The organism is Nocardia sp. CY41, assembly GCF_009829325.1.
Lineage (GTDB): Bacteria > Actinomycetota > Actinomycetes > Mycobacteriales > Mycobacteriaceae > Nocardia.
Map to the genome: position 1 here is coordinate 1 of NZ_VUOS01000020.1, position 230,233 is coordinate 230,233.

199 protein-coding genes, 6 tRNA genes, 1 other RNA gene and 2 pseudogenes are annotated in these 230,233 nt (G+C 68.5%); 102 read left to right on the top strand and 106 right to left on the bottom strand.

The window, feature by feature from the left end; genetic code table 11:
* From GVY64_RS21840 to GVY64_RS21855, 4 genes are all read left to right on the top strand, one after another.
* A partial coding sequence (locus GVY64_RS21840; RefSeq protein WP_442939613.1) for an AMP-binding enzyme occupies positions 1 to 278 on the top strand: 278 nt, incomplete at its 5' end.
* Between the two features lie 167 nt (positions 279 to 445).
* Positions 446 to 1,750, top strand: a complete 1,305-nt coding sequence (gene nhaA, locus GVY64_RS21845; RefSeq protein ID WP_442939614.1) for a Na+/H+ antiporter NhaA — start codon at positions 446 to 448, stop codon at positions 1,748 to 1,750.
* A gap of 33 nt (positions 1,751 to 1,783) precedes the next feature.
* Positions 1,784 to 2,290 (top strand): phage holin family protein, encoded by a 507-nt coding sequence (locus tag GVY64_RS21850; protein WP_159844380.1) that lies wholly within the window; start codon positions 1,784 to 1,786, stop codon positions 2,288 to 2,290.
* 45 nt (positions 2,291 to 2,335) lie between these two features.
* On the top strand, positions 2,336 to 3,271 hold the full coding sequence (locus tag GVY64_RS21855) for an alpha/beta fold hydrolase (protein ID WP_159844382.1): 936 nt from the start codon (positions 2,336 to 2,338) through the stop codon (positions 3,269 to 3,271).
* Positions 3,272 to 3,342: 71 nt separating this feature from the next.
* On the opposite strand, the gene GVY64_RS21860 is transcribed toward GVY64_RS21855, so the two are convergent.
* From GVY64_RS21860 to nth, 4 genes are all read right to left on the bottom strand, one after another.
* Positions 3,343 to 4,536 (bottom strand): MarP family serine protease, encoded by a 1,194-nt coding sequence (locus GVY64_RS21860; RefSeq protein ID WP_159844384.1) that lies wholly within the window; start codon positions 4,534 to 4,536, stop codon positions 3,343 to 3,345.
* Positions 4,533 to 5,249: an NUDIX hydrolase gene (locus GVY64_RS21865; protein WP_201298106.1), complete on the bottom strand. Its 717-nt coding sequence runs from the start codon at positions 5,247 to 5,249 to the stop codon at positions 4,533 to 4,535. Before GVY64_RS21865 ends, GVY64_RS21860 begins: the two co-directional genes overlap by 4 nt.
* Before the next feature lie 85 nt (positions 5,250 to 5,334).
* Positions 5,335 to 5,979, bottom strand: a complete 645-nt coding sequence (locus GVY64_RS21870; RefSeq protein WP_236567050.1) for a TlpA family protein disulfide reductase — start codon at positions 5,977 to 5,979, stop codon at positions 5,335 to 5,337.
* Positions 5,976 to 6,677, bottom strand: a complete 702-nt coding sequence (nth, locus tag GVY64_RS21875; RefSeq protein WP_236567067.1) for an endonuclease III — start codon at positions 6,675 to 6,677, stop codon at positions 5,976 to 5,978. Before nth ends, GVY64_RS21870 begins: the two co-directional genes overlap by 4 nt.
* 223 nt (positions 6,678 to 6,900) lie before the next feature.
* Here nth and GVY64_RS21880 point away from each other — a divergent pair, with 223 nt between their 5' ends.
* Together GVY64_RS21880 and GVY64_RS21885 are read left to right on the top strand one after the other, a co-directional pair.
* The gene (locus tag GVY64_RS21880; RefSeq protein WP_228829512.1) at positions 6,901 to 7,143 is read left to right on the top strand and encodes a hypothetical protein; all 243 of its coding nucleotides are present in this window, start codon (positions 6,901 to 6,903) and stop codon (positions 7,141 to 7,143) included.
* Between the two features lie 133 nt (positions 7,144 to 7,276).
* Positions 7,277 to 7,951 (top strand): Crp/Fnr family transcriptional regulator, encoded by a 675-nt coding sequence (locus GVY64_RS21885; protein WP_039794544.1) that lies wholly within the window; start codon positions 7,277 to 7,279, stop codon positions 7,949 to 7,951.
* Positions 7,952 to 8,013: 62 nt separating this feature from the next.
* On the opposite strand, the gene GVY64_RS21890 is transcribed toward GVY64_RS21885, so the two are convergent.
* The 3 genes from GVY64_RS21890 to GVY64_RS21900 are packed head-to-tail and all read right to left on the bottom strand — an operon-like array spanning position 8,014 to position 9,480.
* Positions 8,014 to 8,805 (bottom strand): MBL fold metallo-hydrolase, encoded by a 792-nt coding sequence (locus tag GVY64_RS21890; protein ID WP_159844386.1) that lies wholly within the window; start codon positions 8,803 to 8,805, stop codon positions 8,014 to 8,016.
* 38 nt (positions 8,806 to 8,843) lie between these two features.
* A complete protein-coding gene (locus GVY64_RS21895) occupies positions 8,844 to 9,302 on the bottom strand; it encodes a RidA family protein (RefSeq protein ID WP_201298121.1) in 459 nt (152 codons plus the stop codon).
* A 16-nt stretch (positions 9,303 to 9,318) separates the two neighbouring features.
* Positions 9,319 to 9,480: a DUF4177 domain-containing protein gene (locus GVY64_RS21900; protein WP_159844800.1), complete on the bottom strand. Its 162-nt coding sequence runs from the start codon at positions 9,478 to 9,480 to the stop codon at positions 9,319 to 9,321.
* A gap of 693 nt (positions 9,481 to 10,173) precedes the next feature.
* Here GVY64_RS21900 and GVY64_RS21905 point away from each other — a divergent pair.
* Together GVY64_RS21905 and GVY64_RS21910 are read left to right on the top strand one after the other, a co-directional pair.
* Complete coding sequence (locus tag GVY64_RS21905; RefSeq protein ID WP_159844803.1) at positions 10,174 to 11,193, top strand: ArsA family ATPase; 1,020 nt, start codon at positions 10,174 to 10,176, stop codon at positions 11,191 to 11,193.
* The gene (locus GVY64_RS21910) at positions 11,190 to 12,332 is read left to right on the top strand and encodes an ArsA family ATPase (protein WP_159844390.1); all 1,143 of its coding nucleotides are present in this window, start codon (positions 11,190 to 11,192) and stop codon (positions 12,330 to 12,332) included. Before GVY64_RS21905 ends, GVY64_RS21910 begins: the two co-directional genes overlap by 4 nt.
* Before the next feature lie 94 nt (positions 12,333 to 12,426).
* Here the strand turns inward: GVY64_RS21910 and GVY64_RS21915 are convergent, their stop codons facing one another.
* Complete coding sequence (locus GVY64_RS21915; protein ID WP_014981178.1) at positions 12,427 to 12,750, bottom strand: WhiB family transcriptional regulator; 324 nt, start codon at positions 12,748 to 12,750, stop codon at positions 12,427 to 12,429.
* A gap of 365 nt (positions 12,751 to 13,115) precedes the next feature.
* Here GVY64_RS21915 and GVY64_RS21920 point away from each other — a divergent pair, with 365 nt between their 5' ends.
* Complete coding sequence (locus GVY64_RS21920) at positions 13,116 to 15,485, top strand: penicillin-binding protein (protein WP_159844392.1); 2,370 nt, start codon at positions 13,116 to 13,118, stop codon at positions 15,483 to 15,485.
* 52 nt (positions 15,486 to 15,537) lie between these two features.
* Here GVY64_RS21920 and GVY64_RS21925 read toward each other — a convergent pair whose 3' ends face one another.
* A complete protein-coding gene (locus GVY64_RS21925) occupies positions 15,538 to 16,002 on the bottom strand; it encodes a GatB/YqeY domain-containing protein (RefSeq protein WP_159844394.1) in 465 nt (154 codons plus the stop codon).
* Between the two features lie 133 nt (positions 16,003 to 16,135).
* On the opposite strand from GVY64_RS21925, the gene GVY64_RS21930 reads away from it, so the two are divergent.
* From GVY64_RS21930 to GVY64_RS21950, 5 genes are all read left to right on the top strand, one after another.
* Entirely contained in the window at positions 16,136 to 17,098 is a 963-nt protein-coding gene (locus GVY64_RS21930; protein ID WP_159844396.1) for a metallophosphoesterase, read from the top strand.
* 500 nt (positions 17,099 to 17,598) lie between these two features.
* A complete protein-coding gene (locus GVY64_RS21935; RefSeq protein ID WP_159844398.1) occupies positions 17,599 to 18,792 on the top strand; it encodes a hypothetical protein in 1,194 nt (397 codons plus the stop codon).
* A gap of 60 nt (positions 18,793 to 18,852) precedes the next feature.
* Positions 18,853 to 18,926 (top strand) — tRNA-Pro (locus GVY64_RS21940).
* Positions 18,927 to 19,145: 219 nt separating this feature from the next.
* The gene (locus tag GVY64_RS21945) at positions 19,146 to 20,021 is read left to right on the top strand and encodes an SDR family oxidoreductase (RefSeq protein ID WP_159844400.1); all 876 of its coding nucleotides are present in this window, start codon (positions 19,146 to 19,148) and stop codon (positions 20,019 to 20,021) included.
* A 331-nt stretch (positions 20,022 to 20,352) separates the two neighbouring features.
* Entirely contained in the window at positions 20,353 to 21,075 is a 723-nt protein-coding gene (locus GVY64_RS21950; protein WP_159844402.1) for an SDR family NAD(P)-dependent oxidoreductase, read from the top strand.
* Positions 21,076 to 21,129: 54 nt separating this feature from the next.
* Here GVY64_RS21950 and GVY64_RS21955 read toward each other — a convergent pair whose 3' ends face one another.
* On the bottom strand, positions 21,130 to 21,588 hold the full coding sequence (locus GVY64_RS21955; protein WP_159844404.1) for a hypothetical protein: 459 nt from the start codon (positions 21,586 to 21,588) through the stop codon (positions 21,130 to 21,132).
* Positions 21,589 to 21,781: 193 nt separating this feature from the next.
* On the opposite strand from GVY64_RS21955, the gene GVY64_RS21960 reads away from it, so the two are divergent.
* The 4 genes from GVY64_RS21960 to GVY64_RS21975 all read left to right on the top strand — a co-directional run bounded on the left by GVY64_RS21960 (position 21,782) and on the right by GVY64_RS21975 (position 29,235).
* Positions 21,782 to 22,489 (top strand): GntR family transcriptional regulator, encoded by a 708-nt coding sequence (locus GVY64_RS21960; RefSeq protein WP_159844406.1) that lies wholly within the window; start codon positions 21,782 to 21,784, stop codon positions 22,487 to 22,489.
* A gap of 12 nt (positions 22,490 to 22,501) precedes the next feature.
* Complete coding sequence (uca, locus tag GVY64_RS21965) at positions 22,502 to 26,113, top strand: urea carboxylase (protein ID WP_159844408.1); 3,612 nt, start codon at positions 22,502 to 22,504, stop codon at positions 26,111 to 26,113.
* The gene (atzF, locus tag GVY64_RS21970; protein WP_159844410.1) at positions 26,114 to 27,841 is read left to right on the top strand and encodes an allophanate hydrolase; all 1,728 of its coding nucleotides are present in this window, start codon (positions 26,114 to 26,116) and stop codon (positions 27,839 to 27,841) included.
* A gap of 161 nt (positions 27,842 to 28,002) precedes the next feature.
* Positions 28,003 to 29,235, top strand: a complete 1,233-nt coding sequence (locus GVY64_RS21975) for an FAD-dependent monooxygenase (RefSeq protein WP_159844412.1) — start codon at positions 28,003 to 28,005, stop codon at positions 29,233 to 29,235.
* Between the two features lie 66 nt (positions 29,236 to 29,301).
* On the opposite strand, the gene GVY64_RS21980 is transcribed toward GVY64_RS21975, so the two are convergent.
* Positions 29,302 to 29,892, bottom strand: coding sequence for a TetR/AcrR family transcriptional regulator (locus tag GVY64_RS21980; protein ID WP_159844414.1), 591 nt, complete (start codon positions 29,890 to 29,892; stop codon positions 29,302 to 29,304).
* A gap of 48 nt (positions 29,893 to 29,940) precedes the next feature.
* Positions 29,941 to 31,167, bottom strand: coding sequence for a cytochrome P450 (locus GVY64_RS21985; protein ID WP_159844416.1), 1,227 nt, complete (start codon positions 31,165 to 31,167; stop codon positions 29,941 to 29,943).
* 869 nt (positions 31,168 to 32,036) lie between these two features.
* Here GVY64_RS21985 and GVY64_RS21990 point away from each other — a divergent pair.
* Positions 32,037 to 32,432, top strand: a complete 396-nt coding sequence (locus tag GVY64_RS21990) for a VOC family protein (protein ID WP_159844418.1) — start codon at positions 32,037 to 32,039, stop codon at positions 32,430 to 32,432.
* 109 nt (positions 32,433 to 32,541) lie between these two features.
* On the opposite strand, the gene bla is transcribed toward GVY64_RS21990, so the two are convergent.
* From bla to GVY64_RS22005, 3 genes are all read right to left on the bottom strand, one after another.
* The gene (gene bla, locus GVY64_RS21995) at positions 32,542 to 33,456 is read right to left on the bottom strand and encodes a class A beta-lactamase (RefSeq protein ID WP_159844420.1); all 915 of its coding nucleotides are present in this window, start codon (positions 33,454 to 33,456) and stop codon (positions 32,542 to 32,544) included.
* A gap of 105 nt (positions 33,457 to 33,561) precedes the next feature.
* On the bottom strand, positions 33,562 to 35,034 hold the full coding sequence (locus GVY64_RS22000; RefSeq protein ID WP_159844422.1) for a catalase: 1,473 nt from the start codon (positions 35,032 to 35,034) through the stop codon (positions 33,562 to 33,564).
* 67 nt (positions 35,035 to 35,101) lie between these two features.
* Positions 35,102 to 35,527: a Fur family transcriptional regulator gene (locus GVY64_RS22005; protein ID WP_159844424.1), complete on the bottom strand. Its 426-nt coding sequence runs from the start codon at positions 35,525 to 35,527 to the stop codon at positions 35,102 to 35,104.
* Between the two features lie 429 nt (positions 35,528 to 35,956).
* On the opposite strand from GVY64_RS22005, the gene GVY64_RS22010 reads away from it, so the two are divergent.
* Entirely contained in the window at positions 35,957 to 37,306 is a 1,350-nt protein-coding gene (locus tag GVY64_RS22010) for a serine hydrolase domain-containing protein (RefSeq protein WP_159844426.1), read from the top strand.
* A 15-nt stretch (positions 37,307 to 37,321) separates the two neighbouring features.
* On the opposite strand, the gene GVY64_RS22015 is transcribed toward GVY64_RS22010, so the two are convergent.
* Positions 37,322 to 38,245 (bottom strand): aminotransferase class IV, encoded by a 924-nt coding sequence (locus tag GVY64_RS22015; RefSeq protein WP_159844428.1) that lies wholly within the window; start codon positions 38,243 to 38,245, stop codon positions 37,322 to 37,324.
* Positions 38,246 to 38,300: 55 nt separating this feature from the next.
* A complete protein-coding gene (locus GVY64_RS22020) occupies positions 38,301 to 38,405 on the bottom strand; it encodes a type II toxin-antitoxin system YoeB family toxin (RefSeq protein ID WP_201298108.1) in 105 nt (34 codons plus the stop codon).
* A 17-nt stretch (positions 38,406 to 38,422) separates the two neighbouring features.
* Here GVY64_RS22020 and GVY64_RS22025 point away from each other — a divergent pair, with 17 nt between their 5' ends.
* Positions 38,423 to 38,986, top strand: coding sequence for a TetR/AcrR family transcriptional regulator (locus GVY64_RS22025; protein ID WP_159844430.1), 564 nt, complete (start codon positions 38,423 to 38,425; stop codon positions 38,984 to 38,986).
* A 147-nt stretch (positions 38,987 to 39,133) separates the two neighbouring features.
* Here GVY64_RS22025 and GVY64_RS22030 read toward each other — a convergent pair whose 3' ends face one another.
* Together GVY64_RS22030 and GVY64_RS22035 are read right to left on the bottom strand one after the other, a co-directional pair.
* The gene (locus tag GVY64_RS22030) at positions 39,134 to 40,168 is read right to left on the bottom strand and encodes an aspartate-semialdehyde dehydrogenase (RefSeq protein ID WP_159844432.1); all 1,035 of its coding nucleotides are present in this window, start codon (positions 40,166 to 40,168) and stop codon (positions 39,134 to 39,136) included.
* Between the two features lie 3 nt (positions 40,169 to 40,171).
* Positions 40,172 to 41,437 carry an aspartate kinase gene (locus GVY64_RS22035; RefSeq protein WP_159844434.1) on the bottom strand — a complete coding sequence of 422 codons (1,266 nt, stop codon included), beginning with the start codon at positions 41,435 to 41,437 and terminating at the stop codon, positions 40,172 to 40,174.
* A 163-nt stretch (positions 41,438 to 41,600) separates the two neighbouring features.
* On the opposite strand from GVY64_RS22035, the gene GVY64_RS22040 reads away from it, so the two are divergent.
* Complete coding sequence (locus GVY64_RS22040) at positions 41,601 to 42,014, top strand: secondary thiamine-phosphate synthase enzyme YjbQ (protein ID WP_159844436.1); 414 nt, start codon at positions 41,601 to 41,603, stop codon at positions 42,012 to 42,014.
* A gap of 45 nt (positions 42,015 to 42,059) precedes the next feature.
* Here GVY64_RS22040 and GVY64_RS22045 read toward each other — a convergent pair whose 3' ends face one another.
* Positions 42,060 to 42,635: a dihydrofolate reductase family protein gene (locus GVY64_RS22045; protein WP_159844438.1), complete on the bottom strand. Its 576-nt coding sequence runs from the start codon at positions 42,633 to 42,635 to the stop codon at positions 42,060 to 42,062.
* A 203-nt stretch (positions 42,636 to 42,838) separates the two neighbouring features.
* On the opposite strand from GVY64_RS22045, the gene GVY64_RS22050 reads away from it, so the two are divergent.
* Positions 42,839 to 43,030 carry a DUF1918 domain-containing protein gene (locus GVY64_RS22050; RefSeq protein WP_040864432.1) on the top strand — a complete coding sequence of 64 codons (192 nt, stop codon included), beginning with the start codon at positions 42,839 to 42,841 and terminating at the stop codon, positions 43,028 to 43,030.
* 84 nt (positions 43,031 to 43,114) lie between these two features.
* Here the strand turns inward: GVY64_RS22050 and GVY64_RS22055 are convergent, their stop codons facing one another.
* Entirely contained in the window at positions 43,115 to 43,462 is a 348-nt protein-coding gene (locus GVY64_RS22055; protein ID WP_159844440.1) for a sporulation protein, read from the bottom strand.
* A gap of 252 nt (positions 43,463 to 43,714) precedes the next feature.
* Between GVY64_RS22055 and GVY64_RS22060 the strand changes: the two genes are divergently transcribed.
* Both GVY64_RS22060 and GVY64_RS22065 read left to right on the top strand, forming a co-directional pair.
* Positions 43,715 to 44,173, top strand: a complete 459-nt coding sequence (locus tag GVY64_RS22060; RefSeq protein ID WP_159844442.1) for an SRPBCC family protein — start codon at positions 43,715 to 43,717, stop codon at positions 44,171 to 44,173.
* An 84-nt stretch (positions 44,174 to 44,257) separates the two neighbouring features.
* Positions 44,258 to 45,469 carry a low temperature requirement protein A gene (locus GVY64_RS22065; RefSeq protein WP_159844444.1) on the top strand — a complete coding sequence of 404 codons (1,212 nt, stop codon included), beginning with the start codon at positions 44,258 to 44,260 and terminating at the stop codon, positions 45,467 to 45,469.
* On the opposite strand, the gene GVY64_RS22070 is transcribed toward GVY64_RS22065, so the two are convergent.
* The 4 genes from GVY64_RS22070 to GVY64_RS22085 all read right to left on the bottom strand — a co-directional run bounded on the left by GVY64_RS22070 (position 45,447) and on the right by GVY64_RS22085 (position 50,729).
* The gene (locus GVY64_RS22070; RefSeq protein WP_328820991.1) at positions 45,447 to 46,322 is read right to left on the bottom strand and encodes an ion transporter; all 876 of its coding nucleotides are present in this window, start codon (positions 46,320 to 46,322) and stop codon (positions 45,447 to 45,449) included. The genes GVY64_RS22065 and GVY64_RS22070 overlap by 23 nt on opposite strands.
* Before the next feature lie 124 nt (positions 46,323 to 46,446).
* A complete protein-coding gene (locus tag GVY64_RS22075; RefSeq protein WP_201298109.1) occupies positions 46,447 to 48,066 on the bottom strand; it encodes a GMC oxidoreductase in 1,620 nt (539 codons plus the stop codon).
* 76 nt (positions 48,067 to 48,142) lie between these two features.
* Positions 48,143 to 49,753, bottom strand: coding sequence for an alpha/beta hydrolase (locus tag GVY64_RS22080; protein WP_159844446.1), 1,611 nt, complete (start codon positions 49,751 to 49,753; stop codon positions 48,143 to 48,145).
* Between the two features lie 208 nt (positions 49,754 to 49,961).
* Positions 49,962 to 50,729: a sulfite exporter TauE/SafE family protein gene (locus GVY64_RS22085; RefSeq protein WP_159844448.1), complete on the bottom strand. Its 768-nt coding sequence runs from the start codon at positions 50,727 to 50,729 to the stop codon at positions 49,962 to 49,964.
* A 240-nt stretch (positions 50,730 to 50,969) separates the two neighbouring features.
* On the opposite strand from GVY64_RS22085, the gene leuA reads away from it, so the two are divergent.
* A complete protein-coding gene (gene leuA, locus GVY64_RS22090) occupies positions 50,970 to 52,763 on the top strand; it encodes a 2-isopropylmalate synthase (protein WP_159844450.1) in 1,794 nt (597 codons plus the stop codon).
* A 262-nt stretch (positions 52,764 to 53,025) separates the two neighbouring features.
* Positions 53,026 to 54,654: a MinD/ParA family ATP-binding protein gene (locus GVY64_RS22095; protein ID WP_159844452.1), complete on the top strand. Its 1,629-nt coding sequence runs from the start codon at positions 53,026 to 53,028 to the stop codon at positions 54,652 to 54,654.
* A 31-nt stretch (positions 54,655 to 54,685) separates the two neighbouring features.
* Here GVY64_RS22095 and GVY64_RS22100 read toward each other — a convergent pair whose 3' ends face one another.
* Positions 54,686 to 55,621, bottom strand: a complete 936-nt coding sequence (locus tag GVY64_RS22100) for a LysR family transcriptional regulator (protein WP_159844815.1) — start codon at positions 55,619 to 55,621, stop codon at positions 54,686 to 54,688.
* Between the two features lie 105 nt (positions 55,622 to 55,726).
* On the opposite strand from GVY64_RS22100, the gene GVY64_RS22105 reads away from it, so the two are divergent.
* The 7 genes from GVY64_RS22105 (at position 55,727) to GVY64_RS22135 (ending at position 63,172) form a co-directional block, all read left to right on the top strand.
* On the top strand, positions 55,727 to 56,677 hold the full coding sequence (locus GVY64_RS22105; RefSeq protein ID WP_159844454.1) for an EamA family transporter: 951 nt from the start codon (positions 55,727 to 55,729) through the stop codon (positions 56,675 to 56,677).
* A gap of 245 nt (positions 56,678 to 56,922) precedes the next feature.
* Positions 56,923 to 58,689 carry a hydroxysqualene dehydroxylase gene (locus GVY64_RS22110; protein ID WP_159844456.1) on the top strand — a complete coding sequence of 589 codons (1,767 nt, stop codon included), beginning with the start codon at positions 56,923 to 56,925 and terminating at the stop codon, positions 58,687 to 58,689.
* 94 nt (positions 58,690 to 58,783) lie between these two features.
* Positions 58,784 to 59,017 (top strand): hypothetical protein, encoded by a 234-nt coding sequence (locus GVY64_RS22115; protein ID WP_159844458.1) that lies wholly within the window; start codon positions 58,784 to 58,786, stop codon positions 59,015 to 59,017.
* Positions 59,018 to 59,622: 605 nt separating this feature from the next.
* Positions 59,623 to 60,264, top strand: coding sequence for a pyridoxamine 5'-phosphate oxidase family protein (locus tag GVY64_RS22120; RefSeq protein WP_159844460.1), 642 nt, complete (start codon positions 59,623 to 59,625; stop codon positions 60,262 to 60,264).
* 65 nt (positions 60,265 to 60,329) lie between these two features.
* Positions 60,330 to 61,568 (top strand): MurT ligase domain-containing protein, encoded by a 1,239-nt coding sequence (locus tag GVY64_RS22125; RefSeq protein ID WP_159844462.1) that lies wholly within the window; start codon positions 60,330 to 60,332, stop codon positions 61,566 to 61,568.
* Positions 61,565 to 62,275, top strand: coding sequence for a type 1 glutamine amidotransferase (locus tag GVY64_RS22130; protein ID WP_159844464.1), 711 nt, complete (start codon positions 61,565 to 61,567; stop codon positions 62,273 to 62,275). The genes GVY64_RS22125 and GVY64_RS22130 overlap by 4 nt, the downstream gene beginning before the upstream one ends.
* A 63-nt stretch (positions 62,276 to 62,338) precedes the next feature.
* Positions 62,339 to 63,172, top strand: coding sequence for an HAD family hydrolase (locus tag GVY64_RS22135; RefSeq protein ID WP_201298110.1), 834 nt, complete (start codon positions 62,339 to 62,341; stop codon positions 63,170 to 63,172).
* Positions 63,173 to 63,187: 15 nt separating this feature from the next.
* On the opposite strand, the gene GVY64_RS22140 is transcribed toward GVY64_RS22135, so the two are convergent.
* The gene (locus GVY64_RS22140) at positions 63,188 to 64,090 is read right to left on the bottom strand and encodes a transglutaminase family protein (protein WP_159844466.1); all 903 of its coding nucleotides are present in this window, start codon (positions 64,088 to 64,090) and stop codon (positions 63,188 to 63,190) included.
* Positions 64,087 to 66,858, bottom strand: a complete 2,772-nt coding sequence (locus GVY64_RS22145; RefSeq protein ID WP_159844821.1) for a circularly permuted type 2 ATP-grasp protein — start codon at positions 66,856 to 66,858, stop codon at positions 64,087 to 64,089. The genes GVY64_RS22140 and GVY64_RS22145 overlap by 4 nt, the downstream gene beginning before the upstream one ends.
* Before the next feature lie 301 nt (positions 66,859 to 67,159).
* On the opposite strand from GVY64_RS22145, the gene GVY64_RS22150 reads away from it, so the two are divergent.
* Both GVY64_RS22150 and GVY64_RS22155 read left to right on the top strand, forming a co-directional pair.
* Positions 67,160 to 67,366: a hypothetical protein gene (locus GVY64_RS22150; protein WP_159844468.1), complete on the top strand. Its 207-nt coding sequence runs from the start codon at positions 67,160 to 67,162 to the stop codon at positions 67,364 to 67,366.
* Positions 67,367 to 67,388: 22 nt separating this feature from the next.
* On the top strand, positions 67,389 to 68,033 hold the full coding sequence (locus tag GVY64_RS22155; RefSeq protein ID WP_159844470.1) for a hypothetical protein: 645 nt from the start codon (positions 67,389 to 67,391) through the stop codon (positions 68,031 to 68,033).
* Positions 68,034 to 68,039: 6 nt separating this feature from the next.
* Here the strand turns inward: GVY64_RS22155 and GVY64_RS22160 are convergent, their stop codons facing one another.
* The 3 genes from GVY64_RS22160 to GVY64_RS22170 all read right to left on the bottom strand — a co-directional run bounded on the left by GVY64_RS22160 (position 68,040) and on the right by GVY64_RS22170 (position 69,674).
* Positions 68,040 to 68,657, bottom strand: coding sequence for a LysE family translocator (locus GVY64_RS22160; protein ID WP_159844472.1), 618 nt, complete (start codon positions 68,655 to 68,657; stop codon positions 68,040 to 68,042).
* 62 nt (positions 68,658 to 68,719) lie between these two features.
* Complete coding sequence (gene recR, locus GVY64_RS22165; protein ID WP_067799767.1) at positions 68,720 to 69,328, bottom strand: recombination mediator RecR; 609 nt, start codon at positions 69,326 to 69,328, stop codon at positions 68,720 to 68,722.
* A 13-nt stretch (positions 69,329 to 69,341) separates the two neighbouring features.
* Positions 69,342 to 69,674: a YbaB/EbfC family nucleoid-associated protein gene (locus GVY64_RS22170; RefSeq protein WP_159844474.1), complete on the bottom strand. Its 333-nt coding sequence runs from the start codon at positions 69,672 to 69,674 to the stop codon at positions 69,342 to 69,344.
* 194 nt (positions 69,675 to 69,868) lie between these two features.
* On the opposite strand from GVY64_RS22170, the gene GVY64_RS22175 reads away from it, so the two are divergent.
* The 3 genes from GVY64_RS22175 to GVY64_RS22185 are packed head-to-tail and all read left to right on the top strand — an operon-like array spanning position 69,869 to position 71,726.
* Positions 69,869 to 70,501 (top strand): hypothetical protein, encoded by a 633-nt coding sequence (locus GVY64_RS22175; RefSeq protein WP_159844476.1) that lies wholly within the window; start codon positions 69,869 to 69,871, stop codon positions 70,499 to 70,501.
* 51 nt (positions 70,502 to 70,552) lie between these two features.
* Positions 70,553 to 71,365 (top strand): MerR family transcriptional regulator, encoded by an 813-nt coding sequence (locus GVY64_RS22180; protein ID WP_159844478.1) that lies wholly within the window; start codon positions 70,553 to 70,555, stop codon positions 71,363 to 71,365.
* Positions 71,366 to 71,378: 13 nt separating this feature from the next.
* Positions 71,379 to 71,726 (top strand): VOC family protein, encoded by a 348-nt coding sequence (locus tag GVY64_RS22185; RefSeq protein WP_159844480.1) that lies wholly within the window; start codon positions 71,379 to 71,381, stop codon positions 71,724 to 71,726.
* 55 nt (positions 71,727 to 71,781) lie between these two features.
* On the opposite strand, the gene GVY64_RS22190 is transcribed toward GVY64_RS22185, so the two are convergent.
* Positions 71,782 to 72,216, bottom strand: coding sequence for an SRPBCC family protein (locus GVY64_RS22190; protein ID WP_159844482.1), 435 nt, complete (start codon positions 72,214 to 72,216; stop codon positions 71,782 to 71,784).
* A gap of 199 nt (positions 72,217 to 72,415) precedes the next feature.
* On the opposite strand from GVY64_RS22190, the gene GVY64_RS22195 reads away from it, so the two are divergent.
* Positions 72,416 to 73,858 carry an FAD-binding oxidoreductase gene (locus GVY64_RS22195; protein WP_159844824.1) on the top strand — a complete coding sequence of 481 codons (1,443 nt, stop codon included), beginning with the start codon at positions 72,416 to 72,418 and terminating at the stop codon, positions 73,856 to 73,858.
* A complete protein-coding gene (locus GVY64_RS22200) occupies positions 73,855 to 75,171 on the top strand; it encodes a class I SAM-dependent methyltransferase (protein WP_159844484.1) in 1,317 nt (438 codons plus the stop codon). The genes GVY64_RS22195 and GVY64_RS22200 overlap by 4 nt, the downstream gene beginning before the upstream one ends.
* Before the next feature lie 10 nt (positions 75,172 to 75,181).
* On the opposite strand, the gene GVY64_RS22205 is transcribed toward GVY64_RS22200, so the two are convergent.
* Positions 75,182 to 78,763: a serine/threonine-protein kinase gene (locus tag GVY64_RS22205; RefSeq protein ID WP_159844486.1), complete on the bottom strand. Its 3,582-nt coding sequence runs from the start codon at positions 78,761 to 78,763 to the stop codon at positions 75,182 to 75,184.
* Positions 78,764 to 79,129: 366 nt separating this feature from the next.
* Here GVY64_RS22205 and GVY64_RS22210 point away from each other — a divergent pair, with 366 nt between their 5' ends.
* Positions 79,130 to 79,612, top strand: coding sequence for a MarR family winged helix-turn-helix transcriptional regulator (locus tag GVY64_RS22210; RefSeq protein WP_236567052.1), 483 nt, complete (start codon positions 79,130 to 79,132; stop codon positions 79,610 to 79,612).
* Here GVY64_RS22210 and GVY64_RS22215 read toward each other — a convergent pair.
* From GVY64_RS22215 to GVY64_RS22230, 4 genes and pseudogenes are all read right to left on the bottom strand, one after another.
* Positions 79,609 to 80,706 (bottom strand): esterase-like activity of phytase family protein, encoded by a 1,098-nt coding sequence (locus tag GVY64_RS22215; RefSeq protein WP_159844488.1) that lies wholly within the window; start codon positions 80,704 to 80,706, stop codon positions 79,609 to 79,611. The two genes, GVY64_RS22210 and GVY64_RS22215, sit on opposite strands and share 4 nt — an antisense overlap.
* 112 nt (positions 80,707 to 80,818) lie before the next feature.
* On the bottom strand, positions 80,819 to 82,969 hold the full coding sequence (locus GVY64_RS22220) for a 3-hydroxyacyl-CoA dehydrogenase NAD-binding domain-containing protein (RefSeq protein ID WP_159844490.1): 2,151 nt from the start codon (positions 82,967 to 82,969) through the stop codon (positions 80,819 to 80,821).
* Positions 82,970 to 83,085: 116 nt separating this feature from the next.
* Positions 83,086 to 84,300 (bottom strand): acetyl-CoA C-acetyltransferase, encoded by a 1,215-nt coding sequence (locus GVY64_RS22225; RefSeq protein ID WP_159844492.1) that lies wholly within the window; start codon positions 84,298 to 84,300, stop codon positions 83,086 to 83,088.
* A gap of 1,915 nt (positions 84,301 to 86,215) precedes the next feature.
* A pseudogene (locus GVY64_RS22230) lies at positions 86,216 to 87,910 on the bottom strand (DNA polymerase III subunit gamma and tau); the annotation flags it as partial.
* A 451-nt stretch (positions 87,911 to 88,361) separates the two neighbouring features.
* On the opposite strand from GVY64_RS22230, the gene GVY64_RS22235 reads away from it, so the two are divergent.
* The 4 genes from GVY64_RS22235 to GVY64_RS22250 all read left to right on the top strand — a co-directional run bounded on the left by GVY64_RS22235 (position 88,362) and on the right by GVY64_RS22250 (position 93,598).
* On the top strand, positions 88,362 to 89,180 hold the full coding sequence (locus tag GVY64_RS22235) for a hypothetical protein (protein WP_159844494.1): 819 nt from the start codon (positions 88,362 to 88,364) through the stop codon (positions 89,178 to 89,180).
* 80 nt (positions 89,181 to 89,260) lie between these two features.
* Positions 89,261 to 91,510 (top strand): MMPL family transporter, encoded by a 2,250-nt coding sequence (locus GVY64_RS22240; RefSeq protein ID WP_159844496.1) that lies wholly within the window; start codon positions 89,261 to 89,263, stop codon positions 91,508 to 91,510.
* Positions 91,507 to 92,196 carry a TetR/AcrR family transcriptional regulator gene (locus GVY64_RS22245; RefSeq protein ID WP_159844498.1) on the top strand — a complete coding sequence of 230 codons (690 nt, stop codon included), beginning with the start codon at positions 91,507 to 91,509 and terminating at the stop codon, positions 92,194 to 92,196. The genes GVY64_RS22240 and GVY64_RS22245 overlap by 4 nt, the downstream gene beginning before the upstream one ends.
* Positions 92,197 to 92,281: 85 nt before the next feature.
* Positions 92,282 to 93,598, top strand: coding sequence for an ammonium transporter (locus GVY64_RS22250; protein WP_159844500.1), 1,317 nt, complete (start codon positions 92,282 to 92,284; stop codon positions 93,596 to 93,598).
* Positions 93,599 to 93,807: 209 nt separating this feature from the next.
* Here GVY64_RS22250 and GVY64_RS22255 read toward each other — a convergent pair whose 3' ends face one another.
* Positions 93,808 to 94,728 carry a neutral zinc metallopeptidase gene (locus GVY64_RS22255; RefSeq protein WP_159844502.1) on the bottom strand — a complete coding sequence of 307 codons (921 nt, stop codon included), beginning with the start codon at positions 94,726 to 94,728 and terminating at the stop codon, positions 93,808 to 93,810.
* A 283-nt stretch (positions 94,729 to 95,011) separates the two neighbouring features.
* Between GVY64_RS22255 and GVY64_RS22260 the strand changes: the two genes are divergently transcribed.
* Complete coding sequence (locus tag GVY64_RS22260; protein ID WP_159844504.1) at positions 95,012 to 96,640, top strand: DUF2207 family protein; 1,629 nt, start codon at positions 95,012 to 95,014, stop codon at positions 96,638 to 96,640.
* Positions 96,641 to 96,699: 59 nt separating this feature from the next.
* Here GVY64_RS22260 and GVY64_RS22265 read toward each other — a convergent pair whose 3' ends face one another.
* The 3 genes from GVY64_RS22265 to GVY64_RS22275 all read right to left on the bottom strand — a co-directional run bounded on the left by GVY64_RS22265 (position 96,700) and on the right by GVY64_RS22275 (position 99,724).
* On the bottom strand, positions 96,700 to 97,971 hold the full coding sequence (locus GVY64_RS22265; RefSeq protein ID WP_159844507.1) for an ROK family transcriptional regulator: 1,272 nt from the start codon (positions 97,969 to 97,971) through the stop codon (positions 96,700 to 96,702).
* A 343-nt stretch (positions 97,972 to 98,314) separates the two neighbouring features.
* Complete coding sequence (locus GVY64_RS22270; protein ID WP_159844510.1) at positions 98,315 to 99,025, bottom strand: hypothetical protein; 711 nt, start codon at positions 99,023 to 99,025, stop codon at positions 98,315 to 98,317.
* A gap of 123 nt (positions 99,026 to 99,148) precedes the next feature.
* The gene (locus tag GVY64_RS22275) at positions 99,149 to 99,724 is read right to left on the bottom strand and encodes an HhH-GPD-type base excision DNA repair protein (protein WP_159844513.1); all 576 of its coding nucleotides are present in this window, start codon (positions 99,722 to 99,724) and stop codon (positions 99,149 to 99,151) included.
* A 264-nt stretch (positions 99,725 to 99,988) separates the two neighbouring features.
* Here GVY64_RS22275 and GVY64_RS22280 point away from each other — a divergent pair, with 264 nt between their 5' ends.
* Together GVY64_RS22280 and GVY64_RS22285 are read left to right on the top strand one after the other, a co-directional pair.
* Positions 99,989 to 100,795 (top strand): methyltransferase domain-containing protein, encoded by an 807-nt coding sequence (locus GVY64_RS22280; RefSeq protein ID WP_159844830.1) that lies wholly within the window; start codon positions 99,989 to 99,991, stop codon positions 100,793 to 100,795.
* Positions 100,796 to 100,803: 8 nt separating this feature from the next.
* Positions 100,804 to 101,244 carry an SRPBCC family protein gene (locus tag GVY64_RS22285; RefSeq protein ID WP_159844516.1) on the top strand — a complete coding sequence of 147 codons (441 nt, stop codon included), beginning with the start codon at positions 100,804 to 100,806 and terminating at the stop codon, positions 101,242 to 101,244.
* A gap of 95 nt (positions 101,245 to 101,339) precedes the next feature.
* Here GVY64_RS22285 and GVY64_RS22290 read toward each other — a convergent pair whose 3' ends face one another.
* Together GVY64_RS22290 and ffs are read right to left on the bottom strand one after the other, a co-directional pair.
* Positions 101,340 to 102,629, bottom strand: coding sequence for an aminotransferase class I/II-fold pyridoxal phosphate-dependent enzyme (locus tag GVY64_RS22290; RefSeq protein WP_159844519.1), 1,290 nt, complete (start codon positions 102,627 to 102,629; stop codon positions 101,340 to 101,342).
* Between the two features lie 231 nt (positions 102,630 to 102,860).
* An RNA gene (gene ffs, locus GVY64_RS22295) (signal recognition particle sRNA small type) lies at positions 102,861 to 102,955 on the bottom strand.
* Positions 102,956 to 103,082: 127 nt separating this feature from the next.
* Between ffs and GVY64_RS22300 the strand changes: the two genes are divergently transcribed.
* Positions 103,083 to 103,170: transfer RNA gene (locus GVY64_RS22300), tRNA-Ser, on the top strand.
* Between the two features lie 307 nt (positions 103,171 to 103,477).
* Here the strand turns inward: GVY64_RS22300 and GVY64_RS22305 are convergent.
* Genes GVY64_RS22305 through GVY64_RS22320 form a run of 4 tightly spaced genes read right to left on the bottom strand, consistent with a single transcriptional unit; the run spans position 103,478 to position 104,952 of the window.
* Positions 103,478 to 103,762 carry a hypothetical protein gene (locus tag GVY64_RS22305; protein ID WP_159844522.1) on the bottom strand — a complete coding sequence of 95 codons (285 nt, stop codon included), beginning with the start codon at positions 103,760 to 103,762 and terminating at the stop codon, positions 103,478 to 103,480.
* A 10-nt stretch (positions 103,763 to 103,772) separates the two neighbouring features.
* A complete protein-coding gene (locus tag GVY64_RS22310; RefSeq protein WP_159844525.1) occupies positions 103,773 to 104,216 on the bottom strand; it encodes a hypothetical protein in 444 nt (147 codons plus the stop codon).
* Positions 104,213 to 104,557 carry a hypothetical protein gene (locus GVY64_RS22315; protein ID WP_159844527.1) on the bottom strand — a complete coding sequence of 115 codons (345 nt, stop codon included), beginning with the start codon at positions 104,555 to 104,557 and terminating at the stop codon, positions 104,213 to 104,215. Before GVY64_RS22315 ends, GVY64_RS22310 begins: the two co-directional genes overlap by 4 nt.
* A complete protein-coding gene (locus tag GVY64_RS22320) occupies positions 104,536 to 104,952 on the bottom strand; it encodes a hypothetical protein (protein ID WP_236567054.1) in 417 nt (138 codons plus the stop codon). The genes GVY64_RS22315 and GVY64_RS22320 overlap by 22 nt, the downstream gene beginning before the upstream one ends.
* A gap of 607 nt (positions 104,953 to 105,559) precedes the next feature.
* Between GVY64_RS22320 and GVY64_RS22325 the strand changes: the two genes are divergently transcribed.
* Positions 105,560 to 106,609: an XRE family transcriptional regulator gene (locus GVY64_RS22325; protein WP_159844533.1), complete on the top strand. Its 1,050-nt coding sequence runs from the start codon at positions 105,560 to 105,562 to the stop codon at positions 106,607 to 106,609.
* Here GVY64_RS22325 and cutA read toward each other — a convergent pair.
* Positions 106,590 to 106,898: a divalent-cation tolerance protein CutA gene (gene cutA / locus GVY64_RS22330; protein WP_159844536.1), complete on the bottom strand. Its 309-nt coding sequence runs from the start codon at positions 106,896 to 106,898 to the stop codon at positions 106,590 to 106,592. The genes GVY64_RS22325 and cutA overlap by 20 nt on opposite strands.
* Positions 106,899 to 107,158: 260 nt before the next feature.
* On the opposite strand from cutA, the gene GVY64_RS22335 reads away from it, so the two are divergent.
* On the top strand, positions 107,159 to 107,638 hold the full coding sequence (locus GVY64_RS22335; protein WP_201298111.1) for a hypothetical protein: 480 nt from the start codon (positions 107,159 to 107,161) through the stop codon (positions 107,636 to 107,638).
* Between the two features lie 99 nt (positions 107,639 to 107,737).
* Positions 107,738 to 108,376, top strand: a complete 639-nt coding sequence (locus GVY64_RS22340) for a hypothetical protein (protein ID WP_159844539.1) — start codon at positions 107,738 to 107,740, stop codon at positions 108,374 to 108,376.
* A gap of 18 nt (positions 108,377 to 108,394) precedes the next feature.
* On the opposite strand, the gene GVY64_RS22345 is transcribed toward GVY64_RS22340, so the two are convergent.
* Positions 108,395 to 110,032 carry a WS/DGAT domain-containing protein gene (locus GVY64_RS22345; protein WP_236567070.1) on the bottom strand — a complete coding sequence of 546 codons (1,638 nt, stop codon included), beginning with the start codon at positions 110,030 to 110,032 and terminating at the stop codon, positions 108,395 to 108,397.
* Positions 110,033 to 110,204: 172 nt separating this feature from the next.
* Here GVY64_RS22345 and qcrB point away from each other — a divergent pair, with 172 nt between their 5' ends.
* The gene (gene qcrB, locus GVY64_RS22350; RefSeq protein ID WP_159844545.1) at positions 110,205 to 111,845 is read left to right on the top strand and encodes a cytochrome bc1 complex cytochrome b subunit; all 1,641 of its coding nucleotides are present in this window, start codon (positions 110,205 to 110,207) and stop codon (positions 111,843 to 111,845) included.
* Between the two features lie 95 nt (positions 111,846 to 111,940).
* Here qcrB and GVY64_RS22355 read toward each other — a convergent pair whose 3' ends face one another.
* Positions 111,941 to 112,150 carry a DUF397 domain-containing protein gene (locus GVY64_RS22355; protein ID WP_159844548.1) on the bottom strand — a complete coding sequence of 70 codons (210 nt, stop codon included), beginning with the start codon at positions 112,148 to 112,150 and terminating at the stop codon, positions 111,941 to 111,943.
* Between the two features lie 423 nt (positions 112,151 to 112,573).
* On the opposite strand from GVY64_RS22355, the gene GVY64_RS22360 reads away from it, so the two are divergent.
* Genes GVY64_RS22360 through GVY64_RS22370 form a run of 3 tightly spaced genes read left to right on the top strand, consistent with a single transcriptional unit; the run spans position 112,574 to position 114,760 of the window.
* The gene (locus GVY64_RS22360; protein ID WP_159844551.1) at positions 112,574 to 113,056 is read left to right on the top strand and encodes a DUF309 domain-containing protein; all 483 of its coding nucleotides are present in this window, start codon (positions 112,574 to 112,576) and stop codon (positions 113,054 to 113,056) included.
* Positions 113,057 to 113,112: 56 nt separating this feature from the next.
* Positions 113,113 to 114,030 (top strand): tRNA glutamyl-Q(34) synthetase GluQRS, encoded by a 918-nt coding sequence (gene gluQRS / locus GVY64_RS22365; RefSeq protein WP_159844554.1) that lies wholly within the window; start codon positions 113,113 to 113,115, stop codon positions 114,028 to 114,030.
* Between the two features lie 46 nt (positions 114,031 to 114,076).
* Positions 114,077 to 114,760, top strand: coding sequence for an RDD family protein (locus GVY64_RS22370; RefSeq protein ID WP_159844557.1), 684 nt, complete (start codon positions 114,077 to 114,079; stop codon positions 114,758 to 114,760).
* A gap of 76 nt (positions 114,761 to 114,836) precedes the next feature.
* Here GVY64_RS22370 and GVY64_RS22375 read toward each other — a convergent pair whose 3' ends face one another.
* Positions 114,837 to 115,355: a DUF4190 domain-containing protein gene (locus GVY64_RS22375; RefSeq protein ID WP_159844559.1), complete on the bottom strand. Its 519-nt coding sequence runs from the start codon at positions 115,353 to 115,355 to the stop codon at positions 114,837 to 114,839.
* A 29-nt stretch (positions 115,356 to 115,384) separates the two neighbouring features.
* Here GVY64_RS22375 and GVY64_RS22380 point away from each other — a divergent pair, with 29 nt between their 5' ends.
* Positions 115,385 to 116,164, top strand: a complete 780-nt coding sequence (locus tag GVY64_RS22380) for a queuosine precursor transporter (RefSeq protein WP_159844562.1) — start codon at positions 115,385 to 115,387, stop codon at positions 116,162 to 116,164.
* Between the two features lie 99 nt (positions 116,165 to 116,263).
* On the opposite strand, the gene tgt is transcribed toward GVY64_RS22380, so the two are convergent.
* Positions 116,264 to 117,496: a tRNA guanosine(34) transglycosylase Tgt gene (gene tgt / locus GVY64_RS22385; protein ID WP_159844565.1), complete on the bottom strand. Its 1,233-nt coding sequence runs from the start codon at positions 117,494 to 117,496 to the stop codon at positions 116,264 to 116,266.
* A gap of 69 nt (positions 117,497 to 117,565) precedes the next feature.
* Positions 117,566 to 118,033, bottom strand: coding sequence for a MarR family winged helix-turn-helix transcriptional regulator (locus GVY64_RS22390; protein ID WP_159844568.1), 468 nt, complete (start codon positions 118,031 to 118,033; stop codon positions 117,566 to 117,568).
* Positions 118,034 to 118,095: 62 nt separating this feature from the next.
* Here GVY64_RS22390 and GVY64_RS22395 point away from each other — a divergent pair, with 62 nt between their 5' ends.
* On the top strand, positions 118,096 to 118,602 hold the full coding sequence (locus tag GVY64_RS22395) for an SgcJ/EcaC family oxidoreductase (RefSeq protein ID WP_159844571.1): 507 nt from the start codon (positions 118,096 to 118,098) through the stop codon (positions 118,600 to 118,602).
* Positions 118,603 to 118,849: 247 nt separating this feature from the next.
* Here the strand turns inward: GVY64_RS22395 and GVY64_RS22400 are convergent, their stop codons facing one another.
* The 4 genes from GVY64_RS22400 to GVY64_RS22415 form a co-directional block, all read right to left on the bottom strand.
* Positions 118,850 to 120,754: an ABC transporter ATP-binding protein gene (locus GVY64_RS22400; protein ID WP_159844574.1), complete on the bottom strand. Its 1,905-nt coding sequence runs from the start codon at positions 120,752 to 120,754 to the stop codon at positions 118,850 to 118,852.
* On the bottom strand, positions 120,751 to 122,484 hold the full coding sequence (locus GVY64_RS22405) for an ABC transporter ATP-binding protein (RefSeq protein ID WP_159844577.1): 1,734 nt from the start codon (positions 122,482 to 122,484) through the stop codon (positions 120,751 to 120,753). Before GVY64_RS22405 ends, GVY64_RS22400 begins: the two co-directional genes overlap by 4 nt.
* A gap of 87 nt (positions 122,485 to 122,571) precedes the next feature.
* Positions 122,572 to 123,075, bottom strand: coding sequence for an RrF2 family transcriptional regulator (locus tag GVY64_RS22410; RefSeq protein WP_159844580.1), 504 nt, complete (start codon positions 123,073 to 123,075; stop codon positions 122,572 to 122,574).
* Positions 123,076 to 123,111: 36 nt separating this feature from the next.
* On the bottom strand, positions 123,112 to 123,702 hold the full coding sequence (locus tag GVY64_RS22415; RefSeq protein WP_159844583.1) for a TetR/AcrR family transcriptional regulator: 591 nt from the start codon (positions 123,700 to 123,702) through the stop codon (positions 123,112 to 123,114).
* 203 nt (positions 123,703 to 123,905) lie between these two features.
* Between GVY64_RS22415 and GVY64_RS22420 the strand changes: the two genes are divergently transcribed.
* Entirely contained in the window at positions 123,906 to 126,200 is a 2,295-nt protein-coding gene (locus GVY64_RS22420; RefSeq protein WP_159844586.1) for an MMPL family transporter, read from the top strand.
* Positions 126,201 to 126,252: 52 nt separating this feature from the next.
* Here GVY64_RS22420 and GVY64_RS22425 read toward each other — a convergent pair whose 3' ends face one another.
* Together GVY64_RS22425 and GVY64_RS22430 are read right to left on the bottom strand one after the other, a co-directional pair.
* Complete coding sequence (locus GVY64_RS22425) at positions 126,253 to 126,450, bottom strand: hypothetical protein (RefSeq protein ID WP_159844836.1); 198 nt, start codon at positions 126,448 to 126,450, stop codon at positions 126,253 to 126,255.
* A 263-nt stretch (positions 126,451 to 126,713) separates the two neighbouring features.
* A complete protein-coding gene (locus GVY64_RS22430; protein WP_040864380.1) occupies positions 126,714 to 126,914 on the bottom strand; it encodes a hypothetical protein in 201 nt (66 codons plus the stop codon).
* A gap of 181 nt (positions 126,915 to 127,095) precedes the next feature.
* On the opposite strand from GVY64_RS22430, the gene GVY64_RS22435 reads away from it, so the two are divergent.
* Genes GVY64_RS22435 through GVY64_RS22455 form a run of 5 tightly spaced genes read left to right on the top strand, consistent with a single transcriptional unit; the run spans position 127,096 to position 130,795 of the window.
* Positions 127,096 to 127,383, top strand: coding sequence for a DUF6191 domain-containing protein (locus tag GVY64_RS22435; RefSeq protein ID WP_159844589.1), 288 nt, complete (start codon positions 127,096 to 127,098; stop codon positions 127,381 to 127,383).
* 56 nt (positions 127,384 to 127,439) lie between these two features.
* Complete coding sequence (locus GVY64_RS22440; RefSeq protein WP_159844592.1) at positions 127,440 to 127,763, top strand: hypothetical protein; 324 nt, start codon at positions 127,440 to 127,442, stop codon at positions 127,761 to 127,763.
* 1 nt (position 127,764) lies between these two features.
* Positions 127,765 to 128,382 (top strand): carboxymuconolactone decarboxylase family protein, encoded by a 618-nt coding sequence (locus tag GVY64_RS22445; protein WP_159844595.1) that lies wholly within the window; start codon positions 127,765 to 127,767, stop codon positions 128,380 to 128,382.
* 52 nt (positions 128,383 to 128,434) lie between these two features.
* A complete protein-coding gene (locus GVY64_RS22450) occupies positions 128,435 to 129,841 on the top strand; it encodes an amidohydrolase family protein (RefSeq protein ID WP_159844598.1) in 1,407 nt (468 codons plus the stop codon).
* Positions 129,842 to 129,847: 6 nt separating this feature from the next.
* The gene (locus GVY64_RS22455; RefSeq protein ID WP_159844601.1) at positions 129,848 to 130,795 is read left to right on the top strand and encodes an antibiotic biosynthesis monooxygenase; all 948 of its coding nucleotides are present in this window, start codon (positions 129,848 to 129,850) and stop codon (positions 130,793 to 130,795) included.
* A 5-nt stretch (positions 130,796 to 130,800) separates the two neighbouring features.
* Here GVY64_RS22455 and GVY64_RS22460 read toward each other — a convergent pair whose 3' ends face one another.
* The 4 genes from GVY64_RS22460 to GVY64_RS22475 form a co-directional block, all read right to left on the bottom strand.
* Positions 130,801 to 131,256, bottom strand: coding sequence for a deaminase (locus GVY64_RS22460; protein ID WP_236567055.1), 456 nt, complete (start codon positions 131,254 to 131,256; stop codon positions 130,801 to 130,803).
* Positions 131,257 to 131,344: 88 nt separating this feature from the next.
* A tRNA-Ser gene (locus GVY64_RS22465) sits at positions 131,345 to 131,432 on the bottom strand.
* A gap of 57 nt (positions 131,433 to 131,489) precedes the next feature.
* Entirely contained in the window at positions 131,490 to 131,924 is a 435-nt protein-coding gene (locus tag GVY64_RS22470; protein ID WP_442939617.1) for a nucleoside deaminase, read from the bottom strand.
* Between the two features lie 43 nt (positions 131,925 to 131,967).
* A complete protein-coding gene (locus GVY64_RS22475) occupies positions 131,968 to 132,507 on the bottom strand; it encodes a tRNA adenosine deaminase-associated protein (RefSeq protein ID WP_159844604.1) in 540 nt (179 codons plus the stop codon).
* Positions 132,508 to 132,565: 58 nt separating this feature from the next.
* Here GVY64_RS22475 and GVY64_RS22480 point away from each other — a divergent pair, with 58 nt between their 5' ends.
* On the top strand, positions 132,566 to 133,516 hold the full coding sequence (locus tag GVY64_RS22480; RefSeq protein WP_442939615.1) for a prephenate dehydrogenase: 951 nt from the start codon (positions 132,566 to 132,568) through the stop codon (positions 133,514 to 133,516).
* A 290-nt stretch (positions 133,517 to 133,806) separates the two neighbouring features.
* On the opposite strand, the gene GVY64_RS22485 is transcribed toward GVY64_RS22480, so the two are convergent.
* Genes GVY64_RS22485 through GVY64_RS22495 form a run of 3 tightly spaced genes read right to left on the bottom strand, consistent with a single transcriptional unit; the run spans position 133,807 to position 138,246 of the window.
* Entirely contained in the window at positions 133,807 to 134,421 is a 615-nt protein-coding gene (locus tag GVY64_RS22485; protein WP_159844610.1) for a putative glycolipid-binding domain-containing protein, read from the bottom strand.
* Between the two features lie 49 nt (positions 134,422 to 134,470).
* Positions 134,471 to 136,432 (bottom strand): ABC transporter ATP-binding protein, encoded by a 1,962-nt coding sequence (locus tag GVY64_RS22490; protein ID WP_159844613.1) that lies wholly within the window; start codon positions 136,430 to 136,432, stop codon positions 134,471 to 134,473.
* Positions 136,429 to 138,246: an ABC transporter ATP-binding protein gene (locus GVY64_RS22495; protein ID WP_442939616.1), complete on the bottom strand. Its 1,818-nt coding sequence runs from the start codon at positions 138,244 to 138,246 to the stop codon at positions 136,429 to 136,431. The genes GVY64_RS22490 and GVY64_RS22495 overlap by 4 nt, the downstream gene beginning before the upstream one ends.
* Positions 138,247 to 138,472: 226 nt before the next feature.
* On the opposite strand from GVY64_RS22495, the gene GVY64_RS22500 reads away from it, so the two are divergent.
* Positions 138,473 to 138,751, top strand: a complete 279-nt coding sequence (locus GVY64_RS22500) for a putative quinol monooxygenase (protein ID WP_159844616.1) — start codon at positions 138,473 to 138,475, stop codon at positions 138,749 to 138,751.
* Here GVY64_RS22500 and fadD32 (GVY64_RS22505) read toward each other — a convergent pair.
* Positions 138,748 to 140,676, bottom strand: coding sequence for a long-chain-fatty-acid--AMP ligase FadD32 (gene fadD32 / locus GVY64_RS22505; RefSeq protein WP_201298112.1), 1,929 nt, complete (start codon positions 140,674 to 140,676; stop codon positions 138,748 to 138,750). The two genes, GVY64_RS22500 and fadD32 (GVY64_RS22505), sit on opposite strands and share 4 nt — an antisense overlap.
* Positions 140,677 to 140,784: 108 nt before the next feature.
* Entirely contained in the window at positions 140,785 to 142,035 is a 1,251-nt protein-coding gene (locus tag GVY64_RS22510; RefSeq protein ID WP_159844619.1) for a KasA/KasB family beta-ketoacyl-ACP synthase, read from the bottom strand.
* A gap of 334 nt (positions 142,036 to 142,369) precedes the next feature.
* Here GVY64_RS22510 and GVY64_RS22515 point away from each other — a divergent pair, with 334 nt between their 5' ends.
* The 5 genes from GVY64_RS22515 (at position 142,370) to GVY64_RS22535 (ending at position 146,034) form a co-directional block, all read left to right on the top strand.
* Positions 142,370 to 143,503, top strand: a complete 1,134-nt coding sequence (locus GVY64_RS22515) for a DNA cytosine methyltransferase (protein WP_201298116.1) — start codon at positions 142,370 to 142,372, stop codon at positions 143,501 to 143,503.
* Positions 143,500 to 143,925, top strand: coding sequence for a very short patch repair endonuclease (locus GVY64_RS22520; RefSeq protein WP_159844625.1), 426 nt, complete (start codon positions 143,500 to 143,502; stop codon positions 143,923 to 143,925). The genes GVY64_RS22515 and GVY64_RS22520 overlap by 4 nt, the downstream gene beginning before the upstream one ends.
* 218 nt (positions 143,926 to 144,143) lie before the next feature.
* Entirely contained in the window at positions 144,144 to 144,866 is a 723-nt protein-coding gene (locus GVY64_RS22525; protein WP_236567056.1) for a DUF998 domain-containing protein, read from the top strand.
* Positions 144,859 to 145,251 (top strand): RidA family protein, encoded by a 393-nt coding sequence (locus GVY64_RS22530; RefSeq protein ID WP_159844631.1) that lies wholly within the window; start codon positions 144,859 to 144,861, stop codon positions 145,249 to 145,251. Before GVY64_RS22525 ends, GVY64_RS22530 begins: the two co-directional genes overlap by 8 nt.
* Before the next feature lie 66 nt (positions 145,252 to 145,317).
* Positions 145,318 to 146,034 carry a maleylpyruvate isomerase family mycothiol-dependent enzyme gene (locus GVY64_RS22535; protein ID WP_159844634.1) on the top strand — a complete coding sequence of 239 codons (717 nt, stop codon included), beginning with the start codon at positions 145,318 to 145,320 and terminating at the stop codon, positions 146,032 to 146,034.
* Between the two features lie 66 nt (positions 146,035 to 146,100).
* On the opposite strand, the gene GVY64_RS22540 is transcribed toward GVY64_RS22535, so the two are convergent.
* The 4 genes from GVY64_RS22540 to GVY64_RS22555 all read right to left on the bottom strand — a co-directional run bounded on the left by GVY64_RS22540 (position 146,101) and on the right by GVY64_RS22555 (position 148,009).
* The gene (locus GVY64_RS22540; RefSeq protein WP_159844637.1) at positions 146,101 to 146,628 is read right to left on the bottom strand and encodes a YybH family protein; all 528 of its coding nucleotides are present in this window, start codon (positions 146,626 to 146,628) and stop codon (positions 146,101 to 146,103) included.
* Positions 146,629 to 147,019: 391 nt separating this feature from the next.
* A tRNA-Arg gene (locus GVY64_RS22545) sits at positions 147,020 to 147,092 on the bottom strand.
* A 34-nt stretch (positions 147,093 to 147,126) separates the two neighbouring features.
* A tRNA-Ser gene (locus tag GVY64_RS22550) sits at positions 147,127 to 147,216 on the bottom strand.
* 88 nt (positions 147,217 to 147,304) lie between these two features.
* Positions 147,305 to 148,009, bottom strand: coding sequence for a dienelactone hydrolase family protein (locus GVY64_RS22555; protein ID WP_159844640.1), 705 nt, complete (start codon positions 148,007 to 148,009; stop codon positions 147,305 to 147,307).
* Positions 148,010 to 148,126: 117 nt separating this feature from the next.
* Between GVY64_RS22555 and hisC the strand changes: the two genes are divergently transcribed.
* Entirely contained in the window at positions 148,127 to 149,200 is a 1,074-nt protein-coding gene (gene hisC / locus GVY64_RS22560; protein WP_159844643.1) for a histidinol-phosphate transaminase, read from the top strand.
* Here the strand turns inward: hisC and GVY64_RS22565 are convergent.
* Complete coding sequence (locus GVY64_RS22565; protein ID WP_159844646.1) at positions 149,197 to 150,270, bottom strand: alpha/beta hydrolase; 1,074 nt, start codon at positions 150,268 to 150,270, stop codon at positions 149,197 to 149,199. The two genes, hisC and GVY64_RS22565, sit on opposite strands and share 4 nt — an antisense overlap.
* Positions 150,271 to 150,340: 70 nt before the next feature.
* Positions 150,341 to 151,372, bottom strand: coding sequence for a HoxN/HupN/NixA family nickel/cobalt transporter (locus GVY64_RS22570; RefSeq protein ID WP_159844851.1), 1,032 nt, complete (start codon positions 151,370 to 151,372; stop codon positions 150,341 to 150,343).
* A gap of 511 nt (positions 151,373 to 151,883) precedes the next feature.
* Between GVY64_RS22570 and GVY64_RS22575 the strand changes: the two genes are divergently transcribed.
* The 3 genes from GVY64_RS22575 (at position 151,884) to GVY64_RS22585 (ending at position 154,597) form a co-directional block, all read left to right on the top strand.
* A complete protein-coding gene (locus GVY64_RS22575; RefSeq protein WP_159844854.1) occupies positions 151,884 to 152,957 on the top strand; it encodes a nitric oxide synthase oxygenase in 1,074 nt (357 codons plus the stop codon).
* A 125-nt stretch (positions 152,958 to 153,082) separates the two neighbouring features.
* Complete coding sequence (locus GVY64_RS22580) at positions 153,083 to 153,871, top strand: DUF6597 domain-containing transcriptional factor (protein ID WP_328820993.1); 789 nt, start codon at positions 153,083 to 153,085, stop codon at positions 153,869 to 153,871.
* Positions 153,872 to 153,946: 75 nt separating this feature from the next.
* Positions 153,947 to 154,597, top strand: a complete 651-nt coding sequence (locus tag GVY64_RS22585; RefSeq protein WP_159844652.1) for a DUF998 domain-containing protein — start codon at positions 153,947 to 153,949, stop codon at positions 154,595 to 154,597.
* Between the two features lie 339 nt (positions 154,598 to 154,936).
* On the opposite strand, the gene GVY64_RS22590 is transcribed toward GVY64_RS22585, so the two are convergent.
* From GVY64_RS22590 to GVY64_RS22600, 3 genes are all read right to left on the bottom strand, one after another.
* A tRNA-Ser gene (locus tag GVY64_RS22590) sits at positions 154,937 to 155,024 on the bottom strand.
* A 24-nt stretch (positions 155,025 to 155,048) separates the two neighbouring features.
* On the bottom strand, positions 155,049 to 155,459 hold the full coding sequence (locus tag GVY64_RS22595) for a MarR family winged helix-turn-helix transcriptional regulator (protein ID WP_201298117.1): 411 nt from the start codon (positions 155,457 to 155,459) through the stop codon (positions 155,049 to 155,051).
* Between the two features lie 131 nt (positions 155,460 to 155,590).
* Positions 155,591 to 156,769 (bottom strand): lactate 2-monooxygenase, encoded by a 1,179-nt coding sequence (locus GVY64_RS22600; RefSeq protein WP_201298113.1) that lies wholly within the window; start codon positions 156,767 to 156,769, stop codon positions 155,591 to 155,593.
* Between the two features lie 146 nt (positions 156,770 to 156,915).
* Here GVY64_RS22600 and GVY64_RS22605 point away from each other — a divergent pair, with 146 nt between their 5' ends.
* A complete protein-coding gene (locus tag GVY64_RS22605) occupies positions 156,916 to 157,920 on the top strand; it encodes an NAD(P)H-quinone oxidoreductase (RefSeq protein ID WP_159844661.1) in 1,005 nt (334 codons plus the stop codon).
* Positions 157,921 to 157,927: 7 nt separating this feature from the next.
* Here the strand turns inward: GVY64_RS22605 and GVY64_RS22610 are convergent, their stop codons facing one another.
* Complete coding sequence (locus GVY64_RS22610; RefSeq protein WP_159844664.1) at positions 157,928 to 159,130, bottom strand: cysteine desulfurase-like protein; 1,203 nt, start codon at positions 159,128 to 159,130, stop codon at positions 157,928 to 157,930.
* A gap of 251 nt (positions 159,131 to 159,381) precedes the next feature.
* On the opposite strand from GVY64_RS22610, the gene GVY64_RS22615 reads away from it, so the two are divergent.
* The 7 genes from GVY64_RS22615 (at position 159,382) to GVY64_RS22645 (ending at position 166,003) form a co-directional block, all read left to right on the top strand.
* On the top strand, positions 159,382 to 159,984 hold the full coding sequence (locus tag GVY64_RS22615) for a bacterial proteasome activator family protein (protein ID WP_159844667.1): 603 nt from the start codon (positions 159,382 to 159,384) through the stop codon (positions 159,982 to 159,984).
* Positions 159,985 to 160,197: 213 nt separating this feature from the next.
* The gene (gene wzm, locus GVY64_RS22620; RefSeq protein ID WP_195084983.1) at positions 160,198 to 161,076 is read left to right on the top strand and encodes a galactan export ABC transporter permease subunit Wzm/RfbD; all 879 of its coding nucleotides are present in this window, start codon (positions 160,198 to 160,200) and stop codon (positions 161,074 to 161,076) included.
* A gap of 10 nt (positions 161,077 to 161,086) precedes the next feature.
* Positions 161,087 to 161,923: a galactan export ABC transporter ATP-binding subunit Wzt/RfbE gene (gene wzt / locus GVY64_RS22625; protein WP_063019080.1), complete on the top strand. Its 837-nt coding sequence runs from the start codon at positions 161,087 to 161,089 to the stop codon at positions 161,921 to 161,923.
* Between the two features lie 70 nt (positions 161,924 to 161,993).
* Positions 161,994 to 162,929 carry a galactofuranosyltransferase GlfT1 gene (gene glfT1 / locus GVY64_RS22630; protein ID WP_159844670.1) on the top strand — a complete coding sequence of 312 codons (936 nt, stop codon included), beginning with the start codon at positions 161,994 to 161,996 and terminating at the stop codon, positions 162,927 to 162,929.
* A gap of 262 nt (positions 162,930 to 163,191) precedes the next feature.
* A complete protein-coding gene (gene rsgA / locus GVY64_RS22635) occupies positions 163,192 to 164,238 on the top strand; it encodes a ribosome small subunit-dependent GTPase A (RefSeq protein ID WP_159844673.1) in 1,047 nt (348 codons plus the stop codon).
* A gap of 57 nt (positions 164,239 to 164,295) precedes the next feature.
* On the top strand, positions 164,296 to 165,009 hold the full coding sequence (locus tag GVY64_RS38000) for a hypothetical protein (RefSeq protein WP_236567058.1): 714 nt from the start codon (positions 164,296 to 164,298) through the stop codon (positions 165,007 to 165,009).
* A gap of 142 nt (positions 165,010 to 165,151) precedes the next feature.
* Positions 165,152 to 166,003 carry an SDR family oxidoreductase gene (locus GVY64_RS22645; RefSeq protein ID WP_159844676.1) on the top strand — a complete coding sequence of 284 codons (852 nt, stop codon included), beginning with the start codon at positions 165,152 to 165,154 and terminating at the stop codon, positions 166,001 to 166,003.
* Positions 166,004 to 166,116: 113 nt separating this feature from the next.
* Here GVY64_RS22645 and GVY64_RS22650 read toward each other — a convergent pair whose 3' ends face one another.
* Complete coding sequence (locus GVY64_RS22650) at positions 166,117 to 168,033, bottom strand: glycosyltransferase (RefSeq protein ID WP_159844679.1); 1,917 nt, start codon at positions 168,031 to 168,033, stop codon at positions 166,117 to 166,119.
* 134 nt (positions 168,034 to 168,167) lie between these two features.
* Positions 168,168 to 168,704 (bottom strand): GtrA family protein, encoded by a 537-nt coding sequence (locus GVY64_RS22655; protein ID WP_159844682.1) that lies wholly within the window; start codon positions 168,702 to 168,704, stop codon positions 168,168 to 168,170.
* 144 nt (positions 168,705 to 168,848) lie between these two features.
* On the opposite strand from GVY64_RS22655, the gene GVY64_RS22660 reads away from it, so the two are divergent.
* Together GVY64_RS22660 and GVY64_RS22665 are read left to right on the top strand one after the other, a co-directional pair.
* Entirely contained in the window at positions 168,849 to 169,823 is a 975-nt protein-coding gene (locus GVY64_RS22660) for a glycosyltransferase (RefSeq protein WP_159844685.1), read from the top strand.
* Positions 169,820 to 171,409: a DUF2142 domain-containing protein gene (locus tag GVY64_RS22665; RefSeq protein WP_236567059.1), complete on the top strand. Its 1,590-nt coding sequence runs from the start codon at positions 169,820 to 169,822 to the stop codon at positions 171,407 to 171,409. Before GVY64_RS22660 ends, GVY64_RS22665 begins: the two co-directional genes overlap by 4 nt.
* Before the next feature lie 52 nt (positions 171,410 to 171,461).
* Here the strand turns inward: GVY64_RS22665 and rfbB are convergent, their stop codons facing one another.
* The gene (gene rfbB / locus GVY64_RS22670) at positions 171,462 to 172,478 is read right to left on the bottom strand and encodes a dTDP-glucose 4,6-dehydratase (protein WP_159844688.1); all 1,017 of its coding nucleotides are present in this window, start codon (positions 172,476 to 172,478) and stop codon (positions 171,462 to 171,464) included.
* A gap of 306 nt (positions 172,479 to 172,784) precedes the next feature.
* On the opposite strand from rfbB, the gene GVY64_RS22675 reads away from it, so the two are divergent.
* Positions 172,785 to 173,495, top strand: a complete 711-nt coding sequence (locus tag GVY64_RS22675; RefSeq protein WP_159844691.1) for a hypothetical protein — start codon at positions 172,785 to 172,787, stop codon at positions 173,493 to 173,495.
* 296 nt (positions 173,496 to 173,791) lie between these two features.
* Here the strand turns inward: GVY64_RS22675 and GVY64_RS22680 are convergent, their stop codons facing one another.
* Positions 173,792 to 174,781 carry an alpha/beta hydrolase gene (locus tag GVY64_RS22680; protein WP_159844694.1) on the bottom strand — a complete coding sequence of 330 codons (990 nt, stop codon included), beginning with the start codon at positions 174,779 to 174,781 and terminating at the stop codon, positions 173,792 to 173,794.
* A 228-nt stretch (positions 174,782 to 175,009) separates the two neighbouring features.
* Here GVY64_RS22680 and rfbA point away from each other — a divergent pair, with 228 nt between their 5' ends.
* Together rfbA and GVY64_RS22690 are read left to right on the top strand one after the other, a co-directional pair.
* Positions 175,010 to 175,882: a glucose-1-phosphate thymidylyltransferase RfbA gene (rfbA, locus tag GVY64_RS22685; RefSeq protein WP_159844696.1), complete on the top strand. Its 873-nt coding sequence runs from the start codon at positions 175,010 to 175,012 to the stop codon at positions 175,880 to 175,882.
* A gap of 2 nt (positions 175,883 to 175,884) precedes the next feature.
* Complete coding sequence (locus GVY64_RS22690; protein WP_159844862.1) at positions 175,885 to 176,433, top strand: dTDP-4-dehydrorhamnose 3,5-epimerase family protein; 549 nt, start codon at positions 175,885 to 175,887, stop codon at positions 176,431 to 176,433.
* A 369-nt stretch (positions 176,434 to 176,802) separates the two neighbouring features.
* Here the strand turns inward: GVY64_RS22690 and GVY64_RS22695 are convergent, their stop codons facing one another.
* The gene (locus tag GVY64_RS22695; RefSeq protein ID WP_159844699.1) at positions 176,803 to 178,269 is read right to left on the bottom strand and encodes an MFS transporter; all 1,467 of its coding nucleotides are present in this window, start codon (positions 178,267 to 178,269) and stop codon (positions 176,803 to 176,805) included.
* A gap of 85 nt (positions 178,270 to 178,354) precedes the next feature.
* On the opposite strand from GVY64_RS22695, the gene GVY64_RS22700 reads away from it, so the two are divergent.
* A complete protein-coding gene (locus GVY64_RS22700; RefSeq protein ID WP_159844702.1) occupies positions 178,355 to 178,783 on the top strand; it encodes a MarR family winged helix-turn-helix transcriptional regulator in 429 nt (142 codons plus the stop codon).
* A 23-nt stretch (positions 178,784 to 178,806) separates the two neighbouring features.
* Here the strand turns inward: GVY64_RS22700 and GVY64_RS22705 are convergent, their stop codons facing one another.
* Complete coding sequence (locus tag GVY64_RS22705; RefSeq protein WP_236567060.1) at positions 178,807 to 179,649, bottom strand: helix-turn-helix domain-containing protein; 843 nt, start codon at positions 179,647 to 179,649, stop codon at positions 178,807 to 178,809.
* 235 nt (positions 179,650 to 179,884) lie between these two features.
* A complete protein-coding gene (locus GVY64_RS22710) occupies positions 179,885 to 180,463 on the bottom strand; it encodes a DUF4282 domain-containing protein (RefSeq protein ID WP_159844708.1) in 579 nt (192 codons plus the stop codon).
* Positions 180,464 to 180,973: 510 nt separating this feature from the next.
* Between GVY64_RS22710 and GVY64_RS22715 the strand changes: the two genes are divergently transcribed.
* From GVY64_RS22715 to GVY64_RS22725, 3 genes are all read left to right on the top strand, one after another.
* Positions 180,974 to 181,492, top strand: coding sequence for a hypothetical protein (locus tag GVY64_RS22715; protein ID WP_236567061.1), 519 nt, complete (start codon positions 180,974 to 180,976; stop codon positions 181,490 to 181,492).
* Positions 181,493 to 181,690: 198 nt separating this feature from the next.
* Positions 181,691 to 183,877 (top strand): molybdopterin-dependent oxidoreductase, encoded by a 2,187-nt coding sequence (locus GVY64_RS22720; RefSeq protein ID WP_159844711.1) that lies wholly within the window; start codon positions 181,691 to 181,693, stop codon positions 183,875 to 183,877.
* Positions 183,878 to 184,108: 231 nt separating this feature from the next.
* Entirely contained in the window at positions 184,109 to 184,768 is a 660-nt protein-coding gene (locus GVY64_RS22725; protein ID WP_159844714.1) for a pyridoxamine 5'-phosphate oxidase family protein, read from the top strand.
* A gap of 74 nt (positions 184,769 to 184,842) precedes the next feature.
* Here GVY64_RS22725 and GVY64_RS22730 read toward each other — a convergent pair whose 3' ends face one another.
* The 3 genes from GVY64_RS22730 to GVY64_RS22740 form a co-directional block, all read right to left on the bottom strand.
* Complete coding sequence (locus GVY64_RS22730; RefSeq protein ID WP_159844716.1) at positions 184,843 to 185,223, bottom strand: hypothetical protein; 381 nt, start codon at positions 185,221 to 185,223, stop codon at positions 184,843 to 184,845.
* Positions 185,224 to 185,308: 85 nt separating this feature from the next.
* Positions 185,309 to 185,935, bottom strand: coding sequence for a hypothetical protein (locus GVY64_RS22735; protein WP_159844719.1), 627 nt, complete (start codon positions 185,933 to 185,935; stop codon positions 185,309 to 185,311).
* Positions 185,936 to 186,239: 304 nt separating this feature from the next.
* Positions 186,240 to 186,695: a GtrA family protein gene (locus GVY64_RS22740; protein ID WP_236567062.1), complete on the bottom strand. Its 456-nt coding sequence runs from the start codon at positions 186,693 to 186,695 to the stop codon at positions 186,240 to 186,242.
* Positions 186,696 to 186,813: 118 nt separating this feature from the next.
* Here GVY64_RS22740 and GVY64_RS22745 point away from each other — a divergent pair, with 118 nt between their 5' ends.
* The 5 genes and pseudogenes from GVY64_RS22745 (at position 186,814) to GVY64_RS22765 (ending at position 196,595) form a co-directional block, all read left to right on the top strand.
* Positions 186,814 to 188,301, top strand: coding sequence for an FAD-binding oxidoreductase (locus GVY64_RS22745; RefSeq protein ID WP_236567063.1), 1,488 nt, complete (start codon positions 186,814 to 186,816; stop codon positions 188,299 to 188,301).
* Positions 188,298 to 189,059: a decaprenylphospho-beta-D-erythro-pentofuranosid-2-ulose 2-reductase gene (locus tag GVY64_RS22750; RefSeq protein ID WP_159844725.1), complete on the top strand. Its 762-nt coding sequence runs from the start codon at positions 188,298 to 188,300 to the stop codon at positions 189,057 to 189,059. Before GVY64_RS22745 ends, GVY64_RS22750 begins: the two co-directional genes overlap by 4 nt.
* Before the next feature lie 210 nt (positions 189,060 to 189,269).
* Entirely contained in the window at positions 189,270 to 191,228 is a 1,959-nt protein-coding gene (locus tag GVY64_RS22755; RefSeq protein WP_159844868.1) for a galactan 5-O-arabinofuranosyltransferase, read from the top strand.
* Positions 191,229 to 191,363: 135 nt separating this feature from the next.
* Positions 191,364 to 193,236 (top strand): annotated as a pseudogene (locus GVY64_RS22760) (glycosyl transferase).
* An 11-nt stretch (positions 193,237 to 193,247) separates the two neighbouring features.
* Positions 193,248 to 196,595 (top strand): arabinosyltransferase domain-containing protein, encoded by a 3,348-nt coding sequence (locus tag GVY64_RS22765; RefSeq protein WP_159844729.1) that lies wholly within the window; start codon positions 193,248 to 193,250, stop codon positions 196,593 to 196,595.
* Between the two features lie 211 nt (positions 196,596 to 196,806).
* Here the strand turns inward: GVY64_RS22765 and GVY64_RS22770 are convergent, their stop codons facing one another.
* Positions 196,807 to 197,739 (bottom strand): NADP-dependent oxidoreductase, encoded by a 933-nt coding sequence (locus GVY64_RS22770; protein ID WP_159844732.1) that lies wholly within the window; start codon positions 197,737 to 197,739, stop codon positions 196,807 to 196,809.
* Positions 197,740 to 197,836: 97 nt separating this feature from the next.
* Here GVY64_RS22770 and GVY64_RS22775 point away from each other — a divergent pair, with 97 nt between their 5' ends.
* Both GVY64_RS22775 and GVY64_RS37305 read left to right on the top strand, forming a co-directional pair.
* A complete protein-coding gene (locus GVY64_RS22775; RefSeq protein WP_159844735.1) occupies positions 197,837 to 198,238 on the top strand; it encodes a winged helix-turn-helix transcriptional regulator in 402 nt (133 codons plus the stop codon).
* Between the two features lie 85 nt (positions 198,239 to 198,323).
* Complete coding sequence (locus GVY64_RS37305) at positions 198,324 to 198,482, top strand: hypothetical protein (RefSeq protein ID WP_168434190.1); 159 nt, start codon at positions 198,324 to 198,326, stop codon at positions 198,480 to 198,482.
* Between the two features lie 185 nt (positions 198,483 to 198,667).
* On the opposite strand, the gene GVY64_RS22780 is transcribed toward GVY64_RS37305, so the two are convergent.
* Entirely contained in the window at positions 198,668 to 202,033 is a 3,366-nt protein-coding gene (locus GVY64_RS22780) for an arabinosyltransferase domain-containing protein (RefSeq protein ID WP_159844738.1), read from the bottom strand.
* A gap of 226 nt (positions 202,034 to 202,259) precedes the next feature.
* Here GVY64_RS22780 and GVY64_RS22785 point away from each other — a divergent pair, with 226 nt between their 5' ends.
* Positions 202,260 to 202,757 carry a peptidylprolyl isomerase gene (locus GVY64_RS22785; protein WP_159844741.1) on the top strand — a complete coding sequence of 166 codons (498 nt, stop codon included), beginning with the start codon at positions 202,260 to 202,262 and terminating at the stop codon, positions 202,755 to 202,757.
* A gap of 68 nt (positions 202,758 to 202,825) precedes the next feature.
* Here the strand turns inward: GVY64_RS22785 and GVY64_RS22790 are convergent, their stop codons facing one another.
* The 16 genes from GVY64_RS22790 to GVY64_RS22865 form a co-directional block, all read right to left on the bottom strand.
* A complete protein-coding gene (locus tag GVY64_RS22790) occupies positions 202,826 to 204,370 on the bottom strand; it encodes an acyl-CoA carboxylase subunit beta (protein WP_159844744.1) in 1,545 nt (514 codons plus the stop codon).
* On the bottom strand, positions 204,367 to 209,622 hold the full coding sequence (gene pks13 / locus GVY64_RS22795) for a polyketide synthase Pks13 (RefSeq protein WP_159844747.1): 5,256 nt from the start codon (positions 209,620 to 209,622) through the stop codon (positions 204,367 to 204,369). The genes GVY64_RS22790 and pks13 overlap by 4 nt, the downstream gene beginning before the upstream one ends.
* 111 nt (positions 209,623 to 209,733) lie before the next feature.
* Positions 209,734 to 211,647 carry a long-chain-fatty-acid--AMP ligase FadD32 gene (gene fadD32, locus GVY64_RS22800; protein WP_159844750.1) on the bottom strand — a complete coding sequence of 638 codons (1,914 nt, stop codon included), beginning with the start codon at positions 211,645 to 211,647 and terminating at the stop codon, positions 209,734 to 209,736.
* A 190-nt stretch (positions 211,648 to 211,837) separates the two neighbouring features.
* A complete protein-coding gene (locus GVY64_RS22805) occupies positions 211,838 to 212,881 on the bottom strand; it encodes an LLM class F420-dependent oxidoreductase (protein ID WP_159844753.1) in 1,044 nt (347 codons plus the stop codon).
* Between the two features lie 169 nt (positions 212,882 to 213,050).
* Positions 213,051 to 213,986, bottom strand: coding sequence for a cutinase family protein (locus GVY64_RS22810; protein ID WP_442939618.1), 936 nt, complete (start codon positions 213,984 to 213,986; stop codon positions 213,051 to 213,053).
* A 47-nt stretch (positions 213,987 to 214,033) separates the two neighbouring features.
* The gene (locus GVY64_RS22815; RefSeq protein WP_236567065.1) at positions 214,034 to 214,528 is read right to left on the bottom strand and encodes a DUF732 domain-containing protein; all 495 of its coding nucleotides are present in this window, start codon (positions 214,526 to 214,528) and stop codon (positions 214,034 to 214,036) included.
* Between the two features lie 147 nt (positions 214,529 to 214,675).
* The gene (locus tag GVY64_RS22820) at positions 214,676 to 216,472 is read right to left on the bottom strand and encodes an alpha/beta hydrolase-fold protein (RefSeq protein WP_159844762.1); all 1,797 of its coding nucleotides are present in this window, start codon (positions 216,470 to 216,472) and stop codon (positions 214,676 to 214,678) included.
* A gap of 222 nt (positions 216,473 to 216,694) precedes the next feature.
* The gene (locus tag GVY64_RS22825) at positions 216,695 to 217,735 is read right to left on the bottom strand and encodes an alpha/beta hydrolase (RefSeq protein ID WP_236567066.1); all 1,041 of its coding nucleotides are present in this window, start codon (positions 217,733 to 217,735) and stop codon (positions 216,695 to 216,697) included.
* Positions 217,736 to 218,614: 879 nt separating this feature from the next.
* Positions 218,615 to 219,676 (bottom strand): alpha/beta hydrolase, encoded by a 1,062-nt coding sequence (locus GVY64_RS22830; RefSeq protein WP_159844765.1) that lies wholly within the window; start codon positions 219,674 to 219,676, stop codon positions 218,615 to 218,617.
* Positions 219,677 to 219,980: 304 nt separating this feature from the next.
* Complete coding sequence (locus tag GVY64_RS22835; RefSeq protein ID WP_268895666.1) at positions 219,981 to 221,048, bottom strand: alpha/beta hydrolase; 1,068 nt, start codon at positions 221,046 to 221,048, stop codon at positions 219,981 to 219,983.
* Between the two features lie 229 nt (positions 221,049 to 221,277).
* A complete protein-coding gene (gene zomB, locus GVY64_RS22840; protein WP_159844872.1) occupies positions 221,278 to 223,209 on the bottom strand; it encodes a flagellar motor control protein ZomB in 1,932 nt (643 codons plus the stop codon).
* 4 nt (positions 223,210 to 223,213) lie between these two features.
* Entirely contained in the window at positions 223,214 to 224,140 is a 927-nt protein-coding gene (locus GVY64_RS22845) for a decaprenyl-phosphate phosphoribosyltransferase (RefSeq protein ID WP_159844770.1), read from the bottom strand.
* 1 nt (position 224,141) lies between these two features.
* A complete protein-coding gene (locus tag GVY64_RS22850; protein WP_159844874.1) occupies positions 224,142 to 224,705 on the bottom strand; it encodes a phosphatase PAP2 family protein in 564 nt (187 codons plus the stop codon).
* A gap of 74 nt (positions 224,706 to 224,779) precedes the next feature.
* On the bottom strand, positions 224,780 to 226,714 hold the full coding sequence (locus GVY64_RS22855) for a glycosyltransferase (RefSeq protein ID WP_159844773.1): 1,935 nt from the start codon (positions 226,712 to 226,714) through the stop codon (positions 224,780 to 224,782).
* A 7-nt stretch (positions 226,715 to 226,721) separates the two neighbouring features.
* Positions 226,722 to 227,948, bottom strand: a complete 1,227-nt coding sequence (gene glf / locus GVY64_RS22860; protein ID WP_159844776.1) for a UDP-galactopyranose mutase — start codon at positions 227,946 to 227,948, stop codon at positions 226,722 to 226,724.
* Between the two features lie 239 nt (positions 227,949 to 228,187).
* Complete coding sequence (locus GVY64_RS22865; RefSeq protein ID WP_159844779.1) at positions 228,188 to 228,910, bottom strand: SDR family NAD(P)-dependent oxidoreductase; 723 nt, start codon at positions 228,908 to 228,910, stop codon at positions 228,188 to 228,190.
* A 109-nt stretch (positions 228,911 to 229,019) separates the two neighbouring features.
* Between GVY64_RS22865 and GVY64_RS22870 the strand changes: the two genes are divergently transcribed.
* Positions 229,020 to 229,652, top strand: coding sequence for a TetR/AcrR family transcriptional regulator (locus GVY64_RS22870; RefSeq protein ID WP_159844782.1), 633 nt, complete (start codon positions 229,020 to 229,022; stop codon positions 229,650 to 229,652).
* Positions 229,653 to 230,233: the final 581 nt, after the last annotated feature.

Sequence of the window (230,233 nt, forward strand, 5' to 3'; positions counted from 1 at the left end):
CCACCGGCCAAGGCATCGTCGCCTTCGTCATCCTCACCGCCGGAGCACAAGACACGGGCACCGCGCTCATCGACGACCTCAAAGCCGAAGTCGCCCGCGAAATCAGCCCCATCGCCAAACCCCGCGAGATCCACATCGTCCCCGAACTCCCCAAAACCCGCAGCGGCAAAATCATGCGCCGCCTCCTACGCGACGTCGCCGAAGGACGCGAACTCGGCGACACCTCCACCCTCGTCGACCCGAGCGTCTTCGAGGCGATCCGGGCGGGCAAAGGCTGACCCTCAGCGCCGGACGCGGCCGGTGACGGGATCCGTCGTCGGCCGCACCCATTAAGATTGCGTGAGGTGTGCCGGGAAGTCTGGTCGGCGTGCGGTTGTGCACCCGTCGAGCAGTCTCCGGTGGGTGTGCCGCCGCGGTGCCCCACCCGCCGCCCGAAAGGTTTCCCGTGATCACGCAAGTGCGCTCGGAACTGTCCCGCTACCTCCGCACGGAAACCGTCGGCGGCACATTGCTTCTGATCGCGGCGGCGACCGCGTTGCTCTGGGTGAACTCGCCGTGGGGCGCGAGCTATCTGACGATGACCGAGACGGTCGTCGCGATCCCGCCGCTGCACCTGGAACTGACCCTGGCGGACTGGACCGCGGACGGTCTGCTCGCGGTGTTCTTCTTCGTCGCCGGGCTGGAACTCAAACGCGAGCTGGTGGTCGGCGAACTCGCCGATCGCAGGCGCGCCACGCTGCCGGTCATCGCGGCGATCGGTGGCGTGGTGACCCCCGCGCTGATCGCGGCGGTCGTCGGCTTCGGCCTGCCCGGTATGGAGCGCGGCTGGGCCATCCCCGTCGCCACCGACATCGCGTTCGCGCTCGCCGTGCTCGCCATGACCGGTTCGCGCATCCCCACGGGCGCACGCGTCTTCCTGCTCAGTCTGGCCGTGGTCGACGACCTCATGGCGATCGTCCTGATCGCGGTGTTGTTCACCGCGGCGGTGTCGCTGCTGTGGTTGCTCGTGGCCGCGGCGTGCTTCGCCGGGTGGGCGCTGGGACAACGGGCGCGCATCGGCACGCCGTTGCTGTACGTCCCGCTGGCGTTGCTGTCCTGGTACGCGCTGCACGAGGCGGGCATCCATCCCACCCTGGCCGGCGTCGCGCTCGGCCTGCTCACCCGGGTGCGTCCGGATCCCGGTGAGCGAGAGGCCCCCGCCACCCGGCTCGAGCACCTCTTCCAGCCGGTCTCCGCCGGATTGTGCGTTCCGCTGTTCGCCCTGTTCGCCTCCGGAGTCCCGCTGAACACCAAAGTCTTCGGTGAGCTCGCCACCGACCGGCTCGCGCTCGCCGTGATTCTCGGCCTCCTGGTCGGCAAACCCCTCGGCATCTTCGGGATGAGCTGGGTGGCAATCCGCTTGGGCGTGGCGACGCGTCCCGCCGAACTCGGCTGGCGGGACATGTTCGCCCTGTCGGTGCTCGGCGCGATCGGCTTCACGGTTAGCCTTCTCGTGGCGGAACTCGCGCTCGCCGATGTCGCGGACGGGTCGGCCGTCGAGTTGGCGAAGGCCGCCGTGTTGGTCACATCATTGGCGGCGTCGCTCGCCGGTTCGGCGCTACTGTTGCGGCGTGGGCGTGTCCACCAGGCTCGGCGGGACGCCCGTGCGCTAGAACGTGAACAACATGGCGGCGCGAGCGATCCGCCCGGAGGCGGTAGCCTGCGTGACCACGGAGGGCACCGGGAGCGCCGCCGATCGAACGGGAGTTGAAGCAGTGCCGGGACAGGGAGAAGGGTCGACCAAGTGAGTTTCAACCACGGCGGTAACGGGAGCGACGCGGAGCGCGGTCGTACGGTCACCTCCATTCCCCTCACGGACGCCGATCCGCTCGGCTCGGCGAGCTTCGGAACCCTGGTCCGCGACGCCGCCGAGCAGATGTCCACCCTGGTCCGCGCCGAGGTCGAACTGGCCAAGGCCGAGGTCACCGGGGAGATCAAGAAGGGCCTGCAGGGCAGCGTCTACTTCATCCTCGCGCTCACCGTGCTGCTGTTCAGCACCTTCTTCTTTTTCTTCTTCCTCGGCGAACTGCTCGACGTGTGGCTGGCCCGCTGGGCCGCCTTCCTGATCGTCTTCCTGCTGATGGTCGTGGCCACCGCGGCGCTGGCGTTCCTCGGCTACCGGCGAGTGAAGAAACTGCGCGCTCCGGAGAAGACGATCGACTCGCTCAAGCAGGCGCGCGCGGTGCTGCCGCACGGCTTGGGCCCGGCCGCGCACGAGGACCGTCCCGCGCTGCAGAAGCCGGCTTCCTAGGCGCGCCTGCACGAGCCGGTACGGCGGCTACTAGGCTCGATCGGCGTGTCGGCGAACTTGCTTCCGGATCCGTCCAGCGTCCGTTACGACGGACCGTGGACACATCGGGACGTGCACGCCAACGGCATTCGATTCCACGTCGTGGACGCGGCGCCGGAGCGGTCCGATGCGCCGCTGGTCGTGCTGCTGCACGGTTTCGCGGACTTCTGGTGGTCCTGGCGGCACCAATTGACCGGTCTGGCCGAACTCGGCTACCGCGCCGTGGCCGTCGACCTGCGCGGCTACGGCGACAGCGACAAGCCGCCGCGCGGTTACGACGGCTGGACGCTCGCCGGTGACGTCGCCGGGCTCATCCGGGCGCTCGGCTACACCGAGGCGACGCTGGCAGGGCACGCCGAAGGTGGACTGGTCTGCTGGACCACCGCGGTGCTGCATCCACGCCTGGTTCGCTCGATCGCCCTGGTCGGCTCGCCGCATCCGTCGGCGCTGAAGAGTTCCGTGCTGCGCAACCGCCGCCAACGCGCGGCCTGGCTGCCGAACTTCCTCCGCTACCAGCCCCCCTGGTACGGCGAGCACTTGCTGACCACCGCCGACGGCTTCGAGGTCGAACGGCTGTTGCGCGTGCGGGTGAGCGCGGGATGGGCGGGCACCGCCGAATTCGTCGACACCGCACAGCGGATGCGTTCGGCGATCCGGATTCCCGGCGCCGCGCATTGTGCGCTGGAGTACCAGCGCTGGGCCTTCCGCAGTCAGTGGCGTCCGGACGGTCGCCGGTTCATGGCGACCATGCGCGAACCCGTCCACATCCCGGTACTGGCCATGCGCGGCGAACTGGACCCCTACGTGCTGCCGGGGACCTTCCGCCGCGACCCGCATCTGTCGCCGGAACGGCGGCTGGCCGGCATCCCGGCGGCCGGGCACTTCGCACACCAGGAGAACCCGGACGCCGTGACGAAGGAACTGTCCAAGCTGCTCGCCTGAGCGGCCGGGAGTGCCCCGGCCACGCAGTTGCGTGGCCGGGGTCGCGCTGCTCACTACAAGCACGCGCCGGATCAGCTGAGTACGCACGCTCCGGTCGCCACCGGAGCGTCGGAACGCTGCGAAGCGGCGAGTTCGGAACGGACTTCGTTGAGCGTGAGGACATAACCGGTGTCGTTGTCGGTCACCGCCGCACCGAAGACCACTCCGAGGACCTGCCCCTCGGTATCCACCAGTGGCCCACCGGAATTGCCTGCTTGGACGAGCCCGCGCACCGTGTACACCTCACGCTTGACCGTGCCGTCACGATAGATGTTCGGGCCGGTCAGATCCAGGGTCTCGCGTATGCGAGCCGCGCTCGCGGTGTACCGGCCGCCTCCCGGGTAGCCGAGCACGATGGCGCTGTCGCCGGTACGGGCAGGCGCAGGCGCCTGGGGAACGACCGGAGCGGTGAGTCCGGGCACCGCGAGCACCGCGACATCCGTGAACGGGTCGAAGAGCACCACTGAGGCAGGCAGCGAACCGCTGGCCGTGTCCACATCGACGCTCGTGGTGCCCGCGACGACGTGGGCGTTGGTCATCACGCGCTCGGGCGCGATCACGAAACCCGAGCCCTCCAGCGCCCGCTGGCAACTCGGGGCGACACCGCGGATGCGCAGCACACTCTGTTGCAACGAGGCGGCGACCGGGCTGGCCAGCACGCTCGCATCCGGCGGCTCCACGGCCGCGATCGGCGCCCGGCCGAACGGCCCGATCACATCCGGCAGGCCGGAGGTGTTGAGCAGTTTGGAGAACTCGTTGGGCAGCTTGCGCAGCCAGTTCGGCGCGACATCGTTGACGTCGGCGAGCACCCGCGAGCCGTTGATCGCGGTCGCGATGGCCGGCTGCGACGAGGTGGCCAGCGGCAGCGCCAGCAGCCACGCGGTGACCAGCACGGCGACCGCCTGCAGCACCGCGCCCACCGCACTGTCCACACTGCGCGTGAACGGATGACGCATGCCGCTGCGCGCGGCGCGCCCCAGCACCATGCCCGCCACTTCGCCGACGATCACCAGCATCACGATGAGCAGCACGCCGGTGAGCACCCGGGTGCGGCCCTCGTCGACGTGCACCAGGATGTGCGGCGCGATCAGGATGCCCGCGACCGCGCCGAGCACGACGCCGAGGAAGGCCAGCGCGGAGGCCACCGCGCCCTGCCGCCACCCGGAGGAGGCAGCCAGCAGCGCCAGCAGCACGACGGCGATGTCGAGCCAGGCCGACGAGCTCATAACGTCATCCCCACGGCGGCAAGTGCGGTCTCCAGGTCACGGACGTCCTCGTGATCCCACTCGCGATCCCAGCCGGAGGCCTTGCTGATCCCGGCGAGGATGCCTGCGGTGAGGCCCCAGACCAGCATCCCGTCCACCTGGAACGCCGGGCTCTGATACCCGAGGTGGCTGCGGACCACGAAGCGGTTGGCCGGATCCAGCAGTTGCGCGAGCGGGACGCGCACGACCCGCTCGGTCTCGCTCTCGTCGACCACCCGCACCGCGCCGGGCGTGCGCCAGTACGCGAGAACCGGCGTCACGTCGAAGCGGGACACCGGCACGAACATTTGTGGCAGCACCGCGAACGGTTCCACGCCGGACCGATCGAGGCCGGTCTCTTCGCACGCTTCCCGCAGCGCGGTATCGATCGGACCGGCGTCGCCCGAATCCATCGCACCGCCGGGGAAAGCCACTTGGCCACGATGCTGGCGCATGGTGGAGGCGCGCTGGGTCAGCAGCACCTCCGCATCGGCGGGCAGTCCGCCGGGCGCAGCCGGATCCGGCTGGGGTGAGCCGCCGAACAGCACGAGCACGGCCGCTTGCCGCGGCGTGGAGGTCACGGTCATGGCGCGACGCAGCGCACGCGCTCTGGTCAGGGTGTCGGCGCTGTCGGTGGCCGGTTCGGCCGAGCGAGTCAGCCAACCCGGGATGTCGGGCGGCATCTCGATGGTCATCGCGCACCTCCCCCGCGCATTCGCCCACCGACCCGCGTGCACGCCCGCACCGTCACCTCCACCATCGAATCATCCACCCGCATTGTCACGCGGCTACTCCGAGCTTGCCCGCGACCGTATCCGCGATGTCATCCACCCCGTCGAATGCCCGCACGACGACATCGGCGACCGAGCCGTCGGCGCGCACCAGCACCGAGATCGGCAGCACCGCCGGGGCGCCGACCGCCGTGCGCACTCGCGCGTCGGCGTCGAGCACGCCGGGCAACCGCACATCCAGTCCACGCAGCCGGGACAGTGCTTTGGCTTCATCAGGGTCGCTGTGCACGGTCAGCACGGTAATCGCGTTCCCCGCGCGTTGGGCGTATTGCTGCAAATACGGCAACTCCTGGGCGCACGGTGCGCACCAGTAGGCCCACAAGTTCAGCAGGGCGGGTTTGCCCGCCAGCGCGGCGGCCAGATCCAGCGACCGGCCGTTCGCCAGGCATTCCACGGTTATCCCGGCCAGCGGGCCGCTCCCGTTCGCGGCGCCGGTCGGGCAATCCGGCAAACGTGCGGCAGCGCGCAAGTCATCGGAAACCCCGGAGGAGACGGGAGAAGACTGCGGCGCCTGCGGCTCGTCCTCCCCGCGCGGCCACACCGCGACCGCCAGCGCCACCACCACGATCAGACCGGCAAGCGCCCAGCGCCACGCATTTCCCGCACTCCTTCGGCCCGAGGGCTCCGAACTCACCGGCCCACCAGCTCGAGCAGGTGGTCCCGCTCCGGCCCCTTCACCAGCTTGGCCGCCGTCTCCGGATCGGTGGGCCCGATCCCGAACGACGGGCAGTCTTTGACCAGGACGCACGCGCCGCACGCGGGCTTGCGGGAATGGCAGACGCGCCGTCCGTGGAAGATCACCCGGTGCGAGAGCATCGTCCATTCCTTGCGCTCGATCAGGGCGCCGACGATGTGCTCGACCTTGACCGGATCTTCCTCGTCGGTCCAGCCCCAGCGACGGACCAGCCTGCCGAAATGAGTGTCGACCGTGATGCCGGGCACGCCGAACGCGTTGCCGAGGATGACGTTGGCGGTCTTGCGCCCGATGCCGGGCAGTTGCACGAGTTCGGTCAGGGTGTGAGGCAACTCACCGTCGTGACGTTCCAGCAACGCTTGGCCGAGCCCGATCAGCGAGGACGCTTTGTTCCGGAAGAAGCCGGTCGGCCGGATGTATTCCTCCAGCTCCGCGCGGTTTGCCTCGGCATAGGCGCGGGCGTCCGGATACCGGGCGAACAGGGCAGGCGTGGTGAGATTCACCCGCTCGTCGGTGCACTGCGCCGAAAGTATTGTGGCCACCGCCAATTCGAGCGGTGTGGTGAAATCCAGCTCACAGTGCGCATCGGGGAAAGCGGTCGCCAGCTCGCGGTTCATCCGGCGCGCACGGCGGACCAGCCCGAGCCGGGTTTCCGCCTGTCGCGCCCTGGTTTTCCGTTGCGGAGCCGCGGCGGCGGCCTGCGGCGTTTCGGAGGGCTCGGAGCCGGGCGGAAGCCCGTTCCCGGAGGCGGTGGAGGGGGAGACGCGCACGCGTCCACCATACGGAACCGGCAGACAACGTTGCCCTTCCAGTTCAGTTGCCGTGTTCCATCTGAGACCTCGACGGTGTTTACTGCTCGTCATGCAAGGACTCGCTGTGGTGCTCTTCCCAGTGGTGCTGATGCTGTTCGCACTGGGTATGGAGCGGGTCGAGAATCGGCTCCGCAAGCTTCTCGAACCCGACGAAGAGGTTCAGCAGTACCTGGACAAGGCAAGTAACGCCGAGGTGAAAGAGCTGACGAAGCTCGGTCTGCCCGCTGCCGTGGCCCGGATGCGCAGGCGCCGCTCGCGCGGCGAGGAGATGGACGTGGCCCGCGCGAGCTGACCCGGCCCGAGCGCCGCGCAATCCACCCGTTACGTGGTGTCCGTCACTACGCTGTAGTGACGCCGCGTAGACTGCGCTGTTGGCCGAGTCGCTTCGGTCCGGTACAGAGCCATTTCCCATAAGGAGCACATTCGTGGACGAGGCCCTCGCCAGAGCAGGCATCTTCCAGGGCGTCGAGCCCACTGCGGTGGCCGCCCTCGCCAAACAACTTCAGCCGGTGGATTTCCCGCGCGGTCACGTCATCTTCAACGAGGGCGAGCCGGGCGACCGGCTGTACATCATCACGTCCGGCAAGGTGAAGATCGGACGCCGCTCGCCCGACGGCCGCGAGAATCTGCTGACCATCATGGGCCCGTCCGACATGTTCGGCGAGCTGTCGATCTTCGACCCCGGCCCGCGCACCTCCACCGCCACCACGGTGACCGAGGTGCGTGCGGTGACGATGGACCGCGACGCCCTCAAGACCTGGATCGACCAACGGCCCGAGATCGCCGAGCAGTTGCTGCGCGTTCTCGCCCGCCGCCTGCGCCGGACCAACAACAACCTGGCCGACCTGATCTTCACCGACGTCCCCGGCCGGGTCGCGAAGGCGCTGCTGCAGCTCGCTCAGCGCTTCGGCACCCAGGAGGCGGGCGCGCTGCGGGTCACCCACGACCTGACCCAGGAGGAGATCGCCCAGCTGGTCGGCGCCTCCCGCGAGACCGTGAACAAGGCGCTCGCCGACTTCGCGCATCGCGGCTGGCTGCGGCTGGAGGGCAAGAGCGTGCTCATCTCCGACTCCGAGCGTCTGGCGCGTCGCGCCCGGTAACGTCTCCGACGGCACAACGCCGGGTTCAGCGCTCCACTGAACCCGGCGTTCCGTCGTTCCGGCTAACCGTGCACGCGCAGATAGTCCAGCTGCGCCTGCACCGAACTGCGCGCCGCGGGCCACAGCCGCTTGTCCACATCGGCGTAGACGCGGCGCACGACCGACATCGCGCCCGCGTCCGAACCGAGCGCCCGCAGCGCTTCGCGCACCTGGTCGAGGCGCTCGTGCCGATGCGCGATGTAGTAGCGGGCGACCGGCTCCAGATCCGGGTGGTCCGGGCCGTGGGCGGGCAGCAACGCCCGGCCCTTGCCGACCTCGACCAGCCGGTCCAGCGAGGAGAGGTAGTCGGCCAGCGTGCCGTCGCTGGAATCCAGCACGGTGGTGCCCGCGCCGAGGATGGTGTCGCCGGTCAGCACCGCGTCATCGAGGAGGAAACTCAGCGAATCACCGGTGTGACCCGGCGTGTGCAGCACGGTGATCCGCAGGCCGGCCGCCTCGATAACCTCGCCGTCCACCAGAGGGGCGTCCGCACCGCGCAGGAAACCGGCCTCCTTGGCGCGCACCGGCGTCCCGGTCTGCTCGACCAGCCGATCGATGCCGCCGGTGTGATCGTGATGCCGGTGGGTGATCAAGGTGAGCGCGATCCGGCCGCCGGTGGCCTCGGCGATCGCGGCCGCATGCGCCTTGTCCTTCGGCCCCGGGTCCACCACCACACAGTCCGGTGCTCCCGGCGCGCGCAGGATCCAAGTGTTCGTTCCTTCCAAGGTCATTCGTCCCGGATTGTCGGCGAGTAGCACCGCCGCCGTCTCGGTGACCTGCCGGAGCTGCCCGTAGGCGGGGTGTGTCAACGTCATCGCAAACCTCGGATAGAAACGGAGCCGACAGTTCCGGTCTAGCGCACCTCGGCGATCAGTTCGACTTCGACCGGAGTATTACGGGGAAGTTCGGAAACGCCGACCGCCGAGCGCGCGTGCTTGCCCGCGTCACCGAAGACCCGGCCGAGGAACTCCGACGCGCCGTTGATCACCACCGGTTGATCGCCGAATCCCGGTGCCGAGGCGACGAACCCGACCACCTTGACGATCCGCACCACCGCGTCGAGCCCGACCAGATCGTGCACCGCGGCCAGCGCGTTCAGCGCACACAGCCAGGCAGCCTCCTTCGCCTCCTCGATGGAGACCTCCGCGCCGACCTTGCCGACCGCGGACAGCTCGCCGTCCACGAACGGCAGTTGACCGGAGGTGTAGACGAGCGACCCGGTGCGGATCGCGGGAACGTAGGCCGCGACCGGGGGCACGACCGGGGGCAGGGTGATTCCGAGCTCGGCGAGGTTCTTCTCCCACTGGGTCACTGCGCTCGCCCTCCTTCTACTTGCGCCGCTTGAGGTAGGCGACGTGCTGCTCGCCGGTCGGACCGGGCAGCACGGTGACCAGCTCCCAGCCGTCGGCTCCCCACTGGTCGAGAATCTGCTTCGTCGCATGCGTCAGCAGCGGCACGGTGGCGTACTCCCACACGGTCGTCTCACTCATCTCACTCATGTGCGAGAGCGTAGCTGTGTCTAATTGCCGCGACTGCGTCGCGGCGTGTTCGCGGCCCCCTGGTGGCTCGCGTTTGCGCGACCACCGCTTGCTCCTTCGTCGCGTACGCGGCGGGCCGCGCAAACGCGAGCCGGGCCGCGAACGGAACAGGCGCGGTCTCGCTTCGCTCGAAACCAGGAGCTGGGGTGCGCTGGGCGCGTCAGGCGAGGCACCACTGTTACAAAGCACGGCGCGAAGAGAGCTCGCGACCGACGAACGGAATCGGCCGACGCGAGCCGCACCGCGAACCGCACAAGGTCGGTCTCGCCTCACTCGAAACCGGCAGTTCGGGTGCGCTGAGCGCGTGAGCTGTGCAGCCGCGCCAGCCGAGGGCACCGGGCGTTCTGCCGCATGGTGCGGGGCCGCCTGCGGTTGCCATTGCCCATCTTGTGCCGCCTGGCCGTACCGATCGACCGGATAGCCGAGCTGGGTCGGCGTCGAGGCGGCAAGGTCGGGCACGGCGGCCGGACACGGTTTGCGGACCTCCGAACCGGGGGTGCAGGTGCGCTGGACGCGTGGGGGCGCAGCCGCATGGGCGGGGTGGGCCGTGGTTTCGCGCGGTGTGGCGCGCACCCGTCTGGTACGGCCGGTGCCCCGGGATAGCGGACCAGTTATAGGCTCGCGAGCGTGGGAGTACCAACAGCAGTGCCGCTTTCGGCGGAGCCGGGAGCGGACGCAAGGTGGCCGAAGCGCGCTGAACAGGCCCGCTTGCACTATGTCTCCGGCAAGGGAGGCACGGGCAAGTCGACGGTCGCCGCGGCGCTGGCGCTCGCGCTCGCCGCGGGCGGGCGCCGGGTGCTGCTGGTCGAGGTGGAGAGCAGACAGTCCATCGCGCAGCTGTTCGACCTGCCGCCGCTGCCGCCGACCGAGACACGGATCGCCACGGCCGACGGCGGAGGCGAAGTGGTCGCGCTGGCGCTGGACATCGAGCACGCCTTCCTCGAATACCTCGACATGTTCTACAACCTCGGCTTCGCCGGCCGCGCGATGCGCAGGATGGGCGCCATCGAGTTCGTCACCACGATCGCGCCCGGTCTGCGCGACGTCATCCTGACCGGCAAGATCAAGGAATGCGCGGTTCGCGTGGACAAGTCCGGCAAGCGGGTCTACGACGAGATCGTGGTCGACGCACCGCCCACCGGGCGGATCGCAGGCTTCCTCGACGTCACCAAGGCCATGGCGGAGGTGGCCAAGGGCGGTCCGATCGCCTCGCAGGCCGAGGGCGTCTCCCAGCTGCTGCACTCCGACCAGACCATGATCCATCTGGTCACGCTGCTGGAGGCGCTGCCGGTGCAGGAAACCGCCGACGCCGTCGCCGAGCTCACCGCCGCGGACCTGCGCATCGGCACCGTCATCGTGAACCGGGCGACCGAAGGACAGCTCCCGCCGGAACTGCGCGCCCGAGCCGCCACCGGTGATCTGGACGCCGACGCGATCCGCGCGGGCCTGGACTCCGCCGGGATCGCTCTCGCCGACAGCGACTTCCAGGGCCTGCTCACCGAGACGGTCGAACACTCGGCCACGCTGCAAGCACAGGACGACAGCGCCGAGGAATTGGCCAAGGTCGACATCTCCCGGCTCTACCTGCCCGCCCTCCCCGACGGAATGGATCTGGGTGGACTGTACGAGCTAGCCGAACACCTCACCGCCCAGGGAGTCCGATGAGCACGCCGACCCACCCCGCCACGGCTGCCCCGCTGGATATATCGCGGATCATCGCCGACCCGTCCGCCCGCGTGGTGGTCTGCTGCGGCTCCGGCGGCGTCGGCAAGACGACCACCGCCGCCGCCCTCGCGCTGCGCGCCGCCGAGCAGGGCCGCAAGGTCGTGGTGCTGACCATCGACCCCGCGCGCAGGCTGGCTCAGTCACTGGGCGTCGCCGACCTCGGCAACAATCCGCAGCGGGTGGCGCTGGGTCCGGAGGCCAAGGGCGAGCTGCACGCGATGATGCTCAATATGCGTCGCACGTTCGACGACATGGTGCTCGAGCACACCAGCGCGGAGAAAGCGCAGCAGATCTTCGCCAACCCCTTCTATCAGACGGTCGCCTCCTCCTTCGGCGGAACGCAGGAGTACATGGCGATGGAGAAGCTCGGCCAGCTGGCCCACCGAGGCGAGTGGGACCTGATCGTGGTCGACACCCCGCCTTCGCGCAACGCCCTTGACTTCCTCGACGCGCCCAAGCGGCTGGGCAACTTCCTCAACGGCCGCATGATCCGGGTGATCATGGCGCCCGGCCGCGGCGTGACCCGGATCGTGACCGGCGCGATGAGCCTGGCGGTGCGCGGGGTGTCCACGGTCGTCGGGGGGCAGATGCTCAAGGACGCGTCGGATTTCCTGCAATCCTTGGAGTCGCTGTTCGGCGGCTTCCAGGAGCGCGCCGAGCGAACCTTCGCGATGCTGTCCAAGCCGGGCACGCACTTCCTGGTGGTGGCGGCGCCGGAACCGGACGCGCTGCGGGAAGCCTCGTTCTTCGTCGACCGCCTCTCCACCGAGCGCATGCCGCTGGCGGGGCTGGTGCTCAACCGCACCCATCCGGTGCTGAGCTCGCTGTCGGCCGATCACGCGCTCACCGCCGCCGATCAGGTGGCCGACTCCGATCCGCTGACCGCGGCGGTGTTGCGGGTGCACGCCCGCCGAGTCGCCACCGACAAACGGGAACAGCATCTGCTGCATCGGTTCACGGGCGCGCATCCGCGCGTGCCGATCGTCTCGGTGACCGCGCTTCCGTTCGAGGTGTCCGACCTCGACGCGCTGCGTGTCGTCGGCGATCAGCTGGCCGGAACAGCGCGCACCACCGCCTGATACTTAGGCGTATCCGCTATCGCTCCGAACTGAAATATCGGTCCTGAAACGAAACTGAGCCCGCTTGCGCGGGCTCCGTTTCGATTTCGCGGGACTACATCGCCACTTGATGCTGACGCTGGGCCTGGAAGAAATCGGCCCACGAGGTCACTTCCGGATGCTGCTTCAACAAGGCGCGGCGCTGCCGTTCCGTCATGCCGCCCCACACACCGAACTCCACCCGGTTGTCGAGCGCGTCGGCACCGCACTGCATGAGCACGGGACAGTGCCTGCAGATCGTCGCCGCTTTGCGCTGGGCCGCGCCGCGCACGAACAACTGATCGGGGTCCACTTCCTTGCATCGGGCCTGGGCTACCCAGGCGATCCTTGCTTCGGCCTGCTCCACGTCCAATCGAGCGATGGGGGTTGTCATGTGCATTTGGTGTGCCCCTTTGCAGTCCGAACACCGTCAACGGCGCTCCAGAATCGCGTTGTCACCGCGCAGCACCCAAACCCCGCTGCGAAGTGCACCACATTCCACTTTGAGTGTTAGCTCTATCACACTGAGTTCTCAATCTAGGTAAAGGTATGGCGCTTGCGCAAGACCACCTCGAGATTTTTTGGTACGTCCGTCCCTGCAAAGCCGGGCGCGCACTGGACGGGCAGGCAGATTGCGTGCGCGCCCTCCGGCGACACGCCGGTCCTGATCGCGCGACACGCCCATTCCGGTTCGCGAACAACCAGTTCCGGGCTCCGGACAAATGCCGCCAAGAAGGCTGGAACGGCAACCCGTAGTCTTGATTCGTGCCGATCACACATACGCTCGCGCGGCTGGCCGGCAGCTGCGTGCTGGCCTCCGTGCTCGTCGCCGGGTTGTTGTTCCCGCTCGCCGGCGGCTTCGGGTTCGTCTCCAACCGCGCCGCCGACGCCGTCGACAACGTCTCCGCGGAGCTGGTCGAGGGAACGGTGCCCGCGGTCTCGACCATGGTCGACGCGGCGGGCAATCCGATCGCCTGGCTCTACGAGCAGCGCCGATTCGAGGTGCCAAGCGACCGGATCTCCAACGACATGAAACTGGCGATCGTGTCCATCGAGGACCGTCGCTTCGCCGAACACGAAGGCGTCGACTGGCAGGGCACGCTGCGGGCGTTCCTGACCAACAGCGCCAGCGGCGAGGTCCAACAGGGCGCGTCGACGCTGGATCAGCAGTATGTGAAGAACTTCCAGCTGCTGGTGGTCGCCAAGACCGACGCCGAGCGCCGCGCCGCCATCGAGACCACTCCCGCCCGCAAGATCCGGGAGATCCGGATGGCGCTGACGCTGGACCGGGAGCTCACCAAGGACGAGATCCTCACCAGGTACCTCAACCTCGTCCCGTTCGGTAACTCCTCCTACGGCATCCAGGACGCCGCGAAGACCTATTTCGGCGTCGACGCGGCCGAACTGAACGTCTCGCAGGCCGCGATGCTCGCGGGCATGGTGCAGAGTTCGTCCAAGCTGAACCCCTACACCAACCCGGACGGCGTGCTGGCCAGGCGCAACACGGTGCTGGACACGATGATCCAGAACATCCCCAGCCGCGCCGAGGAGTTCCGCGAGGCGAAGACCAAGCCGCTGGGCGTGCTGCCGGAGCCCAAGGGCCTGCCGCGCGGCTGCATCGCCGCCAACGACCGCGGCTTCTTCTGCGACTACGCGCTGCAGTACCTGGCCAACGCGGGCATCAGCCGCGAGCAGATCGAAAAGGGCGGCTACCTGATCCGGACCACCCTCGATCCGGCCGTGCAGGACTCGGTGAAACGCGCGGTGACCGAGGCGGCGAACCCGAACCTGGACAACATCGCGGAGGTCATGTCCGTCGTCGCGCCGGGGCAGGACACGCATCCGGTGCTCGCGATGGCCAGCAGCCGCACCTACGGCCTGAACCGGGATGCGAGCGAGACCGTGCAGCCGCAGCCGTACTCCATGGTCGGCGACGGCGCGGGCTCCATCTTCAAGGTCTTCACCACGGCCGCGGCCATGGAGAAAGGCCTCGGTATCAACGCCCAGCTCGACGTGCCCGGACGCTTCGAGGCCAAGGGCATGGGTAACGGCGGCGCCCGCGGGTGCCCGGCCGCCACCTACTGCGTCGAGAACGCGGGCCGGTACAAATCACCCATGTCGGTGACCGAGGCGCTGGCCACCTCCCCCAACACCGCGTTCGTGAAGCTGATCCAGGCCGTCGGGGTCACCCCGACCGTCGACATGGCGGTGCGGCTCGGCATGCGCTCGTTCACCGAAGCGGGCACTTCGGGCCACGGCAACCAGAGCCTGGCCGACATGATCAAGGGGCAGAACCTCGGCTCGTTCACGCTGGGACCGGTGGCGATCAACCCGTTGGAGCTGTCCAACGTCGCGGCGACGCTGGCTTCGGGCGGCCGGTGGTGCCCGCCGAACCCGATCAAAGAGGTCATCGACCGCCAGGGCAAGCAGGTCCCGCTGACCCAGCAGGCTTGCGAGCAGGTCGTCGAGCCGGGCCTGGCCAACACCTTGGCCAACGCGATGAGCAAGGACGACACGGCGGGCACGGCGGCGGGCGCGGCCCAGTCGGCGGGCTGGAACCTCCCGATGTCGGGCAAGACCGGCACCACCGAGAGTCACCGCTCCTCGGCCTTCCTCGGCTTCACCAATGCGCTGGCCGCCGCGGTCTACGTCTACGGCGACAGCCCGACACCCGGCGAGATCTGCTCGTTCCCGCTCCGCAACTGCGGCGACGGCAATCTGTTCGGTGGTAACGAGCCCGCGCGGACCTGGTTCAACGCGATCAAACCCGTGATACCGCTGTTCCCGCCGCCGGGCCTGCCCCCGCTGGACGACAAGTATGTGCGCGGCGCGAACAACGCCCAGGTACCCGACGTGGTCGGCATGCCCCAGGGCGAGGCGACCGCCAAGCTGGTAGCGGCGGGCTTCCAGGTGTCGCCGGTCACGGGCGCGGGCGATCGCCCCAAAGGCACCGTGATGGGCACAGCGCCGAACGGGTCGGCCATCCCCGGCTCAGTGATCACGCTGTACATCAGCGACGGCACCGTCCGGGCTGCGCCGCCGCCCGGCCCGGCCGCGCCGCCGCCGGGCATCCCGGGACTGCCGCCACCGCCGCTGCTGCCACCGATCCCTATCCCGATCCCGATCCCGCGCTGACAACGAAAAGGGGCCGCGAATCCTACGGTTCGCGGCCCCTTTTCGTCGCTGCCTACAACCGCGCCTTCACGGCCGCCGATATGCGCGAGCCGTCGGCCTTGCCCGCGGCGAGTCCGGTGGCGATCTTCATGACCTGCCCCATCTGGCGCATCCCGGGACGCTCCCCGATCTCCTCGGCGACCTGCGCGATGGCGGTGTCGGCGAGATCGGCGACCTCCAGGTCGGTCAGCTGAGTCGGCAGGTACTCCTCGATGATGCGCGCCTCGGCGTGCTCGTTCGCCGCCAGTTCGCCGCGCCCGGCCTGCGTGTAGACCTCGGCGGATTCGTTGCGCTTCTTCGCTTCCTTCTGCAATACGGAGACGACCTCGGCGTCGGTGAGCTCACGGGCCTCCGAGCCGGCGACCTCCGCGGTCTGGATCGCCGACAGCAGCATCCGCACTGTGGAAAGGCGCAGCGTGTCCTTGGCTTTCATCGCGGCGGTGAGATCCGCGCGCAGCTGCGATTTGAGTTCCGACATGCCGCTCACGGTAGCCGCTGCGGCGCGGCGGTCCCACTACATTTGCCGCGCGGCCCGATTTCCCGTCGTAAAAACGGGCGCTTGTGCGGAAACACACTCGGCGCTCCTGCACGAGGTCACCTATGCTGGGCAAATGCCCGTGATCTCGACCTCTGCTGTACGCACGACCGCGCTGGGAGCCGCCGGGGCCGCGGTGGCCGGAATCGGCTACGCCTCGCTGGTCGAACGCAACGCCTTCGTCCTACGGGAGGCGACCATGCCCGTGCTGGCGCCGGGGTCGTCGTCGCTGCGGTTGCTCCATCTCAGCGACCTGCACATGATGCCGGGACAGAAGCTCAAGCAACAGTGGCTGCGGGAACTGGACCGGCTGGAGCCCGACCTGGTGGTCAACACCGGCGACAACCTGTCGCACCAGAAGTCGGTGCCCGCGGTGGTCCAGGCCCTCGGCGGATTGCTCTCCCGCCCGGGCCTTTTCGTTTTCGGCAGCAACGACTACTTCGCGCCGGTGGCGAAGAACCCGCTGAAGTACTTCAAGAAGGACCATCGCCGCACCTACGGCGCTCCGCTGCCGTGGAAGGACCTGCGCGCCGCCTTCACCGAGCGCGGCTGGCTCGACTTGACGCATGTGCGGCGCGACCTCGAGGTCTCCGGGATCCGCATCGCCACCGCCGGTGTCGACGATCCGCATCTGCAACGCGACCGGTACGACACGGTCGCAGGCGCCCCGAACCCGCTGGCCGACCTGCGGCTCGGCCTCACCCACTCCCCCGAGCCCCGCGTGCTGGACCGTTTCGCCGACGACGGGTACGACTTGGTGCTCGCCGGGCACACCCACGGCGGCCAGTTGTGCCTGCCCGGCTACGGCGCCCTGGTCACCAACTGTGGGATCGACCGGTCCCGGGTGAAGGGTCCGTCGAAGTGGGGTGAGCACACCCGGTTGCACGTCTCCGCGGGGGTCGGCACCTCTCCGTGGGCGCCGTACCGATTCTGCTGCCGTCCGGAGGCGACGTTGTTGACGCTGGTCGCCGCGCCGCCGAAGCGGCCGGGAGCCGACACGGGCCACGGAGTGTCGGCATCGGAGGCCATCGCCCGCTAAGGTCCCCTGCCGAGACGTGTGTCAGGTAGGGGACAACTGTGAGTGGATTCGACGACCGGCGCGACGACCCGACGATTCTGGGACGGCCCGCCGGGCCGCCGGTTCCTCGGCAACAGCCCGCCCCCGCACCGGGTTCCGCCTTTCCCCCGGCAAGAGACGACTTCGCCCCTCGCCCGCCGGACGACGGAGCGCATCCGCGGCAATCCGGCGCGCCGCAACAGCCGTCACAGGGGCAGCCCGGCGAGTACGGCCAACCAGTCCAGCCCGGTGCCACGCCGTGGCAGCGCGGCGGCCGAGAACAATCTCCCGGTAATCCGGAGCAGTGGCAACCCAGCTCGCAAGAGCACGCCCCCACGTCCCCGTGGCAACCGGGAACCGCGCCGACCGACGGTGGCGGACCGCCGCACCCGTGGCCATCCGACCCTGTTCCCCAGTGGCAACCGGGTCAAGAGCCCGCACCCACACTCCAGTGGCAACCCGCCTGGCCGGGCGATCCCGCCTTGTCATGGGCGCCGGACGCACCCGCGCAGGCCGATCCGACCCTGCTCGCCCAGTCGCCGGGTGGCCCGCAGCCAGGAGGGCAGGACCGAAACGACCCGACGATCCTGGCTCGAACCGCCGGACAATGGCCGCCGCAGACCGACCCGGATCCCGCCCACGGGCGCAACGATCCGACCATGCTCGGGCAACCGCTCGGCGCGCTCGACCAGTCCGGCCCTGTCCGAAACCGAAGGCTGACCGCCGTGCCCGACCTTGCCGACTCGACGCCGACCCAACTCGGCTATCCGGTCGATCGGTTCGGGCATCCGACGCAAGGTGGGCAGTGGCAACCCGCGGGCGGCCCCGGACCATACGGCCCAGCGCCCGATGGTCGACCCGGCTACGGTCCGCAAGGCGGCTTCGGGGGACCGCCACCGAACCATCCGAACGCCCGCGACCGGGGAACGCTCGTCCTGACGATCGGCTTGGCGGTGCTGTTGGTGGGCGGTCTGGTAGCCGGGGCAGTGGCCCTGACGAGGACCGACAAGGACGAAGCCGCTCGGGACGCGACACCGTCGATGGTGAACGCGCTCACCACCACCACCGCTGCGCCCGCGCCCACCCGGACCACCACCACATCCGCCCCCACGACAACCGCCCGGGGTTCCGGCGACAAGAACCCGGTCATCCCCGGGTTCCAAGTCGTCAGAGCGCCCGACAGCGGCGCGGCCTACGACGTGCCCGCCGACTGGACGATCGCGCCGCAAGGCACCATCGGCGGATTCGGCGAACCACCGAACGCCGTCGCCGGCAAAGGCTTGGCCAGCGAGGGCAAAGGCTACTGCCCCGGCTCGACCCGGACCGTCGCTTTCCTCACGGGCTCGAACACCTCCGATCCGGGAAAGGCGGCGACCGAACTCGGCACGAGGACCGCCACGCTCGCCTACAAGGCGACGCCCGGCGGCACGCCCGGATTGCCCATGCCGTTGGCGTCGCTCGACGGTTCCCAGCACGGCATGTTCGTGGAGACCAAAGGCACGGTCGCCGACGCCAAGCCCGGCTGCGCGAAGGCGTACTCCGTCTACACCGCCGCGTTCCCCAACGAAGAGGGGAACTTCGTCATGGTGATCGCCGCCGACACGGGCGTCCCGCACGCCCTCGACGCCGAGACCGCCAAGCGCATCTTCACCAGCATTCGCCCCCTCGCAGGCTGACTGACCTGCCGGTTTAACGTCTCGCGCCACCCTGTTGTAAGCTACTCCAGGTTCGCTTCACGGGGTGTGGCGCAGCTTGGTAGCGCGCTTCGTTCGGGACGAAGAGGTCGCAGGTTCAAATCCTGTCACCCCGACTCGTGGTTGAGACGACGGGAAAGGCCCCTGACCGGTGCACGGTCAGGGGCCTTTCCCGTTGCCGAGCCAGCCACCGTGATGCCGACGAGTAGCGACAATGTAGCAACCGGAAGCAGGCGCGAATCCGCGCGGCGGTGGCGGCCGAACCGCCCCCGGTTGCGCCGAACGGCGGTTAGCCTCGGAACAAGATCGACCGAATCCGAAGGGCAACACCGGCTATGCGCGGACCCACTTCCCCATCCACGACGAACGAGGGTCTGCTCGCAGGCAAGACCGCGGTGATCACCGGAGCCAGCCGTGGCATCGGCTCGGCGATCGCGATCAGGTTCGCGGCGGAGGGCGCGAACGTCGCCATGATCGCCCGCACCCAGGAGCCGCATCCCAAACTGCCCGGCACCATCCACACCGCCGCCGCCCGCGCCGAAGCCGCAGGCGGGGCCGTGCTGCCGCTGGTGGCCGACGTCCGCGACGACAAGGCGCTGGCCGACGCCGTCGAGCGGATCGTCGAGCGTTTCGGGGGCATCGACATCCTGGTCAACAACGCCGGATCGGTCGATCTCACCGGTGCGGAGCAGATCGGCATGCAGCGCTACGACCACATGCAAGCCGTCAACGTCCGCGCCCCGTTCCTGCTCTCCAAGCTGGCGCTCCCGTACCTGCGCAGCTCGGCCCGGGCCGGGCGCGACCCGCATATCCTCACGCTCTCCCCACCCCTCAACATGAACCCCGAGCACGTCGGCAACGGTGTCGCCTACACCGTCTCCAAATACGGCGTCAGCATCGCCACGGTCGGTCTGGCGCACGAATTCCGGGCCTACGGCATCGCCGTGAACTCGCTGTGGCCGCGGACGAAAATCGACACCGCCGCGGTCCGTAACCTGCTCGGCGGTGCGGAAGCCGTCGCCGCATCCCGCACCGCCGACATCTGCGCCGACGCCGCCCTGCTCGTGGTGACCAGCCCCGCCGCGACCAACACCGGCCGGCTGCTGCTCGATGAAGAGGTTCTAGCCGCCAACGGAATCACCGATCTGGACCGATATCGCGTTGCCCCGGGTGACGGCGCGCTGGCCCTCGACCTTTTCATCGACGCGTAGCGAGACCGCTCGCCATCGCGCGAATCAGCGGGTTCCAAAGCCTTTCACGCACGAGGCCGATGCTGGTGCGTCGCCTCGGCACATGCTTGCAACGCTACAGCGCGGCGATCGCGATCGTCACCGGAACGACGCGAGAGACCGCTGTTACGCGCACGCGCGACCGGACTCGGGCATTCGTTCCGCGCTGCCGGTCCCGCGGCCGCTGCGAACGCTCACCATCGCCGGTGCACTCGACACGGTGCGGACCGGCGGTCCTTCGTAGGTTGGTCCGGCCGGATGCGGGAATATCATCGCTAGAACCTTATTTCCGCAATCGACGAAAGGTCCGCAGATGAGCAAGCCCGTCGATAGCGTGCCCGCGGACAAACCGCTGTCCGGGAAGACCGCGCTGGTCACGGCGGCCTACACCGGGATCGGCAGGTCGATCGCGAAAACGCTTGGCGCGCAGGGTGCACGGGTCGTGGTGCACCATCCGCACTTCCCTGAGCCCGCCGCCGACGTGGTGAAGGAGATCACCGAGGCCGGCGGCACCGCGCTGGCGCTCGCGGCCGATATCGCCGATCGCGGCGAGTACGAGGAGCTGGTGCAGGCACTGCTGGAGGAATGCGGCGAGTGGCATCTGCTGGTCAACACCGCGGCGGTGCCGGAGTCCGAGCCCTTCCCCAAGCTCAGCTCCGAGGCGTTCGACAGCGCGTTCGCGGCGACGGTGAAGGGCGTCTTCCACGGCCTGCAGCTGGCTTTGCAGCACTTGGCCGACGAAGGCCGGATCATCTCCGTCTGCGATCCCGCCGACCCGGGCAGCGCGGTGCACGACGCGACGCGCGGCGCGGTCGAGCAGCTCGGCCAGGCCGTGGCCCCGGACTTCGTAGCGCGGCGGATCACCGTCAACACGGTCAGCTATGGCGAAGGCACGACGGACAACGCGGAACTCGAGACCGCCCTCGCCGCGATGCAGCCGACCGAGCCGAGCGCGGTGGTCGCCTATCTTTCCGGCGCCGCGGCGAGCACGGTCAACGCACAGGTCATCCGGCTCAACGGCACAAGCGGCCGCTGACGGCGCGATTCCCGACCGGCGCGCCCGCCCGGCGGCGAGCGCGCCGCCGGGCGATCACGCGACGACCGTGCCGCCGTAGGACGTGAATCCCCGGCCCAGCGCCTGACAGGTGAAGCTGCCGTGGAAGCCGACCTGGCACGACGCGCCCGCGTGCTCGATGATCGGACCCCACTGTCCCGAACCGGTCTTCACGTCGTAGATGCTGGGATTGCCGCCCGGCAGGGTGTAGGGCGTGCCCGGGTCGAAGGTGGGATGCGCGGGCAGCCAGGGCTGGTCGATCGCGATCTCGCTGACCGGCACCGGTACCGGGACGTAGGTGTCGCCGATGTAGTAGCTCAGACGCAGTAAAGCGGCGAAATCGCAGCCGAGCGAGCCGTCGGCGAAGATCGCGCAGTTCGTGCTGCCCACCGAGAAGTAGACCGTGCCCGGGTCGGCCTGAGCGGTACCGGCCGCGAGAATCGGCGCCACCGCTACGGCGGCGAGTGCTCCGGCGAACTTCGTGCTGCGCTTCATACCGTCTCCTTGTTGCTTCGCTGATGGACAACCGACTCGACGAGTCTGTCGATCCGGCGCGGGATTCCGTTTCGCCTCCCTGCCGGACCGGTCGGCGGGGCACAGCGCCGCGACCGGCGCGGTGAGCAGACGCTAACGCGGCGATAACTTACGGACACTCCATCGAAATGGGAGGTCAATAGCGTATACAGGCATGTCGACACGGATAGCGACCCTGGCGGACGCGGCGGGCAAACCGCTGCGCGACGTGGTGTACGCGGCGCTGCGCAGCGAGCTCATGAACGGAGACATCAAATTCGGCGAACGGCTGACCGAACCGAAACTCTCCGCGCGCTTCGGCATCTCGCGCACGCCGATCCGCGAAGCGCTGACCGTCCTGTGCTCGGACGGACTGTTACAACGTGAAGAATACGGCTTCAGTCCGGTACGGCCGAGCATCCCGCTGATCCGTGACCTGTACGAGCTGCGAATCACGCTGGAGCTGGGCGGTTTACAGCGCGCGATGACCAATCCCGCGGTCACTCACGACCGGGAACTCCTCGAATCCGAGCGCGCCGCCTGGCTGGAGCTGCGCGCCGACCCGCCGGAACAGGAACCCGGTTTCGTGGTGCGCGACGAGGAATTTCACGTCACCCTACTCACCGCGGCGGGCAACACGGAGATGGTGCGGGCACTGAAGGCGGTGAATTCCCGCATCCGCCACGTACGGATGTACGACTTCATGGTCAACAACCGGATCGAGACCACCATCGCCGAGCATCTCGGAATTCTGGACGCCGTACTGGCCGACGACCTCCCGCTCGCGTATCGGCTGCTGCACACGCACATCGGCGAATCGCTTGACGTGGTGCTCGAACGAGTCACCCGCGCGATCGCGGCGATGTCGCTGGCAACGGATTAGCAGGGAGCGGTAGTGAGTCTGGAATTCGATACGGTGCTCGTCGCCAATCGTGGCGAGATCGCCTGCCGCATCCTGCGGACGGCCCGAGCGCTGGGGCTGAAGACGGTCGCCGTGTACTCCGACGCCGATGTGAGCGCCGCGCACGTCGAGATGGCTGACGTCGCCGTGCGGCTGGGACCGGGCCCGGCGGCGGAGTCGTATCTGCGGGCCGAGGTGGTGGTCGAAGCGGCGCTGACCGCCGGAGCCGGAGCGATTCATCCCGGCTACGGCTTTCTCTCGGAGAACGCCGATTTCGCCGGCGCGGTCGAGAACGCGGGCATCGCGTTCGTCGGACCGACCCCCGAGCAGCTGCGCGTCTTCGGGGACAAGCACACCGCACGCACGGCGGCGCGCGCGGTCGGCGTACCGCTCATTCCGGGCAGCGACCTGCTCGAATCGGCCGATCACGCGGTGGCGGAGGCCGAGCGGATCGGCTTTCCCGTGATGCTGAAGGCGGTCGGCGGCGGTGGCGGCATCGGCATGCAGGCCTGCTTCGGCCCGGACAAGGTGCGCGCGGCCTACGAGCGGGTGCAGCGCATCGCGGCGGCGAACTTCGGTTCGGCGGGCGTCTTCCTGGAACGTTTCGTCGCACGCGCCAGGCACATCGAGGTGCAGCTGTTCGGCGACGGCCATGGCCGCGTGGTCAGTCTCGGCACCAGGGACTGTTCGCTGCAACGCCGCAACCAGAAGGTGATCGAGGAAGCGCCCGCGCCTGGGCTCGCCGCGGAACTGTCACAGCGCTTGCTCGCCGCGTCCCGGGAACTCGCCCGCTCGGTCGGATATCGCTCGGCCGGGACGGTGGAGTTCGTCTATGACGCCGACAGCGGCGCCGCGTCGTTCCTGGAGATGAACACCCGTCTGCAGGTGGAGCATCCGGTCACCGAGGCGGTCACCGGCGTCGACCTGGTGGAATGGATGCTGCGCCTCGCCGGCGGCGACACCTCGATGGTCGACGAACAGCCCGAGAGCGGCCCGGCGATCACCGGTCACGCGGTGGAGGCTCGTGTCTACGCGGAAGATCCCGGCCACGACTACCGCCCGAGCGCGGGCCTGATCACGGCCGCGCACTTCCCGGACGACGTCCGGGTGGACACGTGGGTCGCCACCGGTTCGGAGGTCAGTCCGTATTACGACCCGCTGCTGGCCAAGGTGATCAGCACCGGCGAGAACCGAGCGGACGCCTTCGCCGCGCTGCGCACCGCACTCGCCGGGACCCGGATCTACGGCGTCCAGACGAATCTGCCGCAAGCGCGCCGAGCCGCGGCCGACGGCCGGGTGCTGCGTACCGAGCACACCACCACCACGCTCGCCGAGATCCGCCCGGTCGGCCGCCGCATCGACGTGCTGCGCGGCGGCACCATGACGACCGTGCAGGACTACCCCGGCCGAATCGGTCTGTGGGAGGTCGGCATTCCCCCGTCCGGCCCGATGGACGACCTCTCCTTCACCCTCGCCAACACCGCGGTCGGCAACCCGGTCGGCGTCCCCGCGCTCGAATGCACCTTGCAGGGACCACAATTGCGCTTCTCCGACACCACCGTCGTCTGCGTGACCGGTGCGCCGGCGCCGGTAACGGTGGACGGCCGCCCGGTGGCGATGTGGGAGCCGGTCATCGTTGCCGCGGGCGCGGTGCTGGACATCGGCGCACCCGCCGACACCGGCCTGCGCACCTATCTGGCGGTGCGCGGCGGTATCGATGCGCCGCTCTACCACGGCAGCGCGGCCACCTTCACCCTCGGCGGATTCGGCGGTGTGACCGGAAAGGCGGTGGCGACCGGCGACGTGCTCGGCATCGCCTCGGTGGACGCCGGCGCACTCGGCGCACCCGCCGCGGTGCCGCCGGGAGACCGGCCCGCGTTCACCCATGACTGGCAGCTCGCGGTCGGCGTCGGTCCGCAGACCGCGCCCGCCTACTTCACCGACGCCGACATGACCCGGTTCTGCACGCACCCGTGGCGGGTCGGCAGCCACGCCAACCGCACCGGCATCCGGCTGGAGGGACCGAAACCGGCCTGGTCGCGCACCGACGGCGGCGAGGCCGGGCTGCACCCGTCCAACCTGCACGACAACCCCTACAGCGTGGGCGCGTTGAACGTCTCCGGTGACACGCCCATCCTGCTCGGGCCCGACGGCCCCAGCCTCGGCGGCTTCGCCTGCCCGCTCACCGTGGTGTCCGCGCATCGCTGGCGAATGGGTCAGTTACGTCCCGGCGACACGGTGCGGTTCGTGCCGGTCGACGACGACAAGGCGGCCGCGCTGCGCGCGTCCGACCGCAGCCGCGTGCCGGATCTGCCCACCGGTTCTCCCGCCGCGCTGCGGGATCGCGGTGTCCTCGGCGGCATCGAGGCGTCACCGGACCGGCCGCAGGTGCGTTATCTGCGCGGTGGCGACGACAACGTCCTGGTCGAGTACGGCGAGATGGTGCTGGATCTCGGGCTGCGCATGCGGGTGCACGCGCTGTCCGAAGCTCTCGCGGTCGTCCGGCTGCCCGGCATCCTCGACGTCACCCCTGGCGTCCGCTCCCTGCACATCCACTTCGACCCGGAAGTGTTGCCGCACTATCGATTGCTCGGCACGTTGGCCGAACTCGAAGCCGAACTGCCCGCCACGACCGATCTGGTGGTGCCGAGCCGCACCATCCGGCTGCCGCTGTCGTTCGACGACCCGTCCATCGCCGAAGCGATCGACCGTTACCGCAGCGGTGTGCGCGACACCGCGCCGTGGCTGCCGTCGAACACCGAGTTCATCCGCCGCATCAACGGGCTCGACAGCGTCGACGACGTACGCGCCACCGTCTTCGACGCCGAGTATCTGGTACTCGGGCTCGGTGACGTGTATCTCGGTGCGCCGCTGGCGGTTCCACTCGATCCGCGGCACCGCCTGGTCACCACCAAATACAACCCGGCGCGTACCTGGACCCCCTCGGACGCCGTCGGCATCGGCGGCAAGTACCTGTGCGTCTACGGGATGGCCTCGCCGGGCGGTTACCAGCTGATCGGCCGGACGGTGCCGATCTGGTCCAGCTATCGGCAGTCCGCGCCGTTCGAAGCGGGCACGCCCTGGCTGTTCCGGTTCTTCGATCGCATCGTCTGGGAACCGGTCGGCGCGCAGCAGTTGCTCGAATACCGCGCCGCGGCCGCCGCGGGCAGGTTCGACGCCGAGGTGAGCGAGGGCAGCTTCGCGCTCGCCGACCATCTGCGGTTGCTGCGCACCGAGGCCGGTGCGATCGCCGAGTTCGAGGCCGGGCAGGCCGCCGCGTTCGAGGCGGAGAAGGACGCGTGGCGGGCGGCGGGCGAGTTCGAACGCGGCGCCGTCGCGCCCGTCGCCGCACCGATCCACGACCCGCTGGCGGGGCTGCCCGCCGACGCGACCGTCGTCACCGCGCCGATGATCGGCAATGTGTGGCGGGTGGAAGTCGAAGCCGGTCAGCGGGTCGCGGCGGGTGCGGCGGTCGCCGTCCTCGAGGCGATGAAACTCGAATTACCTGTGCACAGCCCGGCTGCGGGCACCGTGCTGAAGGTCCTGACCACGTCCGGCGCCAAGGTGGAGCCGGGAACGCCCCTAGTAGTGATCGGAGCCGACTGAATGCCCCCAGGCGTCCTAGGCAACATCGCAGCCGACCCCGTCGCACGCGTCGCGGCCGCCTATCGGCGAATCGCCGAAGTCGATCGGCCGGAGGTGTGGATCACCCTGCGACCCGAGTCCGAAGTCGCCGCCGAGGCAGCCACGCTCGCACGGCGGCTCGCCGACGGAGAGACCCTGCCGCTGGCCGGAGTGCTGGTGGCGGTGAAGGACAACATCGATGTGGCGGGCCTGCCGACCACCGCGGCCTGCCCGGAGTTCGCTTATCAGCCGGAAGCGACCGCGGCGGCGGTCGAGCGATTGGTCGCGGCGGGCGCGCTGGTGCTTGGCAAGACGAACTTGGACCAGTTCGCCACCGGGCTGGTCGGGACACGCAGCCCGTATGGCGCGGTGCGCAACGCCCTCGATCCGGAGTTGGTGTCGGGCGGGTCGAGTTCCGGTTCCGCCGTGGCGGTGGCGCTCGGCGTCGCGGACATCGGAATCGGCACCGACACAGCGGGTTCCGGCCGCGTGCCCGCGGCATTGCACGGGATCGTCGGCCTCAAGGCCACCTTGGGCGTGATCCCGGCGCACGGAACCGTCCCCGCCTGCGCGGATTACGACGCCGTGACGGTCTTCGCCGCCGACCTCGATTCGGCGGTCTCAGCGGCCGCGGTGATGGCGGGCCCGGAGCCGCGCGACCCGCGCAGCCGGGTCTGGCCCGCCGACGTGCGGCTGGCCGCCCCGCTCGCGCCGCGCATCGCGGTGCCACGCCCGGAGGACCTGGGCCCGCTCAGCGAGCCGTATCGAGAGGCGTTCGCGCGCACCGTCGCCGGTGTCGCCGAAACCGGCGCGAAAACCGAGGAAATCGACGTCTCCGTCCTACTCGACGCCGCACGGCTGCTCTACGACGGCGCAATCGTCGCCGAACGCCATGCCGCGGTGGGCACGTTCCTGGACACCGCTCCAGCGGGCGCCGATCCGACGGTCGCCGCCATCATCGGGGCGGCGCGGGAGAAGTCCGGCTCCGCGTTCGCCGCCGATCTGGACATGCTGACCCGCGCGAAGGCAGCGGCCGCCGACCTGCTGCGCGGTTTCGACGCACTGCTGCTGCCGACCACCACCGAGCATCCGAGCATCGCCGCGGTGCAGGCCGATCCGATCGGCATCAACCGGCGGATGGGCACGTACACCAACTTCTGCAATCTGCTGGACATGGCCGCCGTCGCCATCCCGGGCGCACCCACCACCGACGGCGCTCCGTTCGGGGTCATGCTGGTCACCCCGGCATTCGCCGATCAGGTGGCCGTCGACATCGCCGCCCGCCTGCTCGGCCTGGTGAACGCGCCGCTGCTCGTCGACCAGGGTGTCGACCTGGCGGTCTTCGGAGCGCACCTGCGCGGGCAGCCTTTGCACTGGCAGCTGGAACACCTCGGCGCCCGCTTCCTGGGCACGGTGCGCACCACCGACGCCTACCGTCTGACCGCGCTCGACACCACCCCGCCCAAGCCGGGACTGGTGCGGCACGGACCGGGCCGCGGCGCTCCGATCGAGGGTGAGCTGTTCCGGGTCTCCGCGGCCGGCTTGGGCGTCTTCCTCGCCGAGCTCCCCGCTCCTATGGCCCTGACCAGCATCGAACTCGCCGACGGGCGCGACGTCGTCGGATTCACCTGCACCCACGATGCCGCGGCGACCGCCACCGACATCACCCATCACGCGAGCTGGCGGACGTACCTGCGGCATCGTTCGTAGCTCCCGCTTCGCACCGATGGCCCATGGCCGCGAGGGTTCCTCGCCGCCATGGGCCATTCTCGTCTCCAGCACTTTAGACATTTGTGCTAGACATCCGTACCACGCTGTGTTAGACATATGTCTAAGACATTTGGTCAAACCCAGTGGGAGTCGAGGAAGTCATGAGCCCCAAGTCCGCAAGCAGCCAGCTCCGCGTGCTCGTCGCCGGCGGCGGCATCGGCGGCAATGCCGTTGCCCTGCAACTGCTCCGGTCCGGCATCCGGGCCACCGTGGTGGAGCGCGCGGCGGCGCCGCGCCCCGGCGGGCAGGCAGTCGACCTACGCGGACCCAGCCGCGAGGTGGCCGAGCGGATGGGCATGATGCCGGGCATCCGGCAGTACCAGCTCGACGAGCGCGGCATGAAGTACGTCGACGACGCGGGCCGCGAAATCCTCCGCATGCCCGCCGACCTCTTCGACGGCAAGGGCGCGGTCGCCGAAATCGAGATCACCCGGGGCGATCTCAACCAGGTGCTGCTCGATCTGCTCGCCGCCGAGGGCGGTGTCGATTACCGGTACGGGGAATGGATCACCGAGATCCGCCAGGACGACGCCGGCGTCGACGTCACCTTCGCCTCCGGTACGGCAGAGCGATTCGACCTCGTGATCGGCGCGGATGGTCTGCATTCCGCCACGCGCCGGATGGCGTTCGGGCCGGAGGAACAGTTCGCGACGTATCTGGGCGGCTACATGTCGTTTTTCACGCTGGAGCGACCGGAAGACCTGGAGCGGCACTGGTTCACGATGCACTCCCTGGTCGGAGCGACCGGGCTGGGCATGCGTCCGGATGCGGACCCGGCCACCTGCAAGGCGCTCGTGGTGATCCGCGCGGCGGCGGATCCCGCGCTGCGCCGGGATGTCTCGGCACAGCAGCAGTTCATCCGCGACCGGCTGGCCGGCGGCGGCTGGGAATCCGCCCGCATCGCGGCGGCGATGTCCCAGGCGCCGGACTTCTATTTCGACGAGCTGGCTCGGATCGACATGCCGAGCTGGGTCCAGGGCCGGGTGGTCCTGCTCGGCGACGCGGGGTACTGCGGTTCACCGCTCACCGGGCAGGGAACCGCGATGGCACTGGTGGGCGCGTACGTCCTCGCCGGTGAACTCACCGCGCAGGCCGACAACCTCGGAACAGCCCTGGCTCGTTACGAAGAGGTGCTGCGACCCTTCGTGAAGACGGCCCAGCAGTTGCAGCCCGGCGGCCTGAGCGCCATGACGCCGAAGTCCCGCTTCGGCATTCGCGCGGGCCACGCCCTCAGCAAGGTGATGATGTCGAAGGCGATGCGACCGGTGATGATGCGGATGTTGAGCAAGACGGAGACCTACGACCTGCCCGACTATTCGGCGGCGACCGTCTGAGCCGTCCGCCGTCGGCTCGCGCCGCGATCGGAGTTCCGCGCGGCTCCGGTCGACGGCGTGCCGGAATCAGCCGATCACGGTTCGGTCATCGAGCAGGAATGGAAGCACGAAGTCCCGCAGCATCGCTCGTTCTTCGCCCTCGCCGCCGCCGGGCAACGTCAGCAACGACACCATCGCCCGCACCACCCATCGACCGACGCGCTCGGCCGCGAGGACGGGCAGCCCGGGGCGGAATCCGGCGACGAAGTCCGTGGCGAGCGCATCGACCACACCCGCCGAATTCGCCAGTTCGGCGACGATGCCCGCGTTGGACGGCTCGAACCAGACCGCCAGATGCGGCGTTTTCCGCACCTCCGCGAGCAGCGCGGTCAGTGTGTCGAGCAACTGCTCCCCCGGCTCCGCGCTCGTAGGCGCCCCCCGATCCCGCCAGACGCGCTCGATCAGCTGCCGCGCCTCCCGTCCCGCGAAGGCCACGTAGAGCGCCTGCCGATTCTCGAAGTAGCGATACAGCGTCGCCCTGGAACAGCCTGCGACGTCGGCGACTTCGGCCATGCCGACCCCGCTGACGCCCTTGTCGATGAACAGCGCGCGCACCGCGTCGAGGATGCGCTCACCGGCCAACTCGGCGCGGCCGTCGGCCAGCCAATCGCCACTCATGCCATGTCCTCTCTACCGCACGCGCCGCACACCGCCCGACCTGGCCACTCAGCTCCTGCACCGGAACGGCACAGTAGTCGGCCTGCGAACGTACGGCCCGTTCGCGTACTCGACCGCGTCGATGTCGACCACGTACTCGGGAAACCGGTCGAGCAACTCCTCGAGCGCGACCCGGGCCTGCATCCGCGCGGCCGCCGCGCCCAGACAGTGGTGCGGCCCGTGCCCGAAGGTCAGGATCCGCTGCGGATTCCGCTCGATGTCCAGCTCGGCGGCGTCGGCGCCGAACGCCCGTTCGTCCCGGTTGGCGGATCCGAACACCAGCAGCACCTTCCGCCCGGCGGGCACGGTCTTCCCGGCCAGTTCGACATCGCGCGTCGCGGTCCGCGCCAATCCCTGCACCGGCGAGGTGAGGCGGGCGAATTCCTCCACCGCGCCGCGGATCCGGTCCGGTTCCGCGGCGAGCGCGGCGCGCTGGTCCGGGTGCTGTTGCAGCAGTTGCACCGCGCCGCCCAACAGGCCCGTCGTGGTGTCGTTGCCGCCCGCGACCATGGTCCAGGTGTAGGCGAGAATCTGGACCAGCCCCCGCACGTCCGTATCGTCGGCCGCCATGCCGGCCTGGACCAGCAGGGACACCGTATCGTCGCCGGGATCGCTGCGCCTGCGTTTGATCAGGTCCGCGAAGTACCCCATCATCTCCGCTGACGCCGCCTGCGCCTTGGTGTTCGTCCGATCGATGCTGCCCGCGACGACGGCGTCGGTCCAGCCGTCGAACCGAGCCCGGTCCCGCTCCGGAACCCCCAGGTAGTGCGCCACCACCATGCTCGGCAGCGGTTTGAACAGCTGCGCGACGATGTCACCGCCGCCCTGGGCGGCGATGTCGTCGAGCCGGTCGCGCACGAACCGGCGGACCACCGGTTCCACGTCCTCGACCTGGCGCGGGGTGAACCCGCGCGCGACCAGCCTGCGAAAGTCGGTGTGCTGCGGGGGATCCTGCATCACCAGCGGGGGGTTGTCGGTCAAGCCGAGTTCGTCGAGTTCGCCGTATTCCACCGTCAGCCCGTCGCGCGAGGAATACGTTTCGCTGTCCCGCGCCGCGGCGTAGACGTGCTCGTGCCGAGTGAGTACCCAGTAGTCGTTCTCCGGACGGACGTCCGGCACCACGTGCGCCACCGGGTCGTGCTCGCGCAGCGCCGCGTACATATCCCACGGCGACGCCCAGGTGGGGCCGGAACGGAGTTGGAAGACCGGAGCCGCCCGATACGCAACGTTCACCATGTATCGACGGTAAGACAAAACCATTCAACTGTCTAGAACACGTTTCACATCGGCGGGCCGATCACCCCCACGACCGGCCCAGCCACACCATCCCGTCTCGGATTCGGCGCCGCCCACCTGTCGGTTACCTTCGGCAGCGGCAACAACACTTGGTTGCCGGTCAGCTCCAGGAAGAGCCTGCGCGAGCGACCGCGCCGCGTTCCGCGTCCGCCGGGCCGGCCACCCCTCGTAGACCGGCCCGGCGGACACCACCCCCGCGGTCCGACCTGTCACCCCTCGAGACAGGTCGTTCCTCGGTTCGCACCTTCGGTGCTGGGCTTGTCCCTCCCGTGCGTCAAACAATGCAGGCTCGGGCTTGGGGCGGACTTAAGAACACCTTGCAAGATCAAAAACGCAGGTGAGCGCGGCTTTATCGAGTAGTGCCCGGCCAGCTCCTACCGCCCGGCCGCCGATCGCGGGATGATGGTGATGAGTGCGCCAACGAGATCGGGAGCGACGATGGAAACCGTGGTGGTCTGGATTCTGGCCAGCCTGCTGTATTGGTGGGGCCTGCTGTAGGTGTCCGAACCTGGCCGACCGACCCGGCCAGGTCTACTACGGCACGTCGTTCAGCCTTCGCGATCCCGGCGCATCCGGCTGCGAACGGATCGCAACACATACTCCGCGCGGGAATTCGCGCGTGCCCATGGGCGCGTCCGGCGGCACCCGACTCGCCCCGTGCGCTGTGCGCGACGCGGCTGTCGCCGTGACGGAATCCGTCGCATCCACCGCATCGCGTGTCGGATCCCGGCGTATGCCCCGGCAGCACGGGCCATGCCCCGGGACAACGCTCGATACTCGATTCCGGTTGGTTCCGAGAAGGAGTGCAGATGCTTACTGTCCTGCCCATCAGGTACGTCGCCGATATGGAAGCGTGCCGGAAGTTCTATGCCGGACTGGGACCGGCGCTCGATCCGAATGCGAGTCTCGATGTCTGGGCGCAACTTTCGGCCGATGCGGGCGCGGTCGGGTTGCACGATTTCCGAGTGTCGAAGGGCCGCCCCGCCGGAGCGGTCGAACTCGGGTTCGCGACCGACGAGAAACTGGAAGTGGTCGCGAACCGGCTGCGCAAGCGCGGCTACGACTACGAGATCCACGACGAGGACTTCGGTCGCAGCCTGCGGGTCGTCGATCCGGACGGCGTGACACTCCAGATCCAGGAGATCGATATGACTATCGCCAAGGCCTCCGAATCTGCCTTGGCCGTGGACACGCGCGACGAGTGACACTGCCGAGCTCCGTCCGATCAGCGCTGCGGGCGGCCCTTCATCGGTGGGGCAGCGCCGCGGCCCGGCTTGCCCGTCAGCTGCTCATCACCGGACAGCTGGGGGCAGGTCATCGGAGACCGTTGACGGCCACCTTCGTCACTTCCGCCAGCAGGTCGTTGTTCGCCTCGGCGTCCGCGTCGGGCTTGCGGCTCAGGATCGCGATCACGATCGGCGCCCGGCCGCCCTCCGGCCAGACGATCGCGACGTCGTTGGCGCAGCCGTAGGAGCCGGTGCCCGTCTTGTCCCCGGTGACCCAGTTCGCGGGCAACCCCGCGCGAATGCGCTTGTCACCGGTGGTATTGGCCTTCAGCCAGGCGACCAGCTGGTCGCGCTCGGAGGCGCCGAGCGCATCGCCCAGCGCGGCGGCGCGGTAGTCCGCGGCCAGCGCGGCCGGGGTGGTGGTGTCCCGTTCGTCACCGGGAATCGCGGTGTTGAGTTCGGTTTCCCAGCGGTCGAGTCTGCTGGTCGGATCGCCGAGCGTGCGCAGGAACGCCGTGAGCCCCTCCGGGCCGCCGATCTCGCGCAGCAACAGGTTGCCCGCGGTGTTGTCGCTTCGGGTGATCGCGGCCTCGGCCACTTGCGCCAGCGTCATCCCCTCGGCCACCGCGGCGCTGGTCACCGGGGAGTTCGCGACCAGATCCGCCTCGTGGAAGCGAACCACCCGATCGAAGTATCCCGTGTCGAGCGGACGCGAACGCAGCAGCGCGGCCGCCGCCAGGGTCTTGAAGGTGGACAGGAACGGGAAACGCTCGTCGGCGCGATGGGTGACCGTCCGGCCGGTGCCGGTGTCCACCGCGAACAACCCGACCTGCGCACCGTAGCGGGCCTCCAGAGCCGCCACGCTCGCGTTCGCGGCGGGGCCCGCCTGCACGCTCGATGTGATCGAACCCGGCTCGGCCACCTCGGTTTCGGCACCGCAACCGGCCAGCAGCGCCAAGGCGGCGGCCAGCGCCACTCGATAGTCACGTGTCAGCCGAGGCATGCCATCACTCTGACACCCCCGGCTCCTACCGGGCAAACAGGATCGGCCGGACACGCCGGAGGCAGCCGCGCGTCCTCGAACACGCAGCTGCCTCCGGCGTGGATGTCAGCTCCGCGCGCCGCCGTCGAGCCCGGCGCGCACGCCCTCCTCGACCCGCTTGCCGAGATCGGCGTCCACGTTCTTCCAGTACTCGAAGACCCTGCTGAGCACCGGTTCCCGGACACCGCCGAGCACGTGGCCGACGATATTGCGCACCAAGCGCTCGCGCTGCGCGTCGTCGAGCACCTCGCGCACCAGCGTGCCCGCCTGGGTGAAGTCACCGTCCTCGGCGTGCTGGACGTAGCCTGCCCGCACGATGGTCGGGTCGAAGTCCCAGATTCCGCCGTCGGGCGCCCGCCGCGGGTCGGCGTGCGGGCCGCCGAACGAATTCGGGGCGTACACCGGCGTATTCGGGTCGTTGTAGTGGTACCGCATGGCGCCCTCCTTGGAGTAGGAGTTCACCTCCGCGGCCCTGGCCTGGTTCGGCGGCAGCTGCGCATAGTTGGTGCCGATGCGATAGCGGTGGGCGTCCGCGTAGGCGAAGACCCGGCCGAGCAGCATCTTGTCCGGCGAGAAACCGATGCCGGGAACGACGTTCGACGGCTCGAACGCGGCCTGCTCGATGTCGACGAAGTAGTTGCGCGGGTTGCGGTTCAGCGTCCACTTCCCGACCTCGATCAGCGGGTAGTCCTTGTGCGACCACACTTTGGTGAGGTCGAACGGGTTGAACCGGTAGCCCTCGGCCTCCGCGACCGGCATCACCTGCACGTACACCGTCCAGCTCGGGAACTCGCCGCGCTCGATCGCCTCCCACAGGTCCTTGCGGTGGTAGTCGGCGTCCTCGCCCGCGATCCGGTCGGCGTCGGCCTGGGTCAGGTATTCGATGCCCTGGTCGGTCTTGAAGTGGTACTTGACCCAGAAGCGCTCCCCGGCCGCGTTGATCCACTGGTAGGTATGCGAACCGTAGCCGTTCATGTGCCGGTAGGTCTTCGGGATGCCGCGATCGCCCATCAGCCAGGTCACCTGGTGCGCGGTCTCCGGACGCAGCGTCCAGAAGTCCCACTGCATGTTGTGGTCGCGAAGACCGTTGCCGGGCAGCCTCTTCTGCGACCGGATGAAGTCCGGGAACTTGATCGGGTCCTTGATGAAGAAGATCGGCGTGTTGTTGCCGACCAGGTCGTAGTTACCGTCCTCGGTGTAGAACTTCACCGCGAATCCGCGCGGATCACGCCAGGTGTCCGGGCTGCCCTGCTCACCGGCCACGGTGGAGAAACGCGCCAGCGACTCCGTTCGCGCACCGGGCTGGAAAAGCTTGGCCTTGGTGTACTTGCTGACGTCGTGGGTCACGACCAGCTCACCGTAAGCGCCCGCGCCCTTGGCGTGCACGATGCGCTCCGGCACCCGTTCGCGGTTGAACTGGGCCAGCTTCTCGATGAGGTAGTGATCGTGCAGCAGGATCGGGCCCTGCGTGCCCGCGGTGAGCGATTCGTCGTCGCTTTCGACCGGGATACCGGTGTTCGTCGTTGTCGGCTTGGTCATAGGTGACTCCTCGGCTGGTGAACATCAGTCCCGGAAGGGCTGCCCCGGGTGGCAAAGGTGTGGACCGCTATTCGGAACGGCAGGACGAGCACATCCCCCAGAAGACGACCTCGGCTTCATCGACCACGAATCCGTGCGCGTCCGAAGGGTCCAGACAGGGGGCATGGCCCACGGCGCAGTCGACGTCCGCGACCGCACCGCAGCTTCGGCACACCAGATGGTGGTGGTTGTCACCGATCCGGGTCTCGTACCGCGCGGACGAGCCGGCGGGCTCGATCCGCCGCAGGATCCCGGCGCGCGCGCAGGCGTGCAGGACGTCGTAGACGGCCTGCGTGGACACCGAGCCCAGCGTTTCCCGGACGGCGGCGGCCACCGCGTCGGCATCCGAGTGCGGCCGCGCGGACACCGCGTCGAGCACCGCGAGCCGCGGTGCGGTGACCCGCAAACCCGCTGCTCGTAGCCACTCCCGTGGGGTGGTTCCGGAGGTGTGCATGCTTCGATTCTGACCGCTTTCTGGAATAAGTCAAGAAAATAACCTGGAGTCAGTCAAGAAAACGCTCGGCCGTCCGGGTCCCCAACCGGCCACGACGCGGGCTTCTCGATACCGGGCGGCGCCCGAATCGAAGTGGCGAGCATCACAAATTCGGGGCGGAATAGCTTCCGAGGACACGTGGTTGAAACCCCTGTCGGCGTCCGGACAGCCCCGGGCCGCACCCCTTGTCGCTACGAGCGACCACCCGCCGAGAGGCGCTTGTGGGACGTCGACCACGGTAGGGACACCGCCGGGTGTCCGAGCTTGCAGCGCCGCCGGGTTCTCCGCGAACCCGGCGGCGCTGTCGTTTGATATCGGACGTCCAGTTTCTCGCCACACGCCCGGTCTGTTGGGGCTCTGAACTGGCAGGAGGGCGCTAGCCTTTTGCTTATGGGGCGTTTCGGTGGGTTTCTGGCGGGAATCGCGGCACTGTCACTGGTGGCGGGCAATCTCTTCGCCGGGAGCGCGGCCGCCGCGCCAGGCGATCAGGTGCGGTGCTCGGTCACCTCGGGGCGCGATCTGGAACGGGCGGCCCCGGAACAGGTCGGATTGGATTCCGCGAAGCTGCGCGAAGCGCTGACCTTCGCGGCCGGGCGGAACCGGTTCAACGTACAGGTGTTCCGGCACAACTGCCTCATCGGCGAGGGGCCGACGAACGGGCAGACCGGCAACGTGGCATGGAACATCTGGAGCTCCACCAAGAGCGTCGTATCCTTGCTCGCCGGAATCGCATGGGACCAGGGAAAACTCGACCTCGACGCGCCGATCGACCGCTACTTGCCCGCAGGGCTCGGCGATGCGGCACACCGATCGATCACCGTGGAGAATCTGCTCACCGAGACCTCGGGCATGCGGGTGGGTGTGCTCACCGAGGGCGTCACCGGGGTTGTTCCGGTCGACCCGGACAGCGCGGTGCAGGCGCTGGGTGTGCCGCTGGACAACCCGCCGGGCACTGTCTTCACCTACAGTCAGCGCAATGTCGACCTGCTCGCCTACGTGCTGGAACTGGCCGTCGGCGAACCTCTGCAAGCGTTCGCCCAGCACGAGTTGTTCGATCCCCTCGGGATCCTGCGCAGCGACTACTACTGGGCTCGGGACCGCTCCGGGCACACCTACGGCTACGCGCACCTGATGATCCCGCCGAACGACTTCGCGAAGCTCGGACTGCTGGTGAGCAACGACGGGCGCTGGGGCGGACAGCAACTCGTCTCCCTGGACTACCTGCGCAAGGCGCGCACGCCCTCGCCGACGAACGCCTGCTACGGCTACTTGTTCTGGCTCGGGAGCGGGTGCGCCGAGATCGCCGACTTCCTGCCCGACGACGTGTACGCCATGGCGGGACTCGGGTTGCAGAACGTCTTCGTCATCCCCAGCCTCGATCTCACGGTGGTGTGGACCGGCGTCTTCGGCAACGTCAGCAGCCAGGGCGTGTCCGGGGTCGTGCAGAACACTCAGGAGTTGCCCTACGAGTTCTTCCGCAAGGTGTTCGACGCGTTCGATACCCGGCCGGTGCCCGACCCGGGCCCGTACGTCGAGCCGCCGCTGCGACTGGACCCTCGCCGCTTCGTCGACACGGACATCCTGATCGCGGTCTTCGGGCTCGGCCCCGCCGCCTACCCGGGGTGCAACGTCTTCGCCTGCTTGAATCGCCCGCTGGACCCGCCGTTCGCGGACACCGCGCCGGGGTGCGCCATCCTGGCCTGCCTCGGGCCCGATCCGCGCACCCCCGGCATCCGCTGAACGACCTCGCGATAGCTATCCGGCCGCGGACAGATCCGTGACCCAGCCGTGCACCTCATCGGTGCGCAATGCCGCATGGTGACGTTTGCGCAGTGCTTGCGAGACCGGGCCGGGAACGCCGTCGGCGACCAAGCGGCCGTCGACCTCCACGACCGGGGCCGCACCGGACGAGGTGCCGGTGACGAACACTTCGTCCGCGATGTACAGCTCGGTGAGATCGACGGCGCGTTCCACCACCGGGATGCCGTCTTCGGCCGCCAAGGTCAGCACGGTCCTGCGGTTGATGCCGTCGAGGATGTCGCAGGAGACGTCGGGCGTGATCAAGGTGCCGTTGCGGACGAGGAAGATATTCGCCGCGCTGAGTTCGCAGACGTGCCCGTTGCCGTCGAGGAAGACGCAGTCGTCGTACCCGCTGTCGATCGCGTCCTGCTTGGCCAGCACCGAATTCACATAGGCTCCGTTGACTTTCGCTCGCGACGGAATCGCGTTGTCCGGGATGCGCCGCCACGGGCTGGACTTCAGGCGCATGCCGTCCTGCGGGACGATCGGCACCGCGTCGTAGACGAACATGCTGACCTGAATCGCGCAGCCGCGCACCCTGGTGCCCGGAATCGACTCGACCACGTGCACTGTCGCCCGGACGAAAACGTCTTCGCGCGGGGCGTTCGCGGCGATCAATTCCACTACGGTCGCCCGGAATCGCGCGAAATCCCATTCCGCCGCGAACCGATCGATTCCGATGATCTTGCAGGATTCCTCGAGCCGGCGGAAATGGTCGTCCAGCCGGAAGGCCGTCCGCGCTGCCCCATCCACGTGCACCGGAAACACGGTGTAGACGCTGAGTCCGTACAACACCGCCGACGACGCGACGCCCACCGTGGCAGCGTCAGCCGCAACGATCCGGTCGCCGAGATACACGTGAGGATGAGGATTCGCCATCGGCGCAGGCTAACAGCCACGCCCTGCGACGAGCGAGACCTTTTCGGCGGCGCGTTCAGTCGTAGTGCTTGCCGACCTTGGCGATCCAGACCGCATCGTCCACGACTCGGTAGACGATGCGATGCTCCTGCCTGATCCGACGCGACCAGCCCGTTTCCACCAGTAGGCTCGGTCCTCGTGACCGAACCCGAGCGCCGACCTTTGCGCGCCGACGCCCGTCGCAACCGCGAGCGGGTCCTGGCGGCCGCGCAGGAAGCGTTCGCCGCCGAAGGCCTCTCGGTGCCGCTGGACGAGATCGCCCGGCGGGCCGGTGTCGGCGCGGGTACCGTCTACCGGCACTTTCCCACCAAGGAAGCGCTGTTCGAGGCGGCGATCGTGGATCGGGTGGACCGCATCATCGCCCTGGCGAGGGAACTGGCCGACGCCGCGGAACCGGTGGCCGCGTTCTTCGATTTCCTGGCCCGGCTCGTGGCGGAGGGCAGCGTCAAGCGCGATCTCGCCGACGCCGTGGGCGGCCCGGACGCGCCGGAACATCTTCGGCCGGTACACGGGCTCAACGCGGCCATCGGCACGCTGCTCACCCGCGCTCAGCAGGCGGGTGGCGTGCGCGGCGACATCGAGGTCGAGGATTTGATGCGCGTCATCAAGGGGGCGTTCCTGGCCACCCATGGCACCGCCGCCACTCCGGCGCAGCGCGAGCGAACCTTCGCCGTCGTCTTCGACGGACTGCGCGCCCGCTGATCGGTTGCAGAAGTGGCTCCCCGGCCACCAGCGGCGGACCGATCGCCCAACCCGGTCGGCAACCAGAACAACGCGGACAGCGGCGCGAATGCGCGAAACGACGAACGGGCCGCGGAAAATCCACGGCCCGTCCGATCGAGAAAACCCTCAGCGGTCGCCGATCAGCACCTCGGCGATCTGAATTGTATTGAGAGCGGCGCCTTTTCGCAGGTTATCGCCGGAGATGAACAGTGCGAGCCCGCGCCCGTCCGGCACACCCGGGTCCTGACGGATGCGGCCGACGAGCGAATCGTCGATGCCCGCCGCGGCGAGCGGAGTCGGCACGTCGACCAGCTTCACGCCGGGGGCCTTGGCCAGGATCTCCTTGGCGTGCTCCACCGAGAGCGGCTCGGCGAACTCGGCGTTCACCGAGAGCGAGTGACCGGTGAAGACCGGCACGCGCACACAGGTGCCGCTCACGGCCAGATCCGGGATGCCGAGGATCTTGCGGCTCTCGTTGCGCAGCTTCTGGTCCTCGTCCGTCTCGCCGGAGCCGTCGTCGACCAGCGAACCGGCCAAGGGAAGCACGTTGAACGCGATCGGCGCGACGTACTTGTTCGGCGCCGGGAAGTCGACGGCGCGGCCGTCGTGGGTGAGCTTCTCGGCCTCGCCGATCACCGCGCGGGCCTGGCTCACCAACTCTTCCACGCCGGCCAGGCCGCTACCGGAGACCGCCTGATAGCTGGACACGATCAGGCGACGCAGACCGGCGATGTCGTGCAGCGGCTTGAGCACCGGCATGGCCGCCATCGTGGTGCAGTTCGGGTTGGCGATGATGCCCTTGACCAGGTTGCGCGTCTGCTCCGGGTTGACCTCGCTGACCACCAGCGGGACCTCGGGGTCCTTACGCCACGCCGAGGAATTGTCGATCACCGTGACACCCGCCGCGGCGAAGCGCGGCGCCTGCACCCGGGACATGGTGGCGCCCGCGGAGAACAACGCGATGTCCAAGCCGGACGGATCCGCGGTCTCGGTGTCCTCGACGACGATCTCGCGACCGCGCCAGGGCAGCGTCTTGCCCGCCGAACGGGCGGAGGCGAAGAACCGCACCTCGTCGGCCGGGAAGTTGCGCTCCTCCAGCAGCTTCCGCATGACGGCGCCGACCTGTCCGGTCGCGCCGACGACTCCTACGCGAACTCCCATGATCTATCGCCCCGTTCCCGCGTGGACCACCGCGACCTCGTCGCCGCCCAGGTCGAACGCCTTGTGCAGCACCTTGACCGCCTCGTCCAACTCGGTGTCCTTGACCAGCACGGAGATCCGGATCTCGGAGGTGGAGATGAGATCGATGTTCACGCCCGCCTTGGCCAGCGCCTCACAGAAGGTGGCGGTGACGCCGGGGTGGCTCTTCATGCCCGCGCCCACGAGCGACACCTTGCCGATGTGGTCGTCGTAGAGCACCTGCGAGAAGCCGATGTCGGACTGGCGCTTGGTGAGCATCTCGACCGCGCGGGCGCCCTCGCTCTTCGGCAGCGTGAAGGTGATATCGGTCTTGCCGGTCTCGATCTTCGAGATGTTCTGCAGGACCATGTCGATGTTGATCTCGGCGTCGGCGACGGCGCGGAACACCTTGGCGGCGTAGCCCGGCTCGTCCGGCAGCCCGACCACGGTCACCTTGGCCTCGCTGCGGTCGTGCGCGACGCCGGTGAGGATTGCTTGCTCCAAGGGGATGTCCTCCATCGATCCGTAAACGTAGGTGCCCTGCTTGTCGGTGTAGGACGAGCGCACATGCACGGGCACGTTGTAGCGACGGGCGTATTCGACGCAGCGCAGCATCAGCACCTTGGCCCCGCAGGCCGCCAGCTCCAGCATCTCCTCGTAGGAGACCTGCTCGAGCCGCTGCGCGTCGGGGACGATCCGCGGGTCGGCGGTGAAGACGCCGTCCACGTCGGTGTAGATCTCGCAGACGTCGGCCTGCAGCGCGGCCGCGAGCGCGACGGCCGTGGTGTCCGAACCGCCGCGGCCCAGCGTGGTGACGTCCCTGCTGTCCTGGCTCACGCCCTGGAATCCGGCGACCAGCACGACGAGGCCCTCGTCGAGCGCGTCGCGGACGCGACCGGGGGTCACGTCGATGATCTTCGCGTTGCCGTGCGCGCCGGTGGTGATCACACCCGCCTGCGAGCCGGTGAACGAGCGGGCCTCCGCGCCGAGAGAGTGGATGGCCATGGCGACCAGCGCGTTGGAGATGCGCTCCCCCGAGGTGAGCAGCATGTCCATCTCACGGGCGGGCGGCGACGGGGCCACCTGCTGTGCGAGGTCGAGCAGCTCGTCGGTGGTGTCACCCATGGCGGAGCAGACGACCACCACATCGTGGCCCTGCTTCTTGGTCTCCACGATCCGTTCAGCGACGCGCCGGATACGCTCGGCGGTCGCTACCGAGGATCCTCCGTACTTCTGAACCACGAGAGCCACGACAGGGTCCTCCAAGATCGACAACAAACTGGTAACAGTCATTCAGGGTACCGGCCGGGGCCAGCGGTTTTGCCGCTACCTACCCGGCTTGTGGAAAAACCCACAACCGCATCGCATCCCGATCACCCGGCGCGGCCCCGCGCGGATGAGGGACGATGTGCGCATGAAGAGCACGCTGCTCGAGGTGCGGACAGGCCACACCGAGGTGGTACAGGACATCACGCCGCAATGCGCGAACTTCGTGCGCTCGGCGGGCGGCGACGGGCTGCTGCACGTCTTCGTGCCGCACGCCACCGCGGGCATCGCGATCATGGAACTCGGCGCGCGCAGCGACGACGATCTGCTCGCCGCGCTGCGCGATCTGCTGCCCGCCGACGACCGGTGGCGGCACGCGCACGGGTCGCGCGGGCACGGGCGCTCGCACGTCATGCCCGCCCTGATCGCGCCGTACGCGACCGTCCCGGTGCTCGGCGGAGAGCTCGCCCTCGGCACCTGGCAGTCGATCGCGCTGGTCGATCTCAATGTCGACAACCCGGACCGCCAGGTGCGGCTGTCCTTCCTCACCGACGCCGGCTGAGCCGCCCTACCGGGTGGCCTCGCCCCGACGACCCGATCGCGCCGGTCAGGCCCGGGTGAACCAGCTGACCTGCACGCCGTTGCCGAAGGCGATGCGCTCGGCCGGCTGGAACAACGTCGGGCGGAACTCGCCCGTGAAGCTCGCCACCCCGGCCCCCGCGACGACCGGATAGCTCTTGATCACGAGTTCATCGATCTCCTCCAGCAGCGCGGCCGCGAACTTGCCGCCGCCCGCGAGCCAGATGTCCAAGCCGTCCCGCCGCTTCAGCTCGCGGACCAGTGCCACCGGATCGTGTTCGACCAATTCGACCGTTGGGTCATCGATGCGGCCGAGCGTGCTGGATGCCACGTACTGCTTCATGTGGGCGTACGGGCTGGTCACACCGATGGCCAGGGCCGGTTCGTAGGTGCCGCGACCCATGATCAGCGTGTCGAACTTCTGATTGGGCGCGTCCACAGCGAGGCCGAAGTGCGGCCGTGCGTGCGTGGGCAGCGTCTCGGGGTACTCCGAGCGCAGCCAATCCGCCATGTCCTCGGCCACGGGATAGAAGTCGATCTCCCCGTTCGGCCCGGCGATATAGCCGTCGAGGGAAACGCCGACGAAATAGACAAGTTTCCGCATACCGCCCCAATCAATTCACTCCAACTGCAGCGGTTTGAACATAGTACTACATCCGGAGTGGTGTCAAGGCTGTGCGAACCGGAACGGCAGCAGGCACTTGCCGAAGCCGAACAGCAGCCCGAACAGCGCGGATGAGCGACACAGATGCCACACAGCTGCCGAAGCGGTTGTGACGCGCACCACTGACGTTCGATAATGGGGCGATGATCGCACATGTAGGAGATCGACTCTGCGTGCACGGACACGTGGTGGGAGAAGTGGATCACCTGGCCGAGATCATCGAGGTCCGCGGACCGGAGGGGACGCCGCCCTACGTGGTGCGTTTCTCCGACGGTCACGAGTCGCTGGTGTATCCAGGGCCCGACGCGATCGTCGAGCCCGCTACGTCGGAATGAACGTCGCGCCGGACCGAGCGCTGGACGGCCTCTCCTTCGCTCGGCCCGGCGCGCGCCGATGGCGAACCCGGTCCATCGCGCTGGTCAGGCGCGTCGCTTGACGCAGCGGGTCAGCGCCAAGGCCAGAATGCCCGCGATCAGTACCTTGCCCGCCGTCTCGATGATCGCGTTGACGTCCACGGCCGGGTGCCAGGTCAGCCGACCGTCGCGAAGCAGGTAAGCGCCGACCGGCTTGGCGCCGACGCCGAACGCCACGCCTTCACCGGAGCCCTCGCCCTCGGCGCCGTTCCCGGCACCACCGCCTCCGCCACCCCCGCCCCCGACCGAGGCGGCGGGAATGACTGTCGCCCCGCCGGATTCGTAGGGCTCGCCGTACACCCGGCGCACCGTGATCGCGTCCCGCGCCTGCGCCAGCAGTTCGGCGTATTTCATGACACACTCCCGCCCGTACCGACGGCGCCGGATACCGGCGCCCATTCGGATTCGATGGTAGGCGCGCGGACCCCGGCCGCGCCCATCCTTCCCAACGGAAGTTGTTCCCCGAGTCGCCGATCGCCGATCTCGAGCAGATAACGGCACGTTATCCGGGTAACCGAGATGTGGTCTGGCACAGTCAGGTTGACGAATCGGACAAAACGCGGAGACAATCGGCCGACTTGTCCATCCGGGGGTCGGAGGTATGCCATGCGCACCAAAACGGATATCCGATTCTTCGTCGACACCGATCCCGATCAGGTCATGGACGCGCTGACGGACGTCGAATCGCTTCCGGAATGGTCGTCCTCCTACAGCGACGTCCGGGTCGCGACCCGCGACGCACGGCGCAGGCCGCGGCGGGTGTTCCTCAAGGCGGAGCTGCTCGGCAGCTCGGATCTGCAAGTGCTGGAATACGATTGGACCGACGACCGGTCTTCCTGGATCGTCGCCGACAGCACCAGGGGCGTGCGCGGTGGCGGGTTCTTCGAGGTGTCCGACAGCGTCGAAGGCACGCACGTCTGGTACCACGTCGAGCTCTATCTGCCCCTCCCGGTGCCCGGATTTCTGCTCAAACGCACTTTTCGCAAGGCCAACGAGGTGGTCGTGGAGTGCTTCATAGATTTCGCCGAGCGGTTCCCCGAAACGGAGACCTATCAACCCGTATAGCCGGACGGCTGCGCTCTGCGCGAAATCGGCTGCCGGACGAGCAGCGAACCGGCGCGGAATCGAGCGGGGTGCGACGATGAGCGCATGATCGGTTCCAAACGAGTGCGGTTCCAGCCGATGGCCGAAGGCGCGTCGGTGACCCAACTCGAGCTGTTCTTCGACCTTGTGCTCGTCTTCGCGTTCACCACGGTCGCCGGTTTGGCCGCGGGAGAAACCAGCGCGAAGAACATGCTGCGCGCGCTGCTGGTGCTCGCGGTGATGTGGTGGTTGTGGATCGCCTATTCCTGGCTGGGCAACGTGGTGCGCGCCGACGAAGGCATCGCGCGGGTGGGGATGTTCGCCGCCATGGGCGGCGCTTTCCTCGCCGCGCTCACCATCCCGGAGGCCTTCGAGGACCTGCGCGGCGGATGGTTCGGCCCGCTGGTGTTCGCCATCGCCTACCTGATCGTGCGCTTGGTGCACCTGGGGATGTTCTGGCTGGCCAGTTCGGAGGATCCGCAATTGCGCGGCCAGTTGCTGCGCTGGGCGCTCGGTTCGATCACCCTCGGCACCTCGCTGCTGGTGGTCGCCGCGCTGACCACCGGGCGGGTGCAGATCGCGCTGTGGATCGCGGCGATCGCGGGCGATTATCTCTGGACACTGTTCGCGGGCACGGATTGGCGCTTGAACTCGGCCACCCATTTCGTCGAGCGGTATGGGCTGATCATCATCGTCGCGCTCGGTGAATCGATCGTCTCGATCGGTATCGGCGTGGCCGGCCTGCCGATCTCCTGGCCGATCGCGCTCGGCTCACTGCTCGGCCTCGCGATCTCCGGCCTGCTGTGGTGGGCGTATTTCGACGTCGCCGCCTTGGCGGTGGAGCACGAACTCGTCCACGCCGAAGGCAGGCGGCAGATCAAGATCGCGCAAGCTTGCTACACGTTCTGGCATTTCCCGATGATCGTGGGGATCATCGCGCTGTCACTGGGGCTGAAGAAGGTGCTCTACTACGTCGGGGACTCCTCCCACCACACCCTGAAGGACGCGTTGTACGGCATTCCGCTCTACGCCCTCTACGGCGGCGTCGTGCTGTATCTGATCGCCCTGGTGGGGTTCAAGCACTACGCCACGCGCACCGTCACGGTGCCCCGCGTGGTCGCCGTGGCAGTGCTGCTGGCGCTGGTCCCGGTGGCCTGCGCCCTGCCCGCACTGGCCTCGCTGGCCCTGCTGTGCGGCGTCTTGCTCGCGCTGATCGCCTGGGAGACCGTGCGTTTGGCGCAGCCGCGAGACGCCATCAGGCACGCGGTACCCGAGTGATGCGATGCCGCACGCCGTCCGCGCCGGTGGTGGGCCCGTACGCCGACGGCGGCACCCGGACGCCGTCGCGGACCGCGTCGCGGATCTGATCGATGTTCTCCCGCAGCATGTCGGCGACGAGTTCGTCGGTGCGCGGATCCTCCAGCACCTGGAACACGATGCGGAACGTGGTGTCGGCGATCAACCGGATGATCTCGTCGTGGAACGGGATGTAGCGCACCCGTCCCGCCTGCGGGTCCTTCTTGATCAGCTCGAGGATCATCTCGTCCAGCTCGGCGCGGTTCTCCTCCAGGGCGGCCGCGATGTTGCGGGTGTAGTGCCCCGTGCGCAGCACCTCCGCCACCTCGTCCATCACCGCGATGGTCATCGGGCGGCGGATGGTGTCCACGATGGTCGCCACGAACCGGTTCACCACCGCGGCCGTCACCCGGTCGCCGAACACGCGATCGGCCACCCGGGCGAGCCGGACGCCGATCACCACGATCCGCAGCAACCGGAAACCGCGGAAGAACGGGCTGGTCACCGGGATCATGCCGAGGACCTCGTACCAGTAGATCAACGGGAACGTCCACGGCCAGCCCGCGCGGTGCCAGCGCCACAGGAACTCGACCGCGAACACCCCGCACAACGTCCAGTCGACGACCACGACCACGTGATAGGTGTGCCCGGACACCGGGAAGAAGGTGATCCACGCGACCAGCGCCACGGAGACGACGGCCAGCGCCAGCATTACGAAATCGGTCCACAACATCGGCGGCTTGCGCGGATAATCTTGCTGCTCCGGCGTTTCCCGCAGACCGTAGCGCTCGACGGCGGAGTTCTCGATGCCCGAGTGAGGAGTGGGAGCGGACACTGCGGATCCCTTCGACGCCGAACGGTGCCGCCGACATTAGTACGCGGAAAGCACGCTCGGCACAGTTGGCGATACCCTGGGAACCGCGCCGGACGGGCGAACGCTCCACCCCGCGCGGGCGTGCTCAGCGACCGCCGCGAACGATCGCCTCGATATTGCGTTCGGCCAGCGCGGCGATGGTCAGCGAGGGATTCACCGTGCCGGTGCTGCCCGGTATCGCGGCGCCGTCCATGACGTAGAGGCCGGGGTGACCGTGCACCCGGCCGTAGCCGTCGGTCGCCCGCCCCAGCACGGCTCCGCCCAGCGGATGCGCGGTGAACAGCGCGTTCGCGTCGTAGCCGAGGGCGCTGTACTCGACGAGCGCGTCCGCTCGTTCGGCGATCCGGTGGTCGACCGCGCGGGCCGCCGCCACCGTGTCGTCCCGATTCTGGACCGACCAGGTCAGCCCGACCCGATTGGTCGCCCGGTCGTAGCCGAACCGGGTGCGGGTCGAGTCGAGCACCATGCCGAGCGAGGCGAGCGCGCCGGTCTCGAACGGGATGCCAGGGATGTACCAGCTCTCCAGGGTGAGCGGCACGTCGGACTCGTGGAAGATCCGGCTCGCGCTCGGCACGCCTTGGCCGTGACCGGCCAGCGCGCTGGCGCCGCGGGCGAGCACCACGTCGCCGTTGGTGCCCCAGCCGTCGCCGACGTGTTCGTTCAGGTTCGGCAGCGCGCCGGTGGCCTGCGCGCGAACCAGCAGTTCGGAGGTACCGATCGACCCCGCCCCGAGGAAGAGACGATCACAGGTGAGGGTGCGGGTGGACAGCACGTCACCGGTCGGCGCCAGCTTCGTCACGGTGACCGCGTAGCGGCCGCCGGATTCCTGCGCGATGGCGTCGACCCGGTGGCCGGGGAAGATCCCGCACCGGCCGGTGCCCTGCGCGTACGCCAGGTAATTCTGGTTCAGGTCGAACTTGGCGCCGTTGGAATTGCCCAGATTGCTGCGGGCCGCCGTGGCGGAAGCCCTGGTGGCGCCGGCGAGCTCGGCGCGCAGGATGTCCCAGTTGAAGATCGAGTCGTTCGCCTGGGGCTCGTAGCCGGCCTTGCGCACCTGATCGTCCCAGGCGCGCGAGTGCGCGAACGGTGAGGAGTTATAGATGTCCGCGGGCATCGGGCTCAACCGCAGCATCTCCCGCACCCGCGGGTAGTAGACGCGCTCCATCTCGCCGTAGTCGACGGTGCCGCCGAAGACGTGGTCGAAGAAGCGGCGCTGCGGGGCGATCATCGTTCCGCTGAAGATCACCGAGCCGCCGCCGACGGCGGCCGCGCGCCAGACGTCGATGCCCGGATATTCGGTGCAGTCCAGCACGCCGCCGAAACTGGCGAAACGCATGGGCACCTTGGTGACGCCGGTGAAGTGCGTGCGGTGCCAGAAGCCGCGGCCGTCGGGCAGGTCGTCGCCGGTGAAGATCTCCCGCCACGGGTCGTTCGGCCAGCGGGAACCGCGTTCCAGCACGGTGGTGGGGATTCCGGCCTCGGCCAGGCGCAACGCGGACACCGCGGCGCCGAAGCCGGAGCCGACGACGATCGCGGGCGAATGCCCCGGCGGGTCGGGAATGGGGGCGAAGATCTCCGGCACCCAGGCGCGGAACAGGGCCTCCCACATCGGGTCGGCGGACGCCACACTCGTCCCCGCCATCGTTCCCACAGCACCGAGCAGGGCGGCCGTGCCCGCCGCCTTGAACAAGGCACGTCTACGCACCGGTCACCTTCCATCATCAGGCTTAGCGTGCGCAGATTACCGGTATTCCCGAATTGTGAACAGATATCCGTTTTCGCTATCGCCCGAACGGCAGCTCGTCGAGGCGGCACGTCGCCCCGGGGGCCGGTAGCTGCAGATCGACGAGATAACGCTCGCGCAGTTTCCGGGTGCATTCGCCGAGCGGGGTGTGCCCGTACCCGTCCTCCACGACGACCAACCGGGCGTTCACCAGTTCCTGCTGCGCGCGCCGCGCGGCGCCGAGCGGGGTGGCCGGGTCGAATCGGTTGTTGACCAACAGAGCCGGGGTGTCCGACCGCAGGATCCACGGCCCGGTGTACCGCTGCGCGTACCCCTCGGGCGGTGCGGGCCAGAACGCGCACGGTTGACGCAGCGCCAACCAGAACGCGCCGTACGTGGGACTGACGCCCGCCAGATCCGCTGCCATGGAGGTCCATTGACCGGGATCGCGTGGAAAGGCGTTGTCGGCACAGGAGATCGCGGTATAGGAGTCGAGAAAGTCGTCCGGTTGCGCGGTGGCCGAGAAGATCTCACCCACCACGTCAGGGTTGCCCGCCGGTCCGCGCTCCAGTTCGGCCAGCAGTTGGGCCAGGGCGGGCCAGCCCCGTTCGGGGTCGTACAGCAACAGCGCATGCGACGACAGCACCTCGGCGTAGGTGACCGTCCGCGTCCGACCCCCGGACCCCACCACCAGGGGTGCCTCGCGAAGACGTTGCAGCACAGCGTCATTGCGCGCGCGGAGATCGACGGGGCGGGCGGGTTCGCCCGCGCCTGCGCCCAGGACGGCCTCGCTCCGCGTCGCGAAGGCGCAGCGCTCCGGGCCCGCGTCCGCGCACAGCCGCAGGAATTCACCGAGTACCTCCTCGGTGCCCGCCGCGGTGTCCGCGACAACGCTTCGCGTGTCGTTGGTGTACGCGTCCGGGTCGATCATCGACACCAAATGCAAGGCGCGCACCCGGTCGCCGAACAGCGCGCCGTACACCTGGCCCAGGTAGCTCGCGTAGGAACCGCCTTCATAGGTGAGCTGCTCATCACCGACGGCCCGGCGCAGCAGGTCCAGGTCGCGCGCCGCGTCGACGGTGGTCAGGTGCCCCAGCAGCACGCCGCCGTGCGCCGCGCAACCGGCGGCGAGTTCGCGGCTCGCCGCCTCGGCCGCCCGCTCCTGTCCGGGATTCGCCGCTGCGAGCCACGTGCCGGACCAGAACCGGCGCTGCTGCTCGGCGTCCGCGAAACACCGCACCTGTCCGCTGCGGCCGACCCCGCGCTGGTCGAAGGTGATCACGTCGAACCGGCGGGCCAATTCGCCGCCGACCAGTTCTCCCTCCGCCGCCCAGCGCAGTCCCGACCCCCCGGGACCGCCGACGGCGGAGAAGAGGGTGCCGATCCGCCGTTGCGGGTCGGTGGCCTGCTGACGCACCACCGCCAGTCCGAGGGTCGGCCCGTCCGGGTGCGCGTAATCCACGGGGACCTGCGCGGTCGCGCAGTGGAATCGGCTCAGGCTCGGGTCCGCGCACGGCGCCCAGTCCAGCCGCGGCGTCGGCGCGGCGTCGGCTTGCGCGACCAGCTCCGCGACCGCGGACTCGTGTCGGCTCGGCGGTCCGCCGCAGCCGGTCAGCACGGGCAGGAGCGCGGCGGCGATGACGATCTTCCAGCTGGGCACGGCACTCATCCTGCGGCCCGCGCGGGGCGGCCGTCGTCACCCTGAGGACTGACATCCGACCCTGAGATTCCCCGCAGCACTACCCCGGCACCCGGCGCGGGCGCGCCACCGATTCGCCGCCGCCGTTCGGGCAGACGGCGCGCGACCGAAGCCCGGCCGTCGGCGGCGCCACAGCGCTCGCACACCGTGCGCATCTTCAGTGCCATTCGCCCGCTGCCTAAGACGTCACCAAGCGGATCACCGCGATCAGGCCGACCACGACGATGACCGCGCGCAACAAGGTGGGCGGCATCCGCCTGCCCAACCGTGCGCCGAGCTGCCCCCCGATGATCGAGCCGAGCGCGATCAGCACGACCGCGCGCCAGTCCACGTCCGCCACGACGATGAAGATCACCGCGGACACCGCGTTCACGATCAGGGCGAGCGCATTCTTCGCCCCGTTGAGGCGCTGGATGTCGTCGTGCACGAAAACGCCGAGCAACCCGATCAGCAACACGCCTTGCGCGGCGCCGAAGTACCCGCCGTAGACGCCTGCGGCGTACACCGCGGCGAACAGGATGGGTCCGCCGTGCGCGGGCGCCGGAGCGCCGTCGTTCTCCCGGCGGCGTTTCACCCAGATCGCCAGCCTCGGCTGCACGACGACCAGCACCAGCGCCACGAGAATCAAGACCGGCACGATCGCCTTGAACGCACCGGCGGGCAAGACGAGCAGCAGCACCGCCCCGGTGATGCCGCCGAGCAGCGAGGCCGTGCCCAGGCGGAGCAACCGGTCACGCTGGCCCGCGAGTTCGCGGCGATACCCGTGCACGCCGCTGATCGAGCCCGGGACCAGACCGATGGTGTTGGACACATTCGCCGTCACCGGCGGGAGGCCGAAGGCGAGGAGAACGGGGAAGGTGATCAGCGTGCCGGAGCCGACGATCGTGTTGATGCCGCCCGCCGCGATGCCCGCACCGAAGACCGCCAGTTGCTCCAGCCAGGTCATAGCCAATCCTTCGACGTGTCCACTGCCGGACCGAACCGTAGCGTTGTCGTCGGATGACCCGACGAAGGGACCTCCCTTTCCGGCCTACTCGCGGCACGGTAAACTCGCGGACATCATGCAGCGGGCACTTCTTCTCGACCGCCGCGACGGGGTCTGATCGGACCGGCTCCCGTCGCGGGGTTTTGCTGCGCCGGTCGACCCAGCCCATTGGGAAAAACGACATCCTCGGGAGAACCGCCCATGTCCCCTGCTGACGCATTCGTATCCGGCGCGCGCACCATCACCGCGCCGAGCAAACCCGCCCCCGCCGACCAGCCCGGCTGGAACAGGCAGAAGAACTCCTCGATGCCGACCTTCCGTTACCGGCCGTTCGCCGAGGAGGTCGAGCCGATCACGCTGCCCGACCGCACCTGGCCGGACAACGTCATCGATCGGGCTCCGGGCTGGTGCGCGGTCGACCTGCGCGACGGCAACCAAGCGCTGATCGACCCGATGAGCCCGGCTCGCAAGCGCCGCATGTTCGACCTGCTGGTGCGGATGGGTTACAAGGAGATCGAGGTCGGCTTCCCGTCGGCGAGCCAGACCGATTTCGACTTCGTCCGCGAGATCATCGAGGACGGCGCGATCCCCGACGACGTGACCATTCAGGTGCTGACCCAGTGCCGCCCGGAGTTGATCGAGCGCACGTTCGAGGCCTGCGCCGGCGCGCAGAACGTCATCGTGCACTTCTACAACTCCACCTCCATCCTGCAGCGGAAGGTGGTGTTCCGCGCCGACCGCGAGGCGGTGAAGAAGATCGCCACCGACGCCGCCGCGCTGTGCCTGGAGATCGAGCAGCGCTACCCGGATACCAACTGGCGTTACGAGTACAGCCCGGAGTCCTACACCGGCACCGAGCTGGAATACGCCAAGGACGTCTGCGACGCGGTGTCGGCGATCATCGCCCCGACGCCGGAGAAGCCGCTGATCATCAACTTGCCCGCCACCGTGGAGATGGCCACCCCGAACGTCTACGCCGATTCGATCGAGTGGATGAGCCGGAATCTGGCCCGCCGGGAGTCGATCGTGCTGTCGCTGCACCCGCACAACGACCGCGGCACCGCCGTGGCCGCCGCGGAGCTGGGTTACCAAGCCGGAGCCGACCGCATCGAGGGCTGCCTGTTCGGCAACGGCGAGCGCACCGGCAACGTCTGCCTGGTGACGCTGGGGATGAACCTGTTCTCTCGCGGCATCGATCCGCAGATCAACTTCTCCGACATCGACGAGGTCCGCCGCACCGTCGAGTACTGTAACCAGCTGCCGGTGCACGAGCGGCACCCGTACGGCGGCGACCTGGTCTACACCGCGTTCTCCGGCAGCCACCAGGACGCCATCAACAAGGGCCTGGACGCGATGAAGACCGCGGCCGACGCCGCCGGGGCGGACGTCGACGACATCGTCTGGGAGGTGCCCTACCTGCCGATCGACCCGAAGGACGTCGGCCGCACCTACGAGGCGGTCATCCGGGTCAACTCGCAGTCCGGCAAGGGCGGCGTCGCCTACATCATGAAGACCGACCACGGGTTGGCGTTGCCGCGACGGCTGCAGATCGAGTTCTCCCAGGCGATCCAGAAGATCACCGACGGCGAGGGCGGCGAGGTGACGCCCAAGGAGATGTGGGACGTCTTCCACGAGGAGTACCTGAGCCCGATCCGTCCGCTGGAGCGGATGCGCCAGAAGGTCACCGCGTCGGAGACCGACGGCGGAGTCGACTCCATCGTGGCGGTGGTGAAGGTCGACGGTGTGGAGCAGGAGATCACCGGCAAGGGCAACGGGCCGCTCGCGGCGTTCGTCGACGCGATCGCCGCGGTCGGCTTCGACGTCGAGGTGCTGGACTACTCCGAGCACGCCATGTCCGCGGGTGACGACGCCCAGGCCGCCGCGTACGTGGAGTGCGCGATCGGCGACCGAGTGGTGTGGGGCGTGGGCATCGCCACCTCGATCACGACGGCGTCGCTGCGCGCGGTGGTGTCGGCGGTGAACCGGGCGCACTGACCGGGCATTCCGGAAGGATTCGATCGGGCGTCGCGACGGTTCCACCGCGCGGCGCCCGATCTCGCTGGCGCAGACCGGTTGTGGCGGCCTACCGCTCCCAGGTGCGGCATGCCTACCGCGACACGGCGTAGCGAACCCCGTGCTAGCGTGGGATTCGCACTCCAAGCGCCGAGCTCTCTGCTCGAACTCCCGAGCAGATGGGGGAACCGTGACAACTAACGACCACAATCCGACCTCTCCGCCCTGGCTGCAGAGTCATTCCGTGGATACGGCCGAAGTCAGCGACGCGGAGTCAGCGGCCACCGACCCGTCGGCCGAGCCGATCGGCGGCGCGGAAGCGAAGGAAACCGACGTGACGGATGGGCCTGCCCGGTCCGACGCACAGCCCGAACAACCGGAGCCGCAAGGTTCGTCGGAGCAGACCACGGCCTATCCCCAAGCCGCCGCACCGGCACAGGCTTGGGCGCCCCCGCAGGCCGGACCGGCCGAGCCCTATGGTTCGTACGCCCCGCCGAGCCCGGGCGCGTACCCCCCGCCCTCGCCTTTTCCGGGTGAGCCGTTCCCTACCGGCGCATTTCAGCCGCCGTCGAGTCACAGCGGTAGCCATCCCATAGCCACACCACCGGACGGGCCCCATCCCGGCTACGGGGAGTACCGCCAGGAGATCGGCAGCGACGGCCTGGTCCGGCGCGTGCCCGTGGATTCCGCGCAGCCCGAACCCGCTGCGCCGCAGCCTGATCAGCCCAGCGGACCCATCTACAGCTGGGCGCCGCCGCCCCCGCCGGTGACACATCAGCCTCCGCCTCCCCCGTATCAACCGCCGCCTCCGCCGGCGATCGGGCAACCGCAGGTGCCGAGCTGGCAGGGCGGTCCGCCGCATCTGTCCGCGCCGCCGTTCCAACCGCAGCATGTGCCGCAGCCCGGCCAGCCGGGGCATTCGGTCAACGACCTGAATCTGCTCAGGCGGGCCCGCAGGGCGCCGCGCAGCGGTTGGCGACGTGCGGTGCACAAGGCGTCCGGCGGCATGATCAACCCGGGCGAGTCGGCGGCCGACATCGTCTATCAGGACCTTGTCGACCGGGTGAACCAGCCGGTGCGCGGGGACTACCGGATCGCGATCCTCTCGCTCAAGGGCGGCGTCGGGAAGACCACCACCACGGTCGGTCTCGGCTCCACCTTCGCCTCGCAGCGCGGCGACCGGGTCATCGCGATCGATGCCAATCCCGACCTCGGCACGCTCGCCCACCGAGTGCCCCGGCAGACCCGCTCCACGGTGCGCAACCTGCTCGAGGATCAGCACATCACCAGGTACTCCGACGTGCGGGCGCACACCTCGCAAGCGCCGAGCCGCTTGGAAGTGCTTGCCAGTGAACAGGATCCGGCGGTCTCCGAGGCGTTCAGCGAAGCGGACTACCGCAAGGCGATCGGGATCCTGCAGTCGTTCTACAACATCATCCTGACCGACTGCGGCACCGGCTTGATGCACTCCGCGATGGCGGGCGTGCTGGATATGGCCAGCTCACTGGTGCTGGTCACCTCGCCCGCGATCGACGGCGCACGCAGCGCCTCGGCCACGCTGGACTGGCTCGACCACCATGGCTACGGCAAGCTCGTGGAGCGAACGGTCGTGGTGGTGAACGCTTCCCGGCGCGGCGCGTCCACCGTCGACCTCGACCAGCTGCGCAAACTGTTCCTCGATCGCACCCGCGCGGTGCAGGTGGTGCCGTTCGACGACCACCTCGCCGAGGGCGCGGAGATCGATCTGGAACTGGTGAGCAAGCCGACGCGGCGGGCGCTGCTGGAACTGGCGGCCATGGTCGCCGACGACTTCGGCTACGTCAGCTCGCAGGCCCAGCATCCCTACCGGCATCAGCCGCCGCCGGGATTCTGATCGGTCCCCGATTCGGTACCGCCGTCCGGAGTTACGCCGATGCGGCGGTGCCCTTTCGGTGCGCCGTCCCGGAATCGGCTGCCACCAGTGCCACGGCCGATTCGAATGCCGCGAGCACAGCCGCTATCGCGGGACGGGCATCGGCGCGGGGGCGGGTGGCCAGCTCGTACATCCGGGCGGCCCGCACGCCGGACAACCGCAGCACCGCCAGGTCCGGGTGGGCCACTGCGTAGCGCGGCATGAGCGCGACGCCGTAGCCGGTGGCGACCAACGTCTCTATGACGCGGAAATCGTTGAGCCGCTGGGCTATCCGCGGCTGCACGCCGGTCACGGTGGCGATCGAGCGCAGCACGTCGTCGACGGGGAAGCCGCCCCGCACGCTCAGCCAGGTCTCGTCGGCCAATTCCTCCGGCGTGACGGCCGATCGGCCCGCGAGCCGGTGCGTCGGCGCCGCGACGACGTCGATCGGCTCCCGCATGAGCATCCTGGTGGCAACGCGCGGGTCGGTGCTCGGGGCGGCGCGTTCGTCGCGATGGGTCAGGACCACGTCGTAATCGGCGAGTAGTCGCGCCACTTCCGACGGCGGCACGTCCTCGTCCCGCGCGACCACCTCCACCCCGCTGTCCACCATGCCCGGCAACACATGCGGCAGCAGCAACGCGCCGCCCGAGGGGAACACCGCGACGCGGACCCGCCCGCGCGGCGAGCCGCGGTAGTGCGCCATCTCGGCGACCGCGCGATCCATCGCGGCGAGCACTTCGTCGGCGCGCACCACGAGAGCACGTCCGGCGTCGGTGAGCCGGACCCGCCTGCCGTCCGGTTCCAGCAGGGCCACGCCCGCTTCCCTGGCCAGCACCTTGAGCTGCTGTGAGACGGCGGAAGGCGTCATCGACAGCGCCGCGGCGACGGCGGCCACGGTGCCGCGATCGGCCAGTTCACGCAGCACGCGCAGCCGCTCGAGCGCCATCGGGGAACCGGGTGCGACGGGAGAGGAATTCATTAAGCAATACTACATTATTGATCAACAATTATTCGATTGTCCTGATGGTTAGCGAGCCGCACGATGAAGGACGTGACCAACCGCGACCGTCTGCTCGGCCTCACCGTCGTCCTGCTCTGGGGACTGAACTTCCTCGCCATCCGGATCGGGCTCGACCACTTCCCGCCGTTCTTCTTCGCGGCGCTGCGCTTCGCGGTGCTCGCGGTGCCCGCACTGCTGTTCGTCCCGCGTCCCGCGGTCCGGATGCGCTGGATCCTGCTGTACGGCACCGGTTTCGGCATCCTGCAGTTCGCGTTCCTGTTCACCGCGATGCGGGTGGGCATGCCGACTGGGCTCGCCTCGCTGGTACTGCAGTCCTCCGCGCCGTTCACCGTGCTGCTCGGCACGCTGCTACTGGGTGAGCGGATGCGTCCGGTCCAGGTCGGGGGCCTCGCCGTCGCGGTGGCGGGCATGGCGGTGATCGGATGGGACCGGCTGGCCCACGCCGCCCTGTGGCCGGTGCTGCTGACCCTGGCGGGCGGGCTCGGCTGGGCGTTCGGCAACATCGGCGCGCGTCTGGCCGGCACCGAGACTCCCGGCGTCAATCCGCTGCATCTGATGCTGTGGACCACCGCCATCCCGCCGGTCCCGCTGTTGGCGCTGTCCATGGTCGCCGAAGGACCGGTGACGGGCGCGCGTGCCCTGGCCGAGTCGTTCACAGCCGAGGGTTTGCCGGCGCTGCTGGCCCTGGCCTACATCGCCGTCCTCGCCACCGTGGTCGGTACGGGACTGTGGACCTATCTGCTCGGCCGTTATCCCGCAGGAGTGGTCGCCCCGTTCTCGTTGCTCGTACCGGTCGTCGGAATCGCCGCCGCCTGGGCCGCCCTCGACGAGACACCGACCCTGATGTCGCTGGTCGGCGGCCTCGTGGTGCTGGCGGGCGCGTTTGCCGCCACGTCGAGCAGGCCACGTGCGGTGACGGCGGACATTCGCACCGGGACACCGAGCGCCCCCGCACTGGCCGACGCCGGCCGCCCGGCCTGACCAGGCGGTCGCGCCCGGATCCGGCCACCGCCGACGGCGACGACGCCGCGGCCGGGTCGCGCTGCGCAACCAGATCGGGCCCACCCGGCGGACGCCGAAGCACTCGCCTCCGCGGGTGCTCGACCGCACAGATTCCGCGCGGCGCGCCGATGGCTTTGCGGGGTGGGTGCGAGATCCTCGAATTGCCGCCTTACAGTAGTGCCCGGCGTGGAAGTTGGTCCCGGTTCTAGGCGGCAGAGCGGCGCATGGCAGAAAATCGATGGACCGTATCGCGAAGAGCACTGCTTCGTAACACGGTCGCGGCGGGGGTGGCAGCGGGGGCGCTGACGGCAGGTGCGTCGCGACCGACGCGGGCCGCGGCGAATCCCGGCGGAAGACGGGTCGCGGTGCTCGGCGGCGGTGTCGCCGGTCTCACCGCCGCGCACGAGCTCACGGAACGCGGATTCCAGGTCACCGTCTACGAAAAGCGCGCGTGGGGCGGCAAAGCCCGCAGCGTCGGCGTGCCGGGCACCGGAACGGGAGGACGACCGGATCTGCCCGGCGAACACGGCTTCCGCTTCTTCCCCGGCTTCTATCAGCACGTGCCGGACACCATGCGCCGAATCCCATTCCCGGGCAATGCCAACGGGGTATGGGACAACCTGGTCGCGGTGCCGGAAGCGCGTTTCGCCCGGCGCGGCGGCGACGACTTCCGCGTTCCGCTCGGTCCGCGCGCCCGCGCCGAATTCTCCCCGGCCGGTTTCCGCGAGACGCTCGGCGCGGCGGTGTCCACGGCGCTGAAGATGCCCACGAACGAGGGGATCTACTTCGCCGAACGCCTGCTGGTCTTCAACACCAGCTGCGACGCCCGCCGCCTCGGCCAGTGGGAGCGCACCTCCTGGCACGACTTCGTCGGCGGCCACGCGCGCTCGCACGAGTTCCGCGCCCTGCTCTCGCGCACGCTGACCAGCATCATGGTCGCCGCGAAGGAGAACGTGGCGAGCGTGCGCACGATCGGCACGATGGGGGAGCAGTTCCTCGGCAACCCGATGGGGATCGGCAACGACGGCGGCCTGGACCGCGTGCTGAACGGCCCCACCAACGCGGTCTGGATCGAGCCGTGGTTGCGGCGGATCCGCGAACTCGGTGCGGACTTCGTGCTGGGCGCCGAAGTGCGCGAACTGGAGGTGCGCGACCGCAGGATCGTCGCGGCGCGCGTGGTGGACGAGACCGGCGCGCAGCGCACGGTCGAGGCGGATTATTTCGTCGTCGCGCTGCCCGCCGAACGGGCGCGCACCCTGTGGTCGCCGCAGGTGCTCGAGGTCCAGCCCGAATTGGCGGGGATGGACCACCTCGTCACCGACTGGATGAACGGCATCCAGTTCTATCTGCGCAGGCAGGCCGACATCTCCCGCGGCCACACCGCCTACATCGACGCGCCGTGGTCGCTCACCTCGATCAGCCAGAACCAGTTGTGGCGGCGCAAGCTGCCCGAGTTCGGCGACGGCGGTGTGCAGGACTGCCTGTCGGTGGACATCTCCGACTGGAACACGCCCGGCATCCTCTTCGGCAAACCCGCCAAGGAGTGCACGCACGAGGAGATCGCCCGCGAAGCATGGGCGCAGATCAAAGCCCACTTGGACGATCGCGGCGAGGTGCTGCGCGACGACGACCTGCACTCCTGGTTCCTCGACCCCGGCATCACCTGGCAAGAGGGCCGCAATGCCAACGCCGACCCGCTGCTGATCAATACCGCCGGTTCGTGGGAGTACCGCCCGCAGCCGCACGGCGCACTGGAAAACCTGTTCCTGGCAGGCGATTACGTGCGCACCAACGTCGACCTGGCGACCATGGAAGGCGCCAACGAGTCCGCGCGCGCCGCGGTGAACGCGCTGCTGGACGTGGCCGGCTCGAATGCGGAGCGCTGCCGGATGTACACCCTCTACCGCGCGCCCGAGCTGGAACCGCTGCGCCGGCTCGACGCCGACCGCTACGCCGCCGGCCAGCCGAACATGTTCGACGTGCCGGTCTGAATCGCGATCAGTAGACGCCGCCCGGCGAGAGGTCTGTCGACACGGGGCTCGGATATTCGGTGCGCCGCCATCATCGAGGCGATAGCCTCTGCCTATGCGCGGGGAAGAGGCGGAGTTGATAACGCGGGGGAAAATCTGGCGCTGGAACAGCAAACGCGCGACAGGGATCGTCGAGTCGGCCACCGGAGATCACATCTGGTTCGGGTTGGACTCGTTACGCGGGAGGGATTTCGACGCCATCTCGATAGGCGACGACGTCGAGGTCGAGTATGAATTCGCCCAACAAGAAACCCACACTCTGCGCGCGGTAAGAATAGACTGGTTGTAAATTACGCCATTCCTGGGGCGATAATGAACTAGGTGCTCGCGGCCGCATTCGTCGCTATTGCAGTTCTATGCATGCCGAACTCAGCCGCTGCGGAACCCGATCCAGCCGACCTGGAGTTCACAGCGAATTCCGCATATCGCGAATACCAGAACAACATCGCAAAATTCACCGGCCGGGTGAACTACGGTTCGAACATGTTCGCATGGTCGTTGAAGCTACTGCCTGCGACTCGGAGCGCTGTGTACGGCGACATGAATTGCCGTACAACCATAGGCGCTATAGCTGGCTACTCCGACGATCATCCGAACATTCCGCGCGACTACCTCCTCCATTCGAGCGTCAAGATCGATCGAGGAAGATGGTCAGCTGCGTAGTCGATGTGATTTCGAAGTGCTGACCGATGCTGGAATGCAGCCGGGAAATGTGGAAACGGCCGTGGACTTCATCGCTAGGTAACCGAAACTCCTGCCATCACAAGAGGTCTGCAACGGAGCGACGAACAGGACCACCTGTTCGACGCCCCTGCCTGAACGCATGTGACCGATCTCCCATCGCCAGAACGGAATTCGATCGCCATCCCCGGCGAACGGTGCTTGAATCGAACTATGCGCGAGAGCACCGCCTCCGATGAGATCACCGACCCGGCGGATCTGCGAGCATTGCTCGGCGAGGTGGCGCCCCGCGTCGCCACCAAGGAGCGCGCCGCGCTGCACGCCCGGGACCGGGAGTGGATCGCGACCTCCCCGTTCCTGGTGATGAGCACCAGCGACGCGCACGGCAACTGCGACGCCTCCCCGAAGGGCGATCCGGCGGGCTTCGTGCGGGTGCTCGACGACACCACCCTCGCCATCCCGGAGCGGCCCGGAAACCGGCGCGCCGACGGCTACCTCAACATCCTGACCAACCCGCACATCGGCCTGTTGTTCGTGATCCCGGGCCGCCGCGAGACGCTGCGGATCAACGGCCGCGCCCGGCTGGTGCGCGACGCGCCGTACTTCGACGACATGGTGGTGCGCGGGCATCGCCCGATCCTCGCCGTCGAGGTGGACATCGACCAGATCTTCTTCCACTGCGCCAAGGCGTTCATGCGCAGTCACCTCTGGGAGCCCGACCAGTGGCCGCAGGACACCTTGCCGAGCGCTGCCCGCCTGGTCAAAGAGGTGCAGACGAACGTCACCGAGACGGTGGAGGAACTCGAGCACTACTACTCGCCGGAGAACTACGCGGCCAAGCTCTACCAGGGGTGAGCCGCGTGGCCCACGCCACCCGACCGAGGCGCGCCGCGATCGCGGCGCGAACATAGACTCGCGACGTGGCAGACATATCGGTGCGCGGACGGCTCGCGCTGGCGGCGGCGGCCGCGGCGTCCTGGGCCTCGCAGAAGGCGGGCCGCGGCAAGGGCTCGATGATCGGCGGCCTGATCGCGTTGAAGATCGATCCGACCGTCATGGATCAACTCGGACGGCAGCGGCGCACCGTGCTGGTGACCGGCACGAACGGCAAGTCCACCACCACGCGGATGACCACCGCGGCGCTCAGCACGCTGGGCACGGTCGCGACCCAGGCCGACGGCGCGAACATGGACGCGGGCATCGTCGCCGCGCTCAACGCGCACCGGCGCGCGCCGCTGGCCGCGATCGAGGTCGACGAATTGCACCTACCGCACGTCACCGATTCGCTGAACCCCTCGGCGGTGGTGCTGCTGAACCTCAGCCGCGACCAGCTCGACCGGGTCGGCGAGATCAACATGATCGAGCGCAAACTGCGCGCAGGCCTGGCGAAGCACCCGGCCACCGTCGTGGTCGCCAACTGCGACGACGTCCTGGTCACCTCGATCGCCTACGACCACCCCAACGTGGTGTGGGTGGCCGCGGGCAGCGGCTGGGCGATGGACGCGACCAGCTGCCCGCGCAGCGGTGAGCCGATCGTCTGGGAGGGCGCGCACTGGCGCAGCACCGGTGCGGACTTCCAGCGTCCGGAGCCGGATTGGTGGCTCGACGGCGACGATCTGGTCGGGCCGGAGGGCAAGCGTTTCCCGCTGCGGCTCGCGCTGCCGGGCCGGGCCAATCGCGGCAACGCCGCACAGGCGGTGGCCGCCGCCGTCGCGCTCGGCGCCGACGCGCAGCAGGCCGTCGCGGCCGCCGGGACGGTCCGCGAGATCGCGGGTCGCTACCGCACGGTGCAGGTCGGGGAGCATGACGCGCGGCTGCTGCTGGCGAAGAATCCGGCCGGATGGCAGGAGGCGCTGTCGATGATCGAGCCGACCTCCGCGGGGCTGGTGATCGCCGTGAACGGCCAAGTGCCCGACGGCGAGGACCTGTCCTGGCTGTGGGACGTGCGGTTCGAGCACTTCGAAGGCGTGCAGGTGGTGGCCGCGGGTGAGCGCGCCACCGACCTGGCCGTTCGGCTGACCTATGCGGGCGTGGAGCACACCCTGGTGCCCGATCCGGTGCGCGCCATCGCGTCGTGCCCCGCGGGCCATGTGGAAGTGCTGGCGAACTACACCGCGTTCCGTGATCTCAACCGTGACCTGGAGGAGCGGGCCTCATGAGCGAGTCGACCTTCCGCATCGGCTTGGTGCTGCCGGACGTGATGGGCACCTACGGCGACGGCGGCAACGCCCTCGTGCTGCGCCAGCGCCTGCGCATGCGCGGACACGACGCCGAGATCGTCGAGATCACCCTGTCCGAGCCGGTGCCGGACTCCCTGGACGTCTACACCCTCGGCGGCGCCGAGGACTCCGCCCAGCGTCTGGCCACCCGGCACCTGCAGCGCTACCCCGGCTTGCAACGCGCCGCGGGCAGAGGCGCCCCGGTGCTGGCGATCTGCGCGGCCATCCAGGTGCTCGGGCAGTGGTACGAGACCTCGTCGGGCGAGCGGGTGGACGGCGTCGGCCTGCTCGACGTCACCACGTCGCCGCAGCAGAAACGCGCCATCGGCGAGGTGACCACCACACCTTTGCTCGACGGGCTCTCCGCGGCGCTCACCGGCTTCGAAAATCACCGGGGGGGAACGAAACTCGGCGGCGAGGCACACGGGCTGGCCCGGGTCACCCGCGGCGTCGGCAACGGTGTCGGCGACGGGTTGGAGGGCGTCGTCCAGGGTTCGGTGATCGGCACCTACATGCACGGCCCGGCGCTGGCCCGCAACCCCGAACTCGCCGACTTGCTGCTGATGCGCGCCCTCGGCGTCACCGAGCTGGCCCCCCTCGACCTTCCCGAGGTCGACCAGCTCCGGCGCGAGCGCCTGCGCGCCTGATCGCGGCCGAGGGCATCTCCTCCGAGCCCGGCTGGGTGCACGCGGTGGGCGCACGCGACGGCGATGATCTTCGTCGCCGAGCGGCGCCCTACCTTCGGCCGGACGCGCGAAAACGATTGCTCCGCAGGTTTTATCTGCTTCCAGCCCCCGCACTCCCGGAGAGCCTCGACCTGCATGCCATCCAAAAGTTCGCACTCCCATGACATCCGAGCGGTCGTCTTCGATTGGCGCGGCACACTCGTCTCGGAACTCTCCCCGCAGCAGTGGGCTCAGGAAGCCCTGCGGCGGGCCGGCCGCGGACACGACGACGATGCTGCCCGCGCGCTCCTGTCGAAGATCCGGGCAGCCGCCGGCGAACCGAACCGTCTTCAGTCACCGCAAGGCAACACCAGCGCCGCCCGGCACAGGGAGACCTTCTACGCGGTGTTCGCGGATGCCGGACTCGACACCGATCTCGCCGACGAACTTTTCGCAGTGGATTCGGATCCGGCCTACAACCATTTCGCCGCCGATGCGGCGGCCACTCTCACCGCACTCGTCGAAAGGGGCTGCAAGATAGGTGTTCTCAGCAACATTCACTTCGACATCCGCCCCTGTTTCGCCGAAGCGGGGCTGTTGCCTTCGATCGAGACCTTCGTTCTGTCCAACGAGCACGGCATCCAGAAACCCGACCCCGCCATATTCCGCCTGGCGCTCGGGGAACTCGGCACCCGCGCCGAGCAAACCCTCATGGTCGGAGACCGGCCCGCTCGCGACGGGGCGGCCGTAGCGGTGGGAATGCCGACCCTGCTCGTTCCTTCACTGACCGATCCCCGGAACTGCCGACTGCATCTCGTCACGAACGCCGTCGGTGCGGGTTCGCAACCACCGGCCCGGAAGCATGGCGCTGCGGTATAGGGCGGTATCGAATGGTCATACCTCGGTGACGTCGACGGAGACGGTGATCGTGCTGTCCTTCGCATCGGTGTAGATGATGCCGCGCAGCGGGGGGACGTCGGCGTAGTCCCGGCCCCAGGCGGTGATGATGTATCGCTCGTCGCCGAACTGGTCGTTGGTGGGGTCGAGGTCGATCCATCGACCGGTGCGATCGTGTCCGTCCGCCCCGGGCACCCACACGGCCGCCCAGGCGTGGGTGGCGTCGGCGCCGACCATCCGCTCCTTGCCCGGCGGCGGATCGGTGGCCAGGTAACCGGACACGTACCTGGCCGCGAGACCGTGCGAGCGCAGACACGCGACAGCCAGGCGGGCGAAATCCTGACAGACGCCTGCGCGTGCCGCGAACACGTCGGCCACCCGGGTGGACACCGTCGTGGCGCCGGACCGGTAGGCGAAATCGGTGTGGACGCGCGTGTTCAGCTCACCCACCGCATCCAGCAGCGGTCGGCCCGGCAGGAGGGATTCGGCCGTGTAGGCCACGATCTCCGACGTGATCTCCGGTGGCTGCAGATCGAGGGCGAACTCCACGGCCAACGGTTCGGTCGCGCTGCTCGGACGCGCTTTCTCCCACGGCTCGGCGGCCGCTGTGCAGCTGCCGCGAGCCGAGGTGTCGACCTCGACCAGCGAGTCGCCGAGGACCGTCAGCGCGCGGTGCTCGGTGGTGACGTGGAAATAGGAGGTGATGTTGCCGTAGACGTCGGCGCCGACCGATCGATCCGAAGGAGCGGGGTCGATCCGGATGTGGTGGGTGAGTAGTCGCTGGCCGGGTAGGTCGCGCGGCGTCAGATAGGCGCGCCCGTAGGAGTTGGTGACCTCCCTCGAGTACGAGTATGCGGTGCGGTGCGCTACCCGATAGCGCCGCACCGGGGGGCCGGTCATCCGACGACCTGCGCGCTACCCCACAGCGGTTGGATGCCGACCGGCACCGACAGCGTGGTGGTCTCGAAGGAATCGGACACTTTGCGCAGGCGCACGTGCACACCCTCCAGCAACTCCGCCAGTTCGGTGCGCCGGTCGTCCGCGTCGGTGACCGCCAAGTCGTCGGGGTCCAGACGGCGCAGCATGCGGCGCGCGTCCGCGAGCAGCCGCTGCGGGCGGGAGGATCCGGACGCGCCGGGCAGTGCGTGGAAAGCACTGTGCAACCGGTCGAGCTGATAGGCCAGCGAGCGCGGATTGGCGGTGTCGAACAGGAGGAGTTCGGCGACGTCCGCCGTCCGGACCGATTCCTGGTGCCGCCGCCGATAACTCACCGAGGACTCGGTGGCCCGCAGCACCCATCCGGTGACCTCCCGCTCGGTCTGCTCCGGATACCGCTGGGTGAGCGCGGCCGACAGCAACGCGGTGAGGGCGAGACCGCGCTCGATCCGCTTGCCGATGTCTCTGACGTACCACCCGGTGTCCCGGATCAGCGACTCACCGTCGATGCCGGACAGCGCGAGCAATCCGGCCAGACTGCGCGCGTGCACCTCCGAGAGCTCCGCCTCCCGGTCGCCCGCCGCCACCGGATAGCCCGCCAGCGCACGGTCGACCGCGCCCAGGATCATCCAGGTGTCCACCGACAGCTGGTCACGCACGGCACGCGCGGCGTTGCCGTAGCGGTCGATCGCGAAGGCCAGCGAACCGGGCAGCTCCCGGTCGATCGTCAGCGCGACGAGATAGTCGTGGTCCGAACGGGAATCGCCGGGCACCCGGTGCGCCTCAGGAGTGATGACCGGTGCCGCGCCTGCCGTACCGGCGCCGTCCGGTGGTTCTGCGACGGCCTCCACACCGGCCGTGATCGGTTTTTCCACACCGGCGTGGGCCACGGCTTCGTTCCGGGACACTGCGGCACTGCGCTCCGTCTGCGCCGAATCGACACCGGACAGCCCCTCGGTCGGAGCGGCGGTGGCGGTGGCCCGGCCGAGGGCGGCCATGAGGATCGGCAGCGCCTCGGCGCCTTCCAGCCAAGGGCGATAGCGGAACTCCTGGTAACGCTCGTGGGTGGCGATCAGGAGACGGGCCGTGTCCTCCGCGCGCTCCCCGTAGCGACCCATCCAGAACAGGTCGTTGAGCACACGAGGGGAGCTGATCGGTTCCACGATCGGCGCGGTGCGCCGTTCGCGGGACGGCTCGGTGCTGATCGCGGCGGCGGTCGTCGGCGCGGCCCGCACCCAGATGTCTTTGGCGGCCACCGTGCGTGCGGCACGGTCGGCAGTGCGCTGACGCAGTTGGCCGAGGCCACCGGACAGCACGGTATAGCCGCCCCGGTGGGCGAGGGAGAACAAGCGCATACCGACCGGAGCCGCACCGAGGTTCTCGTGATCGCGGATCGCGGGCGCCACGGAGAACTGGGCCGGTTCCCGGCCCACCCACTGCCATCCGTGCGCCTCGATCCTCGCCTTCGTCTCCGCGCGCTGGTCCCGGCTCAGCTCGGGCCCGACCAGCATGGTCCCGTCGACCGCGGAGCGCAGGATCAGCTTGTCCAAGTGGGCGATCAGATGCTTGCGCTCCTGCTCGCGACCGCCCCAGTACGACGGCGCGCTCTCCAGCAGCAAGTCCTCGCCGAGCAGCGCCCGCGAGAGAGCGGGCAGGAAACCGGCCAGCGCGGGATTCTCCAGCAGTCCGCTGCCCAAGGTGTTCACCACCGTCACCGCGCCGCGCCGCAGCACTTCGACCAGACCGACCACACCCAGGCGCGAATCCGGCCGCAGATCGAGCGGATCGGACAACTCGGCGTCCACCCGGCGCAGCACCACGTCCACCCGTTTCAGCGTGCCGAGCGACCGCATCCACAGCGCGCCGTCGCGCACCACCAGATCCGCGCTCTCCACCAGCGGAAAGCCGAGCGTGGAGGCGAGATAGGCCTGATCGAACGCGGTCTCGGAATGCACTCCCGGGCTGAGCACCACGACCACCGGCTCGTCGTCGTCGGTCGGCGCCGATTCGATCAGCATCAGGCGCATCGCCCGGGCGAACGGCGTCAGTGGACGTGGATTGGCGTGCTCGAACGACTCCGGGATGGCGGTCGCCACGACCCTGCGGTCCGCCAGCGCGTATCCCGCGCCGGAAGGCGCTTGCGTCCAGTCCGCGAGCACCCGGAACCGGCCGTCGGCCCAACGGCTGAGATCGCAGGCGTGCAGGAAGAGCTGATGCCGCCCCGGCACGGTGATGCCGTGCGCGGCCCGGACGTAGCCACGGTGGCCGAACACGGCCTCCGGCGCCAGCAGCCCCGACCCGAGCGTCCTGCGCGGCCCGTAGACATCGGTGAGCACCTCGTCGAGTACTCGGGAGCGCTGTTCCAGCCCGGCCTCCAGCCGGGTCCAGTCGTCCGCGGCCACCAGCAGGGGAATCGGATCGAGGCGCCAGGGCGCCGTGGCGTCGGCCGAGGCGCCGACCTCGTGGTAGGCGATCCCGTCGTCATCGATCAACCGGCGCACCCGGCTGTCCAGCCTGCGCAGCCCGTCCCCGCCGAGCCGGGCGAAGTCGGCCGACAGCTCCGACCAGGTCCGGCGCACCGTGCCGTCGACGTCGACCAGTTCGTCGTAGTAGCCCGTCAGGGGCGCGCCGCATTCGTCGTAGGCGGCCGTCTCGGCGCCCTCCGAGCGGTAGCGCGTGAACTGTTCTCGCACAACGACGCCGGGGACGGTCTCCCGCCGCTCCTCGCGCAACGTCACCGCGCCGACCTCGCTTCCGCCGCGTCCTTGCCCAATGGTCGCCGAGTGCTCTCCGGACAGTTCCTACCCGGACTGTTCGACTGTGCCGGATGCCATCAGCCATTGGGGTGTGTGGCCATTTTCGCACGTAGCAGTGCCGATATCGGCGAAACTCCTGGACACATCCGCAGTCATAATCTCCAGTTGCCACATAGTTGCCCACATATCACACACGCGACACGCGGGTCAGATCCCACCGCGACGGCCGGGCCGGTGGTATCACCGAACCACGACAACGATCTCGTCAGGAGGTCATATGCGTACAACCGATTGCTCATCGTGCGACTCCGCGTTCGACCACTGCCACGGAACCCTGATCGTGCACGCGAGCCGGATCGCCGAATGCACCGACGAACACTGCCTGGAACTCAGCCATGCCCGGCACGCCTTCGTCCTCGATTGCCGAGACCTCGCGGGTGGCTGCCGGTGCACCGAGGAAGACACGGTTCGCCGCCGCGCCTGAGCGGTTCCGTACCCTGGCCCGAGTGAGTTATGACCACGTGTTGCTGCCATCCGGTGTCGCGTCGTCGATCGCGGAGGTCGACGCCTACCTGAGCACCCAGCAGGGCGTCCCGGAGTCGGGGGCGGTCGCGCAGATCGCGGCCGAACTGAACAGACGCAACGCGGAACTGCCCGAGGAAGACAGCTTTCTCAGTACCGTCCCGGTCGGCGGGGCGGCCACCGGCGCGGTGCTGCACGTGCCGTGTCCCTACGACGCGATCGGCTTCGTCCGCCACTTGCTGTTCGAACTCGCCACACCACTGGATTACGCCGTCTACGACCCGCAGCTGGCCTGGCTGATCGATCCCGCCGGGCGTGTCGAGGCCCTCGTCACCCACGGCGGCGCGGGCGAGTTCCCGTACCTGACCGAAGCGCTTGTCCATCAGTGGGTTCCGGAGCTGAGCGCGCCGAACCCGTATCTCGTCGTCGAACGCGGCGAGCAGTTCTACATCCAGACCTATCGCGGGAACACCGGCGCGTACACCGTGGAATACCGGGACGGCTCATCCGAGAAGCATTTCGGCACCACCGTCTCCGACCCCGCCACGGTGGCCGCCCTCATCTGGGGCTGGGCCAACGACGACCGCAGTCGCTTCCCTGGCCTGCCCTGGACCCGCGTCGACCTCTGAACCCGGTCACTGGTTCTGGGCGGCCAACCGGCCGGCCAGCGCGAGGAACGAGGCGCCGAAGACCCGGCGCGTCCAGGTCAGCACGGCGGGCCGGTGCACGACTTGGTCCCGCACGGCGGCGGCGCACATGCCGTACACCGCGAACACCACCAAGGTGGCGAGCATGAAGATGCCGCTCAACGCGAGCATGCGCGCCAGGGCATTCGGCGCCGTGCTGGGGACGAACTGCGGCAGGAATGCGAAGAAGAAGATGGTCAGCTTGGGATTGAGGAGATTGAGCAGGACCGCCGAGGTGATCACTTGCCGCGCCGAGGGCGCGGTGCGCCGGTCCTGCTCCGGCACGGCGAGCGCGCCTTTGTCGCGGAATGTGCTCCAGGCCATGTACAACAGATAGGCGACGCCGAGGTACTTCAGCGTCTGGAACGCGACCGCGCTGGCATTCAGCAGCGCGGCCAGACCCGTGATCGCCGCGACCAGGTGCGGGACGGTGCCGAGCGTACAGCCGAAGGCCGCGATCACCGCGGCTCGCACGCCGCGGGACAGTCCGGCCGCCAGTGTGAACAGCACCCCGGTACCAGGGGTCGCGACGATGACGAGCGTCGTCAGCACGAATTCGATGCTCATCCCCCACACGGTAACCCACGCCCGGCGGGCGCAATCGCGCTCGCGGTAGGAGTTCTCGCCGGTTAGAGCGCGCGCCGCCCCGACAGCGCGCGGCCGAGGGTCAGCTCGTCGGCGAACTCCAGGTCGCCACCCATCGGCAGGCCCGAGGCCAGCCTGGTCACGCTCAGTCCGGGAAAGTCGCGCAGCATCCGGACCAGGTAGGTGGCGGTGGCCTCGCCCTCGGTGTTCGGGTCGGTCGCGATGATCACCTCGCTGACGTCGACGCCGTCCTCCTGATTCCCGATGCGCGCCAGCAGTTCCCGGATGCGCAATTGATCGGGACCGATCCCGCTGAGCGGGTCGAGCGCGCCGCCGAGCACGTGGTAGCGACCGCGGAACTCCCGGGTGCGCTCGATCGCCTGCACATCCTTGGGTTCTTCGACCACGCAGATCATGGTCCGGTCCCGGCGCGGGTCGGCGCAGATGCGGCACAGCTCACCGTCGGAGACCGTCCCGCACGTGACGCAGAACTGCACACCGTCGCGCACCTTCTGCAGCGCGGCCTGCAACCGGTCGATCTCCGGCGGCTCCACCTGCAGCAAGTGGAAGGCGATGCGCTGCGCGCTCTTCGGACCGACGCCGGGCAGCTTGCCCAACTCGTCGATCAGATCCTGGACCGGACCCTCGTACACTCGCTGCCTCGGCTCAGAAACCGGGCAGCGAACCGCCGCCGAGGCCGCCGGACAGCGGTCCGAGCCGTTCCGCGGCGACGCGCTGCGCGTTGGTCATCGCGTCGTTGACCGCGCCGATGACCAGGTCCTGCAAGGTCTCGACGTCGTCGGGATCCACAGCCTTCGGATCGATGGTCAGCGACAACACCTCGCCGCTGGCCTTGATGGTGACCTTGACCAGGCCACCGCCCGCCTCGCCCTCCACCTCGGTCGCCGCGATCTCGGCCTGGGCTTCCATCACCGCCTGCTGCATCTGCTGCGCCTGGGCGAGCAACTGTTGCATGTCGAACTGGCCACCTGGCTGCACGGGAGGGTCCTCTCTGGAGAAGGTGTCACCGGCCAGCCTAGTCCTGCCACACCGTGTCCCGAGCGCGGCCCGACGGTCGGCGATCACCATGGCGCATGGTGGATAACAGGTTGGGTAGTTCCGGTGGAGACCGACCGAGATCCCCTTACCATCGACACCGGATCGGCGACCGGTGTGCAAATCTGGAGACAAAGATGATCGCAGTTCGTGCACGTTTCCTGAGCAGTCTGGTGCTCACGATCGGTGTTCCCAGCATCTTTCTCGGCGTCGCGGGTCCCGCGGCGTCGGCGGACACGGAGATCATCGATGCGACCGAGGTGATCGACGTCCAAGAGGGCGTCGAGGTCGAACCGACCCCGGCGGTAGCAGACTACGGCGGCGGGTGCGTGCTCTACCCCGACGACAAGGCCGCGACGCTCGATTCGCTGCGCTTCCGGTGCTCGGCCGAACAACAGGACGCCATCTTCCGCGCCGCGCCGCTCGGCGCCGTGCCGACCGGTGTGAAGTCGGGCTGGGTCACTCGCCCGCCGGTCATGCAGGCCGTCGCGCCTCCGCTGTGGATCGGCAAGACCTTCTACACCGGCCCGGACGGCGGCTACCTGATGAACCGCCTCACCGGCGCCGGCATCGAGGGCTGGCGTGCCGACGTGTTCGCGGCGCCTGCCCTGACCGATGGACAGCCGGCCTGGGCGCTCGATTACACGCCGTCGCCGACGCCGCCGGTCTACGACGAGATCCGGGAGGTCACCCCCGGGGTGTGGTTCGGCTACTCGTGGTGGCGCGGCGCCTTCCAGACCACCCTGCTGTTGACCTTCGCACTCGCCTGAACGTCGGGTGTCGTTTGACCCTCCCGCCACTGGAGGGTGTTGGCTGATGCCATGACGGCGACCGTCCCCATCGGGGAATTCTCCAGGCTGAGCAATCTCAGCGTGAAGACGTTGCGCTACTACCACGAGATCGGCCTGCTCGCTCCGGTCGGCGTAGACGCGAGTTCGGGCTATCGGCGGTACGCGACGGCGCAGGTTTCGCAGGCACAGTTGATCCGGCGGCTGCGCGAGCTGGACATGCCGGTCCCGGAGATCCGCGCGGTGCTCGCCGCGCCGGACGAGAACGCCCGTGACGCCACGCTGCGTGCGCATCTGGAGCGCATGGAGGCCGAGTTGGCCCGCACCCGCGCGGTCGTGGCCTCGCTGCGCGCGCTGCTGACGCCCTCGGCGCCGATCACCGTGGAGTACCGCGCGGTCGCGGCGTTCCCGGCGGCGGCGATCGGCGCGACGGTGGCGCGCGAACACATCGGCGAGTGGTGCGCTGCGACGTTCCAGGCGTTGTACGAGGCCCTGGCCGCCGCGGACATCACGCCCGCGGGCGTCGGCGGCGCCACCTACGGCACCGATTTCTTCGAACACGACGAGGGCGCGGTCGTCGCGTTCGTCCCGCTCGCCGACGCCGAGGTCGCACTGCTCGCGGGACTTTCGGCGATCGAGTTGCCCGCGCGCCGTTTCGCCGTCGCCGTGCACGAGGGTCCGTTCGAGGATTTCGACCGAACCTACGGCGCACTGGGCAGTCATGTCGCCGAACACGACGTCGCGCTCTCCGAGCCGATCCGCGAGATGTACCTGGTCGGACCGGACGTGTCCGACGATCCCGCCACCTACCGGACCGAAGTGTGCTGGCCCATCGCCCAGCCTTGAAAAGGAGATATCCATGACGCTGTCGATCGCCCACGTCACCATCGATTGTGAGAATGCGGGCGTTCTGGCCGAATTCTGGTCACGGTTGCTGGAGACGCCCGTCGATCCCGACCCGAGCCCGGAGTTCGCCACCGTCGGCCGGACCGCGGGCGCCGCGCCCGTGCTGATGTTCACCCGGGTGCCCGACAAGAACCCCGGCAAGAACGTGATCCACCTGGATCTGCACGCGTCGGGCCGGGACGAGGTCGCGCGCGCGATCGATCTCGGCGCGAAGCACGTCGGCGATTTCGACGAGTGGGGCCTGAAGTGGACGACGCTGGCCGATCCCGAGGGGAACCTCTTCGACATCGCCCCGGAGTAGACCCCGGCGCAGGTCGCGACGACGGCCCGAACGGACCGTCGTCGCGACCGCCGGATCAGGCCAGCTCGCGCTGCAGGTTCCCGAGCACCTCGGCCTGGATCTTCTTCAGGCCCAGCGGCGCGAAGATGCCCTCGAAGATGCCCGCGATGCCGCCCGCGCCCTTCCAGGTGGTGCGCAGCGTGACCCGGGCGCCCGCGCCCTCGGGGGTGACGGTCCAGGTGTTCACCAACGTCGAATTCGAGTCGCGCTCGGTGACAATGGAATCGGACACGGAGACGATCGCGTGCACGTTCCGCGAGCGCTTCTCGGTGGCCTGCAACGTCCATTCCGCGACGGTGCCCGCGCCTTTACCGCCTTCGACCACCTTGTAGTCGCGGTAGTGCGAAGAGAGAATGCGCGGACGTACCGTGTCGTAGTCGGCGATGGCCTCCAGCGCGCGCTGCGGATCCGCCGCCACGTCGATCGAACTACTGGCGCTGACCTGTCCCACAATGAGCTCCTTGTCCGGATGCGGTGTCTCGACCGGTCTCCATCCTGCCCTGCCTGCGCCGGAGCACAGTGCCGAGGGTGCGGCGAACCACTCCGGACAATTCGGTATTCCACTTCGCAACATGTGCGTGACATTTCTCCGCCACCGTGGCCGAGCGGTAGCCCAGCCGTGGGGTCCGTACTAGCGTCGAGGGGTGGCAGTGAGTCTGTTGGGGAAGGCCGGACACGCACCGGCCGCACGCGAATCAGGATTTGCCGCGCATCGAGCGGGCGTGGACCGCCTATTGGCGAGCTACCGCGCGATACCCGAGCACGCCAACGTCCGGTTGGCGAAGAAGACCTCGAACCTTTTCCGAGCCAGGGCCAAGAACACCGCGCCCGGCCTCGACGTCTCCGGGCTCACCCGGGTCATCGCGGTGGACCCGGCCGCCAAGACCGCCGACGTCGCAGGCATGACCACCTACGAGGAGTTGGTCGCCGCCACCCTCCCGTACGGCCTCGCGCCGCTGGTCGTGCCACAGCTCAAGACCATCACGCTGGGCGGCGCGGTCACCGGCCTCGGCATCGAGTCCACGTCCTTCCGCAACGGCCTACCGCACGAGTCGGTGCTGGAGATGGATGTGCTGACCGGTGCGGGCGAGATTCTCACCGCCACGCCGGACAACGAACACGCCGATCTGTTCCGCGGCTTCCCGAACTCCTACGGCACGCTGGGCTATACGGTCCGGCTGAAGATCCAACTGGAGGAAGTGCAGCCGTACGTCGCGCTGCGGCACGTGCGTTTCCGTGACGTGCGCGAACTGGAGACGACCCTCGCGGCGATCGTCACCGACCGGGCCTACCAGGGCGAGACCGTCGACTACCTCGACGGCGTCGTGTTCTCCGCCGAGGAGAGCTACCTGACGCTGGGCCGCCGGACCGACGAACCGGGCCCGGTGAGCGACTACACCGGCATGGACGTCTACTACCGGTCCCTGCAACACGAGGGCGCCACGCCCAAGCGCGACCGCCTGACCATCCACGACTACCTGTGGCGCTGGGACACCGACTGGTTCTGGTGCTCGCGCGCGTTCGGCACGCAGAACCCGAAGATCCGCCGGTTCTGGCCGAAGCGCTATCGGCGCAGCAGCTTCTACTGGAAACTCGTCGCGCTGGACCACAAGTACGCCATCGGCGACAAGCTGGAGGCCCGCAAGGGCAATCCCCCGCGCGAGCGGGTCGTGCAGGACATCGAGGTGCCCCTGGAACGCACCGCCGACTTCGTGGAATGGTTCCTGCGCGAGATCCCGATCGAGCCGGTCTGGCTGTGCCCGCTGCGCTTGCGCGACACCGGCGGCCCGAACCGGCCGGGTGGACGCGCCTGGCCGCTGTATCCCCTGGAGCCGGACCGGACCTACGTGAATGTCGGCTTCTGGTCGGCCGTGCCCACCACCCCCGGGCAGCCACAGGGCGCGGCCAACCGCGCCATCGAGCGCACGGTGACCGAGTTCGACGGTCATAAGTCGCTGTACTCGGATTCCTTCTACGACAAGGATGAATTCGCCGCGCTCTACGGCGGAAACACTTATACCGAGCTCAAGAAACGCTACGACCCGGACCAGCGCCTGCTGGATCTGTATTCGAAGGCGGTGCAACGCAAATGACGACATTCAAGGACCGTTCCGATGTCTTCAACGATCTCGGAACCAAACTCAGCATTGCCGAGATCTTCGAGTCCCTCGTCGAGGGCGAAGTTCCGATCCGGTTGACGGCTTACGACGGCAGCGCGACCGGGCCGCAGGATTCCGAGTTCACGCTGGACATCCGGACCCCGCGTGGGATCAATTATCTGGCGACGGCCCCCGGCGACCTGGGCATGGCCCGCGCCTATATCGCGGGCGACATGACCGCGGGCGGCGTGCATCCCGGTGATCCGTACCCGATCCTGAAGGCGATGGAACGGTTGAAGTTCCGCCGCCCGTCCGCGCTGGCCCTGGTGACCATCGCGCGCTCGCTGGGCTGGGAGCGGCTCAAGCCGGTCGCCCCGCCGCCGCAGGAAACCTTGCCGCGCTGGCGGCGGATCGCCTTCGAGGGCCTGCGCCACTCCAAGACCCGGGACGCCGAAGCCATCCACCACCACTACGACGTCTCGAACACGTTCTACGAGTACGTGCTCGGCCCGTCGATGACCTACACCTGCGCGGCCTACGGCGACGAGAGCTGGACGCTGGAGCAGGCGCAGGAGAACAAATATCGCCTGGTATTCGAGAAGCTGCGGTTGAAGGAAGGCGACCGGCTGCTCGACATCGGCTGCGGATGGGGCGGCATGGTGCGCTACGCGGCCAAGCGCGGCGTCAAGGTGATCGGCGCGACGCTCTCGGCCGAGCAGGCGGACTGGGCGCAGAAGAAGATCGCCGAGGAAGGTCTCGCCGATCTGGCCGAAGTGCGCCATTCCGACTACCGAGACGTGCCGGAGGGCGAGTTCGACGCGGTCTCCTCGATCGGGCTCACCGAGCACATCGGGGTGCACAACTACCCGTTCTACTTCGAGTACATCAAGAACAAGCTGCGCGACGGCGGCCTGTTCCTGAATCACTGCATCACCCGCCCGGACAACACCCGCACCACCAAAGCGGGCGATTTCATCGACCGCTACGTGTTCCCCGACGGCGAGCTGATCGGCTCCGGCCGGATCATCTCCGAGATCCAGAACATCGGTCTCGAGGTGCTGCACGAGGAGAACCTGCGCGAGCACTACGCGCTGACCTTGCACGAGTGGTGCAAGAACCTGGTGGCCAACTGGGACGCCTGCGTCGCGGAGGTCGGCGAGGGCACCGCGAAGGTGTGGGGCCTCTACATGGCGGGTTGCCGGCTCGGCTTCCAGCGCAACGTGGTTCAGCTGCACCAGGTGCTCGGGGTCAAACTGCCCCCGGACGGCGCATGGACCGTACCGCTGCGCCCGTGGTGGCAGCCGTAGCCGGGTTCGCTCAGTAGGTGCTTCTGCCCGCCCCGTTCAGGACTTCGTCGAGGAACGGGGCGGGCAGTTCGATGTCGCCGACCTGCGCCGAGGCGGGCAGGTCGGTCCGCAGGACGCGCAGGATCCCGACCACGCCGGGCCCCGCGTCCAGCAGCGGCCTGGTCCAGCCGAGGCCGGCGCAGGTCGCGACGGCGGGCAGCAGCAGATTGGTGGCCTCACCCACCCAGCCCGCGGCGGCCAGGCATTCCGCGAGCAGCACCGCGGCGTCCAATTGGGCGCGCGGACGGTGCTTCTGCAAGGTGTGGTCGTACAGCGCACGGGCGCGGCGGACCGCTCGGTCATCGGAGCCGGGCCGGTGTTCGGCCAGCAGCGCGCGAATCGCGGCGAGTTCCTCGGCTTCGGCGGTGAGCAAGGCGCCGCCGGTCAGCCGATGAGCTGCCTGCAACGGCGTCGATTCGCTGAGATCGGTGTACCGGCGTTCGCCCGGCTCCAGCGGCAGACCCAGGCGGAGCCGTTCGGCTCGAATGTGCGCGGCCAACCGCGCCAGGCGGTTGTCGGCGGCGATGCGCGCGCCCTCGTCCAGCCGCGTGGCCGCGGTGAGCAGGTCCCCGCCGACCGCCTTGACCCGGGCGCCGACGACGAATGTGGAGATCAGGAAGTCCACCGGCCCGACCCGGGTGACCAGCTCGTGACTCTCGTCGAGCAGCCGGTCGGCGGTTTCCAGATCGCCCCGGCGATAGCTCATCTCGCCGAGCAGCGCCGCGGCGACGCGCACCGCGTGCGAGCGTGGTCCGGAACGCTCGCGCGCGGAGTCCCACGCCTGCTGGAAGCAGCTGGTGGCGGTGGCGACGTCGAGTTGCTCGTAGGCGGCCGCGCCCTGGCCGCAGCGGCCGAACACCAGGCCCAGCGGGTCCTTCGAGCGCTGGTGGTACTCCTCGGCCCACTCCTGCATCTTCCTCGCGCCCTCGAAGTCGAACCCGCACAGGCGCACGAAGGTGGTCAAGTTCGCCGCGGTCGAGACGGTCCACGCCGGGAGGTCATCCGGCTCCCGCAGGCAGTCGGCAACCCGGTCCAGCACGCCTTCGGTGCGGTCGCGCGCGATCTGGTCCGACGCGGCCAGCACCGCAGCCTGGCAGCGCTGCACGCGCACGTCGGCGTCGCTCGTGGAACCGCGGGCCAGGATGTTGGACAGCCTGCCGAGGGCGTTGCGCGCCGCGCCGGACTGCTGCAGGTTGACATTCGCCCTGGCCACCGCCATCAGCAATTTGGAGCGCGACGCCACCTGCTGCATCGGTAGTTTCGACACGCTGCCGAGCAGGGTGGCCAGCCGGGAACCGTCGATTAGGTCCATGCCGCCGCCCTCGAGCAGGTCGAGCGCCATCTTCAGGTCGGTCGCGGCCAGTGCGTGGTCGACCGATTTGCGCAGCAGCTGGTGTTCGGCGTACCAGCGCGATGCCTTGCGGTGCAGCGACTTCACCTTGCCCGGGTGGACGCGCTCCAGCCGGGTCCGCAGATGCTCGGCGAACAGCGGCTGCATCCGGAACCACTCCGGGTCGTGCTGGATGCGCCGCAGGAACAACTCGCGCTGCTCGGCCTGTTCGAGCAGCTGTTCGGCGTCCGGCTCCTCGGACAACGCCGCGGCGAGCGAGCCGCACACCCGCTCGGTCACCGCGATCGACATCAAGAACTCGAGCATTCTCGGTTCCAAGGTGTCGAGCACGTTCTCGGCGAGGTACTCGCGGATGCCGTGGTTGCCCTCGGAGAGCGTGGCGATCAGCTGGGCGGGGTCGGCGTTGCCGCGCAGCGACAGTCCGACCAGCTGGATGGCCGCGGGCCAGCCGTCGGTGGCGGTGTGGATTTCGGTGACCTGCTCGGGAGTGAGGTCGAATCCGTTGCGCTCCACCAGGATCTGCCTGGTCTCCGCTTCGGTGAGACGCAACGCGGCCGAGCCGATCTCGACCAGCTCGTCGTGCACCCGCATGCGGCTGGTCGGCAGGCCGGACTGCTCTCGGCTGGTCACGACGAACCGCAGGTGATGGCAGCCGTTGTCGAGCAGGGCTTCCATCGCCCGATGCGCGCCCGCGTCGGTGATCCGCTGCCAGTCCTCGACGATCACCACGACCGTCTTGCCCGCCGTATGGATCTCGTCGATGAGGGTGGGGATCACGAACGCGGCGGCGTCGGCCGGCCGCTCCTCCAGCACCTGTTCCAGACCGGCGCCGACGTCCGGGTGGACTCGGCGAATGGCCTGGATGAGGTGGGCCAGCAGCCAGATCTCGTTGTCGTCGTCGCGGTCGATCCCGATCCAGGCGACGGCGGTGTCGCCTTCGGTGAGTTCGGCGCGCCACTGCGCGGCCAGCGTGCTCTTGCCGAATCCGGCGGGCGCGTGGATCACGGCGAGCCTGCGCCGCCCGCCCCCGCGCAGGATGTCCAGCAGACGCGGCCGGGGTATCGGGTCCCGGGTGGGCGTCGGAGGACGGAATTTGGTCACGGCCGTCGGCGGTGTCGTCGTCGCGGACACGGGATGCTGCGAGACGGCGGGACGCAGCGTCAACGGCCAGCTGCGCCGGGCGGTGACCGCGGGACGCGAGCCGGTCCAGGCCACGGTCGGTTCGCCGATCGCGGTCGGCGCCGCCGCTTCGACCTCCGGCGTGGTGTCCAGCAGTGCCATCTCGTCCGGCAGCTGGTCATGGCTGCGCTGCACCGCGCGCAGCATCTCGCCGAACTCGTAGGCACTGGCCGGGCGATCCCGCGGACTGGGAGCCATCGCGTGTTCGATGACTGTGGCCACATCCGGTGGAATGTCCTGTGCACGGAGGTCGGGTATCGGCTGGGTGGTGATCCGCAGGAACTGCGCGACCACCCGCTCGCCCGCCTGCCGCTCGAAGGCCGCGTGCCCGGTGAGCAGGGCGAACAGCGTCGATCCGAGGCCGTAGACGTCGGAGCGGATGGTCGGCTCGTCGCCTTTGAGCACCTCCGGCGCGGTGAACGCGGGTGAACCGGTGATCATGCTGCTCGAGGTGCGGAACCCGCCGGGAATGCGGGCGATGCCGAAATCCGTCAGCTGCGGCTCGCCGTAGCCGCTGAGCAGCACGTTGGCCGGTTTCACGTCGCGGTGCAGGATGCGGGCGCGGTGCGCGCTCTCGATGGCGCCCGCCAGCTTGACGCCGGCGCGCAGCGAGTCCGCCCAAGTCAACGGGCCTTGATCGCGGATCAGCTTCTCCAGCGACCCGTGCGTGCAGTACGGCATAACGATCAGCGGCATGCCGGTCGCCGTCACGTCCACCTGGAGGATGTCGACGATGTTCGGGTGACCGGACAGCCTGCCCATCGCCTGTTCCTCGCGTAGGAACCGCTCGCGGCTCTCCTCGTCGATCTCCGAGGGGAGCACCTTCACCGCGACCACGCGATCCAACGCGGTCTGGACGCAGCGGTAGACCACGCCGAACCCGCCGCGACCGATCTCCACCGCTCCGGACAGGCCCATCGCCTCCAGTTCGTCGGCGATGTCGACGGGTGTCTGCCGCTGCGTGTTCGTTTCGGCCGCAGTCGATTCGGGGCGCACCCGGCCCGAACGCGTCTGTGGATTCATGTGATCACCTCGAACTCACATCGAATCGGCGACATCGGCGACCAACTCCGCGCCGACACGCCGGACGCCGTGTCCGATATGTCTGCGCATATTCCAACGTAGCGCGGTGCGGTATCACGCGGGTGACGTTTCCGGAGAGGACGGGTGTGTCTCGAATCCGCGTGTTTCGCGCCGCGAGCAGTGGGGATCGAGGGTCTTCGCAGACGTCGCCTCGGCTCATGACCACACCGCCACATCAGGTTCACCACGAGGGTTACCCAACGAGGATGGCGTCAAGCAAGCGCCGTGCTAAGTTGCTTCTGCACGGAGTTTTCTTCTTTTGAGAAGCCTGTTTATATCGGTAGAAGTTGGACGTGGAGGAATTCGGTGTCAACGCCTGATCCCGACGACGATTCCGCGGCAGGCGGCCTACCACCGGACGCGGGTTCGGTCTATCGGCGTTACCTGAGCGCGGTCATGCTGCACGGACAAGCCGGCGCGCGGGCGGTCGACCTGGGCGCCACCGACCTCTACGCGCTCAACATCCTCGAACTGGCGGGACCTATGACGCCCGGCGAGCTCGGCGCGCGCAGCGGACTGACCACCGGCCCCACCACGCGGCTGATCGACCGTCTGGAGGACGCCGGTTACGTCCGCCGCGCGCCGGTCCCGGGCGACCGGCGCAAGGTGATCGTCGAATTGATCGGCAAGCCCGCCGATCTCGACGAGGTCCTCGCCCCCGCGCGACAACGCATCGGCGAGATCATCCGCGGCTACGCACCCGAACAGCAGGAGGTGCTGTTCGATTACTTCACCAGGGCGGCCGCCGCGTACCAGGCGGCCGCCGAGCAGTTGCGTCCCGCGGACTAGGCGACGGCCAGGGCGATGATCTGGGTGATCTGACGGCTGTCGAAGTTGTCGTCGCTGACCAGGACGAGGGTCCGTTCGCCGGAAGGCAGTCGAGGACCCCAGGTCATGCCCTCCACGTTGTCGACGGTGGAGAGCCCGACGTCGTCGAGGTCGATCAGCAGCCGCTTGGTCACCGGACGCGCGGTGCCGATCGGGGCGTCGAGGATGTTGGTGGCCGCGCTCAGGTCCGCCTCGTAGACGCGAATCTTGTTGGGCGTGCCCGGCGAGAAAGACCTTTCCAGCACAAGGAGTTTCGTGGGATCGAGCGGATCGGCGGCGAGGATGGACGCGACCCCGGTCTCACCGCGGCCTGGTTCGGGCCGCGATTCGGCGAAGATCGGTTCCACCGGATACGCGTACTGGGCCAGCGGCGGACCGGATCGAGCCTGGATGGTGATGCGCGTGAGCGCTCCGCTGGTCGTGGTCGCCGCCGGGCCGTCCGGCAGGAGCGGCCCCTCCATCGAGGTCGCGAACAACGCGCCCGCGGCGAGGAAGGTCGCCCCCTCCAGCGTCGCGTTCCGCCGGGGACCGGCGTCGGGACGCATCCGTTCGTTGTCGGGAATCGGCAGCTCACCGGCGTAGGAGCCGTCCGGGTGCGTGATCCGCACAGACGGGTCGTCCAGCACGGCGCCGGCCCGCTCGCCTTCTTGCGTCCAGTAGTAGTCGCCGGTCCACGGGTCCACCCGGATCTCCTCCGGGTCCACCGACATCGGCGGGTAGACGGCGCCCGTCGCGGTCGGCAACGGTCGCGTGCCGGTGAGGGCCACCGGTCCGACACCGCCTTCGCCGACCTCGATGCGCGCGGTGTAGTACCGCGCCGGGTTCTTGCTCGACCGATCATCGCTGATCAGCACGAATTCACCGGTACGAGGCGAGTAGTCGATTCCGGAGAGACCGCCGACGACGGTGCCCTCGAAATCCGAATTCGATGCGATCGTCTGCTCGCCGAGCAAGCGCACCGAGGGCGCCGCCACCGGGGCGGCGACAGCGACCGGGGCCGAGGCGAGCGCGAGGGCGCAACCGACGATCAGAACAGGGCGACTACGTCTCGGCACGGCTGCCAACCTATCCGGCCGAACGGACGCGACGGTGAACGGGCCGGAAAACGACGGAAGCCCGCCACCGCGAAACGCGGTGGCGGGCTTCGCCCTTGCCTTTCGGCGGAGACTACTTACGCAGCGAGGCCGGGACCTCGAAGCGCTCGCCGTAGTTCTTGGCGAGGTAGTCGGCGCGTTCCACGAAGGCCTCCTGGCCACCCGGGTAACCGACGATGAACTGGTGCACACCACCGGTCCAGGCCGGGAAGCCGATGCCGAAGATCGAGCCGATGTTGGCGTCGGCGGTGGAGGTGAGCACGCCCTCGTCGAAGCACTTCTGGGTCTCGATCGCCTCCGCGAACAGCATGCGGTCGATCAGATCCTGCAGCGGCACACCGAAGTCCGCCGTGGTCTTGAAGTGCTCACGCAGGCCCGGCCACAGACCGGTGCGCTTGCCGTTCTCGTCGTACTCGTAGAAGCCCGCCTTTTCCAGGCGGCCCGGACGACCCTCGGACACCATGTAGTCGATGACGTCCTGCGCCGGGTGCCGCTTGACGCCCAGAGTGGTGTCACCCGCCTGCGCGGCTTCCAAGGTCTCCTTGGCGATCTTCTGCATGAGCTTCATGTTCAGCTCGTCCGACAGCTGCAGCGGCGCGGCCGGGTAGCCCGCCTGCAGACCGGCCTGCTCGATGGTGGCGGGCTCGATGCCCTCCTTGAGCATGGCGATCGCCTCGTTGACGAAGGTGCCGATCACGCGAGAGGTGAAGAAGCCGCGGCTGTCGTTGACGACGATCGGGGTCTTCTTGATCGCGAGGGTGTAGTCGAACACCCGGGCCAGGGCCTCGTCCGAGGTCTTCTCACCCTTGATGATCTCCACCAGCGGCATCTTGTCGACCGGCGAGAAGAAGTGGATGCCGATGAAGTCCTCCTGGCGCTTCACGCCGGTCGCCAGACCGGTGATCGGCAGGGTGGAGGTGTTCGAGCCGAGCAGCGCGTCGGGGGTGACGATGTCCTCGATCTCCTGGAACACCTTGTGCTTCAGCTCGGTGTTCTCGAAGACGGCCTCGATGACGAAGTCGACGCCGGCGAAGTCGGCCGCGTCCGCGGTCGGCTTGATCCGGTCCAGCAGCGCCTTGGACTTCTCCTCGGTGGTCTTGCCCCGGGACAGCGCCTTGGCCTCGATCTTCTCGGAGTAGTTCTTGCCGCGCTCGGCCGCCTCGATGGAGACGTCCTTCAGCACGACCTCGTAGCCCGCCTTGGCCGAGACGTAGGCGATGCCCGCGCCCATCATGCCCGCGCCGAGCACGCCGACCTTCTTGATCTCCTTCTTCGGCACGTCCTTCGGACGCGAACCGCCGTTGTTGATCGTCTGCAGGTCGAAGAAGAACGCCTGGATCATGTTCTTCGCGACCGGGCCGGTGAGCAGGTGCACGAAGTAGCGGGACTCGATCAGCGACGCGTTGTCGATGTCGACCTGCGAGCCCTCGACCGCGGCGGACATGATGGCGCGCGGCGCAGGCATGTTCGCACCCTTGATCTGCTTGCGCAGGTTCGCCGGGAACGCGGGCAGGTTCGCCGCGAAGGCGGGCGAGGACGGGGTGCCGCCGGGGATCTTGAAGCCCTTCTTGTCCCAGGGCTGCACACCGGCTTCGGGGTTGGCCTTGATCCACGCCTTGGCCGCGGGAACCAGTTCCTCGATCGAACCGACGAGCTCGTCGATCAGACCGATCTCCTTGGCCTTGGCCGGCTTGTTGCGCTGGCCCTGCAGCAGCACCTGCATCAGGGCGTTCTGCAGGCCCAGCATGCGCACGGTGCGGATGATGCCGCCGCCCGCGGGCAGCAGGCCGAGGGTGGCCTCCGGCAGACCGATCTGCGAACCCGGCACGTCCGCCGCGATGCGGTGGTGGGTGGCCAGCGCGATCTCCAGACCGCCGCCGAGCGCGGCGCCGTTGATGGCCGCGACGACCGGCTTGCCCAGCTGCTCCAGGCGACGCAGGGCGCTCTTGATCTCGGTGAGCTCCTCCATCAGCGCCTGGGCGTCGTCCGGGCCGACCTTCATCATGTTCTTCAGGTCGCCACCCGCGAAGAAGGTCTTCTTCGCGGAGGTCAGCACGACACCGGTGATGGTGTCCTTCTCCGCCTCGAGCCGGTCGACGGTGGCGGTCATCGACTTCTTGTACAGCTCGTTCATCGTGTTGGCGCCCTGGTTCGGGTCGTCCATCGTCAGCACGACGATGCCGTCCGAATCTTGCTCCCAACCGATCATGTTGGTTTCGCTCACAGCTCTGTGTCTCCTTGGTGAATTAGCGGCGTTCGCGGCCCTACGTGGTTACGCAGGCTGCCGCCTCCGGGCCTGACGCTCACGCCGCCGTAAATCTTCAGCTGTCGGTTGGGAAATCAGACCCGCTCGATGATGGTGGCCACGCCCATGCCGCCGCCGATGCACAGCGTGATCAGCGCGTAGCGGCCGTTGCGGCGCTCCAGCTCGTCGACCATGGTGCCGGTGATCATCGCGCCGGTCGCGCCCAGCGGGTGACCCATCGCGATCGCGCCGCCGTTGACGTTCAGCTTCTCGTCCGGGATGTTCAGGTCCTTCTGGAACTTCAGCACCACGGAGGCGAACGCCTCGTTGATCTCGACCAGGTCGATGTCGTCGAGGGTCAGGCCCGCCTTGGCCAGCACCTTCTTGGCTGCCGGGGTCGGACCGGTGAGCATGATGGTGGAGTCGGCGCCGCTGGTGGCGGTCGCGACGACGCGCGCACGCGGGGTCAGGCCGGAGGCCTTGCCCGCCTCTTCGGAACCGACGAGCACGAGCGCGGCGCCGTCGACGATGCCGGAGCTGTTGCCGCCGTGGTGCACGTGGTTGATCTTCTCCACGAAGTGGAACTTCTGCAGCGCCACCGCGTCGAAGCCACCCATCTCACCGATCACGGCGAAGGACGGCTGCAGCTTGGCCAGGTCCTCGGCGGTGGTGCCGGGGCGCATGTGCTCGTCCTTGTCCAGCACGACGATGCCGTTCTGGTCCTTGACCGGGACGATCGACTTGGCGAAGTACCCGCCGGTGGTGGCCTTGGCGGCCAGCTCCTGCGAGCGCACCGCGTAGGCGTCCACGTCGTCGCGGCTGAAGCCCTCGATGGTGGCGATCAGGTCGGCGGAGACGCCCTGCGGGACGAAGTAGGTGTCGTAGTTGGTGGCCGGGTCGAGCGCCCAGGCGCCGCCGTCGGACCCCATCGGCACGCGCGACATGGATTCGACACCACCGGCGATGACCAGGTCGTCGAAGCCGGAGCGCACCTTCTGGGCCGCGAGGTTGACCGCCTCGAGGCCGGAGGCGCAGAAGCGGTTGAGCTGGAAGCCGCCGACGGTGTCGGGCAGGCCGGCCACGGTGACCGCGGTACGGGCGATATCCGCGCCCTGGTCGCCGACCGGCGCCACCACGCCGAGGATCAGGTCGGAGATCCGGTCCTCGTCGAGGTTCGGGAAGCGGCCGCGCAGCTCCTGGATCAGACCAACAGTCAGGTCGATCGGCTTGACCGAGTGCAGCGAGCCGTTCTTCTTGCCACGGCCGCGCGGAGTGCGGATGGCCTCGTAAATGTAGGCCTCTGTGGTCATGGAGTGTTCCTTCCTCAATGTGCTGCGGCCGGACGTATGCCCGTCCGAGCGCGGGTGTGCGGCGACACCGCGGGTGCGGCGTGGCTGCGGCTGACCTCGCCGACCGGCCTTGCGGCCGACCGTTCCTAACGCTGTACAAAACCAGGCAGGCAACAGCGGACGCACGACCCGGTCGCCCGTACGCCTGGGCATACCATAGAACGTCGGCGTACCGAAGCTCCCGGCTACCCGTCCATACTACCGTGGAGTGCGAACTCCGGTTAACTTAACGTCGTGAGAACGGTGGTTGTCAACCATCCAGCCGTGTGGCACCCAGCTCACTCTTCAGCAATTCGAGGGCGACCTCGTCCGGGTCGCGCCGGTCGCCCGGAGCTACCGGATCGGCCGCGGCGGCCATCATTTCCTGCTCCTCCTCCGGCGTCGAGGCCGGGACGACCCCGTCCCGGTCCCAGCCGCGCTCGACCGGAGCGTCGTTCGCGCTCGGCCCGGCGTCGTACGGCGGATGGTCCGCGGGGCCCGGGTCGTCGGGCAGGTCCGGGTAGTCGGGCGGCGGGATGTCGTCGTCCGTGGGATACGGACGCGGGTCGGCGCCGCCCGCCCGGGATCGCCCCGTGTTGCCCGCCTTGTCGGCGCTCGCGTTCCTCGCCTGGCTCGGGCGGGAGAACCGTGGCGGGGCAGCGGCGCCCGAAGCACGTGCTGCCGCGTTGCCGGATTCACGTCCCGGCTGATTGCCCGCCTGCCCCCGGGTACGGTTGCCCGCCCCGCTCGCCCGTGGCGCCGCCGCGGGCCGTGGCGCCGCGCCACCGGCTTCCCAGCGCACCTCGTGGTCGCGTCCGAGCACCGCCCGTACCGCCGACCGCACCGCTTCCAGATTCCGCGGATCGGACAGGCGCTGAGCCAACGGCGCATGCTGATGCGCGAAGACGATGACCGCGCCCTCCACCCGGGCGACCGACGCGCCGGCGAGCATCGCCTGCACGGCCGCGCCGAACTCCCGCACTTTCGCACGGATGTCCGCCCAAGCGGCTTCCACTTCGCGCAGCAGATCATCACTCGAAACCGCGGAAGAACCCGCTGCGGGCGCCAGCGAGGACGACTGCGCGTCCCGCGCGTCCTGACCGACGGCAGAACGGCGCGCGGCAGCCGAATCGGCAGCCCCGCGAGCGGGTCCGACAGCAGAATCCCGCGCGGCACTCGACTCCCCGACCCCGCGCTCACGCTCGACAGCAGAACCTCGCGCGACACTCGAATCCGCAGCCCCGCGGCCGACAGCAGAGTCCCGGTTATCGCCCGAGTCCCCGGCCCCGCGATCGGGCTCGACAGCAGAACCCCGCGCGACAGCCGAAGCCGCTGCCCCGCCAGCGGGTCCGACAGCAGGACCCCGCGCAACAGCCGAATCCGCAGCCCGGCGATCCTGGCCCACGGCCGAGTCCCGCGCATCGCTCGACTCCCCCACCCCACGCTCACGGACGACAGCAGACTCCTGCGCAGCAGCCGAGTGCGCAGCTCCGCGGTCCTGCCCCCCAGCCGAGTCCCGCGCATCGCTCGAGTTCCCGACCCCACGCTCACGTCCGACAGCAGAGTCCCGTGCAGCAGCCGAGTCCGTACCTCCCTGATCGGCTCCCACAGCAGAATGCCGCGCGCCACCCGAGTCCGGGGCTCCGCGATCGCGATCGACGGCCGGGCCGGCGGCGGGCGACTCCGCCTGCGGGCCTGCAGGCCGAGAACCCGCTGCCTGCTCGGCCGCGGAAGACCCCGTCGGCGGTGCGACATCGGAGACGCCTTGTGGGGCAGCGGGTTCGGAAGAAACGCGCCTGGTTCCGACGCCACCACCCGGCACGTCGCCGGCTGACCCGGATACCCCCGACGTGGCCTCGGATGCGGCGGCCGTCCCGGTGGTCGGAGCACTCGTCTCGGCGCTCGCGCTCGGCCCTCCCGCCGGCGTCGTCCCCGCCGACAGACTGCCGGGCACAGCAGCGGAGCCGGTTTCGGCTACCGGCGCAGAAGGATCCGCGCCACCGGTCTGCGCCGAAACGCCTGTGGTAGGACCACCACCGGCTTCAGCAGCCGAGGGACCGCCCGGGGTCGACGCGCCACCGGCCGGCAACCGCGGACGCTCGCTGCCCGCGGATTGCCCACCGCCACGCGGCCCGGTCATATCGGGAGATGATTCCGTTCCCGGCCCCCTGCTCGATGCCGAGCGCTCGCCGAATTCCGCGTCAGCGGACGCGTCTGGGGCGGGCGCCGCCCCCTCCGCGCCGCCGGTCTGCGCCGGAACGCCTGCGGAAGGACCACCACCGGCTTCGGCAGCCGAGCGACCGCCCCCGCGGTTCTCCCGAATCGCGGCCAGCGCCTCGGCGCCTCGGCGGCGAGGCGGGCCCGACGGCGGCGTGACCGCAGCCGTCGGGGTGGAAGCAGGCGGCGCGGACGCGGCGGGGGCGGCGCCGATGGACCCACCGGTCAGGCCGCGCTCCAACCGTTCCAACCGCTGCAAGGTGGCGGATTCCGCGTCGGACACCGAGGGCAGCAGCATGCGCGCGCAGACCACTTCGAGCAGCAGCCGCGGCGCCGTGGCTCCGCGCATCTCGCCCAGCCCCTCGTGCAGCAGCTCGGCGTAACGGGTGAGGGTGGCCGAGCCCAAACGCGCCGCCTGGTCGCGCATCCGGTCGAGCACGTCTTCGGGGCCGGTGACCAGACCGCGTTCGGTGGCGTCGGGCACCGCCCGCAAGAGGATCAGGTCGCGGAAACGATCGAGCAGGTCGACGGCGAAACGTCGAGGGTCGTGGCCTGCCTCCATCACTCGGTCGACGGTGCCGAACAGCGCGGCGCCGTCGTCGGCGGCCAGCGCTTCGACCGCGTCATCGATCAGTGCCACGTCGGTGACGCCGAGCAGCGAGACCGCGCGGGCATAGGTGACGCCCTCGGGGCCCGCGCCCGCCAGCAGCTGGTCGAGCACGCTGAGGCTGTCGCGCGGCGACCCGCCGCCCGCGCGAATCACCAAGGGGTACACGGCTTCTTCGACCGGCACGTGCTCCTGCTCGCAGATCCGCCCGAGCAGTCCGCGCATCGTGGCGGGGGGCAGCAGCCGGAACGGGTAGTGATGCGTCCGCGACCGGATGGTGGGCAGCACCTTGTCCGGCTCCGTGGTCGCGAAGATGAAGATCAGGTGCGCCGGCGGCTCCTCGACGATCTTGAGCAGCGCGTTGAACCCGGCGGTGGTCACCATGTGCGCCTCGTCGACGATGAACACGCGGTACCTGGACTCGGCGGGCGCGTAGAAGGCGCGGTCACGCAGTTCCCTGGTGTCGTCGACGCCGCCGTGGCTCGCGGCGTCGAGCTCGATGACGTCCAGATTGCCCGGACCGCCGGGCCCAAGCGCCACACAGGACGAGCAGGTGCCGCAGGGCGTCGAGGTGGGCCCCTCCGCACAGTTCAGCGAGCGGGCGAGGATGCGTGCCGAAGACGTCTTGCCGCAGCCGCGCGGACCGGAGAACAGATAGGCATGACTGATCCGCCCCGTGTCGAGCGCGGTACTCAGCGGGTCGGTGACGTGCTCCTGACCCACCACCTCAGCGAATGTTGCCGGTCGGTATTTCCGGTACAGAGCCACGGCCAGAGGTTACCGGCGACCGCCGACAAAGGACATTCCCGCCCGCCGCGTTCGCGGACGGCCCGGACCGGGCAATTTATGTGATCTACATCACAACATGCGCATCGCCTTCTTCGGAGGCCGACCGGTGCGCACGCGACAGCAACCTCAGAGCTATCGCCCATGCTGCGCGAGGGAAGGTCGGACTTGCCCACCGAAGCATCCCGTCCGCGCCGGAAAAAATGAACTTCTACCCCGATTCACCACGACTTTTTGGAAATAACGAAACCGTCACCATGGGTGACAGCGACGCAATCCGCTGGCTAACGTGGCACTCGGCAACTTCGGTAGCCAAACCTTCATCAGGTTGGTGACCCCGGCCGGTCCCTCATCCCGACCGGGGCACAACCTACCGAACTGAGCCCACGGGTGACCAGCGCCAATCCCCACTTCCACCGGAGGACCGTCCACCGTGTCGTGTGACGACATCGCCGCCGCCTGGCTGTCCAGCACCGATTTCGCAGGCGACCGCTCCGCCGTCGCCCTCTTGAGCCGCGCCATCAGCCCGCAGGAGTTCGCGATCAAGCGCGACTCGCTGCCGGTCACCGCGGCCGCCGATCCGACCACCGCCGCGGCCATCCTCGAACTCCTCGAACGCGGCCAGGTGCCCACCATGGCCGCGATCCGCACTCTGACCGCGCAGAACGAGATGCGCCGCGAGGCCGAGCGCATCGAACGGCTCGGCCGCCGCGCCCAGCGCAGTATCGACGACTTCGGCCGGGTGCTCGCCAAACTGGCGGACGCGCATTGGACCGCGCACGGCTACGGGCCCACCCGGCGCGATGTGCTGTGCAGCGAGCAGATCATGACCCTGATCCGCACCCGCGTCGGCAATATCGCGCCGTCGGCGGTCAAACACCTCTGGCTGATCGAGCGGGCCCAGCGCGCGGGGTGGATCGCCTCCAACGCCAATCCACGGTCCCTGTGCGCCGCCCGGCGTTTCTACGCCGCCCAGTACGGCAACCGGGTCTCGTTGCGCCCCGTGAACACCATCGGCACCGCGATCGCGACCTATCTGGCGGATTACCAGGCCGAGCACGGCCGTCCGCCGCGCTGGTCGGTGGTGGCGCAAGAACTGCGCGACGACCGGGGCCGCCGGATTTTCCACAACACCGCCGATGCCCGCGCCCAGCAGCTGTGGTTGACCACCGCGGAGTGGGTGGAGATGCGCGACGACCTGCCCGTGCCCGGGCGACGCGGGTTGCGCGCCATCCGTAGATCTCGCGGCTGAACCGGAGCGGACCATGCGGACTCGACACCATAGGTTAACAGCGTTACTATAACGCCGTTAACCTAGCGAGCGGAGCCGCGATGCTGACCCGGATAGCCCGATTCATCACCCGATCTCCGCGCGCGGTGCTGGCCGCGGCCCTGGTCATCGCCGTTTTGTGCGGTGTTTTCGGCGCCACCGCGCCCGCGCATCTGAAGTCCGGCGGGTTCACGTCTAACGAGGCCGAGTCCGCCCGCGTCGCCGAGCTGATCGCCGACAACTTCGCCGGCGCAGCGCCCAATTTCGTCCTGCTGGTCGGCTCGGACGCCGGGGCGGACGACCCGGCCACCAAAGCGGCGGGCATCGAGCTGGCCGATGCGCTGAAGAACCGCGGTGACGTGCAGGGCGTGCAGTCCTACTGGACCACCCCGCAACCGCTGGCGAACGCGTTGCGCAGCACCGACGGCAAGAGCGCACTGGTCGTCGCCTACATCGACGGCGACGAGACGCAGGTCCAGAAGACCGCGAGCGAATTGGAGGGGCAGTTCGCCGGCGTCTCCAACGACGGCATCACGGTCCGCCAAGGCGGCATCGCCGCGATCTACCACGACGTCACCGAGCAGACCACCCGCGACCTCACCCTGGCCGAGGGCGTCGCGGTGCCGCTGTCGATGATCGTGCTGGTCCTGGTGTTCGGCAGCCTGGTGGCCGCGGCCCTCCCGCTGACCATCGGCGTGTTCGCCATCCTGGCGACGCTGGCGCTGCTGCGCCTGTGCACGCTGTTCACCGATGTCTCGATCTACGCGTTGAACATGACGACGGCGATGGGTCTGGCGCTGGCCATCGATTCCAGCTTGTTCATCGTCAGCCGCTTCCGGGAGGAGCTGGCGCGCGGCCTGGATCCGGCCGCGGCCACCATCCGGTCCGTGCAGACCGCGGGCCGCACCGTGTTGTTCTCCGCGCTCACCGTCGCGCTATCGCTGGCCGTGCTCAGCGTGTTCGACCTGTACTTCCTGAAGAGTTTCGCCTACGCGGGCGTCGCGGTCGTCGCCGCGGCGGCGGCCGCGTCGATCCTGGTGCTGCCCGCCGCGCTGGCCCTGCTCGGGCACCGGGTGAACTCCCTCGACCTGCGAGCTCCATTGCGCCGCCTGTTCCGGCGCGACGCGCCCGCACCCGGTCCGCACGCGCCCGAGGACAGCGGTTGGTACCGGCTGGCCGGCGTGGTGATGCGGCACGCGGCTCCGGTCGCGATCGTGATCATCGCCCTGCTGCTGGCGCTCGGCGCGCCGTTCCTGTCGGTGCAGTTCGGTTATCCCGACGACCGGGTGCTGCCGGAAACCGCGTCCAGTCGCCAGGTCGGCGACGCCATGCGCACCCAGTTCCCCCAGGCCGACCCGGTCGCCAGCACCACGATCGTGCTGGACGGCTATCGCGGCGACACCGCGGCGCTCGGCGGATACGCCGCCGAACTGTCCAAGGTCGAGGGCGTGCCCGCGGTCCTCTCCGCCGCCGGGGTCTACGTGACGGGCGCGCGGGTCGCGCCCGCACCGCCCGGGATGAGCAACGACACCGGCACCTACCTGAGTGTCGCGACGAAGCTCGATCCGTTCTCCCCCGCCGGTGACCGTCAGCTGAACGCGATCCGGGCGATCCCGGCGCCGGGCGAGGCGCTCTTCGGCGGCGCTGCGGCGGCCAACGCCGACTCGCTGCAGGCGCTGGCCGCCCGGCTTCCGCTCGCGGCCGCCCTGATCGCCCTCACCACGTTCATCGTGTTGTTCCTGTTCACGGGCAGCGTCGTGCTGCCGATCAAAGCGCTCGTGCTGAACACGCTGTCGCTGGCCGCCGCCTTCGGCGCGATGGTCTGGGTGTTCCAGGAAGGCCACCTTTCCGGGCTGCTCGGTTTCACCGCAGTCGGCTACCTGGTGCCGACCATGCCGATCCTGATGTTCTGCCTGGCCTTCGGTCTGTCCATGGACTACGAAGTGTTCCTGCTGTCGCGGGTCCGCGAGGAGTGGCTGGCCACCCACGACAACACTCGCGCGGTGGCGGTCGGCCTGGCGCGCACGGGCCGGATCTTCACCGCGGCCGCCGTGCTGATGGCCATCGTGCTCGGCGCGCTGGTGACCGCGAAGGTGTCGTTCATGCAGCTGCTCGGCCTCGGTCTCACGCTGACCGTGCTCGCCGACGCCACGATCATCCGCGGCCTGCTCGCGCCCGCGCTCATGCGCCTGCTCGGTCCGCTCAACTGGTGGGCGCCCGCACCGCTGGCCCGCCTGCACGCCAAGATCGGTCTGACCGAGGGCGAGGAGGACGCCGCCGCCCGTCCGCTGGAAACCGCAGGGCGGGCATGATCGGCGGCAGACGCCCGCGCTCGCCGCGCGGTTCCGGCGCTCAGCTGCGCGAGGAGATCCTGCGCGCCACGGCCGAGCTGCTCACCAGGACCGGGCACGCCGATGCCGTCTCCATCCGGGCGGTCAGCAAGCTGGTCGGCGTGAGCGCGCCGTCGATCTACCGGCACTTCGCCGACAAGGACGAGCTCATCGAGGCGGTGGTCGCCCAGGTCTTCGAAGACCTGGCCGACGCGATGCGGGCGGCCACCGATCCCGCGGCCTCCCCGGTGACGCAGTTGCACGAGCAAGGCATGGCCTACGTCCGCTTCGCCCTCGCGCATCCCGAGCAGTACCGGCTCGCGACCGCGCCCACCGAGACCGAAGGCGCGGTGGACCAGGTCCTCACCAGCGGGGCCTTCCAGCATTTCGCTGCCACGGTGCGCAAATGCATGGACGACGGGACGATGGCGCCGCGCGATCCGCGGCCGATCGTGCTGGAGCTGTGGTCCGTCGCCCACGGCATCGCCTCCCTGCTGCTGGCCAAGCCCTTCCTGCCCTGGGGCGACGCGGAAGCAGTCGCCTCGCGCGTGATGGGCGCGGCGTGCCTCGGGTACAGCGTGCTCGACCTGGTCGGCGCGGACCCGCCCACGCCGGACACGGTCACCACGTGGCTGCGCCGCGTCAGGGAGGGCTCACCCCCGGCCTGACCGCGCTCGAGCCGATCGGCTGTCGACCCGCTAGCGACCGTTCGGTAACTTCCTTCCAGCGCACGCGCGCGGAAGGAGTGCACCCTTGTCCCCGACCATCGATCCGGCGGCCACCGCCTGGCTGCTCGTCAGCACAGCCCTCGTCCTGCTCATGACCCCGGGCCTGGCCATTTTCTACGGCGGGATGGTGCGCTCGACCGGCGTACTCAACATGTTGATGATGAACTTCATCGCGATCCCGCTGGTGACCGTCACCTGGCTACTTCTCGGCTACAGTCTGGCGTTCGGCGCCGACGCGGGCGGCGGCCTCATCGGTGGCCTCGGTCACCTCGGCATGGCGGGCATCGATCCCGGCTCGGTGCGCGGCTCGGTGCCCGAATTGTTGTACGCGACGTTCCAGCTCACCTTCGCCGTATTGACCGCCGCGCTGGTCAGCGGCGCCATCGCCGACCGCGCCAAGTTCTCCGCGTGGATGATCTTCGTGCCGCTGTGGGCGCTGGTGGTGTACGCGCCGATCGCGCACTGGGTGTGGGGCCCGGACGGTTGGCTCGCCTCGTTCGGCGCGCTGGACTACGCGGGCGGCCTGGTGGTGGAGATCGCCTCCGGCGCGTCGGCCCTCGCCCTCGCACTGGTGCTCGGCCCGCGCATCGGGTTCCGCACCGACGCGATGCGACCGCACAATCTGCCCTTCGTACTGCTCGGCGCGGGCCTGCTGTGGTTCGGCTGGTTCGGCTTCAACGCCGGTTCGGCGCTGGCGGCCAACGGCCTCGCCGCGGCCGTCTTCCTGAACACGCTGGTGGCAGGCTGCCTCGGCATGCTCGGCTGGCTCGCGGTGGAACAGATCCGCGACGGCAGGCCCACCACCTTCGGCGCCGCGTCCGGCGTGGTGGCCGGCCTGGTCGCCATCACTCCCTCCTGCGGGTCGGTGAACACCTCGGGCGCGCTGCTGGTCGGGCTCGCGGCGGGCGTGCTGTGCTCGTTCGCGGTGGGGTGGAAGTTCAAGGCGGGCTACGACGATTCCCTCGACGTGGTCGGCGTGCACTTCGTCGGCGGCATCGTCGGCACCGTGCTGATCGGCCTGCTCGCCACCGAGGTGATGACCGGCGGCGTCGAGGGCCTGCTGTTCGGCGGTGGGTTCACTCAGCTCGGCAAACAACTGGTGGCGGTGCTCGTCGTCGCGGCCTACGCGTTCGGCGTCTCGTTCGCGCTCGGCAAGAGCATCGACCGGCTCGTCGGATTCCGGGTCAGCAAGGAGGACGAGACCGCGGGCATCGACTTCGCCCTGCACGCCGAGACGGCGTACGCCGAAGGGGTGCACGGCCACGCGCCGCGCCGCCTCGGCGAGGGGCATTTCGGGCGTCCACACCCCGATCGCGCCCTCGAAGACGATCAGCACGACTGAAATGATCGGCGGCGATGCGGATCCGGTGGCGCATATCCGGCTCGCACTCCCGACCGCGGCTGAAAGCCTGGTCACGCCAGATCGAGGTGTCGGTGTGCTGGACACCGTCGCCGCGCGACAGCGTCGCGATCACAGCCGGGCGGCCCCACACCGACGTGGGCCGCCAGAATTCGCGTGGTCGGGAGAGCCCCGGCCGCGCGGTGACCGCCTCAGCTGACCGAACTCGCCGACGCGGTGAACGTATTGCACTGCGCCGCACGGTTCTTGTCCAACCCCGTCTCGAACCACTGCCCGCCGTTCTCCGCGGAGCCGTGGTCGCGCATGTCCCCCGCCTGGTCGCCGCGCCCGTAGGCGTCCTTGCGCGCCAGGGTGAGCTGCGTGTCGGAAAGCGAACCCCCCTTCGACGACGAGGACAGGTACATGCCGTCGAAGCAGTTGGCCTGCAACTCCACTCGCCGCGACAGTTCCAGTCCCTTGGAGCTGCGCGGTCCCACGTCGGCGCGCTCGCTGTTGGCCCTGCGCAGGATGCCGGACATGGCTTGCACGTGGTGGCCGTACTCATGCGCGAAGACCGACAGGTAGACCACCCAGTTGTCCTTGAAGTAATCGGTCTGCAACTGGCTGATCGGCATGTAGATGGTCTTGTTCGCCGGGCAGTAGAACGCGGCGAAATTGCTGGTCGAACCGGTGCACGGCGTGGTGATACCCGCCGTGGTCGCGCTGACGTTCAGCGCGGGCGGCTGAAACGGCAGATTCGCCTTGCTCAGCACGGGTTTCCATGCCGTCTCCAGGCACGACGCGGCGCTCTCGAAGAACTTGCGTGCGGCATCCACCCGAGTGCCCCACGGCGAGTAATCGCACCGCGCCGGAATCAACGTCGCGCTCGGATCCGTGAGCAACGGGTTGTTGCCGGTCTCCGACGGTCCGGACGAACCGTCCGGCTGGGCGTCGAACGTGAAGCTCGGCTGCGGACCGGACGCGTCGTTGTCGCCACGCCCCACCGAGATCGCATTGCGCACCAGCCCCGCCGCCACCACGAAGACGACGATGACCAGCAGCACCACCCATCCGCCGCCACCCCGTTTGCGGGGCGGCGGGTAGGGCGGCCGCCCGGGCGGACCATAGGGCATCGGCGGTGGGACCGGCGGGCCGTAACCCGGTGGCGGGCCGTAGGCGGGCGGGGCATATCCCGGCGGTGGCCGGTACCCCGGAGAGGGACCATAACCGGGAGGCGGGCCGTAACCCGGCCGCGGGCCGTAGGGCGCAACGTAGCCGGGCGGCGGGACCGGACGCCCTCCATGCGGGACCGGTCCGTGTCCGTACGGTGGTTGTGTCACGCCCCCGTACCCCCTCGTCTCAGTGATCGCCGACAGCCGCTGACGCAGAATAGCAAGCTGTCTAGAGTAGGCGACCATGCTGACTTTTCGGGGGGCCGCCCTAGGCGCGCTGCTTCTCGCCATCGCGGGAATGTTCGCGACGGCCCCGGTCACCCAGGCCCAGTCCGAGCCGGGCGTGGCCATCACCGCCGATCTGAAGCTGAACCGCGAGGGCATCCTCGAAGTGGTCGAACAGGTTTCGGTGCCGCCGGAGGGCTCCTTCCGGATGGTGCTTCCGCTGCGGTTGAAGGTGAGCGACGACGCCGAACGCGTCTTCCGGGTGACCGACGTGGACACCGAGGGCGCGGGCACCGCGACGGTCGCCAACGACCAGTTCACCATCGAGGCCCGGCCCGGCGTCTCCACCTTCCGGTACTCGGTGCAGAACACCGTGAGTGACGCGCGGGGCACCCAGGTGTTCCACTGGCTCGGTGTGCTCAACACCGATATCGCGTCCATCAGTGCCTCGCTGATCAGTCCGAGCTTCGAAATGGGCATCGTCGACTGCAAACTCGGTCCGCCCGGCGCCACCCGGCCCTGCGCCGACGTCAAGATCGAAAGCGACGGCGTCCTGTTCCTGGAGCAGACCGACCTGCACAAAGGCGACGCGATCGACCTGACGCTGCAGTTGCCGCCCGGCACCGTGCCGAGCAACGCCGACGTGCGCGGCAGCGGTGACGCGGGCCCCTTCGCGATCACCGCCCCGGTGCTCGTCGCGTTCGGCGTCCTGCTGCTCGCGCTGGCGGCGCTGGCCGCCTTCGTGCTGCGCGCCCGCCGCCGGGACGCGGCGGTGGGCGGCGGTTCGGAGACGATCGACCCGCTGCTGCGCGAGGGCGACCGCGTGCAGTTCACCTCGCCCGACGGCGCGCTGCCCGGCGAGGCGGGGCTGCTGCTGGACGGGCATGTCGATCCGGTCGACGTCGCCGCGACGGTGGTGGACCTCGCGGTGCGCCGGTATCTCCGGATCACGCCGCTCAGCGACAGCGACTGGCGGATCGCCCGGGTGAACACGCCGGACGATCAGTTGCGCTCCTACGAGAAGGCCGTTTACGAGGCGTTGCTGCCGGACGGCACCGACGCGGTGACACTGGGCGAGTTGCGCAGGCCGGGGCGCGTGGCCTCCGGTCCGGTGCGCGCCGCCATGGTGGCCGACGCAGTCGCGCGGGGGAACTTCCTCGATCGCCGTCGCCCCGGCCCGGCGATGTGGCTCGGCGGGGCGCTGGTGCTCGCGGGCATCGTGGCGACCGTGGCCCTCGCGCTCACTTCGGGGCATGCCTTGGTCGGTGTCGCCATCGCGCTCGGTGGCGTCGCCGCCCTGCTCGCGCCACAGTATCTGCCGGTGCGGACATCGCGCGGGCTGGAGCTCGCCCGGCAGATCCGCGCACTCCAGCGCGGACTGGAAAACACTCGGCGCGAACACATTCCGCCGATCGATCAGGAGACCGTGTTCTCCCGCGCGCTGCCGTTCATGGTCCTCGGCGCACGCGCCGACAACTGGATCCGCGCCTTCCGCGACCTCGATCCGTCGGCGGACGCGCAACCGGGCGTCTACTGGTTCGGCGGCTTCGAACGCGACCGCAACCTGCAGCGCTTCGCCGGGCACTTCCCGTTCTTCATCACCGCGTTGGAAGGGCTTTTCGCCGTAGCGGGCGATCCACACCGCTGACGTCACGCACACGAAAGGGCGACCGGCCGGTGCGGCCGGTCGCCCTTCGACGTAGGTGCTCAGTCGATCGACGCGGTGCGCCGGACCGCGGCCAGCGGATCGGCGTAGAGAACGCTCAGCGACGTCACCACCGCGGCGTATTCCTGGACCTTGCCGCCGAATCCGCTGATCCGGATATCGGTGGGCGGCAGCGACGAACCCTGGTTGAACGCGCGGGCGACATGCGCGACCGCGGGCCGGTAGCCGGTGAAAGCCTGCCCCCCGAGGATCACCCGATCGGGGTTGAGCATGTCGCGGACCATCGCCACGGTGTGGCCGAGGATGGTGGCCCGTTCGGCGAGCAGTTCCCGCGCGGACTCCGAACCCGCTTCCGCGGCCCGGTGCAGGTCGGCGATGGTCGAACCCGCGGTGCCGTTGTGCGCCGGGATGATGCCGCGGCCGACAGCCCTGGAGTGCAGCGACCGATCGCCGACGGTCACCTCCAAGCAGCCGCGCCGTCCGCAGGGGCATTCGACGTCCGAGCCGGTGGGCAGATGCGCGATCGAACCGGGGCCGTTGCTCGGCGTGTGCACCCGTCCGTCCAGAGTTACTGCGATACCGGCGGTTTCACGCACATAGAAGTACAGGCTGCTGCCCCGCTCGACGCGGGCTTGGTCCTTGGGCTCACCCGTGGGCAGCAACAATTCGGAACCGGCCATCGCCTCCACGTGCGGCGCCACCGAGACGGGCAGCTCCAGCACCTCGCCGAGCACCGAACCGACCTGCGCCCCACGCCATTCCAGCTTCGGGTGGTCGACGACGCCGGTGAGCGGGTCGACCCGCCCGCCGATCGCGACACCGGCCCACAGCGCCTTGCGCCGGTGCCAGCGCTGCAGGAACGCCTTCGCGCTGCGTGCCACGGTGGTGGTGGCGAATTCCTGGCCGGTCTGCGGGGTGGCGATGGCCAAACCGCCGAGAATGCGGCCGCGCAGGTCGGCGGCGACGATCTTGGTGACCGCGGCGCCGATGTGGATGCCGATGGTCAGGTAGGCGTCGTGATCGATCTCGAACGGGACGCGGGGGCGTCCGACCGCACCCGAGGCCGTCAGATCGGGGCGCTCGCGCAGCAGGCCGGCCGCGAGCAGTGCGGAGACCTGGCGATTGACCGTGGCGATGCTCAAACCCGTTGTGCGCGCGGCATTGTCACGGGAAACAGGACCGCCGGTGGCGGCCCGCAGCACCGCGGCCGCCGGGTTGTCGGCGATGCGCAGTTCGGGAGCGACGACCGGACGCTGGACGCGGGCACGGCCGGTAACCCTGGAGACGGAACGTTCAAGGGTGGGAAGGGACATTGTGCAGATCCTTGCTGAAGTCCCGTAAATCAACGGGACGTGCCTACATGGGCGGCGAGGCAGCAAACGAGCGGGGAAAACCGGCTCAGCTGCAGCAAGAGAGGCGACACAGTTCGCGCGTCAACGGCAGCCGAAGACCCAGCGCGGCGGTCACGTAAGTGACGCGCAGGAGGTTCGATCGGCCAGCAGACATGTCATTTAAATTAACACCGATATCCATGACACACCAACCCTCGACGCGCCGTTGTGCGCACCGGCACATTGTTTCCCCAGGTCGCAAGCGCACGAAAAGACCCCGTCCCGGCGGATGTCCGCAGGGCCGGGGTCTTTTCACGCGGAAGCATTACTTCGGTGCGGCGAACGGCTGATTGACCGTCGTGAAGTACTGGATCGCCGCGCCGATCGCCACCGGAGCGGTGATCAGGATCTGCCCCGCCACAGTGCCGAGCGCGCCGACCGCCGCGATGCCGACGAGGCAGCCGACACCCGCCGCCGGGATGAACGGACCGAACAGGCCCGCGATGGTCCCCGCGGCGATGGTCGCGCCCGCGATGCCACCGAGCACGCAGCCGACCGCCGCACCGCCGATACCGCCCACCAGGGTGCCTATCGCGGCGCCCATGGTGATGGTGCTGGTCAAGCGGGTCCAGGCGGCGACCTCACGGTCGTATTCGCTCTTCCACGGCGCCTTGTCCTCGAACGGGAGCGCGACCGGCTTGTAGACCGCGTGCTCCCGGTCGAGCAGCGGCGTCAGCGTCGCGCTGCGGCCGGAGATCTGTGCGGCGATCGGGAATTCGAAGTCGTCCAACTGAAACCGCAGCGGATGACCCGCGAGGACGGTACCGTTGGACGCCTTCACCTTGAACACGCCGTCCTCGACGACCAGCGATCCCGCGTCGGTTTCGATGATCGACTGGGTATCGGTCGCGTACGCGGTGAAATTGACCGCGCTTTCCACGCTTTCTTCTTCCGGTGCGGCGCCGGACGTACCCGCGGCCACTCCGGTCGCAATGGTGACCAGCGCCGCCACCACGGCGAGCTTCCTCATCCTCATGTCCTGCAATCCCTCATCTCAGGTGGAGCCCTTCGAGGCAAGCATCCGGCAGGAACTCCGGCGAAACGAGGAAAAAAAGCATGCAGATTTCAAATAGGCAACCGGCGAGTTACGGCTGCTGGACTACTTCGCTTTGGCGGCCGCTTTCGCCTGCTTCTTGAATTCCCTTACCTGCGCGAGGGATTCGGCGTCGGTCACGTCCGCGACCGAACGGCGCGAGCCCTCGTCACCGTAGGCGCCCGCCGCGGCGCGCCAGCCGTCCGGCCGGACGCCCCGCTGCTTTCCCAGCAGGGCCAGGAAGATCTTCGCCTTCTGCTCGCCATAGCCGGGCAAGTCCTTCAGTCGCCGCAACACTTCTTTGCCGTCCGGGTCCCCCGTGGTCCAGATGTTCTCCGCCTTGCCGTCGTAGTGCTCGATGACGTAGCGAGCCAGTTCCTGGGCACGCCGGGCCATGGAACGGCCGTAGCGGTGGATCGCGGGCGGCGTCGCGGCGAGTTCCTCGAACTCCTGCGGGTCGGCCTCGGCGATGCGGTGGATGTCGAACCCGCCCATCCGGTCGGCGATCTTCTTCGGGCCGCGGAAGGCGTGCTCCATCGGGTATTGCTGGTCCAAGAGCATGCCGAGCAGCGTGGCGAAGTGGTCCTCGGTCAGCAGCCTGTCCGCCTCGGCGTCCTGCGCCAGACACAGCGTGCGCGTCACTGTCCCGCCTCTCCGTATCTTCCGGCCGTACTGGTAGGTGCCACGAGATCCGCGCTCAGGTCCTGCGTCGGTGCCTTTTCTGTCCGGGCGCGTCCGACGAGTTACCCATGTACTCACGAAAGCGCACCGTTCATCAACCATAGTGACCCGCCTCACAGTGCCTACGCGCGGGTAGATGACCTGCCGCGTAGGCTCCAGGCCATGCCTCAGATGACGGCGACACCGACCAAGACGACGGCAACGGCCAGGGATGGACACGGGCCCATGAACACCTACGCATTGCGCCCCGATCGGTTCGACCGAGCAGGCCAGGACCAGCTCGTCGACGTGCGCGACCTCCAGGCCGCGCTGCCCGGCATCCGCCGCTTGCGCACCTGGGCGCACGAAGCGCTCGCGCTGCGGCCCGGTGAACACGCCGTGGACATCGGTTCCGGCACCGGGTCGGAGGTCATCACGTTCGCCGAGGCGGTAGGCCCGAACGGCAGCGCGGTCGGCGTCGAGCCGGACCCGCAGCTGCTCGCCTCCGCCGAGCGCCGCGCCGCCCAGGCCGGCTCGTCCGCCAAATTCCACTCCGGCGACGCCTACGGCGTGCCGTTCGGCGCGGACAGCTTCGACGCCGTTCTGTGCGAGCGCGTCTTCCAGCATCTGACCGCCCCTGCCCGCGCGGCCAACGAGATCGCGCGCGTGCTCCGTCCGGGCGGACGAGTCGTCGTGGTGGACAGCGACTGGGGCACCGCGATCATGCACCCCGGTGACCGGCAGGTCGTCCGCGAGGTGATCGACACCCTCGTATCGGCGACCACCAACCCGCTGTCGGGCCGCAGGCTTCCCGGTCTGCTCACCAAGGCGGGCCTGGTGGTCGACGACATCGGCTCGCAGGCCTTGGTGCAGGATCGCAGCGTGGGCGCGGGCTCGCTGGTGACCAGGATCTCGGCGATGGCGGTGGCGCGCGGCGCGATCACCGAGGCGCAGCGCGAACAGCTGCTCGGCGATCTGGAGCGGGCCGCGGCCAGCGGCGACATCCATCTCTCGGTGACCATGTTCGCCGTCCTCGCGCACAAGCCGCACTGAGCAGGCCGATGGCCGTCGACGTGCTGACCGACATCGCGATCGACCGCTCCCGCGAGCTGGTCGCGGCGTACGCGGCCGATCCGGCGCACGCCCCGGCCTGGTACGCGCGCATCCACAGCGTCACCTGGGAGACCGAGCCGCCACTGCGCGCCGGTTCGCGGATGACCTTCGTCGCCCACTTCCTCGGCAACCGGCTGACCTACACCTACGAGGTGGTCGACTACGAGCCCGCCAGACGGCTGGTGATGCGCACCGCGCAGGGGCCGTTTCCGATGGAGACGACTTATACCTGGGCCGATACGCCGGAGGGCGGCACCCGCATGACGCTGCGCAACCGCGGCGAGCCGAGCGGCTTCGGGAAACTCGCCGCTCCGCTGCTGGAGGCGGCGATCCGGCGGGCCAACCGCGGGGATCTGGCCCGGCTGAAGGAGGTGTTGGAGACCGGGTAGAGGCGCCTTCCCCGGCCGGGCCCACTGCCCGTACAGAACAAAGATCGCCCGGCACGAGATCCGTGCCGGGCGATCAGTCGTTCCGGGTCCGCCGCCTACTTGCCGAGCAGCTTCTCGGTGGCCGCCAACAGCACGCACGTGGCCAGGCCGTCCATCGCCTTCTCCAGCTCGGGCAGCTTGGGGAAGCTCGGCGCGATGCGAATGTTCTTGCCTTCCGGGTCGTTCCGGTACGGGAAGGCCGAACCGGCCGCGGTGAGCGCGATGCCCGCTTCCTTCGCGAGCGCGATCACCCGCGCCGCGGTGCCTTCCAGCACGTCCAGGCTGATGAAGTAGCCGCCCTTCGGCTCGGTCCAGGACGCCACCTTGGATGCCCCGAGACGGTCCTCCAGGATCTTCAGCACCAGGGCGAACTTCGGCTCCAGGATGGCGCGATGCTTCTGCATGTGCGCGCGCACCCCGTCGGCGTCGCGGAAGAAGCGCAGATGGCGCAGCTGGTTGATCTTGTCCGGGCCGATGCTCTTCTTCGAGGCGTGGCTCAGGTACCACTCCAGGTTCGCGGTCGAACCGCCGATGAAGCTGACGCCCGCGCCCGCGAAGGTGATCTTCGAGGTCGAGGCGAACACCAACGGGCGGTTCGGGTTCCCGGCTGCCGCGGCCAGGCCGAGCACATCGATCACCGGGGCGGCGGTGTCGGTGAGCGGGTGCACCGCGTACGCGTTGTCCCAGAACAGCCGGAAGTCGGGCGCGGCGGCCGGCATCGAGACCAATTCGCGGACAACGTCTTCGGAGAAGACGACTCCGGTCGGGTTGGAGTAGTTCGGCACGGCCCACAGACCCTTGATCTGCGGATCGTTCGCCAGCAGCTCGGCGATGGCGTGGGTGTCCGGGCCGTCGTGGCGCATCGGGATCGGGATCATCTCGAAGCCGAGCGCCTCGGTGATCGCGAAGTGCCGGTCGTAACCGGGCGCCGGACACAGGAACTTGAGCGTGTCCTCGGCGGCCCAGCGCCGCTCGGAATCGTTGGTGCCGTAGAGCATCGCGTAGCTGATCACGTCGTGCATCAGTTCCAGGCTGGCGTTGTTGCCCGCGAGCAGGTTGTCCACCGGGATGCCGAGCAGTTCGCCGAAGATCGCGCGCAGTTCCGGCAGACCGTGCAGCCCACCGTAGTTACGGCAGTCGGTGCCGGTGCCGTCGCGGAAATCGCCGTCGCCGGGCAGGTGCAGCAGGGCGGCGGACAAGTCGAGTTGCTCCGGCGAAGGTTTCCCCCGGGTCAGGTCCAGCGTGAGCTTCTCGGTCTTGAGCGTCGCGTAGTTCGCGGACTGGGTCTCGTGCTCGAGCACGAGCTCCTCATGGCTCATCAAACCGATCTGCGTTTGCCGGGGCATCCTGGGCAGCCTTTCAAGCAGCGAGGGGACGATGGTCTGGCCGGACCGATGGGCGGCGGCCGAACAGTTGTCCGTACAGACGCACGTGCATCCGCGGACGGTGTTCACGTTACCCGTGCGGTGGCCGGAATTGGAGGCGTTATCCAAGGGCGGAATGGGCGCCGACCGGACGAGCCCATCCGCATCCCGCACCGGCCCGGGGGAGACGAGGCACCCGCGCGAGACCTTGAAGAAAGGGGACCCCGCGCACCCGGCAGAGCCCGTTGACCCTTGCTGCCTTCCGGCCCTGGGGGAGTTCACAGGATGCGCGCCGCGCGGGATCCGTCGGCCAGTGTAGCGCCTCCGGCCCCCAAACCCATCCTCCGGGTCCACAACCGTCCTCGACCAGGCACTTCATCCCTTCGGACGGCCCTATTTGGCGACGGGCCGGGGGCTACCGGTATGCTGCTCCACGGAGGATTCGCCTAGTGGCCTATGGCGCTCGCCTGGAACGCGGGTTGGGTTAACGCCCTCAGGGGTTCAAATCCCCTATCCTCCGCCACGAAAGGCCGGGTCAGGAGTACTCCTGACCCGGCCTTTGGCAACAGTTACGGCACAGCGGTCGAGAACGGGCATCTGCAGGGATGTCGGCGGATTCGCTGTCTCCGGCTTACCGGTCTACTTCTCCAGCTTCGCCGGCATCCAACTACCGGCTGGTCGACACCTGCGGGTGCGGATCCGGATGCCGCCGCTCGATTCGGTCGTCGCGCCGCTGGAGGGCGCCCCGCGAGCGTAGGTGCTGTCCGACGAAGGAGGCGCCCCGCCTCCGTCGACTCGGAGCGGGATTCTCTGGCTCCGATGTGCCCGGTCTACATCCCCAGCTTCGCCAGCATCCACGTACCGAGGGCGTACATGTCGTCGGCGGGAATGGCGCGCGTGTAGTGCAGGGGCGGGGTTATCCAGCGGAACCGACGCCATCCGCTGGCCGGACGGATGACCCAACCGCCGTACTCGCGGTGTGGATGCCACTGACCTTCACCGGTATAGCCGGGCTCGCGGATTTCACGCCGGAACCAGGATTGCACGTGACAGCGAAACACAAACCAGCGAGTCGACCACGTAGCAGGGCCGCTAGTGATAACGAGCAGCTTCATCGGAGTGAACTTAGCACTGGAGGATAACGGGCACGCTTTCTTTGCGTCCCTCGCTCGTACCGGTGTCCCAGGTGGCCCGCATGACGATCTTGGCCTGCCACATGCCGGGCAGGCAGTCCAGCGCCATCGCGGCCGTGTGGACGCTGGGGTTGGGTATCTGCGTGACGATGCCGGGCTCCCCCTTCGGCTTCGGGTTGCTGGTGCCCGACCGATGCCACAGCTGCAACGTGAGGTGGAACTCGAGCGGGGCAGGATCGCAGGTCACTGTTCCGCCGACGACGACGGCCTTGTGCAGCACGTACGGGATCTTGTTGAACTCAAACTTGCATACACCGGTGGGCTCGGCCGCCACGGGCTCGACGGCCGCGATGGCTCCGGCCGGGGTGGCGACTGCGGCGAGCACTGCCACTGCGGAGCACCCCGCGAGCAGAGCGCGGCCGATTCGTAATTTCATTTCTTCCTCCTTCTAGGGTGGGCGTGCCGACCGCCTCGCCGGGTCGGTGCCGTTGATGTGACATCGAGGGGTGGTGCGATTCCGGCCGCATGCAATGTCCGCTGGATCTCCCGCTTGCGCGGGCAGCAGCCGAGGCGGCAGCCGATATGCCGCACCCATTGCTGACGCGCCTGCTCCACCGTCAGCGGCCGGGGTGCGGGCTCGTGGCTGAGGCGTTCGTCGATCTCGCTGAACGGCAGACCGGTCACCCGTTCACCGATCAGCAACCAAACGGCGGCGAAAACGCAGACGATGGCAACCATCAGCGTCGAGGCGACGATCAGCACCGGCCCGGCGGGCATGGCTGTCCGTCCACCACTGCGGCGACGAGGTCGCCCCACCGGGTGGCGAGGTACCCCACCCGAGACCACGCCGAGTGCAGGGTTTCTGCGGTTACCTCGTCCTGCGCCATCAGCAGCGACTCGGCGTCGACATACGCGGCGACGAGTGCGTCAGCCCCAGGCCCGACCGCATCGGCGTCGGTACGGGACGGCGCGAGGTGCGTGGCGACCCACTGGTTGATCAACACCACCAGCTCGGCTCGGCGCCGGTCTATCTCGCTGACGCGTTCAGGGCTGACGCGACGAGTGCGATGCAGCTGGGCGAGCGCCCGCGTCCACCGAGTGACCAGGTGATCGCCCGGCTTGTCGCCGGTGACGCAGCGAATCGCCGCGCTGACCTCATGCCAGTCCGGCAAGCCGCGCCGGGACCTGTAGCCCGCGTCCACAATCGTTACCCCTCCGCTCCGAGTGAGTAAGCCATCGCGGCGAGGTATTGCAGACAGCCGCAGCTGTGGCCGGAGTGAGCAGTAAGGACGAACCGGGCACGGTCCAGATCGAGATCTGTGGGCTCAGTACCGCAGTCGCGGTAGTGCGCGGCCCACAGGTCCCGGATGTCTCGCGAAATACGCATGGCAGCCTCCGTGACGGACGATTGCGGGTACACCGGTGCAAGGCCGACCGGGCGCATGGCTGGACGACCTCCGCACGGCCGGGTGCGGACAGGTCTGATGAGGCGTTCGCCTCCGCTACCGGCGTGCTGTTTCAGCGTTCTCGCTGCGCAGACCGGCGAACAGCGCAAAACTGTAGGCAAACAAGCAGTTTCGGCCGTAGGGGGCGAAGACGAACGAGCTGTTCAAATCTCTCAGGCTGGCTCGCGGCTGGACACACAGCGAGCTGGCGGAGTTGGTGTGCGTCGAAGTGGAGCGCGCTACAGGCTGTCGGTCGGCGGTTGACGCCCAAGCAATCGGAAGACTCGAACGTGGCGAGATTCGATGGCCTAGAGCTGCGACGAGACGGGCACTTGTGGCAGTGTTGGGAGCAGCTTCGGAATCCGAGATAGGGCTTTACCCGAAGCGGACCCAGCGCGACGCCGAGAAGGATGAAGCTACGAGACGCAGGGATTTTCTAGCAGTGGCGGGAGTATCGATTCCGCTGGTCGGCGCAGGATCACCGGGGCGGGTGGGCGCGGCGGACCTCGATGAGATGCGTGACCGGTTCACTCGTCTGCAAGATCTCGACAACGTCGTGGGAGGCGGTGACACCTTTCACCTGTACTTCTCCGAATTGACCCGGACTGAACAGATGTTGCGCCACGGCACCTACAGCACATCGATACATACCGCGCTGACCGAGCTTGCGGGCGAACAAGCCCAGCAGGCCGGTTGGGCTGCCTTCGACGCCGGATTCTCCGAGCACGCACTACGCCTGTACCGGTACAGCCATCGCGCCGCGAACGAGGCCGACAACCCGGAACTCGCAGCAAACGCATTGATTCAAATCGCTTATGTCACAGGGGAGCGCGAAGCGGTGGTCGCAGCCGATGCTGCTTGTTCGGCTATCGGGTCAGATGCTCCCGCACAGGCTCGTGCCCTACTCGAATCACGGCGAGCCTGGTCGCTGGCAACGGTTGGTGAGCGCGACGGGGCCGCGCGCGCCTTGGAGACCGCCGCCCGCGCGCTCGACGACGAAACCTCCCGTCCGGCTGCGAAGTGGTTCGCGTGGATGAACTGGAACGAGTTGGACATCATGACGGGCCGCGTATGGTCGGTTCTGCGCGATCCCGACAAGGCGACCGCACCGCTCAACCGCGCTCTCGATTCATATCCGGATCAGTGGTTCAGGGACAAAGCCCTGTACCTGACTTGGCTGGCCGACGCTCACCTCGACGCGGGCAACCCTGAGGAGGCGATGGTGATCACGCAAAAGGCTCTTGCTTCCGCCGAAAAGGTAGCGTCAGCCCGGCCGCTGGCTCGCGTACAGCAGGTTGCACAACGTGTCGCCGGGATACCTGGCGGCGCCCAACTCTGGTCACGCGCTCGAGCAGCCAGGGTCCCTATTCCGACGCGCTTGTAGAGCGGGCCACCCAGCGCCCGTATTCTTCTGGGTACCACTCGATCGGTTGGCCCACCAACTCCGGGTTGTCCCAGGGATGCAGTTCTTTGACTCGTTCCGCGAGTTTGTCTCGCGTAGCCTCAGAGGTACGGAGTTCGACACGCCACTCCTGTCCGTCGCCGAGTTCGCCGAGATGCCAGAACACCGACTTGATGGGGCCCGTGATGGACGCCCCGGCCGCCAACCGCTCGGACACCACGGCGCGGGCGATCTCTTGGGCTACTTCCTCGGTCGGGGTGGTCGTTGTCACGGACCACACACTCGGGATTGCCATCAAGCCAGCCTAGCGAGGGGCACACGATGGGGCTTCGTTATCCGATGCAAATTCGCCGCAGAGGACGAAACGGCAGGAACCGGCGTCGAGCCTCTACGCGGCTTGGCATCTGCGCCGGACCGTGTCGCGAAGAAACCGGCGAGGTGTACAACCGGACCGTAGAGTTCGGCACGGTCGCCGAATTGCGGGAGCGGATGCGGCCGCTGGTTGCCGCGACAGCATAGGAGCACATCTGCATGGTGCGTATCGGCGTCACCGGGCACATGAACATCACCGAGGCCACCGCACCGTTGGTGTACGACGCGGTGCGTGCGCTGCTGGACGAGCACGATCCGAGCGAGTTGGTCGGAGTGAGTTGTATCGCGCGCGGTTCCGATTCGGTGTTCGCGCGGGCGGTGCTCGATGCGGGTGGGCGGCTCGAGGTGGTGTTGCCGTCCCGGAACTACCGCGAGCGGAAGGTGAAACCGGATCACGCCGAGCTGTTCGACGAGCTCCTGAAGAACGCGGCCGAGGTGCGTGTGATGGATTTCGACGACGCGGGCCGTACAGCGTACGAAGCGGCCAACGATGCCGTGGTGGGGTCGGTCGATCGACTGATCGCCGTGTGGGATGGCGATGCCGGGCAGAAGGCGGGCACGGGGACGGTGGTCGAACTCGCGCGTGCGCGCGGGGTGCCGGTCGATGTCGTGTGGCCGGAAGGCGCCGCACGGGACTGACGCCGGACCACCTTCGGATTTCCTCCCGGGTAGCCGGACGAGCCGGATTCGCCCGATCTAGGCTGTGCGACTTCCCATTCCGATGGAATGATCGTCCCCGTGACTCAGTGGCTCCCGCTTTTCGGTTCTCTCGTCGTCGGCATTGCGGTCTTGGTCGGCGTGCTGGTCAACAACCGCGCCAACCGGGCGGCGGTCGCCGCCGCGGACGAGCGGAACCGGGTCACCTTGGACGCGGCGCAGCGCAACGTCGAGTTGACGAACGCGGCGGCGGAGCGGCGCGAGCTGGACAAGTGGCGGCGGGAGTCGGTGCTGGCGGGAGTCTCGTCCGTGCTGGCCATCTCGAGCGACGTCCGCCGGCAGTTGTTGCACTGCGATCGCTGGGAGGCGGAGGAACTGGATCAGCTCGATGAGGAGGTTCGGGAGGCCATCGCCGGCTCGCGGGATTTCATCAGCACCTTGCGCGTGGTGGCGCACCGCAAGATCCCCAATCGCTGCGAGGACCTGATGCGGACGCTCACCGCGGCGCTGAACATCAGCCTGCAACGCCGCCGGATCGAACTCGACGGCGAGGCCACCGCCGAAGAGATCACCGAGATCCAGGCGCTGTGGTCGCGGGCGATCGAGAACACCGTCGAGGAGGAGCGCTCGGTCATCAACGTCACCCGGCTGGAACTGGAGATCAAGATCTCCGCCGAGGTCCACCAGGCCACGCCCCAGCCCGCCCTCGCCCGTTCCTGACCGGCGGGCGAACGAGCGTCACGCCGGAGCGGAACCCACCCCGGCGCGACGCGCCTCCAGCAGCGCGGCGCGGAGGTGACCGGCGTAGGCGTCGAGATCCGGCAGGACCGCCGGATCGGCGTGCAGGGAGATGGTGACGGTGTCACCGAGTCCGTGCACGCCGTGGGTCAGGTGCATGACGGAGCCGATCGCCGGAAATCCGGCGGTGAACCGCACCGGCCCGCCACCGAAGGACAGGTCGGCCGGCCCACGGTCGACACTGGAGACGACGGTGTGCCCCGCTATCGAGCCGGGAACGGTATCGAGGGGATAGCGGTCGACGTCCCGCCGCAGCATGAAGGCGGGAATCGTCGCGGTGACCCGGTCCTGCGCCGACAGCAGTGGGTGTCGCGCGCGGACCCGCCGTTCGGCGAGCGCGGCGGCGATCTTGTCGGCGCGCAGACGCAGATCGGGTTCGTCGACGAAGAGGTCGACTCCGAGACTGCGATAGTTGTTGCGTGGACCGGTGGCCTCGGCCAGGGCCATCGGGACCTGTGCACCGAGACGCTCCACCGGCTCGCCCCGGTCGGCCAGATAGCGGGCGAGCGCCACCGATACCGCGGTCAGGACGACGACAGTGACCGTACGACCGGGCACCCGCAACTCTCCGGCCGGAAACACCAGCATCCGAGCTTCGTGCCGCGAGATCCGCTCCGCCGCCGCACGGTTCAGCACGGTCGGCGGAAAACCTGGCCCCGGCGGGGGCAATTCGCCCGCCTCGGTCAACACCGCAAGCCGCTGCTGGGCTCGAAAGGCCTGGTAGCCGCGCACCGCTGTCGCGGCCAGCCGGGCCGGAACGCGCAGGAGACCGACCGCCGAATCGACCAGCACGCTTGCCGGGAACGCGCTTCCCCACATCACATCCCCGAGCATCCGCACACGCGCCACCGTCGAGCCGACCCGCACTCGCACCGACGACCCGCTCGCCGACACCGAGTCCGCCTCGGTCCGCTCACGGGCAATCGCGGTCCGGCCGACCCCTCGCGGATCAGCGAATTCCTCTTGCGCGGACATCTCCGGAACCGATCGATCCGCGCCCCGAGCCCGGCCACCCGAACTCTCGGCACCTGCGGCATCAGTGGCACTGTCGTCGGCTGGTCCCCCACCGGGGCCTGACACGCCAGTACGGCTTTCGTGCTCGTCGGAGAGGTCGCCCGCCCCGCCGAACAGCGCACGCGCGATCACCGAGGCCCGCCGGCCGTCGGCCAGCGCGTGGGACATCTGGAGCACCACCACGAGCGCCGGCTCACCCACCAGCCCCGGCGCGTCGGCAACCGAGCGAAACACATGCAGCCGCCACGGGTGCACCGCGGCGTCGACACCGGTGCCGAGCAGCTCGCCGAGAGCCTCCAGCAAGTGCGACCAATTACGTTCCGGCAGTTCGTGTTCCACGATTTGCTCGGCGGCGAATTCAGATCGCGTCCAGAACGGGTAATCGATGTCCCCTGGCAGTTCGCGCAACCGGACCCGCAGGTCCGCGATCCGCGCACTGCATTCGGCAACAGACGCGCGCAGTTCCTCGATGGGCAGTCCGCGATCGGCGAAGCAATACAGCAGAAAAAGGTCGTTGCGCGTGCGTGCGGACAGCCAATACATCGTCGCGTCCTGCGGTGCCATCGCGCTCACAGTAAAACGATATCGACTCGGATTCGGCGGCGTCCGGCGAGCCCGAGTCAATGTGAATGATCTTGTTCCACATATCGTCCGGAAAACGTCATCGATTCCGGCACCCAGCTCTGCTACCGTCTGTAGTAGAACGGATACCACTCACCCAGGCGGGGTGTCGGCCATGGCTGTAGATCTAGCTCGCACAATTGCCAACCAAGCCGATGAGGCGGACGAACGGTATAAGGCCGCGGCGTTCGTGAAGCGGTCGATCAACAAGGTCTTCCCGACACACTGGTCGTTCCTGCTCGGCGAGATCGCCCTCTACAGCTTCATCATCCTGCTGCTGTCGGGCGTCTACCTGACCCTGTTCTTCGACCCCTCCATGACGGAGGTCGTCTACAACGGCGCCTACCAGCCGCTGCGCGGCGTGACCATGTCGCGGGCGTACGAGACGGCGCTCGACCTCTCCTTCGAGGTGCGCGGCGGCCTGTTCGTCCGCCAGGTCCACCACTGGGCGGCCCTGCTGTTCGCGGCCTCGATCATCGTGCACCTGTTCCGTATCTTCTTCACCGGCGCGTTCCGCAAGCCGCGTGAGGCGAACTGGGTGATCGGATCGCTGCTGCTGATCCTGGCGATGTTCGAAGGGTTCTTCGGGTACTCGCTGCCCGACGACCTGCTCTCCGGCACCGGCCTGCGGGCGGCGTTCTCGGGTATCACGATCTCCATCCCGATTATCGGCACCTGGCTGCACTGGCTGATGTTCGGCGGCGACTTCCCCGGCGAGATCATCATCCCCCGCTTGTATGTGGCGCACGTGCTGCTCTTCCCCGGCATCATTCTGGCGCTGATCGCGGCGCACGTGGCGCTGGTGTGGTACCAGAAGCACACCCAGTTCCCCGGCCCCGGCCGCACCGAGAACAACGTGGTGGGCGCGCGGATCGTGCCGGTGTTCGCCGCCGATCAGGGCGCGTTCTTCGCCTTCACCCTCGGCATCGTGGGCATCATGGGCGGTCTCTTCCAGATCAACCCGATCTGGAACCTGGGGCCGTACAACCCGTCGCAGGTGTCGGCGGGTTCGCAGCCGGACATGTACATGATGTGGACCGACGGCATGGCCCGCTTGATGCCCCCGTGGGAGCTCTACCTCGGCCGTTACACCGTGCCCGCCGTGTTCTGGGTCGCCGTGCTCATGGGTCTGGTGTTCACCGTGCTGATCGCCTACCCCTGGATCGAGAAGCGGCTGACCGGCGACCGAAGCGCACACCACAACCTGCTGCAACGTCCCCGCGACGTGCCGGTGCGCACGGCGATCGGCGCGATGGCGATCACGTTCTACGTCGTGCTCACGCTGTCGTGCGTCAACGACATCATCGCGTACAAGTTCGACATCTCGCTGAACGCGACGACTTGGGCAGGCCGCATCGGCATCCTGCTCGCGCCGCCGCTCGCCTACTTCCTGGCCTACCGCATCTGCCTCGGCCTGCAGCGCAGTGACCGCGCGGTGCTCGAGCACGGGGTGGAGACCGGCGTGATCAAGCGCTTGCCGCACGGCGAGTACATCGAGGTGCACCAGCCGCTCGGCCCGGTGGACGCGCATGGCCACCCGCTCCCGCTGGAATACCAAGGCGCACCCGTGCCGAAGAAGATGAGCAAGCTGGGCGCGGCGGGCAAGCCGGGCACCGGCAGCTTCCTGCGCGCGGATCCGCGCGAGGAGAGCGTGCGGCACTTCGAGCTCGAGCACGAAGAAGAACGCAGGCAGCTCACCGTGTTGCGCAAGATCCAGGAACGGGCGAACGGTCACGGAAACGGCTCCGCCCATTGAGGATTCGCCGGCACACCCGTCCGGATAACCGCGAAGGCCCCGAGTCCACACGACCCGGGGCCCGCTTTGCCTTGTTCAGGCCATTCCGGAGCGGTTCAGCCGCGCCGGAACTCTCCCGTCGAGACCCCCACTAGGAATGCATCCCACTCGCCCGGCGCAAACCCCAAGACCGGGCCACTTCCACTGTCCTTCGTGTCACGAACCGCGACATTGCCGTCGACGAGGAAAGCGACTTCCACGCAGTTCCCATCCGGACCGCTGTATGTGCTCTTGCGCCACACAGCGCCCGCCCAATCAACCTCCACGGCACTAGCTCCTTTGCTGCGTCGAGAGCGAGATTTCTCCTGACATCGTTCCAGCTAGCATCGGTATCCGACTGGAAAGCCGAATCCCGTGGTGCACCCCACGCCGGAGCGCACATTCCCGGTGCGTCGATATCGCACATCGAGTTCGAGAGGAAATTAACCTCGCGCGGGGCCTCTCCCCGCGGCGTAACCCTAGCAGGTCCTTCGAAAGTTTGCCCGGCTCTTGCCTATTCAATCATCGCAACCACACACGTTTGCGAAGCATGGGAGTTGCGGGAACATTGCCAGCTCCTGGCATTCATTCCACACACCGATGATCCACAATGTTTTTAACGGATGTTATTGCTCTGTTATCGGCGGACAATTCGCGGGCCCTCCCCGCCCGCGTCGACGTGCGCACAGCGACCGTGCATGATGGATCCTATGGTCGAACGCGCTCGCGACGACGCAGGTCGCGCCCGTAATGCCCGTCCGCGCGACCGCCTCGGGCGACCGCTGCCGCTCGGCAGCACCGGGGTTGCCCGAATTCCGGACGATCTCGAACTTCCACCCCAGCAAACCTTGACCTTCGCCCAGCAACTGCTGGACGACGGACTCGCATTCAATGCACACGAGGTTTTAGAGGCCGCGTGGAAGAACGGACCGTTCGCCGAGCGGATGCTGTGGCAGGCGCTGGCGCAGTTCGCTGTCGGACTAACCCACATACAACGAGGAAATCCCAAGGGGGCGCGTACACTGCTCGCCCGCGCGGTGTCGCGGTTGACGGCATACCAACCGGAGGGCGGCCGAGCGCCCTACGGTATAGACCTCCCCGGCTTGGTCGCCCACGCCGAAGCACTGCTCGCCGCGCTGGAGGCGGGCGCCGAACCGTCGGACGCCGACCTGCGGCCGCGTCTGCGCGGCTGAGCGCAACGCTTCTACCATGGCCGACGTGCGCACCTCATCGTCTACCGGCAGAGCCCGTGACTGAGCCGGGTGCGGGCCGGTACGCGCCGAGCCCGTCCGGAGACCTGCACTTGGGCAATCTCCGCACGGCACTGCTGGCGTGGGCGTTCGCGCGTTCCACCGGTCGGCGCTTCCTGCTGCGGATCGATGACCTGGACAGAGTGCGTCCCGGTGCGGAGCAGCGGCAAGTGGACGACCTCGCCGCGATCGGCGTGGACTGGGACGGACCGGTGGTACGCCAGTCGGAACGGTTGCCGCAGTACGGGGCAGCCATCGAACGCCTCACCGCCGCCGGGCTCACCTATGAATGCTTCTGTACCCGAAGGGAAATACAGAAAGCGGCGACAGCACCGCACGGGCCGATGGGCGCCTACCCCGGCACCTGCCGCGCACTGAGCGCCGCCCAGCGCGACCGGCTGCGCGCCGAGGGTCGCCCGGCCGCCTTGCGTCTGCGCGCCATGGCCACCGAATTCGAAGTGCGCGACGAACTGCACGGTCGCTACCGAGGCCCGATCGACGACGTGGTGCTGCGACGCGGCGACGGCATCCCCGCCTACAACCTCGCCGTCGTGGTGGACGACGCGGAACAGGGCGTCGACCAAGTGGTGCGCGGCGACGACCTGCTTCCGTCGACGCCGCGGCAGGCATACCTGGCGACGCTGCTGGATCTGCCGGTGCCGCACTATGCCCATGTGCCGCTGGTGCTCAATCCGCAGCGACGGCGACTGGCGAAACGGGATGGGGCGGTGACACTCCGCGAACGGTTGGCGCTCGGCAACACGCCGGAGGAAGTAGTCTCGGCACTGGCCGCTTCGCTCGGCTTCACCGCGACATCGTCGTCCGAGCTACTCGCGCGTTTCGACGCCCGGCGGCTGCCCCGCGAACCGTGGATACTCGACGTTCATGGGTTGTTGCGAAGCAGCCCATGTCCGTAACGTACGCATCGTCCAACTACTGATCAATCGACGAGGACAAATAACTATGACAAGCGGTGGGTACGACCCCAACCAGTATCCGCAGGGCGGGCAGCCGTACGGGCAGCAGCCGTACCCGCAGGGGGGTGACCAGTACGGGCAGCAGCCTCAGTACGGGCAGCAGCCCCAGTACGGGCAGCAGCCGCAATACGGCCAGCAGCAGCCCCAGTACGGGCAGCAGCCGCAATACGGCCAGCAGCAGCAGCCCCAGTACGGGCAGGATCCCTACGGTCAGTACCCGCAGCAGCCCGGGTTCAACAACTACGGCGGCCAGCCGGGTGACCTCGGCACCCGCATCGGCGCCCGCGTCATCGACGCGATCATCCTGTACATCCCGTACTTCATCCTGTACATCCTGGTCGACAACTCGCTGGGCCTGACCATCGGTCTCGGCCTGGTGTGGACCTTGGTTCAGCTCGGCTACTTCGTCGGCATGGAGACCTCGCAGGGCACCACGCTCGGCAAGAAGATCCTCGGCCTGAAGGTGCTCGCCCCGGGCGGCGCCGCGAAGATCGACCCGGTCACCTCGCTGAAGCGCAACATCTTCATTGCGGCGAGCATCATCCCGTGCGTCGGTGGCCTGATCTCGCTCGTCCTGGCGATCTACATCATGGTCACCATCTCGCAGGACCCGAACAAGCAGGGCTGGCACGACAAGTTCGCCGGCGGCACCCAGGTCGTCAAGGCCTGATCGCCACCGCGGCACAGAACCCACAGGGGGCGCACCCGATTCGGGTGCGCCCCCTGTCGGTTGCCCGGCCGTGCCGCTACGCGCTGGTCGCGCCCGCGATGATCACGACGACGAACCACAGGATGCCGAGCACGATCGCGCCGACACCGATCCAGATGCCTGCGAGCGCCATGCCGCGCCCTTCCTGGCCGCTCTGCTTGATCTGGTTGAGGGCGACCACGCCGAGGATGATGCCGACGATCGAGCCGAGCCCGCAGGTGACGAACCCGACCAGCGAGGAGATCAGCGCACCGATCGCCATGCCGTTGGTGCCCTGCGCCGGGACTCCGTAGGGCTGATAGGGAGTCTGATAGCCGTAGCTCGGCTGGGGATACGGCTGCCCGGGCTGTTGATAGGACGGGTACTGCGGCTGCGGAGGCGGCGTCATCGGCTGCGAGGGCGGCTGAACCGGATACTGCGGCGCCGACGGGTAGCCCGACGGCTGCTGCTCCGGGCTCGGATACTGCGGGACCGAACTCTGGCCACCGGACTCCGGCGACACGCCTTGGCCGCCGTACTGCTTCCACCACTCGTCGGAATCGCCGGGATTCGTCATTGCTACAGCGTATTCCACAACCTGGTTGGATGATGCGGGTGAGTGAGTCGAAAACCACGCAAGAGCACGGCGGGCCTGGGCGCCCCGCGGACCATGCGGCATTTGCCCAGGTCGCGCGGGGGTACTACGCACCGATCGTGGCCCTGTTCACTGCGACACTGATCATTTCCAACATCTGCGCCACCAAGGGGGTGGAATTCTTCGGCGACCGGTCGGTGTCGCTGGGACCACTGCAAATCCTGCCGATCGCCACTGATGGCGCCTTCTTCCTGTTCCCGCTGGCCTACATCCTCGGCGACGTACTGAGCGAGGTGTACGGCTTCCGCGCCACCCGCCGCGCCATCTACTACGGCTTCGCCGCACTGCTGCTGACGGTGGTGTGCTTCGCCATCGCGATCCGGCTGCCCGCCGCGAGCTTCTACGAGAACCAGGAGGCGTTCCGCACCGTCCTCGGGACGACGCCGCGGCTCGTCATCGCGGGCCTGGCCGGGTACTTCGTCGGCCAGTTGCTGAATTCCGCGACGCTGGTGCTGATCAAGGAGCGGACGAAGGAAAAGTACCTGTGGGCCAGGCTCATCGGATCGACCATCGTCGGCGAGTTCGCCGACACGCTGATCTTCTGCTCGATCGCCGCCGGCGCCATCGGCATCGACACCTGGCAGCAGTTCGTCAACTACGTGATCGTCGGTTTCCTCTGGAAGACCCTCTGCGAGGTGATTGTGCTTCCGATCACCTATCGGGTGATCGCGTTGCTGAAGAAGTACGAACCCAGCTACGCGCCGACCGGAGCGGATCCGCTGCATACCTGACGCAATCCGGCGAGCACCCCTGGAGGGCGCGGGCCACGTGAGACGACCGCAGAATAGCGAAGCCACCGGTCGTGCACCCGGCTCGCGCCCTCCGTCGTTTCAGGCACCACTCCAACGGCCCAAAGTCTCGGCCTTGTGCTCATCGAAGTAGCCGCCTTCGATGCTGTCCCGGATGCGATCGACCAGGCGGACCGTGAACCGCTCGTTGTGAATCGTGCACAGCGTGGCGGCGAGCATCTCCTTGGCCTTGAACAGGTGATGCAGGTAGGCGCGCGTGTAGTTGGCGCAGGTGTAGCAGTCGCAGTTCTCGTCGATGGGCGTGAAGTCGCGACGGAAGCGGCTGGTATTGATGTTGAACCGGCCGGTGTCGACGTAGATGGCGGCGTTGCGAGCGACCCGGGACGGGTTCACGCAGTCGAAGGTGTCCGCGCCGTTCTCGATGGCGTTGAAGACGTCCTCCGGTTCGCTGATGCCGAGCATGTGCCGCGGCTTGTCCTCGGGCAGCTCGTCACAGCACCAACCGACGATGGCGCCCAAATTGTGCTTCTCCAGCGCGCCGCCGATGCCGTAGCCGTCGAATCCCGTTCCCGCGCTTCCGCGGATCGATTCGAGCCCGCGACATGCCTTCCGGCGCAAGTCCTCGTACTGCGCGCCCTGGATGACGGCGAACAGAGCCTGGTACGGACGGTGTGTACGAGCGGCGGTCAGCCGCTCGTGCTCGTCGATGCAGCGCTGCGCCCACTCGTGCGTGCGCTGGACCGATCGCTCCTGGTAGGAGCGGGTATTGAGGAGCGTGGTGAGCTCGTCGAAGGCGAACATGATGTCGGCGCCCAGCTGGTGCTGGATACCCATCGACACCTCGGGCGTGAACCGGTGCGTCGACCCGTCGAGGTGGGAGCGGAACGTGACGCCGTCGTCGTCCACGGTGGCCAGCCGCTCCTTGCCGGGCGCGATCACGTCGTCGCTGCGCACGTCGACCGCCTCCATCGCCAGCACCTTCTTGAAGCCGACACCCAGTGACATCACCTGGAATCCGCCGCTGTCGGTGAAGGTGGGCCCGCGCCAGTTCATGAACGCGCCGAGCCCGCCGGCCTCGTCCACGATGTCCGCGCCGGGCTGCAGGTAGAGGTGGTAGGCGTTGGCCAGCAGCGCTTGGGCGCCGAGTTCCCGCATGGTCTCCGGCAGCACTGCCTTGACCGTCGCCTTGGTGCCCACCGGGATGAACGCGGGCGTGGCGATCGACCCGTGCGGCGTGGCGATCACACCGGACCGGCCGTTTCGCCCGTCCAGGCGAGTACCGACGGTGAAGGAGAACGATTCGGGACCGGACACCCCGCTATCCTCGCAGTTCGGCGCCCGCGGCCCGAACCAGGCCACCGCTCGCCGGCACCGACGGCGCGGTCAGCCGGGTTTCCCGGCGCGCGACACCCGCTCGGTTTCCGCTTGGTGCACCGCCAGCGCGGTGCGCAAGAAATCGAGCGCGGTGCGCAGTTCGCCGGTGTCGAAACGCAGGAGAGCCTGAGCCCCGGCCACCCCCACCGGCTCGAAGATCTCTCGCGCGACCTCCCTGGCCCGCATAGTGCCTTCGATCAGTATCCGCCGCCGATTGCCTGGATCTTGTGCCCGAGTGACGAAACCGGCCCGCACCAGCCGGTCGACGACAGTGGTGGTGGCGGCGGGGCTCAGTCGCAGCGCGGCACTGAGCTCCCCCGCCGCCAGCGGCCCACGCGCCAGCACGATGTCCAGGCATCGCAGGTCGGTGCGGTTCAAGCCCAGGCGCACGGCGGCGGCCTCGTCGAACGCGTCGAAGCTTTGCTGCAGCAGCCGCAACTCCTGCGCGATCTCGGCGATCAACTCATCTTTCGACATTCGAAACTTTCTGATAGCGTACATTTCGATAATCGAATCTTATCACCGGAAGGTACCTCGCCATGAACGTGACACTCGATCAGCAGCGCACCGACGAGAGCGCCCTGCGCAGCCTGTTCGACGACCTCATGCGGACCTGGACCGCCAACGACGCCACCGCCTACGCGGCCCTGTTCACCGAGAACTCGGACTACGTGTCCTACGACGGCACCCGGGCCACCGGTCGCGCCGAGCACCAGGACAACCACGACAAGCTCTTCCGCGGCGTCCTGGCCGGTTCGGCACTGGTCGGCGAACTCGAGTCGATCCGCTTCGTCGCCCCGGACGTCGCGATCGTGCACGGCACCGCCTCGGTCCTGATGCCCTGGCGTTCCCACCTGCCCGAGCGCCGCCGGTCCCGCCAGACTCTGGTGACCATTCGCACCGACCAGGGCTGGAAGATCACCGCGCTGCACAACGGCCGCGTCCGCCCGGTGCGCATCCCCGAGCCGCACTCCTTTCCGTCCCGCATGTCCCAGCTCATGACCCGAATCGCCCGCCGCCTCGGTCTGGGCCGGAATCGATCGTGACTTGCCCGCGCCCGAACCCATCGACAGCCGACACGTCCGTCGTCGCGCCGCCGACGCGAACCGTCGGCACCCGACACCTGCGGGCAAACCGGCCCACCCACAGCCCGCAAACCACAGGCCCACCACGCCCCGCTTACGGCGAACTCCGGTAATGCGATCGAACTCCACGCGCCCAGCTCACCTCGACTACGTCTTCCGAGCGAAGCGAGACCGAGCATCCGCCGTTCGCGACGAAGTCGCGGCCAAACTACACAGCGCCGGCGAACTGGGCGTTGTACAAGCGGTAGTACGCGCCCCGTTCCTCGAGCAGGCGTTCGTGCGACCCGTGTTCCACGATCCGGCCCGCCTCCATGACGACGATCAGGTCGGCGTCGCGGATGGTGGACAGGCGGTGGGCGATGACGAAACTGGTCCGGTCGCGGCGCAGGGCGGCGGTGGCGTGCTGCACCAGCAGTTCGGTGCGGGTGTCCACCGAACTGGTGGCCTCGTCCAAGATGAGGATGGACGGCTTGGCGAGGAACGCGCGCGCGATGGTGATCAGCTGTTTCTCGCCGGCGCTGACGCCGGAGCCCTCCTCGTCGATGACCGTGTCGTAACCGCCGGGCAGCGCGTGCACGAAGCGGTCGACATAGGCGGCCCGCGCCGCGGCGAGGATCTCCTCTTCGCTCGCGTTCGGGTTGCCGTAGGCGATGTTCTCCCGGATCGTGCCGCGGAACAGCCAGGTGTCCTGCAAGACCATGCCGATACGCGAACGCAGATGGTCGCGGGTGATCTCGGTGATGTCGACTCCGTCGATGGTGATCGTGCCCGCGTCCAGTTCATAGAACCGCATCAGCAGGTTCACCAGCGTGGTCTTGCCCGCGCCGGTGGGGCCGACGATGGCGACCACGTGCCCGGGCTCGGCGACCAGCGACAGCCGCTCGATCACCGGCTTGTCCGGTTCGTAGCGGAACGAGACGGCCTCGAACTCCACCCGGCCGCGGTCGACCGGGCGCGCGTCGGCCATGACCGGGTCCGGGCTCTGCTCCTCGGCGTCGAGGATCTCGAAGATCCGCTCGGCCGAAGCGACGCCGGACTGCAACAGGTTGGCCATCGCGCCGAGCTGCGTCAGCGGCTGGCTGAACTGACGGGAGTACTGGATGAACGCCTGCACCTCGCCGAGCGAGAGACTGCCGGTGGCCACTTTGAGCCCGCCGACGAGCGCGACCAGCACGAAGTTCACGTTCCCCAGGAACATGATCGCGGGCATGATCAGGCCGGAGATGAACTGCGCTTTGAAACTGGCCTGGTAGAGCTCCTCGTTGCGCTGGTCGAACTCCTTGCCGACCTCGCGGTTGCGGCCGAACGCGGTGACCACCTCGTGGCCGGTGTAGGCCTCCTCGACCTGGGCGTTCACCAGGCCGGTGTACTTCCACTGGTTGACGAAGTGCGGCTTGGACCTTTTGGCGATCTGCGCGGTGACCACGATGGCGGCCGGCACGGTGAGCAGCGCGATCACCGCCAGCTGCCAGGAGATCCAGAACATCATGACCAGGATGCCGAGCACCGAGAACACCGAGATGAGCAGCTGGCTCATGGTCTGCTGGAGGCTCTGGGAGACGTTGTCGACGTCGTTGGTCACGCGGCTGAGCACGTCGCCACGCGGAGCGGAATCGAAGTAGCGCAACGGAAGCCGATGGATCTTGTCCTCGACCTCGCTGCGCAGCCGCTTGACCGTCCGATTGATCACGATGTTGAGCAGGTAGCCCTGCAACCATCCGAAGACGGCCGCGCCGATGTACAGCAGCAGCACCAAGGTGAGCACCCGGCCGACCGCGCCGAAGTCCACCCCCACGCCGGGCACCACGTCCATGGCGCTGAGCATGTCGGCGAACGTGTTGTCGCCCTTGGCCCGCAGCGCTTCGATCGCCTGATCCTTGGACACGCCGGGCGGCAACTGTTTGCCGACCACGCCGTCGAAGACCAGATTGGTCGCCTTGCCGAGGATGTACGGGCCGATGGTGTTCAGCACCACCGAGACGATCACCAGCGCGACGATCACCCCGACCTGGACCCGTTCCGGCGCGAGCCTGCGCAGCAGCCGTTTCAGCGAGGGTCCGAACGATTTCGCCTTGGTGCCCGGCGCACCGGGAGTGGGCATTCCGGGCCTCATCGCGCCTCCTCGGCACTCAGTTGCGACTCGACGATCTCCCGGTACTCCGAGCAATCCCGCACGAGCTGCTCGTGGGTGCCGATGCCCGCCACCGCGCCGTCTTCGAGCACCACGATCTGGTCCGCGTCCCGAATGGTCGCGATGCGCTGCGCGACGATGAGGACCGAGGCGTCCGCGGTCTCCGGCTTCAACGCCTCGCGCAGCCTGGCGTCGGTCGCGACGTCGAGCGCGGAGAACGAGTCGTCGAACAGGTACACCCTCGGCTTCTTCACCAGGGCTCGCGCGATGGCCAACCGCTGGCGCTGACCGCCGGAGACGGTGGTGCCGCCCTGGGCCACGGGTGTCTGCAGCCCCTCCGGCATCTCCCGGACGAAATCGGCGGCCTGCGCGATCTCCAGCGCGCGCCAGAGTTCCTCGTCGGTGGCGTGCGGATTGCCGTAGCGCAGATTGCTCGCGATCGTGCCGGAGAAGAGGTACGCCTTCTGCGGGACGAGGCCGATCTGCGAACGCAAGATCTCCAGGTCGATGTGGCGAACGTCGGTGCCGCCGACGTAGACCGCGCCGTCGGTGACGTCCATCAGCCGGGGGATGAGGTTGATCAGCGTGGTCTTCCCCGCGCCGGTGGAGCCGACGATCGCGGTGGTGGTGCCGGGCCGCACCTGGAACCGGATGGCTTTGAGCACCGGCTTCTCGGCGCCGGGGAAGGCGAACTCGGCGAACTGGATGTCCACGACGGCCGGGTCGTCGGTGAACGGCTGTGGCAGGCGCGGAGGGTGGACCGAGGACTCGGTGTCGAGCACCTCGCCGACCCGGTCGGCGGAGACCGCGGCGCGCGGCGCCATCATGGCCAGGAACGAGGCCATCATCACGGCCATCAGGATCTGCATGATGTAGGACAGCATCGCGGTGAGCGAACCGATCTGCATGTGCCCGGCGTCGATCGCGTGCCCGCCGAACCAGATCACCGCCACGGCGGTGACATTGCTGATCAGCATGACCGTGGGGAACATCAGCGCCATCAACCGGCCGACCCGCAACGCGGTGTCGGTGAGTTCGGTATTGGCCAGGCCGAAACGCCAGGTCTCCTGACGCTCCCGCACGAAAGCGCGCACCACGCGGATACCGGTGATCTGCTCCCGCAGTACCCGATTCACCTCGTCGATCCTGGCCTGCATGTCCCGGAAACCGGGCACCATCCTGGAGATCAGCACGCCCATCGACAGTCCCAGCGCGGGCACCGCGATCAGCAGCAGCCAGGACAGGCCGAGATCCTCGCGCAACGCCATGATGATGCCGCCCACGCACATGATCGGCGCCATCACCAGGATGGTCGCCGACATCACGATGAGCAGCTGCACCTGCTGAATGTCGTTGGTGTTGCGGGTGATCAGCGACGGCGCGCCGAACATGCCCACTTCACGAGCGGAGAACGTGCCGACCCGGTGCAGCAGCGCGCCGCGCAGGTCGCGGCCCGCGCCCATGGCAGCCTGCGCACCGAGATAGACCGAAGCAGCCGACGCGACGATCTGCACGCCCGTGACGGCGAGCATCCACAAGCCGGTGCTCCAGATATAACCGAGATCACCTTTGGTGACGCCCTCGTCGATCAAGTCCGCGTTCAAGCTCGGCAGATACAGCATCGCGATGACGGAAATCAGCTGAAGCACAACGACCCCGGCCAACTGGGCGCGATAAGGGTACAGATGCGTGCGGAGGAGTCTGATCAGCATGATGAATCGCAGGCTACCGGCTGTCGGCGCGACGCGTCGTGGAGATTTCTGACCTGCATGGATGGTCTCCCGTGGGGGTCGACGGTGTCAGCGGCGCGCCCACGCGCCCGGGTCTTCGGTCAGCGCCTCGACGAATCCGGGCAGTCGATCGCTCGCGATGTCGGCGATGGTGACGTTCTCCAGCACCGCGCGGATGTTGACCCGCAGCGCGATCCACACCCGCTGCAACGGCTCGGCCGCGCCGGAATAGCGGACGTCCTCCGGGCGCGCACCGCGCACGGACGCCAGGGGCCCCTCGATCGCGCGGATCACGTCGGCGATGGAGATGTCGGCGGCGGGCCTGGCCAGCCAATAGCCGCCGTCCGGACCTCGCCTGCTGATCAGCAGGTCGGCCCGGCGCAGCTCGCCGAGCACGGACTCGAGCACCTTGGGCGGGATCCGCTGGGCGGTGGCGATCGCTTCGGCCTTGACCACCGGCGCGGCCTGCACGAGAGGTGCGCCGAGCCCGGCCACGGACTGTTCCAGCCGCGGCGGCCCGGCGATCTCGAGCAGCGTCCGCACCGCGTAATCGACCTTCGCGGTGATGTGCACAGCGGCGACTCCTGGCGTCGAGGGGATACGTCGAATCTACGCGCCGCCACCTGCCAGCACGCAGGTCGCGGCATCCAGCAGTGACGATTCCACCAGCGAATCGTCCGCGCCAGGCACGAGTTCCTTGGACACCAGCGCCACACCGATCACCTCGAGCGCGGCGCAGGCGCGCAACTGCGCCTCCTCGGTGGCGTCCGGCCCGGCCAGCCATTCGCGCAGCGCCTGGCTGGCGTCCATCAGATCCGGATAGCGGTCGGCCATGGCGTTGATGATCGCGACGGTGTCGCGCACGACCAGCGCTCCGGCGTCACGGTGATGGATCAGGCCGCGCAGATACGTCCGCAGGACCTGGCGGATGCTCTCGGCGTCGTGCGGCATCCGCTCGAGATCGTCCACGACCGAACGCATGTGATCGACGATCGGATCGATGATCGCCAATAGCAGATCGAGCTTCGACGCGTAGTGATAGTAGAGCGACGCCTTTGTGATTCCTACCGCATCCGCGACCTCGCGCAGGCTGGTCTGCTCGAATCCTTTGGCTCCGAACAGCTTCACCGCAGCGTCCCGAATCGCGCTTTTAGTGCCTCCACCTGCGGCGACAGCGCCGGGTGTGTCACGCACAGCCATTCGATGATCCTCTCATCACCTTCGCATCGAGCGAATGTCGCCCGCAGAATAGAGGTTGTACCTCCGCTTAGCTCCTGGGTAGTCTACCTACCGCACGGTAGGCAGAAAGCGTCAGTGGAGGCGGAGGCAGGCAGGGTACTTCCGCGAGTGCTGTCTACACGCAGACCCAGCACGATCCCAGTCATCGCTAGGAGTAACCACTCGTGTCCGTTTATCTGTACAGATGGGGGAAGTTCGCCTTCCGCCGGAAATGGATAGTCCTTCCCGTCTGGCTCGTCTTGTTCGTGCTCCTCGGTGGTCTGGGAGCACAGCTCAGCAAGCCGATGAGCAACGACTTCAGCATGCCGGACCTGCCTTCCGAACGCGCCAACGAAATCCTCGACAAGCACTTCCCCGGCGCCTCGGCCGCGTTCAAGTTCGACGCGGTCACCGGCACCTACGTCGCCGCCGCGCCGGAGGGACAGAAACTGACCGATCCGGCCAACCGCGCGGCGCTGGAAGCGTTCATCGCCAAGCTCGGCCGGCTCGACATCGTCGATCACAGCAAGCCCATCACCAACCCGGTCGACGCGACCGAGAAGATGGGCTGCCTGACCGCCCCCGACCCCGCGCAGTGCAGTGGCGCCCCGCTGAACGTGCTCAGCAAGACCGCGCCCGCGACCGTGGCGGTGATCAACGTCCCGTTCACCATCGCGAAGTTCACCGACGTCACCGACGCGCACCGCGAAGCGGCGTACGACGTCGCGGCCGACGCGCGCAACGCCGGACTCACGGTCGAGATGAGCGGCTCGATCGCGCAGAAGCAGGAAGCGCCGAGCGGCAAGTCCGAGATGATCGGCATGGCCGTCGCGCTGGTCGTGATGATCGTCGCGTTCGGCGCCATCGTCGCGGCGTTCGTGCCCATCGTCACCGCGATCATCGGTCTCGGCGCGGCCACCTCGCTGATCATGCTCGGCACCTCGGTGATCGAGATCCCGAGTTTCACCACCTTCCTCGCCTCGATGATCGGCATCGCGCTGTCCATCGACTACGCGCTGTTCATCGTGTCCAGGTACAAGCATGAACTCGCGGTCCAGGACGCGCCGGAAGAAGCGGCGGGTACCGCGCTCGGCACGGCCGGCTCCGCCGTCGTGTTCGCCGGCCTGACGGTCATCATCGCGCTGGCGGGCCTGAGCATCGTCGGCGTCCAGTTCATGACCTTCATGGGCCTCGGTGGCGCGATCGCCGCCGGTTTCGCGGTGCTCACCGCGATCACGTTGATGCCGGCGCTGCTCGGCGCGTTCGGCCGCTTCCTGTTCAAGCCGAAGCTGCCCGTCGTCGCCCAGCACGATCCCGAGGACGACAACTCGGTGACCAACGGCATGCGCTTCGGCCGGTTGATCGGCCGCATGCCGTGGGTCGCGCTGGTGCTGAGCGTCGTGGTGCTCGGCGCGCTCGCCGCTCCCGCGGCCGGCCTGAACCTGGGTCTACCCGGCGACGACAGCATGCCGAAGACCTCCACCATCCGGAAGGCCTACGAGCTGCGCACCGAGGGCTTCGGCGAGGGCAGCAACGGCGTGCTGAACGTGGCCGTGGATCTGAGCGCCGTGCCCGCCGAGAACCGGGATGCCGCGGTCAAGGCGCTGCGCGACAAGCTCGCGTCCTATCCGGGCATGGACTACGTGACCGAGCCGCAGTGGAGCCAGGACCAGCAGGGCGCGCTGCTGGACGGCGTGCCGAAGTCCGGGCCGAACAACCAGGCCACCAAGGACCTGGTGCAGGACGCCAGGGAGGCCGAAGGCCAGCTGAAGGCCGAGTACGGCATCGAGTACGGCATCACCGGCACCACGGCGATCTACGCCGACGTGGACCACGTGCTGCTCAGCAAGATCGTGCCCTACCTGGCGATCGTGGCGGGCGCGGCGTTCGTGCTGCTGATCCTGGTGTTCCGGTCGATCCTGGTGCCACTCACCGCGGCGCTCGGATTCCTGTTGTCGATGGCCGCGACCTTCGGCGCGACCGTGCTGATCTTCCAGGAGGGCAAGCTCGGCCTGATCGAGGATCCGCATCCGCTGGTCAGCTTCATGCCGATCATGCTGATCGGCCTGGTGTTCGGCTTGGCGATGGACTACCAGGTCTTCCTGGTGACCCGGATGCGCGAGGAGTTCGTGCACGGCAAGTCGGCCAAGGAGGCGGTGGTCGCCGGTTACCACCACGGCGCACGCGTGGTGACCTCGGCGGCGATCATCATGATCTCGGTGTTCGGTTCGTTCCTGCTGGAGACCGACGTGACGGCGAAGTCGTTCGGCTTCGCGCTGGCGGTGGGCGTGCTGCTGGACGCGTTCGTCGTCCGCATGGTGCTTATCCCGTCGCTGCTGGTGCTGATGGGCAAGTGGTCGTGGTGGATACCGAAGTGGCTCGACCGCATCCTGCCCGACATCGACGTCGAGGGCTCGAAGCTGCGTGAGCTGCAGCAGCGTTCGGCCGAGACGGCGAAGGTGCCGGTCGGCGTCAACTGATCCGGCGGCCTCGGCCCCGCATCCGACGTCCGGATGCGGGGCCGAGTGCGTTTCACCGGCTGGGTTGCGGGAGTTCGCAGTCGCCGACCCGCGGATTCACCCCGACGTAGTTGAGGGGGCCCGCCACGGCGGTCAGTCCGATCGTGCCCCAACCGGCACAGTTCAGCGGGGGGCCGCTGTCGAAATAGTGTCGCTGACCGGCCGCGAGCAACCCGACCGCCAGCCAGGCCAGCAGCAGGAACCCGAGCAGCCGGGAGCCTACGCCGGGGCCGCGCCCGGCACGCGCACGACGATCGTAATCACGCCCACGACGTTCGTAATCGCGCATCTCATCGGTTCCTTCCGTGGCCCCCGTCGAGGGGGGATACCCGGCCATACCGACAGTTACCCCGACGAACCCTGTTCAGCAGCGATTACATCGGACATAGCAAACATTTGGTTCACAGTCCGCACAGACGCAAAGCCGACGGCCGGGTGGCATGCCACCCGGCCGTCGTCGTTCTCTCGATCGAACTACGGACTTGGTTGCGGGACATTACAATCCGCGACCTTCGGATTGACGCCCATGTAGTTGAGCGGTCCCGCGATGACAGTGACGGCGATGGTGCCGAAACCGGCGCAGTTGACCGGTCCACTGTCGAAATAGTGGCGTTGTGCCGCGGCGATCACGCCGATCAGCAACCAGATCAAGACGATTACACTTCCGATTCTCATGTTTCTCTCGCGCATCGTTCCCGCGCGGATTGTCCGACGGCGCATCTGGCATCGCGTCCTTCCCGCACTTTCCGTATCGGGCGTATACCCGCGATCGCGCCGGTTACCCGTCGCGAATCGGCCCATTTTCCGTGCCGTTCGGCAGGGGCGGCGGGGGCGTCGGCTGGTAGCTTCGGCAGGCATGGCGGCGGTGTTGCAGTGGTGGATTCCCGGGTGGGTCATACTGCTGGTGCTGGTGGCGGTCTACGAGCTCACCGTGAACAAACGCCGCCGACGCCGCCGCACACCGATCTCCGGCACCTTCACCGACGAGTTCACCGCGCTGTTCTACGCGACCAAGCGCATGGAGCTGGATCATCGCGAATCGGTGTCGATGCTGCGCGAGGAGCAGGACGAGGGTGCGCCCCCGCTGGTCGGTGTCGACCTCGACGGACGCAAGGTGGTGCTGCGCCAGGAACGGGAGCAGTAACCGCTGCGCCCCTGAGATTTCCAGCGAAGGCGGCGGTCGTCGGCCAGAATGAGGCCATGCGTGCCTCGATGGATGAGCGATGGCGGCGGTTCGGCGAGCACCTCGCGTCCGCGCCGGGACGACTGCCGAGCGAGGTCCGCCGCGTCCTGCGCGACCGGGCCGCCGGGACCGCCGACTCCGGCCAGGACGTCGCGCCGGAACTCGCCGCCTTCGGCGACCTGGTGGCCGACCGGTCCTACCGGGTCACCGAGCAGGAGATCGCGGCGCTGACAGCGGCCGGGCACACCGACGACGAGATCTTCGAGGCGACCGCGGTGGCCGCCTATGGTGCCGCCGACCGGCGCCTGCGCGCGGCTCGTCTGGCGTGGGAGGGGTACTGAGATGTGGCTGGAAGCAGTGCGATCCGGCCACGACCGGCCCACCAGACTCGTGCTGTGGACCATGCGGCGATTCAGTCGCGTGGAAGTCCCCGCGGTGCTGAAGGTGCTGTTCTACCGGCACAGGTTCTTCGGATCTCCGCTGTCGGAGCTGATTCAGGAGGTCATGCGCGGCCCGTCGTACTGGACCGTCGCCGAACGCGAGATCTTCGCGACGCACACCTCCCAGGCCAACGAGTGCCCGTTCTGCGCCACCTCGCACGAGGCGATCGCAGGCGCGTACGCCGACGCCGACGTGGTGGCCCGCGCCTTGGCCGGCGGCACGGATTCCCCGCTGCGCCCCGAGGCGCGCGTCATGCTCGATTTCCTCGCGAAGATGGCTCGTGACCCCGACGCGTTGACCCCCGAGGACGCCGCGCTGGTCCGGCTGGCGGGCGTGTCCCGCGAAGCGTTCGACGAGGCCGTCTGGGTGGGCACCTGCTTCAACGTGATCAACCGCATGATGAACACCGTCGGAGCGGGACCACTGGAGGACAGGCAGCGCGGCGTGAGCGCTCGATTCATCAAACTCGCCGGCTACCGAATGCCGCCACCAGTGACATTGTTCTCACGCGGCCTCTGATCTCATTTCGCGCGATCCGCTCGCGTCCCGGATCGATGTGTGTTCTCCTCGAATGGTGAGCCAAGTCCACTTGGGGCACATTTTTCACATCGCCGGAAGTCCCGCTGCCGGCACTGTGTCCGACGCGCTGGTCGACGTCCCCGACGGCGCGCTGGCAATCGACGACAACGGCCGTGTCGCATTCTGTGGACCGCGCTCCGATCTCCCGGCCGAGCACGGCTCCGAAAAGGTGTTCGATCATCGCCCCGGATTCCTGCTTCCCGGATTCGTCGACACCCACATTCATTTCCCCCAGGCCTTCGCGGGGGACGCTTACGGCGGCGGTCAGCTGCTGGAGTGGCTCGAATCGTGCATCTATCCCGCCGAATCCCGATATGCCGACCCCGAATTCGCGCAGCGCGCGGCTGCCGAATTCTGTTCGCGCCGCATCGCGGCGGGCACCACGGCGGCGATGGTCTTCGGCTCGGCATTCCCGTACGCGCAAGACGCCCTGTTCGCCGAAACCCGGCGGCGCGGTCTGCGGATGGTCGGTGGCCGCGGTATCCAAACGACGGGAGAGCCCGCTGCGGCGCCCTTGATCACCTCCGAAGACGACGCCATTCGCCTGACCGACGAGGAGATCGGCAAGTGGCACGCCGCCGACACCGGTGACGTGGACACCGCGCTATTGCACGTGGCGATCGTCCCGCGGTTCTCGCTGGCGGTCACTCGGGCGACGTTGAAGAACCTCGGCGAACTCTACGATTCGGTGCGCGAGCGCGGCGTCTATTTCCACACCCACCTCAACGAGAACAACCGCCCGGGCACCGGCGAAGTCGACAGCACCAAGCAGGCATACGGCGTGACGACTTACCTGGACACCTACGACGGGAAATTCCTGCCGGGATCGGCGGCGGGCGGCAAAAGCCTGCTCGGCAGGCGCAGCATCCTCGCCCATTGCGTGCACTGTCAGGACGCCGAGCTGCGGCGGATGGCCGAGACCGGCACGTCGGTCGCGCACTGCCCGGTGTCGCAGCAGTTCCTCGGCTCCGGGACCATGCCGTGGAAGCGGACGCTCGCCTCCGGCGTCACCGTGGCCGCGGGCACCGATTACGGCGGCGGCGACGAATGGCTGATCCCGCAGGTGCTGTCGGCCGCGTTCAAGGTGCACATCTCCGAGCCGGGCGAGCTCGGCGTGTCGATGCACCCGGCGGAAATGCTGTTCACCGGCACGCTGGCCGGGGCGCGCGCCTTGGATATGGAGAATCGGTTCGGGAACTTCGACATCGGTAAGGAAGCCGATTTCCTCGTGATCGAACCAGCGCGCGTTCCGGCGCTGGAGAGCACGCTGGCATACGGCATTCGTTCCGACGACCCCACATTGGCTCGGGATCAGACGCTGTTCGCGCTGCTGATGGGTATTCGCGAGCCCGCGATCACCGAGGTCTACGTGCGGGGCCGTCGCGTCGACGCCGCATAGTTCCCGATGGACGCCGCCGCCACCGCCGTAACGGTCTTCCACCGACCGGCGCGCGACGCGGCTTTCCGGGAATGGCTGGAGCTGATGGCCGAAACAGCCCGCGCTATGGACGGTTTCGTGAATTCGTCCGTGGCGGTCACCGGAGATCCGTTGTTCGACCATGGCTTCAGCGTCACATTCCGATCCGAACCAGCGCTGCACGCATTCCTCGACTCGGCCGAACGAGCAGGCGCGTTGTCCGACGGCGCAGCGCTCGGCTTCCATTGCAAGAGTTCGGATCTGATCTTCGTGGAAGGCGAGTCGCCGCCGCCGGGCATCGGCGTTTTCCGGCACAGCGTGGCGCACGACAAGGAAGCCGAATTCGAGGCGACCGAGGCGCGACTGGTCGCGGTGAGCTCGAAGTTCCCCGGATTCGAAGGCGCTGCCTTGTTCCCGTCGGACGGCGGACGCTGGTTCTCGGTACTCCGATTCCGCACGGAACGGCAATTGTCGGAATGGCTGCGCTCCGACGAACGCGCCGCCGCCTTACCGGAATTGCGCGCGAAATTGACCGAGGACTTCACCATGGACGCGCACACCACGCCGTTCGGCTCGACCGTGCGAACGGTCGGCGGCGAGACCAGGATGACGCCGACGTGGAAGACCGCCATGATGGTGCTGCTGGTGTTGTATCCCACGGTAATGGTGCTGTCGCGTTTCCTCGGGCCGGTGCTCGACCGGCTCGCAGCGCCACCGTGGCTGGCCCTGTGGCTCAGCCAGATCATCAGCGTCGGCCTGATGAGCTACTTTCTCTCGCCCGCCGTCGCGAGCTGGTTCCGCCGCTGGCTCGATCCGATCGACGGCGCGAGCCCGCGGGTCAGCGTCATGGGCGCGGCGGTGGTCGTCGTGCTCTACGCGCTGACGCTGCTGCTGTTCGCGTCGGTGCGCTGGTTGCAGTACTGGGATTACGACTGAGCCGCTCAGGACAGGTCGAGGTGGCGGTTCATCGACCTCGCCGCCTCGGCCAGTTCCGGAAGCTCCACCACCGTGACCCCGGCCTGCCGCAACTTCTCCACGCCCACGCAGTTCACCACGAACGTCGACGGCTCACGCCACGCGATGACCACCACCGGGATGCCGGCCTGCAGGACCCGATCCGTGCACGGCAACCGGTCCTTCGTCCCGCGTTCCGAGCAGGGTTCCAGCGTGCTGTAGAGCGTGGCCCGCCCCAGCCGCGGATCCGCCGGGTCCAGCTTGCCGAGCGCGGCTTCCTCGGCATGTTCCTTCGGGTCGGACTCGCGGGAATAGCCGGTCGCGATCGCCACGCCATCGGCGACGATCACCGCGCCCACCGAGAATGCGCCCTCGGCCACCGGGCACAGGCGCGCGAGTTCGATGGCCCGGTTCATCCAGTAGCGGTGGTCGGGCTCGGTCACCGCATCGCCCTCCTTCGGCTGCTGACGCACTCGTCCTTCGACCGATCGAAAAAGCCCCTCACCTGCGCGAACAGATGAGGGGCTGGAGCGGTGGCGGAGGGATTTGAACCCTCGGAGGGGGGTTACCCCTCACACGCTTTCGAGGCGTGCTCCTTAGGCCGCTCGGACACGCCACCGCCGACAACCATACCGGACCGTCGCCGGATCACTAAATCGCGTGCTGACCTGCGGGCTCAGCGCTGGGTGCGAAAGAATTCGTCGAGCAACGCCGCGCACTCGTCCGCGAGCACGCCGCCGCGCACCTGGGGCCGGTGATTGAGACGACGGTCGCGCACCACGTCCCACAGCGACCCGACGGCGCCCGTCTTCGGCTCCCAGGCGCCGAAGACCAGGCGGCCGACCCGCGCGAGCACCAGCGCGCCCGCGCACATCGTGCACGGCTCCAGCGTGACGGCGAGGGTGGCGCCCTCCAGCCGCCAGCCGTCGCCGTGGACCGCGGCGGCCCGGCGCAGCGCCAGGATCTCCGCGTGCGCGGTCGGATCGCCGAGCGCCTCACGGGCGTTCGCGGCCCGCGCGAGTTCCTTTCCGGTGGAGTCGAATACCACCGCGCCGACCGGCACGTCACGAGCTCCGGCGGCCGTGGCGGCTCCGATGGCGGCGCGCACCATGTCGGCGTCCGACGGGATCGGGTCGTCCGGGAGAACGCCCACGTCAGCGCGGCAGCTTGTCCAGTACCGCGGCGAATTCTCCGGCGAAGCCGAGGCGCTGGGCGATCATGCCGAGCTGCTCGTCCGGATAGAGATCGGTCTCGGCGAGGATGACGCTCAGCACCGGTTCGGGCAGGCCCAGATCGGCGAGCACACCCAGGTCACCCTCTTCCCATGGCTCCACGTCGTCCAGTTCGTCCGGATCGATATCGGGGATTTCCACGTTGAGGGCCTCCAGGACGTCCGCGGCGATGTCGTAATCGATCGCCGCCGTGGCGTCCGAGACGAGCATCCGGGTTCCGCTCGGCGCGGGCCGGAGCACGATGAAGAACTCGTCGTCGACGTCGAGCAACCCGAACACCGCTCCGGAGCTGCGCAAAGCTTTCAGCTCACTCTCCGCGGCGGACAAATCGGTGAGGGCGTCCCGGCTCAGCGGACTGCACCGCCATTTGCCTTCTTCGCGGACAACCGCCACTGCGAACCCTTCCACGTCGTCGTAATCGTCCGACGCCGCCCTGTTCGTGCCCGAGCGCTGTGCTGCCATGGCCGCAACGGTAGTCGGCTCGAGGGGAAATGTTGAAGTCGTATGCGAATCTGTTCCGGTGACTTCGGCGAAGAAAGCTCCCGTATGCGTCCTCGGGACCGGTTTGATCGGTGGGTCGCTATTACGCGCGGCCGTCGCCGCGGACTACGACGGCTGGGGCTACAACCGATCGGCGGCGGGCGCGCGGGCCGCGCGCGCCGACGGATTCGACGTCATCGAAGACCTGCAGGCAGCGCTGCGGCGGGCCGCGGAAACCGACGCGCTGATCGTCGTCGCGGTGCCGATGCCCGCAGTGGACCACATGCTCTCGGCGATCGCAGACTACGCGCCGGAATGCGCCATCACGGATGTGGTGAGCGTGAAGGGGCCGGTCGCGGCGGCCGTGCGCGAGCACGGTCTCGCCCAGCGGTACGTCGGCGGCCATCCGATGGCCGGTACGTCCGAATCAGGCTGGGCGGCGACGGATCCGGATTTGTTCCGCGACGCGGTGTGGGCGGTCGGCGTCGACCAGGGCACGCGAGCCGACCCGTGGGCCCGCGTGGTGCGGCTGGCGCTGGACTGTGGCTCGGTGGTGGTGCCGGTGGTGGCCGCGGAACACGATCGCGCCGTAGCCCGCATCTCCCACCTGCCGCATGTACTCGCCGAGGCACTGGCTCTGGTGGGCGCCGCCGGAGGTGATCTCGCGCTGGGGCTCGCGGCCGGGTCGTTCCGAGACGGCACCCGCGTCGCCGGTACCGCGCCCGATCTGGTTCGCGCGATTTGCGAACCGAATTCAGCGGCGCTACTGGAAGTTCTGGACGACGCACTCACCGTGCTCGGCGCGGCGCGCGACAACCTGCGCGACAAGCAATCCCTCGCGGATCTGGTCGAAGCCGGGCACGACGCGCGCCGGCGCTACGAGTCCGCGCGGCGCTGGGAGATCACCGGCATCCGGCCCGGCGACCACGACTGGCTGGCAGACCTGCGGGCGGCAGGCGAGCGCGGCGGGGTCATCACCCGCCTGGACTGACCGTGCGAGAACCGTCTACTCCCCGACCTGCCGGAGTCGGGCCCGGCCGCCGCTGATCGTGAGTGAATACCTCGCGACTGCCACGTTCCCTTCAGCGCCGGTCCGTATGCGTCGAACTGTGCGAGAACGAGCGGCGACACTCCCCCGTCGAGTAGCTGCGGACCAAGAGCTCGGCCGCGAGTGTCGGCTCCGCGCTGCCGTCGGCGGCCCCCACCGAGCGTCGGTGCGATTACCCGGGCCTCGGAACTCCTCGGCACGAAAGCGTCGACTCGCGTACCCGCGGTGCCGCCTCAGATGCGTTCGGCCAGGCCCGGGTAGTCCAGCACGAATCCGTCGGCATCCACCGTGACGGTCGCGCTGGACACCGGCGACAGCACGCTGATGCCGTCGGCGGCGCTGCTGTAGATCAGCGTGGCCTCTTGGACGAGCAGATCGGGCAGACGCACGTACACCACCGGGACCTGCCTGTCCTCGACCGCGTGCTGCAGGTCGTAGCGGCGGATCGGCAAGGTATTGAAGAACGGGCTGAGCACCACGTCCACGTCCAGCGCCCCGGCGAAGGTGGAGCGCACATGGTTGCCGCCGGCGTCGACGAGCCAGTAGTCCTCCTCGTCGCGGGCGATCGAGGCATGCCGCTCACCGGCGGCCGTCGTGGTGCGCACCGACAGCCGCTTCGTCACGCCGTTCTCGTCGGTGACCAGGTCGTAGGACGCGCTGAACGCGGGGTGGTCGGCGCTCGCGCCGCCGATCATGCGCCCGGCGGCGCGGATGCGGTTGCCGTTGAGCTGCACCCGCACCGACTCCATGCGCGTCGCGTCGTGGGCGCGCCAAGTGAGGATCGCCGGCCACCGGGATTCCTGCGGGCTCCCGGCGGCGCTCTCGGGGTCGGGGGCTGGGGTCGTCACGTATCTACCGTAAGCGACACCCGGCCCCGGCCCGTACAACCGCCGCTCATCACACCAGCGACTCCCGCCACGCCGCGTGCAGGCCTGCGAACCGCCCGGTCCCCGCGATCAGGGCATCCGGTGTGCCGTCCTCGACGATCCGGCCGGACTCGAGCACCAGCACCCGGTGCGCGATGGCCACCGTGGACAGCCGGTGCGCGATGATCACCGCCGTACGCCCGCGCAGCACGGTCTCCAGCGCCCGCTGCACCAGCCGTTCGCTCGGTATGTCGAGGCTCGACGTGGCCTCGTCCAGCACGATCACGGCGGGATCGGCCAGAAACACCCGCGCGAACGCGACCAGCTGCCGCTGCCCCGCCGAGAGCCTCCCGCCGCGCTTGCGCACGTCGGTGGCGAAGCCCTCGGGCAGCGCCTGCACGAAGTCGTACAGACCGACGGCGCGCGCCGCCGCGAACACCTCGGCGTCGGTGGCCTCGGGCCTGCCCAACCGGATGTTGTCGGCCACCGACCCGGAGAACAGGTACGACTCCTGGGTGACCATCACCACGTTGCGGCGCAGGTCGACGTCGGAGAGATCGCGCAGGTCGATGCCGTCCAAGGTGACGGCGCCGCCGGACGGGTCGTAGAACCGCGTCAGCAGCTTGGCCAGCGTCGACTTGCCCGCGCCGGTCGCACCCACCAGCGCGATCACCTGCCCCGCCGGGATGTCCAGGGTGAACTCCGGCAGCACCGGTCGCGTCCGGCGATCGGGCTTGTCCGGCTCGGTGGACACCCCTGCCGGGGCATCGGCTACCGGCGTCGGCGCGTGGTCGGCGTCCGCGGCGGGCGTGCTCGAGTAGCCGAACCACACCTCCTCCATCCGCACCGCGCCGGACGCCTTGTCCAGCGCCACCGGCCGCGCCGGTTCGGGCACCGACGGCTCCTCCTCCAGCACGCCCGAGATCTTCTCCAGCGCGGCCGCCGCGGATTGGTAGGCGTTGAACACCTGCGCCAGCTCGTCCAGCGGCCCGTAGAACTCGTTGAGGTACAGCAGGTAGGCAGCGAGCACACCGACCGCGAGATCGCCCTCGATCACCCGCCAGGCGCCGACCACGATGATGATCACGGTGGTCAGGTTGCCGAGCAGTTTGGTCAGGCCTGCGTAGTCACCCATGCCGCGCATGGCCGCGGTGGTCGCCCGGCGGTATTCGGCGTCCTCGATCGCCAGCACCGACTCGTTGCGCTGCTCCCGGCGGAACGCCTGCACGGCCCGCATGCCGCCCATCGACTCGACGAACTGCACGACCACCTTGGCGATCGCGGCGCGCGTACGCCGGTAGCCCGCACGCTGCCTGCGCTGCGCCCAACGGGTGACCAGCACCAGCGGTACGAATCCGGTCAGCACGATCGCGGCGAGCGCCTGATCCAGGTAGATCAGCAGCGCCGCGATGGTTACCACCGACAAGATCGCGCTCAGCGCCTGGTTGAGCGCGCTTTCCAGCAGCTCCTGCAGCGTCTCGATGTCGCCGGTGAGCCGCGCCACCACCTTGCCCGAGGTGTACTTCTCGTGGAAGGCGACGCTGAGCCGCTGGGTGTGCGCGAACGCGCGGACGCGCAGGTCGAACAGCACGCTCTGGCTCAGCCTGCCGGACACCCGCAGGAAGGAGTACGTACTGATCACGCTGATCAGGACCGAGCCGAGGTAACCCGTCACGGTCCACGCCAGCGGCGCCCAGTTCCCCTCGACACCGCGCGCGATGCCCGTGTCCAGGCCGTGCGCGACGAACAGCGGCGCCGACACCTTGGCGACGTTGTCGAGCACGATGAGCACCAGCGCGAGCGCGGTGAGCTTGCGGTAGGGCTTGACCAGTTCGAGCAGTAGCCGCCGGGAGCGTCCGGCCAGCACCAGATTCCCGGTCTCGGTGACCTCCTTGTCCTCGCCCGCGATGCCCCGCCAGTCGGCCGCTTGTTCCCCGGGCTCCGGAAGTGCCTCCGGCGCTTCGTCTTTCGTTTCGGTGGTCGTGAGGCTCACAGCTGCTCACCTCCCATCAGTTCGCGGTAGCTTCTGCTGGTACGCAGCAATTGGTCGTGGGTTCCCTCGGCGACGATCCGGCCGTCGGCGAGCACCGCCACCCGGTCGGCCAGCGCCGCCGTGGACGGACGGTGCGCGACGAGCAGCGTCGTCGCGTCGGCCAGCACCGTACGCAGACGGGCCTGCACCCGCTCCTCGGTCTCCACGTCGAGCGCGGACAGCGGATCGTCGAGCACCATGATCCGGCTGCCCTCGCCCCCGCCCGCGCCGGTGAGCACCGCGCGGGCCAGCGCGAGTCGCTGCCGCTGGCCACCGGACAGGCTGAGGCCCTGTTCACCGATCCTGGTGTCCAAGCCCCAAGGCAGGTCGTCGACGAACTCGGTGGCCTGCGCGACCTCCAGAGCCCGGCGCACATCCGCGTCCGTGGCAGCCGGATCGCCGAGCGCGACGTTCTCCCGCACGCTCGCGGAGAACAACACCGGGTCCTCGAACGCCACCGAGACCAGCGACCGCAGGTCGGCGACGCGCATCGTCGCGATATCGATGCCGTCGATGGTGATCGCGCCGCCGGACACGTCGTACAAGCGCGGAATCAGGTTCAGCAGCGCTGTCTTACCGCTTCCCGTCGCGCCGACCAGTGCGACCGTCTCGCCGGGACGAACCCGCAGCGACACCTCCCGCAGCACCTCTTCTTCGGCGTCGGGGAAGGCGAATCGCACCGCGTCCAAACGCAGTTCGCCGCGGATGCGCTCGGGCAGGTCCACCGGATCGGCCGGGTCGGTGATGTCGACGGGGGTGTCGATGATCTCCCAGTACCGGTCGGCCGCGGTGCGCGCGTCGTTCAGCTCGGCGAGCAAGAAGCCGGTCCAGATGATCGGCCACTGCAGGAAAGTCGCCAGCGTGATGCCCGCGATCAAGGTGCCGAGCGTCATCGTGCCGTGCGCCACCGCGTACCCGCCGTAGCCGAGCGCGAACGCGATGGCCAGCTGCGGCAGGCTCACCATGCTCGACCACAATGTCGCGTCGAGGCGCGCCTTCAGCAACTCGGTCTGCCGCAGCTCCTGCGCCTGTGCGGTGAAACGGCGTCCGAAGAAGGCGCCCCGTCCGAACGCCTTGAGCACCCGTACGCCCTGCGCGGACTCCTCGGCGGTGGTCGCCAGGTCACCGGACTGGTCCTGGGAACGCCGCGAGGCCACCGCGTACCGGCGCTCGAACCGGATGCAGCCGATGACCAGCGGGATCGAGATCACCGCGAAGATGGCGCCGATCTGCGGGCTCAGCGCGATCAGCACGAGCAGGCCGACCGGAATGATCACACCGTGGATGAGCAGGAACGGCCCCGCGAACGAGACGAACCGGCGCATGGTGGCCAGGTCGTCGATCGCCCGCGAGAGCAGCTGACCCGACTCCCACGCGTCGTGCCTGCCGATCGACAGCGCCTGCAGCTTCCGGAAGATCTTGGCCCGCAGCGTGATCTCGAATCGGGTCGCGGGCGCGGCGATCAGCCAGCGGCGTCCCCACACGCCACCGGCTTCCAGCAGGCCGAGCGCCAGCACCGCGGCCACCGGCCACAGCGCGCCCCCGAGATCGCGGTGGGCGACCGGGCCATCGATGATCCGGGCGATCATCAGCGGGATGACGACGGCCGTCAGGCCGGACAGCAGCGCGAGGCCGCTGGCGGCGAGCAGCATCCCGATGTGCGGACGCAGGTACGGCCAGAATCGGCGCAGCGAATGCAGGCGGCCCGTGGCGGCGGGCCGCTCTGCTCTGTCGGCCTCCGGTTCGGCCGGCGAAACGTCCAGTGCGACAGACAAGACTCCCCCTCGAAATATGTGACTGGCGGCGGAGAACGGGACCCACGGTGATGTTCGCAGCGGGGTCCGACATTCCAGGGTCGCACCGGAACGTGCTTCGACCAACCGATTTTCCGGCCGCCGCCGGACATCCGCGCTCGTCGCGGCGACGGGTTCCACGCTCATTCGCCAAGTCGACAACCTCGAGCGAACTCGAGGTCAAGCGGTGCGGATCTAAGATCCCCCCATGCTGATCGTCGCCGGATGTCTACGGGTCACCGATCGCGACCGCTACCTCGACAGCTGCCGGGAAGTCGTCGCGCTCGCCCGCGCCGCCGAAGGCTGCCTCGACTTCAGCCTCGGCGCGGACCTGATCGAACCCGATCGGGTGAACGTCTACGAGCGCTGGGCGACCCGTGCCGCGGTGGAACGCTTCCGCGGCACGGGCACCTCGGGCGACCTCGACGCCCAGATCGTGGGCGCCGACGTCCGGGAATTCGAGTACGAGACCGAGACCCGGCTCTAGCCGACGACCGCGGTCTCGGAGTCCCACTCCTGCGGCGCGTCCGGGAACGCCTGCTGCTGGTGGCCGCCGCGCAGGGTGCCTTCCAGATAGGCCGCCCGGCAGGCGCGGCGGGCGATCTTGCCGCTGGACGTGCGCGGAATCGAACCCGCGGGCACCAGCAGCACGTCCCGGACCATGACGCCGTGCCGCTGCGCGATCGCGGCGCGCACCGTGTCGGCTACCGACTCCGACTCGACCTTGCCGCCACCGGTATTGCGCTCGGCGACGATGACCAACTGCTCCGAGACGTCCTCGGCGTCGAGGGTCAGGCCGGAGCGGCTGCCCCGTTCGAAGACCAGTGCGGGTAGTTCGTTGGCCGGCACCGAGAACGCCGCGACGAATCCGGGACGCAGCGCCGTACTGGATTCCTGGGCCGAGAACTCCAGGTCCTGCGGATAGTGGTTGCGGCCGTCGACGATGACCAAGTCCTTGACCCGGCCGGTGATGTACAACTCGCCGTCGAGGTAGGCCCCGAAATCGCCGGTACGCATCCAGTTGGCGTCCGGCGGCGCGCCCTCCGCGTGACTGCCCTCGGGCAGCCGCTCGGCCAATTCGGCGCGGAAGGTGGCCTCGGTCTCCTCCGGGCGGCCCCAGTATCCGATGCCCATGTTCTCGCCGTGCAGCCAGATTTCCCCGACCTCGCCGTCACATCGCTCGGTGCCGTGTACGGGATCGACGATCACCGCCCACTGCGACCGCGCGACGTATCCGCAGGACACCTGGGCGATGGCGTTGTCGGCATCCGCGGCGACCTCGACCATCCGCCCGGCGTTCAACTCGGTCCGGTCGACGTGGACGACCTTCGCCTTGTCCTGCGCCCGGGTAGCGGAGACGAACACCGTCGCCTCGGCCATGCCGTAGCAGGGCTTGATCGCCGTCTCCGGCAACCCGTACGGCACGAACGCCTCGTTGAACTTCTTCATCGACGACACCGACACCGGCTCGCTGCCGTTGATCAAACCGATCACATTGGACAGATCCAATTCCTCGCCCGGCTTCGGCTTGCCACGAGCCGCGGCGTGCTCGAACGCGAAATTGGGCGCGGCCGCGAAAGTCCCGGCTCCGTCGGAGGCGGCGGCCAGTTCCTTTATCCAGCGGTACGGGCGGCGTACGAAGGCGCTCGGCGACATGATGGTGATGAACCCGCCGCCGACGGTCGGCAGGATCACGGCCAGTAGACCCATGTCGTGGAACAGCGGTAGCCAGGTGACCCCCCGCGAATTCTCGGTGACGCCGATGGCGTCGATCATCTGCAGCAGGTTGGTGCCCACCGCGCGATGGGTGATCTCCACGCCCGCGGGCGTCCGGGTGGAGCCCGAGGTGTACTGCAGGTAGGCGACGCTGTCGATGTTGATGTCCGGACGCACCCACGAGGCGCCGACACCGTCCGGAATCGCCTCCACCGCGATGATGCGCGGGCGCTGCGGCGGCGGCAGATGCCGGAAGAATTTCCGCACGCCGCTCGCGGCGGAACCGACCGTGAGGATCGCGGCGGGCGTGCAGTCACCGAGCACCGCGTGCAAGCGGTCGGTGTGACCCTGTTCCTCCGGATCGAACAGCGGAACGGCGATATTGCCCGCGTACACGGCGGCGAACAGCGAGACGACGTAGTCGAGCCCTTGCGGGGCGAGGATCGCCACCCGGTCGCCCGGCTGCGTGACCTGTTGCAGCCGCGCCGCCACCGCGCGCAGACGCACACCGAACTGCCGCCAGGTCAGTTCCAGGTATTCGCCGTCCCTTTCCCGCGAGTAGTCGATGAAGCGGTAGGCGAGGTCGTCGCCGTTCTCCCTGCTGTGCTTGTCGACGAAGTCGATCAGGGTCTTGTCCCCCCGAATTCTGATATTGCCCTGATCGTCCAGATAGTCGTCGAAGGTTTCGTCGATCATCGCCTTATCCTTTTCCAGCGCACAGACACTCGGGCCGTGCAATGACACCGAACACAGGTCGATAACGAAGCGTCGGGAAGGCTAGCAGGTGTCCCGGCCACCTGACGGTCAGTACCGGCCGAAAGCGAGCGCGACGTTGTGGCCGCCGAATCCGAACGAGTTGTTCAGGGCGTAATCGACCCGGCCGGGCCGGGAGCTGCCGTGCACCACGTCGAGATCGATTTCCGGGTCCTGATTGTCCAAATTCAACGTGGGCGGCACTATTTCGTCGCGCACGGTGAGCACGGTCAGCACGGATTCGAGCGCGCCGACCGCGCCGATGGAATGACCGAGGGCCGATTTGGGCGCGTAGACCGACGCGTGACTGCCCACCGCCTGGCCGATCGCGCGCGCCTCCGCCGTATCCCCGATCGGAGTTGCGGTCGCGTGCGCGTTGACGTGCGTGACGTCGGCCTTGGCCAGACCGGCCGTGCGCATCGCCCGCGTCATCGCGCGCGCCGCGCCGGTGCCCTCCGGGTCCGGCGCCACCAGGTGGAAGCCGTCCGAAGTGATGCCGGCCCCCATCAGCCGGGCATGGATGGTCGCGCCGCGCGCTTTCGCGTGCTCCTCGGTCTCCAGCACCAGCAGCGCGCCCGCCTCGCCGAAGACGAAACCGTCGCGGTCGGCGTCGAACGGGCGCGAGGCGGTCTTCGGCGTGTCGTTGCGGGTGCTCATCGCGCGCATCATGGAGAAGGCCGCGATCGCCAGCGCCTGGATGGAGCCCTCCACCCCGCCGGTGACCACCATGTCGGCATCGCCCATGACGATCGTCCGCCATGCGTTGGCGATCGCCTCCGCGCCGGAGGAGCAGGCCGACACCGGCGTCGTCACCCCGGCCTTGGCGCCGAGTTCCAGTGCGACGCAGGCCGCCGCGCCGTTCGGCATCACGGCCTGGACGGTGTACGGCGACACCTTGCGGTAGCCACCGTTGTGCAGCTTGTCCCGAGCGTGGATCATCGCCTCCGCGCCACCGAGCCCGGTGCCGATGGACACCGCCAGACGGTGCTTGTCCACCTCGGGACTGCCCGCGTTGCGCCAGACCTCACGCCCGAGCACGACGGCCAACTGCTCGACATAGGCGAGCCTGCGGGACTCCGCCGCGTCCAGATACGCCGTGGGCGGAACTTTCAGATGCCCGCCGATGCGGACCGGCAACTCGAAATCGTCGATGAAAGCGTCGTCCAGGACGTCGATGCCGCTGTCGCCGTTGAGCAAGCCCTTCCACGTGGAATCCACGTCACCCGCGAGAGACGTGGTCGCCGCGAGGCTTGTGACCACCACGGAGGGAAATCGTCCGTTTTTCGTGGAAGGCATCTGCATGTTTCGCTCACTTTCCCTAGCGTCGCTCTGGAACTTCGTCGAGCAAAAGCAATGCGCGAGCGCGCCACCAGAATCGTGGGCGGCCCGCACGGATGGCACTGGAGCGCAGGCGGAACGGCCGGTCATCACGTCCGTGTGCGACCACCCTTGTGCATTATTGGAAAAGCGCACCGATCGCACGGCGTGACACGCGGACCGTACCAGGTGCCGGTGGCAATGGTCGCGTGTTGGGGGATCGCCCGGACGACTCGAGTAACCTGCTCCCCGGGCACGGGGCGCGCGGGCGGCGTCCGGTGTGGACGCGAGAAAGGGAAGGTCGTTGACGGGCGCGCGGATGGTCGGGCTGTTCGCCGGGATCGGCGGGCTCGAACTCGGCCTCGGCAGGCACGGCTGGCATACCGAGCTGCTGTGCGAGATCGAGCCCGGGGCCCAAGGCGTGCTCGCCGCCCGTTTCCCGGACGTGCCGCTGCATTCCGACATCACCAGGCTGCGGGCGATCCCGGCGGGAACGGAACTGGTCGCGGCGGGATTTCCGTGTCAGGACCTCTCGCAGGCAGGCCGCACCGCCGGCATCACCGGCACGCGCTCCGGTCTGGTCGACGAAGTGTTCCGGCTGGTGCGGCGCAAGCGCGGTCCGCGCTGGCTGGTGATCGAGAACGTGCCGTTCATGCTGCAACTGGGGCGTGGCGCGGCCATGCGGCACATCACCGGCGCGCTCGACGAACTCGGTTACACCTGGGCCTACCGTGTGGTGGACGCCCGCGCCTTCGGGCTGCCGCAACGCAGGCAGCGGGTGGTGATGCTGGCCTCGCGTACCGAGGACCCGCGCGGGGTGTTGTTCGGCGAGGACGCCGGGCCCCGCACGGTCGGCGATCCCGCGATCGACCCGTGCGGCTTCTACTGGACCGAGGGGGTGCGCGGACTCGGCTGGGCGGTGAACGCGGTGCCGACGCTGAAGGGCGGCTCCGCGCTCGGCATCGCGAGCCCGCCCGCGGTGCGGCTGCCGTCCGGGGAGATCGTCACGCCCGGCATCGCCGACGCCGAACGCCTCCAGGGCTTCGACGCCGGCTGGACAGCGCCCGCGACCGAACTGCCGGGCATCAGGAAGGGCCACCGCTGGAAGCTGGTCGGTAACGCGGTGAGCGTGCGGATGGCGTCCTGGGTGGGCGCGCGGCTGGCCGCTCCGCTCGAGCCGGTCTCCGGCGATCAGCCGCTGGCGCCGGGCACCCCGTGGCCGGTCGCCGCGTGGGGGCATGCCGGTGTGGCCTATCGCGTGCCGGTCTCGACCTGGCCGGTGCACGAACCGTACGAGGATCTGGCCGGCTTCCTCACCGACGCGCGGTTGCTCTCCGCGCGTGCGACGGCCGGCTTCCTCCGCCGCACCACCATGGGCAGCCTGCGTTTCCCGCCGGGCTTCCTGGCCGATGTGGAAAGCCATCTGGACCGGATGGGCGGTTGGGCGGCATGAACCGGCCGGCTACCGACGCGGCCACCAGCGCACGGATGGCGCGCCAACGGCGCACCGGAACCGATCCCGAGCTCGCGCTGCGCCGGGAACTACATCGCCGCGGGTTGCGCTACTTCGTCGACCGCGCACCCATCCGGGGCCAGCGCAGGCGCGCCGACCTGGTCTTCCCGCGCCGCCGCGTCGCGGTCTACGTGGACGGCTGCTTCTGGCACCGCTGTCCGCAGCACGCCACCGATCCGAAGAACAACGCCGAATGGTGGGCGGCCAAACTGGCGGGCAACGTGGCCCGCGACCGGGCCACCGACGCGGCGCTCACCGCGGCGGGGTGGCGCGTGGTCCGCGTCTGGGAGCACGAGGATCCCGTCAGCGCGGCCGACCGCGTCCAGGCGACGTTGTCAGCGGCGCCGGACCCGCACCAGTGAACGCGGAGCGTGTGCGGCCAGATAACCGGACATCACCATCACCGTGATGACCGCGATTCCGGCGGCGGCAGTCGCGAAACCGAGCATGGGAACCTCCTCGAGTTGCAGCTGTCGTCCAGCGTGCCGGGCGTAGCTGACAAGACCCTGTGTGCCGGATGGTAGTGACGTGTGCGGCCCGCCGCTGTCCGGCGCGCTCTAGAAATCAGCACAATGGGGACGTGACGGGTGGCTCGGACAACGCCGTTCGGCGCGTACGACCGGTATCGGTGCTGGTCGCCGCGGCGATCGCACTCGCGGGGCTGTGCTATTCGTCCTGGGTGCTGCAGTTCCTGCTGCCCATCGACCTCGACCCGGTCGACACCTTCCTCAGCGAACTGGACGCCGAGGGAAAGCCGTACCGCGAAGTTTTCGCGACCGCGGACCTGATCGTCGGAGCCGTGCTCATGCCTGCGGCCATCACGGGGCTGCTGTCGTTCCCGCGGCGCCGACCGACCGACGTGGGCTGGATCGCGCTGTTCTGCTTCGGCGCGGCGACCATCGCCGACGTCCTGCTACCGCTGCGTGACTGCACGCCCGGCGAGAGCGGATGCGGCGGCCCGAGCCCACTGTTCCCGCAACTGCATCAGCCGCACGCGCTGACGAGCACGCTGGCGGTCACCGGCATCGCGGTCGCCGCTTTCGCCTTCAGCCTCGCCGCGTTCCGCTATCGACGCTGGCGGGTACTGCGCGAATTCGGGCTGATCGTACTGGTGACCGGTGCGCTGGCGACGGTGTGGATGCTGGTGGCCGACAACCTGCCGGGGAACTACGCCCTCGGCATCGCCCAGCGCATCCAGGTCGGATCCATGTCCCTGTGGTTGATCACCCTGGCCGTCGCGGTCATCGTGGAGGACCGGCAGTCGCCGCCCAGAGGGCCGTGCGATGCTTTCGCGCATGAGTGATCGCGTGAACATCTCCTCGGGTTCGGAATTCGAAGACATCGTCGGCTATTCGCGGGCGGTCCGGCTCGGCAACGTCATCGCGGTCAGCGGAACCACGGCCTCGGCCCCCGGCGGCACCGCCGTCGGCGGCGACGACATCGGCGAGCAGACCAGGGAGACCCTGCGGCGCATCGGCTCCGCCCTGGAAGAGGCGGGCGCGAGTCTGGCCGACGTCGTGCGCACCCGTATCTTCGTCACCGACATCGCCCGCTGGCCCGAAGTCGCCAAGGCGCACGCCGAGGTGTTCGGCGAGATCCGTCCCGCGACGGCGATGTACGAGATCAAAGGTTTGATCACCCCGGCCTTGCTGGTCGAGATCGAGGCCGACGCGATCGTCGGCGGGTAGGCAAGGTTTTCTGGTCCGGCCCGTCGTTCGCGGCGGACCGGGTCGAGCCTCGCTAGGGTCGAAACCGTGACCACCGCCTCACAGACTCCCGCGCAGCTCGACACCGTCGCCGAGGCGACCACCCGCCTGCTCGACACCACTCGCGGACTCGACGAGAGCGCCGTCACCGAGCCCTCCTTGCTCCCCGGTTGGACCCGCGGCCACGTCCTCGCGCATCTGGCCCGCAACGCCGACAGCCTGGTGAACCTCCTGCTGTGGGCGCACACCGGCGTCGAGATCCCGCAATACGCCAGCGCTTTCCTGCGCGACGCCGACATCGCGGCGGGCGCGCCCCGCCCGCTCACCGAGCAACTCGCCGACAACGAGGCCGCCGCCACCCGTTTCCTCGGCCTCGCCCGTTCCCTCACCGACGACGCGTGGCAAGCACAGGTCCGCACCCGCCAGGGCCGCCCCATCCCCGCGACGGAAGTCCTGTGGATGCGTCTGCAAGAGGTCGAAATTCACCACGTAGACCTCGCCGCGGCCTACACCCCCGCCAACTGGCCCGCCCCTTTCGTCGCCCGCATCCTCCCCCAAGCCACCGCCGACCTCGCCCGCCTCACGGCCGACACCACACTCGCCTTCACCATCCAGGCCACCGACACCGACTACACCGCCACCATCGGACCTTCCCCCACCCACACCATCTCCGGCCCCGCCTCCTCGCTCGCCGCCTGGCTCCTCGGCCGCAGCCCCGGCACCGACCTCACCGGCGACCTCCCGCTCCTCCCCGCCTGGAAGTGACCCGCGAGTGGCACACCACTGCGGCATCGCCCGAGAAGACCCTCAGTGGTGTGCCACTCGTGAGCATCAATGCGCGGTAGAAGGTTTCGGCCGCAGGCCGAGACGCACGAGCAAGCTGGTGGTGACCAGCCCGAATATGGATCGACCCCCACCTCGGGCGGGCGAGTCCTTTTCGCACGCGAACCAGACTTGAAAATTGGCCGGGTTGACCGGAAGCGAGATGTGCTCGTGCGTGATCGCCCAGGCACCGTCCGTCCGTCGCAGACAGACGGTCTCGCGCACCCAGATCGGCAGGTCGATCCCGCCGCGACGCTTGCCGGAGTCCAAGTGCAGCATGTGGGCGAAAGCCGCGTCTCCAGCTGTGATCACCGTCAAATCGTGAGTTTCCAAGCCGATGGGCCCGATGTACCCGTCGAACCATCGCACAAAGTTGCGGCGCACTTCATCGGGACCCGTGAACCGCAGAGGTGCCACGGCATCGTAATAGACGACGTCTGGTGAATAGAAGGACATGAGGCGATCGATGTCCTTGGACCGCTGTGCGTCGGTGCGGCTCTCCAGGAACGCTCTGACCTGGGCTTCATGCGAGATCATTGGGTCTCCGTTCGAGATTCCTCGGCGGCGGCCGCTTACCTGGCAGCCGACCCTGTGCTTCCAGTAATCCGACGATGTAGCCCGGACGAATGTGAGGCGCCACCCCCGGCATCACCGCGATACAGCGCAAGGTGCGAAGCGGAAGCGCTGTGTGCCGTGTATCGGGCGCAGGCAGTGAGTCGTGAGGCGGCGCGGCGCGCGCCCGGCGGCGACGGTGCCGCGCATCCTGCGGCACCGCTGGATCACCGTGACGACAGGCACCTGCACGGTCGGCGCCGGCCAGCGGGCGCGATGACGGGCATGGACGCGCTGCCGAGGACAGCGCGTCAATGGTGTCGTCAGAGATGCGAGAAGGCCCCTCCGCTGCTACCGGAGAGGCCTTCTACCTGTGTGCGCCCGAAGGGATTCGAACCCCTAACCTTCTGATCCGTAGTCAGATGCTCTATCCGTTGAGCTACGGGCGCATGTGTTCTTCAGTTGTACCCGGTTTCCCGGGTGTGGCGGAGGCGAGAGGATTTGAACCTCCGGTCCCCGTGAAGGGACAACTCATTAGCAGTGAGTCCCATTCGGCCGCTCTGGCACGCCTCCTGGAGCCTTCTCTTCGAGGGCACCGGTCCTTTCGAACCGCCGAGCAGAAAGGTTACAGGAGCTACCGTCCAGATCACAAAACGGCTGGTCAACGCAGGTTACTGTCGAACCAATCGAAGATTCTGGTCTGCGAATCGACCGCATCCCCGTCGTCGGCCTCGGAGGTGTCGGCACGGTGGTGCAGGCCGGGGTAGGTGACCACCAGGCTGGCGACCGCGGCGCGGGCGGTCGCGTCGCGTAGCTCGTCGACCTGGGCGGGCGGGGTGGCCGGGTCGTCCGCGCCGAACAGGCCGAGCCACGGCGCCTGCAAGTGGGGAGCGGCGCGCACGAGGGCGTCGGCCTGGTCGGTGAGCGGCTCGGTGATGCCGTGCGCCGCGACGCTCACCGCGGCGCCGATCGGACGGTTGGTCGCGACCAGGAAGGCGGCGGTGCCCGCGGAATCGAAGCCGAGCACGCCGATGGTGTCGGGGAACACCCCGCGCCGGGTGAGCCAGTCGAAGCAGGCGTCGAAGTCCTCGAACAGCTCGTCACCGAAGACCCCCGCGCCGGGGTCTTCGTCCTCCCGATGGAAGAGTTTGGGCGCGATCACGGTCCATCCCTCGCCGGCCAGCGCGTTCATCAGGTCGCGTAACGCGCCGGTGAACTCGCGCGACTCGTGCAGCACCACGATCCCGCCGCGGGCGTTTCCTTCCGGCTCCACCACGGTGATGGGCACCTGCCCACCGCCGGTCGGCCGCTCGTCTTCCTGGTCGCTACCCCGCAGCGGGGCCATATCGTCGTAGGTGCCCGACATGAAACCAGCGTAGGGCGAGTTGCCGATCTGCGGTAGAAATTGCACGTGAGGGCCTATAACCCAGAGAATTTCCGGTACGCCGACCAGGTCGGCGACGGCGCGGATTAGGGTTGGAGTGTGACAGCGCAGATCCGGCCGGACCTCGAATCGATCCCGGCGTACACCCCCGGCCGCAGCAATCCAGGCGCGGTCAAATTGGCCAGCAACGAGACGACCGTCGGGCCGCTGCCCGCCGCCGCCAAGGCCATTGCCGAGGCGGCCGAGCTGGCCAACCGGTATCCGGACAATCAGGTCACCGAGCTGCGGACGGCGCTGGCCGAGTTCCTCGGAGTCGGCTACGACAATGTCGCGGTCGGCTGCGGCAGCGTGGCGCTCTGCCAGGAACTGGTACAGATCACCTGCTCGTCCCCGTCCGACGAGGTGCTGTTCGCGTGGCGCTCGTTCGAGGCCTACCCGATCGTCACCAAGGTGGGCAACGCCACCGCCGTGCAGGTCCCGCTCACGCCGGGTCAGGTGCACGATTTGGACGCGCTGGCCGCCGCCGTCACGGAGCGGACCAAGTTGGTCTTCGTCTGCAACCCGAACAACCCGACCGGGACCGCCGTCGGGAAGACCGAGCTGGTCCGGTTCCTGGACGCGGTGCCGTCGCACGTACTGGTGGTGCTGGACGAGGCGTACTACGAGTACGTGCGGCTGGCCGACCACCCCGACGGCGTCGAGATCGGCCGCACGAGGCCCAATGTGGTTGTGCTGCGCACCTTCTCCAAGGCTTACGGCCTGGCCGGCCTGCGGGTGGGTTACGCGGTGGGCGCCCCGGCGGTGATCACGGCGCTGCTGAAGGTGCATATCCCGTTCAGCGTGAACCGGCTCGCACAGGCGGCGGCGATCGCGTCGCTGGAGTCGCGCCACGAATTGCTGGATCGCACCGACCTTCTGGTCACCGAACGCGAACGGGTGCGCGACGCGCTGGTGGCGCTGGGGTACCCGGTGCCGCCGAGCGAGGCGAACTTCGTCTGGCTGCCGCTAGGGGCGCGCAGCGCCGAATTCGGCGAGGCCAGCGCGGCGGCCGGGGTGCTGGTGCGTCCGTACGGAACCGACGGGGTGCGCGTCACCATCGGCGACCCGCACGAGAACGATCTCTTCCTGAGCTTCGCCGGTGAGCCGGAGGTGCTCGCCCGGTTCCTGGGTTAGCGGACCCCGATCGCGGGCGCGATCGTCGGCCAGGAGAGCGCGAGCTCGTCCTCCCAGTACGGCCAGGAGTGCGTCCCGGTGGCCCGGAAGTGGGCGGTGATCGGGATGCCGAGCGACCGCAGCCGATCGGTGAGCCGCCGGGTGCAGGCGTTCGTGGCGGCCTCCAGCGGCCCGCCGAACGTGATGGCGCTGGGCAGGTCGACGTTCGGTGTGCCGGGTACGTCGTGCACGCCGGGCAGGCCGCTGCCCACCGACAGGTAGATCGTCTTGCCGCGCAAGGCGTCCGCGTGCAGGGTGACGTCGTGCGCCAGCCAGGCCGGGTCGTCCTGTTTGCCGAACATGTTGTCCGGCTCGCCCATGTAGGTGGCCACCACGGCGCGCGCCTGCGCCTGGCCGATGTCGGTGCCCATCGAGAAGCAGCCGCTGTGCGCCGCGATCGCCTTGTAGAGCGTCGGCTGCCGGAACGCCAGCATCATCGCCGCCTCCGCGCCCATGGAGACGCCCATGACCGCGTTGGTGCCGTTGCCGTCGAACTTCGCGTCGATCAGCGGGGGCAGCTCCTTGGTCAGGAACGTCTCCCACTTGTTGGTCCCGAGCACCGGGTCGGGTTGCTGCCAGTCGGTGTAGAAGCTGGCCGGGCCGCCGACGGTGAGCACGACGTTGACATCCTTGTCCGCGTAGAAGCGGTCGGCGTGCCCGAGTTCGGTCCAGTTGTTGCTGTCGGGGCTTGCGCTGCGGCCGTCGAGCATGTACACGGTCGGACGCGGGCGCGACTGGTCGCGCGGCAGCAATACCTGCACCTCTACCACCCGGCTCATCGCGGGGGAGGCGACGTACACACGCAGCCATCGATCATTGATCGGTTCGATGCCCTCGATCCGAGGTGTGGACGGTTGCTTACTGGTGGGCTCGGCCGGGCCGGGGCCGTCGGCGGAACCGGTATTCACCGGCGGCGGTTTGCCGGGCGCCGCCGTGACCTGCGGGGCACCGAAGGACACCGCACCGGAGACGAGTGCGGCACTGATCAAGGCGCTGGAAAGCCAACGCCGCACCCCGCGGCGACACAGCATGCGAACCATCCTGCCAGAGACATCGAGGGTGGGCCGAAGCCCGTTGTCCGGTCGAGGAGTACAACCGCGCTCACCGTGCGGCCAGACCGTCCTGCCAGCGCCGCTCCACACCGGCGAAACGCCACACCGCGAGGGCGACCGCCCAGGTGAGCACGAACAGCCCGACGATGATGAAGCCGAGATCGCCCAAATCCAGATTTCCGATCCAGGCGAGGACGCCCGATTCCACTTCGAGCCGCTCGGCGAAGATCGAGAGGATCTCCTGCCCGCCGATCAGCAGTGCCACCGCGACCGACAGCCCCGTGATCACCAGGTTGTAGTAGATCTTGCGCACCGGCCCGGCGAAGGCCCAGTCGTAGGCGAAGCTCATGAACGAGCCGTCCAGCGAGTCGAACAGCGCCATGCCCGCCGAGAACAGCACGGGCAGCACCAGAATGGCATACCAGGGTAGCCCGGTGGCCGCCGCGCCGCCCGCGATCACCAGCAGCCCGACCTCGGTGACCGTGTCGAAGCCGAGGCCGAACAGCACGCCGACCGGATACATGTGCCCAGGCCTGCGGACGAGGCCGATCACCGGCCGCAGCACCCGGTTGAGCAGGCCCCGGCTGTCCAGCTGCCTTTCCAGCTGCGCCTCGTCGTACTCGCCGCGGCGCAGCTGCCGGAACACCCGCCAGATCCCCACCAGTGACGCCAGATTGAGCAGGCCGATCAGGATGAGGAACGCGCCGGAGACGCTGGTGCCCCACAGCCCCGTCCAGCGTTGCAGGGCCGAATCCTCGTCTGCCAAGCCGGCCGCCAGTGCTCGCACGCCGAACGCGAGCAACGCCACGAGCACGAATACCACCGTGGAGTGGCCCAGCGCGAACCAGAAGCCGACCGTCTGGACTTTCCGCTTCCCGAGCTCCGCCACCAATTTTCGGGTGGTGTTATCGATCGCGGCGATATGGTCGGCGTCGAACGCGTGCCGCATACCGAGCGTGTACGCCGTCACTCCGAGGCCGACGCCGAACACCGAACCTTCGATCACATAGTGATTCGGCGCGACGAACAGCAGAAGCGTCCCCCAGCCGAGGATGTGCAGGGCGACGACGGTGACGGCCATACCGATGACACTGCGCACGAGCGAACCCCTCACCCCCGAAAAGCAGACCCGGTCAACGATACTGGACACCGCTTGTTCCGGTTCGCGTCTCGGGCCGATCCAGCAAATCCAGCAAATCTTGGCACACCATCAGCACACCGGTCGTACGCTGAGCGCCGGGCCTTTTCCGGGTATCGAACTAGGACGGGCATGACCGGGTATTCGCACCGCCGGCGTCGAGGTCACCGCGCCGCGCTTCGCCGCGCGATGCGGACCGGACGCCCGGTTCGCAGCCGCGACCGTCCTTCCGTCATCCCGGCGAGGCGTGCGCGGAGGCTATTTCGTGGCATCGTCCCCGTGCGCCTTCGAGGACCCCCGCGACGCCGGCGGTACCGGCGCGAATTCTCTGCTCGATTCTTCTGTTCCACCGCAGGATCCATGCCCGACGGAGAAAACCGTGAATCCAGTGTCACCCGCCTGCTCGCTCGAGCACGAATCGAACACGACTCGCCTTCCCGATCTGGAACGCCGAATGCGGGAGTGCGACGAGTTCTTCCGGCTGCCCGAACTGGCGCACCTGAGCGCCCAGCGCAGGCGCAGCGCGCTGGAGCAGCTCGAAATGACCGGCACCTATCTCCAGACCGCCGAGGAGATCCTGATCGGAGCCAAACTCGCGTGGCGTAATCACGCCCGCTGCGTGGGCCGCAAACACTGGCGCTCGTTGAAATTGCTCGACGCCCGGCGGGTGCGCACGGCGCGCGATCTGGCCGAGGTCTGCTGGCAGCACCTGCACATGGCCACCAACGGCGGCGCCATCCAGTCGATGATCACCGTGGGGCCGCCGCGGCAGCCGGACGGACGCGAGTTCCGCATCGTCAGCCCGCAGATCATCCGCTACGCGGGCTATCGCAACGGGGACGGCACGGTGACCGGTGACGCCGCCAACGTCGAGCTCACCGAGTTGGCGACGAAGCTCGGGTGGCGGGGTGCCGGAACGCCTTTCGACATCCTTCCGCTGCTGATCAGCACGCCGGACGAGCCGATACGCTGGTTCGACATCCCGCCAGAGCTGGCGCAGGAGGTGGAACTCGAACATCCGGAGTTCGAATGGTTCGCCGGTCTCGGCCTGCGCTGGCACGCCTTACCCGCGGTCTCCGACATGAATCTCGAGGTCGGCGGCATGACATACCCGTTCGCGCCGTTCAACGGCTGGTATCTGGGGGCGGAGATCGGCGCGCGGAATCTCAGCGACACCAACCGATACAACATGCTGCCGCTGATCGCGGAGATGATGTGCCTGGACACCAGGGCCGAGCGCAACCTGTGGCGCGATCAGGCCTTGGTCGAATTGAACCGCGCGGTGCTCTACAGTTTTCGCAAAGCCGGCGTGTACATCGTCGACCACCACACCGTCGCCAAGCAGTTCTGCGATCACGTCAAACGTGAGGAGGCCGCGGGCCGCGCCTGCCCCACCGACTGGTCGTGGATCAACCCGCCCATCTCGTCCGGGCTGACGCCGACCTTCCACCGCTACTACGACCCACCCGACCTGGATATTCGCCCGAACTTCGTCCGCAGGGACGTCGGCGCGGACGCGAACCTGTAACCACCGCGGTTCCGAGCGAATCGCCTCCGCTACGTGTCCACCGCGAGTTCTCCGTCAGTTTTCGGCCAGCTCACGTGAGCTGTCGGTTCCTCCAGCAGGGCGACCAGGGCCGATATCCTGGAAGCGTGCGATTTGTCAGGGGTCGGCCCGGGGCCCCGCTTGAACGGTTCATCGCCTACTTCTGGGCGGTGGAGGATGTTCCGGCTCGGGGGTCGGCACGGTTGGTGCCCAGCGGAACATTGGATCTGGTGGTCAACCTGCGCGACGACTTCGTACGGGTGAATGGGCAGGCGCACTCAGGCATAGTGGCGGCAGGGGCTTACGGCCGGCACGTCACCTCCGACGATCACGCGCTCGCTTCGGCCATGGGCGTCCATTTCAAACCGGGCGGCGCGCTGCCGTTTCTCGCCGCGCCACCGGGAGAGCTCGCCGATAGACACGTTGATCTAGAAGCACTCTGGGGGCGTTCGGCTATCGAGTTGCGTGAGCGCCTTTGCGCGGCATCCACGACGGCCGAGCGATTCGCCATCATGACAGCAGCGTTGCGGTCCCGGCTGCCGGATCATGTTCCGGGGCATCGCGCGATGCCGTTCGCACTTCAGCAGCTTGCCCAGCCTGGTCGCACGGTCGGCGACGTGGCGTCGAGCGTGGAACTCAGCCCCCGCCGGTTCATCCAGGTGTTCACGCGTGAAGTCGGGATGACGCCGAAGCACCTGAGCCGGATACTGCGATTCCAGCGTTTCAGCGAACTCGCGCGGCGCGCCGACAATCCCGACTGGGGGGAACTCGCCGCGGCATGCGGCTACTTCGATCAAGCCCATCTCATCAACGAGGTCCGCGAGTTCACCGGCACGACACCTGTCGGCCTGAGCCGCACAGCACAGCGCTTCGATGATCTGTACCTGCTCGGCTAGGGGTCAAATTTCTCCAATACCCGATGTCAGCGCGCGCCCTAGCGTATGGGCACGCGTCGAAACGGAGAGATAGAGATGATCATCGAGCAGAAGACACCGACCGCGGTTCGAACTGGTGCGTTGCTGGCCTGCGGAGCAGTAGCTGGTCCGCTCTACATCGCTGTTACCGCGATCGAGGCGACGACCCGCGCGGGCTTCGACCCGACGCAGCACCGCTACAACGTGTTGTCGACCGGCGATCTCGGCTGGATCCATCGCCTCAACTACGGAGTGGCGGGGGTCTTGATGATCCTGTTCGCGGTCGGTGTCAGCCGTGTCTTGCGCGACGGCCGAGCCGGACGGTGGGCGCCGCGGCTGTTCGGGCTGTACGGCGTCGCATATATCTGTAGCGGCCTATTCACTGCCGACCCGGTGATCGGCTTCCCGCAAGGAACGGTATCGGAGTCGACAACCTGGCATGGGATGCTCCTGATGGCCTCTCGCACGGCCAGTTCCGTCTTCCTCATCGGCGCGATCGTGCTGATCGCAGGTTGGTTCATGGCCAGAGGGCTGCGCGTCTGGGCCTGGTTCACCTGGGCGGTACCGATTTCCATGGCAGCCTACGGAGTAGCCGGAGCCGTGGTGGACACCTCCACGAAGTACCTGCTGTTCCTGCTACCGGGCATCTCGATGTGGGTCTGGATCACCGCCCTTGCCCTGCATCTGAACTCGAAGACCGACCACTGAACTTCCGGAAGGGGCCGTTCACTGTAGGACACTGAACGGCCCTTCGCCGCTCCCGGGACGGCGGTGGAACACCACTGAGGTGCCACGGCGCGCAGAAGACCGCGGGTCAGCTCCGGGCCGTCGCGCCCGGACGGGGGTTCGGGCTGCCGCGTCCATCGCGGTGTCGCGGAAGCCGCGTTTGTTCACGACCGTCGAGCCCGAGTTGCCGCGTACGTCGGTGAGGCAGTGCTCCCAGCGGGGTGTCGAGGGCGGAGGCCCCGACATCCCCCCGATGCTTCCGGTGGTCGACCGGTGTTCTCCGCGGAGTCGAGAAAGTCCAAAACTATTCGCGACCTTCACTGGCGGAGACGGAGGGATTTGAACCCCCGGTCGCTCTCGCGACGCTCGCTTTCAAGGCGAGTGCATTCGGCCGCTCTGCCACGTCTCCAGGGACACGATCGTAGCGGACGAGTCAGCCGGGGTGCTTGCCGATTTCCTCGTCGACGCGTCCGAAGACTTCGCCGATCACGTCGAGCTGGGCCGGGGCGAGCAGATCGATGAAATGGCGGCGGACGGCTTCCACGTGGCCGGGCGCGGCGGCTTGCAGTCGGCGCAAGCCCTCGTCGGTGAGTTCGGCCAGCACGCCGCGGCCATCCTCCAGGCAGGTGTTGCGGCGCACCATCTGCTGTGCCTCCAGCCGCCGGATCTGATGGGTCAGTTTGCTGCGCGAGGACAGCACGCCGTCGGCCAGCTCGCTCATCCGCAGCGAGCGGTCGGGCGCCTCGGAGAGCAGGACCAGGATGCGGTATTCGGCGACGGTCAGGTCGCTGTCCCGTTGCAATTGACGATTCAGCGCCGTCATCAAACGCTGGTGGCCGTCCATGTAGGCGCGCCACGCGCGCTGCTGCGCCGGGGTGAGCCAGCGTGGCTCGGCCAGGACGCGACCGCTCGGTTCGGGATGCACGGTGGCCATTCTATGCGTGGCGAACTGCGGAAATGGGCAACTCTCGCAGGTCAGCGCACCGTGGACAGCAGTGCGCGGTTCACCTCGGCCGGACTGGTGCATCCGGAGAGACCGAGCGCGGACTCGAAATCGGCCAGCAGCGCCCGCAACGCGTGCCGGACGCCCGCGGCCCCCGCCAAGCCGAGACCGTAGGCCCACGGCCGACCGTACAGCACCGCTTTCGCGCCCAAGGCCAGCGCTACGAGCACGTCCGAACCGGTGCGCAGCCCGGAGTCGAACAGCACATCGGCGCGGTCGCCGACGGTGGCGACCACCGTCGGGAGCGCGTCCAGCGCCGCGATCGAGCCGTCCACTTGGCGGCCGCCGTGATTGCTCACCACCACGGCGTCCGCGCCGGCGTCCACCACCTGGCGCGCGTCGTCGGGATGCAGGATGCCTTTCACCGCGATCGGGAGGTCGGTCCACTCGCGCAGCCGGGCGAGATCGGCAGGCCGCAACGTGTGATTGCCGAACAGCCCCACCCAGGTGAGGATGGCCGTCCGCATCGCTTCCTCGCTCTCCTCCGGCGCGGCGGGCAGCTTGGCCCGGAACACCGGATCGGACAGATAGTTGGCGATGCCCTTGCCGTGCAGGAACGGCAGGTGGGCCTGTTCCAAGTCGCGCGGCCGCCAGCCGAGGGTGGGAGTGTCCACGGTGACCACGATCGCCGAGGCCCCGGCTCGCTCGGCACGCCGGACGAAGGAACAGGCCAGTTCGTCGTCGGCGGGCCAGTACAGCTGGTACCACCACGCACCGGCCGCCGCGCCGACGTCTTCGATGGTCGAGGAGGCCGCGGTGGACAGCACGGTCCCGATGCCGAGCTCCGCGGTCACTTCGGCCGCGATCACCTCGCCGCCCTCGTGCAGCAGTTCGAGGACACCGATCGGCGCGGTGAGCACGGGCGCCGCCAGCTTCGTGCCGAGCACTTCGACGGACAGATCGCGTGCGCCGGGCCCGGTGGAGCCGCGCAGCATCCGCGGCAGGATGCGGTACCGATCGAAGGCGGATCGATTGGCCGCGGCGGTACGTTCGGCAGACGCGCTGCCCGCGACATACGCGAAAGCGGCCGGATCCAATCTCTGCTGTGCGAGCGACTCCAAACCCGCGGCGGTCATCGGCCACTCGGGTGTCGAACCACCCAGCCCACCCAAGTAGATCTCGTTCTGGAAATCGATGAAGCCGCCACTCACCACCGGAACGGTAGTCCGTGACGCCGGTCACCGCAGGCCGCTTGCCGGATTGCGTTTGCGCGAGTGTTTCCCTCCGTGTTCCGGTCGGGCGTGCCGACGCGGGGGGCAGCACACAGCCGTCGGTGCGCGCGGAGCACTATGACACGGTGCGCGCGATTGATCTGAAAGGTTCCGGCGGCCCCGAGGTCATGTCCCTCACCGAGGTGCACGACCCGAAGCCCGGGCACGGCGAAGTGCTGATCCAAGTGGCCGCGGCGGGCGTCAACCGGGCCGATCTGTTGCAGCGTCAGGGCTACTATCCGCCCCCTCCCGGAGCCAGCCCGCTGCTCGGCCTCGAATGCTCCGGTGTGATCGCCGAGATCGGTGACGGAGTGCGCGAGTGGGCGGTCGGCGATCGTGTCTGCGCCTTGCTGTCCGGCGGCGGTTACGCCGAACGGGTCGTGGTGCCCGCGACTCAGGTGCTGCCGGTCCCGGACGGCCTCGATCTGGGCGCGGCGGCGGGGCTGCCCGAAGTGGCGGCGACGGTGTGGTCGAACCTGGTGATGACCGCCCACCTGCGGTCCGGCCAGCTGCTGTTGATCCACGGCGGCGGCAGCGGGATCGGCACGCACGCCATCCAGGTCGCCAAAGCGCTCGGCGCGCGCGTCGCGGTGACCGCCGGGTCGGCGGAGAAGCTGGCGCGCTGCGCGGAGCTCGGTGCGGACGTGCTGATCAACTACAAGGAGGACGACTTCGTCGCCGCCGTGCGCGCCGAGCGATCGGGGGCGGGCAGCCCCGGCGCGGATGTCATCCTCGACAATATGGGTGCGGTCTACCTGGGACGCAACGTGGACGCGCTGGCCGACCACGGCCGCCTCGTGGTGATCGGCATGCAGGGTGGCGTGACCGCCGAACTGAATCTGGGTGTCCTCTTGCGCAAGTGGGGCACCGTCCACGCAACCAACGTGCGCGCGCGGCCCGCGACCGGCGTCGGCAGCAAGGCGGAAATCGTGGCGGAGGTGCGCCGGCAGCTGTGGCCGCTGATCGCCGACGGCACAGTCGCGCCCGTCATCGCGGCCGAATTGCCTATCGAGGAGGCCGCCGAAGCGCACCGGCTGCTGAACTCCGGCGAGGTGTTCGGCAAGGTGGTGCTGCGGGTGGCGGAGCTGTGAGCCCAGCTCACTCCAGCGCCAGCAGGGCCCTGCCGAGCTGATCGATCTCGAACTTGGTGGTGTAGGGCGCGAGACCGATGGTCACCGCGCCGCCCTCGTCGTTGACGCCGAGCGCGTCCAGCAGCCTGCTGCCGCCGTGCACGCCGCTCACCGTGCCGATCCGGTTGTCGGCGAGCTTGGCCGCGACCTTCTCCGCCTGCATGCCCGCGAGCGTGAAGCTGACCGTGGGGATGCGGGTGGAGGCGCGGCCGATCACGGTGAGGCCGGGAATCGAGTCCAGCATGCTCATCAAGTGCTCGAACAGCTGGTCGTGGTAGTCCTGCAGCGAGGTGATCGACATCTCCAGGCGCTCGCGCCGGGTGCCGTGCGCCCGCTCGTCCAGTCCGGCCAGGAAGTCGATGGAGGTGGTCAGGCCCGCGAGCAGCGCGTACTGGTGTCCACCGACCTCGAGCCGTTCGGCGCCCTTCGCGTAGGGGTTCAACGACATGGACGGAATCCGGTCCAGGAACGCCGGGTCACGGAAGACCAGCGCGCCGATCTGCGGACCGCCCCATGCCGGCGCGCTCAGCGCGACGACGTCGGCGTTCAGTTCATCGATGTCGATCAGCGCGTAAGGCGCGGCGCCGAACGCGTCGGCCACCAGCAGGCCGCCCACCTCGTGCACCCGGTCCGCGGCCACCCGCACGGCGGGCGCCGAACCGACGATCGGCGAGGCCGCGGTCAACGCGACCAGTCGCGCTGTGGGGCCGATCAGCTCCTCGAACTGCCAGGACGGCATCTCGCAGGTCTCGATCTCCACCTCGGCCCAGCGCACGTGCGCGCCGTAGCGGTTGGCGATGCGCAGCCACGGCGCGACGTTCGCCTCGTCGTCCAGCCGGGAGAGCACGATGCCGGTGCCGAGGCCGAGCCGCGAGCTCAGCGATTCGGCGAGCCAGGCCAGCAGGACGGCGCGGTCGGGGCCGAGGACGACGCCCGCCGGGTCACCGCCGACGAGGTCGGCGACGGCCTCACGGGCCGCGTCCAGAATCGCCGCGCTGCGCACCGCCGCGCCGTTACGGCCGATATGTGAGAAGGAGGAAGTCCGAAAACCCGTCGAAACAGCGCGGGACACCGCGTCCGGAACCAGCATGCCCGATTGCGGGTCCAGGTGGATCCAGCCGTCGCCCAGGGACGGTATCAGGCCCCGAACCCTCGCGACGTCGTAAGTCATGCTGGCCACTCTAAGGGCAGCGGACGAGCCTGTGTAACCGCGTTCCCCTCCACATCGTGGCGGGAGCACAGCGACCTGGGACTCAGCATGGCGACCGACTTTCGAGAAATCCGAACCACACGACCCGAACAGAATAGAACGCCAGGCCCGCGCGGCGGCGCGGACCGGCGGCGCGCGCCGGAGCGTGCCGCGACGCCCGGCCCAGGAGACCGGCTTAGCGCGTTCGGGCCGGACACGACATGATAGGGACCATGACGCACTCGGACGAGGCACCGGACCACATCGTCGTTGTCGGACCCGACGGCAGGCCGTTGGCCATCCCCGCGGCGGCCGGATCGGAGGCGCCTTTCACCGCACAGGTGGTGACCGACGATAACAAGGACAAGTCGGACGATCGGGACGACTCCGGCGAATCGCTCGCCGACATGGTCGAGCAGCCCGCGAAGGTCATGCGGATCGGCACCATGATGAAGCAGCTGCTCGAGGAGGTGCGCGCGGCTCCGCTGGACGAGGCCAGCCGCAATCGCCTCAAGGAGATCCACACGTCCTCGGTGCGGGAGCTGGAGCAAGGGCTCGCCCCCGAACTGCGGGAGGAGCTCGAACGGCTCACCCTGCCGTTCACCGACGAAGGCGTGCCGTCCGACGCCGAGCTGCGGATCGCGCAGGCGCAGCTGGTCGGCTGGCTGGAGGGCCTGTTCCACGGCATCCAGACCGCGCTGTTCGCCCAGCAGATGGCCGCGCGCGCCCAGCTCGAACAGATGCGCCAGGGGGCGTTGCCGCCCGGCATCCACGCCGCCGACCCGCGCGGCGGCCAGGCGAGTCACGTCACCGGCGGTTCCGGCCAATACCTGTGAGCGTGTGCCACGAGGTGGCGCGAAGCCGCAAGGGTAGTCTCGTGCACCGTGCCCGCCGCTGCCGCTCGCTCCGACTCGGTCAACGACCCGAGTGCGGTGCGCCCTGAAGAGAGCTCAGTTGGTTCCGATGACCAAGCGCGTTCAGATGACAGCTCGCCGTCCGAATCGGCCGAGCACACGGCGCCGTCCGGCGACGACTCGCAGGAGCGTCCGGTGAGCGCGGCCACGCCCGAGGCGCAGACCCTGCACGCCGGGGCCACCGTCGCGAAGATCGTGCCGGACTCCCAGACGTTCCGCCGTGCGTTCCAGGACTTCGCCGGTGGCTTCGCGCAGCGTGAACTGTGGCTGTCGCTGGGCTGGCAGGACATCAAGCAGCGCTACCGCCGCTCGGTGCTCGGCCCGTTCTGGATCACCATCGCCACCGGCTTGCAGGCCGTGGCGATGGGCGTGCTGTACGCGGCGCTGCTCGGCCAGCCGCTGCGCGAGTATCTGCCCTACGTGACGGTGGGGCTGATCATCTGGAACGTGATCAGCGCGAGCATCCTGGAGGGCTCGGAGGTCTTCATCGCCAACGAGGGCCTGATCAAACAGCTTCCTTCGGCCCTGAGCGTGCACGTCTACCGGCTGGTGTGGCGGCAGCTGCTGTTCTTCGCCCACAACATGGTGATCTACCTGGTGATGCTCGCCGCGTTCGGCGTGTGGCGCCATCTGGGGGTGGCCAGCCTGATGGCGATCCCGGCGATCGCGCTGATCTTCCTCAATTCCATGTGGGTGTCGATCGTGTTCGGCATCTTCAGCACGCGCTACCGCGATATCGCGCCGATTCTCGGCAGCACCACGCTGATGCTGTTCGTGCTGACGCCGGTCATGTGGACGACGAAGACCTTGCAATCGCAGATCACCGGCGACCGCGCGAAACTGGCCGAACTCGTGCCGACGTTCCACTATCTCGAAATCGTCCGGGCGCCGTTGCTCGGCGAACCGCAGGAACTGCGGCACTGGCTGGTCGTCGGCGCGATCACCCTGGTGGGTTGGATCGTCGCGATCCTGGCCATGAAGCAGTACCGTTCGCGCGTACCGTACTGGGTATAGGAGCGCCCCGATGAGTCGTGTGAGTATCGAGACCCAGGAAGCCTGGGTCGAATTCCCGATCTTCGACGCCAAATCGCGGTCGCTGAAAAAGGCGTTCCTCGGCAAGGCGGGCGGCGCGATCGGACGCAATCAGTCCGACGTCGTCGTGGTCGAGGCCCTGCGGGACATCAACCTGTCGCTGAAAGAGGGTGACCGGGTCGGCCTGGTCGGGCACAACGGCGCGGGCAAATCGACGCTGCTGCGCCTGCTTTCGGGCATCTATGAGCCCTCGCGCGGCAGCGCGCGCATCCGTGGGCGGGTGGCGCCGGTGTTCGATCTCGGCGTCGGCATGGATCCGGAGATCTCCGGCTACGAGAACATCATCATTCGCGGCCTGTTCCTCGGGCAGACGCGCAAGCAGATGCTGTCGAAGATCGATGAGATCGCGGATTTCACCGAACTCGGCGAGTACCTGTCCATGCCGCTGCGCACCTATTCCACCGGGATGCGCGTGCGCCTGGCGATGGGCGTGGTCACCTCGATCGATCCCGAAATCCTGCTGCTCGACGAGGGCATCGGCGCCGTCGACGCGGAATTCATGAAGAAGGCCCGGCTGCGGTTGCAGTCCTTGGTCGCACGGTCCGGCATCCTGGTTTTCGCCAGCCACTCCAACGAATTCCTCGCGCAACTGTGCGATACCGCGCTGTGGATCGACCACGGCCAGATCCGGTTGCGCGGGGGCATCGAAGAGGTGGTGCGAGCCTACGAGGGGCCGGAAGCGGGGAATCACGTCGCGACCGTGCTGCGTGAAATGGAAGCCGAACGGGCCGGAACAGACCAGCGAGAATTGGAGCGGAATCAAGCATGAGCGGTCAGGCCCGGAGGCGGCGGCGAAGCGTGACCACGGAAGGTCCCGCTCGCGCGGGAAAGGCCGCAGCATGAGTGAGCCGACCGGGACCGAACTCGCTGGAACGGACGCTGGTGCGCAGCAGCGGATCGTGGCCGTCGTCGTCACGCACAAGCGCCGCGAACTGCTCGCGGAGTCGCTGAAGGTAGTCACCTCCCAGTCCCGCCCGGTGGATCACCTGATCGTGATCGACAACGGCAACGAGCCGGAGGTCGCCGATCTGGTACGCGATCAGCCGGTGGAGTCCACCTACCTGGGATCGGCGCACAACCTCGGCGGCGCCGGCGGATTCGCGCTCGGCATGCTGCACGCGTTGAGCATCGGCGCGGACTGGGTGTGGCTCGCCGACGACGACGGCAGACCCGAGGGCCCCGACGTGCTGTCCACGCTGCTGGACTGCGCGAACCGGCACAGCTTGGTCGAGGTCTCACCCGTGGTCTGCGATATCGATGAACCCGACCGCCTCGCCTTTCCGCTGCGCCGCGGCGTGGTCTGGCGCCGGCTGCGCTCGGAACTCGGCGACGACGATTTCCTGCCCGGCATCGCCTCGCTGTTCAACGGCGCGCTGATCTCCGCGCGCGCGGTCGACGTGATCGGGGTGCCGGACCTGCGCCTGTTCGTGCGCGGTGACGAGGTCGAGGTGCATCGCAGGCTGGTGCGCTCCGGGCTGCCGTTCGGCACCTGCCTGCAGACGGCGTACCTGCATCCCAACGGCGCGGCCGAGTTCAAGCCGATCCTCGGCGGCCGGATGCACACGCAGTACCCGGACGATCCGGTGAAGCGCTACTTCACCTACCGCAACCGGGGCTACCTGATGTCCCAGCCGGGCATGCGGAAACTGCTTCCGCAGGAATGGGTCCGTTTCTCCTGGTTCTTTCTCGTCACTCGCCGCGATCCGGCCGGCTTGCGCGAATGGTTCCACCTTCGCTCCCTCGGCCGCCACGAGCAGTTCGGCAAACCCGACTGAGTCCGGCGGGCCCGCGCGTCGGGTCGGGATCCGAGAGGCGCTTCCCGATCGGATCGGAAATTCGGTTGCGCGCAGCGGGTTCGGGTGCAAAAGTGAGCGGAGCTGCGAGAGAGGTAAGGAGGTGTGGACCGTGACGAGGAACGTTCGGGTTGTCGTGTCCTGGCGAGCTGACTTCCGTCGTGCCGCCACACGAAACTCCCCCTCATTCTCCGCTCGCTGAACCCTTCTCGGGTTCGGCGCCCGACGAAGGATTCCTTCCACCATGGTCGACTACGACCTTCTCGTCCCTTACGGCTGGACCGAAGCCGTCTCCACCAGCTACGCAGCGCTGATCGAGCAAGACTGCGTACCCGCGCGCGTGATTCGCATGGATCGCAGTGAATGCGACGCGATCACGCCGAACGGGCTCGCCCGCGTCCGCTGCCCCCGCCCGGATTCCGAGGTCAGCGGGTTGTGCACCGGCGACTGGGTGACGGTCGACGCCACCTCGTCGGTGCGGCGGCTACTTCCGCGCCGGTCCGCGATCGTGCGCTCGTCGGTGTCCGGCCGGTCGCAGGGCCAGGTGCTCGCCGCCAACGTCGACACCGTGCTGATCTGCACCGCCGCCGACGGCGATGTGGACCTCGGCCGCATCGAACGCATGCTGGCGCTGGCCTGGGAGAGCAATGCCCAGCCGATCGTGCTGCTCACCAAGGCCGACGCGGCCGACGACATCCCGCTCGACGAGGTGCGCGCCGTCGCGCCGGGCGCTGGCGTGCTCGAGGTGAGCGCGAACACCGGCCTGGGGCTGGACGTGCTCACGGCGATGCTCGGCGGCACCGTCGCGCTGCTCGGACCCTCCGGTGCTGGGAAGTCGACCCTCGCCAACGCGCTGCTCGGCGCGGAGGTCTTCGCCACCAACTCCGTGCGCGACACGGACAAGAAAGGCAGGCACACCACGGTGCACCGGGAACTGCGCCCGTTGCCGGGCGGCGGCGCCCTGATCGATACGCCAGGGCTGCGCGGCGTCGGAGTGTGGGATGCGGGCGAAGGAATCGAGAAGACCTTCAGCGACATCGAATCCCTTGCCGCGCAGTGTCGTTTCGGCGATTGCGCGCACCACGGCGAGCCGGGGTGTGCGGTGCGGGAGGCGATCGACAGCGGCGAGCTGACCCAGCGCAGGCTCGACAGCTACGACAAGCTGGCCCGTGAGAACGAATGGATGCGGGCGCGTACCGACAAGCGATTGCAGGCCGAGCGACAGCGGGCCTGGCGAGGCATCGTCAAACAACAGCGCCGGATGTACCAGGAGCGGAACTCGGGCCGCTGATCGAGCGAGGGGCACGGTAGGGTGCCCCTCGCATCGTTCGCTATCTGGGAGGGATAGATGAGTCAACCCGGCGGGTACCCGCCACCCGGTCAGCAGCCCGGCCCCTGGCCCGGGCAGCCGACGTTCGGTCAGCAGCCGCCAGTCGGCCAGTACCCGCCTCCGCAGGCGCCCGCGCAGTACGCGCCGCCCGCGGGGCAGCATCCGAGCCAACCGCATCTCGCCCAACCCCAGGCGGGCCAGCCGCCGTACGGGCAGCCGGCGCCGCAATTCGCCCAGCCCGCACCGCAATACGGTCAGCCGCAGCCGTACGGCCAGCCGCAGCAGTTCGGGCAGCCGCAACCGTATGGGCAACCGCAGCAGTTCGGTCAGCCAGGTTATGGTCAGCCTGCCGATCCGCCGGGCATCACCATCGACGCCTCGTACTCGCTGTGGACGTTCATGCTCGCGCTCACCAAGCCGAAGATCCTGGTCAACGGCCAGCGGGTGCCCAACACCCGCTGGGGCGCGAACCACATCCCGGTCGGGCCCGGCCAGTACCACGTCCGGGTCACCACCCCGTGGTTGTTCGACATGGGTCAGGCGAACGTCACCGTGCCCATCGCCGAGGGACAGGCGACCCGGTTCTACTACAAGCCGCCGGTGGTGATCTTCCTCAACGGCGCGATCGGACCGGTTCCGCAGAAGGCTCCGGGCATGGTGTTCCTGTATATCGTCTGGGCCCTGGTCGCAGTGATGTTCCTGCTGAACATCGTGCTCATCGCCTCGGTCTGACTCGAGAGGGCACCGGCGGCCGGTGCCCTCTCTTCGGATCACCTATGCAACTAGTTGCATAGCGAGCGGGTTTACGCTTAGTCTGCAAGCGCGCGTACAGCCGCGGGCTGCTGCCTGCGGCGGAAACGAAGGAGCAGGTCAGATGACGGAACCCGGATCCAAGCCGCTAGCGGGACGAACGATGATCATGTCCGGCGGCAGCCGCGGCATCGGGCTGGAAATCGCCAAGCGGGCCGCGGCCGACGGCGCCAACATCACGCTGATCGCGAAGACCGACCAGCCGCATCCCAAGCTGCCGGGCACCATCCACACCGCCGCCGCGGAGCTCGAACAGGCGGGCGGGCAGGTGCTGCCGTTCGTGGGCGACGTCCGCATCGACGAGTCGGTGGCCGAGGCGGTGCGCCAGACGGTCGAGCGCTTCGGCGGCATCGACATCGTGGTGAACAACGCCTCCGCGATCGACCTGTCCCCCACGGACGCACTGCCGATGAAGAAGTACGACCTGATGCAGGACATCAACTGCCGGGGCAGCTTCTTGCTGTCCAAGCTGAGCATCCCGCATCTGCGCGAATCAGCGAAGGCCGGGCGCAACCCGCACATCCTCACCCTGTCCCCGCCGCTGAATCTGGACCCGAAGTGGGCGGGCATGGCGCTGGGCTACACCATCGCCAAGTACGGCATGTCGCTGACCACGCTCGGCCTGGCCGAGGAACTCAAAGGCGACGGCATCGGCGTCAACTCGCTGTGGCCGCGCACCACCATCGCCACGGCGGCGGTGAAGAACCTGCTCGGCGGCGAGGAGATGGTCTCCACCTCGCGCACCCCCGACATCTACGCCGACGCCGCCTACCTGGTGCTCACCTCGCCCGGTAAGGAGACCAGCGGCAATTTCTTCATCGATGACGAGGTCCTCGCCGCCCACGGCATCACCGACCTGGACAAATACCGCGTCACCCCGGGCGACGGCGAACTGACCACCGACCTGTTTCTCTGACGCTCGCTTCTGCGCCGAGAAGTCCTATGTGAGAGGGCGTTTCGCAGAAGACACCAGCGCCCCCGAGACCGGTCGGACACCCGACCCGGCTTCGGGGGCGCTTCGGCCACGGCTCAGGAGCGAGGAGCGGTGGATCCCTCGATCCCGTACAACCGCTCCCAGTTCTCCCGGCTGGTCAATTCCGGCATGGCGGCGCGGTACTGCGCCTGCACGGCGGGCAGTTCCCGGCGCAAGCGACGCAGCACACGCACCATCCGGCGCAGCAGTTGCAGCGCGCGAGCCTTGTCGCGCCTGCGCACCCGCACGCCGGACTGCGAGGCATCGGTGACCACCACGTGGTCGAACAGCGAGACATGCCACCAGTAGGCGTCTTCCCTGGTGACGCCGATGATGCCGTGCTGGGTGCGGCCCAGCCACTGAGTGATCGCGCGCTTGATCAGCACCAGCTTCGCGCGGCTGGGTTCGCCACCGGCACGGCGCAAGGTGATGTCCGCGGAGCGGACCGGCGGCGTCGCGGCCGGGTGCTTGATCGTCTCGGGGTAGTCGGCGCGGCTGGTGCGCGCGGCGGCCAATGCTTCGATACCGCCGTCTCGCAGCACCTTCGGGCCCTTCAGGAAGTCCTCGATGCCCTGCAGGGTGGTGTGCACCAGGCCGTACTGCATCGCGACCAACTGCTCGGACATCTCCCGGAACAGCCTGCCCGCGATCTCCTTACCGTTCAGTTCCGTGTGCAGCGAGCCGACGATCAGCGAGTTGCGGGTGCTGAAGTAGCGCGCCCAATCGTCGTAGTCCTTCCAGTAGAAGTCCGCGTGCCAGACCGCGGCGTTGGGCAGCGTGACGGTGACGAACCCGTGCTCGCGCGCCCGGATGCCGTATTCGACATCGTCCCACTGGAAGAAGATCGGGATCGGCAGGCCGATCTTCGCGACCACCTCGGCCGGTATCAGGCAGGTCCACCAGGCGTTGTAGCCTGCGTCCACCCGGCGCTCCTGGTTCTTCTTCAGCATGCTGGTGTTGCGCAGCGCCTTCGCCACCTTCTGGCCGTGCCGCAGCCGGTTCAGATGCACTTCCTCGGCGCCGACGTTGAGGTAGTCGGGGTTGAGCAGGAACAGCATCTGCGCGCCGACCAGGGTCGGCTCGACCGTCAGGTTGGCGAACGCGTTGAGCCGCAACACCGTCTCCGGCTCGCACAAGATGTCGTCGTCCATCAGGATGACGTCGGCGTGCTCGTTGACCGCGGACACCTCGTAGAGCCCCCGGGTGAAGCCGCCGGCGCCGCCGAGATTCGGCTGGCGCAGATAGCGCAGCTTCTCGCCGAAGACCGGCGCGACCTCTTGGTAGCGCGGCCGGTTCTCCACCAGATCGGTGCCCTGGTCGACGACGTACACCGCGTCGATCGCGGCGAGCACGGTGGGATCGGAGGACAGTGCGGCGACCGTCTCGGCGCAGTCCTCGGCACGGTTGAAGGTGCAGATCGCGATGGCGACCGGACGAACACGTTCCGGCGCGACGGCGGTCCAGCTCAGTTCCGCGATCCCCAGCGCGCCGCCGATGGCGTCGAACTCCAGCCACAGCGCACCGCCGTCGACGTACTGGTCGAGCGGGGCGCTCAGCGTGACCGAACCGCTAGCGTCGACCCGCGCCGTGTCGATGATCCTGCGGTGACCCGCGATGTCCGAGGCCACCAGCCGGATCTTGGCCTTGGCGACCACCTCGAGCACCATGGTGACCCGTACCTCGGTGACCGTGGTCCAGCGCTGCCAGTAACTGGCGGCGAACCGGCCGAAGTAGGTGTTGGTGTGCGCGGTCGCGCCCTTGTCCAAACGCAGGGTCTGGCGTTCCCGATGCGCGCCACCTTTCACGACGGCGTACAACTCGTCGCTCACCTTCGCCGACGGACCGGTGAAGATGCCGCGCTGGAGCACTAACCGGTCCGGCGCCCGATGGTCGGCGCGCAGCGCGGCAGGCGCCTCAGCGGCCGTCGAGCGATCGTTTGTTTCGGTAACGGCCTCGATAGCCGACTGATCCATGAAATCCTCGAAATTCTCATTGTGCCGGACGGGACAGACACGCCCCTCGATGCCTGAACGGCGGGGGTGAGGATATCAACCGCCGTGTGCGGTTGCCCGCCGTACAGCCACGCCGACGTGTGCTCGAACCATTGCTAAACGTTCGCCGATTCGTTGTCGGTGGCGCTGTCGTTGCCCGCTCGCGCCCCGGTGAAGACGAATTTGTCGTAAGCCCAGTACCGGAACACCACGGCCACGATCTGCCCGATCAACGTACCGGAGAGGTTGTCGGAGAGGGGGCTGGACAGCTCGAGCACGTAGCGGGAAAAGCCGAGACAGCCCAGTTGCAGGCCGATCGCCACCACGTTGAACACGGCGTACAGGAGGTACTCGCGGGCGGGATTGTCGGTCTGCTTGTGCGCGAATGTCCACCATTTGTTGCCGAAATAGGTCACGACCGTCGCCACCGCGATCGCGATGATCTTGGCCGGTAATGGGTAGTGATACAGCACGCCCTCGCCACCCCAGAAGACCAGGAGGTTGTACGTGCCCGCGTCGACCAGGAAGCCGATCGCGCCGACCACCAGGAAAGCCCCGCCTCTGCGCAGCGCGGTGAACACCTTGCGAACGACCGTTCCGGTCTCCTGCGTCACTGGCTCGCCCGCGGGCGCGGTGGACTCACTGGATGGCACGGCCCGACGGTACCGCAGGCTCGCAGAACCGTCCGCGACGGGAAATTCCGCTCCCGCACGCGGTGAGGTCGGCCACGCGCCTGCTGTGAGTTCCCTGTACCCTCCCCGTGTTCCCACATTCACCGATCGCGAGGATTGACCCGGGTGGACTCCACCGAGCTCCGTATTGCCGCCGTGGTTCCGTGTCACAACGAAGAGGCGTCGGTCGCCAAGGTCGTGGCCGACCTGCAGGCCGCCGTGCCGGGAATCGTCGTCTACGTCTACGACAATCTGAGCACGGACAAGACCGCCGAGCGCGCCCGCGAAGCTGGAGCGATCGTCCGGCACGAGCACACCAAGGGCAAGGGCAACGTGGTGCGCCGCGCCTTCGCCGACATCGAGGCCGACGTGTACCTGATGATCGACGGCGACGACACCTATGAGGCGTCGGCCGCGCCGCTGATGATCAAGACGCTGCTGGACGGCCCCTACGACCACGTGCTCGGCGTGCGCAAGCAGGACGAGGGCGCCTCGGCCTACCGCGCGGGACACGAGACCGGCAACAAGGTGCTCAACGGCGTGGTCGGGAAGGTGTTCGGCGAGAACGTCGAGGACATGCTCTCCGGTTTCCGGGTGTTCTCCCGTCGCTTCGTGAAGAGCTTCCCCGCGGTGTCACGTGAGTTCGAGATCGAGACCGAGCTCACCGTGCATTCCCTGCACCTGCGGGTGCCGCAGACCGCGGTGCCGGTCGGCTTCCGCGACCGCCCGGCGGGCAGTGAGAGCAAGCTGCGCACCTACCACGACGGATTCAAGATCCTCGCCCTGATCGTCGGCCTGGCCCGGCACGAACGACCGGTCGCGTTCTACGGCCTGTTCGGCACGCTGGCCTGGCTGGTCTCGATCGTCCTGACCATTCCGATCGTCGTCGAGTTCTACAACACCCACGCGGTGCCGCGGTTCCCGACGCTGTTCCTCGGCTTCACGCTGCTGCTGCTCGGCAGCCTCGCGTGGACCGCGGGCTTGATCCTCGACGGCATCCGGCGCTCTCGGCACGAGGCCGCGCGCCTGGTCTACCTGCGGTACACCGCGGTGGGCGCGGACGACCCGCGGACCACCGGTGACGGCGGAGCCCGGCGTTGACGACCTCGGCGGATCCGACCGCCACGCCGGACAAGGATGTGGAAGAACGCGCGGACACCGCCCCCCTACCCGCGACCGACACCGCGCCGCTCCCTGCGGTGGACGCCGAGGCGGCCACCGGCGCGGACCGGTCCGCGAAAGGCTTCGCGGGCCGACTGGTGACCCGGCTGGGCGGGGCGACCATCGCCTTCACTCTGCTGGCCACGATCTTCGGCGCGCTGTTCACCGTCCTCACCCCGCCGTTCTGGGGACATGACGAGATCACCCAGTTCGGTCGCGCCTACCAGGTCGCACACGGGGGGTTCCTGCCGCAGCGGATCCACGACGATCGCGGCATCGCCTACGGCGGCGACGTCCCGTCCAGCATCACGAAGCTGATGGGCTACGCGCTGCAGGACTACACGACCAACCCGGACGAGCCCGACCCCATGGTGGCCGATCCGGGCCGCTACGACCAACTGACGAGCGCCGCGGTCTCGGACGCCACCGAACCGGTCTGGTTCACCAACACCGCCGCGTACTCGCCGGTCCCCTACCTCCCGGCCGCGATCGGCATCCGGCTCGGTGAACTCTTCGGCCTCGACGTGGGCGGCCTGCTCCTGCTCACCCGGCTCGCCGGGCTGGTGGCCTATCTCGCGGTGATCGGGTTCGGCCTGTACGCCTTGCGCGCGCACCGGGTGCAGTGGCTGGCGTTCACCGTCGCCGTGCTGCCGATCGCGGTATTCCAGGCGGGCACGGTCACCGCCGACACCATGACCAACGCGCTGGCCATCCTGGTCTCCGCGCTGCTGGTGAAGGCTGTGTTCCTCGGCGAGCGTCTGGGCCGGGCGGAGATCGCCGCGCTGCTGACCGCGACGGTCCTGCTGCCGGTGAGCAAGCCCACCTACGTGCTGCTCGCACTTCTGGTGGCCCTGGTGCCCGCGGACCGGTTCGGGTTCAGCGGCTGGCGGCGCGGCATCCCGGTGGGCTTCGCCGCCGCCGGTGGGCTCGCCTTCGCGGTGTGGATGAAGATCGCCGCGCCGACCGGCGACGGGATGGGCTTGATGCGGCCGCCGCACCAGTGGCACTCGGTGCGTCCCGGCGATCAGCTCAGCGGCATCCTGCGCGATCCGCCGGAGTTCGTGCACGTGTTCGGCGAGAGCATCGCGCTGCGCGACCAGCGCTGGTTCAGCCAGTTCTTCGGCGAGCTCGGCTTCGCCTACGTCGATGTGCCCGCGCTGTCGATGCTGGCCTGCCTGCTGGCGTTCGCGGTGAGCCTGGGCGTCGCCGAACGGATGACCGCTCCGGCCTTCCGCCGCACCCTGATCTTCGCGCTCACCATGGCCGCCAGCGTCGCCATGATCTACGTGACGCTCTACATGTCGTTCACGCCGGTCGGCTACTACATCATCGACGGCGTGCAGGGCCGCTACTTCGTGCCGCTGGCGATCGTGACGCTCGCGGTGCTGCTGCGCTGGATGCCGCTGCGGCTCACCGACTCCGCCGAGAGGACCCCGACGGTCGGCCCGGCCGTCACCGTGCTGGTGGCGGCGAGTGTGGCCTTGGTCGCGGCGGCGGCGAAGTACTACACCATCGTCTGGGGCTGAGCGGCAAAGGAAGTCCGGCGCCCCGGGGCTTTCCCCGGGGCGCCGTTGCGTTTCAGTCGCCCGCCGCGCTGAGCGTCCGCTCCCCGGCCGCGTGGTAGGCGCGCTCGGTGATGTCTTTGTATGGACGCCACCAGGATTCGTTGTCCCGGTACCACTGGATGGTGGCGGCCAGACCGGCGCGGAAGTCCGCGTAGCGGGGCTGCCAGCCGAGTTCGGAACGCAGCAACGTCGCGTCGATCGCGTAACGCTGGTCATGACCGGGGCGGTCGGTCACGTGGTCGAAATCGTCGGGATCGCGGCCGAACTCCGCGAGGATCATCCGCACCACGGACTTGTTGTCGAGCTGGCCGTCGGCGCCGATCAGGTAGGTCTGGCCGATCCGGCCGCGGAGCAGGATCTCCCACACGGCACGATTGTGATCGTCGACGTGAATCCAGTCGCGCACCTGGTGCCCCGCCCCATAGAGCCGGGGACGCGCGCCATCGATCAAGTTGGTGATCTGGCGCGGAATGAATTTCTCCACGTGCTGGTACGGACCGTAATTGTTACTGCAGTTGGAGATGGTGGCGCGCACGCCGAACGAGCGGGTCCAAGCCCGCACCAGCAGGTCGCTGGAGGCCTTCGTGGCCGAGTACGGGCTGGACGGGTTGTACGGGGTGGTCTCGGTGAACGCCGGGTCGTCCGGGGTCAGATCGCCGTAGACCTCGTCGGTCGACACATGGTGGTAGCGCACGTCGTGCCTGCGCACGGCCTGCAGCAGGGAATAGGTGCCGACGATATTGGTCTGCACGAACGGCCACGGCTCGGCGAGGGAGTTGTCGTTGTGCGACTCGGCGGCGAAGTGCACCACCGCGTCCACGCCGCTGACCAGCCGGTCGACCAAGTCGAAGTCGGCGACGTCACCGTGCACGAAGTCGATGCGGTCGGACACCGGATCGAGCGAGGCCCGGTTCCCCGCGTAGGTCAAGGCGTCGAGGACGACGACGGTCGTATCCGGATGGTCGGACACGGTCTGCAGGACGAAGTTCGCGCCGATGAACCCGGCGCCGCCGGTGACGAGCAATCGCACCCCCTGACTGTACGTGGGGCCGCGGCGCACCGGTGACGGACTCGAAATCCGGTGCAGCCGAGGCTCACTCCAGGTTTTCGATCTGTGACCTTCGTCTCATTGACTTCCCAATGAAAAGAACTCCGGGATTGGTTTCTCTCGGAAAAGCCCGGTCAGCGCCCACATTTCCGCGACCCCACCGAGCCGGGGGTCGCAGTGGTGAACAAAATTTGAATAAACAGTCACAACGGGTTCACCACGCGTTAGCTGGTCTAGATTTTGCTCGTCTAGTCCCCTCCGAACGTTCCAATCGAGGTTCGAAACAAAATGCTGATGAGGAAATTCGCCGCGACGTCGGCACTGCTGATCGCCGCTCTCGGCATCACCGCCGGCACCGTGAACGCGGCTCCGGCCTCCGAGGCCGATGGCGCGGTGAACTTCACCGCCCACGCGACCGACACCCAGTCCATCATCACGACCGATGCCGGTTCCATGGTCGTCGAGGATGGCACCTTCAAGGTCAAGGCCGCCAACGGTGACGTGCTCACCGGCATGCCGCTGACCTTCCGGGTGGACGACTTCGAGTTCCCGATCGCTGCCGAGATCGCGGACCGTACCGCCACCCTGACCCCGCAGTTCGACATGGCGCACGCGACCTACAAGCCGGTCGCCCTCCCGTTCGAGGACAAGGCGCCGTGGAAGACCGAGTACGACCGTGAGCAGGCCGCCTTCAACCGCATGAAGGACACCATCTCGACCGGCGCCACCATCGGCACCCTGGTCGGCGGCCTCAGCGGCGCGGCGGTCGGTTGCGTGCTCGGCGGCATCGCCGGCGCGACCGTCGCCTCGGCGGCCATCATCGGCCTGTTCGGCGCGTTCATCCCGGCCGCGGCCATCGGTTGCCTCGGCGGAATCATCGCCGTCGGCGCGCTCGGCACCCTCGCGGGCCAGCTGCTGGTCACCGCTCCGGTCGCGATCGGTGCTGCGATCCAGTACTTCACCACCATCAACCAGCCGTTCAACGCCCCCGCGAAGTAATCCAGCGGCCGAACGCGCAATCGAACAACACAGAAGCCCCGCCCGCGCGGAAGCGCGGGCGGGGCTTCAGTTATTCCGGGAGCGGACGGCGAGGTGAACGATTACTGAACAAAATGCAAAAAGCAAAGATCACGCACTCGTGACCTGGCCTATCAAGGAAAGATAACTTCGGTTCGGAAATAGTCCGGAGGCCGCGCGAACACCCTGCGGCCGCCGAGGCGCGAGTTGCCCCACACAGACGCGAGCCCCGTCCCGTCTGGTACGGGGCGGGGCTCGCCTGGGCAGGGCCCGACCGGTTACGCCGTCCGAGCCCGCTGGTCCTCGTCTATACAGGCCCGCACGAACCGCGAGACCCGCGCCAGCGCCGCCCTGCTCTCCGGCAGGTTCGGCGCGATGCTCATGAAGGCGTGGACCTGGCCGCGCCACAATTCCAGCGCGTTCGGCACGCCTGCCGCCGTGAGCCGCTGCGCCATCAGTTCGGAGTCGAAGCGCAGCACCTCGTCCTCGGCGGCGATCAACAGAACGGGCGGCAGCGCGGACAGCACCGCGTTGACCGGCGACAGCGCCGGATCGAGCACGCCGTCGACCTCCGCGCCGATGCGCACCACCGCTTCCAGCGCCGACAACGGGATATACGGATCCCGCGCGACGTTCACATAGTCCCGCTTCGCCCCGTAGTCCAGGTCCAGCAGCGGGCTCAAGCCGACCAACCCGGCAGGCACGGGCAAGCCCGACTCCACGGCCAGCAGCGCGGTCGCGAAAGTCAGGTAGCCGCCCGCGGAGTCACCCGCGAAGATGATCCGCGCCGGATCGGCGCCGTGGCGCAGCAGCCAGCGGTAGGCGGCCAGGCAGTCCTGGACCGAGTCGGTGATCCGCGTGCCGGGCAGTTGGCGGTACTCGACATTGATCACGGGCAGGCCGGTGCGACGAGCCAGGCTCGCGGCGATCGGACGGTGACTGCGGGTGCTGCAGATCGCGAAGCCGCCGCCATGCATGTAGAGCACCGCGCCGTGGCGCAGCGCACGCGCCGCACCGGCCGGGCGGATGATCTCCAGGCGGAGACGATGCAATGACACCTGCTCCCGATCGATGCCTTGCGGACGGGGACGCAACCGCGCCAGCCCGTCGACGGTGGCGGCGCCGACCGGAATGGTCGACTTGGTCACGGGGAAGGTTCGCAGCACCGGCCGCACCACGCCCATACAGGTGGCGAGCAGCAGGCGCGATTGCGCGCTGGGGCCCTTCGGATTCATCACCACGCCGGGCTCGCCGTCTCTGGTCGCCATCGCGCACCTACCTCACAACTGGCGCGCCGAATCACGACCGGACCGAGGTCGCCCAGGCGAGCTGTCGGCGCTGACATCTCACGCAGTGTCTTCTCAGAACACCATGCGCATCGTGACCTACGCAACAGAATCGCTCCAACCCCGCCGCGGCGAAACAGCCGTGACCGAATCGAGGGCTACTCGGAACCTCATCGAATCCCGGAGCCGAGAAACTGGCAGACTCCAGGCATGCGCGGAATCATTCTGGCGGGCGGCACCGGCTCCCGGTTGCACCCGATCACGCGCGGGGTGAGCAAGCAGCTGGTCCCGGTCTACGACAAACCCATGGTCTACTACCCCCTTTCCACGCTGATGCTCGCGGGGATCAGGGACATCCTGGTGATCACGACGCCTGAGGACGCCGCGGCGTTCCGGCGGCTGCTCGGCGACGGCACGCAGTTCGGGCTGTCCCTCGACTACGTGGTCCAGCCCGAGCCGGACGGCCTGGCCAGGGCCTTCGTCCTGGGCGCCGATCACATCGGCGGCGATTGCGCCGCACTGGTGCTCGGCGACAACATCTTTCACGGCCCCGGTCTCGGCACCAGCCTCAATCGCTTCCACGGGATCGACGGCGGCGCGGTGTTCGCGTACTGGGTCTCCGATCCGACCGCCTACGGCGTGGTGGAGTTCACCGAAGGACGCGCGGTGTCCATCGAGGAGAAGCCCAAGGTTCCCCGGTCGAACTACGCCATTCCGGGGCTGTACTTCTACGACAACGACGTGGTGGAGATCGCCCGGTCGCTGCGGCCGTCCGCACGCGGCGAATACGAGATCACCGACATCAATCGCGCCTATCTGGAACAGGATCGCCTGAGCGTGGACGTGCTCGCCCGCGGCACCGCGTGGCTGGACACCGGTACCTTCGATTCCCTGCTCGACGCGGCCAATTACGTGCGCACCATCGAGGAGCGGCAGGGCCTCAAGATCGGCGTTCCCGAGGAGGTGGCTTGGCGGATGGGCTTCATCGACGACGAGCAGCTGCGCCGGCTCGCCGAACCGATGGTCCGCTCGGGGTACGGCCGCTATCTGCTCGATCTGCTCGACCGCGGACGGGACTGGTGAGCATGGAGTTCCGGGAGCTCGCGGTGCCGGGTGCGTGGGTGGTCACCCCGCGCCAGCACGGCGACGATCGCGGCATGTTCCTCGAGGGGTTCAAGGCCTCGGAGTTCGAGAAGGCGACCGGGCGACCGTTCGACCTGCGGCAGGTCAACTGCTCGGTGTCGGCCGCCGGGGTGCTGCGCGGCATCCACTACACCGAGGACCCACCGGGCCAGGCCAAGTACGTGACCTGCGTACGCGGCGCGTTCCTCGACGTGGTGGTCGACCTGCGTCCCGGCTCACCGACCTACGGGCGCTGGGACAGTGTGCTGCTCGACGACGTCGACCGGCGCTCGGTGTTCCTGTCCGAGGGTCTCGGCCACGCGATCCTCTCCCTGGAGGACGGATCGACGGTCACCTACCTGTGCTCGCTGGAGTACCAGCCGGAGTTCGACCACGACATCGACGCGTTCGATCCCACGCTGGGCATCGAGTGGCCACGGCTGGGGCGCGACGGCAAGGAACTCACCTTCGTCCGTTCCGCGAAAGACACTGCGGCTCCGCCGTTCTCCTGATCGGAGCAGAGCCGCCCGGCAATACCCGGGCGACCAAGACGCAGCGCGATCCGCACGAGCCCGCGCCGGCGAGCGACGGGCGCAGCCCGCGTGAGGGCGTCACCGCACCCAGGCAATTCGATGATGAGGGCGAGGCGGCAGCACGAGGACGCACTGGACATCGAGCCCGCGGCGGGCAGAGCGAAGGCGACGCAGCGGAACGAAGTCGATAGCCGGCCGGACTTCGTGCCAGGCTGAGCGAAGGCAGGGCAGCCACACGAAGTGACGCGGCCTGGCCGATTCCCAGCCGAGCAAGGGTTGGCGGGGACCGCGTACGCCGAGCGCCGCCACCCGGTGCGGGGTGACGGCGCGAGGCGGACGGTGCGGCGGTCAGCCGACGAGTTCCAAATCCTTCGGCGCTTCCGCCACCCGCTCCTGGCCGCGGAACCGCGGCACGAAAGCCAGCAAGGCGACCAGCGCGCCGACGATGGACACGCCCGCGGCGAATTCCAGACCAGGGCGGTAGGTGTCGAGCATTCCCGCGGCGGAGATGTCGGCGTGCGCGCCGGAGGAGATGATCGCCGTGGTCACCGCGAGCACAATGGCCGCGCCGACCTGCATGGACGTCTGCAGTACCCCTGCGGCGAGGCCCTGCTCGTCGTCATCGATGCCGTTGGTGGCCTGAATGTTGATGGCGGGGAAGCCGACCCACCCGATGCCGATGAGCAGCACGGCGGGCAGCAGCATCGTCAGGTAGGAGGGGGCGGTGTCCAGCCGCAGGAACAGCAGGTATCCGATGGCCATCACGACCATGGTCACCGCGATCACCGGCCCGGTGCCGAAGCGGTCCACCAGCTTGTCGGAGAAGAAGGCCGACAGCACCACCAGCAGACCGACCGGCAGCAGCGCCATGGCCAGCTTCAGCGGAGACCAGCCGAGAGTGTCCTGCATGTAGAGCGTGACGATGAACTGCCAGCTGAAGTAGGAACCCGCCACCGCGACGATCGCGAGACTGGCGCGGACCAGCGAGGTCTTGCGCAGGATGCCCAGGCGCACCAACGGGTAGCGCACCCGCTTCTCCGTCGCGACGAACCCGGCGAACAGCGCGACGACCGCGAGGAACGAGCCGATGGTGCGCGCCGAGGCCCAGCCGGCTTCCGGCGCGGCCACCACGGTGTAGACCAGCAGCAGCATGGCGGCGGTGGACAGCAGCGCTCCCAGCAGATCGTGTCCGCCTTCCTCGGCGGGCTTGTCCTTGGGCACCAGCACGAACGCGGCGGCCAGCGCGGCGAGCGCGATCGGCACCGGGAGCAGGAATGTCCAGCGCCAGCCGACACCGGTCATCAGGCCGCCGAACAACAGGCCCATGGAGTAGCCGCCCGCGCCGAACACCGTGTAGATGGACAGCGCCTTGTTCCTGGCCGGGCCCTCGGCGAAGTTGGTGGTGATGATGGACAGGCCGGTCGGCGCGGTGAACGCGGCAGCGAGGCCCTTGACGAAGCGGGTGAGGATCAACAGCGGACCCGAGCTGACCAGGCCACCGGCCAACGAGGCGACCGCGAAGACCGCGAGCGCGATCAGGAAGACCTTGCGCCGCCCGAGCAGGTCGGCGGTGCGGCCGCCGAGTAGCAGCAGACCGCCGTAGCCGAGCACGTAGCCGCTGACCAGCCATTGCAGGGTGGAGGTGGACAGATCGAGTTCCGCGCCGATGGACGGCAACGCGACACCGATCATCGAAACGTCGAGACCGTCGAGGAACAACACGATGCAGAGCGTGATCAGCATGCCCCAAAGCCGGGCTGACCATCTGGTCGGATCGATCGCCTGAGCGGCCGAGAGCGTGGCTGGTGAAGTCATGCGGGGAACATTACATGCGCGTGCATTGAATGCCAACACATTTAATGCGATTGCATGGATCGGCTCGGCCCACTAAGATGGGGCCATGTCGAAGCCGACCACCGTCAGCACATCCCGCCGCGCCCTCGCGCCGGCCGGGCTGGTCGGCGAGTGGCGCGAGCTGCTCGACCGGCACGCGGCGGTGAGTTGCGCGCTCGAGAAAGCGCTCCAGAACGGTCACGGGATCGGGCTCAGCGAATTCGAGACGCTGGACCGGCTGGTCGACGCGAACTGCGGCGACTACCGCATGAGCGATCTGGCCAACGACATCTACCTCAGCCAGAGCGCGCTCTCGCGAGCCGTGGCACGGCTGGAGCGCGACGGCCTGGTACAGCGCACCATGTGCGCGGAAGACCGCCGCGCCGTGTTCGTCTGCCTCACCGAGAAGGGCCGTTCGGTCTACGAGCAGGCCTTGCCCACCCACCGCGCGGTACTGAGCGACACCTGGGACCTGCCCGGGCCGCCGAGGTGCTGATCAGCGCCGGATAGGCGTCCCGGTCAGAGCGATATCCGGACTTCCTCGATGCGTGCGCGCGGATCGACCGCCGCCGCCTCGATGCTCGCGAATGCGGTTCGGAATCGTGCGATCTCGGGTTCCTTGTCCACGTAGACCGGTCCCGTGAACGCCTCCAGATAGACCACCGGCGGTTCGGGCTGTTCACCGGAACGCACATCCGGGAACTCCAGCAGAACGAACCGACCCGAGGTCATGCCGTCGTGATAGCCGCAATCCCCGGGCACCAATCGGATCCGGACGTTGGGCAACTCGGCCATCCGCAGCAGGTGATCGAGTTGCCCGGCGGCCACCTCCGGATCACCGATGCGTCGGCGCAGCACCGCCTCGTCGATCAGCGCGTCCAGCTCCAGCGGCGCGTTCGGGCGGGTGACCAGCGCCTGCCTGGCCTGACGCAGGCGCACCCTGCGGTCGACTTCGTCGGCGGACAGCTCCGGGTGGGCCGCCGCGCACACCGCCCGGGTGTAGCCCTCGGTTTGCAGCAGCCCTGGGACCAGCTCGTTCTCGTAGGTGAGCAGCCGGCAGGCCGCCTCTTCCAGCCCGATGTAGACGTCGAAGCCCTCCGGGATCACGTCGCCGTAGGCGGTCCACCAGCCCTTGGCCTTCGTGTCGCGCGCCAGCGCGCGCAGCGGTTCGAGCAGGTCGGGCGGCGCGCCGTAGACCTTGCACATCGCCTCGACATCGAGACCACGCAGCGAGGTCTGACCGGTCTCGATCCGCCAGATCTTCGCCTCCGACCACTCCAGCTGCTGCGCGGCCACCCGAGTGGTCATCCCGGCCCGGTTGCGTAGGTCACGCAAGTGCCTGCCGAGCTGCCGTCGCGGCATGGTCGATCCGGTCGTTCCTTGCGGTAAAGCCATGCTTCCCCCTGTTTCACCGTGCACCGCCCCGCGAACCGTGTCTGCCAGTGGTCCGGGGCCTTTTCCCGGACACCCGAGGTGGATGTGCCGGGTATCCGAACAGCATTGTTCACAGTGAAACTCGCAGCGGTCACGGCGCGTGTCTCAGCCAAGCCGATGGCTACTGCGAGTCAAACCACTTCCGCACGGTGCGTTTTCGCCCCTACCTGCGCGGGTTGCGCTTGCGAAAACGCCAGAACTGGACCGCGCGAACGTCTTCGGACAGCTGGTTGACCGGCTCGGCCACGTCCGACAACGCCTGGAACAGGTCGTCGGCCAGCTCACTGATGTGCTCCACCCTTGTCGCCAGCCGCGAGGCGTTGACCAGGAACTCGAGCATCAGGCGTACGGCGGCCGCGATGGTCAGGCCGAGCGGGACGCCCAGCAACGCGGCGAGCACTCCGAGTACCGCGGACACCCGCCATGCCGAGACCGTCAGCGTGATGGGCACGGCGACGGCGAACACCAACCCCAGGATGTAGGCCAGCGGCAAGAGCGTGCGGGTGGCCGGGCGATGGAACTGCACGTCGACCAAGGCACGCGCCGCCGCGGCGCTCCACTGCGCGAAGGCACGCGGACTGCGGAACGGCTCGGCGGGCTGTTCTTCGTCGGAGGCGGCCCCGGCGAAGCGCTCGGCCGCAGGCTCCTTCCAGGTGAGCCGGCGCGACTCGGCCTCGTACTCCCCGGGGTCCGCCACCGCGCGGTCCGGGTCCGCGCCGGTGCTGTGGGATTCGTCACTCATGCCGGGTCCTCCTCCACATGCGCGGGCCCTCCGTTGTCACGCCGGCCGCCGCCGCGCCCGACGCTCATGCTGTGTGCGTTGCGGCATGAGCGAGGACCCTGCGTGGTCACGCTGCGCTGCCGCCTCCGGGCCTGACCGCTCATGCTGTGTGCGTTGCGGCATGAGCGAGGACCCTGCGTGGTCACGCTGCGCTGCCGCCTCCGGGCCTGACCGCTCATGCCGAGATCCTTCCTGCCCGAGGCGAGCGAATCCAGCCGGAAACGCGCGCCACCGGTATGTTCTCGCACCCGCGACCCCCTTAGGGGCCATCCACAGCGACCTCACAGCTCCGGCGCAGCCAGTGGACAGGTCCGGGACCGAAAGTGGCTGCGTGGCAACCATGGCGAGCCACCTCGGGATGCCCGGCGATACACGGACGAACCCCTCGGAAATGAGACGTAGGCGACACTCCGGAAATTTTCTGGGATAACGCGTAACGCTCGAGGCAGCGCCCGCCGATACGACCCATGAATGCAGGACCCAGAGATCTACCGGGGAATGGAGAAGACAGTGCGCACCACGTTTCCGACTTCCGTCCAGGCGGCCGAGCTGACCGCCGCTGCGCAGGAGTACGACCAGCGCGGGTGGACGGTCGCCGAAACGGCCAACGGTCTGAGCCTGGTCACCGACGACGACCTGTCCGGCATCGAGGTCACCGGCGAACTGGCCGGCGAGGTCCGCCGCTTCCTGCGCGCGAACAACCTGTCCGGTGCGGTGATCGAGATTCCCGGCCCGGAACGTCGCGAGATCCACCTGGTCACCGGCGTCCGCAAGGCCGCGATGGCGCTGCAGGCGCTGCGCGAGGCCGGGGCCACCGTGTACACCGACGGCGCGGGCATCCCGCTGCCGCCCACCCAGCTGTCGGCCGGTTCGGCCTGCTGGGGCGTCGCTCCCGCCGAAGCCCGCTGGGTGCCGCCGGTCGTCGCGATCGCCGCGGCCGTACGCGCCGCCACCACGTCGCGTCGCGCCAAGCTGACCATCGCCTGCTGAACACCCTGATCCAGTTCACCTGCTGATCGCAGGCCGGGGCCGCGCTACCCGGCCTGTTTGCGACCGGTATCCGCCCCGGCGCTCCGGCTCCCCACCCCGGAGCGCCACCGGGTACCGGTCGTTCGGCATTGCCGATATCGAGCGCGCGGATGTCGAGCGTTCTCTTTTCAGTTTCACGACCGGACGCCAAGATGGGGTATGGCCCCGATCACGCAATCGCGCAATCTGCTGCGGACCTGCCCGCTCTGTGAGGCGGTCTGCGGCCTGGACATCACCCTGGACGCCGACGACCATGTGACCTCGGTCCGCGGCGACCGCAGCGACCCTTTCAGCAAGGGCTTCATCTGCCCTAAAGGAGCCAGCTTCGGCCACCTCGACGAGGATCCGGACCGGGTGACCGAACCGCTGATCCGCGATCGTGCGACCGGCACCTGGCGCACCGCGAGCTGGGACGAAGCCTTCGATTACATCGCCGAGCGGTTTCCCGCCGTCGTGGCCGAGCACGGGAATCAATCGGCCGCCGCTTACTTGGGCAACCCCAACGCGCACACCGTGGCGGGCGCCCTGTACGTGCCGATGTTGCTGCGAGCGTTGGGCACCAAGAACATCTACTCGGCCAGCACCGCGGATCAGATGCCCAAGCAGGTGGCCAGTGGGCTGATGTTCGGCGATCCGCTGACCGTGCCGGTGCCCGACCTGGACCGCACCGATTATCTGCTGATGCTGGGGGCCAATCCGCTGGAATCGAACGGTTCGCTGTGCACCGCACCGGATTTCCCGGGCAGGCTGAAGGCGCTGCGCGGCAGGGGCGGTCGCTTCGTAGTGGTCGATCCGCGGGTGACCCGCACCGCGAAACTCGCCGACGAGCACCTGTTCATCCGGCCGGGCAGCGACGCATACCTGCTGTTCGGCATCGTGCACACACTCTTCGCCGAGCAATTGACCGACCTGCGCGTCGAGGTCACCGGACTGGAGGAATTGCGCACGGCCGCCGCGCCGTTCGATCCGGACACGGTCGCGGCGCGCACCGGCGTACCCGCAGCGACGATCGTGCGGCTCGCCCGGGAACTCGCGGCGGCGCCGACCGCCGTGGTGTACGCCCGCATCGGCACCTGCACCGCGGAATTCGGCACGATCACGCAGTGGCTGGTCGACGCGATCAACGCGCTGACCGGCAACCTCGATTCCCCCGGCGGCGCGATGTTCGCCACCGCCGCGGCCGGCGGCATCCCCCGGACCAGGCCGTTCCGTGCCGGGCGCTGGACCAGCCGGGTCCGCGAGCTGCCGGAGGCGATGGGCGAGCTGCCCGTCGCGACGCTCGCCGACGAGATCGCCACGCCGGGCGAGGGGCAGATCCGCGCCCTGGTGACGGTCGCGGGCAACCCGGTGCTGTCCGCGCCGAGCGGCGCCCGCCTGGACGAGGCGTTCGCCGAGCTCGACTTCATGGTGAGCGTGGACCGCTACGTGAACGAGACCACCAAGCACGCCGATGTGATCCTGCCTCCCCCGCGGCCCACCCAGTCCCCGCACTACGATTTCGCGCTGCTGCAATTCGCCGTGCGCAACTACACCCGCTACTCGCGTCCGCTGGTCCCGCTGGGTGACCGGCCCTCCGAGCCCGCTGTCCTGGCTCGTCTCGCGGCCGCGCTGACCGGCAGGCCGCACGACGGCTCCGACGGGGTCGACCCGCTCACCGCCATGGACGAACTCGTCATCGCGGGTCTGCTGCACAAGGCCGGGCTGGCGGAGCGGCGCGGTGATCTGATCGGGGAGAACAGCACCGAGCAGCGCATCGACCTGATGTTGCGCCTCGGGCCGTACGGCGAATGGAACGGCGGCACGCTCAATCTGCAGATGCTTCTGGACAACCCGCACGGCATCGATCTCGGCCCGTTGCAGCCGCGTCTGCCCGGCGTGCTGCGCACGGCGAGCGGGCGGGTGGATCTGGCCCCGCAGCCGTTGCTGGACGACGTGGCGCGCATGCGGGCGCGGCTGTCCGACGCCGCACCGGAGATCGTGCTGATCGGGCGACGGCAGCTGCGGTCCAACAACAGCTGGATGCACAACATCGCACCGTTGGTGAGCGGATCGAATCGCTGCACCTTGCATATCAATCCGACCGATGTGGAGCGGCTCGGCCTCGGCGATCAGGCGGTGGTGAAGTCGGCCGCCGGGACGCTGACGGTCCCGCTGGAGCCGACCGAAGCCATCATGCCCGGCGTGGTGAGCCTGCCGCATGGCTGGGGCCACGGCGACAGCGGGCAGACCGTGGCGCGCGCGCACGCGGGCGTCAATGCCAATGTGCTCACCGATGATTCGGTGGTCGACGCACCGTCCGGAAACGCCGTGTTCAACGGGGTTCCGGTCACGCTGACCCCGGCCTGACATCCCTCGAATCGCTCCCGCAAATCCCGACCGGCCGGAAACAGTTCCGGCCGGTCGGCTTTTAGCTAATCATCCGAAATGCTTGGTACGCACGGAAATCGGAGCCATTCCAGACCGGGATTTCGACGTTTAACCGCGCCGTTATCATCTAAAATAGATGCATCTCGGTGCGACCGAGGTTCAACGTCGAGCCTGGTGGACCCCAGATTCCGGCGACCAGAGGGGGCGGCGATGCCCGGCACACACAACGGCAGCGAAGGTGAGCGTGAGCTGCAGGAACGGTACGGCACACAGGATCGGGCGCAGCGGTTCTACGACGACCAGGTGCTCGACCGGCTCAATCCGACCATGATCGAATTCATCGGTCGGATGGATATGGCGTTCATCGCCACAGCCGACAAAAGCGGCGAATGCGACGCGAGTTTCCGTGCCGGACTGCCCGGTTTCCTGCATGTCATAGACAACCGTACGATCGCCTATCCGGAATATCGTGGCAACGGCGTCATGGCCAGTCTCGGCAATATCCTGGAGAACCCGCACGTCGGGATATTGCTCATCGATTTCGTGCGCGACCTCATCGGACTGCACATCAACGGTTCGGCCCGCATCGTCTCCGACCCCGCTCTCCGCGCCACCGTGACCGACCTGCCCGTCGACCACAAGGGCCGCGCCGCCCAGCGATGGGTGGTGGTCGACGTGGAGGAAGCGTACATCCACTGCCGCAAGCACATCCCGCATCTCGTCCCGGCCCCGCGCGAACAGCGCGAGTGGGGCACCGACAACGTCCGCGCCAAGGGCGGCGACTACTTCGGAGCCAAGGTGGAAAAGAGCGAGCTCGCCGACACACCCGAGTGGCTCGGCCTCTTCGCCAGCGAATCCTCCACAACCTGAGCACCGGCCCGCCGCACGAGTGGCACACCATGGGACCTCTTCTCGGCAGATGACGCAACCATGCGCCACTGCGATCAGTCTTGGGCGGTGGAGGTTGTGGAGCGGTCGTCCATTGCCGGCGGGGTGGGGTGGGAGCTCGCGGGCTGGAGGACCAGTCCGGCTACCAGTCCTGCGAGTACGACCACCGGTACCGCGATGACCTTCCAGGACCACCTGCGCTCTCTGCCGACCAGGTACAACGTCTTGATCGCCCACACCGGCAGGGACACACTCAGCAGAATCCCGCCGATCACCAGGCCGACAAGCTGATCGGGGACGGTCAGATCACCGAATGGCGACCATTCGAGATGGACCCACAAGAGCACCGCAACACCGAAGACCGCCCCCGTCAGCGCCGCGCCACCCGGCGCGGTGGCGGTGCGCTGTCCACCCCTCCGTAATTCCCTCGCGCGCATGGGATGTATCGATCAGAACCTCCCTCGTGTCCAGAACAATGGGCGTGAACGATGACCGTATCCGGAGCCCTGGCAGATTCGCGTGTCACCGCCACCGATGCACGGCGGCCAGTCGCCTGACCTCCGCTTCGATCGAGTCCCTGGACGTGACGTCGTGCAACCAGCGATCGACTAGGCTCGGCAACCGACGCATCGTTGTCGCAGCGGGAGAGTCCTCGTCGTACTCCGCCATCGGGGTGGGCCAGCGTTCGGCTCCCACGATCGGATGCACGAGATCGTCTGATATCCGGCTGGCGAAGATTGCGGCACGAACCGTGAGAGCAGCCTCTCTCGGGATCGGATTATCGGCGATACGGACCATGAATTCGGTCGCCTGCGCGGGAAGAACTGGGCGGCCTGGCGCGGATGATGTGGCCAGCCGCGCCAATTCACCGCTTACCGATTTCGGGAGAACTCGTTCTCCCGCCCAGCAGCCCTCCCGAACGAATCGGCTGTAGAGCATGACGGGAACAGTAAAGCTATCTAACGTTCCGTCATCGAGATGGGCTCCGCTCAACCGGAGCAGCAGTCCATCCACGAAGTCGCGTTCGATCGGCGACTGCCTGCGAAAATCGTCCACGACGGTGAGCGGTATATGGCCCGCCATCGCCCACCGCCACACGATCTCTCGATCGGTACCGATCACCGCCCACAGCCGATCGATGACCGCCAACAACGAGCTTCCGACTGACGTGATCTCATGAACTCCCCCTTTGGCCGAATTCGGCGCTAGGCCGACGCACATGCCGGTTGACGCCGCAGGATTGCTGGCTCCAACCGACTGTGTACGAGTGATCCCGGATGGCCAACTCAAAATCTATGACGCGCTCGGCTCCGCGTCGCTTCCATCAATTCGGGACAGGATCACATTCGGCTGCAATGAGGCAACGCCTGGAGCCGGAGCCAGCTGCGTAGCAGGCTCGTCGTTCCAGAACAACTCCCCGCCGCTGCGCGGCAGGGGCGCGGCCGTGCGACGGTCAGCGGATCTTGAAGATCACCAAGCGCTGGACGACGAAGTTGATGACGGTGGCCGTGCCCTGGGCGATGACGAAGGCCAGAGGCTGGCGCCACCACTCGCCGGGGAGGGTGAAGTAGAGCAGGTTGTTGATGCCGACCTGCACCGCGAAGGTCACCGCGTAGAGCGCGACGACCGCCAGGAAGCGGAGGCGGCTGGGCGCGGCCTGGAAGGTCCAGCGGCGATTGATCAGGTAGGCCGTCGTGGTGCCCGCCACGAAGCCGATGGACTTGGCGACGCCGACCGGGAGACCGACCAGGTTGAGCAGCAGGCTGTAGAGCCCGTAGTCGACGACGGCCGAGAACCCGCCGGTGAGGGTGAACCGGATGATCTGAGTCTTGAGGTCGACCTCGGTGCCGCCTGGCTCGTCGACCAGGGGCAACTCCGCCGGAAGCGGCAGATGGGGTTCGGCTTGCACGCCGACGAGCGTAGCGTCGAAACGGCGAACGCAGTGATTCGGTTCTAAACCGACGAGTTCGTCACTACCCAGGGGTAGAGCGACCCCGCTCCCATCTGTCGTCATACCTGTAGCCTCTATGCCGATGTCCACGAAAGCTCCGACCGCCACCAAGACAACCGGGAACGACAAAGGCGCCGGCGTCGCGAACGACGGCCCGGCCGCGGGCAGCGCGTTCACTCTTCCGACGCGCACCCGTACGTTGACCGGGTGGGGTCGCACCGCACCCACCTCTTCCGAAGTGCTCTCGACCAGCGATCCCGAACTGATCGCCAAGGCAGTCGCCATGGTCGCCGAGGACAACGACGGCAAGCCCGCCCACCTGCGGCGCGGCGTGATCGCCCGCGGCCTCGGCCGCTCCTACGGCGACCACGCGCAGAACGCGGGCGGCCTGGTCGTCGACATGACCGCGCTGAACAACATCCACCGCATCGACCGCGACACCCGCATCGTGGACGTGGACGGCGGGGTCAGCCTGGACCAGCTCATGAAGGCCGCGCTGCCGTTCGGGCTCTGGGTCCCGGTGCTGCCCGGCACCCGCCAGGTGACCATCGGCGGCGCGATCGCCTCCGACATCCACGGCAAGAACCATCACAGCGAGGGCAGCTTCGGCAACCACGTGCGCTCGATCGATCTGCTCACCGCCGACGGGCAGGTGCAGCACATCACGCCGAAGCGCAACGCCAAGCTGTTCTGGGCGACCGTCGGCGGCAACGGGCTCACCGGCATCATCCTGCGCGCGACCATCGAGATGGTGCCCACCGAGACCGCCTACTTCCTCAACGACGGCGTGAAGACCACGACGCTCGACGAGACCATCGCCGCGCACAGCGACGGCAGCGAGGCGAACTACACCTACTCGAGCGCCTGGTTCGACGTGATCAGCCCGCTGCCCAAGCTGGGCCGGGCCACGATCACCCGGGGCAGGCTGGCCAAGCTCGACGAGCTGCCCAAGCGGCTGCGCAACAAGCCGCTGAAGTTCGACGCGCCGCAGCTGATGACCGTCCCGGACATCTTCCCGAACTGGACGATGAACAAGCTCACGCTGATGTCCATCGGCGAGGCGTACTACCGGATGGGCGGCAACTACACCGGCAAGGTGCAGAACCTGACGCAGTTCTATCACCCGCTGGACATGATCGCGGAGTGGAACCGCGGCTACGGCTCCAACGGCTTCCTGCAGTACCAGTTCGTGGTGCCCACCGAGGCGGTGGAGGAGTTCAAGCGGATCATCGTCGACATCCAGGCGTCCGGGCACTATTCGGCGCTGAACGTGTTCAAGCTGTTCGGCCCGGGCAACCAGGCCCCGCTGAGCTTCCCGATGCCGGGCTGGAACATCTGCGTCGACTTCCCGATCAAGCCGGGCCTCAACGAGCTGGTCGGCGAGCTGGACCGGCGGGTGCTCGAGTTCGGTGGGCGGCTGTACACCGCGAAGGACTCGCGGACCACCGCCGAGACCTTCCACAAGATGTATCCCCGGATCGACGAGTGGATCAAGGTCCGTCGTAGCGTCGATCCCACAGGCGTATTCATGTCCGATATGGCGAGAAGGCTGGAGCTGCAGTGATCAATGCCGTTGGCAACCCCCAGTCGATTCTGCTGCTGGGCGGCACCTCGGAGATCGGCTTGGCGATCTGCGCGGAGTACCTGAAGAAGGGCCCCGCGCGCGTCACCCTCGCGGCATTGCCCGGTGACCCGCTGCGCGAGGGCGCGGTCGCCCAGATGAAGGCGGCGGGCGCGAGCCAGGTCGACGTCATCGACTTCGACGCGCTCGACACCGAGAGCCACCCCAAGGTGATCGACGCCGCCTGGGACGCGGGCGACGTGGACGTCGCGATCGTCGCCTTCGCCCTCGACGGCGATCCCGAGGAGCTGTGGCAGAACCAGGGCAAGGCGGTGCGGGTCGCCCAGATCAACTACACCGCCGCGGTCTCCGTCGGCGTGCTGGTCGGCGAGAAGATGAAGGCGCAGGGCTTCGGGCGGATCATCGCGATGTCCTCGGTCGCCGGTGAGCGGGTGCGGCGCTCGAACTTCGTCTACGGGTCGACCAAGGCCGGTCTGGACGGGTTCTACCTCGGGCTCGGCGAAGCGCTGCGGCCGCACGGCCCGCGCGTGCTGGTGATCCGGCCCGGCATGGTGCGCACCCAGTTCTCGGCGCACGTCAAAGAGGCTCCGCTCACCGTCGACAAGGAAGACGTCGCCGCGCTGGCGGTCGCGGCCTCGCAGCGGGGTAAGGAACTGGTCTGGGCGCCGGGAGCCTTCCGCTACGTGATGATGGTGCTGCGGCACGTCCCGCGCGCCATCTTCCGCAGACTGCCGATCTGACTTCGGCGAACGAGCTCGGTGCCCGCGTGATCGGTGATCGCGCGGGCACCTATCGTCTGACGGAGTGGACCCTGTGAACCCCGGAGGCGCCATGCGAGTAATCCAGTGCGACGAGCGCGGAGCGGTCCGTTGAGCACGGCGACGGCGACGGACGAAGCGCCGCCGCGGCCCGCCGATCCGGCCCCGGCGCGGGGTCGGAAGTCGCTCGCGGTGCGGCAGATCGTCTCGGGTGTCGGCGAGGCCGCGCTCGCGGCGATCGTCGCCGCGGTGGTGGCCGCCGTCGGGCTCGTCGCGTTCTCGCTGGTGCAGTGGCCCGCCTTCAACTCCTCGAACGTGACGCGCGCGCTCACCACCGTGGGGCAGGTCGGCGCGGCGGTCCTGCTCGCCGTCGCGATCGCGCTGCTGCGCCTGCGCAAGTGGCCCTGGGTCGCGAAACTGCTGTCCTGGGTCGGTCTTTCGACGTTCGTCACGTTCACGCTCGGCATGCCGCTGGCGGCGACGAAGCTGTATCTGTTCGGCGTCTCCGTGGATCAGGAGTTCCGCACCGAGTTCCTCACCAGGCTCACCGATTCCGCCGCGCTGCGCGATATGACGTACGCGGATCTGCCGTCGTTCTATCCCGCCGGCTGGTTCTGGATCGGCGGGCGAGTGGGGAATCTGCTCGGGCTGGACGGCTGGGAAATGTTCAAGCCGTACGCGATCGGCTTCCTCGCGGTGGCCGCGGTCGTCGCGCTGGTGCTCTGGTCGCAGCTGATCCGCGCGGATTGGGCGGTGGGCGTCACGGCGGCGAGCACGGCGGTCACCCTGGCTTACGCCGCGCCCGAGGCGTACAGCGCCGTCATCGTGCTGCTGCTGCCGCCCGCCCTGGTGCTCGCCTGGGGCGCGCTCTACCGTCCGCTGGAGGACGTGCGGAACGCGGCGGGCGCCGAGCAGCGCACCGCAGGCGGGTGGGGTGCGGTCGTCGGGACCGGGCTGTTCCTCGGCTGGGCGGCCACGTTCTACACCCTCTACTTCCTGGTGGCCGCCTTCGCGGTCGCCTTGATGGGTCTGCTGGCGGCCTTCCTGGCGGTGCGTGCGCGCCGCGCCGCCGACCATCCGCGGCGTGCTCGCACGGCGACGGACGGGAGCCGCCCCGCCTGGCGCGCGGCGGTGCCACCGCTGGTCCGGCTCGTGGTGATCGCGGTGATCGCCGGGCTGGTCGCGCTCGTCGTGTGGGCGCCATACCTGGCGAAGGCGCTGCGTGGCACGACCGCGAGCTCCGGAACCGCCTTGCACTATCTGCCGGAATCAGGAGCGGAACTGCCCCTGCCGATGTTCCAGCTCTCCCTGCTGGGAGCCCTGTGCCTGCTCGGCACGATCTGGCTGGTACTGCGCGGCGCGTCGTCGCGGCGCGCGCAGGCGCTGGGCATCGGGGTGGCGGCGATCTACCTGTGGACGCTGCTGTCCATGGTGGCGACCGTTGCGGGCACCACGCTGCTGTCGTTCCGGCTGGAGCCGGTACTGCTGGTGCTGCTGTCGGTCGCGGGCGCGTTCGGGTTCGTCGAGGGGGCGCGGGCGATCTACCAGGCGTTGAACGAGCCCGCCCGGTTCCGGCTCGCGGCGATCGTCGTCGCGACGGTCGGCGCGCTGGCGTTCGCGCAGGACATCCCGCATGTCCTGACGCCGGAAATCACCACCGCGTACACGGACACCGACGGTGACGGAAATCGGGCCGACAAACGGGCCGCCTCGGCGGTGTCGCACTACCGCAAGGTGGACGAGGCGCTTGTCGCGCAGACCGGGCGGCCGCGCTCGGAGACGGTGGTGCTCACCGCCGACACCAGTTTCCTTTCCTTCTATCCCTATTTCGGCTTCCAGGCGCTCACCTCGCACTACGCCAATCCGCTCGCCGATTTCGCGGGCCGCGCGGAAACCATCAAGAGCTGGAGCAAGCTGAAGACGTCGCAAGAGTTGCTCGACGCGCTGGCGGCTAGCCCGTGGCGCGCGCCGGACGCGTTCCTGTTCCGGCGCAACGGCGAGGCCTACACCTTGCGGCTGGCCGAGGACGTCTATCCGAACGACCCGAACGTGGCGCGCTACTCGGTCACCTTCCCCGAGGAACTGTTCGCCGACCCGCGTTTCACCACCACGAACATCGGTCCGTTCACGCTGGTCACCGTCCACCGCTGACATCGCGGCGGTTGAACTCGCGCGGAGTGGATACCCCTCTCGTTTGTCGGTCCACGCGCAGCGTGGTGGGTACGGAGGGAGCTGTCGAGGAGTGATGCGCGGGTGACACGAGCACAGGACGTCGAGACCGGCTCGGTGACGGAATCGACGTCGGTCGCGGTCGCGACGGAGGAAGCGACGGCGGCCGGGGTGCTCGCGGGTCCCGCGCGTGCCCGGTGGCTTCCCCGATTCCGGGCCGGTGGCGCCGATCTGCTCGCCGGAGTCGGTTACCTGACGCTGGCCGCGGTGGTGCTGTCGGGTCAGTGGCGCGACACCGACAGCGGATACCTGGTCAAGAGCGGTCAGGACCAGACGATGTGGGAATGGTTCTTCGCCGTCACCGCGCACTCGGTGGAGACCATGCGCAACCCGCTCGGCACCGACCTGCAGAACTTCCCCGCCGGGGTGAACATGATGGCCAACACGGCCATGTTCGGCGTCGGCGTGCCGCTGACGCCGGTCACCCTGCTGTTCGGGCCCACCGTCACCTTCGTGCTCGTGCTCACCGCCGGTCTGGGCGGGACGGCGTTCGCCTGGTATCGCCTGTTCGCCCGCGAGCTCGTCCGGTCCCGGGCCGCGGCGGTACTCGGCGGCCTGTTCTGTGGTTTCGCGCCCGGGATGATCTCGCACGCCAACGCGCATCCGAACTTCGTCGTGCTGCTGTTGCTTCCCATCATCGCGGGACGACTGATCCGGATGGCGCGGCGAGCGGCCGCGGCGGAACCGGAACGGCCGCGCGGGCGGGTGCGCGACGCCGTCGTGCTCGGCCTGCTGGTCGCCATGCAGATCGCGCTCGGCGAGGAACCGCTGTTGATCTTCGCTCTCGCGTTCGCGCTGTTCGCGTCGGTCTACTATCTGCACACGCCGCGCGTCGCACTGCACGTGACGCGTGCGCTCGCCCCCACCCTCGTGCTGGCCGCGGTGATCACGCTGGCGTCGGCCGAGATCCCGTTGTGGTGGCAATTCTTCGGACCGCAGAGCTACCGGTCGATCGACCACGGCCCGATGGGCAACGACCTGCTAGCGCTGGTGCAGTTCCCGTCCGAATCGCTGGGCGGCGTGTTCGCTCCCGGGCAGAACGTGGCGATCAACCCGACCGAGCAGAACGCGTACTTCGGCTGGCCGCTGCTGCTCTTGGTGGTGTGCGCGGTGGGACTGCTGTGGCGTGACCGGGTGGTGCGGGCCGCGGGCGCGGTGATCGCGGTCTTCGGAGTGCTGTCCCTGGGCGCGGTCGCCACGATCGGTAAGCGGCCGACCGGCGTCGAACTGCCGTGGCGCTGGGCCGAACACGTTCCGCTGCTGAACACGGTGCTGGAGAGCCGACTCAGCATGGCTGCGATCCCGGCCATCGCGGTCGTGCTCGCTGCGGCCACCGAACGCGCGGTGACGACCTGGACGCAGTCGGCGGTGGACTGGAAGCCGCTCGCGTGGTTCGGCGCGGTCACGTGTGCCCTGCTGCCGCTGATCCCGACCATCCTGCCGGTCGTCGAGCGGACGCCGACACCGGATTTCTTCGCCGACGGCGCCGTCCGCCGCTACGTCGGCGACGGTTCGGTGGTCGTGGTGCCGCCACCCCGGCCGCCCGACGCGCGGGCGCTGCGCTGGCAGGCCGACGCCGGATTCTCCTTCCCGCTGGCCGGTGGTTACTTCGTGGGGCCGACCGGTGCGACCAAGAAAGGGATCTACGGCCCCGAGGCCCGGCCGACCGCCACGCTGCTGGTGCAGGCGCAGGACACGGGGGGGGGTTCCGCCGATCGACGCGGGCGTGCGCGCTCGCGCGCTGGACGACCTGCGATTCTGGCGCGCCGACGTCCTTGTGCTGCCCGCGACGAAGAACGGCGAGGTGCTGCGGGAAACCGTCACGCAGCTGCTCGGATTCACGCCGACGCGGGTCGAGGACGTCTGGTTGTGGGACGTTCATACGCTGCGCTCGTCGGGGGCAGTCGGGATCACACCGGACGGTAGCTAGCATCAACCACCGTGCGACCGGACCGATCTTCTCGAGCGTTCACCCGTATCCGCTTGATCGCCCTCCTCTCCGGGCTTCTCGGATTCCTGCTGGCCTTGCTGACCCCGATCCTGCCGGTGCGGCAGGATCGAGCGAGCCTGGACTGGCCCGAGTCCGGCGCCGCGAGCGTCGCCGCGCCGCTGGTGTCCTACGAGCCGCTGCGGTTGCGTGCGACGCTGCCCTGCGCGCTGGCGAGCGAGCTCGCAACCGGGGGCACGGTGCTGTCCACCGTTCCGGTCGCGTCTGGCCAGGCGGCGAGCAAGGGGCTGGTGGTCTCGGTCGCCGACGGCGCGCTCTCGGTGGTGCTGCGGGACATTCCGTTGCTGTCCGCCCCCCTGGCCGAGGTCGGGTCCTGCGCGACGATCGGCATCGAGTCCGGCGCCGCCGCGACGACCGTGGAACTGACCGGCGTGAACCGCGAGGACGGCACGCCGTTCCGGACCACGATCGGCCGGGACATCCGGCCGCAGCTGGTCGGCGTGTTCACCGACCTGGGCGCCGATCGGCTCGCCGGAGCCCAGGTGCACGCGGACATCGACTCGCGTTTCTCCTCAACGCCGACGCCGCTGAAGCTGGCCGCCATGATCGCCGCCGCCGTGTTCACGCTGATCGCACTCGTCGCACTGCATCTGCTGGACACCGCCGACGGGCGCACACCGCGACGTTTCCTGCCCGCGCACTGGTGGCGGGTCACCCCCGCGGACGGCGTCGTGCTCGGCACGTTGGCGCTGTGGCATGTCATCGGGGCGAACACCTCCGATGACGGTTACATCCTGAACATGGCGCGCGCCTCCGAGCACGCGGGGTACATGGCGAACTACTACCGGTGGTTCGCGGTCCCGGAGGCCCCGTTCGGGTGGTCCTACGAGGTGCTGGCGTGGATGGCCCGGATCTCCGACGCCAGCCTGTGGATGCGTCTGCCCACACTGCTGGCCGGGATCGTCTGCTGGCTGGTGATCAGCCGGGAGGTGTTGCCGCGTCTCGGCGCACGGGTGCGGCGCAACAAGGTGGCGCTGTGGACGGCGGGGCTGGTGTTCCTCGCGTTCTGGCTGCCCTACGACAACGGTCTGCGCCCCGAGCCGCTGATCGCGGCGGGCGCGCTGCTCACCTGGTGCTCGATCGAACGCGCCATCGCGACCGGACGGCTGCTGCCCGCAGCGGCGGCCGTGCTCATCGCCGCCTTCTCGCTCGCGGCGGGACCCACCGGCCTGATCTGCATCGCGGCGCTGATCGCCGGGTCACGACCGGTGCTGCTGATCATCATCAAACGCGCGCGCGGGGCGGTCCCGGTCCGAACCGGGCCCGACGCGGACGCGGCCGCCGCCGGTTCCCCGGAAGCCGCGGCCGCGGTGAACGCTCCCGCGAAGGTGCGCGAGCCGTCCCGGGCGGGCGCGGTATTCCGGTTCGCCGCGCTGCTCGCCCCCGGCCTGGCCGCGGGCACGCTGGTGCTGGTGGTGATCTTCGCCGACCAGACCCTCGCGACCGTGCTGGAAGCGACCCGGGTCCGCACGATCGTCGGCCCGAACGTCGCGTGGTTCGACGAGCGCACCCGGTGGGACTCGCTGCTCATGCTCTCGCCGGACGGATCGCTCGCGCGGCGGTTCGGCGTCCTGGTGATGTTGCTGTGCCTGCTCGTCTGCGTGCTGCAGGTGCTGCGGAAAGGCCGGATCCCCGGCACCTCGCGCGGACCGTCGGTGCGCATTCTCGGCATCGTGTTCGCGTCGCTGTTCCTGATGATGTTCACCCCCACCAAGTGGACGCACCACTTCGGCGTGTACGCCGGACTGGCCGGATCGCTTGCCGCGCTCGCGGCGGTCGCGGTGGGCACCACCGGAATCCGCTCGCCGCGCAATCGCGCGCTGTTCGCCGCCGCCGTGCTGTTCCTGCTCGCCGTGACCTTCACCGGCTCCAACGGGTGGTGGTACGTGTCCAGTTACGGTGTCCCGTGGTGGGACAAGGCGCCGCTGATCGCGGGGAAGGGACTGTCCACGCTGTTCCTCGGACTCAGTGGCGTGGCGCTGCTGGTCGCCATCTGGCAGCACTACCGGGAGCCGTACCGGCGCGAAAGCGCCGCGGGGCCACGGCGATTCGATCGGTGGGCATCGGCGCCGCTGACCGTGGCGGCGGCGCTGCTGGTGATCTTCGAGGTCGCCTCGCTCGCCAAGGCCGCGGCCACGCAGTACCCCGCGTACTCCATCACCAAGTCGAACGTGCAATCCGTCGGCGGGGACTCGTGCGCGCTGGCGAACGAGGTGCTGGTGGAGACCGACACCGCCGATTCACTGCTGCAACCCTTCAGCGGGTCGATCGCGGACGGATCGGCCGAGCAGAACAAGGGATTCACGCCGAACGGGGTGGCGCGCGACCTGACCGCCGACGCCGAGGAGACGGTCACCGGCGGCGCGAACTCGGTCGACAAGGACTCCGAGAACAAGACCACCAAGACGACCGGCGCGGGCACCGGAGGCGGCACCACCGAACAGGCGGGCGTCAACGGCAGCACCGTCGCGCTGCCGTTCGGCCTCGACCCGGCGAAGACCCCGGTGCTGGGTAGCTACCAGGAGGGCGAGCAGCAGCAGGCCAAGCTCACCACGCAGTGGTACCGGCTCGACCTGACCGACAGCATGCGCCACGACCCCGCCTACCAGGTGCTCGCGATCACCGCGGCGGGCCGGATCCGGTCGGTGGACGACGACGGTGTGCTCACCTACGGACAGGAACTGCACCTGGAGTACGGCGTCCGCGGCCCGGACGGCGAGATACGCACCCTGGGCTCGATCGATCCGCTGGACATCGGCCCCGCACCGTCCTGGCGCAACCTGCGGGTGCCGCTGGACCGGCTGCCCGGCGAAGTGAACGCGGTGCGACTGGTCGCGGTGGACAACGACATCACGCCCAAGCAGTGGCTGGCCGTCACTCCACCCCGGCTGCCCAAGCTCGCCACGCTGAATTCCGTGGTCGGATCCACGGACCCGGTGCTGCTCGACTGGCATGTCGGCCTGGCTTTCCCGTGCCAGCGGCCGTTCGACCACAAGGACGGCGTCGGCGAGATCCCGCGCTGGCGCATCCTGCCCGACCGGGTCGGCTCCGACGCCTCCAACGCCTGGCAGGATGACATCGGCGGCGGTCCTCTCGGCTGGACCGGCCTGCTGCTGAAATCCCAGACCGTCCCCGCCTACCTCGACCACGACTGGTCGCGCGATTGGGGCTCCCTCGAGCGCTTCACTCCCTATGCCCCCACCGCCGTTCCCGCCACCATCCACATCACTCCCCGAACCCGCACGGGCCTCGACACCGACGATCCCATCCGCGTCCGCTGACCGCGCCGTGGGGCGCACCCGTGCCGCGCCCCACGCGAGGATGCGCCGACACCGGAACAACTGTCCGCGACGGCAACGCGTCTCGGCTCAGCTCCTGGTAGGCGAACCGTAGTCGCGGAACCTCGTCAAGTGCCACCACCCGATGTCCACGAGCGGCACACGGTGAAGCGGGCCGCTCGCGCTTCTCCGCAGCGGTATGTCCCTCGCGGGGCTATGGGGTGAGGACGAGGCGGCCGCGGAGACCGCCCGCGGCCAGGCGTTTGTGGGCGGCTTCGACGGAGGTGAGGGGCAGGGTTTCGGCTACGCGGAGGGTGAGTTCCCCCGCGTCGACATGGGCGACCAGCCGGTCGAGTTGTCGCCGGTCGGCGCGGACGAGGACCGTGTGTACGGTGGTGCCGCGCAACGGGATCGGCGTGTTCGGGATGCTGACCGATACGAACCGCCCGCCGCCGCGCACCGCCGCGAGCGTCGCGGGGCCGAGCGCGGCCGCGTCCAAGGCGGCGTCGACTCCGCCGGGGACGAGGCCGCGGACGGCATCCGGCAGAGACGCCTGCCGCGGAACGAAATCGGTGGCGCCCAATGCGCGGACCGTGTCCTCGTCAGCGGGCGAGGCCGACGCGATCACCCGGATACCGCGCGCCGCCGCGAGTTCGACGGCGAAGCCGCCGACCGCGCCCGCCGCGCCGGTCACCAGCAGGGTGTCGGTGGACGCGAGGTCCAGCGCGTCGAGGGCCTGCACCGCGGTCAGGCCGTTGAGCGGGATGGTGGCCGCTCGCACCGGGGACACCGAAACCGGAGCGGGCGCGACGTTCCCGGATTCGAGGACCACATAGTCGGCCTGCGCGCCGAACGAGACGTCGAGCCGATCACTGATGCCGATCACCGCCTGCCCCACCGTGAACTCCGTGACGCCCGCGCCGAGCGCGTCCACCGTGCCCGCGACGTCCCAGCCGACGCCCCACTGGTCGCGCGGCGCGGCGAACGGCGTGCCGCCGACGCCCGCGCGCACCATCAGGTCGACCGGATTCACCGTCGCCGCCGCGACCGCGATGCGAATCGCGCCCGGACCTGGTTGCGGCTTCGGCACTTCCACGATCTCCACCACGGCTTCCGGTCCCGGCTGGCGGACAACTACTGCTCGCATGACATTCCTCCCTTTCGGCTGCGCCCAATCTACGAAGAACTACTATCTACTGGGTAGTAGTTACCCGAAGGTGCGTTAGAGGTGGCGAGGTATCCAGATGGCGACGAAGACCGCGGCACAACACCGTGAGCTGGCCAAACAGCATTACGACGCGTACATCGCCGAGTGTCCGACCCGGCAACTGCTGGACCGGATCAGCGACAAATGGGTGAGCCTGATCTTGGCCGCGCTCGCCGACGGCCCACGGCGCTACGCCGATCTGAACCGGATCATCGCGGGCGTGAGCCCCAAGATGCTCACCCAGACACTGCGCGGACTCGAACGCGACGGCTTGCTGGAACGGCGCGTCACAGCGGAAGTGCCGGTCCGAGTCGACTACGAACTCACCCCGCTCGGTCACAGCCTCCAGCCGGTCATGAGCGCCGTCAAAGCGTGGGCGGAGGCGCGCATGGACGACGTTCTCGCCGCGCGGGCGCACTATGACAGTAACCGGCAGTAAACCGGTTGTCCGGTATGGAAACGTGCTCCCACCTGTGGTTAAACATCGGAAGACGAATCAGGTCGATGGCCTTAATCTGATTGCCATGACAACGGCATTCGATGAAATGGATCTGCGCGATCTTGTCGGACTGCTCAGCGAAGAGGAACAACGGGAGCTGCGGCCTGCGGTGCTGCGCGTGCTCGGCCGCCTCCCTTCGCAAGAGGTGCTCCGGCGCGAGCTCGGTCTTCGACTGAAGGTCTGAGCGCCCGGTTTCGCACCGGCGAAATACGGCAGGGCCGCCGCGCGGGTTTCGCCTGCGCGGCGGCCCTCTGTCTGGGTGGCTATCCCCTGGGCGACTCGCGGACGCAGAGAGAGAAAGTGCGACGGCCGGGCCGCCGCGCAGGATCAGCGCCTACGCGGCGGCCCGGGTTGCGATAGTCGACCTGATCAGAACACCCGCATGCTGCCCGGGGACCAGAAGCCGGAGCGGGTTGCGGTGCCGGTGACCAGCTCGGCCGGGACGGCGTTGCGGTCGTACTGGTCGTAGCGCTCCAGCGAGCCCCAGTCGCGCGCCCAGTCGTCCTTCAGGTAAGTGGGCACGGTGGTCGACTTCGCCAGCATCTGCGCGAAGCCGAGCGGACCGCCGAACTCCTCGGCCTGCCAGGTGTTCGTCGAGCTGATGGCCAGCGGACGGTCCGGCAGGATGCGGTAGCCGGGCACCTCGGCCACGCCGTTGCGGTGGTCGAACGGACGCTGGCACGGGAACTGCAGGCCCACCGCCCAGTCCAGCAGGATCGGCTGCTGGGAGCCGAGCAGGCTGTTGAGCGTCTGCAGCTTCGGCATCCGCGGCGGGGTGAACGCCAGCCACTGGTCCCCGATCAGGATCGGGTCGTTGGCGACGATGCGCACCGCGTCGGCGTCGGGCGCGATCTCGTCCAGCGGCACCCGCAGATTGCGCCAGGACGGGAACGGGCCGATGTCGCGCGGCAGGTAGGTGCCGAGCTTCTGCACGCTGCCGTCGGGCTGCCGCTTGCCGTAGTCGACGGTCAGCGACTGACCGTACTTCATCGCGCCGGTGTCGTCGAAGGAGAGGATGCGACCGGCGGCCGAGATCACCACCAGCGGCTTGTCCGCCGAACGGGCCGGCAGCTGATACCAGCTCGAGGTGACGTTCGCCGGCTGCTGCACACCGTTCTGGTAGCTGCCGAGGATCGGCGTGGTCGCCGGGTCCAGGCCGAACGGAAGGGCGACGGTGGAGCCGTTGACGCCGCGCGCGCCCTGACCGCCGCCGGTGCCCGCGCTCTGCCCCTCCGCGAACGCCGCGCCGACCGACTGGGTCGAGGTGTTACCGGTGCCCGGTTTCACCTCGACGCTGTCGGCGGACAGGTCGTTGGGCACGCCGTTCGGATCGAAACCGACCGGGTCGACGCCGGCCAAGGGGTCGGACGGGTCGGTCGGCGGGTGCGCCGGATCCATGATCGGCTGCAGCTTGCCGCCGTTCGGGTCCGGCTCGACCAGCACGTCGTTGGCGAGGCCGCAGGTGCTGCCGCCGAGCGCGTCGACGTTCGACCGGGCCAGCGAGTACGCCGGGTACTGCGAGACCGCGCCCTTCACCAGCGAGAGCACCTCGAGCGCGACCATCAGCGCGGCGACCACGGTCAGCGGGATCGCGGCGAACCGGCGGATCCGCCTGCCGCGCGCCGTCTTCGCCGACGGTTGCGGCTCGGTGTAGTCCTCCCGCAGCGTGTACCAGCCGACCAGAGCCAGCGCCAACCCGAACAGGACGAGCATGAGCGTGTTCGACTGGTAGCCGTGCAGCGAGATGCGCTTGTCGAACCACGGCACGCCGAAACTGGACACGTACCAGTAGCCGTTGATGCCCGAGAACGCGACCGCGAGCACGAACAGCAACCCGGCCAGGAAGATCGCCCGGTTCTTACGGGCCCGCAGGGCGCTCGCCGAGACCGCGACGGCCGTGACCGCAGCCAGCGAACCCGCGATGCCCGCGTACGCGCCGAAGTGGTGGGTCCACTTCGTCGGGTTGAACATCATGAAGAAGATCGTCCCGAAGACCACGCCCATCAGCCGCCAGGTCGGCCCGCTGGCGATGCCGGGCACCCGCCTGCGCCGCAACAGCACGAGCATGGTGGTGAACAAGCACAGCAGCATCACCAGGAAGGCGAAGCGGCGCGAGAGCGAGCCGTCGACGGTCTCCACGAACAGGTAGTAGTAGCGCAGGTAGTCCTCGTACCAGGCCAGGTTCGGCCCGGTCACCTGACGCACCCGGTTGGCCTCCTGGATGCCCGCGAAGGTCTGGTCGGTGTAAACGGCCGTCAGCACGAGCACGCCCGCCGCGGCGATCGGGGCGAGCAGCGGCAGCGTCGAACCCCACCGCCCGGCGCCGAGCGCGGCGAACTGCCGGTGTTTGCGCACCACGATGCGCACCATCGGGCGGATACCGGCAAGCAGCGCCGCCACACACATCAGGCCGGTGGGCGCCGCGGCCAGGGTGAACGCCGCGACCAGGACGGACACCGCGGCGGGCAGCAGCCGTCCGGTCGCGATGGCTCGCTCGATCGACACCCAGGTCAGCAGCGCCCCGAGGGCGACGATCGGCTCGGAACGCAGGCCGTTGTCGAACGGCAGCCAGAACGCCAGGAACACCAGTCCGCCGGTCCACAGCGCCACCTTGCTGGTGCGCACTCCGCGGCCCAGGCGGGGCACCACCTCACGGCTGATCACCAGCCAGCACAGGATCGCGCAGGCCAGCGCGGGCAACCGGACCCAAGGACTGGCGGTGGAGATCTCCGAGAAGACCTGGATCACGTAGTAGTACCAGCCGAACGGCGCCTCCGGCACGCCGTACCAGCGGAAGTAGTTGGCCATGTAGCCCGCGTGCGGAGCGACCCGCACCATGCTGAGGATGTAGCCGTCGTCGGAGGTGTTCGCGCCCGCGAAGTGCCACAGCAGCAGCGTGCCGACCACCGCGCCGTCGGCCCAGGTCGGCTTCAGCCAGTTCGCGGGCAGGAACCGGCGGTGCCCGCGCCCGTCACTGCTGTCGAGCCGCGCCAGCGCCGCGAGGGCGATCAGTGTGCACAGCACCGCCGCGACCATCGCGATCAGCTTGATCGCGGTCGGGCTGGAGGAGAAGCGGGTGTCCACCGTCATGTCGAACGACAACCCCGCGGGCGCCGCGCCCTTGAGGTCGGAGAACACGCCGACCACCTGGGGCCGCAGGTCACCGCTGAGTTGCCCCTCGACCGGCACGGTGGCCGACTCGGTCACCCCGGGCGCCGCGCCCTCGACCGGCCGCTCCACCTGCCTGGTGAGCCCGTTGAACACCGCGTAGGTGCGTTCGCTGTCGGAGCTGATACTCAGCGACGTGCACTCGCCCATCCGGCTGCGGTCGGCCGACACCACCACCGCATTGCGGTCGATGACGTCCACCGAGGTTTCCGACACCCGCACGAACATGGCCTCCAGCGCGGCCCGATCGCCCTGCGGCGGCGCGGTGGCCAGCAGCATGCCGCCGCGCTCGGCCAACCGGGCGATCGTCTCGCACGGGATCGTCGCCGTCAGATCGATCGGGACCTGCGACATCAGCGGCGCCTGCACATTGCCGAGCGTCCCGTTCTGCGGCCACTTCAGCACCGCGGTGGTCTGCGCGACCGGCAGGAAGGGAGTCGCCAGCGCGAACAGCGCGCCGAGCAACCCGGCGACCAGTGCGATGAGCCGGGCAGTCCGGAAATCGTTCGGGGTCGCCACCGGGGCGGCGGGGGGTTTCGTCAGAACAGCGGTTGCGGCGTCGGGCACGGTTCGCAATGCTAGCTGGCCCCCCCTCCTCTCCGGGTCTTTAGGCCGTGCTAGTCGGGCATCGCGGGTTTTGCGTTCAGGTCCTGCGTCAGGTGCCGCTCAGCTTCTGGGCGTTCCCGGCGAGTTACCCATGTGCTGACGAAGAAGGTCATCCATATCCGACCCCGGGCACTCGAAAAGGACCCGTATGACGCGACAGCCTACGAAGGGATGGAAAGGTGGGTGTATGACCAAGGTGAATCTCTCGACGAACTACGGATCGATCGTGCTCGAACTGGACGATCAGAAAGCGCCGAACACGGTGCGCAACTTCGTGGACTACGTGAACGCGGGCCACTACAACGGCACGATCTTCCACCGCGTCATCCCCGGCTTCATGATCCAGGGCGGCGGTTTCGAGCCCGGGCTGCGCCAGAAGGGCACGAAGGACCCGATTCAGAACGAAGCGAACAACGGCCTGAAGAACGACAAGTACACCGTCGCGATGGCCCGCACCAACGACCCGCACTCGGCCACCGCGCAGTTCTTCATCAACGTCGCCGACAACGCCTTCCTCAACCACTCCGCGCCCAATGCGGCCGGCTGGGGTTACGCCGTCTTCGGCAAGGTGACCGAAGGCACCGACGTGGTCGACAAGATCGCGGGTGTCGCCACCTCCTCGGCCGGCATGCATCAGGACGTTCCGGTCGATGACGTCGTCATCGAATCCGTCAGCCTCGGCTGACAGTTCGGCGCGCACGACGCGAATCGGGCCGCGCCCCAAGGGGGCGCGGCCCGATCCTGTTCCGGGTGCTACAGCGGCAGCAGGTGATGCTTGCGCGGGCTGCGGGGAAGAGCCTTGTCCCGCAACAACTGCAGCGCGCGACGGATCTCCAGCCGGGTCGCCGCCGGCTCGATGACCGCGTCGACGTAGCCGCGCTCGGCGGCCACCCACGGTGTCGCCACGGTGGCGTTGTAGAAGTCGATCATCTGCTGGCGAATCGCGGCGCGCTGCTCCTCGGGCGCGGCGTCGATCTGCTTGGCTCCGATCAAGCTGACCGCGCTCTCGGCGCCCATGACGGCGATGCGCGCGGTGGGCCAGGCCAGGTTCACGTCGGCGCCCAGCTGCTTGGAGCCCATCACGGCGTAACCGCCGCCGTAGGACTTGCGGATCACCACGGTGACCTTCGGTACCGACGCCTCGACGTAGGAGAACAAGAACCGTCCACCGCGCTTGATGACGCCGATCTTCTCCTGCTCCACACCGGGCAGGAAGCCGGGCGTGTCGACGACGAACACCAGCGGGATCTCGAACGCGTCGCACAGCCGCACGAAATGCGCGGCCTTGTCCGAGGCGCGGGCGTCCAACGCGCCCGCGTACACCATCGGCTGGTTGGCGACCACGCCGACGCTGCGCCCGTCCACCCGGGCGAAGCCAGTGATGACGTTGCGGCCCGCCGACGCGCCGAACTCGTGGAACGCGCCGTCGTCGAAGATGCGCAGCAGGATCTCGTGCATGTCGTACCCGGCGTTGTCGGCGTCCGGGACGATCGAATTCAGTTCCAGGTCGCTGTCGGTGATCTCCGGCTCCAGACCGGGGTTCACGATCGGCGCCTGCTCCTGGCAACTGGTCGGCAGGTAGCTCAGGTAGTCGCGCACCCATTCGAACGCGGCCGCCTCGTCCTTGGCCACGTGGTGGATGTTGCCGTATTCCGCCTGACTGCGCGCCCCGCCGAGTTCCTCGAGACTCACGTCCTCGCCGGTGACCTCGCGGATCACCTTCGGGCCGGTGACGAACATGTACGCCTCTTCGGTCGCCACCACCACGTCGGTGTTGATCGGGGCGTAGACGGCGCCGCCCGCGCACTTGCCGAGGATCATCGAGATCTGCGGCACCAGGCCGGACAGCGGCTCCTGGCGCCGACCCAGTTCGGCGTACCAGGCCAGCGAGGTCACCGCCTCCTGCACGCGCGCGCCACCGGAGTCGTTGATGCCGACCACCGGGCAGCCGACCTTGGCCGCGTACTCCAGGATCCCGGCGACCTTGCGGCCGAACATCTCGCCGACCGAACCGCCGTAGACGGTCTGGTCGTGCGAGAACACCGCGACGGGCCTGCCATCGACCAGGCCGTGCCCGGTGACGACGCCGTCGCCGTAGAGCGCTGCGGAATCACCCGGCTTGCGGACCAGCGCACCGATCTCCACGAAGGTTCCCGGATCCAGCAGCATGTTGATCCGGTCGCGGGCGCTGGGGATGCCTTTCTTCGCCCGCTTGGCCACCCCCGCTTCACCCGCCGGCTCCTGCGCTAATTCCAGGCGCTTGCGCAGGTCGGCGAGTTTTTCGGCAGTCGTGCTCACTTGGCCCCTTTCGCCTCGATCGCGGCGAGCTTCGCGGCCAGGTCGGCTCCGATCTTCCCGATCCGCGGTTCGTCGATGATCTGCAGGTGGTCGCCGGCGATGTGGACGACCTCCAGATTCGGAATGTATTCGTCCCAGCCGCCGTTCGGCACCCGGTCGGCGAAACGTGGCTCGAGCTCGATCATTCCGTCGTGATAGCGATCGGCGAGGTAGAGCACGGCGTTGCCGTCGTAGTGCGAGGGGCGGGTCCGGGCGAGATGGCGGCTGTCGATCCACGAGGTGCGCTGGTGTTCGAGCACACCACCGGGAATCTTGGTGCCGCTGATCTTGATCAGGTCGCTGATCATCTTGAACTGCTCGTCGTCGGAGGCCGCGGCGAGCGTCTCCAGCTGTTCCCGATCCAGTTCCCCGTCGACGCCATAGGTCTTCTTGGCGAAGGCCTGATAACGCTCGATCCGGCGCACCCGCGCCTCGGGGCTGTTGTCCTCACCCTGCGTCGGGATGGCCAGGTCGATCAGGCCGACCATGCGCACGTCCGCGCCCTCGGCGCGCAGCAGCTGCGCGGTCTGGATGGCCAGCACCGCGCCCAGCGACCAGCCGTACAGCACGAACGGACCGTCGCCCTGGATCTTGCGCAGCTCGGGCAGGTACTGGCGAGCCCGCTCCTCGATCGAGCCGTCGACCCGTTCGAAGCCGTACATGGGCGTCTCGGCGGGCAGCCGCTTCAACAGCGGCTCGTACACCAGCGTGTTGCCACCCGACGGATGGAACACGAACACCGGCACGGCGTTCGACCCCTCGGCGCGCGGCCGCAGCGGACGGACGAAGCCGTCCACGTCCGCGCCGCTGTCCTGCAGGGTGCGGACGATGTCGGCGAGCTGCTCGATGGTCTCGCAGTCGAGCACATCGTCCACGGTGACCTCGGCCTTGACCCGTTCGGTCAGGCGCGCGGCCAGCTTCTCCGCGGTGTCCTCGTCGAGGATCGGCAGCGTGTTGAAGATGCCGCCGGCCGACTTACCGGTGACCACCGCCCAGGTGGCGAAGGTCAGGCGCTCGGCGGCGTCACGCGGCGGGACGTCGTCCTCGTCGGCCGGCGACTGCGCACCGCCGAAGACGGCCGCGGGCGTGGCCGGTGCGGTCTGGGCGACCGGTTCCGCGGCGGGCTCGGCGGCAGTGGTTTCCGGCGCGGCGTCCGGCGGCGTGGGCGCAACGCCCGCGACAGCGGCGACCGGGTCGCCTCCGGTGGCCAGGGCCTGGCGAGCGGTGGCGATGAAATCGGCGTCGACGGCCAGCTCACCCGTGCCGCCCGCCGCCTTGTCGGCGGCCTGCTGATCGGCCATCGCCTGCACCTCGTCGCGGTGCTCGATCGCGTACCGCAGCACCTTGCCGACCTCGTGCAGGCTGGCGTCCCGGACGGCCTGCACCTGCAGCTGCGGGATGTCGAACTCGTATTCGACCCGGTTCTTGATGCGCATCGCCATCAGCGAGTCCAAGCCGAGTTCCATCAGCGGGATCTCCATCGGAAGATCCTCGACCGCGTAACCCATGGATTCCGCGACGATCAGCGCCAGCCGCTCCTCGACGGTCTGCGTGCCGTGGGGATCCCACCGGTCACCGAAGGTCTCCACGACCTCGAGATCGGCGTCGCTGCGCGGCTGCTCGGCCGCCGCAGGGACGGGCTCGGCGGCAACGGGTTCGGGCAGCGGGGCGCCGGAGGTCACCACGGCGTCGAACACCAGGCGGAAGACGGTGCCTTCCTTCGCATGGACCTGCACCGAAGCGCCGCCGGGATGCGGGGTGAGCGTGGTGGTGAGCGTGCCCGCCGCCGGGATCGGCGCGTGCGGGATCGCCGCGCCCAGCGACACATCGCTGAGCACCTGCGCCGCCGCGGCGCGCACCAGTCCGGCGAGATCGGTCACCGATGACGCCTGCACCTCCCAGACGTGCCTGCCGTCCGGCAGTGCGACGTGCGCACCGGGAACCCGGCCGTTGCCGCCCGCGGCCAGCCGCACCTTCGGCCAGTACTCCTTGCGCACGAACGTGGTGCGCGGAACGTCGGCGTAGTCGCCCGGGCCGAGCAGCGAGAACAGATCGACCTTGTGCCCGTGCACGTAGAGCTGGGCGAGCGCGGCGATGACGCCCGCGGACTCGTCCTCCTTGCGCTTGAGCGTCGGGATGAGCTGCGCGTCGTGCACGCCCGCGGCGAAGGTGGTGCCCAGCACCTGCATCAACGCGACGGAATTCGGCGCCAGCTCCAGGAATGTGGTGTGGCCCGCGTCCACCGCGAGCTTCACCGCGTTGGTGAAGTACACGCTGTGGCGCATGTTCTTGACCCAGTAGTCCTCGTCGTGGATCGGGTCGCTGCCCGCGCGGAAGAACTCTTCTTTGTGCACTGTCGAGTACAGGCCGGTCTTCAGCTTGGTGGGCTCGATGCCGGCCAGTTCCGCGGCCAGCTCGCCGAGCAGCGGATTCATCTGCGAGGTGTGGCCCGCGCCGCGGGTCTGCAGCACGCGGGCGAACTTGCCCGCCGCCTCCACCTGCGCGACGATCGCCGCGACCTGATCCTGCGGGCCGCCGATCACCGTGTTGGTCGGCGCCGCGTACACCGCGACCTCGACGTCCGGGTACTCCGGCAGCAGCTTCGCGACGTCCTCGGCGCTGTACTCGATGAGCGCCATGTTGCGCACGTCGTCGTCGCTGATCATCTGCTCGCCCTCGCCCATCAGGCGAGAACGGGCGCAGATCACGCGCACCGCGTCCTCGAGCGAGAGGCCACCGGCGATGTACGCGCCCGCGACCTCGCCCATCGAATGGCCCACCACCGCGTCGGGTTCCGCGCCGTGCGCGCGCAGCAGCGCGGCCAGGCCGATCTGGATGGTGAAGATGCCGACCTGCGAGGTGCCGACGTTGTAGTCCTGGCTGTCGTCCAGGAACAGCTCGCGCACCGAGTATCCGGCCTCGTCCTGCACCAGTTCGTCGACCTCGTCCACGGCGGCGGCGAAGATCGAGTTCTCCAGGTAGAGCTGCTTGCCCATCTTGCGGTGCTGCGCGCCGAAACCGGCGAGCACCCACATCGGGCCCATCGCCGCGGGCGCGTCGGCGGTGAAGACGCCCGGACCGGGCTTGCCCGCCGCGATGGCGCGCAGCCCGGCGATCGCCTCCTCATGCGTCTTGGCCAGCACCACGCCGCGCGAACGCCAGTGGCTGCGCTTGGCCAGCGATCGCGCCACATCGGCGAGCGGCGTCCGCGCGCCCGTCTCCGACTCCAGCCAGTCGGCCAGTTCGGCGGCGGCGCGGCGGCGCCGGGAGGGCAGGTAACCCGACACGGGCAGGATCTGCGGCAGCGGCTCGGTGCGCTCGGCGGTCCACTCGACGGCGGGCGCGGCGGCTTCGGCCGCCACCTCGGCCGCGGCGGCGAGGGCATCGGAGGCCGCGGCGGCATCGGCGGTCTCGTCCAGCGCGTCCTCGTCGAACTGGGTCTCGAGTTCGGAGAACGGAGCCTGGTTGTCGGCCGCGTCGGCGGCGGTCGGCGTGTACTCCTGGACGACGATGTGCGCGTTCGTGCCGCCGAAACCGAAGCCGGAGATGCCGATGGTGGCCTTGCCGCTGTAACGGGGGAACTCCGTCGGCTCGTCGACGATCTTCAGGTGCGCCTGGTCCCACGGGATGTACGGGTTCGGCCCGGCGTAGTTGATGTTCGGCGGAATGACGTTGTGCTGCAACGACATGACCACTTTCGCCAGGCTCGCCGCACCGGCGCCGGACTCCAGGTGGCCGAAGTTGGTCTTGGCCGAACCGAGCAACGCCGGCTTGTCGGCTTCCCGACCGCGGCCGACCACCCGGCCGAGCGCGTCCGCCTCGATCGGGTCGCCGATCAGGGTGCCGGTGCCGTGCGCCTCGATGTAGTCCACCGACGACGGCGCGATGCCCGCGTCCCGGTAGGCGCGGCGCAGCACCTCGGCCTGCGCGTCGGGGTTCGGGGCGAGCAGGCCGTTGGACCGGCCGTCGTTGTTGACCGCCGAGCCCTTGATCACGGCGTAGATCGTGTCGCCGTCGCGCTCGGCGTCCGCCAGGCGCTTGAGCACCACCAGACCGCCGCCCTCGGACCGGACCATGCCGTCGGCGTCACTGGAGAACGCCTTGATGTGCCCGTCCTTGGCGACGCCGCCGTTGGCGTCGAAGCCGAGCGTGGCCATCGGCGCGAGCAGCATGTTCACGCCGCCGGCCAGCGCCAGGTCGGCATCGCCGTTACGCAGCGCCTGCACCGCGTCGTGCACCGCCACCAGGGTCGAGGAGCACGCGGTATCGACGGCCACCGACGGACCGCGGAAGTCGAAGAAATAGGAGACCCGGTTCGGAATGATGGACGTGACGCTGCCCATGATCGCGTAGGCCTCGGCCGACACCGGCACGTTCGGGTCGCGCTCGCTGCCCAGCCCGAGCGCCGCGAGCAGCATGAAGTCGTTGCCCGACGAGCCGATGAACACGCCGACCGGCTCGCCCTTGAGTTCGCTGGCCGGAATCCTGGCGTGTTCCAACGCCTCCCAGGTCAGCTCCATCATCAGGCGCTGCTGCGGATCGACCCGCTCGACCTCGACCGGCGACATGGCGAAGAACTCGGCGTCGAAGCCCTTGACGACGTCCTGATCCAGGTAGCCGCCCTTGGTGTTGGCGTTCTCGATCGCCTCGGCCAGCTGCGGCTCCTCCAGGAACTCCGACCACCGTCCTTCGGGCCGTTCCCGGATGCCGTCACCGCGGCCGATGAGGAACTCCCACGTCGACTCCGGGGTGTCGCCCGCGCCGGGCAGCCGGGTCGACAGACCGACGATCGCGATGTCGTGCGCCTCACCCGGCCGGTAGCCCGCGGTGTAGAACGCGTCGTCGGAGGAATCCTCCGGCACGTCCGGCTCGCCGTTGATGATCCGCTCGGCCAGCGCGGCGATGGTCGGATGCTGGTACACGATCGTCGCGTTCAGCATCACGCCGGTCAGTTCCTCGATGTCCCCGCCGAGGGCGATGGCGTCACGCGAGGCGAGCCCGAACTCCTCCATCGGCCGGTCCACGGTGATCTGCTCGATCGGTTGCCCGGTCGCCTCGGAGACCCAGCGCCGCAGCCACTCACGCAGCTCCGCCACCGACATGTCGGTCTGCGCGCCGCTGTTGGCGGACTCGGCCGGGGCCGCCGCGTCGGCGACGGTCTCCACGGGCGGGGTGTCGGTCGTCTGGGTGGGCGTGCCCTCGTTGTCAGCCATCAATTCCTCAAGCTACCTGTCTGCGTACCGGGCGTACCGTGAAATGACGCCCGGCGCGTGGGAAGGTCGGCGCCGAGCGTCGATGGTCGGTCCGAGGCCGCCCCTGAGCAATTACTCTTCCGGTGCATCGGGGAAAGCCTGCTGGGTGTAACCACCCCGCAGCGTTCCCTCCAGATAGGCCGCCCGGCAGGCGCGGCGGGCGATCTTGCCACTGGAGGTGCGCGGGATCGACCCCGCGGGCACCAGCAGCACGTCTCGAACGGTCACGCCGTGGCGCTGCGAGATCGCCGCGCGCACCGCGTCGGCGATGGGCAGCGGATCGGCCTTACCCGCGCCCGGACCCCGCTCACCCACGATGACCAGCTGCTCGGACGCGTCGTCGGCGTCGAACTGCAAGCCGGAGTGGCTGCCCTGCTCGAACACCTCGGCCGGGAGCTGGTTGGCGGGCACCGAGAACGCCGCCACGAAGCCCGGCCGCAGCGCGGTGCTGGCTTCCTGCGCGGAGAACTCCAGGTCCTGCGGGTAGTGGTTGCGGCCGTCCACGATCACCAGGTCCTTCACCCGGCCGGTGATGTAGAGCTCGCCCTCGAAGTAGACGCCGTAGTCGCCGGTGCGCATCCAGTTCGCGTCCGGTGCGGTGCCCTCGGCGTGGCTGCCCTCGGGGAGGCGCTCGGTGACCTTGTTCTGGAACGTCGCCGCGGTCTCGTCGGGACGACCCCAGTAGCCGATGCCCATGTTGTTGCCATGCAGCCAGATCTCGCCGACGTGCCCGTCGGGCACCTCGCGGCCGCCGCCGGATTCCACGGACTCCGGATCGATGATCGTCGCCCACTGCGACAGCGCGACGTAACCGCAGGAAACCTGCGCGATCGCGTCCTCATGGCTCTGGTCGACCTTCACCATTCGTCCCGCGTTGAGCTCCTTGCGGTCGACGTAGGTGACCTTCGCCTCGTCCTCGGCCTTGGTGGCGGAGACGAACAGCGTCGCCTCGGCCATGCCGTAGCACGGCTTGATGGCGGTCTTGGGCAGGCCGTAGGGCGCGAACGCCTCGTTGAACTTCTTCATCGACGAGGTGGTCACCGGCTCGCTGCCGTTGATCAGGCCGATGACGTTCGACAGGTCCAGCGACTCGCCGTTCTTCGGCAGACCGCGCGCGGCGGCGTGCTCGAACGCGAAGTTCGGTGCCGCGGCGAAGGTTCCGGCACCGTCGGAGACCGCGGCCAGCTCCTTGATCCAGCGGTACGGACGGCGCACGAACGCGCTCGGCGACATGATGGTGATGTACTTGCCGCCCACCGCGGGCAGGATCACCGTCAGCAGGCCCATGTCGTGGAACAGCGGCAGCCAGGTGACGCCGCGCGAGTTCCAGTCCAGGTTGATCGCGTCGACCATCTGCAACACGTTGGTGCCCACCGCGCGGTGGGTGATCTCCACACCGGCGGGCACCCGGGTGGAGCCCGAGGTGTACTGCAGGTAGGCGATGTCGTCGATCGCGATGTCCGGGCGTACCCAGCTCTCGCCGACGCTGTCGGGAATCGCGTCCACGGCGATGATGCGCGGGCGCTGAGCGGCGGGCAGCGAGCGGAAGAACTGCCGGACCCCGGCCGCGGAGGAGCTCGCGGTCAGGATGGCCGATGGCTCACAGTCGCCGAGCACCGCGTGCAGGCGATCGGTGTGGCCGGGCTCGTCCGGGTCGAACAGCGGCACCGAGATGGTGCCCGCGTAGATCGCGGCGAAGAAGGAGATCACGTAGTCCAAGCCCTGCGGCGCGAGGATCGCGACCCGGTCGCCCGGGTTGGTCACCTGCTGCAGTCGAGCGGCCACCGCGCGCAGCCGAATACCGAACTCACGCCACGTCAGCTCCTGAGCCTCGCCGTCGCGCTCGCGCGAGTAGTCGATGTAGCGATACGCCAGGGTGTTCGCGTCGTTCCGGGTGTGCTTCTCGACGTGATCAACCAGGGTGTGATCCTCGGGAATACGGATGTTCCCGGTTTCGTCCAGGTAGTCGTCGAAAGTCTCTTCCATTCCTTCTTCTCCTCCGAGGCACACGCAGCAAGACGGCGAGATCGCCGCTATTACCTGTGAGGCCCCGACTCGCTTTCGCCCGCGGGTGCTCCAAGTGCAGAGCCAGCCTGCAGATTTTGTGCGGTCTGCGCGGTGACCGCTTATCGGCTAGATGTACTCAAACCAGAGTCATGTTACAGAGAAGACCGGCTCACTCGTCCCGCAGCAGGGGAATAACGGGGGCGAACGCGTCCATCTGGGTGGGGAACACGCCGACGTAGGACATCGAGGTGAGTTCCCGCACACGGCGGATCTGCTCGGCGATCTCCTCGAATGTCCCGATCGCCACGTAGGGCGAATTCAGGATGTCCTCGACGGACAGCTGAACGTCGACCTCCAGATTCGGGTGCAGTCCCCGGTCCAACGCCGACAGCGCCATCTCCGCGGTCTTCTCGCGATCGTCGGTGATCACGACGGCGGTGATGGCCCAGTTCAACTCGATGTCGGCGAACCGGTCTCCGGCGGCCTCCTTGATCAGATTCACCTTTTCCACGGCCTTCTCGATGGTGATGCCGGAGAGGAGGCCCTTGCCGTTCTTGGTGGTCACCGGAACGACGGAGATGATGTCGGCGTGCTTGGCGGCCAGGCGCAGCATCTTCGGACCGCCACCGCCGGTACAGATCGGCGGGCGCGGGCCCTGCCGCGGCCGCGGGGTGCCTTTGATGCCACGGACCTGGTAGTGCTTGCCTTCGAAGGTGCACTCCTGGCCGCGCAGCAGCACGTCGAGAATGGTCAGCGCTTCGTCCAGCTTCTCCAGCCGGACACCGGGCGACTCGTAGGCGATGCCCGCGTTGTCGAACTCCTCCTTGATCCAGCCCGCGCCGAGACCGACCTCGAGCCTGCCCTTGGACAGCACGTCGATGGTCGCCAGGTCCTTGGCCAGGACGACGGGGTGGCGGAAACCGTTCGCCAGCACCGACGTGCCGAGCCTGATCCGCTCGGTGGCCTGCGTCAACGCGCCGAGCGCCGCGATCGGCCCGATCTGCTCGCCGAGGTGATCGGGCACGACGAAGGTGTCGAAGCCGTACTCCTCGGCTTGCTGAGCGGTCTGCACGAACTTGCGCGCACCACCCTCCTGCTTGTTTCCCTCGCCGGCCGCCGCGAAGCGGAACGGACGCAACGGAGTGCCCAGCGCGGACAACGCAGCATCCGCGTCACGGCTCGCCGTGGTGGCCGGTGCGGCGGCTTCTGTCATGAACTCATGCTCCTGGCTGTAAGGGAGGTACGGGCGCGACGCCCGCCCTGGGTTTGCGCTGCGGCGGTGCCCGGCGTCGCGATCACCAGCGCACTTTACAGCGTGCTACCCAACTCGAGTTGCGCTTGTCACGCCAACGGGTGCGGGGTATCTCACGGGCTGTGAATTTTCACGAATGGGCCGGATGCGGCGCAGCCTCGATCAGGCCCGCCGCCCAGTCGGCCGTCCACTGCGTCGCGGTGGTGCCGTCGCCGTCGACGACGAAACTGTTGTAGAGGGTGTGCACCGGGTTCCCCGCCGCCCGGACCAGCGTGTTCACACTCCCCACGATGTTCCACGGACTCAGTGCCTCCCGTGGTGCGTCGCAGATGAGATCGCCGGGTGCGCACATGGTGTAGGTGCGGTCGGCCAGCGCGCCGAACCCCCCTTGACGGGGACCGGTCATCGTGATGCCGGGCACGTTCAACCCCTTCAGCGCGACTTCGGCACCCACACCGGGCGGCGGTGTGCCGATCTGGATCGCCTGACCCGGGCCGTTCTCGCCGGTGCGGCGCCCATCGGCGATCAACGTCACGCCGAGCACCAGATCGGCGGGCACGGGACCCTTGCCCGCGCCGATCTGCGCCGCGACGTCCCCCACGATCACCGCGCCCTGGGAGAAGCCGGCCAGCACGTAGGTGGTCAGCGGGCACTCCCGGTGCCGTGCGGCCATGGCCTCGACCATCCGCGCCGTGCCCTCGGACCGGCTGTTGTTGTAGGACTGCTGGCCATCCGGCGGGATCGCGATCGGATTGGAGAACTGCGCGACGTAGGGAACGGTGTACACGTCCACGCGCTCGCTCGGGAACCGCTGGGCGATCGGGCCGGAGACGTTCAGCATCAGCGACACCGGGTTCGCGGTGGGATTGTGCGGATCGTCGAAACTGTTCGACTCCCACGTACCGGGCACCGAGATCATCTGCACGTCCGGGCAACCGGCCGGCTGGGAAGTCGGCCGCTCCGGCGGTTTCGGTCCCGGCCCGGGCGGGCGCAGACGCCCCGCGAGCAGGTACCACAGCAGCAGGACGACCAGGACGATCAGCAAGCCGACGCCGATCACGACCAGACATCCCGCCGGCCGGAACCGGCGGGAGGTCGAACGAACGCGCGAACTCACTGGCAGTACGTGGCGCGAGCGGTGGAGATGTAGATCTGCCCGGCCTTCTCGACCGGCATCTTCGCCGGATCGAAGGACGGATCGGAACCGGCCATGGCGTTGACGAACGTCATCAGATCCTGATCGGACGCACCCGCGGCGGTGCCCTGGCAGACGTACGCGCCGATGCTCAGCGCGATGTCCGGGCTGGACGGGGTGACGCCCTGCTTGGCCAGCTCATCGAGGAACTTCTTGTCCTTGTCGGTGAGCTTCGAGGTGTCCGCGGGCGGGACGGCTTCGGTCGGCACCGGCTGCGGACGCTCGGGCGCCACCGTCGTCGTGGGCTGCTCCGGGGCGGGAGCGGGCTGACCGGTGTCGGCGGGCGTCGATGCGACCGGCGACGTCGTCGTCGCCGTAGTCGTGGTGCGGGCGGGCGTCGGCGTGCTCGTCGCGGTCGAATCATTGTCGCCGCACGCGGCGAGCAGGCCGGTCGCGGCTATCGCCACAACCACGCCGAATACCTTTCCACGGGTCCGATGCATGAATTCTTGTCCTCGATCTGTCGCTGAGCGGGGGTCGGGTCGCCCCCCAGGCTAGCTGGGTCGGAGTTGCAGCGCCTGCGGCCGGTGCCGTCAAGAGTCGGGCGATCCGCCTCTTCGTCACAAGCTGTGCACCTCCGGTTTGCCGTCGCGCAGCGTGATGAAGCCGCCCTGGAAGTTCTGCTGGACGCCGTCGGAGATGGGGAACTCGTCGCCGGTGGGGTAGCCGAGTTTGCCGTTCTCATAACCCGTCTCGCGCCAGGCGTCCAGGATCGGGCCGTTGCGCACGGCCCAGGCACCCGAGACCGGGCTCCAGTAGATGTTGCCGCCTTCGAATTTGCTGTAGCGGCCCAGGTCCTTCAGCGGCTGCTCCTCCGCGACGGGGAAGCCGAGCGGGCTGTTCTCGAAGCCCAGCTGGGCATATTTGCCCAGGATCAGGCCCTGGACGCGGTGCACGCCGGTGGCCTGGCTGTAGTAGAACGGACCGTTCTCGAAGCCTTGCACGGCGCCGTCGCGGCTCGGCGTCTTGACCTCCGGTCCGATCGGGTAGCCGGCGGGTCCACGTTCGAACCCCTGCTTGCCCCACTCGTCCAGGATCGCGCCGCGGACCATGTGCACGCCGGTCTGTGGCGTCCAGTACAGCGAGCCGTTCTGGAAGGCCTGGAACCTGCCGCGGCCGTCCTCCAGCGTCCGCTCCTCCCCCGTCGGCAGCCCCAGCGGACCGGTGGGACCGGCCGCGGCCTGATAGCCCGCGCCGAAGAAGCCGACCGGGTACGCCCCGCTGCTCGGCGTGTAGAACACGCGGCCGCCCTTGAAATCCTGCGCGGTGCCTCCCGCCACCGCGTACTCCCCGGTGAGGCATTCGCCGAGCCAGCTCGCCGCGGCGGCCACCGGGCCGATCGCGCCGCCCGGCTGGCAGGCGGGCTTGCCCTGGTCGACGCCCAGCGCGGAGGCGGCCTGATTCCAGGACTGACGCATCTCGAAATCCCAGTACGGCCAGGAATGGGTGCCGGACGGGCGATAGTTCACCTGTGCCGGAATGGCCAGCTTGGACAGCTTGGTCACGAAATTCTGCGAGGTGAGCCGGGACAGGATCTCCAGCCCCATGCCCGCGACGTTCGTGCTCACACCGGGGATGCCGAGGGCTTGGTCGTAGGGCCCGATCGCGCCGCTGCCGCTGGAGATGTAGAGGCTGACGCCCCGCAGCTTGTCGGCCAGCATGTACGGGTCGTGCGCCTCCCACTCCGGGCCTGTCTGCGGGCCCCACATGGCGGCGGCGTCGTAACCGCCCGCGTCGCGCATCGCGAACTCGATGGCTTGCGGCATGCCCAGCGTCGTCGTGGTCAGGAAGCCGGAGTACGAGGCGGCGTGCCGGACGAAGCCGGGATTGCGGGCGGCGAGGAGCATCGCGGCCGTGCCGCCCATCGAGAGCCCTTCCATGCCGCGCACCGGCGTCGCCCGCCAATGGCTCTCCAGCAGCGGCGGGAGCTCCTTGGTGAGGAAGGTCTCCCACTTGTAGGTGCGGCCGTTGTCCGGCTCGAGCCAATCGGTGTAGAAGCTGGACTGCCCGCCGACCGGCAGCACGACGGTGACGTTCTTGTCGGCGAAGAAATCGACCGCGCCCGCCTCCTTCGTCCAGCCGTTCTCGTCGTCGGTCGCGCGCAGACCGTCGAGCAGGAAGAGAACGGGGAACCGGGCTTCCGGGCGGGCGTTCCAGTCCCGGGCCAGCAGCAACTGCACCTGGATCGGCACCCCCATGGACGGCGAGGTCACCCAGAGGGCGACGCGACGGTCGCTCAGCCACTGCACCCTCTCCAGCACGGGCGCGGCCGTGGCCACCGTGGGTTCCGCGCCCGCGGGCGCCTCGACGGACGCACTCACGGCTAGGGGGATCACCAGTGCGGTGGCGAGCAGCATGAGCCGCTCGCGTGCCGAACGAGCGACGAGACGCCCGCGTATGCCACAGCTACCGCGCGTAATCCCTGTCACAGAAGCTTTGTACTCCCGTTATAGCGACGTTTACGGGAGACACGCGCTTCCCAGCAAACTATGTTCGCCGACGCGCGATCGCGCCTGGCCCCGAACGCAATTCAGGCCGCACCGAAGCGGTGCGGCCTGAATGCGAACGGGCGAATCAGATCACCAGGCGCCGGTGGCGTCCAGGATCATGTTGCGCGAGGCGAACAGCTGGCCCTCCCAGTACTTCCAGGAGTGCGTACCGGCGGCCGGGAAGTCGAACCGGGCCGGGATACCCAGCGAGCTCAGGCGGGCCTGGAACGCGCGGGTGTTCACCAGCGAGAGGGCCTCCAGCGCCATCGCGTTGCCGGTGTTGAACACGCCGACCGCCGAGTTCGGCTGGTCGAACTGACCCGGCAGGCCGCTGGCGGCCGAGATGTACATCGGCAGGCCGCGCAGCTGCGGCGCGAACACGAACGGGTCCATCCGCAGCCACTGCGGGCTCCACGGCGCGGCCATGGAGTCGACGTTGTAGCGGCCGGCGTCCAGCATCGCGATGCGGATCGCCTCGCGCATGCCGGGCGCGGAGATGTTCAGGTAGCCCGAGTAGGAGGCGGCGAACTTGAACTGGTCGCGGTGGTAGGCCGCGAGAGCCAGCGCCGCGCTACCGCCCATGGACAGGCCGACGACCGCGTTGTTGGTGCGCGAGACGCCGTAACCCTCCAGGAAGGCGGGCAGCTCCTTGGTGAGGAAGGTCTCCCACTTGTAGGTGGTCTTCTGGCCGTTCAGGTTCGACGGTGCGTACCAGTCGGTGTAGAAGCTGGACTGGCCGCCGACCGGCATCACCAGGGTGATGTTGTCGTTCCCGAACTGCTGCAGCGCGTTGGTCTCGAACGACCAGGCGTTGCGGTCGTCGCGGGCGCGCAGACCGTCGAGCAGGTAGAGCGCCGCGTTGCCACCGCGCGCGGCCCACTGCACCTGCACCTTGATCGGGCCCATGCTGGAGGGGACCATCAGGTCCTCGAAGCCACCCGCGGGCGCTCGCAACACCGGCGCGTGCGCCGACGGCGCCGCGGTGGCGAGAGTCGGGGTCGCCAGACCTGCGGCGATCGGAAGCGCCGTAACGGCGGCACCGACAGCCAGAATTCGACTACGCCACCCGCGAGCCGCGCCTCGCCGTCCCGACTGTGTTCTCTTCGGCGCGGCCGCCCTGCCGAAACGCATGAATCCTGCTCTCTTTCTGCTGTTGTGGTGCCACTCGCCGCCCTAGGGGCGAAGCGGCACCCGTGTTGCCAACGAGACGCGCGTCACGGACATGGTCCCGACAATCCGACACCCGTGACGGCGCTACAACGATCTGGTCACACTTGCGCTCGCTGGACGATATTCGACGGCCCTCGCTTTAGCAAGATCCGTGGTCTTTCCACTGGCGAAATCCGTCCGTTCACACAAGGTAATGGTGCGGTGACCTTATCGCGTTCTCGCGGTGATGTCGTGTTGGAACGCAAGATATTTGCCCTACTGGCGAGAACTGTCACCGCCCCGAGATCTTCGCAATCCCGGCATCCGCCCCGCCCTGGATGCAGCCCCGAAGCCGTCTTCTGTGGACAAGCGACTCCCGCTGCCCAGTGACCGAACCGTGATCAGACCGGATATCTGCCGTGATAGCCGCCGAGAAGGCGCCGAGCAAACACATGCGAGCACCGTCGACCGTCGCATAGCGACTAGTCAGCAAACATTGCGGGTTCGCACGGCACAGGCCCCCGAGCTGACCCCACGTGCCCCCTAAGGCACGCGCCACTCCCCAGCTCGTTGCTCAACCCCCTATCCCTACTCGAAAGCCCACCCCTAAGCCCCACTAACTACACAAAACCCCGAACAAATGCCCCCGACCAAGTGCACACCCCGAAGCGCAAGATCCCCCGCACCGAACCCACCGGGGTGCGAGTCTTACGAGTGCCGTTCGCGGCCCGGCTCGTGTCAGAGCGGACGAAGCGCATGCGCCGCGGGCGCGAGTCTCGTCCGCTCTGACAGGAGCCATGAAGGGGCCGCGAACACCCAGCGCCACAGGCGCTGGAAAACAAACACAGCCGCAAATCCGGCTCAGCCGATGTTCGCCGACAGATCGGGGATCATTCGCATGGCCTCGTCGGCCCAGTTGTTCCAGGCGTGAATGCCGAACGGCGGGAACGAGTAGACGGCGTTACCGCCGCCAAGGGTCGCCATGCGGACCTGGAACGCGCGGGTGTTCGCCAGCGCCAGGGTCTCCAGACCCATGCCGTTGAGGGTGTTGAAGCTCGGCGGGTCGGAGGCCGAGGGCAGGCCGCTGGCCGCGGCGATCCACAGCCGGGTGCCGTTGCGGACGAGGTTGGGCGCGAAGACGAAGGGATCCATTCGCAGCCACTGCGGGCTCCACGGGGGGGCCATCGAGTCCACGTTGTAGCCGCCCGCGTCCAGCATGGCGGCGCGGATCGCCTCGCGCATGCCCGGCGCCGAATTGTTCAGATACCCGGAGAACGAGCCCGCGAAGCTGAACTGATCCGGATGGTAGGCCGCCATGGTGAGCGCCGCGCTGCCACCCATGGACAGGCCGAAGGCGCCGTTGCGATTGGGGTTGAAACCGAGCCGGTCGCGCAGTGCCCAGCGCAGGTTGTTGGTCAGGAAGGTCTCCCACTGGTACCGGTAGCTCTTACCCGGCCCGCCCGCGAAGCCGTCGAGGCCGCCGGAGCCGGTGCTGGAGCCCGCGCCGGCCGGGACTCCGAAGAACTCGCTCGGCGCGATCCAGTCGGCGTAGAAGCTCGACATGCCGCCGACCGGCATGACCACGTTGATATTCTGGCTCGCCAAGACCTGCGGGATGTTCGTCTCGATCTCCCAGCCGTTCAGCGTCTCCGGCGCTCGCATGCCGTCCAGCACGTACACGACGCGGTTGGTGTTGCCGTCCGCGGCGCGCAGGATCCGGGTCTTGATCGGGCCCATGCCGGAATCGACCCAGAAATCGAATGCCGCGGGGTCGAACGCCGCCGATGCCGTGGCGCCGGGGCCGCCGATGGCCGTGCCGAGCGGCAACAGCATCGCTACGGCGACGCCCAGGACAGACCGTCGCAACCACGAGCCGGATGTTCGAGACCTTCCGGGCCCGCGCTTCCCGCGCGCACTACGCATCACAGTGGACCTTTCCCTCGGGCGGCCGATTCGGCAAACTTCCAGCGATCTCTGCCGGTACCCATCGAGTGCCGAGTACGCGGCGTCCATCGAGAAACGAGGCGAATCGAACTCGATGCATGTTGAACAGGTATCAATCGACAACGAATGCCTTCATGTTGCTGGATGGTGATCCAGACCACAACTACCGAAGCCGCTTTCTCTTCTATTCGTTGCCTAAGTACCCGCGGACGACCGCGTAAACGCCGAAAGACCGCTCTGCGCCGGTGACGCGGAGCGGTCTTTCGTCGCTGCCGGCGGGTTACTACCCGATGTTCGCGGACAGATCCGGAATCATCCGGTAGACCTCATCGGCCCAATAGTTCCAGTTGTGCACGCCCACGGCCGGGAAGTCGTAGGTGACGTTGTTCGCGCCCAGCGTGAGCATGCGAACCTGGAACGCGCGGGTGTTGGCCAGCGCGAGCGCTTCCAGGCCCATCGCGTTGAGCGTGTTGAAGCTGATGCCGTCCGCCCCACTCGGCAGACCGCTGCCCGCGGAGACCCACAGGCGGGTGTTGTTCGCCTTCAGTCGCGGCGCGAATACGAACGGGTCCATCCGCAGCCACTGCGGGCCCCACGGCGGCGCCATCGCATCGATGTTGTAGCCACCCGCGTCCAGCATGGCCACGCGCAACGCCTCACGCATGCCCGGCGCGGAGATGTTCAGGTAGCCGGAGTACGAACCGGCATAACGGAACTGGTCGGGGTGGTAGGCCGCCAGGGTGAGCGCCGCGCTGCCGCCCATGGACAGGCCGAACACGCCGTTGCCGTTGGGGTTGAACCCGAGCCGGTCGCGCAGCGCCCAGCGCAAATTGTTGGTGAGGAACGTTTCCCACTTATAGGTGCTGGTCTTGCCCGGGCCGCCCGCGGAGCCGGTCAGCAGGCCGGATCCCGAGTTCGCCGAACCGGTGGAGGACGAGCCCGCGCTGCCGAGGCCGAAGAAGTCGCTGGGGCCGTTCCAGTCGGCGTAGAAGCTGGACTGTCCGCCGACCGGCATGACCACGTTGATGTTCCACTTGGTCAGCTCGCGCACGACCTCGGTGTCGATCTCCCAGCCGCTCAAGTCGGTGCGCGCCCGCATGCCGTCCAGCGCGTAGACCACGCGCCCGGTGTTGCCGTCGGCGGCGCGGAAGACGCGCGACTTGATCGGCCCCATTTCGGAATCGACCCAGAAGTCGAAGCCATCCGGATTGAACGCGGCGGAGGCCGGGGCGGCAGGGCCTGCCACCGACACCCCGAGCGGTAGCAGAACAGCCAGCGAAACCAGCATGGATCGCTTGAGCCAGGAACCTGCTCTTCGAGTTTTCAGACGACGCCCGATCACGCCTCGCATCAGTTTCAACCTTTCGTTTCACAAGCGACAGCGGCAAGCCGTCCACACGGTAACCCGCCGATGCCCACGACCCGTGGACGCCAGGCCGGGCATACGGTCGTAGCGTATATCGGTATCGACACGGTGGCGTTACCAAAAAGAGATAAAGCGAGGTACGCCACTTTATCTACCTCGCACAATGGGGCCACTGGGCCCACCGTGTCCGATGGGCCCACTGTGATTCCAGAGGTCAGCGTGGCGCGACCGGTTGCGGGAACGGATCGACCAGTCCGCACCGCTGGATCTCGTACTTCGGCACCCGATCGATGCGGTACTTCGCGAACCGCAGCGCGTTGCGCAGGTTGTGCCGGAACCGCTCGAAGGTGAGCGGATCGCGGTAGGAGATCATCAGCGCCTGGGTGTCGGGGCAGGACATCGCGGTGCGCGCCTGGGTGACCCACTTCTCGTCCAGATACCAGGGCATCCACGGCTTCTTGTCCACCATGCCGGTGTCCACGACGACCCAGTCCGGGTACAGGCTCTTGTCGTGTCCGATCCGGCCGTCGGTGAGCCGATCGGTGTGCGCGGCCAGCGGGTAGGCCAGGCCCATCGGATCGATCACGGGCACGTCCAGCGGAACGTTCATGCTCGTCATCCCGAGATTCAGGAAGTAGACCGTGTGCCCGGCGCCGCCGGCCGGAATCGGCTGGGGCGGTGGCGCGATGTACCAGAACATGAACGACGGCGAGTTGAGCAGCAGCCCACCGTTCGGACTGTTGGCGATGTCGTCGACCATCGCGCGGATACGCGGATAGTCCAGGTAGTCCTCGGCCAGGATCGGATGGTCGTGCCCGGTGTTGAGCACGTAGTAGACGCGCTCGTCGACGATGCCGGTCGAGGTGATCTTGGTGCCGGTCTTGATCGCGGTGGTGTCGGCCGCGAACAGCGCCCAACCGGCGACCGCGACGAACGCCACGGCGATCGCCGCGAGGGACCAGTCGGCGGTGGTCGCCGCGCGCAGCCCGCCCTGCGGCGCCCGGATCGGAATGACCGCGACCGGCAGCACCAGCAGGAACAACTGCGGCAGCAGCATCCGGCCGTGCATGAAGTCGCCGCCGACCCGCAGCGCGTAGACGGTCAGGAGAAACCCGCTGAGCAGGACCGTGGTGACCACCGCGCCCGGCGAACGCAGCCACACCCGGAGCCGGTGCACCGACCAGCCGCGCGCCTCGTCACCGGCGGTCCGGCCCGGCCGCGTGCGTGCCGCGAGCACACCGGCGATCAGCAGCACCAGCAGCGGCGCCCACAGAAAGTACGGACCGACCAGGTCCCAGAGGTAGGTGAAGCCCTGCCCCCATTTGGCGCCGCCCGCGTCCTTCGCGACGGCGGTGTTGGGGTACGGCAGACCGTAGTAGCCCATCCGCCAGATCTGGTACCCAAGCGGCACCAGCCCGGCCACCACGACGATCACCGCGCGCAGCACGATCGGGCGCAGCCTGCTCTCCGGCATCGGGGCGAAGAAGATCATCAGCAGCGCCAGCGCGCCGACCAGCGTCATCTCGGGACGGATCAGCGGGGCGAGCCCGGCGAGGAAGACCAACCCGAGCAGGCCCGGCATGCGCACCGATTTCGCCTGGCTCCAGCGCATCAGCTGCCACCACAGCAGGCCGATCCAGCAGATCACCAGGCCGCTTTCCAGGCCCGAGGTGACGTAGTCGCGGGCCGGGGGAAGCGCGATGTAAACCAGCACGCCCGCGGGCAACAGCAGGCCGGCGCCCGTTCCGCCCCACAGCCGCGCCGAACCGAGCATGGCGAAGACGATCGCCGCCAGCGACACCGTGATGGCGACGCCGAGCACCACGTACTCCAGCCGCGCCTGGGTCAGCCAGCTGAAGAACCAGACCAGGTAGGTCCACGCGGTGCTGGTGTTGGTTTCGACCCGCTCGCCCGCGTTGAAGACGGGACCGTTGCCCGCCAGCAGATTGCGCACGGTGCGCAACACGATGAGACCGTCGTCGGCGATCCACCGTCGCTGCCAGCCTCCGACCCCGAAAAGGACAACGGTGAGCGCGATCCCACCGACGAACGTGGCTTTGGACAGACGCGCGAACCGCGACGCGGAGCGGGCCTGCGCATCGGCAGGCCGCTCCGCCGCGTATTCCGTTTGCTCCGCTACCAGCATCTCGTCAGGTGAGATAGACAGCGACACCTACCGCTCCGATCCAGGCGATTGCGAGGAACTGCAGGACGCGGTCCCCCAGCGCGATCTCTTCCGGCTCCCCGGCCTCGCCGCCGTCGACGTCGACCGCGTAACGCAGGATCGCGATCGTGAACGGGATCATCGAGATCCCGAACCAGTTGGTGTCCTTGATGCCGTCCTGCTGGAAGGCCCAGAGACCGTAGAACACCACGACCGCCGTCGCGGCCAGCGTCCAGATGAAACGCAGGTAGGTGGGGGTGTAGTACTCCAGCGACTTGCGGATCTTGGCGCCGGTGCCCAACGCGATCTGAAGTTCCGCGTAGCGCTTGCCCGCCGCCATGAACAGCGAGCCGAAGGCCATGATCAGCAGGAACCACTGCGACAGATCGATGTCCGCCGCCGCGCCACCGGCCACCGCGCGCAGCAGGAAGCCGGAGGACACGATGCAGATGTCCAGCACGGCCTGATGCTTGAGCCCGAAGCAGTAGGCCAGCTGGATACCGATGTAGACCGCCATCACCACGGCCAGATGCCACGAGGCGAGGAACGATCCCGCGATCGACCCGGACAGCAGCAGCGCCGACAGCAGGTAGGCCAGGTTCACCGGGACGACGCCCGCGGCGATCGGCCGGAACCGCTTGGTCGGGTGCGCCCGGTCGGCCTCCACGTCGAGCGCGTCGTTGACCAGGTAGATGCCCGAGGCCGCCATGCAGAACACCACGAAGGCGATGCCGACGTGCGCCAGCACGTCCACGTCGGTGGCCGTCCCCGCCGCCAGCGGCGCGGCGAGCACCAGGACGTTCTTGACCCATTGCCGCGGACGGACTGCCTTGAACAGACCGCCGGCCAGCGTCTTGGGCGGGCCCTTGACTACCGCCTCGGCCAGGTCGGCGCCGGTCGGCTCTTCACTCATGTCAACCAAGGCTCTTTCTTGTGCGGTCACTGTCGAGTCTCTTTTCGGCGGCGAGCAGGGCGGCGGCCGACGCGGCGCCGAGCGCGGAACCGGCGAGCACATCGGTGGGGTAGTGCACCCCGAGGACCACCCGGGAAAGCAGCATCGGGGGGACGAGCACCGCAGGCAAGGGTAGCCCGGTCAATCTGCCGAGCAACACGGCCGCTGCCGTCGTCGAGGTCGCGTGCGAGGACGGGAAGCTCAGTTTGCTCGGCGTTCCCACGTTGACCTGCACCGACGGGTCGTTCGGGCGGGGGCGGCGCACGATTCGCTTGATGACGATGGAGGCCGCGTGGGCGCCGACCGCGCCGACCGCGACCCCGGCCCACTGTCTGCGCCGCGGCTTGTCCACCAGCCAGCCCGCGGCGGCGATGCCGACCCAGCCGAGCGCGTGCTCACCGAAGTGCGACAGGCCGCGCGCCGCAGAAACCACGGCGGGCTTGCTGCCGAGGGTGGCCTGCACGGCGTTGATGACGGCGACCTCCGGCGGCGCCTGCTGCCCCGCCGTCGCCGGTTGCGCGGACACGGGGCCGCCGTGCCCGTTCGCGCTGTGCAACGGCGGCTGCGCCACCGCGTCGTCGGCGGCGCTCGCTCCCAGACTCACTGCTGCCCATCCTTCGTGTCGATGCCGAAGACCTTCTCCCACGCCGCGGTGCTGGTCAGCTGCGGGTGGGCGGCGCGGTAGCGCTGCTGCATCTCCGGGAAGCGGGCGGCCAGCTCCTTGCGCAGGCGCATGGCCTCCTTGAACAGGCCCAGCGCCTGGCGCGGGTCGCGCTTGCGGTAGACGACGCCGCGCCCGTCAGCCGTCGTGACGGTGACGCCGTCGACCTGCGAGAGCAGGAACCAGCGCGCGTCCAGGGTCGGCACGTTCAATTGCGGGGTCTCGTGGTGCTCGGGGTGCGCGGGGCGGAAGTTGTGCACCACGCCCTTGGCCAGCCGGACCACCTTGGCGATCGGGTTGGCCGGCTCGCCGACCGCGCCGACGCCGATGTGGCTGGCCAGCGGCAGTTCCGTGGACGAGGGCAGGATCACCGCGTCCGGATACTGCCTGCGCAGTTCGTGCACCGCGCCCAGCGCACTGGGCAGCAGCTGGAACAGCCGTTCGGGACCCGCGAGGAAGTCGCGGATGGCGAGGTTCTGGATCGCGACCGTCGAGTACTCGAGGCACAGCAGGTGTTTCAGCGTGGCCTTGATCGTGTCGACCACCATGCCGCGCCCGTTGCCCGGCAGGTGCAGCGAGGCCACGACCAGGCGATTGCGCAGGTGGAAGTACGCCTGCCAGTCGATGGCGTCGTCTTTGTCGCTCCAGGCCATGTGCCACACCGCCGCGCCGGGCAGGGTGACCGTCGGGTACCCGGCCGCTCGGGCGCGCAGGCCGTACTCCGCGTCGTCCCACTTCAGGAACAGCGGCAGCGGCTGGCCCAGCTCCTCGGCGACGCGGCGCGGGATGACGCAGGTCCACCAGCCGTTGAAGTCGACGTCGATGCGCCGGTGCAGCAGCTTGGAGTTGTCCCGGTCCTTGAGCGGGTACTTGGAGAAATCGTGGTCGTACTCGACGTTCGGCGCCGCGGTCCACATGAAGATGCCGCGATCGACGACCTCGCCCATGACGTGCAGGTGCGAGCGCTCCTGCAGGTTGAGCATCTGGCCGCCGACCAGCACCGGCGACTTGGCGAAGCGGGCGAAGGCCAGCGCGCGCAGGATCGAGTCGGGCTCGATCTCGATGTCGTCGTCCATGTAGACGATGTACTCGGCGTCGGTGGTCTTCAGCGCCTCGTACATCACCCGGCTGTAGCCGCCGGATCCACCGAGGTTGGGCTGGTCGTGGATGGACAGACGGTCACCGAGCGCCGCCGACGATTCCGCGAAGCCGGGTTCGTCGACGACCTTCCTGGTGCCCTGGTCCGGGATGATGACGGCCTTGATCTTCTCCAGCACCAGCGGGTCCGAACCGAGGGCGGCGAGCGTCTTCACCGCGTCGGTGGGCCGGTTGAAGGTGGGCATGCCGACCGCGATGCTGCCCTCGCCGGGCGCCTCGACCGGCGCGTACCAGCCTCCGGACAGCAGCGTGACCGCCGTGTCGCTGGTGATGTCGAACCAGATCCAGCCGCCGTCCTCGAACGGGCCCAGATCGGTCTCGAACTCGACGACGACCGAGTCGGCGCCGGTCGCGACCGCGAATTCCTTGCCCTGCACGTGGATTCGCGAACCGTCGGCCTTCGAGCGGTACACGTCCACTCGGCCGTGGCCGGCCAGTTCCAAGCGCAGCACCACCGACGACAGGACGCTCCAGCGCCGCCAGTAGCTCGCGGGCAGCGCGTTGAAGTAGGTGCAGAACGAGACCTCGGACTCCGCGCCGATCGACAGCGAGGTGCGAGTGGTCGCGTGCGCACGCCTGGCGTTGGTCTCCGACTCCTCGACATAGAGCGTGCGCACGTCCAGCGGTTCACCCGGCCGGGGCAGGATGATGCGCTGCAGCAGCGACTTCGCGCGGGTCTCGGTGGTCATGTCTTCCAGAATGGATTGGGAGGTCATCGCGCTCCTAAGCCTCCTGGTCGACCAGCGGAGCGCCGTCCGCGAGATGCGGGCGCAGCACGTTGTCGAACATGCTCAGCGCGCTGCCGATCGCCATGTGCATATCGAGGTACTGATAGGTGCCGAGGCGGCCGCCGAAGACGACCTTCGCGGTGGCGGTCTCCTGCTTGGCCAGCTCGCGGTAGGCCAGCAGTTTCGCCCTGTCCTCGGGGGTGTTGATCGGGTAGTACGGCTCGTCGCCGGTCTGCGCGAACCGGGAGTACTCCCGCATGATCACGGTCTTGTCGGCGGGGTAGTCGCGCTCGGGGTGGAAGTGGCGCGGCTCGATGATGCGGGTGTAGGGCACGTCCGCGTCGTTGTAGTTCATCACCGAGGTGCCCTGGAAGTCGCCGACCGGCAGCACTTCGGTCTCGAAATCGATGGTGCGCCAGCCCAGCTCGCCCTCGCTGTAGTCGAAGTAGCGGTCCAGCGGGCCGGTGTAGACCACCGGCGCGTCCGGGCTCTCGGCGCGCAGCTGCTCGCGCACCTCGAACCAGTCGGTGTTCAGGCGCACCTCGATCAGGTCGGAGGCGGCCATGTTCTCCAGCCACTTCGTGTAGCCCTCGCGGGGCAGGCCCTCGTAGGTGTCGTTGAAGTAGCGGTTGTCGAAGGTGTAGCGGACCGGGAGTCGGGTGATGTTGCCCGCGGGCAGTTCCTTCGGGTCGGTCTGCCACTGCTTGGCCGTGTAGTCGCGCACGAACGCCTCGTACAGCGGGCGGCCGATCAGCGAGATGGCCTTCTCCTCGAGATTCTGCGCGTCCTTGGTCTCGATCTCCGAGGCCTGCTCCGCGATCAGCGCGCGCGCCTCTTCCGGCGAGAAGTAACGGCCGAAGAACTGGGAGACCAGGCCGAGGCCCATCGGGAACTGGTAGGCCTGCCCTTTGTGCATCGCGAAGACGCGGTGCTGGTAGCCGGTGAACTCGGTGAACTGGGTGACGTAGTCCCACACCCGCTTGTTCGACGTGTGGAACAGGTGCGCGCCGTATTTGTGGATCTCGATCCCGGTCTCCGGATCCGGCTCGGAATAGGCGTTGCCACCGAGGTGGTGGCGCCGTTCGATCACCAGAACCCGTTTACCCAGCACGGTGGCGGCGCGTTCGGCAACGGTCAGCCCGAAGAATCCGGAGCCGACGACGATCAGATCGAACTGTGAGGCGGAATGGACGGAGTTACCCGGGGACGATGCGACGGTCACGGGAGCCCAGAGTATCGGAAGTCCCGGCCACGTCCGGGTGGAGTCGGAACTGTGCTCACCGGCACCGCTCGGCGTACCCGTTTTCATGTCCTCGACCTCGGCATTTCGCCGGAAGTTTGCCGTAATGGACTTCTCCGGCAACCGACCGGTTGTTTACTCCGGCGGCCGCAGGATCGCGCCCGGTCCCGAGGTGTTCTCCGAGTCCGGCCGGGCGCGATCAACGGTCTTTGCGCGTCTGCTCAGGCCGGGAAACCGACGTCGAGCTCGACGTTGTCCCTTTCGGTATACAGCCGCCAGTAGTGCTCGCCCAGCTCGTCGCCGCTCACGCGGACGATCTCCAGGCCGTCGGGGACCACTTCCGGATGCTCGTCGACGATCTGCGCGGCCTTGCTGCCGTCGATCAGCGCGCCGATGTTGAGCAGCCCGACATAGACGCCGGTGCCGCGCAGTTCCACCTCGAGCTGGCGCAGGTAACCGCGCTGCGCGGCAAGCGCGATGCCGAAGTTTGCCAGGTAGGGCGCCACGAAACGCTCGGACGAGCCCGACGAGAACAGCAACGCGCCGTCTCCTCGCTCCACCATCTTCGGCGCGAGCGCCCTCGTCACCAGGATCGGCGAGTGCAGCTTCAGCGCGATCGGAGCGTCCAGGGAAGGGATGTCCACCGCCAGCGTCGATGGCAGCCGGTCGCTCATGTTGCCCGCCGCGCCGTGCATGGCCACGTCGATCGGCCCGAGCGTCGCCTCGATCTCCGCGATCACGCCGGTGACCTGCGCGGCGACGGTCACGTCCGCGGGGAAGGCGGCGGCTTCGATACCTTCCGCCGCCAGCTCGTCGGCATGCCGCCGCGCCTTCTCCGGGTCGCGTCCGATGACGGCCACCCGGAACCCTTCGCGCCCGAATCTGCGTCCCGTGCCGACGCCGAGGCCGGGTCCGTACCCGAAGATCGCGATGGTTTTCGACATTGCCACTCCCGATTAAGTTGAGACCTGGTTCAAGTTCAACGCTGACGATAATCTAAGTTGAACCTATGCTCAACATATGGGGGGTGTATCCGATTTGTAGGATCGGGCCGTGGACAAGCCGTTACGCAGCGATGCCCAGCGCAACCGGGACGCGCTCGTGACCGCCGCCCGCGCCGTCTTCGAGGAGCGCGGCCTCGACGCCCCGCTCAAGGAGATCGCGGCTCGCGCGGGAGTCGCCATCGGCACCCTCTACAACCGCTTCCCCACCCGCGACGACCTCATCGCCGCCGCGGTCGAGGACCGGATCGAAGCGGGCAGCCGCATCGCCGAGGAAGCGCTGGCCATCGCCGACCCGTGGGAATCGTTCGTCTACCTGGTGGAACAGGTCTGCGCATTGCAAGCCGCCGATCGGCTGCTCAGCGAACTGGCCGTGCGGGCGGCGCCCAGCCGTGCCATCGCGCGGGCACAGGAGTACGGCCACGGCCTGATGCGCCGGATCATCACCCGTGCGCAGGAAGCCGGGGCCCTGCGCGCCGATTGGGTACTCGAGGACATCGCCTTCATCACCTGGTCACACACCAGAATCGTCGAGGCGACCAGCGACATCGCCCCCGAAGCCTGGCGGCGCCATCTCGGCCTGATTCTCGACGGCCTGCGCGCGGAAGCGGCTCATCCGCTGCCGGTGCCCCCGATCACCGAAGATCAACTGATGCACGCGCTCGGGCGCGGCGACCAGACCTAGTGGGGCGTGCCGTGGCCTCGAGTCGCCCCGAGTGAGCCCCTGACAGCGCGTCAGTGTGGCGGTAGCGACTGCGGGGCGGGTGGGTGTTGGCCGAACTGCGGTTCCGGTGGCTGAACACCGGATGGGGACACCGGAGACGCAGCACCGGACGGCGGCAACGGTGACGCGGCACCGAACTGCGGCATCGGTGACTCGGCACCGAACTGCGGCGCTGGTGGCCGGGTACCGAACTGCGGCGCTGGTGGCCGGGTACCGAACTGCGGCACAGGCGACCGGTGGCCGGGCTGCGGCGGCAGGGGCGCAAGTGAAACAGTGGGGCGGCTGGGCGGGCTGGTCGCGATCGTGCCGAACGCGACCGAGCAGAGAGCCGCCCGTTACCTTTCTCGTGGGTCCGATCCAGGGCCTCGGTCGCCGGGCCCGGTATGACTTCTTGCCCCTGTCTTTCGCATGATCCGGGGGGTGGTGTCGCCGGGTACCGGTGGCATCGGATGGACCGCTGATAGGGACAGGGCCGCATTTCAGGTCTCTTCGTAACGTGGGTGCCGGCCGCCGATGCCCGATCGGTGACCGCCCCGTGCTGA

What these genes read in the sequence shown, in the direction of transcription:
- GVY64_RS21960 (WP_159844406.1), top strand. Translation starts at nt 21,782, where the DNA reads ATGTCGACACGGATAGCGACCCTGGCGGACGCGGCGGGCAAACCGCTG.
- GVY64_RS22315 (WP_159844527.1), bottom strand. Translation starts at nt 104,557, where the DNA reads ATGCCCGCCGGGCCGGTGCTGATCGTCGCCTCGACGCTGATGGTTGCC.
- GVY64_RS22055 (WP_159844440.1), bottom strand. Translation starts at nt 43,462, where the DNA reads ATGAAATACGCCGAACTGCTGGCGCAGGCGCGGGACGCGATCACGGTG.
- GVY64_RS22335 (WP_201298111.1), top strand. Translation starts at nt 107,159, where the DNA reads ATGGTGCGTATCGGCGTCACCGGGCACATGAACATCACCGAGGCCACC.
- atzF (WP_159844410.1), top strand. Translation starts at nt 26,114, where the DNA reads ATGCCCCCAGGCGTCCTAGGCAACATCGCAGCCGACCCCGTCGCACGC.
- bla (WP_159844420.1), bottom strand. Translation starts at nt 33,456, where the DNA reads ATGCCTCGGCTGACACGTGACTATCGAGTGGCGCTGGCCGCCGCCTTG.
- GVY64_RS22160 (WP_159844472.1), bottom strand. Translation starts at nt 68,657, where the DNA reads ATGAGCATCGAATTCGTGCTGACGACGCTCGTCATCGTCGCGACCCCT.
- GVY64_RS22700 (WP_159844702.1), top strand. Translation starts at nt 178,355, where the DNA reads ATGTCGAAGCCGACCACCGTCAGCACATCCCGCCGCGCCCTCGCGCCG.
- GVY64_RS22450 (WP_159844598.1), top strand. Translation starts at nt 128,435, where the DNA reads ATGGTGAGCCAAGTCCACTTGGGGCACATTTTTCACATCGCCGGAAGT.
- GVY64_RS21900 (WP_159844800.1), bottom strand. Translation starts at nt 9,480, where the DNA reads ATGAGTGAGACGACCGTGTGGGAGTACGCCACCGTGCCGCTGCTGACG.
- GVY64_RS22375 (WP_159844559.1), bottom strand. Translation starts at nt 115,355, where the DNA reads ATGACGAATCCCGGCGATTCCGACGAGTGGTGGAAGCAGTACGGCGGC.
- GVY64_RS22680 (WP_159844694.1), bottom strand. Translation starts at nt 174,781, where the DNA reads ATGGCGACCAGAGACGGCGAGCCCGGCGTGGTGATGAATCCGAAGGGC.
- GVY64_RS22705 (WP_236567060.1), bottom strand. Translation starts at nt 179,649, where the DNA reads ATGCCGCGACGGCAGCTCGGCAGGCACTTGCGTGACCTACGCAACCGG.
- GVY64_RS22270 (WP_159844510.1), bottom strand. Translation starts at nt 99,025, where the DNA reads ATGAGGATGAGGAAGCTCGCCGTGGTGGCGGCGCTGGTCACCATTGCG.
- GVY64_RS22185 (WP_159844480.1), top strand. Translation starts at nt 71,379, where the DNA reads ATGACGCTGTCGATCGCCCACGTCACCATCGATTGTGAGAATGCGGGC.
- GVY64_RS22115 (WP_159844458.1), top strand. Translation starts at nt 58,784, where the DNA reads ATGCGCGGGGAAGAGGCGGAGTTGATAACGCGGGGGAAAATCTGGCGC.
- GVY64_RS21890 (WP_159844386.1), bottom strand. Translation starts at nt 8,805, where the DNA reads ATGACGTTGACACACCCCGCCTACGGGCAGCTCCGGCAGGTCACCGAG.
- GVY64_RS22370 (WP_159844557.1), top strand. Translation starts at nt 114,077, where the DNA reads ATGACAAGCGGTGGGTACGACCCCAACCAGTATCCGCAGGGCGGGCAG.
- GVY64_RS21945 (WP_159844400.1), top strand. Translation starts at nt 19,146, where the DNA reads ATGCGCGGACCCACTTCCCCATCCACGACGAACGAGGGTCTGCTCGCA.
- GVY64_RS21910 (WP_159844390.1), top strand. Translation starts at nt 11,190, where the DNA reads ATGAGCACGCCGACCCACCCCGCCACGGCTGCCCCGCTGGATATATCG.
- GVY64_RS22575 (WP_159844854.1), top strand. Translation starts at nt 151,884, where the DNA reads ATGCGGGAGTGCGACGAGTTCTTCCGGCTGCCCGAACTGGCGCACCTG.
- GVY64_RS22570 (WP_159844851.1), bottom strand. Translation starts at nt 151,372, where the DNA reads ATGGCCGTCACCGTCGTCGCCCTGCACATCCTCGGCTGGGGGACGCTT.
- GVY64_RS22730 (WP_159844716.1), bottom strand. Translation starts at nt 185,223, where the DNA reads ATGCGCGCGAGGGAATTACGGAGGGGTGGACAGCGCACCGCCACCGCG.
- GVY64_RS22845 (WP_159844770.1), bottom strand. Translation starts at nt 224,140, where the DNA reads ATGAGTGAAGAGCCGACCGGCGCCGACCTGGCCGAGGCGGTAGTCAAG.
- glfT1 (WP_159844670.1), top strand. Translation starts at nt 161,994, where the DNA reads ATGAGTGAGCCGACCGGGACCGAACTCGCTGGAACGGACGCTGGTGCG.
- wzt (WP_063019080.1), top strand. Translation starts at nt 161,087, where the DNA reads ATGAGTCGTGTGAGTATCGAGACCCAGGAAGCCTGGGTCGAATTCCCG.
- zomB (WP_159844872.1), bottom strand. Translation starts at nt 223,209, where the DNA reads ATGCTGGTAGCGGAGCAAACGGAATACGCGGCGGAGCGGCCTGCCGAT.
- GVY64_RS22175 (WP_159844476.1), top strand. Translation starts at nt 69,869, where the DNA reads ATGATCGCAGTTCGTGCACGTTTCCTGAGCAGTCTGGTGCTCACGATC.
- GVY64_RS21975 (WP_159844412.1), top strand. Translation starts at nt 28,003, where the DNA reads ATGAGCCCCAAGTCCGCAAGCAGCCAGCTCCGCGTGCTCGTCGCCGGC.
- GVY64_RS21880 (WP_228829512.1), top strand. Translation starts at nt 6,901, where the DNA reads ATGCAAGGACTCGCTGTGGTGCTCTTCCCAGTGGTGCTGATGCTGTTC.
- GVY64_RS22305 (WP_159844522.1), bottom strand. Translation starts at nt 103,762, where the DNA reads ATGAAGCTGCTCGTTATCACTAGCGGCCCTGCTACGTGGTCGACTCGC.
- GVY64_RS22000 (WP_159844422.1), bottom strand. Translation starts at nt 35,034, where the DNA reads ATGACCAAGCCGACAACGACGAACACCGGTATCCCGGTCGAAAGCGAC.
- GVY64_RS22280 (WP_159844830.1), top strand. Translation starts at nt 99,989, where the DNA reads ATGAACACCTACGCATTGCGCCCCGATCGGTTCGACCGAGCAGGCCAG.
- GVY64_RS22380 (WP_159844562.1), top strand. Translation starts at nt 115,385, where the DNA reads ATGATGCGGGTGAGTGAGTCGAAAACCACGCAAGAGCACGGCGGGCCT.
- GVY64_RS22820 (WP_159844762.1), bottom strand. Translation starts at nt 216,472, where the DNA reads ATGCTGCTCGCCACCGCACTGGTGATCCCCCTAGCCGTGAGTGCGTCC.
- GVY64_RS22415 (WP_159844583.1), bottom strand. Translation starts at nt 123,702, where the DNA reads ATGGCTGTGCGTGACACACCCGGCGCTGTCGCCGCAGGTGGAGGCACT.
- GVY64_RS21950 (WP_159844402.1), top strand. Translation starts at nt 20,353, where the DNA reads ATGAGCAAGCCCGTCGATAGCGTGCCCGCGGACAAACCGCTGTCCGGG.
- GVY64_RS22200 (WP_159844484.1), top strand. Translation starts at nt 73,855, where the DNA reads ATGACGACATTCAAGGACCGTTCCGATGTCTTCAACGATCTCGGAACC.
- GVY64_RS22150 (WP_159844468.1), top strand. Translation starts at nt 67,160, where the DNA reads ATGCGTACAACCGATTGCTCATCGTGCGACTCCGCGTTCGACCACTGC.
- GVY64_RS22725 (WP_159844714.1), top strand. Translation starts at nt 184,109, where the DNA reads ATGCCCGGCACACACAACGGCAGCGAAGGTGAGCGTGAGCTGCAGGAA.
- GVY64_RS22650 (WP_159844679.1), bottom strand. Translation starts at nt 168,033, where the DNA reads ATGGATCAGTCGGCTATCGAGGCCGTTACCGAAACAAACGATCGCTCG.
- GVY64_RS22475 (WP_159844604.1), bottom strand. Translation starts at nt 132,507, where the DNA reads ATGGCAGCACAGCGCTCGGGCACGAACAGGGCGGCGTCGGACGATTAC.
- GVY64_RS22260 (WP_159844504.1), top strand. Translation starts at nt 95,012, where the DNA reads ATGCTGACTTTTCGGGGGGCCGCCCTAGGCGCGCTGCTTCTCGCCATC.
- GVY64_RS22030 (WP_159844432.1), bottom strand. Translation starts at nt 40,168, where the DNA reads ATGGGAGTTCGCGTAGGAGTCGTCGGCGCGACCGGACAGGTCGGCGCC.
- GVY64_RS22585 (WP_159844652.1), top strand. Translation starts at nt 153,947, where the DNA reads ATGATCATCGAGCAGAAGACACCGACCGCGGTTCGAACTGGTGCGTTG.
- GVY64_RS22065 (WP_159844444.1), top strand. Translation starts at nt 44,258, where the DNA reads ATGATCGGTTCCAAACGAGTGCGGTTCCAGCCGATGGCCGAAGGCGCG.
- GVY64_RS22060 (WP_159844442.1), top strand. Translation starts at nt 43,715, where the DNA reads ATGCGCACCAAAACGGATATCCGATTCTTCGTCGACACCGATCCCGAT.
- GVY64_RS22695 (WP_159844699.1), bottom strand. Translation starts at nt 178,269, where the DNA reads ATGACTTCACCAGCCACGCTCTCGGCCGCTCAGGCGATCGATCCGACC.
- GVY64_RS21925 (WP_159844394.1), bottom strand. Translation starts at nt 16,002, where the DNA reads ATGTCGGAACTCAAATCGCAGCTGCGCGCGGATCTCACCGCCGCGATG.
- GVY64_RS22005 (WP_159844424.1), bottom strand. Translation starts at nt 35,527, where the DNA reads ATGCACACCTCCGGAACCACCCCACGGGAGTGGCTACGAGCAGCGGGT.
- GVY64_RS22435 (WP_159844589.1), top strand. Translation starts at nt 127,096, where the DNA reads ATGGCGGCGGTGTTGCAGTGGTGGATTCCCGGGTGGGTCATACTGCTG.
- GVY64_RS22720 (WP_159844711.1), top strand. Translation starts at nt 181,691, where the DNA reads ATGGCCCCGATCACGCAATCGCGCAATCTGCTGCGGACCTGCCCGCTC.
- GVY64_RS22255 (WP_159844502.1), bottom strand. Translation starts at nt 94,728, where the DNA reads ATGCCCTATGGTCCGCCCGGGCGGCCGCCCTACCCGCCGCCCCGCAAA.
- GVY64_RS21990 (WP_159844418.1), top strand. Translation starts at nt 32,037, where the DNA reads ATGCTTACTGTCCTGCCCATCAGGTACGTCGCCGATATGGAAGCGTGC.
- GVY64_RS22390 (WP_159844568.1), bottom strand. Translation starts at nt 118,033, where the DNA reads ATGTCGAAAGATGAGTTGATCGCCGAGATCGCGCAGGAGTTGCGGCTG.
- GVY64_RS38000 (WP_236567058.1), top strand. Translation starts at nt 164,296, where the DNA reads ATGAGTCAACCCGGCGGGTACCCGCCACCCGGTCAGCAGCCCGGCCCC.
- GVY64_RS22565 (WP_159844646.1), bottom strand. Translation starts at nt 150,270, where the DNA reads ATGCTGTGTCGCCGCGGGGTGCGGCGTTGGCTTTCCAGCGCCTTGATC.
- GVY64_RS22865 (WP_159844779.1), bottom strand. Translation starts at nt 228,910, where the DNA reads ATGTCGAAAACCATCGCGATCTTCGGGTACGGACCCGGCCTCGGCGTC.
- rsgA (WP_159844673.1), top strand. Translation starts at nt 163,192, where the DNA reads ATGGTCGACTACGACCTTCTCGTCCCTTACGGCTGGACCGAAGCCGTC.
- GVY64_RS22135 (WP_201298110.1), top strand. Translation starts at nt 62,339, where the DNA reads ATGATCTTCGTCGCCGAGCGGCGCCCTACCTTCGGCCGGACGCGCGAA.
- GVY64_RS21930 (WP_159844396.1), top strand. Translation starts at nt 16,136, where the DNA reads ATGCCCGTGATCTCGACCTCTGCTGTACGCACGACCGCGCTGGGAGCC.
- GVY64_RS22010 (WP_159844426.1), top strand. Translation starts at nt 35,957, where the DNA reads ATGGGGCGTTTCGGTGGGTTTCTGGCGGGAATCGCGGCACTGTCACTG.
- GVY64_RS22205 (WP_159844486.1), bottom strand. Translation starts at nt 78,763, where the DNA reads ATGAATCCACAGACGCGTTCGGGCCGGGTGCGCCCCGAATCGACTGCG.
- GVY64_RS22555 (WP_159844640.1), bottom strand. Translation starts at nt 148,009, where the DNA reads ATGTCGGGCACCTACGACGATATGGCCCCGCTGCGGGGTAGCGACCAG.
- GVY64_RS22245 (WP_159844498.1), top strand. Translation starts at nt 91,507, where the DNA reads ATGATCGGCGGCAGACGCCCGCGCTCGCCGCGCGGTTCCGGCGCTCAG.
- GVY64_RS22645 (WP_159844676.1), top strand. Translation starts at nt 165,152, where the DNA reads ATGACGGAACCCGGATCCAAGCCGCTAGCGGGACGAACGATGATCATG.
- GVY64_RS22520 (WP_159844625.1), top strand. Translation starts at nt 143,500, where the DNA reads ATGAACCGGCCGGCTACCGACGCGGCCACCAGCGCACGGATGGCGCGC.
- GVY64_RS22595 (WP_201298117.1), bottom strand. Translation starts at nt 155,459, where the DNA reads ATGGACGGCCACCAGCGTTTGATGACGGCGCTGAATCGTCAATTGCAA.
- GVY64_RS22785 (WP_159844741.1), top strand. Translation starts at nt 202,260, where the DNA reads ATGACCAAGGTGAATCTCTCGACGAACTACGGATCGATCGTGCTCGAA.
- GVY64_RS22770 (WP_159844732.1), bottom strand. Translation starts at nt 197,739, where the DNA reads ATGCGAGCAGTAGTTGTCCGCCAGCCGGGACCGGAAGCCGTGGTGGAG.
- GVY64_RS22240 (WP_159844496.1), top strand. Translation starts at nt 89,261, where the DNA reads ATGCTGACCCGGATAGCCCGATTCATCACCCGATCTCCGCGCGCGGTG.
- pks13 (WP_159844747.1), bottom strand. Translation starts at nt 209,622, where the DNA reads ATGGCTGACAACGAGGGCACGCCCACCCAGACGACCGACACCCCGCCC.
- rfbA (WP_159844696.1), top strand. Translation starts at nt 175,010, where the DNA reads ATGCGCGGAATCATTCTGGCGGGCGGCACCGGCTCCCGGTTGCACCCG.
- GVY64_RS21980 (WP_159844414.1), bottom strand. Translation starts at nt 29,892, where the DNA reads ATGAGTGGCGATTGGCTGGCCGACGGCCGCGCCGAGTTGGCCGGTGAG.
- GVY64_RS22805 (WP_159844753.1), bottom strand. Translation starts at nt 212,881, where the DNA reads ATGACAGAAGCCGCCGCACCGGCCACCACGGCGAGCCGTGACGCGGAT.
- GVY64_RS22140 (WP_159844466.1), bottom strand. Translation starts at nt 64,090, where the DNA reads ATGACCGGCCCCCCGGTGCGGCGCTATCGGGTAGCGCACCGCACCGCA.
- GVY64_RS22675 (WP_159844691.1), top strand. Translation starts at nt 172,785, where the DNA reads ATGCTGATGAGGAAATTCGCCGCGACGTCGGCACTGCTGATCGCCGCT.
- GVY64_RS22345 (WP_236567070.1), bottom strand. Translation starts at nt 110,032, where the DNA reads ATGGCACCGCAGGACGCGACGATGTATTGGCTGTCCGCACGCACGCGC.
- GVY64_RS22615 (WP_159844667.1), top strand. Translation starts at nt 159,382, where the DNA reads ATGACGCACTCGGACGAGGCACCGGACCACATCGTCGTTGTCGGACCC.
- GVY64_RS21985 (WP_159844416.1), bottom strand. Translation starts at nt 31,167, where the DNA reads ATGGTGAACGTTGCGTATCGGGCGGCTCCGGTCTTCCAACTCCGTTCC.
- GVY64_RS22455 (WP_159844601.1), top strand. Translation starts at nt 129,848, where the DNA reads ATGGACGCCGCCGCCACCGCCGTAACGGTCTTCCACCGACCGGCGCGC.
- GVY64_RS22400 (WP_159844574.1), bottom strand. Translation starts at nt 120,754, where the DNA reads ATGAGGCCCGGAATGCCCACTCCCGGTGCGCCGGGCACCAAGGCGAAA.
- GVY64_RS22130 (WP_159844464.1), top strand. Translation starts at nt 61,565, where the DNA reads ATGAGCGAGTCGACCTTCCGCATCGGCTTGGTGCTGCCGGACGTGATG.
- GVY64_RS22040 (WP_159844436.1), top strand. Translation starts at nt 41,601, where the DNA reads ATGAAGAGCACGCTGCTCGAGGTGCGGACAGGCCACACCGAGGTGGTA.
- GVY64_RS22395 (WP_159844571.1), top strand. Translation starts at nt 118,096, where the DNA reads ATGAACGTGACACTCGATCAGCAGCGCACCGACGAGAGCGCCCTGCGC.
- GVY64_RS22405 (WP_159844577.1), bottom strand. Translation starts at nt 122,484, where the DNA reads ATGCTGATCAGACTCCTCCGCACGCATCTGTACCCTTATCGCGCCCAG.
- GVY64_RS22830 (WP_159844765.1), bottom strand. Translation starts at nt 219,676, where the DNA reads ATGCGTAGTGCGCGCGGGAAGCGCGGGCCCGGAAGGTCTCGAACATCC.
- GVY64_RS22265 (WP_159844507.1), bottom strand. Translation starts at nt 97,971, where the DNA reads ATGTCCCTTCCCACCCTTGAACGTTCCGTCTCCAGGGTTACCGGCCGT.
- GVY64_RS21955 (WP_159844404.1), bottom strand. Translation starts at nt 21,588, where the DNA reads ATGAAGCGCAGCACGAAGTTCGCCGGAGCACTCGCCGCCGTAGCGGTG.
- GVY64_RS22180 (WP_159844478.1), top strand. Translation starts at nt 70,553, where the DNA reads ATGACGGCGACCGTCCCCATCGGGGAATTCTCCAGGCTGAGCAATCTC.
- GVY64_RS22110 (WP_159844456.1), top strand. Translation starts at nt 56,923, where the DNA reads ATGGCAGAAAATCGATGGACCGTATCGCGAAGAGCACTGCTTCGTAAC.
- GVY64_RS22430 (WP_040864380.1), bottom strand. Translation starts at nt 126,914, where the DNA reads ATGAGAATCGGAAGTGTAATCGTCTTGATCTGGTTGCTGATCGGCGTG.
- GVY64_RS22500 (WP_159844616.1), top strand. Translation starts at nt 138,473, where the DNA reads ATGCTGATCGTCGCCGGATGTCTACGGGTCACCGATCGCGACCGCTAC.
- GVY64_RS22825 (WP_236567066.1), bottom strand. Translation starts at nt 217,735, where the DNA reads ATGCGTTTCGGCAGGGCGGCCGCGCCGAAGAGAACACAGTCGGGACGG.
- GVY64_RS22085 (WP_159844448.1), bottom strand. Translation starts at nt 50,729, where the DNA reads ATGACCTGGCTGGAGCAACTGGCGGTCTTCGGTGCGGGCATCGCGGCG.
- GVY64_RS22285 (WP_159844516.1), top strand. Translation starts at nt 100,804, where the DNA reads ATGGCCGTCGACGTGCTGACCGACATCGCGATCGACCGCTCCCGCGAG.
- GVY64_RS22445 (WP_159844595.1), top strand. Translation starts at nt 127,765, where the DNA reads ATGTGGCTGGAAGCAGTGCGATCCGGCCACGACCGGCCCACCAGACTC.
- GVY64_RS22225 (WP_159844492.1), bottom strand. Translation starts at nt 84,300, where the DNA reads ATGACCACAGAGGCCTACATTTACGAGGCCATCCGCACTCCGCGCGGC.
- fadD32 (WP_159844750.1), bottom strand. Translation starts at nt 211,647, where the DNA reads ATGGAAGAGACTTTCGACGACTACCTGGACGAAACCGGGAACATCCGT.
- GVY64_RS22530 (WP_159844631.1), top strand. Translation starts at nt 144,859, where the DNA reads ATGAGTGATCGCGTGAACATCTCCTCGGGTTCGGAATTCGAAGACATC.
- GVY64_RS22310 (WP_159844525.1), bottom strand. Translation starts at nt 104,216, where the DNA reads ATGAAATTACGAATCGGCCGCGCTCTGCTCGCGGGGTGCTCCGCAGTG.
- GVY64_RS21860 (WP_159844384.1), bottom strand. Translation starts at nt 4,536, where the DNA reads ATGAGCTCGTCGGCCTGGCTCGACATCGCCGTCGTGCTGCTGGCGCTG.
- fadD32 (WP_201298112.1), bottom strand. Translation starts at nt 140,676, where the DNA reads ATGATCGACGAAACCTTCGACGACTATCTGGACGATCAGGGCAATATC.
- GVY64_RS22360 (WP_159844551.1), top strand. Translation starts at nt 112,574, where the DNA reads ATGGTCGAACGCGCTCGCGACGACGCAGGTCGCGCCCGTAATGCCCGT.
- GVY64_RS22835 (WP_268895666.1), bottom strand. Translation starts at nt 221,048, where the DNA reads ATGCGAGGCGTGATCGGGCGTCGTCTGAAAACTCGAAGAGCAGGTTCC.
- GVY64_RS22440 (WP_159844592.1), top strand. Translation starts at nt 127,440, where the DNA reads ATGCGTGCCTCGATGGATGAGCGATGGCGGCGGTTCGGCGAGCACCTC.
- GVY64_RS21865 (WP_201298106.1), bottom strand. Translation starts at nt 5,249, where the DNA reads ATGACCATCGAGATGCCGCCCGACATCCCGGGTTGGCTGACTCGCTCG.
- GVY64_RS22715 (WP_236567061.1), top strand. Translation starts at nt 180,974, where the DNA reads ATGCAGGACCCAGAGATCTACCGGGGAATGGAGAAGACAGTGCGCACC.
- GVY64_RS22775 (WP_159844735.1), top strand. Translation starts at nt 197,837, where the DNA reads ATGGCGACGAAGACCGCGGCACAACACCGTGAGCTGGCCAAACAGCAT.
- GVY64_RS22515 (WP_201298116.1), top strand. Translation starts at nt 142,370, where the DNA reads ATGGTCGGGCTGTTCGCCGGGATCGGCGGGCTCGAACTCGGCCTCGGC.
- GVY64_RS22290 (WP_159844519.1), bottom strand. Translation starts at nt 102,629, where the DNA reads ATGCCCCGGCAAACGCAGATCGGTTTGATGAGCCATGAGGAGCTCGTG.
- GVY64_RS22100 (WP_159844815.1), bottom strand. Translation starts at nt 55,621, where the DNA reads ATGGCGCTCGAGCGGCTGCGCGTGCTGCGTGAACTGGCCGATCGCGGC.
- GVY64_RS22745 (WP_236567063.1), top strand. Translation starts at nt 186,814, where the DNA reads ATGCCGATGTCCACGAAAGCTCCGACCGCCACCAAGACAACCGGGAAC.
- GVY64_RS22510 (WP_159844619.1), bottom strand. Translation starts at nt 142,035, where the DNA reads ATGCAGATGCCTTCCACGAAAAACGGACGATTTCCCTCCGTGGTGGTC.
- GVY64_RS22710 (WP_159844708.1), bottom strand. Translation starts at nt 180,463, where the DNA reads ATGAGTGACGAATCCCACAGCACCGGCGCGGACCCGGACCGCGCGGTG.
- GVY64_RS22690 (WP_159844862.1), top strand. Translation starts at nt 175,885, where the DNA reads ATGGAGTTCCGGGAGCTCGCGGTGCCGGGTGCGTGGGTGGTCACCCCG.
- GVY64_RS22045 (WP_159844438.1), bottom strand. Translation starts at nt 42,635, where the DNA reads ATGCGGAAACTTGTCTATTTCGTCGGCGTTTCCCTCGACGGCTATATC.
- GVY64_RS22050 (WP_040864432.1), top strand. Translation starts at nt 42,839, where the DNA reads ATGATCGCACATGTAGGAGATCGACTCTGCGTGCACGGACACGTGGTG.
- GVY64_RS37305 (WP_168434190.1), top strand. Translation starts at nt 198,324, where the DNA reads ATGACAACGGCATTCGATGAAATGGATCTGCGCGATCTTGTCGGACTG.
- GVY64_RS22470 (WP_442939617.1), bottom strand. Translation starts at nt 131,924, where the DNA reads ATGGTGCGCGCCGCCATCGGAGCCGCCACGGCCGCCGGAGCTCGTGAC.
- GVY64_RS22015 (WP_159844428.1), bottom strand. Translation starts at nt 38,245, where the DNA reads ATGGCGAATCCTCATCCTCACGTGTATCTCGGCGACCGGATCGTTGCG.
- GVY64_RS22540 (WP_159844637.1), bottom strand. Translation starts at nt 146,628, where the DNA reads ATGATCTCGCATGAAGCCCAGGTCAGAGCGTTCCTGGAGAGCCGCACC.
- GVY64_RS22610 (WP_159844664.1), bottom strand. Translation starts at nt 159,130, where the DNA reads ATGACTTACGACGTCGCGAGGGTTCGGGGCCTGATACCGTCCCTGGGC.
- qcrB (WP_159844545.1), top strand. Translation starts at nt 110,205, where the DNA reads ATGGCTGTAGATCTAGCTCGCACAATTGCCAACCAAGCCGATGAGGCG.
- GVY64_RS22855 (WP_159844773.1), bottom strand. Translation starts at nt 226,714, where the DNA reads ATGACCTCCCAATCCATTCTGGAAGACATGACCACCGAGACCCGCGCG.
- GVY64_RS22080 (WP_159844446.1), bottom strand. Translation starts at nt 49,753, where the DNA reads ATGAGTGCCGTGCCCAGCTGGAAGATCGTCATCGCCGCCGCGCTCCTG.
- GVY64_RS22120 (WP_159844460.1), top strand. Translation starts at nt 59,623, where the DNA reads ATGCGCGAGAGCACCGCCTCCGATGAGATCACCGACCCGGCGGATCTG.
- leuA (WP_159844450.1), top strand. Translation starts at nt 50,970, where the DNA reads ATGTCCCCTGCTGACGCATTCGTATCCGGCGCGCGCACCATCACCGCG.
- GVY64_RS21915 (WP_014981178.1), bottom strand. Translation starts at nt 12,750, where the DNA reads ATGCACATGACAACCCCCATCGCTCGATTGGACGTGGAGCAGGCCGAA.